Annotated in this window: 205 protein-coding genes and 1 pseudogene (1 of these 206 cut by a window edge); 83 read left to right on the top strand and 123 right to left on the bottom strand. The window is 69.8% G+C overall.

What is annotated here, in order from left to right; genetic code table 11:
- The 5 genes from ITJ61_RS09235 to ITJ61_RS09255 form a co-directional block, all read right to left on the bottom strand.
- Positions 1-543: the 5' portion of an aldose 1-epimerase family protein gene (locus ITJ61_RS09235; RefSeq protein WP_323744325.1), read on the bottom strand. Its footprint begins 645 nt before the window's first position; only the first 543 of its 1,188 coding nucleotides appear in the window; it begins with the start codon at positions 541-543; the stop codon falls past the left edge of the window.
- On the bottom strand, positions 540-1,295 hold the full coding sequence (locus ITJ61_RS09240; protein WP_194686016.1) for an SDR family NAD(P)-dependent oxidoreductase: 756 nt from the start codon (positions 1,293-1,295) through the stop codon (positions 540-542). Before ITJ61_RS09240 ends, ITJ61_RS09235 begins: the two co-directional genes overlap by 4 nt.
- A gap of 171 nt (positions 1,296-1,466) precedes the next feature.
- The gene (locus ITJ61_RS09245) at positions 1,467-2,381 is read right to left on the bottom strand and encodes a sugar phosphate isomerase/epimerase family protein (protein ID WP_104298177.1); all 915 of its coding nucleotides are present in this window, start codon (positions 2,379-2,381) and stop codon (positions 1,467-1,469) included.
- A gap of 69 nt (positions 2,382-2,450) precedes the next feature.
- Positions 2,451-3,596 (bottom strand): Gfo/Idh/MocA family oxidoreductase, encoded by a 1,146-nt coding sequence (locus tag ITJ61_RS09250; RefSeq protein ID WP_323744326.1) that lies wholly within the window; start codon positions 3,594-3,596, stop codon positions 2,451-2,453.
- A gap of 279 nt (positions 3,597-3,875) precedes the next feature.
- Positions 3,876-5,021, bottom strand: a complete 1,146-nt coding sequence (locus ITJ61_RS09255) for a mandelate racemase/muconate lactonizing enzyme family protein (protein ID WP_194686017.1) — start codon at positions 5,019-5,021, stop codon at positions 3,876-3,878.
- Between the two features lie 122 nt (positions 5,022-5,143).
- Between ITJ61_RS09255 and ITJ61_RS09260 the strand changes: the two genes are divergently transcribed.
- Positions 5,144-5,875, top strand: coding sequence for a FadR/GntR family transcriptional regulator (locus ITJ61_RS09260; RefSeq protein ID WP_104244939.1), 732 nt, complete (start codon positions 5,144-5,146; stop codon positions 5,873-5,875).
- A gap of 1,162 nt (positions 5,876-7,037) precedes the next feature.
- Here ITJ61_RS09260 and ITJ61_RS09265 read toward each other — a convergent pair.
- A complete protein-coding gene (locus ITJ61_RS09265) occupies positions 7,038-8,963 on the bottom strand; it encodes an amidohydrolase (protein ID WP_228496637.1) in 1,926 nt (641 codons plus the stop codon).
- Positions 8,964-9,570: 607 nt separating this feature from the next.
- Positions 9,571-10,422, bottom strand: coding sequence for a sugar nucleotide-binding protein (locus ITJ61_RS09270; RefSeq protein ID WP_194686018.1), 852 nt, complete (start codon positions 10,420-10,422; stop codon positions 9,571-9,573).
- A 65-nt stretch (positions 10,423-10,487) separates the two neighbouring features.
- Here ITJ61_RS09270 and ITJ61_RS09275 point away from each other — a divergent pair, with 65 nt between their 5' ends.
- The 3 genes from ITJ61_RS09275 (at position 10,488) to ITJ61_RS09285 (ending at position 14,575) form a co-directional block, all read left to right on the top strand.
- A complete protein-coding gene (locus ITJ61_RS09275) occupies positions 10,488-11,297 on the top strand; it encodes a thymidylate synthase (RefSeq protein WP_104298174.1) in 810 nt (269 codons plus the stop codon).
- Positions 11,294-11,827, top strand: a complete 534-nt coding sequence (locus tag ITJ61_RS09280; RefSeq protein WP_194686019.1) for a dihydrofolate reductase — start codon at positions 11,294-11,296, stop codon at positions 11,825-11,827. The genes ITJ61_RS09275 and ITJ61_RS09280 overlap by 4 nt, the downstream gene beginning before the upstream one ends.
- A gap of 165 nt (positions 11,828-11,992) precedes the next feature.
- A complete protein-coding gene (locus ITJ61_RS09285) occupies positions 11,993-14,575 on the top strand; it encodes a helix-turn-helix transcriptional regulator (RefSeq protein WP_194686020.1) in 2,583 nt (860 codons plus the stop codon).
- Here ITJ61_RS09285 and ITJ61_RS09290 read toward each other — a convergent pair.
- Complete coding sequence (locus ITJ61_RS09290) at positions 14,556-16,073, bottom strand: glycosyltransferase family 2 protein (protein WP_228496638.1); 1,518 nt, start codon at positions 16,071-16,073, stop codon at positions 14,556-14,558. The genes ITJ61_RS09285 and ITJ61_RS09290 overlap by 20 nt on opposite strands.
- 207 nt (positions 16,074-16,280) lie before the next feature.
- Between ITJ61_RS09290 and ITJ61_RS09295 the strand changes: the two genes are divergently transcribed.
- From ITJ61_RS09295 to ITJ61_RS09315, 5 genes are read left to right on the top strand one after another with little or no spacing between them, the layout of a single operon-like run.
- Positions 16,281-17,630 carry a nucleotide sugar dehydrogenase gene (locus ITJ61_RS09295; protein ID WP_104244907.1) on the top strand — a complete coding sequence of 450 codons (1,350 nt, stop codon included), beginning with the start codon at positions 16,281-16,283 and terminating at the stop codon, positions 17,628-17,630.
- Positions 17,631-17,661: 31 nt separating this feature from the next.
- Complete coding sequence (locus ITJ61_RS09300) at positions 17,662-18,690, top strand: NAD-dependent epimerase/dehydratase family protein (protein WP_104307751.1); 1,029 nt, start codon at positions 17,662-17,664, stop codon at positions 18,688-18,690.
- On the top strand, positions 18,687-19,502 hold the full coding sequence (locus ITJ61_RS09305) for a hypothetical protein (RefSeq protein WP_194686021.1): 816 nt from the start codon (positions 18,687-18,689) through the stop codon (positions 19,500-19,502). Before ITJ61_RS09300 ends, ITJ61_RS09305 begins: the two co-directional genes overlap by 4 nt.
- The gene (locus tag ITJ61_RS09310; RefSeq protein ID WP_194686022.1) at positions 19,474-20,907 is read left to right on the top strand and encodes a polysaccharide deacetylase family protein; all 1,434 of its coding nucleotides are present in this window, start codon (positions 19,474-19,476) and stop codon (positions 20,905-20,907) included. The genes ITJ61_RS09305 and ITJ61_RS09310 overlap by 29 nt, the downstream gene beginning before the upstream one ends.
- Complete coding sequence (locus ITJ61_RS09315; RefSeq protein WP_194686023.1) at positions 20,904-21,689, top strand: hypothetical protein; 786 nt, start codon at positions 20,904-20,906, stop codon at positions 21,687-21,689. Before ITJ61_RS09310 ends, ITJ61_RS09315 begins: the two co-directional genes overlap by 4 nt.
- A gap of 77 nt (positions 21,690-21,766) precedes the next feature.
- Here ITJ61_RS09315 and ITJ61_RS09320 read toward each other — a convergent pair whose 3' ends face one another.
- The 7 genes from ITJ61_RS09320 to ITJ61_RS09350 form a co-directional block, all read right to left on the bottom strand.
- Positions 21,767-22,609: an SDR family NAD(P)-dependent oxidoreductase gene (locus tag ITJ61_RS09320; RefSeq protein WP_228496639.1), complete on the bottom strand. Its 843-nt coding sequence runs from the start codon at positions 22,607-22,609 to the stop codon at positions 21,767-21,769.
- A gap of 136 nt (positions 22,610-22,745) precedes the next feature.
- Positions 22,746-23,594 (bottom strand): fumarylacetoacetate hydrolase family protein, encoded by an 849-nt coding sequence (locus ITJ61_RS09325; RefSeq protein WP_194686024.1) that lies wholly within the window; start codon positions 23,592-23,594, stop codon positions 22,746-22,748.
- Positions 23,591-24,682, bottom strand: coding sequence for an aldo/keto reductase (locus ITJ61_RS09330; RefSeq protein WP_323744327.1), 1,092 nt, complete (start codon positions 24,680-24,682; stop codon positions 23,591-23,593). Before ITJ61_RS09330 ends, ITJ61_RS09325 begins: the two co-directional genes overlap by 4 nt.
- The gene (locus ITJ61_RS09335) at positions 24,679-25,614 is read right to left on the bottom strand and encodes an amidohydrolase family protein (protein ID WP_194686025.1); all 936 of its coding nucleotides are present in this window, start codon (positions 25,612-25,614) and stop codon (positions 24,679-24,681) included. Before ITJ61_RS09335 ends, ITJ61_RS09330 begins: the two co-directional genes overlap by 4 nt.
- Entirely contained in the window at positions 25,611-26,558 is a 948-nt protein-coding gene (locus tag ITJ61_RS09340; RefSeq protein WP_258063562.1) for a carbohydrate ABC transporter permease, read from the bottom strand. Before ITJ61_RS09340 ends, ITJ61_RS09335 begins: the two co-directional genes overlap by 4 nt.
- A complete protein-coding gene (locus ITJ61_RS09345; RefSeq protein ID WP_228496640.1) occupies positions 26,551-27,522 on the bottom strand; it encodes a carbohydrate ABC transporter permease in 972 nt (323 codons plus the stop codon). The genes ITJ61_RS09340 and ITJ61_RS09345 overlap by 8 nt, the downstream gene beginning before the upstream one ends.
- Complete coding sequence (locus ITJ61_RS09350; RefSeq protein WP_104244893.1) at positions 27,519-28,883, bottom strand: ABC transporter substrate-binding protein; 1,365 nt, start codon at positions 28,881-28,883, stop codon at positions 27,519-27,521. The genes ITJ61_RS09345 and ITJ61_RS09350 overlap by 4 nt, the downstream gene beginning before the upstream one ends.
- Before the next feature lie 161 nt (positions 28,884-29,044).
- Between ITJ61_RS09350 and ITJ61_RS09355 the strand changes: the two genes are divergently transcribed.
- Positions 29,045-30,121: a zinc-dependent alcohol dehydrogenase gene (locus tag ITJ61_RS09355; RefSeq protein ID WP_194686026.1), complete on the top strand. Its 1,077-nt coding sequence runs from the start codon at positions 29,045-29,047 to the stop codon at positions 30,119-30,121.
- Positions 30,122-30,143: 22 nt separating this feature from the next.
- Here ITJ61_RS09355 and ITJ61_RS19825 read toward each other — a convergent pair.
- Positions 30,144-30,959 (bottom strand): annotated as a pseudogene (locus tag ITJ61_RS19825) (EamA family transporter); the annotation flags it as partial.
- Between the two features lie 39 nt (positions 30,960-30,998).
- Between ITJ61_RS19825 and ITJ61_RS09360 the strand changes: the two are divergent.
- The 5 genes from ITJ61_RS09360 to ITJ61_RS09380 all read left to right on the top strand — a co-directional run bounded on the left by ITJ61_RS09360 (position 30,999) and on the right by ITJ61_RS09380 (position 36,569).
- The gene (locus tag ITJ61_RS09360) at positions 30,999-31,529 is read left to right on the top strand and encodes a MarR family winged helix-turn-helix transcriptional regulator (protein ID WP_194686027.1); all 531 of its coding nucleotides are present in this window, start codon (positions 30,999-31,001) and stop codon (positions 31,527-31,529) included.
- Between the two features lie 56 nt (positions 31,530-31,585).
- The gene (locus ITJ61_RS09365; RefSeq protein WP_194686028.1) at positions 31,586-32,986 is read left to right on the top strand and encodes a M20/M25/M40 family metallo-hydrolase; all 1,401 of its coding nucleotides are present in this window, start codon (positions 31,586-31,588) and stop codon (positions 32,984-32,986) included.
- Positions 32,987-33,025: 39 nt separating this feature from the next.
- The gene (locus ITJ61_RS09370; protein WP_194686029.1) at positions 33,026-34,489 is read left to right on the top strand and encodes an MFS transporter; all 1,464 of its coding nucleotides are present in this window, start codon (positions 33,026-33,028) and stop codon (positions 34,487-34,489) included.
- 302 nt (positions 34,490-34,791) lie between these two features.
- Entirely contained in the window at positions 34,792-35,157 is a 366-nt protein-coding gene (locus ITJ61_RS09375; RefSeq protein ID WP_104298163.1) for a PadR family transcriptional regulator, read from the top strand.
- On the top strand, positions 35,154-36,569 hold the full coding sequence (locus ITJ61_RS09380) for a hypothetical protein (RefSeq protein WP_194686030.1): 1,416 nt from the start codon (positions 35,154-35,156) through the stop codon (positions 36,567-36,569). The genes ITJ61_RS09375 and ITJ61_RS09380 overlap by 4 nt, the downstream gene beginning before the upstream one ends.
- Positions 36,570-37,166: 597 nt before the next feature.
- Here the strand turns inward: ITJ61_RS09380 and ITJ61_RS20290 are convergent.
- The 5 genes from ITJ61_RS20290 to efeU form a co-directional block, all read right to left on the bottom strand.
- Positions 37,167-38,678 carry a HAMP domain-containing sensor histidine kinase gene (locus ITJ61_RS20290; protein ID WP_323744329.1) on the bottom strand — a complete coding sequence of 504 codons (1,512 nt, stop codon included), beginning with the start codon at positions 38,676-38,678 and terminating at the stop codon, positions 37,167-37,169.
- A 56-nt stretch (positions 38,679-38,734) separates the two neighbouring features.
- Positions 38,735-39,484, bottom strand: coding sequence for a response regulator transcription factor (locus tag ITJ61_RS09390; protein WP_104240221.1), 750 nt, complete (start codon positions 39,482-39,484; stop codon positions 38,735-38,737).
- A 115-nt stretch (positions 39,485-39,599) separates the two neighbouring features.
- Positions 39,600-40,916 (bottom strand): iron uptake transporter deferrochelatase/peroxidase subunit, encoded by a 1,317-nt coding sequence (gene efeB, locus ITJ61_RS09395; RefSeq protein WP_323744330.1) that lies wholly within the window; start codon positions 40,914-40,916, stop codon positions 39,600-39,602.
- A gap of 124 nt (positions 40,917-41,040) precedes the next feature.
- Positions 41,041-42,258, bottom strand: coding sequence for an iron uptake system protein EfeO (gene efeO, locus ITJ61_RS09400; protein WP_104240219.1), 1,218 nt, complete (start codon positions 42,256-42,258; stop codon positions 41,041-41,043).
- A 49-nt stretch (positions 42,259-42,307) separates the two neighbouring features.
- A complete protein-coding gene (gene efeU / locus ITJ61_RS09405) occupies positions 42,308-43,216 on the bottom strand; it encodes an iron uptake transporter permease EfeU (RefSeq protein ID WP_194686033.1) in 909 nt (302 codons plus the stop codon).
- A gap of 266 nt (positions 43,217-43,482) precedes the next feature.
- Here efeU and ITJ61_RS09410 point away from each other — a divergent pair, with 266 nt between their 5' ends.
- The 3 genes from ITJ61_RS09410 (at position 43,483) to recQ (ending at position 46,144) form a co-directional block, all read left to right on the top strand.
- Entirely contained in the window at positions 43,483-43,785 is a 303-nt protein-coding gene (locus tag ITJ61_RS09410; protein ID WP_104240217.1) for a rhodanese-like domain-containing protein, read from the top strand.
- Positions 43,786-43,941: 156 nt separating this feature from the next.
- On the top strand, positions 43,942-44,169 hold the full coding sequence (locus ITJ61_RS09415) for a hypothetical protein (RefSeq protein ID WP_104342558.1): 228 nt from the start codon (positions 43,942-43,944) through the stop codon (positions 44,167-44,169).
- 91 nt (positions 44,170-44,260) lie between these two features.
- Positions 44,261-46,144 (top strand): DNA helicase RecQ, encoded by a 1,884-nt coding sequence (recQ, locus tag ITJ61_RS09420; RefSeq protein WP_228496641.1) that lies wholly within the window; start codon positions 44,261-44,263, stop codon positions 46,142-46,144.
- Between the two features lie 187 nt (positions 46,145-46,331).
- Here recQ and ITJ61_RS09425 read toward each other — a convergent pair whose 3' ends face one another.
- The gene (locus ITJ61_RS09425) at positions 46,332-46,832 is read right to left on the bottom strand and encodes a heme-degrading domain-containing protein (RefSeq protein WP_104298157.1); all 501 of its coding nucleotides are present in this window, start codon (positions 46,830-46,832) and stop codon (positions 46,332-46,334) included.
- 160 nt (positions 46,833-46,992) lie between these two features.
- On the opposite strand from ITJ61_RS09425, the gene ITJ61_RS09430 reads away from it, so the two are divergent.
- Complete coding sequence (locus ITJ61_RS09430; protein WP_194686034.1) at positions 46,993-47,394, top strand: YccF domain-containing protein; 402 nt, start codon at positions 46,993-46,995, stop codon at positions 47,392-47,394.
- Between the two features lie 95 nt (positions 47,395-47,489).
- Here the strand turns inward: ITJ61_RS09430 and ITJ61_RS09435 are convergent, their stop codons facing one another.
- The 5 genes from ITJ61_RS09435 to ITJ61_RS09455 form a co-directional block, all read right to left on the bottom strand.
- Positions 47,490-48,389 carry an ATP-binding cassette domain-containing protein gene (locus ITJ61_RS09435; RefSeq protein WP_194686035.1) on the bottom strand — a complete coding sequence of 300 codons (900 nt, stop codon included), beginning with the start codon at positions 48,387-48,389 and terminating at the stop codon, positions 47,490-47,492.
- Positions 48,389-49,471: an ABC transporter permease gene (locus ITJ61_RS09440; RefSeq protein WP_194686036.1), complete on the bottom strand. Its 1,083-nt coding sequence runs from the start codon at positions 49,469-49,471 to the stop codon at positions 48,389-48,391. The genes ITJ61_RS09435 and ITJ61_RS09440 overlap by 1 nt, the downstream gene beginning before the upstream one ends.
- A 67-nt stretch (positions 49,472-49,538) precedes the next feature.
- The gene (locus ITJ61_RS09445; RefSeq protein WP_104298270.1) at positions 49,539-50,516 is read right to left on the bottom strand and encodes a substrate-binding domain-containing protein; all 978 of its coding nucleotides are present in this window, start codon (positions 50,514-50,516) and stop codon (positions 49,539-49,541) included.
- 282 nt (positions 50,517-50,798) lie between these two features.
- Positions 50,799-51,791 (bottom strand): Gfo/Idh/MocA family oxidoreductase, encoded by a 993-nt coding sequence (locus ITJ61_RS09450; protein WP_194686037.1) that lies wholly within the window; start codon positions 51,789-51,791, stop codon positions 50,799-50,801.
- 1 nt (position 51,792) lies between these two features.
- Entirely contained in the window at positions 51,793-53,019 is a 1,227-nt protein-coding gene (locus ITJ61_RS09455) for a Gfo/Idh/MocA family protein (protein ID WP_194686038.1), read from the bottom strand.
- A 131-nt stretch (positions 53,020-53,150) separates the two neighbouring features.
- On the opposite strand from ITJ61_RS09455, the gene ITJ61_RS09460 reads away from it, so the two are divergent.
- Positions 53,151-54,182, top strand: coding sequence for a LacI family DNA-binding transcriptional regulator (locus tag ITJ61_RS09460; RefSeq protein ID WP_258063012.1), 1,032 nt, complete (start codon positions 53,151-53,153; stop codon positions 54,180-54,182).
- 87 nt (positions 54,183-54,269) lie between these two features.
- On the top strand, positions 54,270-54,800 hold the full coding sequence (locus tag ITJ61_RS09465; protein ID WP_104240210.1) for a GNAT family N-acetyltransferase: 531 nt from the start codon (positions 54,270-54,272) through the stop codon (positions 54,798-54,800).
- 152 nt (positions 54,801-54,952) lie between these two features.
- Here the strand turns inward: ITJ61_RS09465 and ITJ61_RS09470 are convergent, their stop codons facing one another.
- Entirely contained in the window at positions 54,953-56,569 is a 1,617-nt protein-coding gene (locus ITJ61_RS09470; protein WP_194686039.1) for an aminotransferase class I/II-fold pyridoxal phosphate-dependent enzyme, read from the bottom strand.
- A gap of 75 nt (positions 56,570-56,644) precedes the next feature.
- On the opposite strand from ITJ61_RS09470, the gene ITJ61_RS09475 reads away from it, so the two are divergent.
- Both ITJ61_RS09475 and ITJ61_RS09480 read left to right on the top strand, forming a co-directional pair.
- Positions 56,645-57,586, top strand: a complete 942-nt coding sequence (locus ITJ61_RS09475; protein WP_194686040.1) for a LysR family transcriptional regulator — start codon at positions 56,645-56,647, stop codon at positions 57,584-57,586.
- Positions 57,587-57,682: 96 nt separating this feature from the next.
- Entirely contained in the window at positions 57,683-58,516 is an 834-nt protein-coding gene (locus ITJ61_RS09480; protein WP_194686041.1) for an aldo/keto reductase, read from the top strand.
- Between the two features lie 290 nt (positions 58,517-58,806).
- Here the strand turns inward: ITJ61_RS09480 and ITJ61_RS09485 are convergent, their stop codons facing one another.
- The 3 genes from ITJ61_RS09485 to ITJ61_RS09495 form a co-directional block, all read right to left on the bottom strand.
- Positions 58,807-59,700: a neutral zinc metallopeptidase gene (locus ITJ61_RS09485; protein ID WP_104240207.1), complete on the bottom strand. Its 894-nt coding sequence runs from the start codon at positions 59,698-59,700 to the stop codon at positions 58,807-58,809.
- Between the two features lie 136 nt (positions 59,701-59,836).
- Positions 59,837-61,261 (bottom strand): aldehyde dehydrogenase family protein, encoded by a 1,425-nt coding sequence (locus ITJ61_RS09490; RefSeq protein ID WP_323744332.1) that lies wholly within the window; start codon positions 61,259-61,261, stop codon positions 59,837-59,839.
- Positions 61,258-62,343: a homoserine dehydrogenase gene (locus ITJ61_RS09495; protein WP_194686042.1), complete on the bottom strand. Its 1,086-nt coding sequence runs from the start codon at positions 62,341-62,343 to the stop codon at positions 61,258-61,260. The genes ITJ61_RS09490 and ITJ61_RS09495 overlap by 4 nt, the downstream gene beginning before the upstream one ends.
- A 255-nt stretch (positions 62,344-62,598) precedes the next feature.
- Here ITJ61_RS09495 and ITJ61_RS09500 point away from each other — a divergent pair, with 255 nt between their 5' ends.
- From ITJ61_RS09500 to ITJ61_RS09510, 3 genes are read left to right on the top strand one after another with little or no spacing between them, the layout of a single operon-like run.
- The gene (locus ITJ61_RS09500) at positions 62,599-64,116 is read left to right on the top strand and encodes an amino acid permease (protein WP_374953248.1); all 1,518 of its coding nucleotides are present in this window, start codon (positions 62,599-62,601) and stop codon (positions 64,114-64,116) included.
- Positions 64,113-65,279, top strand: a complete 1,167-nt coding sequence (gene alr, locus ITJ61_RS09505) for an alanine racemase (protein WP_104342550.1) — start codon at positions 64,113-64,115, stop codon at positions 65,277-65,279. The genes ITJ61_RS09500 and alr overlap by 4 nt, the downstream gene beginning before the upstream one ends.
- Positions 65,280-65,330: 51 nt before the next feature.
- Complete coding sequence (locus ITJ61_RS09510; RefSeq protein ID WP_104307777.1) at positions 65,331-66,083, top strand: IclR family transcriptional regulator; 753 nt, start codon at positions 65,331-65,333, stop codon at positions 66,081-66,083.
- A gap of 34 nt (positions 66,084-66,117) precedes the next feature.
- Here the strand turns inward: ITJ61_RS09510 and ITJ61_RS09515 are convergent, their stop codons facing one another.
- Both ITJ61_RS09515 and ITJ61_RS09520 read right to left on the bottom strand, forming a co-directional pair.
- Complete coding sequence (locus tag ITJ61_RS09515; protein ID WP_323744333.1) at positions 66,118-66,882, bottom strand: IclR family transcriptional regulator; 765 nt, start codon at positions 66,880-66,882, stop codon at positions 66,118-66,120.
- A 19-nt stretch (positions 66,883-66,901) separates the two neighbouring features.
- Positions 66,902-67,606: a cyclase family protein gene (locus ITJ61_RS09520; protein ID WP_104240246.1), complete on the bottom strand. Its 705-nt coding sequence runs from the start codon at positions 67,604-67,606 to the stop codon at positions 66,902-66,904.
- Between the two features lie 571 nt (positions 67,607-68,177).
- Between ITJ61_RS09520 and ITJ61_RS09525 the strand changes: the two genes are divergently transcribed.
- Positions 68,178-68,675, top strand: coding sequence for an Lrp/AsnC family transcriptional regulator (locus ITJ61_RS09525; protein WP_104240203.1), 498 nt, complete (start codon positions 68,178-68,180; stop codon positions 68,673-68,675).
- A 29-nt stretch (positions 68,676-68,704) separates the two neighbouring features.
- On the opposite strand, the gene ITJ61_RS09530 is transcribed toward ITJ61_RS09525, so the two are convergent.
- The 10 genes from ITJ61_RS09530 to ITJ61_RS09575 form a co-directional block, all read right to left on the bottom strand.
- Entirely contained in the window at positions 68,705-69,166 is a 462-nt protein-coding gene (locus ITJ61_RS09530; RefSeq protein ID WP_104240202.1) for a flavodoxin domain-containing protein, read from the bottom strand.
- Between the two features lie 9 nt (positions 69,167-69,175).
- A complete protein-coding gene (locus ITJ61_RS09535; protein ID WP_194686043.1) occupies positions 69,176-70,522 on the bottom strand; it encodes an FAD-dependent oxidoreductase in 1,347 nt (448 codons plus the stop codon).
- A gap of 113 nt (positions 70,523-70,635) precedes the next feature.
- Complete coding sequence (locus ITJ61_RS09540; RefSeq protein WP_104298143.1) at positions 70,636-72,729, bottom strand: acyl-CoA dehydrogenase; 2,094 nt, start codon at positions 72,727-72,729, stop codon at positions 70,636-70,638.
- A gap of 195 nt (positions 72,730-72,924) precedes the next feature.
- Positions 72,925-74,118 (bottom strand): ABC transporter permease, encoded by a 1,194-nt coding sequence (locus tag ITJ61_RS09545; protein WP_104307778.1) that lies wholly within the window; start codon positions 74,116-74,118, stop codon positions 72,925-72,927.
- Positions 74,115-74,999: an ABC transporter ATP-binding protein gene (locus tag ITJ61_RS09550; protein WP_194686044.1), complete on the bottom strand. Its 885-nt coding sequence runs from the start codon at positions 74,997-74,999 to the stop codon at positions 74,115-74,117. The genes ITJ61_RS09545 and ITJ61_RS09550 overlap by 4 nt, the downstream gene beginning before the upstream one ends.
- 221 nt (positions 75,000-75,220) lie before the next feature.
- A complete protein-coding gene (locus ITJ61_RS09555; protein ID WP_194686045.1) occupies positions 75,221-75,940 on the bottom strand; it encodes a response regulator in 720 nt (239 codons plus the stop codon).
- A gap of 104 nt (positions 75,941-76,044) precedes the next feature.
- Positions 76,045-77,499, bottom strand: a complete 1,455-nt coding sequence (locus ITJ61_RS09560) for a sensor histidine kinase (RefSeq protein ID WP_194686046.1) — start codon at positions 77,497-77,499, stop codon at positions 76,045-76,047.
- A gap of 46 nt (positions 77,500-77,545) precedes the next feature.
- A complete protein-coding gene (locus tag ITJ61_RS09565) occupies positions 77,546-78,028 on the bottom strand; it encodes a hypothetical protein (protein ID WP_104298138.1) in 483 nt (160 codons plus the stop codon).
- Positions 78,029-78,160: 132 nt separating this feature from the next.
- Positions 78,161-78,979 (bottom strand): M48 family metalloprotease, encoded by an 819-nt coding sequence (locus ITJ61_RS09570; protein WP_194686047.1) that lies wholly within the window; start codon positions 78,977-78,979, stop codon positions 78,161-78,163.
- A 74-nt stretch (positions 78,980-79,053) separates the two neighbouring features.
- Positions 79,054-79,452 (bottom strand): BlaI/MecI/CopY family transcriptional regulator, encoded by a 399-nt coding sequence (locus ITJ61_RS09575; RefSeq protein ID WP_104240193.1) that lies wholly within the window; start codon positions 79,450-79,452, stop codon positions 79,054-79,056.
- A gap of 177 nt (positions 79,453-79,629) precedes the next feature.
- On the opposite strand from ITJ61_RS09575, the gene ITJ61_RS09580 reads away from it, so the two are divergent.
- Genes ITJ61_RS09580 through ITJ61_RS09590 form a run of 3 tightly spaced genes read left to right on the top strand, consistent with a single transcriptional unit; the run spans position 79,630 to position 82,873 of the window.
- Complete coding sequence (locus ITJ61_RS09580; RefSeq protein WP_104240192.1) at positions 79,630-80,193, top strand: ECF transporter S component; 564 nt, start codon at positions 79,630-79,632, stop codon at positions 80,191-80,193.
- On the top strand, positions 80,190-82,007 hold the full coding sequence (locus ITJ61_RS09585; protein WP_194686048.1) for an ABC transporter ATP-binding protein: 1,818 nt from the start codon (positions 80,190-80,192) through the stop codon (positions 82,005-82,007). The genes ITJ61_RS09580 and ITJ61_RS09585 overlap by 4 nt, the downstream gene beginning before the upstream one ends.
- Positions 82,004-82,873 carry an energy-coupling factor transporter transmembrane component T gene (locus ITJ61_RS09590; RefSeq protein ID WP_194686049.1) on the top strand — a complete coding sequence of 290 codons (870 nt, stop codon included), beginning with the start codon at positions 82,004-82,006 and terminating at the stop codon, positions 82,871-82,873. The genes ITJ61_RS09585 and ITJ61_RS09590 overlap by 4 nt, the downstream gene beginning before the upstream one ends.
- A 31-nt stretch (positions 82,874-82,904) precedes the next feature.
- Here ITJ61_RS09590 and ITJ61_RS09595 read toward each other — a convergent pair whose 3' ends face one another.
- The 6 genes from ITJ61_RS09595 to ITJ61_RS09620 all read right to left on the bottom strand — a co-directional run bounded on the left by ITJ61_RS09595 (position 82,905) and on the right by ITJ61_RS09620 (position 90,458).
- Positions 82,905-83,240, bottom strand: a complete 336-nt coding sequence (locus ITJ61_RS09595) for a hypothetical protein (RefSeq protein WP_194686050.1) — start codon at positions 83,238-83,240, stop codon at positions 82,905-82,907.
- A gap of 114 nt (positions 83,241-83,354) precedes the next feature.
- Positions 83,355-85,460: a DEAD/DEAH box helicase gene (locus ITJ61_RS09600; protein WP_194686051.1), complete on the bottom strand. Its 2,106-nt coding sequence runs from the start codon at positions 85,458-85,460 to the stop codon at positions 83,355-83,357.
- A 129-nt stretch (positions 85,461-85,589) separates the two neighbouring features.
- Entirely contained in the window at positions 85,590-86,369 is a 780-nt protein-coding gene (locus tag ITJ61_RS09605; RefSeq protein WP_323744334.1) for a hypothetical protein, read from the bottom strand.
- A complete protein-coding gene (locus ITJ61_RS09610; protein WP_194686052.1) occupies positions 86,345-88,186 on the bottom strand; it encodes a polysaccharide deacetylase family protein in 1,842 nt (613 codons plus the stop codon). The genes ITJ61_RS09605 and ITJ61_RS09610 overlap by 25 nt, the downstream gene beginning before the upstream one ends.
- A complete protein-coding gene (locus ITJ61_RS09615; RefSeq protein WP_194686053.1) occupies positions 88,183-89,163 on the bottom strand; it encodes an NAD-dependent epimerase/dehydratase family protein in 981 nt (326 codons plus the stop codon). The genes ITJ61_RS09610 and ITJ61_RS09615 overlap by 4 nt, the downstream gene beginning before the upstream one ends.
- Positions 89,164-89,186: 23 nt before the next feature.
- Positions 89,187-90,458 carry a nucleotide sugar dehydrogenase gene (locus ITJ61_RS09620; protein WP_219819606.1) on the bottom strand — a complete coding sequence of 424 codons (1,272 nt, stop codon included), beginning with the start codon at positions 90,456-90,458 and terminating at the stop codon, positions 89,187-89,189.
- Between the two features lie 326 nt (positions 90,459-90,784).
- Between ITJ61_RS09620 and ITJ61_RS09625 the strand changes: the two genes are divergently transcribed.
- The gene (locus ITJ61_RS09625) at positions 90,785-92,047 is read left to right on the top strand and encodes a glycosyltransferase (RefSeq protein ID WP_181063031.1); all 1,263 of its coding nucleotides are present in this window, start codon (positions 90,785-90,787) and stop codon (positions 92,045-92,047) included.
- Positions 92,048-92,052: 5 nt separating this feature from the next.
- Here the strand turns inward: ITJ61_RS09625 and ITJ61_RS09630 are convergent, their stop codons facing one another.
- Both ITJ61_RS09630 and ITJ61_RS09635 read right to left on the bottom strand, forming a co-directional pair.
- Positions 92,053-95,505 carry an efflux RND transporter permease subunit gene (locus ITJ61_RS09630; RefSeq protein ID WP_228496643.1) on the bottom strand — a complete coding sequence of 1,151 codons (3,453 nt, stop codon included), beginning with the start codon at positions 95,503-95,505 and terminating at the stop codon, positions 92,053-92,055.
- 129 nt (positions 95,506-95,634) lie between these two features.
- The gene (locus tag ITJ61_RS09635) at positions 95,635-96,711 is read right to left on the bottom strand and encodes a YdcF family protein (protein ID WP_194686055.1); all 1,077 of its coding nucleotides are present in this window, start codon (positions 96,709-96,711) and stop codon (positions 95,635-95,637) included.
- 208 nt (positions 96,712-96,919) lie between these two features.
- Between ITJ61_RS09635 and ITJ61_RS09640 the strand changes: the two genes are divergently transcribed.
- The 6 genes from ITJ61_RS09640 to ITJ61_RS09665 all read left to right on the top strand — a co-directional run bounded on the left by ITJ61_RS09640 (position 96,920) and on the right by ITJ61_RS09665 (position 102,474).
- The gene (locus tag ITJ61_RS09640) at positions 96,920-97,897 is read left to right on the top strand and encodes a hypothetical protein (protein ID WP_181059694.1); all 978 of its coding nucleotides are present in this window, start codon (positions 96,920-96,922) and stop codon (positions 97,895-97,897) included.
- Positions 97,894-98,931, top strand: coding sequence for a PadR family transcriptional regulator (locus ITJ61_RS20480; protein WP_104240181.1), 1,038 nt, complete (start codon positions 97,894-97,896; stop codon positions 98,929-98,931). Before ITJ61_RS09640 ends, ITJ61_RS20480 begins: the two co-directional genes overlap by 4 nt.
- A gap of 142 nt (positions 98,932-99,073) precedes the next feature.
- A complete protein-coding gene (locus tag ITJ61_RS09650; RefSeq protein ID WP_181059693.1) occupies positions 99,074-99,589 on the top strand; it encodes a fluoride efflux transporter FluC in 516 nt (171 codons plus the stop codon).
- Positions 99,589-100,053 (top strand): FluC/FEX family fluoride channel, encoded by a 465-nt coding sequence (locus ITJ61_RS09655; RefSeq protein WP_104307793.1) that lies wholly within the window; start codon positions 99,589-99,591, stop codon positions 100,051-100,053. The genes ITJ61_RS09650 and ITJ61_RS09655 overlap by 1 nt, the downstream gene beginning before the upstream one ends.
- Before the next feature lie 127 nt (positions 100,054-100,180).
- A complete protein-coding gene (locus tag ITJ61_RS09660; protein ID WP_104307794.1) occupies positions 100,181-100,999 on the top strand; it encodes an ABC transporter ATP-binding protein in 819 nt (272 codons plus the stop codon).
- Entirely contained in the window at positions 100,996-102,474 is a 1,479-nt protein-coding gene (locus tag ITJ61_RS09665; protein WP_104307795.1) for a permease, read from the top strand. The genes ITJ61_RS09660 and ITJ61_RS09665 overlap by 4 nt, the downstream gene beginning before the upstream one ends.
- Before the next feature lie 171 nt (positions 102,475-102,645).
- Here the strand turns inward: ITJ61_RS09665 and ITJ61_RS09670 are convergent, their stop codons facing one another.
- Positions 102,646-103,794, bottom strand: a complete 1,149-nt coding sequence (locus ITJ61_RS09670; protein WP_181057695.1) for a flavin-containing monooxygenase — start codon at positions 103,792-103,794, stop codon at positions 102,646-102,648.
- A 225-nt stretch (positions 103,795-104,019) separates the two neighbouring features.
- Between ITJ61_RS09670 and ITJ61_RS09675 the strand changes: the two genes are divergently transcribed.
- Both ITJ61_RS09675 and ITJ61_RS09680 read left to right on the top strand, forming a co-directional pair.
- Positions 104,020-104,268, top strand: a complete 249-nt coding sequence (locus tag ITJ61_RS09675) for a DUF3073 domain-containing protein (protein WP_194686056.1) — start codon at positions 104,020-104,022, stop codon at positions 104,266-104,268.
- Positions 104,269-104,340: 72 nt separating this feature from the next.
- The gene (locus ITJ61_RS09680) at positions 104,341-104,718 is read left to right on the top strand and encodes an SdpI family protein (RefSeq protein WP_181059585.1); all 378 of its coding nucleotides are present in this window, start codon (positions 104,341-104,343) and stop codon (positions 104,716-104,718) included.
- A gap of 28 nt (positions 104,719-104,746) precedes the next feature.
- Here ITJ61_RS09680 and ITJ61_RS09685 read toward each other — a convergent pair whose 3' ends face one another.
- From ITJ61_RS09685 to ITJ61_RS09720, 8 genes are all read right to left on the bottom strand, one after another.
- Complete coding sequence (locus ITJ61_RS09685; RefSeq protein ID WP_104240174.1) at positions 104,747-105,238, bottom strand: FBP domain-containing protein; 492 nt, start codon at positions 105,236-105,238, stop codon at positions 104,747-104,749.
- Positions 105,239-105,263: 25 nt separating this feature from the next.
- The gene (locus ITJ61_RS09690; protein WP_104240173.1) at positions 105,264-105,944 is read right to left on the bottom strand and encodes an alpha/beta fold hydrolase; all 681 of its coding nucleotides are present in this window, start codon (positions 105,942-105,944) and stop codon (positions 105,264-105,266) included.
- A gap of 570 nt (positions 105,945-106,514) precedes the next feature.
- Complete coding sequence (locus ITJ61_RS09695) at positions 106,515-107,822, bottom strand: M20 family metallo-hydrolase (protein ID WP_194686057.1); 1,308 nt, start codon at positions 107,820-107,822, stop codon at positions 106,515-106,517.
- Positions 107,812-108,930 (bottom strand): DUF917 family protein, encoded by a 1,119-nt coding sequence (locus ITJ61_RS09700; protein WP_104298120.1) that lies wholly within the window; start codon positions 108,928-108,930, stop codon positions 107,812-107,814. Before ITJ61_RS09700 ends, ITJ61_RS09695 begins: the two co-directional genes overlap by 11 nt.
- On the bottom strand, positions 108,923-110,791 hold the full coding sequence (locus ITJ61_RS09705) for a urocanate hydratase (protein ID WP_323744335.1): 1,869 nt from the start codon (positions 110,789-110,791) through the stop codon (positions 108,923-108,925). Before ITJ61_RS09705 ends, ITJ61_RS09700 begins: the two co-directional genes overlap by 8 nt.
- A complete protein-coding gene (locus tag ITJ61_RS09710) occupies positions 110,784-111,626 on the bottom strand; it encodes an IclR family transcriptional regulator (RefSeq protein ID WP_104240169.1) in 843 nt (280 codons plus the stop codon). Before ITJ61_RS09710 ends, ITJ61_RS09705 begins: the two co-directional genes overlap by 8 nt.
- A gap of 2 nt (positions 111,627-111,628) precedes the next feature.
- Positions 111,629-113,017 (bottom strand): dihydroorotase, encoded by a 1,389-nt coding sequence (locus ITJ61_RS09715; RefSeq protein WP_194686059.1) that lies wholly within the window; start codon positions 113,015-113,017, stop codon positions 111,629-111,631.
- 376 nt (positions 113,018-113,393) lie between these two features.
- The gene (locus ITJ61_RS09720; RefSeq protein ID WP_104240243.1) at positions 113,394-113,867 is read right to left on the bottom strand and encodes an Lrp/AsnC family transcriptional regulator; all 474 of its coding nucleotides are present in this window, start codon (positions 113,865-113,867) and stop codon (positions 113,394-113,396) included.
- Between the two features lie 150 nt (positions 113,868-114,017).
- Here ITJ61_RS09720 and ald point away from each other — a divergent pair, with 150 nt between their 5' ends.
- Positions 114,018-115,139, top strand: coding sequence for an alanine dehydrogenase (gene ald / locus ITJ61_RS09725; RefSeq protein WP_104298116.1), 1,122 nt, complete (start codon positions 114,018-114,020; stop codon positions 115,137-115,139).
- A gap of 35 nt (positions 115,140-115,174) precedes the next feature.
- Here the strand turns inward: ald and ITJ61_RS09730 are convergent, their stop codons facing one another.
- From ITJ61_RS09730 to ITJ61_RS09750, 5 genes are all read right to left on the bottom strand, one after another.
- Positions 115,175-115,930, bottom strand: a complete 756-nt coding sequence (locus ITJ61_RS09730) for an ABC transporter permease (protein ID WP_104305821.1) — start codon at positions 115,928-115,930, stop codon at positions 115,175-115,177.
- Positions 115,930-116,655: an ABC transporter permease gene (locus tag ITJ61_RS09735; RefSeq protein ID WP_194686060.1), complete on the bottom strand. Its 726-nt coding sequence runs from the start codon at positions 116,653-116,655 to the stop codon at positions 115,930-115,932. Before ITJ61_RS09735 ends, ITJ61_RS09730 begins: the two co-directional genes overlap by 1 nt.
- Positions 116,652-117,716 (bottom strand): ABC transporter ATP-binding protein, encoded by a 1,065-nt coding sequence (locus tag ITJ61_RS09740; RefSeq protein ID WP_104305819.1) that lies wholly within the window; start codon positions 117,714-117,716, stop codon positions 116,652-116,654. The genes ITJ61_RS09735 and ITJ61_RS09740 overlap by 4 nt, the downstream gene beginning before the upstream one ends.
- A gap of 46 nt (positions 117,717-117,762) precedes the next feature.
- Complete coding sequence (locus tag ITJ61_RS09745) at positions 117,763-119,442, bottom strand: aromatic amino acid ammonia-lyase (protein ID WP_104240163.1); 1,680 nt, start codon at positions 119,440-119,442, stop codon at positions 117,763-117,765.
- Between the two features lie 161 nt (positions 119,443-119,603).
- The gene (locus tag ITJ61_RS09750; RefSeq protein ID WP_194686061.1) at positions 119,604-120,542 is read right to left on the bottom strand and encodes an ABC transporter substrate-binding protein; all 939 of its coding nucleotides are present in this window, start codon (positions 120,540-120,542) and stop codon (positions 119,604-119,606) included.
- A 243-nt stretch (positions 120,543-120,785) separates the two neighbouring features.
- Between ITJ61_RS09750 and ITJ61_RS09755 the strand changes: the two genes are divergently transcribed.
- Positions 120,786-121,727: an asparaginase gene (locus tag ITJ61_RS09755; RefSeq protein WP_258063006.1), complete on the top strand. Its 942-nt coding sequence runs from the start codon at positions 120,786-120,788 to the stop codon at positions 121,725-121,727.
- Positions 121,728-122,106: 379 nt separating this feature from the next.
- Here ITJ61_RS09755 and purM read toward each other — a convergent pair whose 3' ends face one another.
- A complete protein-coding gene (gene purM, locus ITJ61_RS09760) occupies positions 122,107-123,213 on the bottom strand; it encodes a phosphoribosylformylglycinamidine cyclo-ligase (RefSeq protein WP_104240161.1) in 1,107 nt (368 codons plus the stop codon).
- Positions 123,214-123,493: 280 nt separating this feature from the next.
- On the opposite strand from purM, the gene purF reads away from it, so the two are divergent.
- The 4 genes from purF to ITJ61_RS09780 all read left to right on the top strand — a co-directional run bounded on the left by purF (position 123,494) and on the right by ITJ61_RS09780 (position 127,152).
- Positions 123,494-124,951 carry an amidophosphoribosyltransferase gene (gene purF, locus ITJ61_RS09765; protein ID WP_104240160.1) on the top strand — a complete coding sequence of 486 codons (1,458 nt, stop codon included), beginning with the start codon at positions 123,494-123,496 and terminating at the stop codon, positions 124,949-124,951.
- Positions 124,952-125,094: 143 nt separating this feature from the next.
- Positions 125,095-125,727: a biotin transporter BioY gene (locus tag ITJ61_RS09770; protein ID WP_104240159.1), complete on the top strand. Its 633-nt coding sequence runs from the start codon at positions 125,095-125,097 to the stop codon at positions 125,725-125,727.
- A 51-nt stretch (positions 125,728-125,778) separates the two neighbouring features.
- On the top strand, positions 125,779-126,480 hold the full coding sequence (locus ITJ61_RS09775) for an energy-coupling factor ABC transporter ATP-binding protein (protein WP_104305817.1): 702 nt from the start codon (positions 125,779-125,781) through the stop codon (positions 126,478-126,480).
- A 57-nt stretch (positions 126,481-126,537) separates the two neighbouring features.
- Positions 126,538-127,152: an energy-coupling factor transporter transmembrane component T family protein gene (locus tag ITJ61_RS09780; protein WP_194686062.1), complete on the top strand. Its 615-nt coding sequence runs from the start codon at positions 126,538-126,540 to the stop codon at positions 127,150-127,152.
- A 25-nt stretch (positions 127,153-127,177) separates the two neighbouring features.
- Here the strand turns inward: ITJ61_RS09780 and ITJ61_RS09785 are convergent, their stop codons facing one another.
- Both ITJ61_RS09785 and ITJ61_RS09790 read right to left on the bottom strand, forming a co-directional pair.
- The gene (locus tag ITJ61_RS09785) at positions 127,178-127,609 is read right to left on the bottom strand and encodes a hypothetical protein (protein ID WP_104298107.1); all 432 of its coding nucleotides are present in this window, start codon (positions 127,607-127,609) and stop codon (positions 127,178-127,180) included.
- Between the two features lie 107 nt (positions 127,610-127,716).
- The gene (locus ITJ61_RS09790; RefSeq protein WP_104342202.1) at positions 127,717-128,091 is read right to left on the bottom strand and encodes a sterol carrier family protein; all 375 of its coding nucleotides are present in this window, start codon (positions 128,089-128,091) and stop codon (positions 127,717-127,719) included.
- A 130-nt stretch (positions 128,092-128,221) separates the two neighbouring features.
- On the opposite strand from ITJ61_RS09790, the gene purD reads away from it, so the two are divergent.
- From purD to ITJ61_RS09810, 4 genes are all read left to right on the top strand, one after another.
- Positions 128,222-129,505, top strand: coding sequence for a phosphoribosylamine--glycine ligase (gene purD, locus ITJ61_RS09795; protein WP_194686063.1), 1,284 nt, complete (start codon positions 128,222-128,224; stop codon positions 129,503-129,505).
- On the top strand, positions 129,502-130,395 hold the full coding sequence (locus ITJ61_RS09800; RefSeq protein ID WP_194686064.1) for a phosphoribosylaminoimidazolesuccinocarboxamide synthase: 894 nt from the start codon (positions 129,502-129,504) through the stop codon (positions 130,393-130,395). The genes purD and ITJ61_RS09800 overlap by 4 nt, the downstream gene beginning before the upstream one ends.
- 214 nt (positions 130,396-130,609) lie before the next feature.
- Positions 130,610-132,151: a SulP family inorganic anion transporter gene (locus ITJ61_RS09805; protein WP_194686065.1), complete on the top strand. Its 1,542-nt coding sequence runs from the start codon at positions 130,610-130,612 to the stop codon at positions 132,149-132,151.
- Positions 132,152-132,200: 49 nt separating this feature from the next.
- Positions 132,201-132,509: a DUF1905 domain-containing protein gene (locus ITJ61_RS09810; RefSeq protein WP_104240152.1), complete on the top strand. Its 309-nt coding sequence runs from the start codon at positions 132,201-132,203 to the stop codon at positions 132,507-132,509.
- A 21-nt stretch (positions 132,510-132,530) separates the two neighbouring features.
- Here ITJ61_RS09810 and ITJ61_RS09815 read toward each other — a convergent pair whose 3' ends face one another.
- On the bottom strand, positions 132,531-134,012 hold the full coding sequence (locus tag ITJ61_RS09815; protein WP_194686066.1) for an MFS transporter: 1,482 nt from the start codon (positions 134,010-134,012) through the stop codon (positions 132,531-132,533).
- A 93-nt stretch (positions 134,013-134,105) separates the two neighbouring features.
- Between ITJ61_RS09815 and ITJ61_RS09820 the strand changes: the two genes are divergently transcribed.
- Positions 134,106-134,819, top strand: a complete 714-nt coding sequence (locus ITJ61_RS09820; RefSeq protein WP_104298101.1) for a TetR/AcrR family transcriptional regulator — start codon at positions 134,106-134,108, stop codon at positions 134,817-134,819.
- A gap of 333 nt (positions 134,820-135,152) precedes the next feature.
- Here the strand turns inward: ITJ61_RS09820 and ITJ61_RS09825 are convergent, their stop codons facing one another.
- From ITJ61_RS09825 to ITJ61_RS09835, 3 genes are all read right to left on the bottom strand, one after another.
- Complete coding sequence (locus ITJ61_RS09825; protein WP_194686067.1) at positions 135,153-136,265, bottom strand: transaldolase family protein; 1,113 nt, start codon at positions 136,263-136,265, stop codon at positions 135,153-135,155.
- Between the two features lie 302 nt (positions 136,266-136,567).
- On the bottom strand, positions 136,568-137,386 hold the full coding sequence (locus tag ITJ61_RS09830; RefSeq protein ID WP_194686068.1) for a hypothetical protein: 819 nt from the start codon (positions 137,384-137,386) through the stop codon (positions 136,568-136,570).
- Positions 137,387-137,424: 38 nt separating this feature from the next.
- Positions 137,425-138,828, bottom strand: a complete 1,404-nt coding sequence (locus tag ITJ61_RS09835; RefSeq protein ID WP_194686069.1) for an AI-2E family transporter — start codon at positions 138,826-138,828, stop codon at positions 137,425-137,427.
- 165 nt (positions 138,829-138,993) lie between these two features.
- Here ITJ61_RS09835 and purS point away from each other — a divergent pair, with 165 nt between their 5' ends.
- Genes purS through ITJ61_RS09850 form a run of 3 tightly spaced genes read left to right on the top strand, consistent with a single transcriptional unit; the run spans position 138,994 to position 140,597 of the window.
- Entirely contained in the window at positions 138,994-139,356 is a 363-nt protein-coding gene (gene purS, locus ITJ61_RS09840) for a phosphoribosylformylglycinamidine synthase subunit PurS (protein ID WP_104240146.1), read from the top strand.
- The gene (gene purQ, locus ITJ61_RS09845; RefSeq protein WP_104240145.1) at positions 139,353-140,057 is read left to right on the top strand and encodes a phosphoribosylformylglycinamidine synthase subunit PurQ; all 705 of its coding nucleotides are present in this window, start codon (positions 139,353-139,355) and stop codon (positions 140,055-140,057) included. The genes purS and purQ overlap by 4 nt, the downstream gene beginning before the upstream one ends.
- A 33-nt stretch (positions 140,058-140,090) precedes the next feature.
- The gene (locus ITJ61_RS09850; RefSeq protein ID WP_194686070.1) at positions 140,091-140,597 is read left to right on the top strand and encodes a DUF3817 domain-containing protein; all 507 of its coding nucleotides are present in this window, start codon (positions 140,091-140,093) and stop codon (positions 140,595-140,597) included.
- A 108-nt stretch (positions 140,598-140,705) separates the two neighbouring features.
- Here the strand turns inward: ITJ61_RS09850 and ITJ61_RS09855 are convergent, their stop codons facing one another.
- Both ITJ61_RS09855 and ITJ61_RS09860 read right to left on the bottom strand, forming a co-directional pair.
- Entirely contained in the window at positions 140,706-141,734 is a 1,029-nt protein-coding gene (locus ITJ61_RS09855) for an ATP-dependent 6-phosphofructokinase (protein ID WP_104240143.1), read from the bottom strand.
- A 192-nt stretch (positions 141,735-141,926) separates the two neighbouring features.
- Positions 141,927-143,447 carry an MFS transporter gene (locus tag ITJ61_RS09860; RefSeq protein ID WP_194686071.1) on the bottom strand — a complete coding sequence of 507 codons (1,521 nt, stop codon included), beginning with the start codon at positions 143,445-143,447 and terminating at the stop codon, positions 141,927-141,929.
- A gap of 54 nt (positions 143,448-143,501) precedes the next feature.
- Between ITJ61_RS09860 and ITJ61_RS09865 the strand changes: the two genes are divergently transcribed.
- Positions 143,502-144,056, top strand: a complete 555-nt coding sequence (locus ITJ61_RS09865; protein ID WP_104305809.1) for a TetR/AcrR family transcriptional regulator — start codon at positions 143,502-143,504, stop codon at positions 144,054-144,056.
- A gap of 258 nt (positions 144,057-144,314) precedes the next feature.
- Here the strand turns inward: ITJ61_RS09865 and ITJ61_RS09870 are convergent, their stop codons facing one another.
- Positions 144,315-145,355, bottom strand: a complete 1,041-nt coding sequence (locus ITJ61_RS09870) for a LacI family DNA-binding transcriptional regulator (protein WP_194686072.1) — start codon at positions 145,353-145,355, stop codon at positions 144,315-144,317.
- 177 nt (positions 145,356-145,532) lie between these two features.
- Between ITJ61_RS09870 and ITJ61_RS09875 the strand changes: the two genes are divergently transcribed.
- From ITJ61_RS09875 to ITJ61_RS09885, 3 genes are all read left to right on the top strand, one after another.
- On the top strand, positions 145,533-146,468 hold the full coding sequence (locus ITJ61_RS09875; protein ID WP_104240141.1) for a dihydrodipicolinate synthase family protein: 936 nt from the start codon (positions 145,533-145,535) through the stop codon (positions 146,466-146,468).
- Positions 146,469-146,659: 191 nt separating this feature from the next.
- Positions 146,660-147,961 (top strand): Nramp family divalent metal transporter, encoded by a 1,302-nt coding sequence (locus ITJ61_RS09880; RefSeq protein ID WP_194686073.1) that lies wholly within the window; start codon positions 146,660-146,662, stop codon positions 147,959-147,961.
- Positions 147,962-148,145: 184 nt separating this feature from the next.
- On the top strand, positions 148,146-148,718 hold the full coding sequence (locus ITJ61_RS09885) for a YdeI/OmpD-associated family protein (RefSeq protein WP_194686074.1): 573 nt from the start codon (positions 148,146-148,148) through the stop codon (positions 148,716-148,718).
- Positions 148,719-148,887: 169 nt separating this feature from the next.
- Here ITJ61_RS09885 and thrC read toward each other — a convergent pair whose 3' ends face one another.
- A complete protein-coding gene (gene thrC / locus ITJ61_RS09890) occupies positions 148,888-150,312 on the bottom strand; it encodes a threonine synthase (protein ID WP_194686075.1) in 1,425 nt (474 codons plus the stop codon).
- Between the two features lie 62 nt (positions 150,313-150,374).
- Positions 150,375-151,865 (bottom strand): amino acid permease, encoded by a 1,491-nt coding sequence (locus ITJ61_RS09895; protein ID WP_194686076.1) that lies wholly within the window; start codon positions 151,863-151,865, stop codon positions 150,375-150,377.
- Between the two features lie 246 nt (positions 151,866-152,111).
- Between ITJ61_RS09895 and ITJ61_RS09900 the strand changes: the two genes are divergently transcribed.
- Positions 152,112-152,627 carry a GyrI-like domain-containing protein gene (locus ITJ61_RS09900; RefSeq protein ID WP_181059575.1) on the top strand — a complete coding sequence of 172 codons (516 nt, stop codon included), beginning with the start codon at positions 152,112-152,114 and terminating at the stop codon, positions 152,625-152,627.
- A gap of 823 nt (positions 152,628-153,450) precedes the next feature.
- Here ITJ61_RS09900 and galK read toward each other — a convergent pair.
- Both galK and galT read right to left on the bottom strand, forming a co-directional pair.
- Positions 153,451-154,614, bottom strand: coding sequence for a galactokinase (galK, locus tag ITJ61_RS09905; RefSeq protein WP_194686077.1), 1,164 nt, complete (start codon positions 154,612-154,614; stop codon positions 153,451-153,453).
- The gene (gene galT, locus ITJ61_RS09910; protein WP_323744336.1) at positions 154,611-155,741 is read right to left on the bottom strand and encodes a galactose-1-phosphate uridylyltransferase; all 1,131 of its coding nucleotides are present in this window, start codon (positions 155,739-155,741) and stop codon (positions 154,611-154,613) included. Before galT ends, galK begins: the two co-directional genes overlap by 4 nt.
- 70 nt (positions 155,742-155,811) lie before the next feature.
- Here galT and ITJ61_RS09915 point away from each other — a divergent pair, with 70 nt between their 5' ends.
- A complete protein-coding gene (locus ITJ61_RS09915; protein WP_323744337.1) occupies positions 155,812-156,615 on the top strand; it encodes a DeoR/GlpR family DNA-binding transcription regulator in 804 nt (267 codons plus the stop codon).
- A gap of 118 nt (positions 156,616-156,733) precedes the next feature.
- Here the strand turns inward: ITJ61_RS09915 and ITJ61_RS09920 are convergent, their stop codons facing one another.
- From ITJ61_RS09920 to ITJ61_RS09935, 4 genes are read right to left on the bottom strand one after another with little or no spacing between them, the layout of a single operon-like run.
- Positions 156,734-157,960: an ABC transporter ATP-binding protein gene (locus tag ITJ61_RS09920; protein ID WP_194686079.1), complete on the bottom strand. Its 1,227-nt coding sequence runs from the start codon at positions 157,958-157,960 to the stop codon at positions 156,734-156,736.
- Positions 157,957-158,829, bottom strand: a complete 873-nt coding sequence (locus ITJ61_RS09925) for an ABC transporter permease (RefSeq protein WP_194686080.1) — start codon at positions 158,827-158,829, stop codon at positions 157,957-157,959. The genes ITJ61_RS09920 and ITJ61_RS09925 overlap by 4 nt, the downstream gene beginning before the upstream one ends.
- The gene (locus tag ITJ61_RS09930) at positions 158,826-159,773 is read right to left on the bottom strand and encodes an ABC transporter permease (protein ID WP_194686081.1); all 948 of its coding nucleotides are present in this window, start codon (positions 159,771-159,773) and stop codon (positions 158,826-158,828) included. Before ITJ61_RS09930 ends, ITJ61_RS09925 begins: the two co-directional genes overlap by 4 nt.
- Positions 159,773-160,900 (bottom strand): ABC transporter substrate-binding protein, encoded by a 1,128-nt coding sequence (locus ITJ61_RS09935; protein WP_104342173.1) that lies wholly within the window; start codon positions 160,898-160,900, stop codon positions 159,773-159,775. The genes ITJ61_RS09930 and ITJ61_RS09935 overlap by 1 nt, the downstream gene beginning before the upstream one ends.
- 269 nt (positions 160,901-161,169) lie before the next feature.
- Between ITJ61_RS09935 and purL the strand changes: the two genes are divergently transcribed.
- Together purL and zapE are read left to right on the top strand one after the other, a co-directional pair.
- Positions 161,170-163,584, top strand: coding sequence for a phosphoribosylformylglycinamidine synthase subunit PurL (purL, locus tag ITJ61_RS09940; protein WP_323744338.1), 2,415 nt, complete (start codon positions 161,170-161,172; stop codon positions 163,582-163,584).
- 24 nt (positions 163,585-163,608) lie between these two features.
- Complete coding sequence (zapE, locus tag ITJ61_RS09945) at positions 163,609-164,907, top strand: cell division protein ZapE (protein WP_194686082.1); 1,299 nt, start codon at positions 163,609-163,611, stop codon at positions 164,905-164,907.
- 164 nt (positions 164,908-165,071) lie between these two features.
- On the opposite strand, the gene ITJ61_RS09950 is transcribed toward zapE, so the two are convergent.
- From ITJ61_RS09950 to ITJ61_RS09960, 3 genes are all read right to left on the bottom strand, one after another.
- Positions 165,072-165,425 (bottom strand): VOC family protein, encoded by a 354-nt coding sequence (locus tag ITJ61_RS09950; RefSeq protein ID WP_194686083.1) that lies wholly within the window; start codon positions 165,423-165,425, stop codon positions 165,072-165,074.
- Between the two features lie 101 nt (positions 165,426-165,526).
- Entirely contained in the window at positions 165,527-166,363 is an 837-nt protein-coding gene (locus tag ITJ61_RS09955) for a MerR family transcriptional regulator (protein WP_194686084.1), read from the bottom strand.
- Positions 166,364-166,562: 199 nt separating this feature from the next.
- Entirely contained in the window at positions 166,563-167,339 is a 777-nt protein-coding gene (locus ITJ61_RS09960) for a lysophospholipid acyltransferase family protein (RefSeq protein WP_104342168.1), read from the bottom strand.
- A 198-nt stretch (positions 167,340-167,537) separates the two neighbouring features.
- Here ITJ61_RS09960 and ITJ61_RS09965 point away from each other — a divergent pair, with 198 nt between their 5' ends.
- From ITJ61_RS09965 to ITJ61_RS09975, 3 genes are all read left to right on the top strand, one after another.
- The gene (locus tag ITJ61_RS09965; protein WP_104240126.1) at positions 167,538-168,254 is read left to right on the top strand and encodes a triose-phosphate isomerase; all 717 of its coding nucleotides are present in this window, start codon (positions 167,538-167,540) and stop codon (positions 168,252-168,254) included.
- Positions 168,255-168,293: 39 nt separating this feature from the next.
- Positions 168,294-169,142 (top strand): class II fructose-bisphosphate aldolase, encoded by an 849-nt coding sequence (locus tag ITJ61_RS09970; protein ID WP_104240125.1) that lies wholly within the window; start codon positions 168,294-168,296, stop codon positions 169,140-169,142.
- Between the two features lie 74 nt (positions 169,143-169,216).
- A complete protein-coding gene (locus tag ITJ61_RS09975) occupies positions 169,217-169,747 on the top strand; it encodes a YjbQ family protein (RefSeq protein ID WP_194686085.1) in 531 nt (176 codons plus the stop codon).
- Positions 169,748-170,096: 349 nt separating this feature from the next.
- Here the strand turns inward: ITJ61_RS09975 and ITJ61_RS09980 are convergent, their stop codons facing one another.
- The 6 genes from ITJ61_RS09980 to ITJ61_RS10005 form a co-directional block, all read right to left on the bottom strand.
- Positions 170,097-171,050, bottom strand: coding sequence for a sugar-binding transcriptional regulator (locus ITJ61_RS09980; RefSeq protein ID WP_104240123.1), 954 nt, complete (start codon positions 171,048-171,050; stop codon positions 170,097-170,099).
- 267 nt (positions 171,051-171,317) lie between these two features.
- On the bottom strand, positions 171,318-172,619 hold the full coding sequence (locus tag ITJ61_RS09985) for an NAD(P)H-dependent oxidoreductase (RefSeq protein WP_104240122.1): 1,302 nt from the start codon (positions 172,617-172,619) through the stop codon (positions 171,318-171,320).
- 44 nt (positions 172,620-172,663) lie between these two features.
- Positions 172,664-173,149: a transcriptional regulator GutM gene (locus ITJ61_RS09990; RefSeq protein ID WP_104240121.1), complete on the bottom strand. Its 486-nt coding sequence runs from the start codon at positions 173,147-173,149 to the stop codon at positions 172,664-172,666.
- 3 nt (positions 173,150-173,152) lie between these two features.
- Positions 173,153-173,527, bottom strand: coding sequence for a PTS glucitol/sorbitol transporter subunit IIA (locus ITJ61_RS09995; protein WP_104298078.1), 375 nt, complete (start codon positions 173,525-173,527; stop codon positions 173,153-173,155).
- A gap of 86 nt (positions 173,528-173,613) precedes the next feature.
- Positions 173,614-174,690 (bottom strand): PTS glucitol/sorbitol transporter subunit IIB, encoded by a 1,077-nt coding sequence (locus ITJ61_RS20295; protein ID WP_194686086.1) that lies wholly within the window; start codon positions 174,688-174,690, stop codon positions 173,614-173,616.
- Positions 174,687-175,289 carry a PTS glucitol/sorbitol transporter subunit IIC gene (locus ITJ61_RS10005; RefSeq protein WP_104240118.1) on the bottom strand — a complete coding sequence of 201 codons (603 nt, stop codon included), beginning with the start codon at positions 175,287-175,289 and terminating at the stop codon, positions 174,687-174,689. The genes ITJ61_RS20295 and ITJ61_RS10005 overlap by 4 nt, the downstream gene beginning before the upstream one ends.
- A gap of 275 nt (positions 175,290-175,564) precedes the next feature.
- On the opposite strand from ITJ61_RS10005, the gene ITJ61_RS10010 reads away from it, so the two are divergent.
- On the top strand, positions 175,565-176,449 hold the full coding sequence (locus ITJ61_RS10010) for an aldo/keto reductase (RefSeq protein ID WP_104298077.1): 885 nt from the start codon (positions 175,565-175,567) through the stop codon (positions 176,447-176,449).
- Between the two features lie 371 nt (positions 176,450-176,820).
- On the top strand, positions 176,821-177,705 hold the full coding sequence (locus ITJ61_RS10015; RefSeq protein WP_104240116.1) for a helix-turn-helix transcriptional regulator: 885 nt from the start codon (positions 176,821-176,823) through the stop codon (positions 177,703-177,705).
- A 194-nt stretch (positions 177,706-177,899) separates the two neighbouring features.
- Here ITJ61_RS10015 and ITJ61_RS10020 read toward each other — a convergent pair whose 3' ends face one another.
- The 4 genes from ITJ61_RS10020 to ITJ61_RS10035 all read right to left on the bottom strand — a co-directional run bounded on the left by ITJ61_RS10020 (position 177,900) and on the right by ITJ61_RS10035 (position 181,826).
- Positions 177,900-178,316: a cupin domain-containing protein gene (locus tag ITJ61_RS10020; protein ID WP_194686087.1), complete on the bottom strand. Its 417-nt coding sequence runs from the start codon at positions 178,314-178,316 to the stop codon at positions 177,900-177,902.
- Between the two features lie 84 nt (positions 178,317-178,400).
- Positions 178,401-179,462, bottom strand: coding sequence for a zinc-binding dehydrogenase (locus ITJ61_RS10025; protein ID WP_194686088.1), 1,062 nt, complete (start codon positions 179,460-179,462; stop codon positions 178,401-178,403).
- A 597-nt stretch (positions 179,463-180,059) separates the two neighbouring features.
- Positions 180,060-181,109, bottom strand: a complete 1,050-nt coding sequence (locus ITJ61_RS10030; protein WP_181057683.1) for an FUSC family protein — start codon at positions 181,107-181,109, stop codon at positions 180,060-180,062.
- A gap of 57 nt (positions 181,110-181,166) precedes the next feature.
- The gene (locus ITJ61_RS10035; RefSeq protein ID WP_104298075.1) at positions 181,167-181,826 is read right to left on the bottom strand and encodes a hypothetical protein; all 660 of its coding nucleotides are present in this window, start codon (positions 181,824-181,826) and stop codon (positions 181,167-181,169) included.
- Between the two features lie 37 nt (positions 181,827-181,863).
- Between ITJ61_RS10035 and ITJ61_RS10040 the strand changes: the two genes are divergently transcribed.
- Entirely contained in the window at positions 181,864-182,802 is a 939-nt protein-coding gene (locus ITJ61_RS10040; protein WP_104342162.1) for an alpha/beta hydrolase fold domain-containing protein, read from the top strand.
- 53 nt (positions 182,803-182,855) lie between these two features.
- Here ITJ61_RS10040 and ITJ61_RS10045 read toward each other — a convergent pair whose 3' ends face one another.
- From ITJ61_RS10045 to ITJ61_RS10055, 3 genes are read right to left on the bottom strand one after another with little or no spacing between them, the layout of a single operon-like run.
- The gene (locus ITJ61_RS10045) at positions 182,856-183,986 is read right to left on the bottom strand and encodes a hypothetical protein (protein ID WP_194686089.1); all 1,131 of its coding nucleotides are present in this window, start codon (positions 183,984-183,986) and stop codon (positions 182,856-182,858) included.
- A complete protein-coding gene (locus ITJ61_RS10050) occupies positions 183,983-185,944 on the bottom strand; it encodes a hypothetical protein (RefSeq protein WP_194686090.1) in 1,962 nt (653 codons plus the stop codon). The genes ITJ61_RS10045 and ITJ61_RS10050 overlap by 4 nt, the downstream gene beginning before the upstream one ends.
- Before the next feature lie 3 nt (positions 185,945-185,947).
- Entirely contained in the window at positions 185,948-187,567 is a 1,620-nt protein-coding gene (locus tag ITJ61_RS10055) for a phenylacetate--CoA ligase family protein (protein ID WP_258063002.1), read from the bottom strand.
- A gap of 132 nt (positions 187,568-187,699) precedes the next feature.
- Between ITJ61_RS10055 and ITJ61_RS10060 the strand changes: the two genes are divergently transcribed.
- The 4 genes from ITJ61_RS10060 (at position 187,700) to ITJ61_RS10075 (ending at position 190,671) form a co-directional block, all read left to right on the top strand.
- The gene (locus tag ITJ61_RS10060; protein WP_194686091.1) at positions 187,700-188,161 is read left to right on the top strand and encodes a MarR family winged helix-turn-helix transcriptional regulator; all 462 of its coding nucleotides are present in this window, start codon (positions 187,700-187,702) and stop codon (positions 188,159-188,161) included.
- The gene (locus ITJ61_RS10065; protein WP_194686092.1) at positions 188,158-189,156 is read left to right on the top strand and encodes an alcohol dehydrogenase catalytic domain-containing protein; all 999 of its coding nucleotides are present in this window, start codon (positions 188,158-188,160) and stop codon (positions 189,154-189,156) included. Before ITJ61_RS10060 ends, ITJ61_RS10065 begins: the two co-directional genes overlap by 4 nt.
- A gap of 189 nt (positions 189,157-189,345) precedes the next feature.
- A complete protein-coding gene (locus tag ITJ61_RS10070) occupies positions 189,346-190,341 on the top strand; it encodes an intradiol ring-cleavage dioxygenase (RefSeq protein ID WP_194686093.1) in 996 nt (331 codons plus the stop codon).
- Between the two features lie 36 nt (positions 190,342-190,377).
- Positions 190,378-190,671 (top strand): twin-arginine translocase TatA/TatE family subunit, encoded by a 294-nt coding sequence (locus tag ITJ61_RS10075; RefSeq protein WP_194686094.1) that lies wholly within the window; start codon positions 190,378-190,380, stop codon positions 190,669-190,671.
- Here the strand turns inward: ITJ61_RS10075 and ITJ61_RS10080 are convergent.
- On the bottom strand, positions 190,623-193,199 hold the full coding sequence (locus ITJ61_RS10080; protein WP_194686095.1) for an excinuclease ABC subunit UvrA: 2,577 nt from the start codon (positions 193,197-193,199) through the stop codon (positions 190,623-190,625). The two genes, ITJ61_RS10075 and ITJ61_RS10080, sit on opposite strands and share 49 nt — an antisense overlap.
- A gap of 145 nt (positions 193,200-193,344) precedes the next feature.
- Between ITJ61_RS10080 and ITJ61_RS10085 the strand changes: the two genes are divergently transcribed.
- The gene (locus ITJ61_RS10085) at positions 193,345-194,526 is read left to right on the top strand and encodes a Gfo/Idh/MocA family protein (protein WP_104342156.1); all 1,182 of its coding nucleotides are present in this window, start codon (positions 193,345-193,347) and stop codon (positions 194,524-194,526) included.
- Positions 194,527-195,052: 526 nt separating this feature from the next.
- Here ITJ61_RS10085 and ITJ61_RS10090 read toward each other — a convergent pair.
- The 3 genes from ITJ61_RS10090 to ITJ61_RS10100 all read right to left on the bottom strand — a co-directional run bounded on the left by ITJ61_RS10090 (position 195,053) and on the right by ITJ61_RS10100 (position 198,984).
- The gene (locus tag ITJ61_RS10090; RefSeq protein WP_104305783.1) at positions 195,053-196,093 is read right to left on the bottom strand and encodes an NAD(P)-dependent alcohol dehydrogenase; all 1,041 of its coding nucleotides are present in this window, start codon (positions 196,091-196,093) and stop codon (positions 195,053-195,055) included.
- 99 nt (positions 196,094-196,192) lie between these two features.
- Entirely contained in the window at positions 196,193-197,878 is a 1,686-nt protein-coding gene (locus ITJ61_RS10095; RefSeq protein WP_104305782.1) for a threonine/serine ThrE exporter family protein, read from the bottom strand.
- A gap of 32 nt (positions 197,879-197,910) precedes the next feature.
- Entirely contained in the window at positions 197,911-198,984 is a 1,074-nt protein-coding gene (locus ITJ61_RS10100; protein WP_194686096.1) for an aminotransferase class V-fold PLP-dependent enzyme, read from the bottom strand.
- Between ITJ61_RS10100 and ITJ61_RS10105 the strand changes: the two genes are divergently transcribed.
- The 4 genes from ITJ61_RS10105 to ITJ61_RS10120 all read left to right on the top strand — a co-directional run bounded on the left by ITJ61_RS10105 (position 198,970) and on the right by ITJ61_RS10120 (position 201,711).
- Positions 198,970-199,161 (top strand): hypothetical protein, encoded by a 192-nt coding sequence (locus tag ITJ61_RS10105; RefSeq protein ID WP_194686097.1) that lies wholly within the window; start codon positions 198,970-198,972, stop codon positions 199,159-199,161. The two genes, ITJ61_RS10100 and ITJ61_RS10105, sit on opposite strands and share 15 nt — an antisense overlap.
- Before the next feature lie 87 nt (positions 199,162-199,248).
- Positions 199,249-200,163, top strand: a complete 915-nt coding sequence (locus tag ITJ61_RS10110; protein WP_194686098.1) for a hypothetical protein — start codon at positions 199,249-199,251, stop codon at positions 200,161-200,163.
- 147 nt (positions 200,164-200,310) lie between these two features.
- Positions 200,311-201,234, top strand: a complete 924-nt coding sequence (locus ITJ61_RS10115; protein ID WP_194686099.1) for a hypothetical protein — start codon at positions 200,311-200,313, stop codon at positions 201,232-201,234.
- 12 nt (positions 201,235-201,246) lie between these two features.
- Positions 201,247-201,711, top strand: coding sequence for a DIP1984 family protein (locus tag ITJ61_RS10120; protein WP_104240099.1), 465 nt, complete (start codon positions 201,247-201,249; stop codon positions 201,709-201,711).
- A 292-nt stretch (positions 201,712-202,003) separates the two neighbouring features.
- Here the strand turns inward: ITJ61_RS10120 and ITJ61_RS10125 are convergent, their stop codons facing one another.
- Both ITJ61_RS10125 and ITJ61_RS10130 read right to left on the bottom strand, forming a co-directional pair.
- Positions 202,004-202,453, bottom strand: a complete 450-nt coding sequence (locus tag ITJ61_RS10125) for a hypothetical protein (protein ID WP_104240098.1) — start codon at positions 202,451-202,453, stop codon at positions 202,004-202,006.
- Between the two features lie 177 nt (positions 202,454-202,630).
- Positions 202,631-202,906, bottom strand: coding sequence for a hypothetical protein (locus ITJ61_RS10130; protein WP_194686100.1), 276 nt, complete (start codon positions 202,904-202,906; stop codon positions 202,631-202,633).
- A 26-nt stretch (positions 202,907-202,932) separates the two neighbouring features.
- Between ITJ61_RS10130 and ITJ61_RS10135 the strand changes: the two genes are divergently transcribed.
- Entirely contained in the window at positions 202,933-203,469 is a 537-nt protein-coding gene (locus tag ITJ61_RS10135) for a CGNR zinc finger domain-containing protein (RefSeq protein WP_104240096.1), read from the top strand.
- A gap of 247 nt (positions 203,470-203,716) precedes the next feature.
- Here the strand turns inward: ITJ61_RS10135 and ITJ61_RS10140 are convergent, their stop codons facing one another.
- A complete protein-coding gene (locus ITJ61_RS10140; protein WP_323744339.1) occupies positions 203,717-205,018 on the bottom strand; it encodes an O-acetylhomoserine aminocarboxypropyltransferase/cysteine synthase family protein in 1,302 nt (433 codons plus the stop codon).
- A 99-nt stretch (positions 205,019-205,117) separates the two neighbouring features.
- Between ITJ61_RS10140 and ITJ61_RS10145 the strand changes: the two genes are divergently transcribed.
- Entirely contained in the window at positions 205,118-206,305 is a 1,188-nt protein-coding gene (locus ITJ61_RS10145) for a MalY/PatB family protein (protein WP_104298062.1), read from the top strand.
- Between the two features lie 57 nt (positions 206,306-206,362).
- On the opposite strand, the gene ITJ61_RS10150 is transcribed toward ITJ61_RS10145, so the two are convergent.
- Positions 206,363-206,752, bottom strand: coding sequence for a chorismate mutase (locus ITJ61_RS10150; protein ID WP_160070803.1), 390 nt, complete (start codon positions 206,750-206,752; stop codon positions 206,363-206,365).
- A gap of 128 nt (positions 206,753-206,880) precedes the next feature.
- On the opposite strand from ITJ61_RS10150, the gene ITJ61_RS10155 reads away from it, so the two are divergent.
- Together ITJ61_RS10155 and ITJ61_RS10160 are read left to right on the top strand one after the other, a co-directional pair.
- Positions 206,881-207,942, top strand: coding sequence for a cation diffusion facilitator family transporter (locus ITJ61_RS10155; RefSeq protein ID WP_104298060.1), 1,062 nt, complete (start codon positions 206,881-206,883; stop codon positions 207,940-207,942).
- 11 nt (positions 207,943-207,953) lie between these two features.
- The gene (locus ITJ61_RS10160) at positions 207,954-208,604 is read left to right on the top strand and encodes a GntR family transcriptional regulator (protein ID WP_104305775.1); all 651 of its coding nucleotides are present in this window, start codon (positions 207,954-207,956) and stop codon (positions 208,602-208,604) included.
- Between the two features lie 125 nt (positions 208,605-208,729).
- Here the strand turns inward: ITJ61_RS10160 and deoC are convergent, their stop codons facing one another.
- The 4 genes from deoC to ITJ61_RS10180 form a co-directional block, all read right to left on the bottom strand.
- Positions 208,730-209,422, bottom strand: coding sequence for a deoxyribose-phosphate aldolase (gene deoC, locus ITJ61_RS10165; protein WP_104305774.1), 693 nt, complete (start codon positions 209,420-209,422; stop codon positions 208,730-208,732).
- Positions 209,422-209,847: an organic hydroperoxide resistance protein gene (locus ITJ61_RS10170; RefSeq protein ID WP_104298057.1), complete on the bottom strand. Its 426-nt coding sequence runs from the start codon at positions 209,845-209,847 to the stop codon at positions 209,422-209,424. Before ITJ61_RS10170 ends, deoC begins: the two co-directional genes overlap by 1 nt.
- A 57-nt stretch (positions 209,848-209,904) precedes the next feature.
- A complete protein-coding gene (locus tag ITJ61_RS10175; RefSeq protein ID WP_194686101.1) occupies positions 209,905-210,555 on the bottom strand; it encodes a GNAT family N-acetyltransferase in 651 nt (216 codons plus the stop codon).
- A gap of 592 nt (positions 210,556-211,147) precedes the next feature.
- On the bottom strand, positions 211,148-211,765 hold the full coding sequence (locus tag ITJ61_RS10180) for a YitT family protein (protein WP_194686102.1): 618 nt from the start codon (positions 211,763-211,765) through the stop codon (positions 211,148-211,150).
- Between the two features lie 89 nt (positions 211,766-211,854).
- Here ITJ61_RS10180 and ITJ61_RS10185 point away from each other — a divergent pair, with 89 nt between their 5' ends.
- Positions 211,855-212,334, top strand: a complete 480-nt coding sequence (locus tag ITJ61_RS10185) for an Lrp/AsnC family transcriptional regulator (RefSeq protein WP_104240087.1) — start codon at positions 211,855-211,857, stop codon at positions 212,332-212,334.
- Positions 212,335-212,361: 27 nt separating this feature from the next.
- Here the strand turns inward: ITJ61_RS10185 and ITJ61_RS10190 are convergent, their stop codons facing one another.
- The 5 genes from ITJ61_RS10190 to ITJ61_RS10210 all read right to left on the bottom strand — a co-directional run bounded on the left by ITJ61_RS10190 (position 212,362) and on the right by ITJ61_RS10210 (position 218,497).
- Complete coding sequence (locus ITJ61_RS10190; RefSeq protein WP_194686103.1) at positions 212,362-213,372, bottom strand: sugar phosphate isomerase/epimerase family protein; 1,011 nt, start codon at positions 213,370-213,372, stop codon at positions 212,362-212,364.
- 3 nt (positions 213,373-213,375) lie between these two features.
- Positions 213,376-214,608: a Gfo/Idh/MocA family protein gene (locus ITJ61_RS10195; protein WP_194686104.1), complete on the bottom strand. Its 1,233-nt coding sequence runs from the start codon at positions 214,606-214,608 to the stop codon at positions 213,376-213,378.
- Between the two features lie 87 nt (positions 214,609-214,695).
- Positions 214,696-215,769, bottom strand: coding sequence for a substrate-binding domain-containing protein (locus ITJ61_RS10200; protein ID WP_194686105.1), 1,074 nt, complete (start codon positions 215,767-215,769; stop codon positions 214,696-214,698).
- A gap of 107 nt (positions 215,770-215,876) precedes the next feature.
- Entirely contained in the window at positions 215,877-216,971 is a 1,095-nt protein-coding gene (locus ITJ61_RS10205) for an ABC transporter permease (protein WP_104240083.1), read from the bottom strand.
- Positions 216,968-218,497, bottom strand: coding sequence for a sugar ABC transporter ATP-binding protein (locus ITJ61_RS10210; protein WP_104240082.1), 1,530 nt, complete (start codon positions 218,495-218,497; stop codon positions 216,968-216,970). The genes ITJ61_RS10205 and ITJ61_RS10210 overlap by 4 nt, the downstream gene beginning before the upstream one ends.
- 169 nt (positions 218,498-218,666) lie before the next feature.
- Here ITJ61_RS10210 and ITJ61_RS10215 point away from each other — a divergent pair, with 169 nt between their 5' ends.
- Both ITJ61_RS10215 and ITJ61_RS10220 read left to right on the top strand, forming a co-directional pair.
- Positions 218,667-219,854: an ROK family transcriptional regulator gene (locus tag ITJ61_RS10215; protein WP_104240081.1), complete on the top strand. Its 1,188-nt coding sequence runs from the start codon at positions 218,667-218,669 to the stop codon at positions 219,852-219,854.
- Between the two features lie 201 nt (positions 219,855-220,055).
- The gene (locus ITJ61_RS10220) at positions 220,056-221,195 is read left to right on the top strand and encodes a hypothetical protein (RefSeq protein WP_194686106.1); all 1,140 of its coding nucleotides are present in this window, start codon (positions 220,056-220,058) and stop codon (positions 221,193-221,195) included.
- Positions 221,196-221,200: 5 nt separating this feature from the next.
- Here ITJ61_RS10220 and ITJ61_RS10225 read toward each other — a convergent pair whose 3' ends face one another.
- From ITJ61_RS10225 to ITJ61_RS10255, 7 genes are all read right to left on the bottom strand, one after another.
- The gene (locus tag ITJ61_RS10225) at positions 221,201-221,776 is read right to left on the bottom strand and encodes a pyridoxamine 5'-phosphate oxidase family protein (RefSeq protein ID WP_104240079.1); all 576 of its coding nucleotides are present in this window, start codon (positions 221,774-221,776) and stop codon (positions 221,201-221,203) included.
- Positions 221,773-222,567 (bottom strand): SDR family NAD(P)-dependent oxidoreductase, encoded by a 795-nt coding sequence (locus ITJ61_RS10230; RefSeq protein ID WP_104240078.1) that lies wholly within the window; start codon positions 222,565-222,567, stop codon positions 221,773-221,775. Before ITJ61_RS10230 ends, ITJ61_RS10225 begins: the two co-directional genes overlap by 4 nt.
- A gap of 53 nt (positions 222,568-222,620) precedes the next feature.
- Positions 222,621-224,213 (bottom strand): CYTH and CHAD domain-containing protein, encoded by a 1,593-nt coding sequence (locus ITJ61_RS10235; protein ID WP_104240077.1) that lies wholly within the window; start codon positions 224,211-224,213, stop codon positions 222,621-222,623.
- Between the two features lie 9 nt (positions 224,214-224,222).
- Complete coding sequence (locus ITJ61_RS10240) at positions 224,223-224,639, bottom strand: DoxX family protein (protein ID WP_104240076.1); 417 nt, start codon at positions 224,637-224,639, stop codon at positions 224,223-224,225.
- 57 nt (positions 224,640-224,696) lie between these two features.
- Positions 224,697-225,458, bottom strand: a complete 762-nt coding sequence (locus tag ITJ61_RS10245; RefSeq protein ID WP_104240232.1) for an alpha/beta fold hydrolase — start codon at positions 225,456-225,458, stop codon at positions 224,697-224,699.
- A 124-nt stretch (positions 225,459-225,582) separates the two neighbouring features.
- On the bottom strand, positions 225,583-226,869 hold the full coding sequence (locus ITJ61_RS10250) for an adenylosuccinate synthase (RefSeq protein WP_104240075.1): 1,287 nt from the start codon (positions 226,867-226,869) through the stop codon (positions 225,583-225,585).
- A 129-nt stretch (positions 226,870-226,998) separates the two neighbouring features.
- On the bottom strand, positions 226,999-227,436 hold the full coding sequence (locus ITJ61_RS10255) for a DUF3151 domain-containing protein (protein ID WP_104240074.1): 438 nt from the start codon (positions 227,434-227,436) through the stop codon (positions 226,999-227,001).
- Between the last annotated feature and the right edge of the window lie 18 nt (positions 227,437-227,454).

Raw genomic sequence — 227,454 nt, forward strand, 5'->3', positions numbered from 1 at the left:
CACTCGACCGTCACGCTCGAGCTCACGCGCCTCGAGCAGCCGCGCCGGAATCGCGGTCAGCCGCCCGTGCAGCCCGTGCGTGACGGTCTGCTTCGGCGGGTAGTTGTAGCGGGTCGCATCCACCTCGCCGCCGAAGAGCGTGTGGTCGAGGCCGCCGGAGACGAGCAGCCCATCGAGCGCCCGCAGCCAGGAGAGCCCGCCCTCGTCGTTGTGCTCGTGCAGGCCGGGATGCCGGAACCCGTTGCCACTGCGCCACCCGATGGGGGCACCGCGGAAGCGCATCGAGCCGAGGTCGAACGCCCGGTCGACGAGCACCTCGAGCTCGAGGCCGGCGGAGGTGCGCAGGTCGATCGCCCGCACGCCGCGCTCCACGCCGTTGTCGAGCACCACCTGGCGGATGCCCGCCACGGCGGAGAGGTCGCCCGTGCGCCTGCGGAGATCGGCGATCGACAGCTCGGCGCCGAAGACGTCGACCCCGTCCGTGCCACCGGCGCCCGCCGCCCCGGTCCGTGCCGCCGCCCCTGAAGTCTGCTGCTCGCTCACATCATCACCCATCCGCCATCGACGTTGATCGTCTGCCCGGTCACGAAGCTCGAGTCCTTGCCCACCAGGAAGGAGATGACGCTCGCGACCTCGTCAGGGTCGCCGCGCCGCTTCAGCGACTGGTGGTCGAGCACGAACTGCGTGTACTGCTCGGGGTTCTCGTGGATCTCCTCGGCCTTCGTCGGGAACGCCCCCGGAGAGAGGAGGTTCACGCGGATCCCGAACTCGCCGAGCTCACGGGCGAGGGCCCGCGTCATGGCGACGGCGGCACCCTTCGTCGTGACGTAGCTCGCGAGCTTGTCCCATCCGCCGCTCCACGTGATGGAGCCGATGTTGACGATCGCGCCGGTGCCACGCTCGCGCATGAGCTCGGCCGCCGCCTGCGCCGCCACGAAGTAGCCGCGCTGGTTCACCGCGACGACGTCGTCGAACTCCTCCACCGTGATGTCGAAGAACGGCGTCGGCGGGTAGATCGCGGCGTTGTTGATGAGCGCGTGCACGGGCCCGAACGCGGTCTCAGCCTCGCGCACGGCCGCCTTGATGGCGGCGGCGTCGCGCAGGTCGACTTCGAGCACGTAGGTGGGGATGCCCGCAGCCCGCAGCTCGTCCGCCGTCTCCGCCAGCGTCGCGCCGCCTCGACCGAGCACCGCGACGGCGTAGCCGTCGCGCCCGAGTCGCAGGGCGGTGGCCCGTCCGAGAGATCCGCCTGCACCGGTCACGATCGCGACCGGCTTCTCACCTGTTTCCGTCATGGTTCCTCCGGCCGAAGCCCGTTGTTGTCTGCTGACCCTGCGTGCACCGCTGCCCGCCCCGACCAATCTCCGTGACAACTCGGCCGGACGCCACCCTCTTCGGGCGATCCGGCTCGAGTCATCACGGAAGCTGACCGCTGCGCGCCGCGCCCCGACGGGCGCGAGCGCCGGCTAGATCGAGTACTTGCGCAGGATGTCGTCGATGAACTTCTTCGCGCGCGGGATGTCCGACTCATCGAGGTGCTCGATGATGAGCGGCGCGTTCGGGCTGCGCTCCGCGAGTCGCTGCAGGTACAGCTCGTAGTCGAGCGAGCCGAGGCCCGCGGCCGGCAGCTCGATCTCGCCGACGCCGCGGAAGGTGTGCGACGCGAGTGCGTCGTCGTCGCCGATGTCGGCGTGCTTCTCGCTCTTGTCGTCGCCCGCCCGCTTGACGTCCTTGGCATGGGCGACGCGCACCTTGTCGGCGAGCGTGTCGAAGACCTCGTTGAGCACGCCAGCCTGGTCGTCGATGTTCGACGCGTCGAAGTAGTTGGTCGGGTCCATGAGCAGCTCGATGCCGGGCGAGCGGATGTCGTTGAACACGCGCACCGTCTCGCGGACCGAGCCGATGACGTTGTTGACGTACGTCTCGAGCAGGAAGATCGAGCCGTGGTCGTACGCTTCCTGGGCGAGCTCGGCGAGCACGTCGCGCACCTGCTCGTAGGCGTCCTCGGTCTTGTTGTGCGGGTCGCTGTCCCACTCGCTGTCGGGGTTGAAGGTGCCGGACTCGCTGATGACGTACGGCGTTCCGAAGGAGCGCGCGTTGCGGATGATCTCCTTCAGGTAGTCGACGTTCGCGCGGCGGTGGTCCGGGTCCGGGTGCACGATGTTCGTGTATCCCGAGATCGCCGAGATGGGGAGGTTGTTGTCGCGGAAGGTGTCGGCGACGAGCTTCGCCTTCTCCTTCGTGATCTGGCCCGCCGTGAGGTCGAGGTCCTTGAAGTGCAGGTCGAGCTGGACGGTGTTGAAGCCGAGCTCGCGCGCCTTCTGGGCGGTGGTCTTGAGGTCGTAGGGGAAGTATCCGCTGAAGATGCCGACTTGGATCATGAGCTTCTTTGCTCCTTCGCTTGGGGCCGTTGGCCCGTGAGGGGTGGTGAGTGGATGCGGGGGTCGAGGTCAGAGGGGGAACTCGTCGAGGCGCACGGGGCGCCGTTCGGCGATGGAGCGGTAGCCGGCCTCGATGAGGGCGACGGTCTTGACGTTGTCTGCGACGGTGAGGGCGGGCTCGCTGCCGGTCTCGACGGCGTGCTGGAGCTGCTCCATGACGCCGATGAACGCGTGCGGGAACCAGTGCGTGTCCCAGGTGGGCGTCACCCACTTGCCGTCGGTCGACGGTCCCCCGTCGGCGCGGGCGGCCGAGGCGTACGTGATGGTCGACGGCGTGCCGCTCGGCCAGCCGATCGTGCCCTTCGCGACGCCGCGCGTCCCCTCCACTCGCCAGGTGATGGAGAAGTCGTCGTCGAACCCCTCTTCGCGCGGGCCGCCCCACACGTCTTCCGTCGAGAGGGCGAGGAGCCCGCCGGGGAAGCGCAGGGTGGAGACGACGATGCCGTCGGTGTGCGGGAACCGGGTGCGGGGGTCGGAGCGGGTGACGGTCATGATCTCGTCGGGGTCGCCGAAGAGGAAGCGGAGGACGTCGAGGTGGTGCACGCTCATGTTGGCGAGCGTGAGACGGTCGTAGCCCTCGAGGAAGCCCTGCCAGTGGGGCACGGCCTTCATGTCGATCTCGACGAAGACGGGCTCGCCGAGCTCACCGCGCTCGAGGAGCTGCTTGAGCACGCGGATCGACTGGTCGTAGCGCATGTTCTGGTTGACGGAGAGGATCTTGCCGGCAGCCTGAGCCTCGTCACGGAGGGCGATGGCCTCGTCGAGCGTGAGGGCGAGGGGTTTCTGGGCCAGCACCGCCTTGACGTGCGGCTGCGCGAGGGCCTTGCGGATGAGCGCGGGCTGCAGGTCGGGCGGGTACGCGATGTCGACGACCTCGACCTCGGGGTCCTCGATGAGCTGCTCTGGGGTGTCGTGCACGGTCGGGATGCCCCACCGCTCGGCGACGCGCTGGGCGTTGGCCTTGGTTCTGGAGGCGATCGCGACGACGGGGAAGCCGGCTTCGCTGTAGGCCGCGAGGTGCTGGTCTGCCATGATGGCGCCAGCGCCGATGGCGCCGATCTTCGCGGAGCGGGCCCGCACGGGGCCGTCCGGCAGGAGGGCGGCGCTGCCGACCTCGGCCTCTCCGGCCTGCGTTTCAAGGGAACTCGTGGACACTGCGACTCCTTCGCGCCGTTGCGTGAGCGTGTGCGAACCGGATGGGAACCCGGTCTATGTGAGCGCTACTGGTAGCGCTGCCATTGCACCTAATCTACCGATGCGACGACCCCGCCGCAAGTCCTCACGGCAGGTTCTTCGCCCGCCGATGTGATCGCATCCCACAGGCACCCCCACCGCGCAGAGTTGTGACCCGACGCGCTCGTCCTGACCGCCAGCGACACCTGCCCACAACTCTCGCGCGCCAACCGCAGCGCCCGCCGCACACCAGGCGCCAGCTCAGCGCTCGACGCCATCGAGCACGACCCGCAGCCCAGCACGAGACGGGCGCATGTGCGGGCCGGCCGGATCCGCCCAGCCGCGCCCCGCATCCACGATCGCAGACTCGTCGATGCTGATGCCGGACCCAACCTGATCCCCGAGCACGATGCCACCGTCGGCGAACTCCTGATCGACGCTCATGCCGTGGGCCCAGTGCAGGGCCTGCACCTCGGTCGTCAGGTGATTCGGCACCGCGGTCATGGCGGCGGCGACGGCCGGATTCGTGTTGTAGCCCACCGGGCTCACGGGGAGGTTCCTGGCATCCGCCGCGTAGGCGAGGCGGAGCACGTGCGTGACCCCCCAGATGGCGCCAGCCTGCACGATGTCGGGCGCCCCCGCATCGAAGAGCGGACGGAACTGGTCGACGCCCGTCAGGTTCTCCCCGGTCGCGACCGCCGCGCGCACCGCCGCCGACAGGCGCGCGTGACCGAGCGCATCCCAGCGCCGCAGCGGCTCCTCGACCCACAGGAGGTCGATCTCGCTCTCGATCGCGGAGACGTACCTCACCGCCTGCTTCACCTGCCACGACTCGTTGGCATCGAGCATGAGGCCCGGACTCGGGGTGTTGCGAGCGAGCACGCCGCGCAGGAGCCGCAGCCGACGCAGATCGGCGACCGGGTCGACGCCGCCCTTGAGCTTGCCGGCGACGTAGCCACGCTCCGCGAAGTCCTCATAGAAGGAGACGAGCTCGCCGTCGTCGAGTGCGATGTCGAGACCGGATGCATACCCGGGCACGAACCTGTCGCGTCCGCCGAGCAGGCGCCAGAGGGGCTCGCCGGCGAGCTTCGCCTTGAGGTCCCAGAGCGCGGCATCGAGCGTCGCGACCCCGCCGTAGGTGGCACCCGCGTGACCGGACTTGAAGACCTGCGCGAGCATCCGGTCGAAGAGCGCCGAGACCCCTCGGGGGTCTTCCCCCTCGATCGCCGGGAAGAGCCTGGCGACGTCGGCGTGCGAGCCGATGCCGACCCCCTCGACCCCCTCGTCGGTCTCGAGGATCACGATCGGGACGTCGGTGACTGCGGCGCGGATGTGGCCGTTGACGTCGCCGATCGACCGCCCCCAGTCGTGCCGGGTGGTGAGCAAGCGGAAGCCGGTGATCTTCATATCGTCCTTGATCTTCAGATGGGAGATTCAGCATACATCACATGATTTATTCGTCATACGTTTTTTCTGGCTTTTGCTCGTGTGCGCGGATTCGCGGGCCACTTCGTGACTACAATCACCGCATGTCCAGCACCACGACGCCCCGGCTCGGCACCCACCGCACGCCCGCCGCGAGGCTCGGCGTGCAGGTCGTGCACGACCTCGTCTCCGCCATCGTCACCGGAGAAGTCGCACCAGGCGACCTCCTCCCCACCGAGACCGAGCTGTGCGAGAACTTCGGCGTCAGCCGCACCGTCATCCGCGAGTCCATGAAGCGCCTCGAGGAGAAGGGGATGGTCTCCGTCGTGCAAGGACGCGGAACGCAGATCGCCCCGCAGTCCGAGTGGAACATCCTCGACAAGGTCGTGCTCGGCACCATGATCGAGAACGACGAGACGCTCGGCATCCTCGACGAGCTCGCCGTCGTGCGCGGGCAGCTCGAGTCGAGCATCGCCGCGGCCGCCGCCACGAGCCGGAGCGACGACGAGCTGCGCGTCATCCACGACCACCTCGAGACCATGCACGCCACCGCCGACGAGCGCGACGCGTTCGCCGCCGCGGATGTCGCCTTCCACTTCTCCGTCATGGACACCGCCGGCGACCGCCTCGCCTCCGGCATCGCCCGCAGCCTCTCGAAGCGCGCCGGTGAGAGCAGCCGCTACTACGGCGCTCCGGGTGCCGACGCCGTGCGCCTCACCCTCGAAGAGCACGAGCGCGTCTACGCCGCCATCGAAGCCGGCGACAGCGAGGCGGCCGCCAGAGAGATGCGCGAGCACATCGCGCTCGCGTGGGAGCGGCGCCGCATCCGCGACTAGCGCGGCCGGCCCATGGGGCTCGCGCGGGCGCGGGCGCGGGCTCGGGCTCGGCGGGCCCTGGCTCGGGCTCCACTGCGGCAGCAGCAGCGGCAGCGCGCCCCGGAGTTGTGGCCAAGTGCTCCCCACGCCGCCCCCAACCGCACCCCGCCACAACTCCGCGGACGCGGACGGGGACGCGAACGCGGACGGGGACGCGGACGCCACCCGGACGCCTCTCAGACCCCTCCCGCAGAGAGTTGTGGGGAGATGCCGCTAACCCCGACCCCAACCGCACCAAGCCACAACGCTGTGGGCGCCGCGTCGGGTCCACCGACCTCGGAGCCCGAGCTCCAACGGCGAGCGTCGAGCGGCCAGCGGCCAGCGGCCAGCGGAACCTATCCACTCACACCAGGAACCTGGACGCTCGGAGAGTTGTGGCCAAGTGCTCCCCGCCCAGGCCCCAAGCGCACCAAGCCACAACTCCGCGGACGGGGACGCGGACGCCACCCGGACGCCTCTCAGACCCCTCCCGCAGAGAGTTGTGGGGAGATGCCGCTACCCCCGACCCCAACCGCACCAAGCCACAACGCTGCGGGAGCGGACGCGGTTCCACAGAGCGCGAGCGATCAAAGAGTTGTGGGCAAGCGCTGCCTATCCCGCCCCCAACCGCACCAAGCGACAACTCTGTGGGCGCCGAGTCGGGTCGGGTTCACCGACCTCGGAGCCCGAGCTCCAACGGCGAAGGGCGAGCAACCAGCAGCCAGCGGCCAGCGGCCAGCGGAACCTGTCCACTCACACCAGGACCCAGGACGCTCGGAGATTTGTGGGCAAGTGCTCCCCACCCCGCCCCCAACCGCAACGAGCCACAACTCCGCGGACGCGGATACGCACGCGGACGAACCCCGGCCGCCACGCAGACGCCCCTCCAGCAGAGAGTTATGGGGAGATGCCGCTAACCCCGGCCCCAACCGCACCAGGCCACAACTCTGGCGGGCCGGCGCGCGCGGCCCGGCGCGCAAGACTCGGCACGCAACCGCGCGCGGTCCGGCCCAGCCCGCGAGAATCCGCACGCGAGACCCGGCCCGCCAGGACCGGCCCCGCCAGGCCCCGCACGCGAGACCCTGCCCGCCAGGCCCGGCCCCGCCAGGCCCGGCCCGGCCCGGCCCGGCCTGGTCCGCGCGACTCAGCAGCCGTGCCCCGTGTGGCCGCGTGCCGCGTGGTGGACGTGCGGCGCGGGGTCGCTGGCGTGCGCCGCGGCGAGGAACTCCGGCAGGTCGACGCGCGCCCCATCCACCCACGTTCCGAGGACCTGCACACGCTCCGCGAGGTAGCGGGGCGTCACCTCGTACGGGTCGGCGCTCAGCTCCACGAAGTCGGCGAGCTTGCCCACCGCGATCGATCCGACGAGATGCTCCCGGTGGAGGGTGCGGGCCGCGTCGATCGTGTGGGCCTTGAGCGCCGCATCCACCGAGATCGCCTGCTGCGGGGCGTGGATGCGCCCGCTGCTCGTGCGCCGGGTCACGGCAGTCTGCACGTTCAGGAGGGGTGCCGGCGGGGACACGGAGCCGTCGTTGTGCAGCGACACCACGACCCCCGCCTCGACCGCCTCGGCGAACGCCTGCCAGCGCGCGCCGTGCTCGGGCGCGAACATGTGCCCGTCGAGGAGGTCGCCCCAGAAGTAGTACTGGAACGGCGCGAGCGAGACGTGGACGCCGAGGCGCGCGGCCCGCTCGAACTGCTCGCGGCGCCCAGCCCCCGCGTGCTCGATGCGCCAGCGGTGGTCGGCGCCGAGCAGACCGTGCTCGGCGAGCGCGCGCTCGTAGGCGTCGAGAGCGAAGTCGATGGCCAGGTCGCCGTTCGCGTGGAACGACATCTGCCAGCCGAGCGGCGCGCAACGGTCGAGGATCGCATCCACCTGTGCTCGCGAGTAGTTCATGGCGGATGCGCCACCCGCCGTCGCGGGGTCGATGCCCGCTCGCTCGGTCGCCTCGCTCGCGACGTAGGGGAAGGAGGTGGCGACGTTGCCGATCCACGGGGACCCATCGGTCCAGAGCTTCACGCCCTGCTTGACGAGTCGCTCCTCCCCCGCGGAAAACGTTGCGGAAGCCCCCGGATCTGCGGCGGTCGACACCTCCCACAGGCTCACGCGCAGCGGCGAAGACGGCATGACGGCGAGCGCCTCGTAGGCGGGGGCGAGGTCGGCGGAGAACGTCATGTCGGACGTCGAGGTGATGCCGGCGCGCGCCATGAGGGCGTAGTACTCGGCTGCGCTGCCGAGAGGGTTGCCGCCGAGCTGCTGCATGACGGGCCCCAGCACGGCCGTGTTGGCGGGGATCTCGTACGAGATGCCGGTCAGGGCGCCGTCGGCGTCGCGCGCGAAGGATCCCCCGATCGGGTCGGCGGGCGGATGCGCGTCCCAGCCGCGACTGCGGATGAGCGCCGACGTGAACGAGCAGGCGTGCCCCGAGTTGTCGACGACCACAGCGATCCGGTCGCCGAAGATCTCGTCGAGGTCGGCGGCCGTCGGGGCCGGGCGACCGTGCAGGAGCGCATCGAAGCCGTTGAAGAGCAGGGGAAGACCCGCGTCGTTCTCCGCCATCGCCTGCGAGAAGATGCTGAGCACGTCGCTCCAGCGCGGTGCCTTCCACGGCGCGATCGACAGCGCAGGCAGCTGCGTGGCGAGTCCGCTCAGGAACGGGTGGCTGTGCGGGTCGATGAAGCCGGGCATGAGCACGGGCGCGCCGCTATCGAGCACCGGGGCGCCCGGCAGAACCTCCGCGCACTCGGCGAGCGTGCCGACGGCGACGATCTTCGCGCCGGCGACCGCGACCGCGGATGCACGCGGCAGCTGCGCATCCATCGTCACGATCGTGTCGGCGGTGAGGATGAACGCTTCAGCGTCAGCGAACGCGGGAACGGGCTGCCCGGAGTCGGGCACCGCGGGAACGTGCTGTCCTAGAACGGGGTGCCCGAGAACCTGCTGCTCCGGAACAGGCTGCCCGGGAACGGGCTGTCCCAGAACAGACTGCCCGGAGTCGAGCACCGATGGTGAGCTGGACGCGGGTGAGGGCACACCCGCGGTCTCGTCGGGGGCTTCTGGCTCGGGCATGCGACTCCTTCGGGCGTCGCCCTTGGTGACGGGCGACGAGTGCGGGGTGGAGCTCGGGGCGGAGCAGGCGCCTCGCGGCGACGCCACCAGTATGCCGCGCACCGGCATCGCTCCCGCGCGCGTCGCTTCTCCCGAACTCGCGCTGGCGACCGCGCCGTCCGCACCAAGCCGTGCGCACCAATCACCCCGCACCCCGCCATCCCCCCAACCCGCGCCCGGGCATCCGGCGTGCCCGCCAAGCTCGGCACGCACGCCCAAAGCGGACTTGTGGTCGTCAAGAACGCGCCAGGACAACCACAACTCAACTCTGGGCAAGCGGGGGAAGCACACGAGGCCTGAGCAGAAGGAGGCCCGCGCAGGCCGGGCGGACCAGGAGCGGCACGCGAAGTCGTGGCACAGCGAGAGAACTGCGGCGGATGCGGCGGCGGGGCGCGCGCACGCCCAAAGCGGACTTGTGGTCGTCAAGAACGCGTGAGAACGACCACAACTCAGCCCTGCGCGGCGGGGAGGGGCGGGCGGAGCGGGGAGGGCCGGGCGGAGCGGGGAGGAACGCGCGAAGGCCGGGCGAAGACGGGCAGGCGCAGCGGGAGGGCGGCGGCGGACGGGGTCAGGCCACGCGCAGGCGAACCATCTCGGCGTAGCCGTCGCGGTAGCCGGGGTAGTCGAGAGCGCCGAGGAATGCAAGAATCCGCTCTCCGCTCAGCAGGGTGCCGCCGGCCTCTTCCGGGTGGATGCGCGGGGGCGCATCCACGCCCAGCTCGCCTGCCACGAAGGTCGCGACCTCGCCGAGGGAAGCCGGGCTGGCGTCGGTCGCGTGCAGCATCTGGGGCGCGTCTGCCCGCTCGAGCAGCGCCTCGATGGCGCGCACGAGGTCGGTCTCGTGCACCCGATTCGTCCGGCGGGCGTACTGGATGGGGTCGCCAGCGAGCACACGCCGGATGAGGCTGTCCCGCCCCGGGCCGTAGATTCCCGATGGCCGCACGACGGTGGCGCCGAACAGCTCGACCGCGCGTCGCTCGCCGTCGACGAGCGCGCGGCCCCGGTCCGAGGTCGGTGCCGGCGCGTCCGTCTCGCTGATCGAGGAGCCGTCGCCCCTGCCTTCGAACACGCGCGTCGACGACACGAACACGACCCGCTCCGGGATGCTCGGCAGGCCCGCCGCGAGCGTCTCGAGGGAGCGCCGGTAGCCGTCGGGCGCGACGACGCCGTCCACAGAGGGCGGCGGGAGCGTGATGACCAGTGCGTCGACGCCGGGCAGGCTGAGGGGCGCGGCGCCCGAGTCGGCAAGGTCAGCGCGGATGAGCTCGACGCCTGCGCCTGCCACGCGCTCGCCGCGCCGCACGCCGAGCACCTCGGTGCCGCGGGCCGCGTACCGCTCCCCCAGCCGCGCACCGAGCTTGCCGAAGCCGGCGATCAGCAGACGTTCGGGCTTGGACGGGGAGGCTGCGGGGGTGCTCATGCCACGAGCGTAGGTCGCGCCTCCCGCGAGATGCCCCAGAGGGCGCCGAGGCGTATCCTCGGGACGTGACTTCGGAGATCAAGACCCCGTACGAAGACCTGCTGCGCGACGTGCTCGAGACCGGCGCCCGCAAGTCCGACCGCACCGGCACGGGGACGCGCAGCGTGTTCGGCCGCCAGCTTCGGTTCGACCTGTCGGAGAGCTTCCCGCTCATCACGACGAAGCGCGTGCACTTCAAGTCCATCGCGTACGAGCTGCTGTGGTTCCTCCGCGGAGACTCGAACGTGCGCTGGCTGCAGGAGCGCGGCGTGAAGATCTGGGACGAGTGGGCCGACGAGAACGGCGACCTCGGCCCCGTCTACGGCGTGCAGTGGCGCTCCTGGCCGACCCCCGAGGGCGGCCACATCGACCAGATCGAGCAGGTCGTGGCACAGATCCGCGACAACCCCGACTCCCGCCGCCACATCGTCACGGCCTGGAACCCGGCCGAGATCTCCACCATGGCGCTGCCCCCGTGCCACGCCCTGTTCCAGTTCTACGTCGCCGACGGCAAGCTCTCCTGCCAGCTGTACCAGCGCAGCGCCGACCTGTTCCTCGGCGTGCCGTTCAACATCGCCTCCTACGCCATGCTCACGCTCATGGTGGCGCAGCAGACGGGGCTCGAGCCCGGTGAGTTCGTGTGGACGGGCGGCGACGTGCACATCTACGACAACCACGAAGAGCAGGTGCGGGAGCAGCTGACGCGCGACCCGTACCCGTACCCGCAGCTGCGCATCCACCGCACCCCCGACACGATCTTCGACTACGAGTTCGAGGACTTCGAGGTCGCGAACTACGAGCACCACCCAACGATCCGCGCGGCGATCGCGGTATGAGCGTCGGGCTCGTCTGGGCGCAGGCACGCGGCGGCGTGATCGGCGCCGAGGGCGGCATCCCCTGGCACGTACCTGAGGACCTGGCGCACTTCAAGGCCGTCACGCTCAAGCATCCCGTGATCATGGGCCGCAAGACCTGGGACTCGCTCCCGGAACGCTTCCGTCCGCTGCCGGGGCGTCGGAATATCGTCGTGACACGGCAGGCTGACTGGGCCGCAGAGGGGGCCGAGCGCGCCGGATCGCTCGAGGAGGCGCTCGCCCTCGCGGGCACGAGCACGAATGCAAACGCTGACGCCAATGCAAACGCCGACGCCGACGCGTGGGTCATGGGCGGCGGTGAGCTCTACCGGGAGGCCATCGCGCGCGCCGACCGCCTCGAGGTGACTGAGATCGACCTCGACGTCCCTGGCGACGCGCACGCCCCCGACTGGTCTGGCGAGGAGTGGTCGGTGGACGCCCGCGAGCCGTCGGAGGGCTGGCTCACCTCGCGCACCGGCATCCGGTACAGGTTCCTCAGCCTGTCCCGCTAGGCCAGGCCTGCAGGGTTGCTGGGCACCTCTACCCCGGGGTGAAACCCGGGGTGACTACATGAGTCTGCATGCAACGGCATCTAAACTCATCGCACACCGAAAGCGACGATCCCCGCCACTCCCCCTCCTGATCGATACGCCACCGGTGGGAGAGTGGACGCAGCCATGCTGGGACGAAACCGCGAACTGGCGCTTCTCTCGGCGGTGCGCTCGGAGGGCGCGGAGGACTTCCTGCTCTTCACCGGCCCACGGCAGATCGGCAAGACGAGCCTGCTCGAGGCTGGCGCGGCAGATCTCGGCGCGAAGCTCATCCGGCTGAGACGGAGCGAGAGCCAATGGCCGTACTCGGGGCTGTCGGTCATCGCGCTCAGCCTCGGCGGGCCGGCCCAGGAGAGCATCGAGAAGCAGCTCGCGCTGGTCAGAGCCGAGCGACTGCACCCGCTGCACCTCGCCGACGAGTTCGCAGGGCAGCTCCGCGCGAATGCGGCTCCCCTCACCCTCTTCGTCGACGACATCGACCTGCTCGACTCCGACAGCGCTGCAGTGCTCGAGCACCTCGTGCCGCGCCTCCCTGGCACCGGGTTGCGCATCGCCGCGTCAGCGACGCACATCGCTCGCAGCTCGGTCTTCGCCGGGTTCCGCCAGCATCCGCTTCGCGCCCTCTCCCGGGAGGAGTCCGTGGAGGTCGCCGCGACCGCATCCCCCGACGGCACGACCCGGGAGGCGCTCATGCTCCTCGCCGTGGCCTCCGATGGCCGCCCGGGGCTGATCGTCTCGGCCAGGCTCAATCAGCGTGAGCGCGACGGCGTCGACCCGATCCGCATCCCGCTCCGAATTCCCAACGCCGTCGCCCCCGAGGCGGCGTCCCACACCGCTCGCGACTCCGACGACCTCCTGGGGCTCATCGCCCTGGCCCCGTTCTCTTCCCGAACCGCCCTCAGCAGCTCGTCCTGGGCGCAGCAGGACGCGCTCGAGGACCTCATCGAGCACGGCATCGTCGATGTCTCGGACGACCGCGTGCACATCGCCGATCCGGTGGAGCGCGCCGCGCTGCACGCCGCGATGGATGCCCGCCAGCGGCGGGAGGTGCACGCGCTCGGCAAGGAGCTTCATAACGAGCGTTCGTCCGGCATCGCCCTCTGGCACGGGAGCTTCCTCGATGGCGGCGAGAACCTCGAGTTGGATCTGCTCGGCTTCGCCGAGGCATCGGCCAGGGCCGGAGAGGTCGCCACGGCGGTGGAGTTCGCGGAGCGGGCGCTCGCGCTGCGCAGCATGCTGCCGGGTCGCGGCGACCTGCTCTCCCTCCTCGCCGAGGCCTTGTTCTTCCAGGGCGAGTTCAGCCTGGCCCGCCGCTACCTGGGGTTCGGGCGTTCCCTGCAGCACTCGCCTGCGGGTGAGCTCCGCGCGGCGAGGGTCAGCATGCTCTGCACGTTCGCGATCGACCACGTCATCGCCGACTCGGCAGGCGCCGCTCTCGTGCAGACCCACCGCGCGAGCGCCCCCGAGGCGTGCTCGATCCTCCTCATCACCCTCGCCCGACTGCACCTCGAGCGGTGGGACGCCCAACCGCTCGAGCTCACCCTCCGACGCACGGTCGAGCTGCAGCTCGTCGACTCCCTGGCTTACCGGCTCCTCGCCACGATCGCAGCTGCCAGCGACGGCGAAGCTCCGGTGCTCGCCGGTGGCGAACCCGAGCAGCAACTGTCCGGTGCAATCCACGACCGCTCGCCCCTCCCCGCAGAAGATGCCTTCCTGCTCTGCCGCATCCTGATCCTCGACGAGCGCTACGTGGAGGCGCGGCGCATCATCGACGACCTCACCGCGGCTGGGCCGCTGCCGCTCCTCCTCCGCGAATCCGCGCTCGCGCTGCTCACCATGCTCGAGCTGCGACTCGGCAACCTCCTCAAGCTGAGACAGGCCCTCACCCTGTGGACCACGCTCGAGATGCCAGAGCCAGCACCGGATGCACCGCGCAGGTACCTGATCGCGGCGGCCGCCGCGATGCTCGAGCAGAGCCCCTCGACTCGGGTGAACGAGCTCATCGACCGGGCACGCGAGCAGTGCGATCAGGACGACAACAGCACGCTGCGCCCGCACGTCGCGGTGCTCGCCGGCAGCCGGGCCCTCATCGAGGGCAGGTACGACGACGCCATCCGGGAGCTGCGGCTCGCGAAGCGCTCGCAGGCATCGTTCCGGCGGAACCCGTCCATCCTCCGAGCGGATGCGGAACTCATCGAGTCCCTCTGGCTCGCGGGGCGGCACGACGAGGCAGGCGAGGAGCTGCGCCGGCTGGAGGCCGCCTCCAGAGAGCACCCCTCCACGTGGGCGACCGCCGCCGCAGCTCGCTCCGCCGCGGTCTGCGCCCCCACGGATGCACTCGCAGCGCTCGCCTTCGATGTCGCCGGGGCCCTGGTCCCGGATGGAATCACGCACACGCACGAGCACGCGCGAGTCCTCGCGGCGCGCCGCCGACGATTAGAGGAGCCGCCGCCGACCGCTCCGCCAGACGCAGCACGGGCAGCCCAGCCCGCGCCGCAACGCAAGGGAGCCTCAGCGCTCATCTCACAGCTGGACACCCGCGAACTCGAACTCGCTCAGCTCGTCTGGAGCGGCCACCGCAACCGTGAAATCGCCGGCATCCTGTTCGTGTCGCAGCGCACCGTCGAGCTCCGCCTCACCCGCATCTACCGCAAGCTCGGCGTCGACTCCAGGGCGCGCCTCGTGGCACTCATGTCGCTGCTCGTCTGACGACCTCAGCCACTGCCCGGTCCGGGGCCAGGTCCGAGTCCGGGGTCGGGTCCACGCTGCGAGCCTCGATCGCCGGGATGCTCCGCCTGGTCGGGCTGATCCAGCGGCCGTCGCCGGCCGCCCCGAACGCTCGCACGAAGGTGAGCATGCAGACCGCCGCATCCACGATGCGCAGGAGCGGGAAGCAGAGCGCCGCCGCGTTCGGGAGCCGCCGCGACAGCACCGCGGCGATGAGGGTCACGCACAGGTCGGGGACGAGGAGGCCGAGCAGCACGATCACCGGCGGGACCGCCCCCGCGATGGCCACGGCCCACTCGAACCCTGCACCGCCGAGGCGCGCGACGTCGGCGAGCAGCCAGGCAAGGGTCGACAGCAGCAGCATCGGCAGCGCGAGCACCAGGATGATGCTCGTCACGAGCACCTCCACGATGCTGACCCCGACGGAGAACCAGAACACCCCGACGTGCGCGCCGTGCCGGCGCACCGTCTGCCAGAAGCCGAGACTCCAGCGCCGCATCTGCAGCACGTAGTCCCGCAGCGTGTCCGGATCCTGCGTCTCCGCGACCGCACAGCTCGGATGGAACGCGATGCGCCCGAGCCGCTTCGCGTGCACCTCGAAGGTCATGTTGTAGTCCTCGATCGCCAGCCCCGCCGCATCGATGTCGACGGAGTCGAGGATGCTCGTGCGGTACATACTCGCGAACCCGGGGACGATGGCGACCGCATTCGCTCGCCTCGACGCCTGGCCGAACTTCTGCATGCACTGCACGAACACGTAGGTGCGTTCCCGGTACGCAGTGAGCAGGCGCCCCAGCCAGGTCTCCGGGCGCGGATGCAGTGCACTCGTCGCCCTCCCCGCCACCGCGACCGTGCCAGCGTCGTCGAAGAGCGGCAGGCCCGTCAGCAGGTAGTCGGGTCTGAGCCTGCTGTCGGCGTCGAGCAGCAGCACCACCTGGAACCGGTCCCGGAGGGAGAACCTCGAGATGCCCTCGACCAGCGCACCGGCCTTGCCCCGGTTCGGGAAGATGTCGATCACCTGCACCCCCGCGGCTTCCGCGAGCGCGACCGTGCCGTCCGTCGAGCCGTCCGAGGCGACGAAGATGTTCGCGGCCGGGACCTGCGCTGCGGCCGAACGGATGGTGTCGCCGATGACCTGCTCCTCGTTGTGGGCGGCGATCAGCACGGCCACGTCGCTCGGCTCGAGCCGCCGGGGAGCGCGGCGCTCACCGCCGTCCGCGCCTCCCCCCGCGCTCGAGTGGTGCGCACCGTCGCGCCGCCACACTCGAGCCGCGACGATCCGCAGCAGCCCAGCACCCGACCACAGCACTGTGGAGAGGCTGAAGCTGGCGGCGATCAGGGCCACGAGCACCACCAGCTTCGGGAGTTCGTCGAGCATCCGCGTCATCACCTCGCTGTGATCGGCTTCGGGGGCAGGCGGCTGTTCCGCTGCTCCCCGCGTCCGAATCGCTTCGTCGCCCTCCCGACGGTAGATGCTCATCGCGTTCATGAGACCGCAATGCCGCTTCGGTTTCCCGCAAGAAATGGAGGCCGCTCTCGGAAAGCCGCCAACCTCTCGGTCGGCTGTTGATCGCCGGTGCGGGCGGGGCCATGCTGTTGACGCGGAGCGAGTCAACGCCGACCGCCGCACCCATATGCAGCGCCCTTTCCCCAGGGGGCGATGCTCTGTCGATTCTGGAGACTCCCCATGACCACCTTCGAGAGCGGCCCCGCGGTCGCGATCTCACTCAGTCCGGTGCCCCTCGCTCAGGATGTGCGGCCTCCGGCCACGCAGACGAGCTTCGACTACGACGTGGCCATCGTCGGCCTCGGCTACGTCGGCCTCCCCACCGCTCTCGCCTACCACGCAGCCGGCAGCCGCGTCCTGGCGCTCGATGTCTCGCAGCGCCGGCTCTCCACGATCCGGGCGCAGGATGCGGATCTCCTCGACGGCGATCGTTTGCGACTCGCCACCGCACTCCAGGACGAGGGCTTCGCGCTCACCGACGACCAGGAGCTGCTGAGCAGGGCCGCCGCCATCGTGGTGTGCGTGCCCACCCCAGTCGATGTGCACCTCGTCCCCGACCTGAGCCTCCTCGCCGCCGCAGCCGCGACCGCCGTTGCCGCAGCCGTCGTGGGGCAGCTGCTCATGCTCACCTCGACCACCTACATCGGCTGCACCGAGGACTTCCTCGTCACGCCGCTCCGCAAGCGCGGCCTGGCAGTCGGCAGCGACGTCCACGTCGTGTTCAGCGCCGAGCGCATCAACCCTGGCGTCGACCAGTTCTCCCAGGAGGTCGTGCCCCGCGTCGTCGGCGGCGCCACCCCCGCCTGCGAGGAAGCGGGCGCCACCCTCCTGGGCCGCTACGCGGACGCCGTGCACCGCGTCTCGAGCCTCGAGGTGGCCGAGATGACGAAGATCCTGGAGAACACCTTCAGGGCCGTCAACATCGCCCTCGCCAACGAGTTCGCCGACATCTGCTCCAGTCTCGGAGTACCCATCACCGAGGTCATCGACGCGGCCGCCACCAAGCCGTACGGCTTCATGCCCTTCTACCCGGGCCCCGGTGTGGGCGGCCATTGCATCCCCTGCGACCCCCACTACCTGCTCTGGCAGCTCAAGGAGGAACGCGTCGACGCACCCATGATCGCCCAGGCGATGACGCGGATCGCGGCACGGCCGAGGCAGGTCGTCGACCGCATCCGCGACCTGCTCCTGCAGCTGGGCCTCGGCCTGGAGGGCACCAGAGTGCACGTCATCGGGATCGCCTACAAGCCCGACGTCGCCGACCTGCGCGAGTCCCCGGCGCTCGAGATCCTCTCGCACCTGGACGCGCTCGGCGTCGACCTCGCCTACACCGACTCGCACATCCCGAGCGCCCTCCTCCACTCGGGGAGGCTCCTCGAATCGATCGACGACCCCAGCTCGTTCGACGCCGACCTCATCCTCATCCACACGAGGCACACGGGAGAGGACCTGTCCTGGATACGCGCAGACCAGGTCATCCTCGACAGCACCTACCGGGGCACCGACCTGCCCGGCCGCCACCTCCTCTGACCCGCGACGAGAACAGCGAAAGGCAACGACCATGAGAACACTCGTGACGGGAGGCGCCGGCTTCGTCGGCAGCCACCTCGTGGAACATCTGCTGGCTCAGGGCGACGACGTCGTCATCCTCGACGACATGTCGACGGGGTCCGTCGGCAACCTCATCGAAGCGCGCTCCAACCCGCGGCTCACGATCACCTACGGCTCGATCCTCGACTCGAGGAGCGTGCGCGAGGCGATCGACGGCTGCGACCGGGTCTTCCATCTCGCAGCCCTCGTCGGGGTGAAGCTCATCGTCGAGAACCCCCTTCGAGGGCTGCGTGTCAACCTCCACGGCACCGAGAACGTGCTCAACGCCGCCGTGGGAAGCGGCGCCTCGGTGCTCCTCGTGTCCACGAGCGAGATCTACGGCAAGAACACGGCAGACAGCCTCGACGAGAACAGCGACCGGATCCTCGGCTCCCCGCTCGCCAGCCGCTGGAACTACGCGGCCGCGAAGGGGCTCGACGAGTCCTTCGCGAAGGCCTACTCCGACGAGTACAACCTCGACGTGTCCATTGTCCGCCTGTTCAACACCGTCGGCGAGCGGCAGACCGGCAGGTACGGCATGGTTGTCCCCAACCTCATCACGCAGGCGCTTCGAGGAGAGCCGGTCACCGTCTTCGGCGACGGCGCGCAGACCCGCTGCTTCAGCTATGTCGGGGACATCGTGCCAGCTATGGTGCGGATCGCGGAGCTCGCGGAACCCGGATGCGAGGCGTACAACCTCGGCGGGGCGCAGGAGGTGTCCGTGCTCGGGCTCGCGCGGCAGATCATCACGCAGCTCGGCAGCGACAGCACCATCGAGTTCGTGCCGTACGACCTGGCATACGCGACCGGCTTCGAGGACATGCGCAGGCGCGTCCCGAACAACACCAAGGCAACGAACCGGGTCGGCTACGTGCCCAGCACGACGCTCGCCGAGATCGTCGACCGCGTCGCCGGCTACGTCCGCTCCCAGGGGGCTCGCTCCGCCGACGTCATGCGTCTCGCGAACCGGGAGCCGGCGACCCCCGTCGGTCGATCGTGAGCGCCATCGTCGCCCGCATCGGGGCGGGCCAGGCAGCACCGCGCCTCATCAGCGCCCTGCGTCGGCAGTCGGGGCCAGGGCACTCCCTCGCCGGGTTGACGCTCAGCGACTACCGCGGGGCGAGCACGACGCTCGTCAGGACGGCGATCGGCGCCCACACCAACCGCCCGCTCGAGCGGATCGACGTGCCCCCGGCACTCCAGGAGTGCGGGTCCGGCATCGGCGTCATCGTCGCCGACGCGTCAGAGGCCGCGACCGACTCCCGCCAGCCCGCCACAGACTGCACGGGCGGCATCACGGTCGTCCACACGGGCGGCATCCGCAACGCGAGAGCCCTCAGCGACGAGCTGCTCGCCGCCGGACACCACCCACGCTCGGGCCACGACTCCTGGTCGTGCGCCGAGATCATCGCGCATCTCGTCGAGGAGGGCATCCGACGCCGGATCTCCGCGCACTCAGCACTCGACCTCGCCGTGGCCCGCCTCGACGGGAACTGCGGCATCATCGTCCTCGAAGCCGGCCGCGGGCACCTTGCCGCTGCCGCCCACGGCTCCCCGCTCGTCCACGCCAGGACCGCCAACGAGGCGTTCATCGCGAGCGACGTGGACGCGCTCCCCGCGCACATCCACAAGTTCCGCATCCTCGGCGACGGTTACAGCATCGAGGCCCGACATCTCGCGGACCGGTGGCGGCGGCGCGGCCGCGAGCTCTCCTCACCCCAGCTGCACAGCAGGATCTCGGAGATGCCGTCTCCCCCGATGCCCCTGAGAGGACCCCAGAGCAGTGCGCGCGTCCCGACTCCGGCCGCGTGAGGCGGGCGGCAGACGCGCCAAGCTCACGGGCGCCATGTCGGCCGCGGCGGCGCTCTGCGTCGCGCTGCTGCTGAGCTGGGCCGGACCGCCGCCGGCCGAAGCCGCGCCCGCTCCGTGGACCGTCGTCAGCCTCACCTTCGACGACGGCCGCGACAACCAGATGAACGCCGCCCCCGTGCTCGCCGCGAACGGCGTGCCAGCGACGTTCTTCGTCTCATCCGGACTCATCGACGCGCCCGGCTACTTCACGCGCGCCGAGCTCGACGAGCTGGCCCGTGCCGGCCACGAGATCGGCGGGCACACCGTCGACCATCCCAACCTCGCGGCCCTCCCGCTCGACGAGGCGAAACGCCAGCTGTGCTGGGACAGGAACACGCTCCTCACCTGGGGGTATGACGTGCGCAGCCTCGCGTATCCGTTCGCCTCCACCACCCCGGAGGTCGAAGCGGCGGCCGAGGAATGCGGCTACTCCAGCGCCCGCTCGCTCGGAGAGCTCCGCACCCGATTCGGGTGCGAGCAGTGCGCCGAAGCCGAGAGCATCCCGCCCAGGAACGCCTTCTACACCGAGGCACCCGCGCAGGTCGACAGCAGCTGGACCCTCGAAGACCTGCAGGACAGCGTCACGAGCGCCGAATCCGTCGGCGGATGGGTGCAGCTCACCTTCCACGACCTCTGCGAGACCGGCTGCAGCGAGCTCAACGTCACCCCGAAGCTCCTCGACGACTTCCTCAGATGGCTGACGCCCCGCGCCGAGACGAACGGCACGGTCGTGCAGACCGTCGGCGACACCATGGGCGGCGACGTCCGCCCCCGGGGCGACGCCCCGGAAGCAGCCCCAGCACCGCCCGGCGTCAACGCCGTCAAGAACGCGGGCTTCGAGGGCGTCGACGCCGACGGGGTTCCCGCCTGCTGGATGGAGGGCAACTGGGGAGAGAACGCGACCGACTTCGGCACCAGCCGAGCCGCCAACTCCGGCGAGTACGCCGGCATCGTCGCCACCGTCAGACACGCCTCCGGCGACGCGAAGCTCCTCCCCCAACTCGACCTCGGGACCTGCGCGCCCACCGTCCTGCCTGGCACCTCCTACTCGCTGCGCGCCTGGTACTCCTCGACCGCCAAGACCCAGTTCGTCACCTACCTGCGCACGGCAGAGGGCAGCTGGGAGTACTGGACCGCGAGCCCCTACCTGCACGCCGCATCCGGGTACGAGCGCGCCATCTGGATGACGCCGCCCATCCCGCCCGGCTACACGGGCATGAGCTTCGGCCTGAGCCTCTTCGAAGACGGCGTCCTGCGCGTCGACGACATCGGCATGTACGCCGCAGGCGGCACCCCGGGGGCGCAGCGGATGCCGCCGGGCACCGCTCCCGGCGGCATCCGGCCCGGCGCGGCGGTCGCCGTATGAAGCGCGCCCGCCGAAGCGGCATCACGGCAGCCGTGCTCCTGCTCGCGCTCGTCGGCTGCGCGGCCGCGCCCGCCCCTACCCCTACCCCCGCCTCCGCGCCGCGGGAGCTCCCGAGCGGCCAGTACCCGTGGCACACGGACATCATCGCGACGACCTTCTGGGTCGGCGAGCTCTTCGACCCGAACGCGTCCGACGGGAGCCAGATGATCTCCACCTACGACTCCCGGTGGTACGAGTCGTATGGCGGATGCGATGGCCTCCTCATCAACGGGCCGAACGAGACGAGCACCTGCCAGACCGAGCGACGCATCGCCGAGGACGACTACTTCCCAACGCAGATCACGCCGCTGCAGAACCCCTTCTATCTCGACCTCCCCTTCGACGACGTGCACGACGACGCCGCCTTCGCGATGCGCGGCGACGTCGTCCCCTGGGCGTCGGACCCCGAGTATGCGGGCATCGTCGACGACCGCACGGTGAGCCTCATGAAGAACCGCTGGGTGGTGCTCCACCGCGACGGCCGGTACTGCTACGCGCAGATCCAGGACGCCGGCCCCGCCCTCTACGACGACGCCCGCTATGTCTTCGGCGACGCCGACGAGCGCCCCGCGAACACGCGCTTCAATGGGGCGGGCCTCGACGTCTCCCCCGCCGTCAACGGCTGCCTCGCATTCGACTCTCTGAACGGCACGAACGACCGCGTCGACTGGGCATTCGTCGACGCCGAAGAGGTGCCGGACGGGCCGTGGACCGTCACGGTCACCACCAGCGGCGTGCAGTGAGCGGCATCCGGTGAGGAGAGCGGGGCGCTCGCCGCTCGCGCCTCACCGGATGCGCCTCACCGGACGCACCGTCCGAGTCACGCCTGCACGGGTCTCACTCGGAGCCCGCCGAATCCCCCGTCGACCGACAGGACGCTGCCCGTCGTCGACGCGGAGAGCGGCGACGCGAGGTACGCGACCGCCCCTGCCACCTCGGCCGGCGTGACGAGCCTGCCCGTCGGCTGGCGGGCGTTCATGGCGGCGCGTTCCGCTTCCGGATCGGCGACGTTCGCGACCATCCGCTGCACCCAGGGCGTGTCGGTCGTGCCCGGCGAGACGGCGTTGACGCGGATGCCGTCGTGCACGTGGTCGGCCGCCATCGCGAGCGTCAGCGCGTGAACGGCGCCCTTCGTCGCCGAGTACAGCGCGCGCTGCTGGATTCCCGTCGTCGCGGCGATCGAGGTGAGGTTCACGATGGCCGCCGCGTCCGACTCGCGCAACGCCGGCATCGCTGCCGCACACACGCGGGCGACGCCCCGCACGTTGACGTCGAGCACTCGCGCCCAATCGTCGTCGCTCGAGTCCTCGACCGTGCCGAAGGCGCCGATGCCCGCGCAGTTCACGACGACGTCGAGTCGCCCGAAGCGGTCGAGCACGGCCGCGACACCGGCATCCACCGAGGCCCGGTCGGACACGTCGACGCTCACGCCGAGTGCGGGCCCTGCAACCGAGGCCCCGTCGAGGTCGAACACGGCGAGCTGCGCGCCGCGAGCCAGCAGCTCCTCGGCGACGGCGGCGCCGATCCCGGATGCGCCGCCCGTGACGATCGCGACCCTCCCGCCGAACTCTCCGTCGCGGTCAGTCCCGCCGCTGCTCCTGCTGTCGCCGCCGCTCACGCCGCCACCCCCGCGCGCGACGAGCATCCCGCTGCCTCCGAGCATCCCGCTGTTTCCGGATGGGTTTCGCGCTTCGGGATGGCGTGCAAGCCATCCCGAAGCGCGAAACCCATCCGCAGACGGCTGGTGGCGACAGCGCCGGGGACCGCGGACGCCGACGCGGACGCCGACGCGGACGCGATCACGAGGCGTCCTCGAAGCGCTGGCGGGCGGTGCCGAGGCCGTCGATGGACAGCTCGACGACGTCGCCGTCGCGCAGGTAGGGGTTGCCCTCGATGCCGAGGGCGACACCGGCGGGAGTGCCCGTGTTGATGAGGTCGCCCGGCTGCAGCACCATGAACTGGCTGAGGTACCAGACGACGTGGTTGACGTCGAAGACCTGGTCGGCGGTCGTGCCGTTCTGCCGCGGGACGCCGTTGACGCTGAGGCGGAGGCCGAGGGCCTGCACATCGGCGATCTCGTCCGGCGTCGCGACCCACGGGCCGAGGGGGTTGAAGGTCTCGCAGCTCTTTCCCTTGTCCCACTGGCCGCCGCGTTCGAGCTGGAACTCGCGCTCGCTGACGTCGTGGGAGAGCACGTAGCCGCCGATGACGGCGGCGGCGGCGTCCGGCGAGGCGAGGTAGCGGGCCTCTCGGGCGATGACGATGCCGAGCTCCACTTCCCAGTCGGTCTTGACGGAGGTGCGGGGGATGCGCACGGCGTCGAAGGGGCCGACGATCGTCGACGGGTCCTTCATGAAGATGACGGGTTCCTCTGGGATGGCGGCGCCGGTCTCTGCGGCGTGGTCGCGGTAGTTGAGGCCGATGCAGACGATCTTCCCGGGGCGCGCGATGGGGGCCGCGAGATCGAGGCCCTCGAGCTCACGGCCGGCGGTGCCGAGGGCGGCCGCTTCGAGTTCGCCGAGCTCGTCGTCGGAGCGGGCGAGGAGCGCGCCGTCGACCCAATCGACGCCGGCGAGGTCGTAGACGTGGTCGTCGTCGACGATGCCTGGCACGACTCGGTTGCCGTCACGGCGCTGAACGAATCTCACTTGGGGTCCTCCTGGTGGTCGGTGGTGAGGCTTCTCGGGTCGATGAGCCTGTGGTCGGCGAGGTCGCGCCAGAGTTCGTCCGGCACGGCGACGGATGCGCGCCTGAGGTTGTCGTGCACCTGGGCCGCGTTCCGCATGCCAAGGGCGATGCCGGCGACGGCGGGGTGCTGCAGAGGGAACGCGAGTGCCGCATCCGGGAGCGTGACGCCGTGCCGCTCGCAGAGCTCGGCGATGCGGTGCACCCGCTCGAGCACCTCCGGCGGGGCCGGCAGGTAGTTGTAGACGGCGTCCGATCCTGGGCGTGGGGTCGAGAGGAGGCCCGAGTTGTAGACGCCGACCGCGATGACGGAGGCGCCGGAGCGCCTGGCGGGTTCGAGGACGGCGTCGAGGCCCGGCTGCTCGAGGAGCGTGTAGCGGCCGGCGAGCATGGCGACGTCGATGAGGCGCTCGTCGAAGAGCTCGCCGAGCTGGTGGGTCTCGTTGGTGCCGACGCCGATGGCGCCGACGACACCTTCGTCGCGCAGCTCACGGATCGTCACGAGGGCTTCGCGGGCGGCGCCCTCGCCGAACGCGTCGGGGTCGTGCACGAAGACGATATCGACGCGGTCGGTGCCGAGCCGTTCGAGGCTGCCCTCGAGGCTGCGGAGCACGCCGTCTCGGCTGAAGTCCCAGGCCCGTGTGAGGTCGTCGGGCACGACGAATCCGTCGTCGACGCCCGTCGGATTCGGGTTGGGCACCAGCAGGCGGCCGACCTTCGTCGAGATGACGAGCTCGTCGCGCGGGTAGGCCGCGAGGGCCGCGCCGAGGCGCCGCTCCGAGAGCCCGAGCCCGTAGTGCGGTGCCGTGTCGAAGAAGCGGATGCCTTCCTCCCACGCCGCGGCGACGGCACCCGCCGCTTCCTCGTCACCCGTCTCGCGGTAGAGGTTGCCGAGGGAGGCGGCGCCGAAGCCGATGCGGCTCACGCGCACGTCGGTCTCGCCGAGGCGTCGCCGTTCGAGGCCTCCGCTGTTTGCTCGCGAGTCGGCGGGGGCGGATGCGGACTCCAGAGGTCCGACCCCGATCCCGGCAGGGCCGTCGGCGGCGCTCACGACGCCACCCCGCTCATTCCGTAGACACGCTCGGCGGTGCCGGCGTCGATCTGCCGCTGCTCGTCGGCGCTGAGGGCGGACGTGGCGGATCGATACGCGTCGATCCAGCCCCGGTAGCCACCACGCGTGAGGCGCACGAGCGGCCAGTCGGAGCCGAACATGAGGCGGGACGGTCCGAACAGCTCGAGCGCGGGGTCGATCGCGCGCTCGAGCGCCTCCTGCGACCAGTCGCCCCAGTCGTCCTCGATCGTGAGGCCGGAGACCTTGGCGGCGACGTTCGGCAGCGCCGCGAGCTGCCGCAGGCCCGCGTTCCAGGCGTCGAGCTCCCCCGTCGACAGGGGCGGCTTGCCGAGGTGGTCGAGCACGAAGCTCGTGCCAGGCACTCGGGCGGCGAGCCGGGCCGCCTGCTCGAGCTGCCACGGCCGGATCACGAGGTCGAACGCGAGCGACCGCGCGCCCAGCTCGGCGAGACCGTCGGCGACGTCGTCGCGCGAGAGCCAGCGCTCGTCCTCGTCGATGTGCACGGGGTGGCGGATGCCGACCAGCTTCGACGAGCCCGCGTGCCCGCTGAGCACGTCCAGCTGGATGCGCACGCCCGCAGCTCCGGCCCGCAGGTCGACCCAGCCCACGACTCCGGCGAGCTCCGGGGTGCGCTGAGCCTCGTCGAAGAGGTAGTCGTTCTCGATGAGGGTGCGGTCGGACTGCACGACCACGGCGCGCGAGATGCCCGCCTCGCGCAGCTGCTCCGACAGGTGGTCGCCCGAGAAGTCCCGGTCGATGGCCGACATCGAGTCAGGGTCGATCCAGGTCTGCGGCACAAGCGAGCGGTCCCAGAGGTGCACGTGCGTGTCGACGGGGATGCGCGCCGCGAGCTCGCGGCGTCCGCCGCCGCCGGGACCCGCATCCACTGCGGAGAGCGTCTCGCCGTTCATCCCTTCGTGCCGCCCGCGGTCATCCCGGAGACGAGGAAGCGCTGCGAGAACAGGAAGATGATGACGATCGGCGCAACCGAGAGCAGCGTCGCGAGGGCCAGCGTCGGCAGCTCGATGACGATGCTCGTGGCCGTCGTGGGGTTGAACTGGGGCACGTTCGAGAGCAGGTTGGCGAGGCCGACCTGCACCGGCACGTTCTTGCCGCCGACCATGAGGAACGGCAGGAAGTAGTTGTTCCAGTTGCCCGTGAAGCTGAAGAACCCGACCAGGGCGATGACGGGCGCCGCGAGCGGCATCGCGACCTGCGCGAAGACCCGCAGCTCGCTCGCACCGTCGATGCGCGCCGCATCCAGCAGGTCACGCGAGACGGCCGTCGAGAAGTAGATGTAGGTCAGGTACACGCCGAAGGGGAAGAACGAGAAGGGCAGGATCACGGCGAGCGGCGACCCGATGAGCTTCACCGCGCTCAGCTCGAGGAAGATCGGCAGCACCAGTGCCGTGTTGGGGATGAGCATGACGATGAGCGTCACGAGCAGCAGCGCCTTGCGGCCAGGGAAGTTGCCGAGCGCGAGCGCGTAGCCGGCGGGAACGCTCACGATGAGCGTGATCACGAGCGCGCCGAACGAGTACAGGGCCGAGTTGCCGATCCACGTGAGGAAGATGCCGTTCTGGAAGCTGAAGAGCTGCTCCCAGTTCGCGGCCAGCTGCTCGAACGAGCCGAACGACATGGGGTTCTCGAGCAGCAGCGAACGCGCATCCTTGGTGCCCGCGAGCAGCAGCCACACGATGGGCAGCAGGAAGAACACGACGAACGAGGCGATGACGGCGCCGAGCACGATGCGCATGATCCACTCGCCCGGCGTCAGCTTGCGGGCGAGCGCCTTGGTGACGGGATGCGCCGTGTCCTGGTGCTCGACGTTCCTGGTGTGCACGGTGTCAGTCACGTTCGAACAGCTTTCCCTTGAGGATGAAGACCGTCGAGAGCGCGAGGGCGACGACGAGCAGCGTGATGGAGATGGCGGCCGAGCCGGAGAAGTCGCCCTGCTTGAACGCGTAGAGGTACGCGAGCTGGTTGAGCGAGTAGTCCTCTGGCACGACGCCGCGGCTGGCCTGCGAGAGCACTCTCGGCTCGACGAAGAGCTGCGTTCCCGCGGCGAGCGACATGATGCCCATGTAGGAGATCCACTTGGTCATCATGGGCAGCTGGATGTAGAGGGCGACCTGGAGCGGGTTGGCTCCGTCGACCCTGGCTGCTTCGATGACCTCGTTGCTGATGTTGTTGAGGGCGCCGTACATGATGACGATCCAGCTGCCAGCGCCGGTCCAGAACGCGATGACCGTGAAGACGATGGGCAGGTTGTCGATGGAGACGGTGCGGATGAGCGAGTCGTAGCCCATCGCGCGCAGCAGGCCGGCGACGGGGCTGACGGTGGGGTCGAGCAGGAACAGCCAGAGCATGACGCTCGACGCCCCTGCGATGGCTCCCGGAATGTAGTAGAGGAAGCGGATGCTCACGCTCAGCCACTTGGCGCGGATCGAGTGCACGATGATCGCCAGGAACGTCACGAGGATGATGAGGCTGATGAGCCAGAACACGATGTAGAGCGTGACGTGGCCGACGGCGGGCAGGAATCGGTAGTCGCCGAAGACCCGCACGAAGTTGTCGATTCCGACGAAGACGCCGTCCTTGGTGATGGACAGGAAGACCGCGTAGAGGGTCGGGATGATCCCGAAGGCGAGGAGGAGCAGGACGTAGCCGCTGATGAAGACGTAGCCGAAGCGGGTCTCGTTCGCGAGTGGGTTGGCGGCGCGCTTGCGCTTCGCCGTGCGTGGTTTCTTCGGCCCCGCCGGGTCGGCGTCGCTCAGGAGAGCGGCGCCGACCGCGGGTGCAGCCTGGGTGGAGGTCATTCGGCGGCCGTGTACCCGTTCACCTGTGCTTCGTTGAGCACTTCGGTCTGCCAGTCCGGGAGGACCGACTCGATGGTCTTGCCGTCTGCGATCGCCGGCATGACGGTGGTCGCCCAGGCGGTCTCCGGGCTGAAGCGTGCGGATGCCCAGCCGCTCCAGATGCTGCCGCCGGCGTCGATCATCTGCTGCTCGAATCCGTCGATGAAGTAGTTGGTCTCGGCGAGCTTGCCGAGCCATCCTTCGGCGGCGGAGGAGTAGGCGGGGTAGCCGCTCGAGAGCTCGACCTGGAACTCGGGGGCGCTCACCGCGAACTCGAGGAACGTCTTGACCGATTCGAGGTTCTGCGTGTGGCTCGAGGCGTACCAGATGCCGCCGCCGACGTTGCCGGTGGCGATCTCCTCGCCCTCCCAGGCGAGGGGAGCTGCCACGCCCAGCTGACCTTCCGGGACCTGAAGGGCGCTCTGGAAGACGGCGCCCGTGTACCAGACCGGCCCGGGCATGACGACGACCTTGTCGGCGTACTTGGACGTGAACTCGGCGCTGAAGACGCTGTCCTGAACGATCGTGCCGTTGGCGATCATCTTGTCGAGGATCTTGCTGATCTCGACGGAGTTCGAGGCCTCCATGTCGGCGACGAAGGTGTCGCCTTCGGTCTGGAAGACGGGTGACTGCGTGCCCTGGTAGTAGACGTAGGGCATGAAGGCGTCGCCGACGCTGCCGAGGATGTAGCCGGGGTGCTCTGCCGCGAGCTTGTCGCCGAGCTCTCCGTACTCCTCCCACGTGGTGGGCACCTCGTAGCCGAACTGGTCGAGGAGCGGCTGGTTGTAGTAGGTGACGACCTGCGCGAGGTCGTTGCGGAGCCCGTAGACGGTGTCATCGATCGTGGAGGGGTCGAGGGCGCCTGCGGAGAAGCCGTCGAGGAACTCCTGGTCGAAGAAGCCCTGGTTGAGGGGAGCCGCGAAGCCCTGCCCGCCACCCGGCGCGGGCTGCGAGGCCCACGAGGCGTCGTTCTGCTGGGTGGAGAACACCACGTCGGGCCAGCCCTCGCCGGCCTGGTCCATGAGGGCGATGCGGGTCTGGAAGGTGCCGCTGCCGCCGGCGTTGCCGTCGTAGACCTCGTACTCGATCGGGACGTCGGGATTGGCTTCCTTGAAGGCGGCGATGGCCGGCTCGCGGGCCGCGTCGACCCAGACCATGATGGGGCTGTCGGCGACCTGCTCTGCAGTCGCGAAGCCGTATTCGCTGTTGACTTCGCCGCCGGCTCCCCCGGAGCATCCGGCGAGCAGGAGAGCTGAGGCAGCAGCTGCCGCGATGGTGGCGATGCGCCTGCTGCGGCGCTTCTGGGACGAATCTTGCAACATTGTGCGTCCTTTTCTGGTCGACGTCGTTGACGACTGCTGCCCGCAGGTCGGGGCTGATGCGATTACATCATACGTCTGACGTTAGAGCAAGGAATTCTGGTAGCGCTGCCAACAATTGGTACTATGTATCACCTATTGAAGATTCGACCGGGAGAGCAACGATGCTGTCAGCACATTACGTCGGCCAGAAGACCATCGAGATCCGCACGAGCACGAGCGTGCCACCCGGCGAGGGAGAAGTGCAGATCGCCGTGGCCTACGTCGGGATCTGCGGCACCGACCTCCACATTCTGCACGGCGCGATGGATCAGCGCATCACCCACAGCGGCATCATCGGCCACGAGATGAGCGGCACGATCGCCGCCGTCGGCCCCGGCGTCGACGGCTGGGCCGACGGCGATGCCGTGACCGTCATGCCGCTCGCCTGGGACGGCACGTGCCCCGCCTGCCTCGCGGGCCATAGCCACATCTGCCAGAACCTCGACTTCATCGGCATCGACTCGACGGGCGCGCTGCAGGAGTACTGGAACGTGCCGGCATCCACCCTCGTCAGACTGCCCGAGGGTATGTCGCTCGCGCACGCTGCGCTCGTCGAGCCCGTCGCAGTCGCCGCCCATGACGTCCGGCGCTCTGGGCTCACGGCGGGCGACAATGCCCTCATCATCGGCGGGGGCCCCATCGGGGTGCTCATCGCCACCGTCGCACGCGAGGCGGGAGCGGAGGTCCGGCTCTTCGAACTCGACCCCCAGCGTCGGGCTGCCGCGGAGGCGCTCGGCATCGAGGTCGCGGACCCCACCTCCCCCGACGCCGCCGACGCCATCGAGACCTGGACCGGCGGGGCCGGCGCCGACGTGGTGTTCGAGGTCTCCGGATCCGCGGCGGCAGTGCTGACCGCGACGAGCTTCGTGAAGGTGCGGGGCACGCTCGTGATAGTCGCCATCCACCCGCAGCCGCGCCCCATCGACCTGCACCGCGTGTTCTGGCGCGAGCTCACCATCGTCGGGGCGCGAGTCTACGAGCGCGAGGACTTCGAGCGGGCCGCGTCGCTGCTCGCACGCGGCGTCATCCCCGCCGACGCGCTCATCACCGAGACGGTGCCCCTGGGCGAGACGGCGAACGCCTTCGCGACGCTCGAGAGCGGCCGGGCCATGAAGGTGCTCGTCGACGTTCGCGCCCCGTCCCTCTCGCGCTCCGGCGGCCCCACCTGCGCCGAACGCCCCGGACCAGCGGCAGGATGATCGGCTGGCCGAGCAGGATCCCGAGGAGCACGAGCCCCATCCCGATGGCCTGCTGACCCTCAAGCACCTCGCCCGCCAGGAGCGTTCCGAGCACGACCCCCGTCACGGGATTGAGGAGGCCGATGAGCCCCGTCGTGCCCGCCGGCAGGTTCTTGAGCCCGCCGAACCAGGCGAGGTAGGCGAGTGCCGTCGAGAAGAGTCCGACGTACGCGAGCGCGGCGATCGCGGGTCCGTCATAGCTGGGCAGGGGCCCTTCGACAAGCAGCGCGACGGGCAGCAGCACGAGGCCACCACCCATCAGCTGCCAGGCGGTCAGGGGCAGGAGGCTGACGTCGCTCCCCCACCGCTTGACGAGCACGAAGCCGAATGAGGCGAGCGCCATTGCCGCGACGGAGGCGAGCACACCCCGCCAGTCGATGGCGGTCGACCCGGCCGCGAGCATGAGCACGACCCCGAGGAGCCCCACCGCGGCGCCGGCGACGGGGAGCGCTCGCAGCCGTTCACCGAGCATCGAAGCGGCGAACAGCATCATCACGATGGGCGAGACCGCCATGATCATCGAGGCGATGCTCGACGGCAGCAGCTGGGAGGCGACGTACACGAGCGCGAAGAACGCGCTCATGTTGATCGTGCCGAGCACCAGCGCGCGCCACCACCATGCCCCTTCGGGCAGCTTCCTGCCGACGAGCAGGAGCACCAGCCCCGCTGGGAGCGCACGGAGCACGGCGCCCCAGAGAGGTGAGTCGGCGGGCAGGAACGCCCCGATCACGGTGTAGTTGCTCCCCCAGGCGATCGGTGCGATCGCGGTGATGAGCATCCAGCGCCATTTAGCTTCCATGGAAGACACTCTAGCTTCCACGGAAGGTATGCTGGCAACATGCGAGCACCCGACGACCGCGTCACCCAGATCCTGGCCGAGTGGGAGCGCGAGCGCCCCGACCTCGACGCCTCCCCCATGGGCGTCATCGGCCGCATCCACCGCATCGGCATCCACCTCACGGAAGAGCTCACACGCGTCTACCGCGAGTACGGACTCGGCGAAGGCGACTTCGACGTGCTCGCGACCCTGCGACGAGCCGGCGCCCCCTTCGAGCGCACCCCGAGCGAGCTCGCCGCGTCGACCATGGTCACGACGGGCGCCATGACGAAGCGCGTCGACCGGCTCGAAGGGGCGGGCCTCGTCACGAGAAGGGTGAGCGATGCGGATGGCCGGGGCCGGGTCGTGCAGCTCACCGAGCGCGGGCTCGAGCTCATCGACGCGGCCTACACACGACACCTCGAGAACGAGGAGCGGCTCCTCGGGGACGTGAGCGCAGACGACCGGGCGGCCCTCGCCCGCATCCTCGGCACCTGGCTCGCCGAGGTCGAGAACCGCGACACCGCCGGAGCGCGCCGCCCTGGCAGCTGACACCCCCTCCACCGCCGCCACGCAGCGACGGCCCAGGCGCGACCTACACTGACGACATGCTCGATCCGCACCGCCCGGACCGCCACCCCCTCGACGACGAGGGCGTCGACGGCATCGCCGCGCGCCTCTCCCGGATGGTCCGCGTGCGCACCGTCGAAGACGCCGACGCCGACGCAACCGACGCCCTCGCCCCGTTCGCGGAGTTCCTCGCGCTCCTGCAGGAGCTGTACCCGCTCGCGAACGCCCAACTCGAGCGCGAGCTCGTGACCGAACGGGGCGTGCTCTACCGCTGGCCGGGCAGCCCGAGCCTCGGCGACGGCAGCAGCAGCGACGCGATGGCATCCGGCCCGCTTGTCCTCATGGCGCACTTCGACGTCGTCCCCGCCTTCGAAGCCGAGGGCTGGACGCATCCGCCGTTCGACGGCGTCATCGCCGACGGCTCCGTCTGGGGCCGCGGAACGCTCGACGACAAGGGGCCGCTCTGCGTCATCATGGAGGCCGTCGAGGCGCTGCTCGCAGAGGGCCACACGCCCCCGCGCGACGTGTACCTCTGGTTCGGCGGCGACGAGGAGACGCACTCCGGCGCCGCCACCGCGGCCGCCGCGCTCTTCCGCGAGCGCCGCCTGACACCGTGGCTCGTGCTCGACGAGGGCGGTGCCGTGGTGGATGCTCCCCTGCCGTTCATCGACGTGCCAGCCGCCATGATCGGGGTCGGCGAGAAGGGCTCGGTCAACGTCATCCTCGAGGCGAGCGGCGACGCGGGGCACGCCTCAGCACCCTCCGGGCTGACACCGACGGCGCGCCTCGCGAGGGCGGTGTCTCGCGTCGAGCGACGCCCGTTCCCCGCCCGCCTGAACCCGGTGGCCCGTGAGATGTTCGCGACGTTCACGCCGCACGCGCACGGCTCCGGCAAGGTCATCCTCGAGACCCTCACCAGGGCACCCCAGCTCGCAGCGCACGCACTCGCCCGCCTCGGCGGTGACGCCGCCGCGCTCGTCCGGACGACCCTCGCGACGACACGCCTCAGCGGCGGCACCGCCGACAACGTGCTCCCCGCGAGCGCCAGCGCCACCCTCAACTGCCGCATCGCGCCCGGCGAGAGCGTCGCCAGCACCGTACGGCACGTGCGACGCGCCATCCGGGACCGCGAGGTGCGCATCCGCACCACCGACCCGAACGAGCCCACCACGATCGCGCCGACCGACAACCCGCAGTTCCGCCTCTTGCAGGGCGCAGCGCGAGCCGCGTACCCGGAGGCCATCGCGGCCCCGTACATCACGCTCGCCGCGACCGACGCGAAGCACTTCCAGCGCTTCGCGCCCGCCACCTACCGTTTCGCGCCGCTCGCCATGGACGCCGCGCAGCGGGCCGCCATCCACGGGGTCGACGAGCGCGTCTCGATCGCGAGCCTCCACGCCGGCGTGAAGTTCCACACGACGCTGCTGCGCTCCCTCTGACATCCCGACACCGAGAGCCCCTCGAGGAAAGGCACCACCGTGCACCGTCTCCGCTCCACCGGCTTCGCCTCCATCGCCGGCATCGTCGGGTTCCTAGCCTTCGTGGAGTTCACGAGCGGGATCCTGCAGGGCTACTACACCCCGCTGCTTACCGACATCGCGCGTCACCTCGGCATCCACGACGCCGACGTCAACTGGCTCGAGGGCGCGCAGCTCATGCTATCGGCGCTCGTCGTGCCGGTGCTCGCGAAGCTCGGCGACATGATCGGCCAGCGCAAGGTGCTGCTCGCCTCGACCGCGGTGACAGCCCTCGCCTCGTTCGGCCTGGTCTTCGCGCAGGAGTTCTGGATGTTCCTCGTCGCCTGGGCGCTGCAGGGCTTCTACGTCATCTGGCTGCCCCTCGAGATCGCACTCATCTGGTCGCGGACTCGCGAGCGGCCCAACTCCGCCAGACTGACCCGAACCTCCGCCGGCGTGCTCGTCGCCGCCCTGCAGCTCGGTGCCATCGCGGGCGCGCTCAGCGCCGGAGCGCTCGCCGAGTCGCTGCCGGTGCAGGTTCTCCTGCTGATCCCGGCGATCGCCGTCGCCCTCTGCTTCTTCGTGATCCTCTTCGGCGTCAAGGAATCGCCCAGCCCGGTCGGCGGCAAGCTCGACTACCCGGGCCTCCTGCTCCTCAGCTTCGCCCTCCTCTCGTTCACGGGCGGCCTCAGCCTGCTCCGCGTCACCGGCCCCGGCGACCTCTCCTCGTGGCTCGTCGTCCTGCTCGGCCTCGCCGGGCTCGCGCTCTTCGCGCGCGTCGAGCTCGGACGCCCAGACCCCCTCATCGACGTGCGCCTGTTCCGGTCGTCGGCGCTCTGGCCCGTGTTCCTCACAGCGGGGCTCTTCGGCGTGAGCGTGCTCGGCGCGCAGGCACCCCTCTCGACGTTCGCACGCACCGACCCGAGCGTGTACGGCTACGGGCTCGGCGCATCCGCCGGCCAGACGTCGATCCTCATCGGCTCCTACGTGCTCTCGATGGTCGTGGGGGCGCTGCTCTACTCGCAGGTCACGAAGCTGCTCGCACCCCGCGTCGCACTCATCGGCGCGAGCGGTCTCGTCGCGACGGGCTACCTCCTGTTCCTGCCGTTCCACGACGGCTACCTGCAGGCGGTCACCAACATGGTCATCGCCGGCATCGGCTCGGGGGCGCTCGTCGCCGCGCTGCCATCGGCCGCCGCGGCGGCCGCACCCGCGACGCAGACGGGCGTCGCGACGGGCCTCACCAACTCGGTGAAGACGCTGGGCGGCGCGATGGCGTCGTGCGTGTTCGGCATCGCCCTGCTCGGCACGCTCGCGAATGCGCCAGCCGACGAGGGGACGGCCGGTTCGCTCGCCGGGTACTTCACGGTGTGGACGGTGTGCGGGCTCACGGCCGTCGCCGCCGCGATCGCCCTCTGCTTCGTGCCGAAGGCCGCGTTCCAGGATGCGCCGGAGCGCGCCGACCGGCCTCCCGTCGTCGCGTAGCGCCCCGGCCGCGGGCTCGCGCCGCGGATCCACGCCCACGCCGCGACCCCACCCGCCCGCGCGACCCCGCGCCCGCTCGGACCCACGCCCGCGCCGCGCACCCGCGCTCCCGCGCGGACACACCTACCCACCCCTCGAAAAGGTCACTTTCACCGCGTGTTGCGCGCCGCCACGGGGTGAAACTGACCCATCTGGCGGCGGATGGCGGAGAGCGGGCGGCCAAGCGGATGCGGGCGGCGGAGAAAGGGCGGCGGAGCGTGGGCGCGTGGCCAGATAGTCCAATGGCGGGTATATTCCTGTGCATGGCAACCATGACCGAGTCCACGTTCTGGATCCTCACCGCCCTCGCCGCCGGGCGTCAGCACGGCTACGCGATCATGCGCGACGTGGAACGCCTCAGCGGCGGCACCGCGACGCTGCGCGCGACCACCCTCTACGCGGCGCTCGAGCGCCTCGAACGCGAGCAGCGCATCCAGAAGGCAGGCGACGAGATCGTGGATGGCCGCGCCCGCCGCTCTTACGAGCTCACCCCGCAGGGACACCACGACCTGGTGGCGGAGACCGAGGCTCTTGCGGCTCGCGCGCAGGTCGCCGCGACGGCGCTGAAGCGTGGCCCCTCGCCTGCCGTTCGCCCCTCCCCGGCCCTGCGTCTCGGCCGCGCCTGGTGAGCGCATCCCTCAGCACGAGGTTCGAGCGCCTGCTTCGCTGGTATCCGCGCGCCTGGCGGGAGGAGAACGGCGAGTACCTGCTCGCGGTGCTCCTCGAGGACGCCGTCGAGCGCGGCAAGACGAAGCCGACGCTCGCGGACGCCTGGTCGATCCGCGTGCATGGCCTCGCCGCCCGGGCCACACCGGGGGCGACGCTCGGTGTCGCGGTCGCAGCGCTGATCGTGAGCCTCATCCCGATGGCCACCATCTTCGTGAGCGCGCTCATGGAACCGACCTGGCTGCGCCTCGGCATCACCGGGTTTCAGGAGTCCTTAGGCCTGCTCCTGCTCTTCCTGACCGTCATGATGTTCGGACGCCGCCACGGTGGCAAGCTCACCGCCCCGGCCGCGCTCTCGGCACTCGCGCTCTGGGTGCTGCACGCCGCGGCCGCCGCGTGCGCGCGCCTGAGCTGGTCGATCGGATGGGAGGAAGCGGATGACAACCTTCTGCCGGGAGCGACGAGCACCTGGTTCGGAGACTCCACCTCCTTCTGGCTCGCGGTTGCCGGCACGCTCGGGATCGCTGCGCTGAGCATCGTCTTCCGGGGCCTGCTACGACGGAATCGTTCCGCTTTCGAGGCGTGGATGCTTGCCGGAGTCATCTCCTCAAGCTGCCTCGTCGCCCTGTTCATCACGAGCATGATGCCGTCGATCATGCCGCTCGCAGCGGGAACCATGCTCGTCCTGAGCGCGATCGACGTGAGCAGGGAGACCGCAGGCGCCCGGACGTCGCAGCGGTCTGCTCGCCCAGACCGCCCCGTGCATGGCCGAGCCCGACAGCGCCGAGCCCGCTTCCTGATCCTGTTGGTCCTCGCGGCCCTGACGGCGCTGGCCGGAGCGTTCTGCGCGGCGCTCGCCATCGGCGGCAGCAGCTGGAGTCTGGCGTTCCGCGACTCGACGCACGCCATGAACGTCGGGTTGGCCCTCGGCTGCCTCGTCGTGGTTCCGCTCGCAGCCGTCGGAGCGTGGATGCTCTTCCGCCGGTTCGGAAGGCGCTGGCTGGTCGGCGGTGCGTTCCTCGTGGCCGCGCTGCTGCTCGAGGCAGGCTCGCAGCTCGCGGGGGCAGGCCATCCGGCGCAAGAGCCGCTCTGGGTGCTCGCGGCCCTCTGCATCGGCGCGGCACCCACCATCCCGCTCACCGCGCTGATCCCCGCGTCGAGGCCCGTCAGCGCCATCCTCGCGGTAGGCGGGTCACTTGTGCTCGCCCTGACCGTGGGGCTCGGCGTGCCAGGCCTGCCGTTCATCGCGCCACTCGCGTCCGTCGCCGTCGCGTGCTGGGCCGCGGTTCAGATCATCGTGGATGCGCGTCGCTCGCGAGCCGACGCGCGAACCCCGAGCGCCGGGGGTGGATTCCAGCTGGCAGAGTCGCCCTGAGCAGGCGCTCGCCGCAGCCGCATCATCCCCGCGCGCATCTGACCCCCGCGCGTCCTCCCCGCGCACATCCGTCCCCGGCGCACCTCCGCGCCCTGCGCGCGCATCTGCGCCCGCACTGCAGCGCGGAGTTGCCGGCAAAAAGGTCACTTTGGCCGCGTGTTGCACGCCGCGACGGGGTGAAAACGCCCCATCTGACGGCAGATGGGCGGATGGCGGGCGGGCGGCGCTCACCGGCCCTACTCCCGCCCCGCGCGGGCCCCGAGTACGCGCGCACCGCAGCCGCTCCATCCCCGCGCGCATCCACCTCCGCGCACCCCCACCCCAGCGGAGCTACCCACGAAAAGGTCACTTTGGCCGCGTGTTGCTCGCCGCGACGGGTCGAAAACGCCCCATCTGACGACGGATGGGCGGATGGCGGACGGGCTCGGCCTCGCGGGCGGGCGGGCTCGCCGTCGGGGCGGGCTCGGCCTCGCGGGCGGACGGGCTCGCCGTCGGGGCGGGCTCGGCCTCGCGGGCGGACGGGCTCGCCGTCGGGGCGGGCTCGGCGTCGGGACGGGCTCGGCTCGGCGTCGGGGCGGGCTCGACCTCGCGCGGGGCTCAGCCCCGCGAGGGCTGAGGCTCGGCGAGCGGCAGGCGCACCGTGAAGCGCGTCTCGCCAGGGCGGCTGTCGACGGAGATCGTGCCGCCGTGCGCATCCACCACGCTCTTCACGATCGAGAGGCCGAGTCCCGTGCCGCGGGTGACCGGGATGGAGCTCGCCTCGGTCTCGCCGCGCGTGCGAGACACGTCGCCGCGCACGAACCGCTCGAAGAGGTGCTCGAGCACGCCGGGGTCGATGCCTGGCCCGTCGTCGACGACGCTGAGCACGGCGTTGCTGCCCTCGACGCCGAGCGTCAGGGTGACGTTCGTTCCCGCCGGGGTGTGCGCGTTCGCGTTGGCGAGGAGGTTCGAGACGACTCGGCGCAGCTGCGCGTCGACTCCCGTCACCTCGATGGCGACGCCTGGGATGTCGAGGTTCCACCGATGCTTCGGCCACGCAGCGTGCGCGTCGCCGACCGCCTCGAGGGCGATGAGCGACAGGTCGACCGTCCCGTGCTCGACGTCGACACCCTCATCGAGGCGGGCCAGCAGCAGGAGCTCCTCGACGAGCGCGGTCATGCGGACGGACTCCGAGTCGATCCGCTCGAGCGCGCGAGCAGTGTCCTCCGGCAGGTCTGCGCGGCTGCGGCGCGTGAGCTCGGAGTAGCCGCGGATGGACGCGAGGGGGGTGCGCAGCTCGTGGCTCGCATCCGCCACGAACTGCCGCATCTTCGCTTCGCTCGCCTCCCTCGCGGTGAAGGCGCGGGAGATGTGCCCGAGCATCGTGTTGAAGGCCTGGCCCATGCGCCCGACCTCGGTGCGCGGGTCCGCGTCGCGCGGTTCGACCCGTACGTCGAGGGCGGCGTCGCCCGAGGTGAGGGGCAGCTTCGAGATGCTGGTCGCGAGATGCTCGACCCGCTCGAGCGGTGCCATGGATGCGCGGATCCAACGCGACGTGAAGATCGCGGCGAGCCCCATGCCGAGGAGTCCGATGAGGGCGATCATGAGGCTCAGCGTCGTCGTCGTCGCGTTGACGTCGCCGAGCGGGAGCGCGATGACGACGCCGTATCCGGCCGGCCCTTCGCTCGCCTGCGCCCTGACTTCGCCGATACCGAGGACGGTGACGGTGTGCGCCTGCCCATCCTGTGGGACGCTCGCAAGTTCCTCGGCGGTGGCCGGGGAGATCAGCACGACCTCGCCGAGACTGTTGAGGGCGCCCGCCGAGATGACGGTGTCCTCGTCGATGACCGCGCCGACGGTGCCCTCTGCCTGGCCGGGGAGCTTCAGCACGAACGTCGCGTTCGGGGTGATGGAGAGGGGTCCACCCGTGTCGCCGGGACCGGACGCGCCTTCGCGCCCGCGGTCGCTCGCAGAGGAAAGCTGCTGGTCGAGCCGGTCGACGAGCACGTTGTGCAGCAGCGTCACGCTCACGGCGCCGATGACGGCGGTCACGATGACGAGCGTCGCGACGAGTCCGAGGACGAGTCGACGCCGGAGGGTCAGCGGCGCACGCTCGCGCCTTGCATCCACGCCCGACGGTGGAGCATTCGGGGGCAGAGCTGCAGGGGATGCGCCTCCCGGCGCGCTCATTCCGTGGCCTTGAGCATGTAGCCGACGCCGCGAACCGTGCTGATCATGGGCTCACGGCCGGCGTCGACCTTCTTGCGCAGGTAGGAGATGTACAGCTCGACGACGGTCTCGCGCCCGCCGAAGTCGTAGCTCCACACGTGGTCGAGGATCTGCGCCTTCGAGAGGACGCGGCGGGGGTTGCGCATGAGGAAGCGCAGCAGCTCGAACTCGGTGGCCGTGAGCTCGATGAGGTCGTCGCCGCGGCGCACCTCGTAGCTCTCCTCGTCGAGGCTGAGGTCGCCGACGCGCAGCACGGGGTCGTTGGCGCCGCCCTGCGTGAGCATGGAGCGTCGGACGAGGCCGCGCACGCGCGCGATGACCTCCTCCAAGCTGAAGGGCTTCGTGACGTAGTCGTCGCCGCCGGCTGTGAGCCCCGCGAGTCGGTCGGCGAGCGCGTCCTTCGCGGTCAGGAACAGCACGGGCAGCGTCTCGTCGTCGGCGCGGATGCGGTGCAGCAGCGAGAGCCCGTCCGTGTCGGGGAGCATGATGTCGAGCACGGCAGCGTGCGGCTTGAACTCGCGGGCGACCTTCACCGCGGATGCCCCGTCCGCGGCGGTGCGCACTTCCCAGCCCTCGTAGCGCAACGCCATCCTGAGGAGGTCGGTGAGCGAGGGCTCGTCGTCGACGACGAGCACTCGGATGGCGGACCCGTCGGCCGCCTTGAGCATCGGGCCGAGTCGCGAGCTCGACTGATCGGTGGGAGGCATGCCTCTAGTCTCCTCCTTGATCTATGGAGGAGCTATGAGGCGCCTGAGCGCCGGGTATGGGGTCGGCAACGGGCGCGCAACGTTCTGGGCCGCATCCGCTCGCCCACCCATCGAGTCAGCCGAAGAGCGTCTCCCCGACGTACCCGCCCTCGCGAGCGCCAGGGGGAATCGCCCAGATGCCGCTTCCGGTGTGCTTGATGTACTCGTTGAGGAGGTCGGTGCTGAGCGACTGCTGCACGCGGATGAACTGCTCCGGGTCTCGCTGGTAGGACAGGAAGAAGAGGCCGGCGTTGAGGCGTCCGAGCTCATCGTTGCCGTCGACGAAGTTGTAGCCGCGGCGCAGGAGCCGAGCTCCCGCGTTCTTGGTGGGGTGCGCAAGCGCGACGTGGGAGTTCGCGTCGATCGCCGACTGCCCGAACGTCGTGCTGCTCTCGGCCGCGAAGTCGGGTTCGGCGAACTCCTCGCCGCCGCTGAGCGGCGCCCCGGCGCGCTTGTCGCGGCCGATGATCTGCTCCTGCTCCTCGAGCCTGACCCGGTCCCAGGACTCGATCATCATGCGGATTCGCCTCGCCACGAGGTAGGAGCCGCCGGCCAGCCAGTCGGCGCCGTCGCCTGGCGCGACCCAGACGTGCTCCGTCGTGGCGCTCGTCTCTTCCGCCTTGACGTTCGCGGTGCCGTCCTTGAAGCCGAAGAGGTTGCGAGGTGTGGCCTGGCTCGTCGAGGTCGACGAGGTGCGCCCGAAGCCCAGCTGCGACCAGCGCAGGATGACGCGGCCGAAGCCGATGCGCGTGAGGTTCCGGATCGCGTGGACCGCGACCTGGGGGTCGTCGGCGCAGGCCTGGATGCAGAGGTCGCCGCCCGAGAGCGCGCTGTCGAGCGCGTCTCCGGAGAAGCGTGGGAGCTGCGTGAGCTTCGCCGGCTGCTTGCTGGCCAGGCCGAAGCGGTCGACCCCGTCGCCGTCGACGAAGAGCGTCGGGCCGAAGCCGAAGGTGATCGTGAGCGCCGAGGGCGGCAGTCCGAGGGCCTCGCCGGTGTCGTCGGGTGGGGCGAGCGGCGACCCTCCGACGGCTCCGGAGGCGGAGACGTCGAGGCCCTGCACGAGTCGCGACGACGCGTAGCTCCAGTCCTGCAGCAGCTCCGCGAGGTCCTCCCTCGTCGTTCCCTCGCGGACGTCGAAGGTCGCGAAGTGGATGCGGTCCTGCGCCGGGGTGACGATGCCGGCCTGGTGCTCGCCGTCGAAGGGGTACTGGGTTCCGCTGCCGGCGTGGGAGGTGGCACCGGCACCGGTTGCCGCGGCGATCCCGAAGCCGCCGGCGCCACCTGCGGCGATTCCGGCCGCGCCTGCGCCGAGGAGGCCGAGGAGACCGCGGCGGGACAGGCCGCGGGCCGGTTCTTCGACGTCGTGTTCGTTCGGGGTCTCGCCTGCGCTCACGGGCAGCCCTCCTGGGTTGTTCTGATGAGAGTGGCCAGCTTGCGTGACCATCCGCGGGTGGTCACCGCGTTCGGGGTGACCACAGGCGGATGCTCACGCAAGCTGGCCGGGTGCGCTGGGAACGCTATGCCGGCAGCCCGAGCACGGTGGTCGTGAGCTGCGAGAGCGGCTCGGCGAGCGCGTCGACCTGGGTCGACAGCTCCTTCACCTGCTCGGGGGTGAGGTCGCGGTAGTTGGTGAAGCCGTCCTCGTAGCTGCCGTAGCTCGCGAGCAGATCGTTGAGCGCGGTGAACTCGGTGCTGATCGAGTCGGCGATCGCGATGCCGTCCTCGCCCTTCGACCGGGCGACGTCCTCGACGATGCCGAACGCGACCTCCGCGCCCTCGACGTTCGCCTTGAAGTCGCTGAGGTCGGTGCCGGACCACCAGTCCTCCTCACCCGAGATCTTGCCGGTCGCGACCTCGTCGAGCAGGCCGATGGCGCCGTTCGTGATGTCCTCGATGGAGATCGAGAACTCGTCGCTGTTCACGAGGTCCGCGAGCTGCTGGATGTCGGCGACGAGCTGGTCCGCGTACTGCGCGCGCTCCGCCGTGGTCGACGGCGCCCAGTCCAGGAACGCGTCGGTGTCGTCGGAGTTCTTGGCGCCGGGCTGCGGCTGCCAGAGGTCCTTCTCGATCCGGTGGAAGCCGGTCCAGTCGAGGCCTTCGGCGACGGCATCGACCTCGCGGTAGTCGATCTTCGGGTCGAGGTCTCCGAAGGCCTCGGCGGTCGGCTCGATGCGCTCGTATGGCACGCGCGCGGCTGCGAAGAGCTCGCGCGCGGCTTCGTCGTCGCCCGACTTGTAGGCGGTGGTGAACTGATCCACGAGGGGGACGAGCTCGGCGACCTGGTTGCGCAGGTAGGCGGTGTAGCTCGTGACGGCTTCGTCGTAGGCCGCCTGGTCGTCGGCGGCGACCGCGACTGCCTCGCCCGAGACAGAGAAGGCGGTCTGGCCGATGCCGGCCCCGAGCATGCCCGGCTTGCACACGGTGAAGTAGCTGCCTGGCTGCGCGACGACCGAGAGCTGGCGGCTCGTGCCTGGCGCGATGTTCTCGACCTCGCCGACGATGCGGAGTCCGTCGTCGGCGAGCAGGTAGAACTCGGTGACGCGTTCGCCGTCGTTGGTGACCTCGAAGGTGATGGGGCCGCTGGCGGCGGAGTCACCGGAGACCGTGCAGTCGGTGTCCGTGCTCGAGACGGCGAGCGAGGCGGCGGAGTCGGCCGGCGCGTTCGGCACGCAGCCGGTGAGGGAGACGAGCGTGACGGCGGAGAGCAGTCCGACCGTGAGTGGCTTGAGGTGCATGGTTGTCCTTCTGAGAGCGGGTGCTGAAAGCGGGTGCTGAGGTCGGTGCTCAGCGTGCGGCGGTCGCCGCGGGCTGAGGTGATGTGGGGGTCGATTGGCGGCGGCCGGAGCGCGTGCGGACGACGAAGAGCGCGGCTGTCGGGATCAGGTAGGCGAAGTAGGCGAGGATCTCGAGCTTCGTCATCTCGGGCGTGAAGCCGATGGTGCCCTTGAGGAGCGCCCCGAGGAGCCCGTCCGGCGGGATGACCTCTGGGATTCGGAACGCCCACGCGTTCTCCCCGAACCAGGCCTGCACGGCGGCGGATGCGCCCTCCGGCGCCGCGATGAAGGGGCCGGGCAGGACGGCGGCTTCCTGCAGGTCGTGGATGGCGTAGGCGACGATGCCGGCGGCGAAGACGATGAGGATGGCGCCGGTCCACGTGAAGAACGTCGAGAGGTTGATGCGCACGACGCCGCGGAAGAGCCCCCAGGCGAGGCCGACCGCGAGGAGCAGGCCGACGATGGCGCCGAGGAAGCCGAGCACCCAGCCGTCGCCCGAGCGGGTGGTCGACCAGACGAAGAGCGCCGTCTCGAGCCCCTCGCGTGCGACGGAGACGAAGGCGACGGCGACGATGCCCCACCCGCTGCCCCCGAGGTGCCGGTCGACCTGCCCTTCCAGCTCGTGCTTGAGGGTCTTGGAGACTCGGAGCATCCAGAAGACCATCCAGGTGACCATGGCCACGGCGACGAGCGAGAGGCTGCCGCCGATGATCTCCTGCGCCTGGAAGGAGAGCCCGTAGGCGCCGAAGGTGAGGACGGCGCCGAGGATGAGCGACGCGACGACCGCGAAGGCGACGCCGAGCCAGATGCGGCGCACGATGTCGGGACGCTGGATGCGCCTTGCGTAGGCGATGAGGATGCCCACGACAAGCGCCGCTTCGAGGCCTTCGCGGAGTCCGATGAGCAGAGAGCCGAGCATGTTGGTTCCTGGGCGTGAGGGGGTACGGGCTGGCGGGCGTGAGGGCCAGCCATAGCCCAGGCGTCCATGCGCGGTAGGCCAGGTAAGGCTTACCTTTCGTGAAGATACACCCGTCCTCGGCGAATTGCCAAGTCCCCGATACCGAGGATCGCGCACCCGCCACGATCGGGCTGGAACGGGGCGGAAGGTCCCACCGAGACGACTCAAGTACCGTGGGCAGCGGCCCGCGCCACCGTCGGGCATCAGCCAGTTCAGGAGGAGCATTCGTGCAGACCATCGACATCACCCAGCTCGCGGCGCTCGGCGAGCAGGCCACGGTCATCGACGTCCGCGAGCCGGACGAATTCTCGGCCGTGCGCATCCCCTGGGCCAGCAACGTGCCGCTCAGCGAACTCGTGGAGCGCGCAGACGAGGTGCCGGATGACGGCCCGGTCTACCTGATCTGCGCGGCTGGTGTGCGCAGCGAGCGAGCCACTGCCTACCTCGAGCAGCAGGACAAGCCGGTCGTCAACGTGCTCGGCGGCATGTCGGAGTGGGCGGGCGCCGGCCACACGGTCGAGCGCGGCTGACGCGAGCAGCGAGGAGCGCTCACCGCCGAGTACCGAACGGCGACGGGGAGTTCTCCCCGTCCTCTCGGGTGTGCCGCGCGACGATTCTCGCTAGCGTGGGGCCACCTCGACTGGGGCGCCACGGCGCCCCAGATCCACCGGCGATGGGAGTGGAGCGTGAACAGTCCACGGCGTCCTGCGCGCACCCGCGACGCCCCGAACCGGCTGGCCTCGCAGCCGAACACCGAGGCGCAGCGGCAGGCCGAGCAGCAGCACCGGGCGGCGCAGGCAGATCCCTTCGGCCACACGCTGCCGCGGCGCCAGCCAGCCGTCCAACCGCCTCCGCTCTTCATCCCGGGCTTCCGGTACTACCCGCCCGCGTCCCGCATCCGCGCCGCGGGGTAGCACCGAGTCATCGCTCGCTGCTGAGCGCATGGAGCGATCGCGCCTGTGGATGACCGAGCGGATGTCCGAGGTCGCGCCTAGGGTTGCTTGCATGGTCGCAACGCACGAGACAGATGCCCCCGCTCCATCAGGGACCCTGCTCCAGCGCGCGCAGACGGTGCTCAGGGAGGTCTTCGGCTACGACGACTTCCGCGGCGACCAGGCGCAGATCATCGAGCGGCTGTGCGCCGGCGACGATGCCGTCGTGCTCATGCCGACCGGTGGCGGGAAGAGCCTCTGCTACCAGGTGCCCGCGCTGGTCCGCGAGGGCACCGGCGTCGTCATCTCGCCGCTCATCGCGCTCATGCACGACCAGGTCGGGGCACTTGAGCAGCTCGGCGTTCGGGCGGCCTTCCTCAACTCCACGCAGTCCATCGACGAGCGCCGCGACGTCGAGCGTCAGCTGCTGGCGGGCGAGCTCGACCTCATCTACCTGGCGCCGGAACGTCTGCCCGTCGCAGCCGACCTCCTCAGCCGCACGAACATCTCGCTGTTCGCCATCGACGAGGCGCACTGCGTCGCGCAGTGGGGTCACGACTTCCGACCCGACTACCTGAACCTGTCGATGATCGCCGAGCGGTGGCCCGGGGTTCCGCGCATCGCGCTGACGGCGACCGCGACGAGCGAGACGCGGCAGGAGATCGTCGAGCGGCTAGCGCTCGACGACGCGAAGGTGTTCGTCGCGAGCTTCGACCGCCCCAACATCCAGTACCGCGTCTCCCCCAAGCAGACCCCGAAGGCGCAACTGCTGCGCCTCATCCAGGAGGAGCACGCGGGCGATGCGGGCGTCGTCTACTGCCTGAGCCGCAAGTCGGTCGAGAACATCTCGGAGTGGCTGCGTGGGCAGGGCGTGAATGCCCTCGGCTACCACGCCGGCATGCCCGCCGAGACGCGGGCGAGGCACCAGTCGAAGTTCCTGCGCGAGGATGGGGTCGTCATGGTCGCGACGATCGCGTTCGGCATGGGCATCGACAAGCCCGATGTGCGCTTCGTCGCCCACCTCGACCTGCCGAAGAGCATCGAGGGCTACTACCAGGAGACAGGTCGCGCCGGACGCGACGGGCTCCCCTCGACCGCGTGGCTCGCCTACGGACTCCAGGACGTGGTGCAGCAGCGGCGCATGATCGCCGAAGGCGATGGCGACGCGCAGCGCAAGCGCGCGCAGAGCCAGCACCTCGACGCCATGCTCGCGCTCTGCGAGACGGTCACGTGTCGCCGCGTGCAGCTCCTCGCCTACTTCGGGCAGCTGAGCGAGCCGTGCGGCAACTGCGACACGTGCATCTCACCTCCAGACTCGTGGGACGGCACGATTCCCGCGCAGAAGCTGCTCTCGACGGTGCTGCGGCTCGACAGGGAGCGCAACGGCCAGGCGTTCGGCGCCGGCCAGCTCATCGACATCCTCACGGGGAAGACCACCGACAAGGTCACGCAGTGGAAGCACGACGAGCTCTCCACGTTCGGCATCGGCAAAGACCTGGGCGACACGGAATGGCGCGGGGTCGTGCGCCAGCTGCTCGCGGCGGGCGTGCTCGCGGTGCGCGGCGAGTACGGCGTGCTCGCGCTCACCAGCGAGGCCGCCCCGGTGCTGCGCGGCGAGCGTCAGCTCATGTTCCGCAAGGAGCCCCCGAAGGCGCCCGGCTCGAGCGGGCGACGCTCGCGCGGCGAGTACTCGGGCCGCTCCGGCGGCGGCAGCGCGGCGGCCGCGGCCCTCACCGAATCGCAGCGCGAGGTGTTCGAGCGGCTGCGTGCCTGGCGGGCGGAGACGGCGAAGGAGCAGGGCGTGCCGGCGTACATCGTGTTCACGGATGCGACGCTCGCGGCCATCGCCGAGGTGAAGCCGCGCCAGCACGCGCAGCTCGCGGCGATCTCAGGCGTCGGCGCGGCGAAGCTGGAGCGCTACGCCGACGACGTGCTCGACGCCATCGCGGAGCAGTAGCGCCGCCGACCTCGAACCGTGATGGGTTTCAGTGACCGTGATGGGATAAAACCCATCACCGGTCACCGAAACCCAGCACGAGCGCCCCGAGAACCCATCGGCGTCGCCGGAAGCCAGCCTCCGCAGACGTTGAGCGGGGGCGGGGGGGCACGGACCGCAGGTCAGTCAGCGTCCTGTTGCCTGGCGGCTAGGAGAGCACTCGGTGCACGCGCAGCGCTTCGACGACCAGCGCGTGGTCCTCGTGCATCTCGAGGCCGCTCACGCCGACGGCACCGGCGAGCGTTCCCCCGATGCGGATGGGGAAGGCGCCGCCGGCAGCGGCGTACTCGCGCGGGTCGAGCAGCGAGTCGGCGGCAAAGTCCTCGCCGTTCGCCTGATAGGTGTACCGGACCGCAAGGGTCGAGTGGCCGAAGTGCTCGACAACCCGGAACTTGCGGGCTAGCCACGCGTCGTTGAGCGCCGCGGAGCCGGGGGTCGCCGCGTGGAACGCCCGCTGCCCGCCCAGGACGATGGAGACGGCGACGCTGTGCCCGCGAACGAGCGACTCGTGGCGCAGCCACGTGCCGACCTGCCAGGCATCCTCGAGCGTGAAGCTCGGGAAGTCGAGCTCCCGCTCTTCGGCGCGCAGGAGCTGGAGGATGTCGTCGACGGGCAGGCCGACGTATGGCGGAGTGGGGGCGGAGCTCATGGTTCACCTCGGTGTGCGGAATGAGTGGAGTGCTGGGGCACGCCTACGTGCCTGCAAGCGAGCATAACCCTCGAAGCCTCATTTGTCATGACATAAGAACATGATCGATTTCACCCTCCGGTATGACGCGATACATCGCGAGTTCCGGCAGGCTGTTCGCATGCGCACTCTCCTCAACATCATCTGGCTCCTCCTCTCGGGGTTCTGGCTCTTCTGCGGCTACGTCCTCGCGGGCGTGCTGCTGTGCATCCCGATCGTCACCATCCCGTGGGCGATCGCCTCGTTCCGCATCGGCCTCTACGCGCTCTGGCCCTTCGGACGCGACGTCGTCTCGCGAGCCGACGCCGGCGCGTTCTCGTTCATCGGCAACGTCATCTGGTTCGTCCTCGCGGGCTGGTGGCTCGCGATCGGCCACATCGTCTCTGGCGTCGCACTGTGCGTCACGATCATCGGCATCCCAATGGGCATCGCCGACTTCAAGATGATCCCGATCTCCCTCTCGCCCCTCGGCAAGGAAGTCGTCGACCGTGACAACGGCCCGTTCGGCAGCCCGCGGCGCTGACGGGTCTCGCCGAGCGCAAGGAACGGCCGGCACCCAACTGAGGGTGCCGGCCGTTCCGCGCGCTGCTAGCGGCGTCTCGCGGTGGATGCGCGCGCTTACTTCACGGGCACGTCCGGGATGTCGTCCTCCACTTCGCGGATGACGGCGATGTCCTGCGTGTAGCCGCCGAGCTGTTCGAGCTCGTGGGCGAGCTCTTCGAGTTCGGCGCCGCCGGCCATCTGGGCCGTGAGCTCGTCGAGGGTGATGTCGGCCTTGTCGTAGTAGCCGATCGACTTGCCGCGCTTGAGGAGCAGGAAGCTGTCGCCGACGGGGAACGCGTGGTGCGGGTTGTGGGTGATGAAGATCACGCCGAGCCCGCGGTCGCGGGCTGCGAGGATGTAGCGCAGCACGACGCCCGACTGCTTGACGCCGAGGGCGGCGGTCGGCTCGTCGAGGATGAGCGCCTTCGCCCCGAAGTACACGGCGCGGGCGATCGCGACGCACTGCCGCTCGCCGCCGGAGAGCTGGCCGATGGGCTGGTCGACGTCGCGAAGGTCGATGCCCATGTCGAGCAGCTCCTTCTTGGTGATGGCCTTCATCTGGTCGACGTCGAGGCTCTTGAAGGGGCCGAAGCCCTTCGTGAGCTCGGAGCCGAGGAAGAAGTTGCGCCAGATGGGCATGAGCGGCACGACCGCGAGGTCCTGGTAGACGGCCGCGATGCCCCGCTCGAGGGCCTCGCGCGGCGACTTGAGGTGCACCGACTCGCCCTCGATGAGGAACTCGCCGTCGGTGTGCTCGTGGCGTCCCGCGATGATCTTGATGAGCGTCGACTTGCCGGCACCGTTGTCGCCGAGCACGCACGTGACGCGTCCCGGGTCGACGTCCATGTCGACGTTCTGCAGGGCGAGGATGTTGCCGTACCGCTTGCCCGCATCCCGGAGCGAGATGAGGTGCGTGCCCTGCTCGAGGCGGTCATGCTGCTGCACGTCCGCGGCTGCTGTCTGGTTCGTTGTCATCACTTCTGCTCCGCCCTCTTCTTGACGACGAGGTTCACGATCGTGGCCAGCAGGAGCATGAGGCCGAGGAAGAACTTGAACCAGTCCGGGTTCCACTGGGCGTAGACGATGCCCTTGTTGGCCATGCCGAAGATGAGGGCACCGATCGCGCCGCCGATCGCCGAGCCGTAGCCGCCGGTGAGGAGGCAGCCGCCGATGACGGCCGCGATGATGTAGAGGAACTCATTGCCGATACCCTCGCCCGACTGGACCACGTTGAAGGCGAACAGGTTGTGCATGCCCAGGATCCAGGCGCAGAACCCGACGCCCATGAAGAGGCCGATCTTGGTCGCCGTGACGGGCACGCCGACCGCGCGGGCCGCGTTCTCGTCGCCGCCGACGGCGAAGATCCAGTTGCCGATCTTGGTGCGCATCAGGATGAACGTGGCGACGAGCACCAGCGCGATCCAGATGAAGACGGTGACGTTCACGTTGACGCCGAAGACGGGGATCTCGCTGGCAAAGATCGCCTTGGCCGATGCGAAGCCGTCCATGTCCGCGATGGCGGGGCTGGAGACACCGCCGCCGACGAGTCGAGTGATGCCGAGGTTGAGCCCCGTCAGCATGAGGAACGACGCGAGCGTCACGATGAACGACGGCAGCTTGGTCTTGATGAGCAGCCAGCCGTTGATGAAGCCGACGACGAGGGCGAAGACGAGGCCCATGAGCACGCCCACCCACACGTTGGTGGCGAAGTACCAGCTGAAGAGGGACGCGGTGAGCGCCGAGGAGATGACGGCGACACCGGCGGAGAGGTCGAACTCGCCGCCGATCATGAGGAGGGAGACGCCGACCGCCATGATGCCGATCGTGGAGGCGCCGTAGAGGACGGTCGCGAGGGAGGTGACCTGGGTGAAGACGGGCGCCGCGATCGCGAAGAAGACGAACACGACGATGGCGCCGACGACGGCGCCCATCTCGGGCCGACCGAGGATGACCGACAGCGGCGAGCGTCTGCCGACACGCTCGTCGGCGCTCGAGGATACGGGGCCGGTGGCGGGTGTTCGGGGCGATGCTGAAGTTGGTGTTGCGGTGTGAACCATGACTGCACTTCCTTGTGAGAGGTCGGGATGGCCGCGGCTCGCAGCCATCCCGACCGTGGCTCGCTGGTTAGCGGATACCCTTCTTGGCCTCTTCGAGGACAACGGCCGCGTTGCTCTCGTCGATGATCGTCGGGCCGGTGAGCACGGGCTTGCCGCCACCGAGGGCGAACTCGCCGTTGTTCTGCAGCCAGAGCGAGTCGACTGCCATGTATCCCTGCAGGTAGGGCTGCTGATCGACGGTGAACGCGACGTCGCCGTCGACGATCGCCTGCGCGAGGTCTGCGTTGAGGTCGAAGGACGCGACCTTGGCGCTGGAGCCGGTCTCGGCGACCGAATCGATCGCCGTGAGCGTGAACGGAGCGCCGAGTCCGATGACGACGTCGGTGTCCGGCGTCGACTGGAGCTTGGCGGAGATGGTCGACTTGACCTGCGTCATGTCCGTGCCGGTCACGTACAGGATCTCGGTGGCTGGCACCTTCTCCTTGATGCCGGCGCAGCGGGCTTCGAGGCCGACGTGGCCCTGCTCCTGGATGATGCAGAGGGGCTTCGTGTAGCCGAGCTCGGTGATCTTGTCGCCAGCGGCCTGGCCTGCAACCACTTCGTCCTGGCCGATGTAGGTGAAGGCACCGAATTCGAAGGCCTCCTTGCTTCCGCCGTTGAATGCGACCACGGGGATACCGGCGTCGACGGCGGCCTTGATGGAGTCTTCGAGTGCGTCGCCCTTGGCGATCGTGACGGCGATGCCGTCGACGCCCTGGTCGATCGCCTGTTGGATGAGCTGGGCCTGGTTCGGGGCCTGCGGGTCGGAGGAATAGAGCAGTTCGACGTTGTCCTTCGCCGCCGCGGTCTCGGCGCCCTTCCGAACGATGTCCCAGAAGGTGTCTCCCGGGGCGGCGTGCGTGATCATCGCGATCTTGATGGAGGGCGTGTCTGCGACGCCCGCGACCGCGGGGTCTTCGGCCGTTCCGGTGTCGCGTCCGCCTGCGGAGGAGCAGGCGGTGAGCGCGAAGACCGGCACCATTGCGAGTGCTGCCAGGCCGAACATGAGACGTTTCTTCTTCACGAAAACTCCTTTGAATGCCGTGATGACGCCAGTTGGACGCTCGACAGGACAGCCGCTGGGGACGGCGTCTTGAGGAACCCACGTGTGCTCGCTCGGTCATCCTTGTCCGAGAGCGACGAGCACGTCACTGACTTGTCATGACAATAGCTCAACAGGTGTATTAAGCAAATACTTTTTTGTGACGCGTCCATCTCAGCTTCGTCACGACGCGAGAAGGTGGGCGATCGCGGAGCGACCGCCCACCCGGAGAGCGGAGGTGACCCCCTACTCCACCGGCTCCTCACGCCCACTCGCGAGCGACCGCGTCGCGGCCTCCGCGATCGCCTGGGCCCGTAGCGCATCCCGCAGCGACGGTGACGGCGCGTGACCACCCTCGAGCGCCGCGACGAACTCCGCGAGCGCGGCCGCGTACGTGGGCTGCACGCGCTCGAACCAGCCGGCGTGCATCCCCGACCCGACGACGACGCCCTTGCCGTACCTCGCGACCTGACCTGCGGGGTGCCGCTTCGCCTCGACGAGCCCCTCCGAGCCGAACACCTCGATGCGCTCGTCGTAGCCGTACCCCGAGCGACGGATGCTGTCGATCTGCACGAGCGCACCATTCGCGAGCCGCACGGTCGCGATCGACGTATCGACGTCGCCGTACTCGGCGACCCTCGGCTCCGCGAGCGCGCTGCCCGCCGCGTACACCGCGACGGCGTCGAGTCCCGTGATCCACGTCGCGAGGTCGAAGAAGTGCACCGTCTGGTCGCGCATCTGCCCGCCCGAGACCGCGATGTACTCGAGCGGCGGCATGGAGGGGCCGCGACTCGAGAGCTGCAGCAGCTCGACGGTGCCGATCTCCCCGGCATCCACGGTGCGCTTCAGCTCGGCGTAGTCGCGGTCGAAGCGTCGGTTGAAGTCGACCATGGCGATGATGCCGGATTCCTCGACGTACTCGACCGTCTCGCGAGCGCGCTCCAGATCGAGATCGATGGGCTTCTCGCAGAGCGCCGCGACACCGGCATCGGCCGCGAGCCGCAGATGATCGGCATGCTTGTTCGTGGACGACGCGATGAGCACCGCGTCGACCTCTGACGCATCGAAGAGCTGCTCGAGCGAGGACGCCGCGGCGGCACCGTGCGAGGCAGCCAGCTTCTCGGCCCTGGCCCGGTCGACGTCGTAGACGAATCGGAAGTCGACGTCCGGGTTGGCCGCGAGACTCTGGGCGTGGACGGCGCCGATGAACCCGGCGCCGATGAGGGCGAAACGCTGCATGTCACTTCCCTCCGGCTTCCCGGAGCTCGGCGTCGGCCGCAGCCACCTCGGCATCGCGGTCGGCGACGCTCGCGGGCACGGTCCACGCCCCATCCGCCGCGTGCGAGGCCGCGACGGCCTCCACGAACTGCACCCCGATGAGACCATCGATGCCCGTCGGGAACGACAGCTCGCGGACCGTCGAGCCTCGCGCGTCCCGGCGCGCCTCGAGCTCGTCGGCGAGGTCGCGGTAGAAGTTGCCGAACGCCTCGAGGAACCCCTCGGGGTGCCCGAGCCCGACCCTCGTGAGCCTCGCGGAGTCCTCGGAGAGCGACGCGAGGCCGTGCGTGAAGATCGTCGTCGTCCCCTCCAGATCCTGGAAGGTGAGGTGGTGCGGGTCCTCGTGCTGCCACTCGAGGCTGCCCTCGTCGCCGAACACCCGGATGCGCAGCCCGTGGTTGTGCCCCGTCGCGGCCATGCTCGCCCAGAGACGGCCGGGGGTGTCGTCGACGAGCCTGAGCGCGACCGTCGCGTTGTCGAAGACCCTGCGTCCCGGCACGAGCGTGTGCAACTGGGCGGAGACCTGCTCGACCTCGAGGCCCGTGACGTAGCGGGCGAGGTGGTAGGCGTGCGTGCCGAGGTCCCCGACCACGCTCGGGAAGCCGGCGATGTCGGGGTCCGTGCGCCAGCTCGCCTGCTTGTGGCCGGTCAGCTCCAGCGGCGTCGCGGCCCACCCGGAGGCGTGCTCGACGTCGACGAAGGTGAGGCGCCCCAGGCGTCCGTCGCTGACCATTCGGGCGGCCTCGCGCACCATCGGGTAAGCCGCGTAGCAATGGGGCACGGCGAGGATCGCTCCGCTCGCGGCCGCCAGCTCGACGAGCTCGCGCGCGGTCGCGGAGTCCTGCGTGAGCGGCTTCTCGCACACGACGTGGATGCCGCGCTCGAGGAACGCCTTGGCCACCTCGAAGTGGGTGTCGTTCGGCGTCGCGACGATGACGACGTCGACACCGTCCGCCCTCGTCGCCTCGACCTCCGCCATCTCCTGGTAGCTCGCGTAGCTGCGTTCCGGGGCGACTCCGAGCGATGCGGCCACCTCGGCCGACTGCTCGCGGTCGCGGCCGAAGACCCCGGCGTCGAGGGAGTATCGGTCGTCCAGCCGCATCCCGAATCGGTGCGTCTTGCCGATGTCGGCACCGATGCCGCCACCGACCATTCCTGCGCTCAGCCGGCGCGCGTTCTGTCTGCTCATGTCACCCTCGGTGCTCGTCTGCTCTGCCTTGCCACTATTGGACAAATATGGATCGATGCAAATAGTTCCACACGATGCCGGGAAAGGCCATACGCTGGTGGCGACCAGATGCAGAGCACGGAGGCGACCTCGTGAGCGAGACCCCGAAGTCCCCCGCGGCACCAGTCACGATCCGTGACGTCGCCGAGCAGGCCGGCGTCTCCAAATCCCTCGTCTCGCTGGTCCTGCGCGACGCACCGCACGTGAGCGACGCGAGACGCCAGGCAGTGCTCGCTGCGATCGCCGAGCTCGGCTACCGGCCGAACGCGCACGCTCGAGGCCTCGCCCGCACCAAGACGAAGACCGTCGGACTCATCGTCAACGACCTCCGCAACCCCTGGTTCGTCGAACTCCTCGAAGGGGTCTCCGCCACGCTCCACGCCTCCGGCTACGCGACCCTCCTCGCCGACAGCCGCACCGACCAGCGCGTCGGGCGCAGCTCGCTGCAGACCCTCACGCAGCAGGGCGTCGACGGCATCGTCGTCATCGGCACCACCTCCGAGGCCGATGCCATCGCACGCATCGCCGACGACATTCCCACCGTACTCGCCGGCACCCTCGACCCCGAGCTGCCCTCCGTCGACGTCGTCACCAACGACGACGAGGCGGGCGCGCACCAGGTGACCCGCCACCTCCTCGACCTCGGCCACACCCGCATCGCGTACCTGCAGGGCCCAGGTCGCATCAGCCGACTGCGCGAGCAGGGGTTCCTGCGCGCCATGACGGAAGCAGGCGTCGCCTCGAGCGCCGTCGTCGACGCAGGAGGCATGAGCGAGGAGAGCGCACATGCCGCAGCAGCCCGCCTCCTCAGCCGCTCGGCCGCCGAACGCGTCACCGCGATCTTCGCCTTCAACGACGCCTCCGCCATCGGCGTGCTCTCGGTCGCCGACACCCTCGGCCTCCGTGTCCCCGCCGACCTCTCCGTCGCCGGCTACGACAACTCCCCGCTCGCGAGGTTCCAGGTCGTCTCCCTCACGTCCGTCGACACAGGCAACTTCGCGATCGGCGTGCAGGCGGGCACGTTCCTGCTCGAACGGATGCAGCACCCCGTGCAGCTCCAGCGGGTGCAGCGGGTGGTCACGAGCCTCGCGGTGCGCGGGTCGACGGGCAGCGCCCCGGCCTGAGCCGCGGAGGCATCGAGGCATCGGCATCGAGGCATCGACCCGGGCTCGCCGAGGCGCGGGGGCGCGACCCTGCGGGATACTGGCCGGGTGACCCCGATCATCCGCGATGCCACCGTCGACGACATCCCCGCGATCACCGCGATCTACAACGAGGACGTGCTGACGACGACCGTCAACTGGAACGCCGAGACGGTCGACGACGACGACCGTCGCTCCTGGTTCGCGGGGCGCACCTCAGCCGGCCTGCCCGTGCTCGTCGCCGTCGATGAATCGGATGCGGTGCTCGGCTACGCGAGCTACGGCGACTTCCGCACCTTCTCCGGCTACCGGCACACGGTCGAGCACTCCGTCTACGTGCGCGGCGAGGCCCGCGGGCGCGGACTCGGGAAGGCCCTCACGCTCGCGCTCATCGGCCGCGCCCGAGATGCGGGCAAGCACGTCATGGTGGCCGCCATCGACGCGGCGAACGTGACCTCGATCAGCCTGCACGAGCGCCTCGGCTTCGTGCACGCGGGCCGCCTCGACCAGGTCGGCACGAAGTTCGGCCGCTGGCTCGACGTGGTCTTCCTGCAGCTCATCCTCGACGACGGCACACCGGCCGACGCCGGACGCACCTGACTCCGAGCCAAGACGAAACCCCGCCTGACCAACATCAGTGCAAAAACGGCCCCACCACGCGCCCCGGAACCACTGAGCAGCGATTCCGCACTGAAGTTGGTCACGAGAGCGCCGAACCGCTCGCGCCGGAGCGCCAGCGCGACGCTGCCCCGCTACTCGACGACGACGCGGAACGCGGAGACTGCCGAGTCCACGGCACCGCGCACGTGGCTCCCCGCCGCCGCCGAGGCGCGGAGGAACTCGACGACCTCGAGCGTGATCTCCTCACCGGGGAGGACGTTCGGGATCCCTGGCGGGTAGGCGGCGAGCGAGTCGGCGGAGATGCGCCCGACCGCATCCGAGAACGACACCGTCTCGGCGTCAGCGAGGTATGCGGCGCGGGGGCGGATGCGCATGGCCCCTGGCCCCGGCATGGGCGGGATCGAGGAGGCCGAGTCGCCCGCCGCATCCGCGGACCGCGAGTCGGCGGCGCCTGCCGCGATCTCGGCGAGCGCGTCGAGCAGGACGCGCGTATCCGGCGTCTTGCCGATGCCGATGACCGCGACGATGCAGCTGACGGTCGCCATCTCGACCATCACGCCGTATTCGCGGGCGAGCCGCAGCCGCACGGTGTGCCCATCGAGGCCAGTCGCACGGATGTCGAGCGGGATGCGGAAGGGGTCGATCGCGACGGTCGACGGGAAGCCCCCGAACGCGTCGGAGGCCACCGGGAAGCGGCCGTCGGCGCGGAACATCGCCCTGGCGGCAAGCACGGCAGCGTGCGACTCCTCGAGCAGGTCGCGGCGCTCGACGAGGTCACGACGGTCGAGGTCGAGCGATGCGAGCAGCAAGGAGCTCTCGCTCGTGGATGCGGTCATGCGGTGGGCGCGCTCGACGTGCGGCTCGAGGGCTCGCGCGATGGGCCCGTGCCCGAGGTGGACGAGCGCGCTCTGCGAGAGCGAGGACGTGAGCTTGTGGGTGCTCGTCACGACGAGGTCGGCGCCGAGCCGAACCGGGGAGTCCGGAAGCTCGGGAAGGAAGCCGAAGTGGGCACCCCAGGCGGCGTCGACGATGAGCGCGGCGCCGGCCTCGTGTGCGACCTCGGCGATGCCGGCGACATCGGCGACCGCGCCGAAGTAGCTCGGGGACACGATGTAGATGGCCGCAACGTCACCGCCGCCGGACGCCTGCCGCTCGGCGAGCGCTTCGGCGACCGAGTCGGGGGTGACGCCGTGGGCGATGCCGTGCTCGAGGTCGACCTCCGGCAGCACGAAGCTCGGCGAGGAGCCGCCGAGGATGATGCCGTCGACGAAGCTCGAGTGGGCGCTGCGCTGCATGAGCACCCCCTCGCCCAGCCCCCTGGCCGCGAGCGCGGCCATGCGGTTGCCCATCGAGGAGCCGCCGGTCAGGAACCAGGTCCTGGATGCGCCCCACGCGTCGGCGGCGAGCCGCTCGGCCTGCTCGCGGGGCGAGCCGTCACCGAGGTCGATGCCGTCGAGCAGGGGCGTCACGTCGAGTTCGAGGACGCGCTCGCCGAAGTACTCGGCCTGCCCGAGGCCGAGGCCGCTGGCGTCGGCGCCGTGACCCGGGACCAGGAAGGCCGTCGAGTCGCGGGCGGCGTGCATCGCGAGTGCCGCCGCGTAGGGGGCGCCGGCCGTCTCGCGGCTCGCGCCACTCGCGTCCAGCGGGCTCTGCCCCTGCACGTCCACGCTCGCATTCGCCGCAGCTCCGCCGAAGGCGCCCGCTGCGTCGTCGAGGGCGAACGTGGGGAACTCAGGTGCGTGCGTCATCCCCCTATCGTGGCACCCCGGCTTCCAAGACAGAATGGCAGGTTGCCGGGGTCGCCTCAGTCCTAGACTGAAGCTATGCATGATCGCCGATCCGCGGACCTCCCCGACTTCCGCGGACTCGCGGCGTTCGACGCGGTGCTCGCGGCGGGCTCCGTCTCAGCCGCGGCGACGGCACTCGGCTGGAGCCACCCGACCGTCGACCACCACTTGAAGCGCCTCGAGCAGCAGGCGGGCACGAAGCTCCTCGAGCGAGGCCCCCGGGGAAGCGTGCCGACCGCAGCCGGCACCGTGTTCGCACCTCGGGCGAGGCAGCTGCTCGAGGGCGGACGCCGGGCATTCGCCGAGCTCGACGCCTGGCTCGACGACGAGCGACGCCTCGTCCGCTTCGGCATCTTCCCCACGCTCGGCGCCCTGGTCGTGCCCGGCATCCTGAGCCGCGCCGAACGAGAGCAGCTCAGCCTCGAACTGACCCTCGACGAGTGCGAGCGCCTCGGCCGGCAGCTCGAGCAGGGGCGGCTCGACGCGGCGGTCCTGTTCCAGGCGTCGGACCTGCCGACGCCGTTGTCCCCCGAGATCACCACCACGCTCCTCTTCGCCGAGCCGCTCTTCCTCGCCGTGCCCCGCGAGCATCCGCTCGCGACCGCCGAGCGCCGGCAGCCGGTCCGCGAATTCAGCGAGCTGCGCGACGACCGCTGGGCGTTCGGCGCCTCCGGTGGAGACACACTCGACGAGGCGACCCGGGAACACTGCAGGAGGGCCGGGTTCGAAGCCAGCACGGGGATGCGCTCGGACGACTACCCCGCGATCCTCGGGATGATCGCCGCGGGACAGCTGGTCGCCGTGGTCCCTGCCTCGGTGGCGAGCTGGCACGACGACGCGGTGGCATTCGTGCCCATCGATCCCGCGACGCTCACGCGTGAGGTGGTGCTCGCGACGCGCGAGGAGCCGCCGGCCGGCCTGCGCGCGGCCATCACGGAAGCGCTCGCGGACCTCCACTCCCCCACCTCCGCCACCTGACGGCAGCATCGACGCGGCACCGTGCGTCACGGTCGGAAACCTCCCGAGCGCACACCCTAGGCTCGCTTTGTTCTGACAAATGACGGAAGGCGAACAGTGACCAGCAACGTTCCTGCACTCGGGCTCAACGACGGCACCACGATCCCCGCGATCGGCTTCGGCACCTACCCCCACGCGGGCGAGGACTCGGCAGGCCCCACTCGCGAGGCGCTTGCGCTCGGCTACCGGCTGCTCGACACCGCCATCAGCTACGACAACGAGGAAGCCGTCGGGCGCGGCATCCGCGCCTCCGAGGTGCCACGCTCCGAGATCGTCGTGACGAGCAAGATCCCCGGCCGCTTCCACGGCTACGACGAGACCCTCACGGGCTTCGACGAGTCGATCGCGCGCCTCGGGCTCGAGCAGCTCGACCTGCTCCTCATCCACTGGCCGCTGCCCCGCCTCGAGAAGTACGTCGACACCTGGCGGGCCCTGGTGCAGCTGCAGAAGGACGGCCGCGTGCGCTCCATCGGCGTCTCGAACTTCACACCGGAGCACCTCACGAGGATTGTCGAAGCGACCGGTGTCACACCCGCCGTCAACCAGATCGAGCTGCACCCGTTCTTCCCGCAGGCCGCGCTCCGCGCGTTCCACGCCGAGCACGGCATCGTGACGGAGGCGTGGAGCCCGCTCGGTCGCGGTGAGCTGCTCGAGCACCCGGTCGTCGCCGAGATCGCCGCCGCGCACGAGGTGTCGCCAGCGCAGGCGATTCTCCGCTGGCACGTCGAGCTCGGCTCGGTGCCGATCCCGAAGTCACGATCCACCGAGCGCCAGGCGAAGAACCTCGACATCTTCGGCTTCCAGCTCGACCAGGCCGAGGTGGATGCGCTCTCCGCCCTCGAGCGCGGACGCATCTGGCGCCAGGACCCGGACACGCACGAGGAGTTCTAGGCGGGAGCTCTCGCGGGGAGCCCGCGGCGACACCTCTCGCCGGGAACCCGAGGCGGACCCTCCCGGTGGCGCATTCGGCCGCCGCTGGCCAACTTCCGGGACGAGCCGCGGCCTCGGGCGGCGTCCGGCGTCTGTTGCGCACGCTCGTCACGCAAGTTGGCCAGCCCGAGGAGCGCGCCGGGTCGCCGGACCGCCTCGCTGCCGGAGACAGGTGTGGCCCGGTGCGGCTCATCTCACGATGGGCGGCACCGGGCCACGATGCTGCGCGCCGGCGCGACGCGCGGCGGACGCTAGAGCTGGCTGCCGCTGACCGCGAAGGTGTCGCAGGCGCCGGTGCCCTGCTCGTAGCCCGTGACGAACCAGTTCACGCGCTGCTCGCTCGTGCCGTGCGTGAACGACTCCGGGTTCACCTGGCCCTGCTGGCCCTGGATGTGGTCGTCGCCGACGGCGGATGCTGCCGACAGGGCGACATCCACCTGCTCGCGCGTCGGCGGCTCGAGGAGCGTCACGCCGTCGGCAGTCTCGGTGGTCGCCGCGGCGCCCAGCCAGGAGCCGGCGAAGCAGTCGGCCTGCAGCTCGATGCGCACGCCGTCAGAGGTCGGCCCCGTGTCCGTCCGGTTCGTGGTGTCGAAGACACCCATCTGGTGCTGGATGTGGTGGCCCCACTCGTGCGCGACGACGTACATCTCCGCGAGCGGGCCCTCCTTGGCACCCAGCTGCGAGGTGAGCAGCTGGAAGAACGACGTGTCGACGTACATGGACGAGTCGCCGGGGCAGTAGAACGGGCCGACCGCGTTGGACGCGGTGCCGCAGGCCGAGCTCGTCTGGCCTTCGTAGAGGATGAACCCGGGCCGCTCGTACGTGACGCCGACGGCCGCGCTCTCGGTCTCCCAGAAGTCGGCGAGCGAGTTCTGCACGCCGACCATGCGGCACTCGATCTGCGCGTTCGCGTCAGCGCCGGTCTGGCAGGCTTCGAGGCCGGTACCCTCGACCTGCTCCTGCGACTGCTGGCCCGTGTCGACGCCGCTGACGAGCCCCGTCAGGTCGACTCCGAGGAACTGCGAGGCGAGGAACGCCACGATGAGCAGGCCGATCGAGCCGCCGCCGATCGCGGCGGTCTTGGCCCCCCGGCCGCGCTTCTGCACGCCGCTCGTGTCGAGCTTCGCGTTCTCGTTGAAAGTCATGCGCGCAATCTACTCCGCTGGGCGGCCGGTCGGGGCGCTGATCGGCGAGCGTTCCCAAACCGAGGCCGAGCGGCGAGCGGATGCACACGCCGACTGCATCCGCTCGCCCTCGTTCACGGCGCCCGTGCGATGCGGGTCACTCCAGGATGCCGACGACCTTGGTCTGCGTCATGTCCTCGTAGGCGAACCGGACGCCTTCGCGCCCCATGCTCCCGTACTTGGCACCACCGAACGGCATCGCGTCGAAGCGGTAGTCGGAGGAGTCGTTGACCATGACGGCTCCGGCGTCGAGTTCGCGAGTCGCTCGCATCGCCGTCGCGAGACTGCCCGTGAAGACCGCAGCGTGCAGCGCGTACTCGGGCTCGTTGGCGAGATCCAAGGCCTCCTCGAAGGTGGAGAAGGCCTCGATGACGACGATCGGCGCGAAGGCCTCCTCCGCCCACACGCATTGCTCGCGAGGGACGTCGGTGAGGACGGTCGGCGGGAAGATGTGCCCTTCGGCGCGACCGCCGAGAAGCAGCTCGGCCCCCGCGCGAACGGCGGCCTCGACCGCTTCCTCCGCCGATCGGGCGGCCGCGGTGCTGATCATCGGGCCCACGTCGGTCGTCTCCTGCCTGGGGTCGCCGACGGTGAGCTCGGAGGCGGCGGCGACGAACGCCGTTCGGAAGCGCTCGACGATCGATTCGTGCACGATGATGCGCTGCGTGCCGATGCAGTTCTGCCCCGCAGCCCAGAACGATCCAGAGACGCAGCGCCCGATGGCGGCTTCGATGTCGGCGTCAGCGAAGACGAGCACGGGCGCGTTGCCTCCCAGCTCCATGGCGACCTTCTTGATGCCGGCGGAGGCGGCGATCGCCTCACCCGTCCGGAACCCTCCCGTGAAGGACACCATGCGGACCTCCCTGGCCGAGACGAGCGCCTGCGACAGGCGACGGTCGCCGTGCACGGTGGTGATCACCTCCGCTGGGAGGCCCGCTTCGACGAGGAGGTCGACGAGGAGCCTGGCGGTCAGCGGCGTGAGCTGCGACGGCTTGAGGATGATGGAGTTCCCCCCGGCGATGGCGGGGCCGACCTTGTGCGCGACGAGGTTGAGCGCGTCGTTGTACGGCGTGATGGCGACGATGATGCCGAGCGGCTCCCGTGTGAACCATCCCGTTCGGGTCTCCTCGCCTTCGTAGGCGTCGAACGGGATCACCTCGCCCGCGTTGCTGCGGGCCTGGGCAGCCGAGAGCTTGAGGGTGTTCTGGCAGCGCGAGACCTCCTTGCGCGCCTGGCGAATGGTCTTCCCGGCCTCCGCGACGATGAGGTCGGCGACGGCTTCCGACCGGTCACGGAGGAGGTCGGCGGCGCGCTCGAGGACGCTCGCTCGGTCATGCCGCGACAGGCACTTGGCGACGAGGCTGCCCGCCCGCGCTCGGGCCAGGATCTCGGGGAGGTCTTCTGCGAGGTGCTGCCTGACCCCGCCGACGACGGCTCCATCGGCGGGGCTCGTGACGACGAGCTCCTCCCCCCGGGCCGCGAGCGTGCGGTGCTCCCTCGAAAGCGACGACAGGGCGGTCACAGCGTCGCCCCGAACAGCCCGACGAGCTCATCTTCGGGGGCGACGCGCTGCGATGCCGCCCTGTCGATGGCGACGAGGTCGGAGATCAGCGCGTACGCCGTCTCCACTCGGCCTGCTCCTGGCCCGGCCACGGTGACTTGGCCGAGCAGGTCCGTCGTGAACGTCACGGCGTTGGTCGGGCCGGCGATGCCGGCGAGTGGATGCTCCGCGCTGAGCGCGACGGGCCGCACGCGCGCCTCCACCCCGCCCTCTGCGGTGCGCGTCGCCGAGCCGACGAGCTTCCACCTGAGACCCTGCGCCGCGGCTTCCACGATGTCCGCATCGGTGATGCCGGAGATCCCCTCCGTGACGACCTCGGTCGTCGGCACGTCGACACCGAGGACCTGCTGCGCGAGGATGGCGACCTTGAGCCGCACATCCGACCCTTCGATGTCCGCGGTCGGGTCGGCTTCCGCGTACCCGAGCTGCTGCGCTTCAGCGATCGCGGCTTCGAGCGAGACGCCCGCCTCGCGGCGTCCGAGGACGTAGTTGCTCGTGCCGTTGAGGATGCCCTCGACGGAGGTCACGGTGAGCGCAGGGAGCATCTGCTGCGCGAACCGGAGGATCGGGGTTCCGCTGAGCACGGAGCCCTCGAACTCGAACGCCAGCCCTCGCGTCGCCGCGAGCGCACTGAGCGACGCGGCGTGGAGGGCCACCGGCCCCTTGTTCGTCGTCGTGACGTGCTTGCCGGATTCCAGTGCCCACCTGACGTGGGAGGCCGCAGGCTCTCCGTCGCTCGGGTTCGTGAAGGTGGCCTCGACGACGATGTCCGCCGTGCATCCCTGGATGACCTCTCGGTTGTTCGGGTCTGCCGATCCGCCTGGCAGTCCCCCGAAATCGGAGCCGCGGGGCAGCGCGAGGACATGTTCGATGTCGATTCCGCCAGGCTGCACCAGCGATCCGAAGGCGAGGTCGGTGATGGCGACGACTCTGAGGGTGAAGCCGAGCTGGGCGGTCAGGCGTGCAGCGTCGTTGCTGATGATCTCTGCGAGGGCTCGGCTGACGCCGCCGAACCCAATGAGGGCCAGATCGTAATTTCTCACGGTGTCTCCTTGTGTGTTCTAGGTGCCCTCAGCCTGGGTTGCAGTGGCGGCAGCGCGATGCTGTCTTTTCGCTGCTCGTGGCTGCCGTTCTGCTCGCCTCGCTGCCCATGTGCCTGACGCGGGTTCGGACGCTTGCGTCGGGGCAGTTCGTCGGGATACTTGGGAATTACCTCCAGAGGATGCAATATAGGCATCAACGCGTGGCTATGTTGCACACTGCTCCTCGACCGCGACACAGAACTCAAAGGTGAGCCCATGTCCCCCTCAACGCACGAAGAGCTGCCCAACTCGCTCCCGCACACGACGTCGACCCAAGTTCCCCTGCGCAAGCTGCAACGATCCATGGGCGCGCGTCACCTCGTCATGATCGCGCTCGGCGGAGTCATTGGCTCTGGCCTGTTCCTGAGCTCCGGCTACACGATCTCGCAGGCTGGCCCCCTCGGCGCCGTCCTCGCCTACGGCATCGGCGCCGTCGTCGTCTACCTCGTGATGACCTGCCTGGGCGAGCTGGCCGTCGCCTACCCGGTCTCGGGCGCCTTCCACATCTACGCGGCCCGGAGCATCAACCCCGCGACCGGGTTCACGACAGCATGGCTCTACTGGCTCTGCTGGGCCGTCGCCCTCGGCTCCGAGTTCACCGCCGCCGGGATCCTCATGCAGCGGTGGTTCCCGGGCGTCGACGTCTGGATCTGGTGCCTGGTGTTCGCCGCCGCGCTCTTCGGCATGAACGCCATCTCGGCGCGCGTGTTCGGGGAGTCGGAGTTCTGGTTCTCGATCGTCAAGGTCGCCGCCATCGTCGTGCTCATCATCCTCGGCGGCGCGGCCATCGTCGGCTTCGCCCCGTTCGGTGGCCCAGCCGCCGAGCACGGCCCAGTGTTCTTCACGAATTTCGAGACGCCGGATGGCCTCTTCCCGACCGGGATCTCCGGGGTGCTGGTGACCGCCCTCGCCGTCTTCTACGCCTTCAGCGGCTCCGAGCTGATCGGCGTCGCGGCCGGCGAGACGAAGGACCCGGCGAAGAACATCCCGCGTGCGCTCAAGTCGACCGTGCTGCGCCTCGTCATCTTCTTCATCGGCGCCATCACGGTCATCGCGGCCATCGTCCCGTACGAGGAGACCGGCGTGACCGACAGCCCGTTCGTGACCGTCTTCGAGTACATCGGCATCCCGTTCGCCGCCGACATCATGAACTTCGTCATCATCACGGCGCTGCTCTCCGCAGGCAACAGCGGACTCTTCTCCTGCGCGCGGATGCTCTTCTCCCTCGCCGAGGAGGGGCACGCCCCACGCGCATTCACGAAGCTCACCCGGCGAGGCATCCCCCTCACGGCCCTCAGCGTCAGCATGCTCGGCGGGCTCGCCTCGCTCATCTCGAGCGTCATGGCGCCCGAGACGGTCTATCTCGTCCTCGTCTCCGTCGCAGGCTTCGCCGTCGTCGCCGTCTGGATGTCGATCGTCGCGTCCCAGTTCTTCCACAGGAGGAAGTTCGTCCGGGCCGGCGGCGACGTCAGCACCCTGGCCTACCGGACCCCGCTCTACCCGTTCGTCCCGATCCTCGCGTTCGCGCTCCTCAGCATCTCGATCGTGGCGATCGCGTTCGACCCGAACCAGATCGCCGCACTGTACTTCGGCGTGCCCTTCGTCATCGCCTGCTACGTCGTCTTCTGGTGGCGGTACACGCGCCGGGGCGCGAAGCCGGCGCTCCTCGTCGACGAGGAAGCTGCGTCCGCCCCAGCTGAGCAGCTGGACGCACCGAGGAGCCACACGTCATGACCACCGCGATGACGGCGGAGCCGGTCTGGGTTGAGATCAACCTCGACGCCATCCACCACAACCTTCGGGAGATCAAGCGAGAGCTCGCCGGCAACAGCACGCTCTGCGTCGTGCTGAAGTCCGACGCCTACGGGCACGGCATCGATCTCGTCGGCCCCGTCGTCATCGCCCACGACATCGAGATGCTCGGCATCTCGAGGAACCGTGAAGCCGCCCAACTCCGCGCCCTTGGCTTCACGGGGCGTCTCCTGCGGCTGCGTTCAGCGCAGCCGCAGGAGATGCAGGCGGGCACGGCGTGGATGATCGAGGAATGGATCGGCGGGTTCCCCCACGCGACCGCCGCGTCGGCCGTCGCCGTCGCCGCTGGACGGAGCATCCCGGTGCACCTCTCCATCAACTCATCCGGGATCTCACGTGACGGCGTCGACGTCTCCCGGGACGCGGGACTGGCTGAGCTGCGCGCGCTCGCCTCGCTCCCAGGCCTCGACGTGCGCGGCGTCGCGACGCACTTCCCTCAAGAGGATGCGGACGACGTCCGGGCTGGCACGGCACGGTTCGTCGCCGAATCCGAGGTCATCCGCGCGACCCTCGCGCAGCGAGGCGCGCGTTCGCCGATCGACCGGCACTGCGCCACCTCCTTCGCCGCGTTCACGGTCCCGGAGTCGAGACTCGACCTCGTGCGGATCGGCGCGGCACTCTACGGCGACACGGCCGCCGACCCGAAGCGGTTCCGGACGGCGATGGCGCTCAAGTCGCGCGTCGCGGCCGTCAACGGCTACTCGCGCGGCGAGAGCGTGGGCTACAACCGCGCACATGCACTCGCGAGGGACTCCGTCCTCGCCACGGTTCCGGTGGGATACGGCGACGGCTACCCCCGTGACCTGAGCGGTCGAGCCGAAGTCCTCATCCGCGGCAAGCGGGCTCCCGTCATCGACCTGCTCGCCATGAACTGCCTCACCATCGACGTCACGGAGGTGCACGGCGTGTTCCCCGGTGACGAGGTGGTCCTCTACGGCAGACAGGGCGGTGAGGAAGTGACCGGCGCCGACCTGGAGCTCGCGCATGGGCACCTCGCCGCCGACCTCTACACGGCGTGGGGAAGAATGCTCCCGCGGAAGGCAACGGGTGCGCACGCCCTGGAGCGTGCCACGACGCTAGGCTGAAACGTCACGATCACCGAGTTGCCCAGCAGCCTCACGAGACGGGAGCCTCGCATGCACCAGCAGTCGTCGCTCTCCCAGGGCCTGCAGCTGCTCGCCGCGGCAACGCAGCGCGAGGCGACGGGACGCAGCGCGTTCACCGTCTCGAGACTGGCCGACCACACGGGGCTCGAACGCAGCCGGGTCTCGCGACTCACTCAGGAGCTCGTCCAGCTGGGCATGCTCGAGAAGAACAGGGACCTCGCCTTCCGGCCGGGCCCCCGTCACTTCGAAGTGGCCGCAGCACGCCAGATGCCGTGGCTCCGGGAGGCACGTCGAGAGCTCCGCGGGCTCGTCTCCGCGTTCCAGGTGGATGCCCGCATCTCGGCGTCGCTCGGTGACCGGGCCCTGCTCCTCAGGTTCGAGTCGCCCGCGTCCGGCGCCAGCACCTCCGTCCGCCCGGGGATGGTGACGCCGATCTGGTGCACGGGAGCCGGCAGGGCGCTGCTCTGGGATGCGTCGACCGATCAGCTCCAGGCGCTGCTCGGGAACGCACAGTTCGTCGGAGTCGGCGGCCCGAGAGCCCCCTACTCGATCACGGAGCTCTCCGAACGACTGACTCGCGATCGCGCGACCGGACACATCGACGCGTTCGAGGAGTTCGAGCACGGGACCTCCGACCTGGCTGCTCCGATTCGCGGCGAGGAAGGGGCCATCGTCGCCGCCCTGAGCTGTGTGTCGCGGGCGCTCCCGGAGACGGCCCAGCCGCGTCTCATCGCGGCCATGGCGGCGGCGGCCGATCGCCTCAGCGCGCTCGCCGACTCCTGAGCAGCGAGCGGATGCGCGCGGGAGCGCGCGACGCTCAGTGCGCTGGAGCGGCGAGAATCGTGGACAGCGTCAGGGCGGAGTCCCGAACGGCCGCACCCAGCTCTGCCGTCTTCGGGCGCAGCCGTTCGCGCGTGCCGACGATCTGCACGGCGGCGACCACCTCGCCCCGGAAGTCGTACACCGGAGCACCCACGGAGTACAGGCCCGGTTCGGCCTCCTCATCCACGATCGAGTAGCCACGCTCGCGCGCAGCCGCGAGCCTCGCCAGGAACTCCTCGAGGCTGGCCGCGGCGTTCGGGCCCGCGGCCCGGAACTCGGTCGCGGCGAGCACCGCGGCGATCTCGTCGTCGGTGGCATCCCACAGCACCCCCTGCCCCGCGTCCGAGCAGAACGCGGGGTAGGGGCGCCCCAGCCATGACCCGATCATGCGCGCGGCCGTCGGGAGCGCCTCCACGATCGTCACCGTGCTGTCACCGCTCAGCACGCCGATGAAGCAGGCCTCGCGCGTCCTCTCGGCAAGCTCCTCGAGCAGCGTGAGTCCGTCGGTCTGGAGGCGACGATCGGTGAGCTCCTGAGCGGTGGCGTAGCCCCGCCAGCCGAGCTGGTAGCTCCGGTCCTCGAGCCTCGTGACCGCCCCTTCCTCCGTGAGGAACTTGAGCGTCCGAGACACCTGCGAGCGGTCACGCTCGAGCATCGCCGCGACCTGCGCGACGGTCGCCCGGTGCGGCGCCACGCGCGTGAGGTCGGCGAGGGTCGTGAGCACGTCCAGCGCACGCCCCATGCTCGAGTTGGAGTCCACGCGGCCAGCCTAGCGACGCTCAGTGGATGGCGAAGACGCGCGCCGGGAATCCGCTGCCGCCCAGGGGCTTGGGCCACGTCGCGACCACAGCCGCCCCCGCCGCTGGGACGCGGTCGAGGTGCGCCATGAGCTCGATCTGCCAGCGGTCCTGCTCCAGCAGATACCGCTCGAGGCTGAAGTCGCCCACCGAGGTCGCGGAGCCCGGGTCGGTGTCGGTCTGCTCGTGGCCGACCGCCGCGACATCACGCTGGGTGACCAGGAACGTCAGCACCTCGCGACTCCATCCAGGCACGTGGCTGACCCCGTCGGCGCTCGCGTTCGCCATGGCCGACGCGTCAGGCCACCGCGTGCTCCAGTCGGTGCGCAGCGCGACGAAGGATCGAGCGGGGATCCTCCCGTGCTCGCTCTCCCAGAGCTCGATGTCCTGCAGCGTCGGGGTCGCATCGGGGTCGACTGCGGCACGCGCGCTGATATCGAGCACGACCAGCGGAAGGATCATCTCCGCGACGGGCAGCTCATCGAGGCTGCGTCCGCCCTGCGCGAAGTGCGAGGGCGGGTCGACGTGCGTGCCCCACTGGCCGATGATCGAGTACCGGTGGGCCGTGAAGCCATCGCCGCGGTCGAGGGAGAAGATCTCCGTCCGCTCCTCGTCTGGGAATGCAGGGAAGCGCGGCTGGCCGGCATGGAAGGCGTGCGTGAGGTCCGTGAACGTGCGGCCGAGCATGGCCGAACGCAGCTGGGGCCACAGATCGCTGCGGGCGGCAGGAGGCTCGTCTCTGGCGCGCGAGACGAGCGTCACGCCCTCGGTGACCTCGATGACCGGAACCTCCCACGGATGGACCTCGACGATGCGCTCGAGGATCTCCGTGAGCCGGTGAGAGCCCAGCTCGCTCTCGACGTGGGTCGTCACGGCGAGCGTCGGTGAGATGGTGCGCTCGCCGGCGGATCCGAGCGTCGGCTGAGCCCCTGGGCCGACGGTGAAGCCCTCGAAGCCGATCGAGACCTCCGTCACCGTCTTGTAGTCGCCGAAGTCCCCGACCTCCGGGAACGACGAGAGGGCCTCTCTCAGGGGCCGTACGTCTGGGCTGTCTGCGAAGACCGCGGCGTTGCCAGCGACCACCTTGGCGAACGTCTCCGGCTGCACGGGCCAGTAGATCCGGATCCTGCTTCGAACCGTCGTGCTGAGAACCATGGTGTTCCTCTTCTCTGACGCGCCATCGCGTCATTCTTGTCCCGCGCCCATGCCATATAACCACGCGAGAGTGCTAATGTCACACTCAAAGAGGGAGCAGACAATGACGATGCGACCACGCGACGACATCGACGCGCAGCTGCTGCGCGAACTCACGAAGAACGCGCGAACCCCGCTGGTGACCCTCGGCAACAAGGTGCGGCTCTCCAGGAACGCCGTCAAGCAGCGCATCGAGCGACTCGAGCGCGACGGCGTCATCGAGGGCTACACGCTGGTCCGGGGACATGACGCCGGCAGCCAGGACACCCCGATCTCGGCGGTGCTGTTCGTGTACCGCTCCGACCGCATGCGCGGCTCCGACGTGCTCGCTGCCCTCGCGCAGGTCCCCGAGGTCACCAGGTGCGACATCCTGACGGGCGACTACGACCTGTTCGTCCTGCTCGAAGCGCGATCGGTCGAGCGCATCAAAGAGGTCTGGGAGAGCATCGCCGCGATTCCCGGAGTCTCGGACACCGTCACGTCGCTCTCGCTCTCCACCGCCATCCGCCGCCCTCCCCCAGCACCTGCCGGACACACGCCGCCGCCCATCGCTGATGCGTGATGGGCGGCGGAAGGCCAGTCGGACGGGCGCTACGCGTCGATGCCGGCCGCTTCGAGCGCCGCGAGCAGCGTCGGAAGCCAGGCGAGCGCCGCGTCGCTCGCCGTCTGGCGCGAGCTGGCGTCGTGGCGACCGTACTCGCCGACGCGCTGCGCGCCGAGCTCCGTCATGAGCCGGTCGATGTGCTCGCTCCCCTGGCTGTAGGTGTCCGAGTAGGTGGTGTCACCCATCCCGAACATGCCGTAGCGGTACCCGTCGAGCGCGGGACGGATGGCGTCGAGCTCCTCCCAGAAGGGCAGGGCACCGCTCGGGAGCTCCCCGTCGCCGTGCGTCGAGCAGACGAAGAGGTAGAAGGTGCCTTCCTCGAGCTCTTCCGGCTCGAAGACCGACATGTCCTCGACCATGACGTCGCGGTCCGGCATGGCGTCGGCGAGGTCGCCGGCCACGAGCTCGGCGTTGCCCGACTCGGTGCCGTAGAGGATGACAATGCTCATGTGCTGCTCCTAGGTGTTGCTTGCGGGGTGGGGGTCTTGGACACTCGCACGACCGGCCTCGGCGTGCGCATCGGAGGAGTCGACCTCGGCTCGGCCGCGTGCGATGCGCAGCAGCGTCTCGGTGTTCTGCTCCTTCGCTCGCACGCGCCCCGGGCCAGCCCGGCGCTGCTCGTGCTCATCGATCGTGCTCCACTCGGCGAAGCTCACGGCGCTCTCCTCGAGCCGCTCGAGCAGCGCGGCCCGCTCACCGTGCGCTTCGTGCGCCGCGGACGCGAGCCACGCGTCGACCTCGCGCGCGACCGTCTGGCCCTCGGCGCGGCTCTCGGCGATGGTGCCCTTGGGGCCCCGTCTCGCCCAGCCCGCCGCGAAGACATCGTCCTCGTGACCGAGGAGCGCGTGCAGGAGGTGCGCGTCGCCGCGGTGGAAGCCGACGGCCGTGATGACGGAGTCGACGTCGATGGATGCGGGCTCGGCGCTCGTCGAGGCGGCGAGCGCCTCGGACGCGCCCGGTCCGGCGAGCGACAGGCGGAGGGTCTCGCCGTCCTGTGCGAGCGCCACCGGCGCGACGCCGAGGCGAAGGCGGACCGTGACCCGCGGGTTCTCCGGCTGCGGTCGATCCAGGAGGCCGGCCAGGGCGACGGCCTGTGCGGACCGAGTCGATGTGTCCGCCAGAGAGCTGTCGTCGACGCCGAAGGCCTCGACGCGGACATCGTCGATGCGCCCGAGTTCGGCAAGCAGCGACGGTGTGAACTTGGCGTCGTCGATGCCTGCCCGCCCGAGCACCTCGATGACCTGCAGCTCGCCTGCTGCGGCGTCGAGCAGCGGCGAGTGCACGTCAGAGCCCTCGAAGTCGGTCTCGTGCTTGGCGAGCAGGCGCACGACGTCGATCGCGACGTTGCCGTTCCCGACGACCGCGACCCGACTCCCCAGCTGCGGGAGCGAGATCTCGTCGCCGGGATGCTGGTTGAGGATGCGCATGAACCGACCAGCGCCGATGACCCGTTCGTCGTCGAAGCCGGGAAGCGGCAGCTCCGCATCGGCGTGGAGCCCCGTGGCGACGACCGTCGCGTCGAACGCGCTGCGGACGGCATCGAACTCGACGTCCCGCCCCACCTCCACGTTGCCGAGGAAGCGCACACCCGAGCGGGTGAACAGGCGATCGAACTGCCGAGTCACGGCCTTCGTGCCGACGTGGTCCGGGGCGACGCCGTAGCGGATGAGCCCATACGGCACGGGCAGCCGCTCGAACATGACGATCTCGACGTCGCGGCGCAGCTTGAGCAGCGCCTGCGCCGTGTAGCAGGCCGACGGGCCGCTGCCGATGATCGCGACGGCACGTCGGGGTTCAACGGTCATGCGGTGATGCTCTCCTCGACTCACGGGGCGCGGGAAACGCTCCGCCGAGTATCGCACCTCGACCCAGGCCGCCGCTTCAGGTTGGCGGCCGGCCGCGGCTCGGCGCGCGAGCGTCAGGCGTTGGCGCCCGCCTTCTGCTGCTTGAGCTTCTCCTCAGCGCGCATCGCCTTCTCTTCCACCGGGGCAGTGCCCGACTCCCGCTGCGCGCGCATGTAGGCGCGGGCTTCGTCTTGCCGCTCGCGCTCAGCGCCGGAGGCGATGGAGGCGCGGATGTGCTCCGGCCCGTAGCCGAAGGCATCGACGAGGTCAGCGGCATGCGGGCGCAGACGCGCGATGAGGCGCTCCCTGTAGGCGGAGACGGCCTGAGCGCGGGGCACGGAGAGCCGACCCGACATGAGGTACCAGGCGAGGTTCTCCTCGATGAGGCCCAGACCGAAGAGATCGCGCAGCCACGTGAGCACCTGGCGGGTCTTGCCTTCCGGCATGGTGGTGATCGCGTCGGTGAACGCCTCCCACTGCAGGAGCTGGCCGTGCGCGCGGGCCGCTTCGATGAGCGTCGGCTGGTTGCGGTTGAAGAGCGCGGCCGCCTCGGCCTTGGACAGCTTCTTGGCGTTGCGCAGCTTGGCGGCGATCTCGGAGACGAGGGTCTCGACGCGCGCCGTCAGCAGCTCGTGCTGCGTGGCAGGCTGGCGTAGCCAGCCGACGGACCGCGCGCGGCTGCCGCGGTCGAGGACGATCTGGCCGATGCCCCGGAGCCCGGAGCCCGAGTAGACGCGCTCGGCGGTCTGCTCGGCGATGATGCGCGTCACCTGCCCCCGGTCAGCACCCTTGAACTGCTCGGCGTAGTCGCTGAGGAGGCGCTTGCCGACAAGCTGCAGCAGCACGTGGTTGTCGCCCTCGAAGGTCGTGTAGATGTCGAGGTCGTGGCGCAGCTGCGCGACTCGGTTCTCGGCGAGGAAGCCGGCACCGCCGCAGGCCTCGCGGGCCTCCTGGAGGGTATCGATGCCGTGCCAGGTCGAGAGGGGCTTGAGCGCCGCCGCGAGGGTCTCGAGGTCTTCCCGGTTCTCGGGGGTGTCGAGCTCGCCGGAGAAGACGCCGTGGAACTGCTTGAGGAGGTTCTCGTGCGCGAAGCTGAGCGCATACGTCGTCGCGAGACGCGGGATGAGCCGCTTCTGGTGCATGCCGTAGTCGAGCAGCACCGTCTCCTCGCCATCGCCGCCGGCGAACTGCCTGCGCTCGTTCGCGTAGGTGACCGCGATCTTGAGCGCGACCTTCGAGGCGGCCACCGAGGCGCCATCGAGCGAGACGCGACCCTGCACGAGCGTGCCGAGCATCGTGAAGAAGCGACGCCCAGGGCTCTCGATCGGCGAGCTGTACGTGCCGTCCTCCGCGACGTCGCCGTAGCGGTTGAGGAGATTGCGCCGAGGCACCCGCACCTCGGTGAAGTGCAGTCGGCCGTTGTCGATGCCGTTGAGGCCGCCCTTGACGCCGTCGTCCTCGCCACCGACGCCGGGCAGGAAGCCGCCGTCGTCGTCGCGGATGGGCACGTAGAAGGCGTGCACGCCGTGCTTGACGTTCTTCGTGATGAGCTGCGCGAAGACGACCGCGGCCTTGCCGTGCAGCGCCGCGTTGCCGAGGTAATCCTTCCAGGCTCCGCGGAACGGGGTGTTGATGACCCATTCCTGCGTGCCCTCGTCGTAGCTCGCGGTCGTTCCGATCGAGGCGACATCCGAGCCGTGGCCCGTCTCGGTCATGGCGTAGACGCCCGGCACCTCGAGGCTCATGATGCCGGGAAGGAACGTGTCGTGGTGGTACTCGGTGCCCAGGTGCATGACGGCCGAGCCGAACAGGCCCCACTGGACGCCCGCCTTGATCTGCAGGCTCGGGTCTGCCACGACGAGCTCCTCGAACGCGGCGATGTTGCCGCCGTGGTTCTCGCCGCCGCCGAGCCGCTTCGGGAAGGCCAGGTTGACTGCCCCCTCCTCGACCAGGATGCGCAGCTGGCCCATGACGCGGTCACGATGCTCCGGCATAGCCAGAGCCGGATCGCGCCAGAGCTCGGGCCGGGCCGAGTTCGCTCGCGCGCGCAGCCGCTCCTCCGGCCAGGTGCCGAGCAGCTGCTGCGACAGCCAGCCGACATCGATGCGGCTCTGCTCGAGAGCGACAGGCTCGTCGAGTTCCGGATCGTTGATGCTGATGTCAGACACGGATGCTCCTTTGCAACGTTCGGGGGTGCATCCACGCTAAGACGGGCCACCGACACTCGCCATTTCCCAGTGGGAGGGCACGAGAATCACGCGCCACTCGAGCCCCCGAATTGCACACTTCATACAACTCAGCGGGCCAAGCGTTAGCTTGACCCGCCAGAGATGTCGGTGAAACCGGTGCGATTCAGACCGCGGCTACCCCTTGAGGGCGTCGCTGAGCTTCACGCGCCCACCGATGCGCAGGATCGAGTTCTCGTAGATCCGGGCACCGATCATGATCGACACGGCGCTCGTCGCAATGAGGATCACGAGCGCCAGGATCGGCTCCCACCACTCAGCCTGGCCGAGCACCACCCGGAGCGGCATCGCGATGGTCGCCGAGAAGGGGATGTAGCTGAGGATCGTCATGAGCAGCGCGTTGCTGTTGAACAGGATCACGAGCATGTACGGGATGAGCATGAGCATCATGAGCGGTGTCGTGACGCTGCCCACCTCCTCCTGCCTCGAGACCATCGCGGAGGCGCCGGCGTAGAGGGTCGCGATGAGCACGAACCCGAACACGAACAGCACGAGGAACCAGATGAAGCCGGGCCCGATGAGCGAGAACAGCGCGCCCTGCCCCGTCGCGGCGAGCGCTATCGCCGCAGCTGCCAGGATCGCGGCGACCTGGATGAGCGCGAGCACGCTGTTGCCGATGACCTTGCCCGCCATGATGACGCGGGGCGTGACCGTCGAGAGCAGGATCTCCACGATGCGCGACTGCTTCTCCTCGACGACGCTCTGCGCGATCGTGTAGGCGTAGCCCATGGCGGCCATGAAGTAGAGCACGCCGAACGCGACGGCCATGATGTAGCCGAGCGCGGGGTTCACCTCGGGCGCCTGCAGCGAGAACGACGCCGGTACCTGGGCGAGCGCCATGGAGTCCTCGGTCGGAACGCCGTCGAGACCGACGAGCACGAAGGCCCCGTCGCCGAGGTCGCCTGCCGGCTGCCCGTCGCCCGTGAAGAGCTCGAGGCTGCGCGCATCCGTCGGCGTCAGCACCGCGTACTCCACATCGCCGTCCGTCACGAGTCGGGCCGCCTCCTCAGCTGATGCGACCTCCGTCGTCTCGAGTCCGGCCGCGGCGGCCACGGACTGCGTTCCCGAGACCGTCGCCACCTTGGTCGCACCGCCCCCGATGGCGTCACCGAAGAGCGCGACGGCGACGATGCCGCCCGCGACGAGCAGCAGCGTGACGAGGAACGAGATCTGCTGGGCGCGCGAGCGTGCCTGCACGAGGATCTCGCGCTTCGCGATGAGCTGGATGCCCTTCGCCGAGCTCAGGCCGAACTGTCGCGGCGGCGTGGAGTCGCCCCGCTGCGGTGCCTTGGTGTCCTGTGTTGTTGTCATGCGACGACCTCCCGGTAGATGTCGGAGAGCTTCACGATGTGGCGGCCGAAGCCGAAGACGGGGCCCCGGTCGAGTGCGTTGCGGAGAATGCGCTGCGCGGTCTCGCCGGAGTCGGCGACGAAGATCGCGTCCCCTCGGTCGAACTCGAGCACCGTGATGCCCGGCTCGTCGCGCAGCCAGCCGGCGTCGCCCGCGAGCGAGATCCGGTGCATGCCCTCGGAGTGCCGCTCCTGCAGCTCGTTCCGGTCGCCGCTCGCCCTGATGGCGCCACCCGAGATGATGACGAGGTTGTCGCTGAGTCGCTCCACCACGTCGAGCTGGTGGCTCGAGAAGAGCACGGGCACTCCGCGAGCCGCGAAACCCTGCAGCGTCTCGAGGACCACCTCGACGGCAAGCGGGTCGAGTCCTGAGAACGGCTCGTCGAGGATGAGGATCTCGGGCTCATGCGCGAGGGACGCCGCGATCTGCGCGCGCTGCTGGTTGCCCAGCGAGAGGTCTTCGACGTTGTCGCCCGCCCGCTCCGTGAGACCCAGATCCTCCAGGAAACGGTCCGCGTTGCTCGCCGCCTCCCTGGCGCTCAGGCCGTGCAGCTCCGCGAAGTACGTGACCTGCTCCTTGACCTTCATCTTCGGGTAGAGGCCGCGCTCCTCTGGCATGTACCCGAAGCGGGCACGGTCGGTGACGGCGACGGGCCTGCCGCTGATCGTGACGACGCCCGAGTCCGGCTTGACGACGCCGAGGATCGTGCGCATCGTCGTGGTCTTCCCCGCCCCGTTGCCGCCGACGAAGCCCGTGAGCTTGCCAGGCTCGACCGTGAAGCTCACGTCGTCGAGCACCTTGCGGTCTCCGTAGGTCTTGGAGATGTTCTGGATCTCGAGCATCACCCCTCCTGTCTCGCGCGACGTCCGCCGCACCGTCTCTGCGCCCGTCCACCTCTGGGCCTGATGGAAACGCTACGGAGATCGGTCAGAGGAGGGATCGGCCGCGCGACGGAACTGCCCTCGCTCGGCGTTCATCCGCTCGGGTGAGGAGGTGCCGACCACGACGGAACCGCCGGGCCCGGCTGCGCGATGCCACGCACCCGGCCTCGCGCACCCGGCCGCTACTCGACGGGGGCGACGACTCCCACGTTGTACGCGAAGATCACCGCGTGGATGCGGTCGCGCACGCCGATCTTCGCGAGCAGGTTCGAGACGTGCGTCTTCACGGTGGCCTCGGACACGAAGAGCCGCTGCGCGATGTCCGCGTTGCTGAGGCCCTCCGCGATGAGGGCGAGCACCTCCCCCTCCCGGTCGGTGAGGCTCGCGAGAGTGGGATGCTGGGCAGCGGACTGCGAGACGGGCGCGGCCTGGAGCGCGTCCGCAGGCTGGGACGGCGCTCCCTCCGCGGGGTCCTGCAGCATGCCGGCGATCACGCCGCGAGTCACCTGGGGGTCGAGCAGCGCGTCACCGGAGTGCACGACCCGCACCGCCTCCACCAGGGTCTCCGGCGGGGAGTTCTTGAGCACGAAGCCGCTGGCCCCCGCGCGAAGCGAGTCGCGGACGGCGGCCTCGTCGCGGAAGGTCGTCAGCATGAGCACTCGCGGCACGGCCCCTCCGAGCTGCATGATCTCGCGGGTCGCTGCGATGCCGTCGAGGACCGGCATCTGCACGTCCATGCAGACGAGGTCGGGGCGGAGCTCGGCGACGACGGAGACGGCTTCGCGGCCGTCGGTCGCCTCGCCGACGACGACGATGTCGGGTTCCGACTCGAGAATGAGCTTGAACCCCATGCGAACGAGCTGGTGATCGTCGACCAGCACGACGCGGATCTTCTCAGACACTTGGCCTCCTTTGGCACCCGCCGGAGCGGTGTCGTTCTCGTGACCGTATCGGGGCGAGGTTACCGGGAGCTTGCCGATCGGTGCTGGGACACGGGCGCATGCCGTCAGCTCTGCCGCTCGTAGGGGACACGGAGGAGCACGCGGAAGCCGCCACCGCCCCGCTTGCTCGTCGTGAGGTCGCCGCCGGCGGCTCTGGCGCGCTCTCGCATGCCGACGAGGCCCAGGCCGCCGGAGCCGTTCGCTTGCTTCGACGCCGCGGCATGCGCGAGGGAGGTTGGCCCGTCGTCGGTCACGTCGAGCTCGACGCCGCGCTCGAGGTAGCGGAGTCGCACATCGGCGGGGGCATCGGGGCCCGCGTGCTTCCGCGTGTTCGTGAGGGATTCCTGCAGCACCCGGTAGACGGCGATGCCCGTCAGGGGCGACACCGGCCGAGGCTCGCCGAGGGTGCTGAACTCCACCCGCATGCCGGCCCCGCGCAGCTCCTCGATGAGCGCTGGCACCTGCTCGATCGTGTGCGTCGAGGGGGCGGATGCGCCGGATTGCGCGCCGGAGGCACCGTCGTTCTCGCGCTGGCCGCCGTCGGTGGACTCCGAGTCAGCATCAGCGTCTGCGCTGCGCAGCGTCGTCAGCAGCGAGTGCAGCTCGTCGATCGCGACTCGCGCGCTCTGCTCGACGCCGAGGAGCGCCTGCTGGGACTTCTCCGGCGAGGTCTCCGCCGTCCGGCGCGCGGCGGCTGCCTGCAGGCCCATGAGCGAGACGTGATGTGCGACCACGTCGTGGAGCTCCCGCGCGATGCGGACGCGGTCGAGGCGGATGGCCTGCTCCTCGACGAGGCGACGCTCGTCGGCGAGCGCCGCCGTGTACTCCTCGAGCTCGCGGGTGCGCTCCTCGAGCGCCGCCCGCTGGCCAGCCCTCCTGAAGTCGGAGTTCCCGAACCAGAACGCGCCGATGAAGTAGAGCACGTTGATGAGCAGGGTGTAGGCGCCGAAGACGCTCGTGATCCAGTTCTCGCTGTCGCTCCCATCCGAGAACGTGAACACGAGCGTGGCGCGTGTGAGGGAGTCGACGAGCGCCCACACGGTCATGCCGATCGTGATCCCGATGCGGAGCAGCGTCACCAGGGCACGCTGGTTGCTCCACGCTCCCGCGGTGAAGAGCACCAGGAAGTAGCCGATCTGGGTGACGATCGTGTCGAGGTACGTGAAGGCGAATGCCGAGACGAACGCAACCGAGCAGAGCACGAGCATCCACAGCGGGAAGCGACGCCGAAGCGCGATGGCGACCCCGTACATGGCGGGGACGAGGAACATGCCGACCAGCGCCGAGGCGGGGTCGGTGTCGTGGAGGATCGCGCCGACCTCTGCCGGGTCTGCGCCCTTGCGCAGCTCGAGCACGGCCCAGTTCGAGAAGGCCATGAGCGCGACGGCGACCAGCGCCACGACGATGTCGGTGCGCAGCGCGCGAGGCGACGGCCCCGGACGCTTCCAGTCGGCGGGATGCTCGGCATCGATGCCCTGCAGCCGCTGCCACAGCTCGCTGCCACGTGCTGACGTGATCATGTGGCCAAGCGTAGGCGGGGCCTCCGACATCCGGCGCGCGAGCGCATCAGTCGAGGAGCCCCGTCGGCTCGGCTGGGAGGCGGCGCCAGGCGGCGTGCAGCCAGATCGCGCCGACGACGCCCGTGCCGAGCCCCACGATCAGCTGCACCGTGCCCGTCGGGCTCGCACCGGTGATGGCGAGCACTCCGGTGAGGAGCAGGCCCGTGACGGCAAGGACCGACAGGATGCTGCCCGCCGTGCGGGCACCCTCCGCGCGCTTCCGCTTGGGCGAGCCGAGCAGCTTCCAGATCGCACCGTAGCCGACCACGACGACGACGAGCATGACCGCGAAGCTCAGCACGCTCGCCGAGCGGAACTCGGCCTCCTGCTGCCAGTTGGCGAACGCGCCGGCTGCGATCATCACGGCGAGCAGGATCGTGAGCTTGCGCAGCCTCGAGACCCGGGACGGCGTGAGCGCGCGCTCTGGCTCAGCGTCGCGCGCGACGTCGTAGCCCGGGCGTGGTTCTTCGAACGGGGTGGAATCAGGCATGACCCAAGCCTCCCACGTCGAGCCCCCGCGGCCGTCTCCGTCCCGTCACAGAACGGATTCGAACACCTGGATGCGCGTCCAGCTTCACCAGCGGTCAACGTGAAGCGAGTGCCGCCCCCTGCCCAGATGAGCTCAGGCGTCGAGGCTCGGCGCCGCTCCGGTGGTCCGAGTGCGGAGCCTCCGCGCGCGCTGCACGAGCACGTCGTCCTCGGCGCCTGCGCCCGCGAGCGCCTGGAGCGCCCCGGCGAGGGCATCCGCCCCGGCCTCGTTCGCGGCCGCGTCGTCGGCGATGAGCTCGATGAGCAGCGACGTCGCACGCGACAGGTTCTTCGCGCCGGCGTACCGCGGCAGGCAGGCCTCGTTGACTTCCGCGAGGCGCTGCGCGAGCGCGTGGAAGCGCATCAGATGGCAGCGCTCGTGCGCCACGACGGCCTCGAGCTGCTCGCGCGTCAGCAGCTCGACGAGTCCGCGCGACACGATGACGACCGGCGCGCGCCCCGCGGCCGCGAGGGCGTGGGGCACTGGCGAGTCGACGAAGCGCACGAGCGCTCCGCCGATTCGCTCGTCCCGGTAGGACAGCACGCGCGCGGCGTCTCGGAGCTCGTCGTTCGCGCGGCGTCCGTCGGCGAAGGCGCGGCCCGACCGGCGCGTCACGATGAAGCCCCAGCCGAACATCGCGATCAGGCCGGCGCTCGCGAAGACGGAGGCGAGCGCGATCTCGAATCCGCTCAGCCAGCTTCCCTCGTCATGCTCCCAGGTGAGCACCGCGACGACAGAGAGGGCGACGGCCGCGAGCAGGGCGAGCGACCCGCCGACGACTGCGCCGTGCCAGAGGCCGAGGGCGAGCTGCGGGTGTCGCACCTGCCAGGTGCCGCGCGTCAGCAGCGAGGGCGCGGCGAGCATCGTGAACACCGCGAACGCGAGGCACACGAGGGCAGGGAAGATCCACATCGGAGATCACTCGCGCTCGGGCGGCATGCCCGAACGCCCTCTCGGAGCCATGGTGAAGGCCAGTCCGGCTCCGGCTAGCTCGCCGTGGCGGCCTCGGAGGCCGCGGCGGGCGCGTGCTGGAGGGCGGCACGCAGCAGGTCGGCGTCGCGGGCGTCGAGGTTGCCGGCGAACTTCAGCAGTGCGGCCTCGCGGCCGTCGATCGTCTTGAGGGCGTTCAGCATGGCCCGGGAGGCGTGCTCTGCCTCGCTCTGCGTGGCGGCGAAGCGGATGCCCCGCTGCTCGTGGCCGACACGGGCGACATCGCCCTTGGCCCTGAGCCGGTCGAGGGCGGTGAGGATGGTCGTGGAGGCGGGAACCCGGCCCGGGAAGCGGTCCTGGATCTCGCGCGCCGTGAGGGGCTCCGCCGCCGCCCAGAGGAGTCGCAGCACGACGAGTTCGAGCTCACCCCGCGCTCGAGTGCGAGTTCCTGGCATTGTGTTGCTCCAATTCTTGTCGCGAAGGTGCCGTGGGGAACGTCACCCAGGCATCCGCGAATACCCAGGCTATCAAGCCCGGAGCCCCGTCGCGCGACTCGCTCTACATTTTGTAGACTTGGGTCAGCCCGTGACCCCAGCGGGACCGTATCCCGCTGAGGGAAGGCGTGGAGCCCAATGAGAACCGTCAGCACTCGTCTGCTCATGAGCTGTGCCGCGATCGGCGTCGCCGGCGGCGTGGTGTTCACCGTCAACGCCTACATCGGCGGCGCGGTCTCGAACCTGCTCCCGCTGGTCTACGGGCTCACGATCGGCCTCTACTTCATTCCCGGAGCCCTGGCCCAGGCGCTCTTCCGTCGGCCTTGGGTCGGCCTCATCACCTCTGCCCTCGCCGGGCTCGTCGCGAGCCCGTTCCAGCCGATCGCCTTCGGGGCGTTCCTCATCGGCGTCGGCATCGGCGTCCTGCAGGAGCTGCCGTTCCTCATCACCCGGTATCGGCGCTGGCAGGCGTGGCTGTTCCTCGCGGGCGCGGCCTTCGCCGGCCTCATCATGACCGCGGCCGCGTTCCGCATCCTCGGTGGCGGCGAGTACGACGTGCTCGGCACGGTGCTGCTCATCGGCAGCTTCTTCATCTCGCCCCCGCTCTGCACCATGCTCGCGGTGTGGCTCGCGAAGCAGCTCGAGCGAGCGGGCATCGGCCGCGACCTGCGCCTCGCCGAAGACCGCAGAGCAGCCAGGTGACGACCCCGCTGCTGCGAGTCGAGCACCTCTCCGTCACCCACTTCGACGCTTCGGCCGCGCGCCCCCACGACGTCTCGTTCTCGATCTCGCGCGGCGAGGCGGTCCTGCTGCTCGGCCCGTCCGGCTGCGGGAAGTCGACCCTCGCGAGAGCCCTCAACGGGCTCATCCCCCAGTCGCTGGGAGCCGAGGTGACCGGGCGCGTCCTGCTCGCCGACTCCGAACCCGGCGCCGGGTGGCACGATGTCGCCGAGCTCGGCGTCGCGGCCGCCAGCCAGCAGGTCGCCATGGTGTTCCAGGATGCGGACGCCCAGATCGTCACCGGGCAGGTCTTCGACGAGGTCGCCTTCGGCCCGGAGAACCTGCGACTGCCCGTTCCGGACATCGAGGAGCGCGTCGAGCGGGCGCTCCGCCAGCTCGGCCTCTGGGACCGCCGCGAGGACTCCCCAGACATCCTGTCCGGCGGAGGACGGCAACGGCTGGCCATCGCGAGCGCCCTCGCCATGGGCTCGCCCCTGCTTGTCCTCGACGAGCCGACCGCGAACCTCGACCAGACCGCGAAGCACTCCATCTACCTCGCCCTCGGCGAGCTCGTGCGCGCGGGCACGCACGGCCTGCTGCTCATCGAGCACGACCTCGACGAAGCCCTCACCATCGCGACGCGCGTCATCGTCCTCGACGCCGAGGGGCGGCTCGCCTTCGACGGCACACCACGCGAGGTCTTCGGGCAGAACGCCGCACGGCTGCGCGAGCTCGGCGTGTGGTTCCCGGTCGCGCACGAGGCCGCGGCGTGCTTCACGGCGGCGGGCTGGGATCTCGGCCCCGGCCCCCTGCCCCTGCTCGGCAGCGAGCTCGCGCGGCGTCTCGAGCGGGTGGATCGCGCATTGCTGCCCGACTCCAGCGGCAGCGGCGCGCATCGGCGCGAGCTGCCGCAGCAGTCGGACGCCCTGCCGATCACGGGCCTGGCCGGGAAGCGGGCTCCCGGGGAGCCCGCTCCCCGGCTCGAGACCCGTGCGCTCACGGTGACGCGGGGCCGCACACGCGTGCTCGGCCCCGTCTCCCTGAGCATCCAGCCGGGCTCGATCACGGCCGTCGTCGGCCACAACGGAGCAGGCAAGTCAAGCCTGCTCCAGGCGCTCGCCGGAGTCCGCCGGGCACCGCGCGGCACGGTCCTCCTCGACGGACAGGACACGGCTCGCATGCGGGCGGGCGCGCTGCGCACGCGCGTCGGCTACGTCTTCCAGAACCCGGAGCACCAGTTCCTCACGCACACGGTGCGCGACGAGCTCGCCTTCGAGATCGAGCGCGGGGCGGCGGATGCCCAGACCCGCGTCGACGAAATGCTCGAGCGCTTCGGCCTCGCCGAGCACGCGGACCGGCACCCCTTCCTCCTCTCCGGGGGACAGAAGCGAAGGCTCACGGTGGCCGCCGCGCTCCTCGACGGTGCCGACGTGCTGGTGTTGGATGAGCCGACGTTCGGACAGGACCGGGCGCGTGCGGAAGAGCTCGTCGCCCTCCTGCGGGAGCTGCACCGGGACGGGGCGACGCTGGTGCTCGCGACCCACGACCTGCAGCTCGTCACGGAGCTCGCCACGCACCTGCTTGTCCTCGACGGTGGGGTGGTGGCGGCGCACGGCGAGGTGAACCGGGTCGTGGCCTCCGGGGCGCTCGAGGCCGCGGGGCTCGGCCTGCCCCCTCTGCCCCGAGCGCTCGCCGGGGTGCACCGGCACTCCTACCTGCGCGAGATCACGTCGGTCTCGCAGCTGGAAGCCGCGCTCACTCGCCACCCGGACATCCACGACGGCGGCGCCTCGTGAGTGGCGCCGGGAACGCCCTCGTCTCGCGCCCGAGCGTCGCTCGCTCGCGTCGTGAGCACCTGCCGTGGCTGCACCGGCGCACGCCGCTCGTGAAGATCGCGGCGACGCTGCCCGCCATCGTCGCGATGTTCGTCGTACGGGACGCGTTCAGCCCGGCCCTCCTGATCCTGCTCTGCGCGCTGGTCATCCTCAGCGGCACTCGCCTGTCGGCACGCGGCACACTGCTGCTGATCGTGGGCGTTCCCGTCGTACTGGCCGTGCTCTCGGTGACGCTCGGGGTCTGGGTCGACCCGAGCGTTGCGGCGGAGACGTCGAGTGCCGCTCCCCTGCTCGCGGCGGTCGGGCTCGACGGGGCATCCACGATCTTCGAGATCGTGGGGCGCCCGTTCACGGTCGCCGCCTGGGCGACGGGTCTCGGCACGGCGCTGCGCCTCGTCGCGATCGTGCTGCTGTCGCTCGTGGGCGGCATCGCCACCGCCGGGGACGACTTCGTGCGCTCCCTGGTGCAGCACCTCCGTGTGCCCTACCGCTTCGGCTACGCGGCGATGGCGGCGTTCCGGTTCGTGCCGAGGTTCCAGTCGGAACTCGACGTGATCCGGGCAGCTCGCCGCGTGCGCGGCATCGACCGCGGACGCGGGCCAATCGCGTGGCTGCGCTCCCAGCTGGACGTCGCCATCCCGCTGCTCGCGGGCGCGCTGCGGCACGCCGACCGGGTTGCCCTGTCGATGGACGCACGCGCCTTCGGGTTCGCAAGGACACGCACCGAGCGTCACGTGCTGCAGACGGATACGGGCGATTGGGTGCTCCTGCCCATCGCCTGGGCGGCCACGACCCTCGCGCTCATCGCGCCGAGCCTGCTGAGCTGACGCCGCGCGCCGAAGCGCAGCAGAGCCCGCGCTACTCGGCGGTGTTCTGCCCGAAGTTGCTCTCGGCCACACCCGACTCGTCCGGGCCGGTTGCGAAGCGCGTGTCGTGCGCCTCCGCCTCCTCGACCTCCGCCTCGAGCTGCTCCGGGGTGTCGGCTTGCTCCGGCTCGAAGAGCGAGCCGGCGTCGGGGAAGAGGTTGCCGTCGCCGTGTGCGCGCTCGTTCTCGAGCTGATCTGTGCTCATGCGAGCCGAGCTCGCCTGCGCCGCACGCTCGCCGGCAGAGCCTTCGCCGTTCGCTGCGACGTCTTCGCCTGCACTCGCCTGGTCTGCCCGCGCCTGCGGGTCGTTCGCCTGCTGTTCGCTCATGCGCGCAACGCTACGCGGGCTTCATCAACGTTCCGCGTGCGCCGCGAAGACGGATGCCCCTCGGGCTGGAGCAGCGTCCATCCCGAGGGGCATCTGTCATCTGCGTTCGGCAGGTCAGTCGGCGTAGGCCATGAAGGCGTCGAGCTCGGCGCCACCCGGGCGTGCCGGGATCATGGGAGCCTCGATCTCGGCGCGCTCCAGCAGCTCCGACATCCGGCGACGGCGCTGCTTCGGGATGACCGTGACGACGGTGCCGCGCTGACCCGCGCGGCCCGTGCGGCCCGAACGGTGCAGGTACGACTTGTACTCCTCGGGCATGTCCGACTGGATGACCAGGCGGATGTCGTCGACGTGGATGCCTCGCGCGGCGACGTCGGTCGCGACGAGCACGTTGACCTTGCCGCTCGTGAGGAGTCGCAGGTTGTGCGTGCGGCGACCCTGCGTGAGGTCTCCGTGGAGGGCGGCCGCGGGAACGCCGGCCATCGAGAGCTCGGTCGCGAGGCCTTCTGCGGCCACGCGGGTCTTCGTGAAGATGAGGACCCGTCCGCCCGAGCCGGCGAGCTGCTCGATCACGGCACGCTTGTCGTCGCGTTCGACGACGAGCACGCTGTGGTCGATGTCGGTGTGCTGCTCTTCCTCACCGGCCACCTCGTGCACCGATGGCTTCTTGAGGAACTCCGTGACGAGCCGCTGCACGGCGGCGTCGAGCGTCGCCGAGAACAGCAGTCGCTGACCACCCGGCATCGTCATGCGGAGGATGCGCTGCACCGGCTCCAGGAACCCGAGGTCGCACATCTGGTCGGCTTCGTCCAGCACCGTGATCTCGACCTGGTCGAGGCGCAGGAAGCCCTGGCGCTCGAGGTCCTCGATGCGGCCGGGCGTGCCGATGACGATGTCGACGCCGCGCCCAAGGGCCGTGACCTGCCGCTGCTGCGGCACGCCGCCGTAGACCTGGGTCGTGAAGAGGCCGACGCTGCGGGCGATGGGCTGGATCGTCCGGTCGATCTGGAGGGCGAGCTCGCGAGTGGGCGCGACGATGAGGGCGCGGGGTGCGCGCCCGATCTTGCGCTTGCTCGCGTCGGCGTCGCGTCCGCGGGCCACGCTGAGGCGCTGCACGAGTGCGGCGCCGAACGCGATCGTCTTGCCGCTGCCCGTGCGGCCACGGCCGAGGACATCTCGACCGTGGATCGCATCCGGGATCGTGGAGGCCTGGATGGGGAACGGGCTCGGCGCACCGAGTTCGGCCAGCGCGTCGACGATGTTCGCGTCGAGACCGAGGTCGCCGAAGCTCAGGCCGTCGGCGTTCTTCGCGCCGACCGCGGTCGGGGCGAGGCGCTCGAGCACGCGGTCCTCGTCGTGGGAGGGGGCGCGGCCGGCAGCTGACTGGCTGTGACTGCGGTAGTCCTGGATGGCCCCGCGCTGCGGCTGGTTCGCGCCTGGCGCCGTCGGGTCGAAGTGCTTCGCGCTGCGGTCACCGCGGGAACCCGCGGCCGGCTGGCGGCCGTGCGACTGGCGCAGCGCGTCGTGGTGGTGACGGTCGATGCGCTCGTTGCGGTCCGAGAACTGGCCGTCGCGACCGCGAGCGCCGCCACGGGCGGGAGCTCCACCGCGGGTGGGTGCGCCTCCGCGAGCGGATGCTGCCCCCTTGCGAGTGCTGTAGCGGTCTTCGCCGCGGGGACGGCTCTGGTCGGAGCTGCGCGAGCTGTCGCGCGAGCGATCGAAGGACTCGGCCCGTCCTGCACCGTCGTAGCCGCCGCGGCGGTCGTCGCCGCCTGCACGGTAGCCACCCCGCCGCTCGTCAGCGCCCGCACCTCGGCCCGTGCCGCGACGGTCATCGCCGGCGGCCGGCCGCGAAGCGCGTCCGTAGCCACCCTGTCGGTCGTCGCTGCGTCCGCCGTAGCCGCCACGGCGGTCATCGCCGCCTGCACGCGCGCCGGGGCGCCGGTCGTCGCCACCCGACGAGCCGCCTCGGCGATCGTCACCGCGGTACGAGGCGCGCTCGCCGCCGCCCGTGGAGCCGGAGCCGCGTCGGTCGTCGCGGCCGCCTCGGCGGTCGTCTCCGCCGGCACCGTCGCGGCGGCTCTCGCTCGCCCAGCGCGGGTTTCCGTTGGCGCCAGCGCCGCCACCGGCACGCGCCGGTCGCTCGCCACGACCCGAGGAGTCCTTGGGGATGTAGTTGCTCGCGGGCTTGAACCCGCCCTTTGCTTTGCGCTTGGGCATGTGTGCCTTCTCCAGTCCGGCACGCTGCTCACACAGAATTCGGCGCATGCCCAACTTGCCAGGATACGCGATAATCGGCGGGCTGGCCAGGGTGGCACTCGCGGGCAGGTTCGGCCGGGTAGCCCGTCGCTATCGCGAGGTCGTCACGAGCAGCGACCATGGGCCGTCAGGGACGTCACCCTCGTCCACGAATCGCCAGGAGACGCCGCCCTCCACCCCGTTGGTCGCGGCAAACCCGAGGCAGGAGTTGAGGGCGGGTGAGACGTCCATGCCGGCGCCGCCGTACCGCTCGTTCGCGGGCCTCGCGTCGTGCGCCCCGAAGACGTACTCGGCGTCGTCGTACTCGCCGGGCCCCGCGTCCTGGATCTGGCCGTAGCAGGTCCGCCCGTCGTGCTCGAGCTGCACCCACCGGTTCTTCATGAGGCTGAACGACGGATCCTCGAGCCCGCGGGAGTACGCGGCGTCCCCGGCCCACGGCACGACTCGCTGCCGCATCCAGGCCGCCGACGCGTTGTTCACGTCATCGAACGGCAGGTCCAGGTAGAACGGGTTCTCCTCGGCCGTCATCCGTGTCGGGAAGTAGCCGTTCGCCGCGGAGCGAGGCTCGGTCTGGCACACGCCGCCGACCACGGCCCCGTCGCAGCCGCCGTAGCTCGCGTACCAGTCCTTGTCGTAGGTCGAGTACACCTGGCTGCCGTCAGGTGCGTCGGCGTCGAAGACCTCCCCGACCCAGAAGGTCGTCGCGGTGATGTCCGTGTGCAGCGGATACTCCCGACCCTGCCCCGCTCCCCACGGGGTGCCCTGGCCCCCGGCGCAAGCGGCGCTGCTGAGGAGGATCAGCAGCGCCGCCGAGATACCGGAGGCTCTCGCGATGCGCCTCCTCGTCACCACCAGCGCGGTGGCTTGCACTTGGACGGCCAGCCGTGCTTGGTGGCCCCTCCGTCAGAGAAGGAGTGCTTCGGGTACGAATCGTAGGAGGACGTGCCCGCTGGGTTGAGGTAGGAGCCCCAGCTTGTGTGGTGGTGGTGGTGGTGGCCCGCGTCGTGGACGGGCCAGGGCTTGGTGCACTTCGGGTCCACCGGCGGTTTGGGCTTCACCGGCGGCTTCGGCTTCACCGGCGGCTTCGGCGTCACGGTCGGCGTGGATGTCGCCGATGTCGACGGAGTTGCCGTGGGCGTCGGCGTCGCAGTCGCAACCGGCGTGGCGGTTGCGGTCGGCGTCGCAGTCGGCGTCGCAGTCGCAACCGGCGTGGCGGTTGCGGTCGGCGTCGCAGTCGGCGTCGGCGTCGGCGTCGCAGCCGGCGTCGCAGTCGGCGTCGGCGTCAAAGTCGGCGTCGGCGTCGCGGCCGGGGTCGGCTCGACGGCCCCGGACCCGACCATCGATGCGGCATCGAGGGTGAGCGAGCCGTTCGAGAACACTGTTAGGCCGAACGACAGGGCCGTCGCATCTGCCGGCACGGGCGGCGTCGTCCAGGTGGCGGTGGACGCGGACGCGCTCGGATCGAACCACGGGCTGGAGTCCCAGTAGCGCCACGCGCCACGTGCGTCACGGAGATAGACCGCGAACTGCGTGGCGGTGGTCGAGGCGTACGTCGCGCTCAAGTCGTACACGGCTCCGGGTTCGGCCGCTGGCGCGCATTCGCCGAGGTCGAGGTTCGGCATGAGCGACGAAGAACCGCTCTCGTAGTCGCTGACCGCGACGGTCAGGCCGCCGCCGTCCGCGGTGCGCGTGAACTTGGCGGTGTGCGCGCCCCAGGTATTCGGCGTCCAGCAGCTCGGTGCGGATGCACCTGTCGTCCAGTCGTCGAGCTGGGCGTTCACCACCCGGTTCCCGTCCTTCGCGGTCTGGCCGACAGGCCAGTCGCCCTGCCGAACGGGCTTCGCCTCGCCTCCGATGACTTCGTCGACGGTCTTCACCGCGACTCGACCCGCGGCGGCTTCGTCCCGGAGGTAGCTCGCGAACTGCTCGAGGGTCTGGGTCGTCACCCCGATGCTGGAGCAGCCGACTGTCTCGCACACCCGGTGGAAGGTGATCGGCATCCAGCCACCCGCGGCCTGCGCCTGGACGACCAGCGACTTCAGGTCGTCGAAAGACCACGTCTCCGTGACCTGGGCCGGCGCGAGCAGCGCGAAGGCGTCGAGAGGCGGGATGCTCTCGACCGGTGGGCAGCCGTTGCACCCTTCGTGCGACTCCACGCCGCCGAGGAGTCTCGCGCTGGAGAAGCCGCACTCCTGCACGGCGGCCTTCGCCGACTCGCTGAAGCCCGCGAACGGGTAGGCGAAGCTCGTCGTGACGAAGCCCAGGTCGGCGAGGTTCGCGCGGTCTGTGCACACCTGCCGGACGGCTTCGTCCTTGCTGATGGTCGATAGGTCCACGTGCCCCGTCGTGTGCGAGCCGATCTCGTGTCCCGCGGCGCTGAGACGCGTGAGGTCGCCGGTGGAGAAGTAGCCATCGGTGTTGAGCGCACCGCTCTGCACGAAGAACGTGCCGTCCAGGTCGTAGCGGTCGAGGATGTCCACGCCGAGCAGCTGGTCGATGTTGCCGTCGTCGAAGGTGAGCGAGACCACGGGAAGCGCATCCGCAGCCGGTGCTGACGGGCTGATGGGTGCCGCCCCGGCCCCCGTCGCGAGCACGAGCGAGACCACGATCGCGACGGGAGCCGCGAGATGCTCCGCGAGACGGAGCGGCATCGGGCGCCGGCGGGCGACGTTCAGCGCGCGCGTCATGCGCGACTCCCCGCCCGCTCCAGGCGGCCACGCACCCCGTCGACGACCGCGTCGACGATCCGCTCCAGCGGAAGACGCGGTTCGTAGCCGATGAGCTCAGCCGCGAGCTGGTTGTTCGGGACTCGCCGCTGCATGTCCTCGTACCCTTCGCCGTACGCCTCCGAGTAGGGCACGAGCGTCACCTCGCTCTCGCTCTCCGTACGGTCGCGGATGATGCCGGCGAGCTCGAGGATGGACACCTCGCGAGCGCCGCCGAGGTTGACGGCGCGCCCGTGGGCACGCGGCTCCTCGAGCAGGGCGACGAGGGCGGGGGCCACCTCACCCACGTAGCCGAAGCACCGGGTCTGCGTGCCGTCACCGTGGACGGTGAGCGGGGCACCGGCGATCGCCTGCCTGACCAGGTTCGGCACGACCATGCCGTACCGGCCCGTCTGTCTGGGGCCCACCGTGTTGAACGGGCGCGCGATGGCGACCCGGAGTCCGTGCTCGCGAGCGTAGGCGTGGGCGAACGACTCGTCGAGCCCCTTCGCGGCGGCGTACGTCCACCGCGCGGTGAGCGGAGACCCGAGGATCCGGTCGGCGTCCTCGCTGAGCGCATCCGCCGTGTTCTTGCCGTAGATCTCGCTCGTCGACGCGATCAGGACCTCGGCATCGTGCGTGAGCGACGCCTCCAGCACGTTCTCCGTGCCGTGCAGGTTCGTGCGCAGGCTCCTGAGCGGTTCCCCGAGGATCGTGTGGACGCCCACCGCGGCGGCGAGATGGAACACCCGGTCTGCACGAGCGACCAGGGAGTCGACGAGGTCCGCGTCGAGCACGCTGCCCTCGACGAACTGCAGCGAGTCGATCGAGGTCGCCAGATTGTCGACGCAGCCGGTCGAGAGGTCGTCGAGGACGACGACCTCGTCGCCGCGCGCGACGAGGAGATCGGTGAGGTGGCTGCCGATGAACCCGGCCCCGCCCGTGATGAGAGTTCTCATGTTCTGGTGTGTCCTTCGTTCTGCTAGATGAGCGCTTGCCCGGTGCGGGCAGGCAGGGTGTAGGTGGCGTCGAGGACGCACTGGTGCTCGCCGAGCCAGGCGAGATCCGTGTCTTCGTGGCGCGTGTGGAGCAGCACGAGATCGGCGTCGAGGAGCTCCTCCTGGCTGCTCGCCGCGAGCAGCTGCCCGTCCGCCAGGCGGATGGACGGCACGTGCGAGTCGATGAACGAGACATGCATCCCCTGCTTGCTCAGGAGCTGGATGATCTCGGTCGCCGTCGATTCGCGGACGTCGGCGACATTCGGCTTGTAGGCGACGCCGAGGACAACCACACGGGCACGGCTCGCGACGACACCGGCGGCGGCGAGCATCGACCCGACTCGAGCCGCGACGCGCTGCGGCCGGTGCGCCAGAGCGTTCATCGCCTCCTCGAGGATCGGCGACGACACCCGATCGGCCCGCAGCTGCCACAGCAGGTAGTGCGGGTCGCACGGGATGCAGTGCCCGCCGACACCGGGCCCCGGCCGGAACGGCATGAAGCCGTACGGCTTCGTCGCGGCGGCGTCGATGACCTCGGTGACCGGGACGCCCAGCTCTCGGCAGACGCTCGCGAACTCGTTGATGAAGGCGATGTTCACGGCCCTGAAGGAGTTCTCGAGGAGCTTCGACGCCTCGGCGATCTCCAGCGTCTCGACGAGGTGCGGCGAGTCGACGTACTGGCCGAGCGTGGCGGCGGCCAGCTCCGTGCAGCTCGCGGTGAACCCGCCGACGACGCGTGGCACCTCCTCGTGGCCGAACGCCTCGTCGGCGGGGTTGATGCGCTCGGGGCTGAAGGCGACGTGCACGTCGACCCCCGGCTGGAGCCCCCTGGCGATGAGCGGATGCACGAGCAGGTCCCTGGTGCAGCCCACGTACGACGTCGAGGTCAGGATGAGGAGCTGACCTGGCACGGCGGCGTCGAGCACCGCCGAGCAGGCGGACGTCAGCGCGTGGAGGTCTGGCACCGCGTGCGCGTCGATGGGAGTCGGAACGCACACGATGACGGCGCGCGCCCGACTGATCGATGCGACGTCGGAGGTCAGCCACCAGCCCTCGGGCTCGGCGTTCGCGGTTCCGAGTCGAAGCTGGTCTCCGGGGACGAGGTCGACGCTCCCCGTTCGCACCGAGGCGAGCCTCGACTCGTCGACGTCGACGCCGAGCACCCTGGAGCCCGCTGCCCGGAAGGCGAGCGCGGTGGGCAGGCCGACGTAGCCGAGGCCCACGATGGCGATATCGAAGTCCCAGACCTGGGACACGGACGGTGGATCGGTGAGCACTGTGTTGACGCGCGACAATTGACGCCCCTTTCGCGACGATGTGAACAGAGACTGGCAGGCTACGAATCCCCCGGCCATCCACCAGCTCTGCAACCGAGGCTACCGTCGGAACGGGGCGCGCAAAGGGGCAACTTCGCCGTGAATGCCTCAAAAACGTTCGGAATGTGGGCCACCTGTCTGGGTTTCCGAACCACCGCATCGAGTGCGGGAGTATTCCGATGCGCACGCATCGACATGGGGAGAAGTCCCCAATAAGTGAAGTCCAAATTCGACCCGAGAAGCCCCCAGCTCGATACACTTCTGCAGTGTCGAACCCAGCGATCCTCCTCGTGGCGCTCGTCGTCTTCCTCTTCGTCGGGGCCAACGCATCGTTCTGGACCACGGTCTCCGCGGTGCGCGCCCTTCGCGAGCGACGGCTTCGCCTGCACGAGGTGCCGCAGACCCTCACGAGCACAGCCCTCCGACCGAGGGACGTCGCCATCCTCATCGCCGCGCACGACGAGGAACGCGGCATCCAGCGCACCGTGCGCTCGGCGGGTCAGCACGTCCCGCGCTCCAACGTGTTCGTCGCCTCGGACGGCTCCCACGATTCGACCGCCGCCATCGCGAGAGCCGAAGGCGCGAACGTCGTCGACATCTCACCGAACCGCGGCAAGGCGGGGGCACTCGAGCACGCCATCCGCTGGTTCAGGCTCGCCGATCGGTTCGAGGTGGTGATGCTGCTCGACGCCGACACCGTCCTCGGCCCGGACTACCTCGACTCCGCGCTGCCGCTCTTCGCCGACGAGCGTGTCGTCGCCGTCGCGGGGACGGCGAGGACCGCACTCTTCCCAGGCCCGACCTCGCGTCTCGGCGACCTCCTCATCACCCACCGCGACCGCATGTACGTCGTCATGCAGTACCTGCTCAAGTTCGGTCAGGCCGCGAGCTTCGCCAACGCCGTGATGATCGTGCCCGGCTTCGCGTCGCTGTACCGCACGCGCATCCTCGCCGAGCTCGACATCGCCGCACCCGGCCTCGTGATCGAGGACTTCAACATGACCTTCGAGGTGCACGCGAAGCGGCTCGGCCGGATCGCCTTCGACCCACGCGTGGCCACGGCGTACACGCAGGACCCGGACACGCTTCGAAGCTACATCGCGCAGGTGCGTCGCTGGAATCTCGGCTTCTGGCAGACCCTCCGGCGCCATTCGCGGATGCAGCCGCGCTTCGGCACCCTGGCCGCGGCGTCGGTGGTCGAGATCACGATCAGCTCCCTGCTCATCGCCCTGGCTCCCCTCCTGGTGCTGGCGTCGTTCACGGTCGGCCTCCCCGAAGTGGTCGCGTGCCCGTCGCTCGAGGAAGCCGCCGCACGTTTTCCCGCGCTCCTGCTGCTCGCCGCGTTCTTCGCAGCGGACCTGGCGCTGACGCTCGTCGCCCTGTGCATCTCACGGCGACTCGCATTCCTGAGATGGGCGCCCCTTCTGCCCGTTCTCCGCTGGCTGGACGCGCTGCTGTGCCTGCAGGCCGCCCTGCTCAGCCTGCGCCGGAGCGGCGACGGCCGTTGGCGGAGTCCCGTTCGCCGCTAGGTGCGCTACAGCTGGGGTGGCGCGGCGCTCCGCTCCTCGTCGTGTTCGGCGGAGGCGAGCTCTTGCTCGATGCGCTCCTCACGGCGGGCTCGTCGGCGTTCGAGCGGGCCTTCGACAACGGAGTAGAGGGCTGGCAGGACGAGCAGCGTCAGCACCGTGGAGGAAAGCAGCCCGCCGATCACGACGAGCGCGAGCGGCTGCGAGATGAAGCCGCCGTGCCCCGTGATGCCGAGTGCCATCGGGGTGAGTGCCAGCATCGTCGCGAGCGCGGTCATGACGATGGGACGGACACGTCTGGCGCCTCCGGCGAGCATCGCCTCGTGCACGGCGAGGCCCCGCTCCCTGAACTGGTTGACGAGGTCGATGAGCACGATGGCGTTGGTCACGACGACGCCGATGAGCATGAGCACGCCGATGAGGGAGGCGACGCCGAGGGGCACACCGCTCGCGAGCTGCAGCAGGATCGCGCCCGTCGCCGCGAACGGCACGGACACGAGCAGGAGCAACGGCTGCAGGAGGCTCTTGAAGGTGGCCACCATGACGATGTAGACGATGAGGATCGCAGCCAGCAGCGCGAGCCCGAGCTGCTGGAATGCGGCCGCCTGGTCGGAGCTGACGCCGCCGAGGGCGGCCGTGGCGCCCTCTGGCAGGGTGATCGTGTCGAGCTGCTCGGTGATGAGCGCATTCGCCGAGCTGAGGTTGTCGTCGGTGGGCACGACGGTGACGGAGGCGAGTGGCACCCCGCGCTCGGACGAGATGGAGACGGGCCCGTCGACGATCTCGACGCTCGCGAGCGTCGTGAGCGGGACGGGGCCGAGGGCCGTTGGGATGCTCGTGGCTCGGAGCGCATCGATATTCGCCGGCGGTTCCGACCCGACGAGCACGACCTGGACGCTGGACCCGTCGACGGTGAGCGAGCCGACGGGGGTCGGCTGTAGCTGCTGGGCGACGATCGCCCCGATGGCCGTCTGGCTGAGCCCGTACTGGGCGGCCGTAGCCTGGTCGATGTCCATCTCGACGAACGGTCGGGTCTCGTCGAGGTCGCTCGTGACCTCGCCGAGCTGCTCGACTCCCGCGAGCACGGCGACGACCTGGTCACTGGCCTGGCGGAGGGTCTCGGCATCCGGTGCGGTCAGGTCGACACTGATCGCGCTCGAGAATCCGGCGCTGCCGCCACCGCCGACGGAGATCTCGCCTGCCCCCTCGAGGCCGTCGAGCTCCTCGCGGAGCTCGGCCTGGATGGCGTCGGAGTCGGCGTCGGTTGAGGTGGTCACGGAGAAGCTCGCGCGGGAGGCTCCGCCGCCGGTGAAGAGCGATGCCGCTCCCCCTCCGCCGATCGTGAGCTGCACCGTCTCGACGCCTTCCTTGGCCCTGATGAGGTCTTCCACCTGGGAGGCGGCCTCGCCGGAGGCGGCGAGCGTGAGGTTGGGTTCGAGGGTCTGCGTCACCGTGAAGCTGTTGCTGCCGGTGTTGCCGAGGAAGTTGGTCTTCATGAGCGGCGCGAGTGCGCCCGTGAGGATGAGGATGAGCAGCGCCGCGCCGAGCGTGATGAAGGGGCGGCGCAGGGTCCAGCCGAGGACCGGCTCGTAGCCGCGCTGCAGCCAGCTGCTCTCTTCACTCGACGAGGCGAGTTCGGAGTCGGGGCCATTCTCCGCGCGGCCGACTGCGGTGGCCTCCTGCTCCGCCTGGCGGCGGAGCGCACGGCGGGGGTGCAGGTCCTCGTCGTCGCTGCGCAGTCCGAGCGGCGCGAACCGACCGGCGTCGCGCTTGGCACGCTCTCGACGCGGGCGCACGCGGACCGGCTCGATGGGAGCCTCATCGCCGCCCGCAGCGGGGAGAGGCTCCTGCGCGGTGACGCTGCCCGAGCTGCGTGTGGCCTCGCTCGCGAGGACCGCCTCGCGGGCTCGGGCGGCCTCGCCTGCGGGGGTGCCGCCTCCGGCCCAGGTCTCCGCCGTGCCGACGCGGGCGCGGCGCTTGCGATGCCGCCCTCCGAGCATCCAGTAGGCGAGCACGGGGACGATCGTGAGCGAGACGAGGAGCGACGCGAGGAGCGCGATGACGCTCGTGAGGGCGAACGGACGGAAGAGCTCTCCGGAGATGTCGCCGACGAATGCGATGGGTAGGTAGACGGCGACGGTTGCGATCGTGGCGCTCGTGACGGCGGTCGCGACTTCGCGGACCGCCTCCGTGATGACGCGCACGCGCTCGGTGCCGCGCAGGCTCGCATCCGGGTGCATCGACATGTGCCGCTTGATGTTCTCGATGACGACGATGGAGTCGTCGACGACTCGCCCGATCGCGATGGTGAGGGCGCCGAGCGTGAGGATGTTGAGCGAGTACTCGGCGGCCTGCAGGCCGATGAAGGTCACGAGCAGCGAGGTCGGTATGGAGATCGCCGTGACGAGCGTGGCGCGGAAGGACAGCAGGAAGACGAAGATGACGATGACCGCGAAGACAAGGCCGAGGAGGCCTTCCACGACGAGGGTGTCGATGGACTGCTGGATGAACGGGGCCTGGTCGAAGACGATCTGCAGGGTCGCTCCCCCGCCGATGGATGCCTGCAGCGCCGGGAGCGCGTCCCTAACCGCCTGCGACACCTCGACGGTGTTGGCGTTCGCGAGCTTCGTGACGGACACCGTGAGGGCGTCCTCGCCGTTGACGCGGGAGATGGAGGTCGCGGGCTCCGGCCCGAGCTCGAGGGCCGCGACGTCGCCGAGGGTCGTCGTGGCGGGGGCGGCCCCGCTGAGGGGCAGGGCGGCGATGGCGTCGACGTTGTCGAGCAGCGTTCCGGCCTGCACGGTGAGGGCGTCGTCACCCTCGGTGATCTGTCCGATGGGGATCAGCGTGCCTGCCGCGTCGAGCGTGTCGCGGATGCTCTGGACGCTGGCTCCCGCCCCCGCGAGCGCCGCCTGGTCTGGCGTGATCTCGATGCGGGAGACCGGTGCACCGCTGACGGCCGCCTCTCGGACGCCATCGAGCTCGGTCAGCCCTGGCACGGTCGAGCTCTCGAGGCTGGCCGCGAGCTCCTCCGTGCTCGTGCCGCCCGTCGCCGCGATCTGGATGACCGGGAAGTCGTCGATCGAGCCGCTCAGCACGGTCGTCTCCGTACCTTCCGGCAGCTGGCTCTCGATGCGGTTGAGCGCCTGCTGGATGCGCTGCTCGGCGTAGACGGTGTCGGTGCCGTACTCGAACTCGACCGTCACCGACGAGAGGTTCGCGCTGGAGGTGACCTGCGTCGAGGAGAGCCCCTGCAGCCCCTGAAGGGAGGTCTCGACGAGCCTGGACACGTCCTCGTCGACGATCTCCGGCGATGCGCCCGGGTAGCTCGTCACGACCGACACGATCGGCAGGGAGACCGAGGGAATGAGCTCCTGCTTGAGCGAGGTCATGGACAGTCCGCCGAAGAGGAGCACGGAGAGCGTCACGAGGGCGATCAGCGCGCGGTTCTTCAAGCTCATCTCAGCGAGTTTGTGCACTCCGTCAGTGTCGCACGCACCACCGACACAGCCCGGGACCCTGACTGAGTGCGTCCCGAATCCGCGGTTCGGGTCGCGCTCGCCGATCAGCCGCGCCGACCGATGGCGGGATCAGCCGTTGCCGAGCGCGACCCAGAGGCTGAGTGCGGGGATGGGGAACGCGAAGAGCACCCCGGCGACGAGGTTGAGCAGCCAGTAGCGCCTGAGGATCGCCGCGAACTCACGCAGGATCGCGCTCGGCCAGTAGTAGCGGGCGACGGGTGCCTGCACAGCCTGCGCATCGATGCCGAGCTCCCTCGCGAGCATCGCGGCGCGCATGGCGTGGTAGTTGCTCGTCGCGATGATGCCGGGGCCGGTGACGCCCTCGCGCTCGAGGATCGGCATCGTGAAGCGGAGGTTCTCCTCGGTGTTGACCGATTCCTCCTCGCTCAGAATGCGCGGCTCGGCGGCGTTCCCCGCCATCCGCACGGCCCCCTGGCGCCCGTCGGCGCCGGCGTTGGCGGAGTCGGCGTTGGCGGGGTCGAGCGCCCACTCGCGCATGGCGCGCCCCTCCGCGAGCGCCTCGTCGCCGCCCTGCCCGCCGGACATGACGACGACGGAGGCCCCGACCCGGTGCGCCGCATCCAGGCCCGCCCGGATGCGCGCGGCGAGCAGCGGCGGCACGCGTCGCCCTCCGCTGAGGCCGGAGCCGAGCACGACGACCCAGGTGCCGACGGCACCGCGAACGAGCCGCGAGTAGAGCCACGAGTAGGCGAGGAACAGGGCGAACGCCGCCCCGAGGTAGGCGGCTCCGGCCGCGAGGAGGAGCGCGATGGAGATGAAGACATCGTCGCCGACGAGGATGGCCGCGAACGGCAGCGCCGCCAGCGCCGTCAGGATGACAGCCAAGACGAGGGACAGCAGATTCCCCAGCGAGCGCCCCTCGCGTCGGATCATGCGGGCCCCATTCACGTACAGCAGCACGATGAGCGCCAGCAGCAGAGCGGGCGAGAGCACGAAGGGCAGCCACGTCAGCGTGCTGACGAGCATCGACACCTGACCGTCGAAGCTGGAGACGGCGCTGATGAGGACGACGGCCGCGGCGACGATCCACACGCCGTTGCTGAGGCGTCGAGGCTCGTTCCTCGTGCGCCGCACGGCGATGAAGGCCAGTCCCGCGCCGACGACGAGGGTGAGCAGTACCGACACCCATGACAGTTCCTGCGTGATGATGTCCTGCTCCCTCGCGACACACCCGCCGGGGGCCGCCGACGGTGCGCCCAGTATGCCGCACGCCAGAAGCCAGCTGAGAGAGTCGCGAGCGCACGCGAATCCCCAGACTCGCGATATAACGTGACTTGCAGTCGTCGGGCGCGAAGCCCGACGCGCATCAAGAACCCTTTCCCGAGGAGCAGCAGTGGCTATTGAACAGTGGATCGTGGACGGACCCCGCGTCATCGACGTGCAGACCGTCCGCAGCGTTCGCGCGAGACTCGCAGGCGGCGCCATCAGCGTGCTCGCGCACGACGAGCCGAGCACCCGCATCGAGGTGTCCGGCATCACCGGCCGCGATCTCAAGATCGCCATCGACGGAGACCAGCTCCTCATCGACCATCCGCAGCTGTCCTGGACCGACGTGCAGACTTCGGCGAAGACCATCTGGAACCAGCCGAACGTCGTCGTGAGTGTGCTCGTCCCCGCCGGCGTCGACGTCGATGTGCTCGGCGTCAGCGCGGAGGTGCTCGTCGCCGGGATCAGCGGACGCGTCGACATCAACACGGTGGGCGGAGAGCAGTTCCTCGACGCGACCCGCGGCGAGCTGCACCTCAACTCCATCGGCGGCGAGATCAGCGTCCGCGGCCACGCTGGGACGGCCGTCGTGAAGACCGCGTCGGGGGACGTCACCGCCACCGGATCTCTCGTGAGCTTCGACGGCAGCACCGTCTCGGGTGCCACGATCGTCGACGTCACCTCTGGCGCCCCCAGCCTCATCGCGAACAGGTCCGTCAGCGGCGCCACCACGGTGCGCCTCCCCGGCGGCACCCACCCCAGCTACCAGGTCTCCACGGTCGGCTCCTCAGTGCAGCTCGACGGCCTCCACCTCGAACCGCTGCGCGGGACCACGTACCGCTCCGAACCCACCGAGGGCGCCGTCACCGACGTGCGCATCAGCACCGTCACCGGTCGAGTCTCCGTGCTCCTCTCCGCCCGCACTCCGCGGGCAGGAGATGCGCCAGCGGACTTCGACGAGCGCATCGACGCCCGCATCGCGACCAGCCCCGTTCCCGACGGCGTCCCCGCCGGGGACGGCGACCGCGAGGCCGCGGCCCCTGCATCCGAGAACGCGGGCGACGAGCCCGAGAACGACACCACACAGCCGGGAGGCACCGCGTGACCCCGCCAGTCTTCGCCCACGGACACCTTCGCCTCTACCTGCTGAGCCTGCTCGAAGACCAGCCGCGCCACGGCTACGAGCTCATCCAGGCGCTCTCCGAGCGCTTCGACGGCACGTACTCGCCAAGCGCCGGCACCATCTACCCGCGCCTCGCGAAGCTCGAGGAGGAAGGGCTCGTCACCAAGCACAACGACGGCCGCAAGAGCGTCTACCGCATCACGGAAGCCGGCCGGCGTGAGCTCGATTCGCGCCGAGAGGAACTCGCCTCCATCGAGCAGGACGTCGACTCGTCGGTCCGCCGTCTCGCCGCCGACGTCCGCCACGGGCTCGCGAGTGCCCGCGAGGAGCTGCGTGCCGAGTTCGCGCGACTCGCCCAGGAGCTCGGGCCGGATGCACGTGCCGGGTTCGAGAAGGCCGCGAGCGCGGGAGCAGCGGGAGCCGCATCCGCTCGTGGCTTCTTCTCCGGCGCAGGCAAGGGATGGGATGCGCCGCGCGAGAACCCGATCACGACGCCAGGCGACACACCGCCCGGCTTCGTGCCACCGGGATTCACGCGCGGCTCGAGCGCCGCGGGCGAACCGCGCCCGCAGGACCCACCCCGGCCCCCAGCGGGACCAGACGCACCTGGAGCCCCCGAGGCGCCGCAGACGCCGCAGGCCCCGACGGCAGCGGGCGACGGCCACCGAACGCATGGGCGCTACGACACGTGGTCCTCCGCGAGCAGCTCGCACGTCTGGAGCAGCGGCACGGCAGACGACGGGGCCTCAAGATCCGAGCCAGGAGGCGACAGCCGGCCGCCGCGAGACGCCCTGCGCGCGCAGCTCGAGGCTCTGTCTCAGGCCGACCTGGTGCTCAACCGGTTCCGACACGAGCTGCGGCAGGAGCTGCGCGCCGCGCAGAGCGAGCAGCGGCTCTCCCCCGGCATCGTGACGTTCCTCGACCAGGAGCTGGAGCGAGTGCGAGAGCGCATCTCGCACGCCCTCGGCTCGCGTGACGACAGGAGCGGCGACGGCGGGGGCACTTCCGACGCCTGAGCCGCGGACCAGGCGCACGCCAGACGCCAGGCGCGAAGGGCGCTCTCCACCACGGGGAGCGCCCCTCGCGATGGGCGCGCCGCAGGATCGCCGCCGCCGCGGGCTGCTGGCGCCCGGCCCAGCCCGGGAGTACGGTTGCCGCGTGCGTTCGCCTGCCCGCCTCCTCCTCGCCGTGTTCCTCGGCGGCACCCTCGGGACGCTCGCGCGCGTCTGGCTGACGTCCCTGACGACGACGTCGATGCTCGATGGCGACCAGACGCTGTACGTGCCACTCTCCGCGAACCTGCACGTCCTCGACTCCGACATCGTCGCGGCGCTCATCGCCAACGTGGCCGGGTCCCTCGCGCTCGGCATCGTCGCGGGAGCGCACTGGCCGGAGCGGCTGGCCACGTTGCGCGCGGCCCTCGGCCCCGGCTTCTGCGGCGGCTTCACCACGTTCTCCCTCATCGCCCTGGCGCTCGCCCTCGTCTTCTCGAACTCCGGCTGGGCGGTCGTCGCGTTCGCGGCCGGCACCGTCGGCGGCATCCTCGCCATCGTCGCGGGGCGAGCCATCGGCCGTCGCGTCTCCCCTCCGCCAGGTGCGGGCCGAGGCCCGGTCGCGCCGAGCCACGACACGTTCGGCCCCGACGGCGGAGCGCCAGCTGGCGGGGTGCGCTGATGGACGTCCTCGTGCTCCTGGCGGTCGGGCTCGCAGGAGGCCTCGGCGCCTGCATCCGGTACGTCGCCGTCGAAGGGTGGCCGCGGATACGCCAACCGGCATCGGCGATCTCCACCGCCCACCCATCGAGCCCGCAGGGCGCAGCCGCACCGCGCCGTATCGCCCCGGAGTGGCGGCTCATGATCGTGAACGTCGTCGCGTCGCTCATCGCCGGCCTCGCGGCAGGGCTGCTCCCACTTCCAACCGTCGCGTCGATGCTCGTCATCTCCGGCTTCTGCGGGGGCATGAGCTCGTGGAGCTCCGTCATGCTCGACGCGACGAACGCGTTGGGCGCCCGCAAGATCGGCAAGGCCGCGATCATCGTGATCATCCAGATGCTCTGGGGAGTGCTCGCGGCGCTGATCGGCGTGACCGTCGGCCAGCTGCTCGGCGAGAGCCTCGGGCTCGGGATGCTCGGCTGGTAGACCCCGGCCGCGGCACCAGCGGTCATCCTCCCGGATGACGCCGGCCCGCGAATACCCTCCCAGAGTCGGGGGCGGATGAGCCCGCAGGCGGTCGAGGCGCGCACCCCCAGACGGGCACCTTGGAAGCATGACTTCCCACCCAGGCTTCCAGACACCGGCCGCGGCACAACCGCACGCGGCAGCAGCACCCGCACCACGCTTCGCCCCGCACCCGAACGATGCGGCGGGCCGCGCATCCACAGCCCTGCCAGCTGCCGGCGGGGTGCTCACGGCGCATTCACTCAGCAAGGCCTACGGACCGACGACCGCCCTCGCGGGCGTCAGCATCGCGGTGCAGGCAGGCGAGGCGCTCGCCATCATGGGCGCCTCCGGGTCGGGCAAGACCACGCTCCTCCACTGCCTGGCCGGCATCGTCACGCCGGACGCGGGCCGCATCGATCTGCACGGCGCTGCCGGCACCCGCGAGATCACCGGAATGTCCGACGCGGAGCGCACCGAGCTGCGCCGCACCGAATTCGGCTTCGTGTTCCAGGAGGGGATGCTCCTGCCGGAGCTCACCGCACTCGAGAACGTCGCCATCGCGGCGATGCTCTGCGGCGTCGACCGCACGCGCGCCGAGCAGGCCGCTGCGCAGTGGCTCGCGGCGATGGGGCTCGCCGGCATGGAGGCCCGCCGCATCGGAGAGCTCTCCGGTGGGCAGGCGCAGCGCGTCGCCATCGCCCGCGCCCAGGTCACCGGCGCCCGCGTCGTCTTCGCGGACGAGCCGACGGGCGCCCTCGACTCAGCGACGAGCGCCGACGTCATGACGGCGCTGCTGGCCGCGACCGCACGGGCCGGCCGCAGCCTCGTCGTCGTCACCCACGACCCCGAGGTCGCGGCGCGCTGCGACCGCACGGTTCGGATGCGCGACGGGTACCTCCTCGAGGACACGGCGGCCCGCGCATGAACGGCAGCCACGACGCCGGGCCCCTCGGCCTCGCAGCGGATACCCGACCGACCGCGAAGGTCAGGGCCGCCGCCCCGTCGTCCGCAGTCGGCACCGTGAGCGTCCCGAGCCCCGCGCCCCGCGGCTCCAGCCGCATCCCGCTCCTCACGATCCTGCGGATGCTCACCCGGCCCGACACCGTCGGCCGCGCCGCCGTCGCCCTGCCGGCCGTGGCCTTCGCCGTCGTGACGGCCCTCACGCTCGTCGTGGTCGGCGGCACCATGATGCTCTTCAACCCGCCGCCAGGCATGCCGTCCCACGGCTTCTTCGCCGTCTTCGCGCTGACCCTGCTCGCGGTCCCGCTGCTGACCCTCGGCGTCGCGGCGGCACGCCTCTCCGCCCGCCGCCGCGACGATCGCCTCGCGACGCTCAGGCTGCTCGGCGCATCCACCAGGGTCGTGACGCTGCTCGCCGTCGCCGAGGCGACGCTCGTCGCCATCGCGGGCATCCTCGCCGGCATGGTGCTCTACGCCGCACTCCTCCCCCTCGTGGGGCTCCTGCACTTCTACGGCGCCCCCATCGGGGCGGCGTCCGTCTGGGTGGGGTTCCCGGTGCTCCTCGCGACCGCGGCCGGCATCACCCTGCTGGCGGCCCTCAGCTCGTTCGCCGGGCTGGCAGCCGTGCGCGTCACGCCCCTCGGCGTGCGCAAGCGCGGCACGCAGCCGCGGGTCAAGTGGTTCGCGCTCGCCTCCGGCGTCGTCATCCTGCTCATCAGCCTCGGCCTCGTCGGCATGATGCAGGGACTCGCGTCGGCCTTCGGCATGATCGGAATCGTCATCGCCGTGCTCGTCCCCCTTGCGGCAGGGATGCTCGCCCTCAACCTCATCGGCAGCCCCCTGGTCGGCCTCATCGGCCGGCAGATGGCGAAGCGCGCGAAGTCACCCGCACGCCTCATCGGCGGGCGCCGGCTCGCCGAGACGCCCGGCGTCGCGTGGCGCAGCGTCTCGGGCATCGCGATGATCGCGTTCGTCGCCGTCATCGGCGGCAGCGGCCTCGCCCTCCTCGACATGGTCGGCACGTCGGGGATGCAGGCAGAGGATCTCATCCTCATGACCGACCTGCGCACCGGCGTCTTCCTGACACTCTTCATCGCGTTCCTCATGCTGGCGTGCACGGTCGGCGTCTCGCAGGCGGCCGCGATCCTCGACGAGCGCAAGCTGCTCATCTCCCTCGACAGGGCCGGCATGCCGCGCAAGGTCTTCGAGCAGGCGCAGCGCGTGCAGGTCTGGGCGCCGCTGCTGCTCGCCGCACTCGGAGGAGCCGGAGCCGCGGCAGCCATCATCCTGCCGATCGTCGGCGCCTCGCTGATCATCGCGCCCCTCGCGATGCTCACGATGGCCCTCTGCTTCGCGCTCGGATTCGGTGCCGTCTGGCTGGCGCTCCTCGGCACGCGCCCCGTCGTCACCTCGGTGCTCGCCTCCGCGCACCGCGGCTAGCGCTCCCGCGGTGCGCCTCGCCCTCTGGTCCCTCTGCCCCCGAAACCCTTGACTCGCTGATCCCCTGACTCTGATCCCCGGTGGAAGAGTCAGCCAGATGCACGCGCCCGATCGGCGGAAGCTGCATCTGGCTGACTTTTCAGCGCGGGAAGGGGCAGGGAGTAGGAGGGGCTACTTCACCGTGGCCGGGGTCTCGCCGAGGCGATCGAAGACGCCCTCCGCGAGATGCTCGGCATCGAGGCGGGCCGCCACCGGGTTCCGACGGTTCGTTCCGTAGCCGAGCAGCGCGACGCGATTGTCTCGGCGACTCCACCCGTCGCGCAGACGAGCCATGCCGCCCTGCTCGCGCAGCTGCAGGGGCGCGAGATGGCGCATCGTGGGACGACTCCCCGTCGCCCAGATGATCGCATCCGCCTCGAAGCGCTCACCGCTCGCCAACGTCACCCCATCCGGCTGAACGCTCGCGAGAGGACCCTGCGAGACGAGCAGCCCCCGCCGAACCGCAGCGAGAGTCCCCCTCGAGAGTGGGATGCCGCGCACGCTCACCTCGCTCGGCAGACGCTCCCCTCGCTCGACGAATCGGACGAACTCGGCCTCGTGGCGTGCATCCATCTCCCGCTGCCGGGAATCGGTCCGCGACGGCAGCGTGAGGCGCGGCAGCTCGTGGAAGTCGGGCTCACGACGCGTCGACCACGCCGTCTTCGCCGCGATCGGCTCCAGCTCGCGCAGGATCGTCACCGCCGAGCGCCCACCGCCGACGACAAGCACCCGCTTGCCCGAGAATCCCGCCAACGACTCGATGTGCGCGGACGGCAGCTGCTGGCCGGCGAAGTCGAGGGCACCCGGATACCAGGGCACGAACGGCGACGACCAGTCGCCAGTCGCGTTGATGACGTACCTCGTCGTGATCGTGCGCGGCGGGCGGTCCCCCACCTGGATGTGCAGCGTCAACAACGGCGAGCGCCGCATCGCCTCGACGCGCAGCACCCGCACCGGGCGGGCCACGAACAGGTCGTACGCATCCTCGTAGCGCCGCATGAGCGGGGGCATGATGTCGCGGACGATGGCCTCAGGATCCTGATCGCTGAGACGGATGCCCAGCTCAGAGAGCCCAGGCGGGCCGGAGAGCAGGGGCGTGTGCCCCACCGTCTGGAAGTCCCACCCGCGTCCCCAGGATCCGCCGGGCTGCGGCTCGGCATCGAAGACCACGAAATCCCGCAGCGGCCGGAGGCCCATCTCGGCGAGCGTCGCAGCGACCGTCACACCTGGCACACCCGCGCCGATGACGACGAGGTCGATGTCGGTCTTCACGGTGAGCACGTCCGGCTTCCTGTCGAGGCGCTGCGGGCGCAGCTCTGCGGGTACATCGGACTGTCGACGAGCTCGGGTCCGGTAGGCCACAGTCTAGAGACGCAGAGTGACGCGGCCGGGTCGGCGCACCGAAGATTCGCTCGGCCGCCGTGGTAATGTGAGCGTCAGATTTTCGTTAACGACTTGCGACCGGGTGGCCATTCCTGCCCGGCCCGAATTATAAGGGGGTTACGCATGGGGCGTGGCCGTCAAAAGGCGAAGCACACCAAGGTCGCCCGTGAGCTCAAGTACTCCGTACATGAGACGAACTATGACGCGCTGGCACGTGAACTCTCCGGTGGCTCCTCGAGCTACCCGGCGAGTCCGCCAGCCACTGAAGAACCCAACGACGACATCCTCTCGAAGTGGTCCGAGTACCTCGACGATGATGACGCCGACGAAGACGACGACGACGCGAGCGGCTACGAGCAGAAGCGCGCGTAAGCGTGCGAGCACGACTCCCCGGAGTCCTGCCGCCGCTGCCCTCGTCTGACTCCGAGCCGACCTCATCACCTGGTGATCGAACTCCAGCCCCCGAGCTTCCCTGCCGCCATCGCAGTGGCAGTGATCCTCGTCGTCGGCAACCTCATGAGCATGCTCACGGTCCGCTGGGGAGCTGACGGGCGTCTCGATCGCTGGGGGTACGCGGGTCTGCGCACCGCAGCGACTCGCGCATCCGACGAAGCCTGGCGGGCCGGCCACGAGGCGGCACTGCGCCCGGCGAATACCGGTGCAGGCGCCGGCATCGTCTTCGCGATCGTCTCGGTGCTCTCCGCCAACTCCGTCGCGCCGTACCTCGTCGCGCTCTCCCTCGCCGTGATCTCGACGCTCACGGGAGTCATCCTGAGCCTCGTCATCGCCCACCGCGCAGCCAAGGCAGTCGCCGGCAAGTAGACGCCGAGCGACATCCGGTGGATGGCGCTCAGACCCCGTCGCGCAGGTTCCTCGCGAAGCTCGCAGCGCGCATCCGCAGGTTCTCCTTGCGCTGCTCGCGGGCCGCCTCACGGTCGTAGCCGATGTACGCCGACGTGGGAAGGCGTCGCACGTTCGTCGAGCACTCGAACTCGGCGCAGACGAGCGTGCCGACGGTATCCCCGCGACGGCCTGCGTCGCCGGTGCGCTTCGCGCTGTAGAAGACGACGTCGTTGGGCAGCGTCACGTCCTCGCACCACGAGCACATGGCGCGCCGAGTCGGCAGCTTCCGCGCACGCTCGAACATGATCGCCACGAGGTCCCCGTCCACCGGGATCACCGCGTAGGCGCGACGCCCCAGCTTCGGGTCCGTCCAGCCGAGGTAGTCGCGCCGCTCCCAGTCCACGTCGTGGAACCCAGGCAGCAACGTCAGGTCGCTGACCTCCTTGCGCGAGGCGTTGACAAACGCATCCCGGATCTGGGCCTCGGTGAGCTGCTGCATCTGACGAGCGTACCCAGCCTCCCGGTCAGAGGCCGTCAGCAAACTCCGCGAGGGCCCTCGCGAGCGGGTCAGGCGCGCCGATGGCGACGTAGTGGCCTCCGGGGACCACGACCGCCTCGACCCCCGCACGGTCGCGGGCGAGCTGCTTCGCGAACTCGAGCGGGAAGAACAGGTCGTCCTCAGGCGCGATGAACCCCGTGGGGACCTCGCGGCCGACGCCCGGCCACGGCGCATCCATCCACGAGCCGGACTCCTCGCGCACGTGCGCCTTCGCGTCGACCACAAGATCGTCCGGCACGAGGTTGTAGTACACGAGCTCGTCCTCGGCATCGACGCCGAGCGCGCTGTGGCCCGTCGCCGTCCACCACTCCTGCATCGTCTCGCCCGGCTTCGGGATCATGCCCGCGACGTAGACGAGCCCGTCGGCGTCGAGACGCTCAGCCACGAGAGCGGCGGAGAAGCCGCCGAGCGAGTGACCGACGATCACCAGCTGCTCCCCCTGCCCGTCGCCGTCGGAACTGTCGCCCCTCGCCTCGTCGAGCTGCGCCGAGACCGAGTCCGCGTAGTCGACGAGCGACAGACCCGGCTCCTCGATCGGCAGGTCGACGGCGACCGCGCGATGGCCCGCCTCCTCCAGCTTCGGGACCACAAGGTGCCAGTCCCAGCTCGACGATCCTCCACCGTGGATGAGCACAAACGTAGCCATGGGCGTTCCCCTCGTTCCCGACCGCCGGCCACCTGACCGACACACGCTCCCACCTTGGGGGCCGTGCCTGGGCTTTCGCTCCACTCGGGCCTGCGGCGGCGCGAAGCGCACGGCGCAGGCCCGGCGCGACCGGCGCGAGGCGGCCGGCGCGAGTTTCGGGATGGGATACACGCACGCGGATGGGTTGCAAGTCATCCCGAAGCGCGAAACCCATCCCGAAACCGTGCGGCGCGGGGGCGGGACGTTGCGAGCGGCGCTCGGGCGGGCGGGCGGCGTCACGAAGCGGCCAGTGAAGTTTCGGGATGGGATACACGCACGCGGATGGGTTGCAAGTCATCCCGAAGCGTGAAACCCATCCCGAAACCGTACGGCGCGGGGGCGGCGGGCGCGGCGCGGGGGCGGGGGCGGCGCGGCGTCACGAAGCGGCCAGTGCAGTTTCGGGATGACATACACGCACGCGGATGGGTTGCAACTCATCCCGAAGCGCGAAAGCCATCCTGAAAGCGGCGGGGGCGGGCGCGGGGGCTCGAGGGCGGGCGCGAGGGCGGGCGCGAGGGCGGGCCGGCGCGGTCAGCTCGCGGCGAGGGGGCGCTCGCTGCGGTCGGCGGCGACGAGCGCCGTCGCGAGCACGTGGATGCCGACCGCGATGTCGTCGGCCTCGGTGAACTCCTCGGGCACGTGGCTGCGCCCGCCGACCGATGGCACGAAGATCATGCCCATGGGTCCGAGGTGCGCGAGGTGCGCCGCGTCGTGGCCCGCGCCGGACGGCACGGCCTCCCACGTGTAGCCGAGCGCGTCCGTGGCGTCGCCGAGGAGGCGCTGCACGTCGGGGTCGGCCGCGACCGGGTCCTGGTCGTTGAGCCACTCGATGGCGGTCTCGACGCCGCGGAGCGCGGCGGCCGCAGCGATGTCCTCGGCGACGCGACGCTTCGCGCCGTGCAGCCACGACGCATCCACGCTGCGCATCTCCGCCCAGATGCGCGCCTCGTCTGGAACGATGTTGAAGGAGCCAGGCGACGACTCGATACGGCCCGTCGTCGACACGCCGTGGATGGGGGCCCCGCACGCTTCTCGCTCGATCGTGAGGATCGCCTCGGCGGCCGCGATGAGCGCGTCGTGCCTGCCCTGCATGGGCATGGTGCCCGCGTGGTCTGCTCGGCCCGAGAACGCGGCCGTGAGGCGTTCGATGCCCGCGATCGCCGTCACGACGCCGATCTGCTTGCCGCTGCGTTCGAGCTGCGGCCCCTGCTCGATGTGCAGCTCGAGGTAGGCGTGCAGGGACCCGGGCGCCCAGGCCTGGCCGAGGGCGCCGCTCGTGTCGAGGCCGAACCCCGTCATGGCGTCGCCGAGCCGAAGCGCCGTGTCGCCGTTCGTGCGCTCGAGGTGCTCGGGGAGGAGCAGCCCCGCGATGGAGCGCGAGCCGATGCAGGAGACGCCGAACGAGTTCGCCTCCTCGCCGAGGAAGTCGACGACGTATAGGTCACGTGCGAGCGTGATGCCCTCCTCGCGCAGGCGCCGCGCGACCTCGATGCCGCCGAGCACGCCCACGATGCCGTCGTAGCGTCCGCCCGCGTGCACGGTGTCGGTGTGCGAACCGGTCATGAGGGGCTTCAGCGACGAGTTCGCGCCGCGCAGCACCCCTACGACGTTGCCCGCCGGGTCGATGTGCGCGTCGAGACCGGATGCGCGCATCCGGTCGCGCACCCATTCGCGCCCCGCACGGTACGCGTCGGAGAACACCCGGCGGGAGAACCCAGGCTCTGCGCTCTCGATGAGGCCGGCGAGCTCGGTCAGGTCGGCGAGCACCCGCTGCTGGTCTGGCCGCAGACGCGACGGGTCGACGGCGCCGAGCAGCGCATCCGCGGTGTCAGCCGACATAGCCGGCCGTTCCGCCGACGAGTCCCGAGTCGCGGTACTTCAGGAAGTCGATGCCCATGATCTGCTCGATCTCGGCGAGCCCGGACTCGTCGATCGCCGACGACGACACCGGCAGCGCGGAGGCCGGTACCGACACGAGCACAACCTCCTGCCCCTCGGCGGCATCCTTCACCGCGACCGCCTCTCCGAGCTTCGGGTCGAGGAGGATGATCGTGTCCGGGTAGGTTGCGATGCGCTCCCCGCCCGACTCGATGGCCATGTACTCGTTGAGGTACGGCACCGTGAAGTCGCCGATGCGGAAGGTGCCGTGGTCCCAGCCTCCGTGCGTGTCGGTCGGCACCTCGAGGCCGAGCGGCCCGCGCGAGACGACCGTGCCGCCGAGGCGTTCGACGACTGCCTGCACGAACGCCTCCTGCTTCCCGGCGCCGCGCTTCCGGAGCGCCGCCGCCATATCCCTGCCGAGGTCGAGGGCGAGCGAGATCGACCCGTGCGCGGCGTGCTCGCGCACGTAGCTCAGCTCGACCGGGTTGCGGGCGGCGGCGATGAAGCCGCCCGTGCGCACCGAGATGTCGCGCAGCACGTCGTCGCATGTGTTGATCGTGCCCCGGTTCACGGAGAGGAAGTGGCCGTGGAGGGCGCGGTTGCCGCCCGACACGACCTGCGTCGCCACGTAGCCTTCCCGCTCGGCGAGGCCGAGCGAGCCGAGCTTGCCCGTCGGGTGCGCGCGCACGTCTCCGGCCGCATCCAGCACCTTGACGCCGAGCACGGACGACTGGATCCAGCCGTTCAGCGTCGTCGAGTAGCCGTTCTGCGCGGTCATGACGGCCGAGATGGGCACCTCAGTCGCCCTGATGAGCTCCTGCAGGGCGTGCACATAGTCGACGGGGCGGATCTCCCAGTTCTTCGCGGCTGGCGCGCCGATCGCGGTGACCGTCGCCACCCAGCTGTCCTCCGGGAGCTCGTCGATGCCCGCGAGCACCGGCCTGTTGAGCTCGGTCGCCATGCGGCCCATGAGCTCGCCGTGGTGCTTCCACCCGCCGCCGCCGCACGCGAGCACACCGCCTCCGAGCACTCCGTGGACGGCGTCTTCCTGGGTCAGTTCACGCACGGGCGTTCCCTTCGGGGTCGGTGGGGGTGGATGCCGCCGGCGCTGCGGCCTCTTCTGCGGCCGGCCCGGCGGACGCGGGGGCACCGCGCGCGGCGAGCCCGAGGGCGGCGATGGGGGCGTCGCCCGTCTCGCCGTTCCGCGCGATGGCGGACGCGGCCTCCTCGTAGCCGGCGGCGGCGTGGCGGATGACGCCGAGCCCCGTGTCGAGGTCGAGAGCCAGGCGGAGTCGTTCGAGGGTCTCCGGCTTGCCGTCGGCGACGATGGAGACGCCGGCGGACTGCATCCACCCGGTGTAGCCGCCGCCACCCGAGTGGATCGCGACGAGGTCGGCCCCGGCGGTGGAGAGCAGCATGGCGTCGAGGAGCGGCCAGTCGGTGACGCCGTCGGAGCCGTCTCGCATGCCCTCGGTGCCGATGCGCGGATGGGTCATGCCGGCGGAGTCGAGGTGGTCGCGGCTGAAGAGCACGGGAGCCGTGAGTCGGCCGTCGGCGACGAGCTCGTTCGCGGCCTGCGCGAGGCGCGAGCGTTCGCCGTGCCCGAGCCAGCAGGACCGCGCGGGGAGGCCCTGCTGCGGCACGTGGACGCCCGCGAGCGCGAGCCACTCGGCGACCTCGGGCCGGTCCGGGAAGAGCGAGGAAGCGAGCGCATCCATGGTCAGCTGGTCTTCGACGTCGCCGGACAGGCACGCCCAGCGGAAGGGACCGATGCCGCGCGCGAAGAGCGGCCGGAGGTAGGCCTCCATGAAGCCGGGGATGCGGTTGACCCGCTCGGTCTCGCTCTCGCCGAGGTGCTCCAACGCCTTCACGCGCAGGTTGTTGCCGTTCTCGAAGGCGATGGATCCGCGTTCCTGCAGCGTGAGCATGGCCTCGACCTGCTTGGCCATGGAGGCGCGTGCGAGGGCCTCGACGCGTTCCGGCTCGGACTCACGGGCGGCGATCCACTCGTCGAGCGTGTACTCGAGGGGCACGTAGCCGTAGCGCGCGTCGTGCGCGGCGGTCTGGTCGGTGACGATGTCCGGGACGACGCCGCGCGCGGCGAGCTCCGCGAAGACGGCCGCCGCGTTGGCGCGGAGCGCGACGGCGGCGGGGATGCCCTCGGCGCGTGCCGCCTCGAGCAGCGCCAGCGCGTCGTCGAGCGAGGGTGCGAGGACGTCGACCCCGCCCACCGCGAGCGCCCGGTCGATCTTCACCTGGTCGATCTCCACGGTCAGGGACGACAGGCCGAGGATGCGCGCCGAGATGGGCTGGGCTGAGCCCATGCCGCCGAGCCCGGCCGTGAGCATCCACCGGCCCTCTGCCCGCGCGTCGTAGTGCTGGACCAGCACCTCGCGGAGGAGCTCGTACGTGCCCTGCAGCACGCCCTGCCTGCCGATGTACTGCCAGGCGGCGGCCGTCAGTCCGCCCCAGATGGTCTGCCCGGCCCGGTACCGCTCGTAGAAGCGGTCGCTGGTCGCCCAGTTGCCGACGGTGTTGTTGACGGCGGAGAGCACCATGGGCGAGTCGCGCTTCGTCGACATGATGCCGACCGCGGCGCCCGTCTGCAGGATCAGCGTCTCGGCCTCGTCGAGCTCGAGCAGCGAGTTCACGATGCGGCAGGCCTCGTCCCAGTTGCGGGCGGCCTTGCCGAGCGACGCGTAGACGATGAGCTCCGCCGCGTTCTCGCCCACCTCGAGCACGTTCTCGAACATGCGAAGCAGGCCCTCGGCCCGCCAGTTCCTCGCGCGCAGCTTCGTGCCGCGCTGCGCGGTGATCGGCTGCGTCCCACGCGCGAGGATGGGGCTCGCGAGCGGCCCGGACACGGGCGGCGCGGACTCCTCGAAGGCGGGGGACGGGGCTGCGGGGTTCGCGGCGATTTCAGGCACTCTGGTCGCTCCAGACTTCGAGGTCGACGTTGGACGGCAGTTTCGCGGCGAGCTCTGCAGCTCCCTGCTTGAGGAGCGCGACGCGCTCATCCAGTACCCCAGTCTGCCGCTCGTCACCGACAAGAGACAGGGAGCACAGCACTCGGCCGCCTGCGAAGACGGGCACGCCGATGCCGACCATGCCAGGGGTGATCTGCCCGTAGGAGACGGCGTGCCCCTCGGCGCGCACCTGCCGCAGGTACGGCTCGATCATCTCCGGGCTCATCGTCGCGGTCGTGTACGCGCGGAGGCCGCCGGAGAGCAGCTCGCGCACGACCTTCTTCGGCGCGTACGCGAGCAGGGGCAGTGCCGTCGCCCCCGCGTAGAGGCTGCGCACCTTCCCGCGTCCGAAGGGGATGCGGTGCTGCGGATGCGCGTACGACACCTCCAGGCACACGGCCGTGATGTGCACGCGCACGGCGAGGATCGCCGTCATGCCGGTGAGCTCCCTGAGGCGACGCAGCACGGGCGCCGCGTAGCGCACGAGGTGCGGGGAGGCGTCGTCGTTTTCCGCGAGGCGGCTCGACGGCATGAGGTAGCCGTCGATCTCGATCGCGAAGCCCGCGTCTCGAAGCACGGTCACGTAGCGGTACACGGTCGACAGCGGCATGCCGAGCTCGCTGCTGATCTCCGAGATCTTGAGCCGCCCTCGGCCCTGGATGAGCTGCAGGATCTCGAGGCCACGGTGCAGCGACTTGTACGCGGCTCCCCCGGTCCCCCCAGCCCCACCGGAGGCAGCCGCTCCCCCGGATATGGGCCGTCCGTTCGGGTCCGCCTTCGGTCGCAGATCGCTCATGGTCAGACCAGCACCTCTCCCCGGCCCGCGCGCGCCAGGAGTCCAGCGGTGTCGGAGTAGACGAGCTCGCCGCGGGAGAAGGTGTGCGTCACACTGCCGCCGGGCGACATGCCCTCGTATGGCGTCCAGCCCGCGTTCGAGAGCATCCGGTCGAGTTCGATGGATATGTCCCCCGGCGTGAATACGACGATGTCGGCGTCCTTGCCGACTTCGAGCGACCCCTTCCGAGCGTCGAGACCGTAGCGGCGCGCTGGGCTGATCGTGAGCGCATCTACCGCCTGCGCCAGCAGCGTGCCGGACGGATCACGACGCAGCGCGCCGCCCAGCGTCGCGGCGACGAGCGTCTGCACGCCCGGCGCGCCCGAGCTGTTGTCGAGCATGACGTCGTGCTCCTTCAGCTCCGTCGACCACGGGGCGTGGTCCGAGCTGACCACGCTCACCAGCCCCTTGCCGAGGCGATCCCACAGCCCGTCGCGCGCCTCCGCGTCACGCAGCGGCGGGTTGATCTTCAGGCGCCCCCGCTGCGTCTCGAGGTCGTCCTGGGTGAAGGTCAGGTAGTGCGGGCAGGTCTCGAGCGTGACGTCGGCGCCCTGCGTCCGGTACCAGTCGACCAGGTCGACGCTGCGGGGAAGCGACAGGTGGCAGACGTGCAGCCTGGCCCCAGTGTCGGCGGCGACCTCGAGTGCCGTCAGCACACCCAGCGTCTCCGAGACGGGCGGGCGAGAGCGTGAGTGCGACTGCGGGTCGGTGCTGCCCGCCGCTCGCTCCTCGCGGAGGAGCGCCTGGATGATCTCGTTGTTCTCGGCGTGCGTGCACAGCGTGCGTCCCGCGTCCCGAACCGCGGCCATGACGCTCAGCAGCTCGCGGTCGTCGATGCGAGGAAAGCGCGTCTCGTGCGTGTGGAACAGTGACACCTTGAAGCCGGCAGCCCCAGCCTCGGCGAGTTCGCCGGCCGCGCGCCAGCCGCCGCCGGGCGCGAGCGTGCCGAGCAGCGCCACGTCGATGTGCGCCTCATCGTTCGTGAGGTCCTGCTTCGCGCGGAGCCTGTCGAGGCTGTTGATGGGGCCGGTGCCGTCATACGGCATCTCGACGATCGTCGTCACGCCACCGGCCGCAGCGGCCCTCGTCGCCGCTGCGATGCCCTCGCCGCCGTGCGAGAGTGAATGCACGTGCGCATCCACCACTCCGGGCAGCACGTAGGCGTCGCCGACGTCGACGATGCGGGCGCCAGCGGGTGCCGGGGTGCGGGAGCGGCCCGTGTGCACCGCGACGATGCGCGGCCCCGCCGCCCACACCTCGCCTTGCCCCCAGACGCCGCGCGGGTCTCGGATCTTCCCACGCACGATGAGGGTCGCGACGAGGTCGTCCTGCGCCTGCGCTGCTGGATCCATGCACACAGAATAAGAACGTCTCGGCGGTTCCGGCTACTGCGTTCTCAGATCACGGGATGAGTTGCGGGAGCCGGAGCGGGTGCCGGAGCGGGCCGGTCAGCGCTGGTCAGGGTCGGCGTCAGGTCGGCGTTGGGTCGGCGTCAGGTCGGCGTTGAGACGAAGGGGACCTGTGGGTCGGGCGCACTCCGGCTACGCAGACCTCGGCCTTGCGCAGGCGTGCGCACCGCCGCGCCTGCACATGCCCGAAGTCTGCGCGGGGTACGGCCCCGACGCTCGCAGACCTGGGGTATCTGCCGGTCGTCACCTCCGTGAATCCGCCAAGGACCGACGTCTTGCCGTGTGGCACGCAGGACGCGGCACGCACGAAGCGTGCAGCTCAGCGGATGCGGTGGTGGTCGAAGACGATGCTCGTCCGAGTGGAGGCGACGGCAGGGTGCGTCGACAGGTTCGCCACCACGAACTCCCGCGCGTCGTTCGAATCGCGGACGGCGACGTGCACGATGAAGTCCTCCGAGCCGCCGAGGAAGAAGATCTGCACGACCTCGGGCAGCGCACGCATCTCCTCCGCGAAGTGCGCGAGCTCCTGGCGCTGTCCCGAGCGGATGTTGACGCTGATGAGGGCCTGCAGCGCGAGGCCCAGCTGCGGCAGGCCCACATCCGCCGTGAACCTCGTGATGATGCCGCGATCGACGAGCGAGCGCACGCGCGCGATGCACGTCGACTGGGCGATACCGACCGCGGCCGCGAGCTGCGTGTTCGACTGCCGCGAGTTGGCCTGCAGCAGCTCGACGAGACGGCGGTCGACATCGTCGAGCAGCCCGGCGTCGACGGCCCGTAGTTCCTTCGGCATCTCACCCACGCGTGTACCTCCTCAGCGAAGTTTTGCCCCGATTCTCCCTCACATGCCGATGTTTCTTCGGCATTCAACGTATTCGAAACACGTTCTGCGCATGATTGCCGGAGAGAAGCACCGAACGAGCACGAACACAAAGGGGTAATCATGCGCATCGGGGTCCCGACGGAGATCAAGAACAACGAGAACCGCGTGGCTATCACGCCCGCCGGGGTCCACGAGCTGGAGCGCCACGGCCACCAGGTCTTCATCGAGGCGGGGGCCGGCCTCGGCTCGGCAATCCCCGACACCTCCTACGAGGCGGCGGGTGCGCGCATCCTCGCGACCGCAGACGAGGTCTGGTCGACGGCCGAGCTGCTGCTCAAGGTGAAGGAGCCCATCGCCGCCGAGTACCGCCACATGCGCCCCGAGCTGGTGCTCTTCACCTACCTGCACCTCGCGGCCGACCGCGCGCAGACGGAAGCGCTCGCGAACGCCGGCACGACCGCCATCGCGTACGAGACGGTGCAGCTCCCGAACCGCTCCCTGCCGCTGCTCACGCCCATGAGCGAGGTCGCCGGCCGCCTCGCCACCCAGGTCGGCGCCTACCACCTCATGAAGGCTGCTGGCGGACGCGGCCTGCTGCTCGGCGGCGTGCCCGGCACCCCGAAGGCGAAGGTCGTCGTCATCGGCGGCGGTGTCGCCGGGGAGCACGCCGCCGCGAACGCCGTCGGCATGGGCGCGGACGTCACCATCATCGACCTGAACATCCCGCGCCTCCGTGAGCTCGAGGTGCAGTTCCAGGGCAAGATCCAGACGCGGGCATCGTCGGCGTACGAGATCGCGGCGCAGCTCGCCGAGGCCGACCTGGTCGTCGGCTCCGTCCTCATCCCGGGCGCCGCCGCCCCGAAGCTCGTCACCGACGAGATGGTGGCGGGCATGAAGAAGGGCTCCGTGCTCGTCGACATCGCGATCGACCAGGGCGGATGCTTCGAGGGTTCCCACCCGACGACGCACGACGACCCGACGTTCGCCGTGCACAACTCGATCTACTACTGCGTCGCCAACATGCCGGGTGCCGTGCCGGAGACCTCGACGCGCGCCCTCACGAACGTGACGCTCCCGTACGTGACCGCCATCGCCGACAAGGGCTGGAAGCGGGCCATGCAGGAGGACCATGCCCTCGCGCTCGGCCTCAACGTGCACGGCGGGCACGTCACCAACCGAGGTGTCGCCACGGCGCTCGGCCTCGCCTACCGCCCGGTCGACGAGGTCCTCGCCGCCGAGTAGCTCGGTCCCTGGCGCCGCGCCCGCCCGCCCGGGGGCTACGCGCTCGCCGTGGCCGCGCTCGTGGATGCGGCGGTCGCGCCCGAGGAGGCGCCGGCGCGAGAACCGGCACCGGCTTCAGCCCCGGCACCCTTCGACCCGCGCTTCGTGCGGCCAGGGACGACGAGTCGCCCGAGCAGCGCGAGCAGGCCGTCGACGACCAGCGCGAGCCCCGTGACGAGGACAGCGCCGACCAGCACGCGCCCGTAGTCCGTGACGGCGAGGCCGTCGAAGATGTAGCGTCCGAGGCCGCCGAGGTTCACGTAGGCGGCGATGGTCGCCGTGGCGATGACCTGCAGCACCGCGCTGCGGAGCCCCGCGACGATGAGCGGCATCGCGTTCGGCAGCTCGACCTGCCACACGATCTGCCACTCGGTCATGCCCATGGCGCGCGCCGCATCCACCGTCGCGCGGCTCACGTTCGCGACACCCGAGTAGACGCCGGCGAGGAGCGGGGGCACGGCGAGCACGACCAGCGCGATCACCGGCGGGAACAGTCCGAGGCCCATGAGCAGCACGAGCAGCGTCATGAGACCGAGGCTGGGGAGCGCTCGCAGCACGTTGGCGGTGGCGACGATGAACGTCGTGCCCTTGCCCGTGTGGCCGATGACGAGACCGAGCGGGAACGCGATGACGGCGGCCAGCGCGACCGCCAGCAGCGAGTACCAGAGGTGCTCGCCGACCCTGGCCGGGATGCTCGAGGAGCCCGCCCAGTTGGCCGGGTCGAGGAAGTAGGACAGCATCTCGTTGAACATCAGATGTCCCCCTTCGCGATGACGGTGTCGAGCATGGCGGTCTCGGTGCGCTCGTTCGGCGTGCGCCTCGACGCCCGCTTCGCCTTCACCCGGTCGCTGCGCAGCCATGGGGTGGTCGCGACGCCGATGATCGCGATGACGCGGTCGAAGATGAACGCGAGCACGAGGATCGTGATGATGCCCGCGAAGATCTGGTCAGGGTAGTCGCGTTGGAACCCGGCGGTGAAGAGCTGGCCGAGGCCGCCGACGCCGATGACGGCGCCCACGGAGACGAGCGAGACGTTGGTGACCGCGACGACCCTGAGCCCCGCGACCAGCACGGGGATGGCGAGGGGCAGCTCGACCGCGATGACGCGCTTGATGGGCGAGTAGCCGATGGCACTCGACGCGTCCTTCACGTCGTCCGGAACCGCGTCGAGGGACTCCAGCACGGTGCGGATGAGCAGCGCCGTCGAGTACAGCGTGAGCGCGATGATCACGTTGAGCGGGCTGATGATGGGCGTGCCCACGATCGACGGGATCACGACGAAGAGCGCGAGCGAGGGGATCGTGAAGACGATGCTCGCGACGATGATCGCGATGCCTCGTCCGCGCGGTCGCCCGACGAGGAGCATCCCGAGCGGGAGGGCGATGACGAGGCCGAGCACCGTCGGCACCACCGACAGCACGGTGTGCTGGATGATGATCGGCCAGACCGTCTCCCAGTTCGCGATGAGCCAGTTCATGATCGCTCGCCGCTCGCGTCCGCGACGCGGGCGAAGACGGCCTCGCCGCGCACCACTCCGGTGGCCACGCCGGCCTGGTCGACGACGATCGCGAGGCCGGCTGGGGAGGCGAGCACCGCATCCAGAGAGCGCCGCAGGTTGTCGTCGAGCGTCACGACCGCGCCGACCGGGACGCGCAGCGAGCTCGCACGGTGCAGCCACGCGTCTGGGCGGCCGTCCTCGTCGACCGCGAGCGACCACTCGGCCGTGTGCCCATCGAGGCCGATGATGCCGGCCACGGCGTCGGCGAGGGGCTCCGCGGTGAGCGAGGCGTCCCGGAACGTGAGGGCGCGGTAGCCGCGGTCCTTCGAGATCATGCTCGACACGAACGTGTTGGCGGGCCTCGTCATGACCTCCTCGGCTGCCGCGTACTGGTGGAGCACGCCACCCGGCCCGAAGACGGCGATCTTGTCGCCGAGGATGAGGGCCTCGTCGATGTCGTGCGTGACGAACACGATCGTCTTCTTCAGCTCGCGCTGCAGCCGGATCATCTCCTGCTGCAGCTCGTCGCGCACGACCGGGTCGACGGCGCTGAACGGCTCGTCCATGAGCAGGATGGGCGGATCCGCCGCGAGGGCACGGGCCACGCCGACGCGCTGCTGCTGGCCGCCGGAGAGGTCGGCCGGGTAGCGGTGGACCAGCTCGGGGCGGAGGCGGACGCGCTCGATGGCATCCATGGCCTTCGCTCTGGCCTCCTTCGCGGGGACCCCCTTCAGGCGCAGCACCGTCGCGACGTTGTCGAGCACGGTGCGGTGCGGGAAGAGGCCGGCGTTCTGGATCACGTACCCGATGCCGAGGCGCAGCTGGGTGGAGGGGACGTCCGCGACGTCCTTGCCCGCCACCGTGATGCGGCCGCTGGACGCGTCGATCATCTTGTTGATCATGCGCATCGACGTGGTCTTGCCGCATCCGCTCGGACCGACGAAGGCCGTGAACGAGCCCTCCTCGATGTTGAGGCTGAGGTCGTTCACCGCCGTGGTGCCATCCGGATACGTCTTGGTGACGTTCTCGAAGGTGATCATGCTGCTCCTTGGCTGGTGACGGGTGGTCGTTGGGCGAGCGTGGAGCTCACGCGTCCTGCACGTGCTCGCTCAGCTCGGCGATGTCGGCGCGCACGCGGTCGATTCGCTGAGAGGTCATGATCGCCGGGTCGTTGAGGGCGAGGGTCTCGCGGATGCGCTTCGAGAGCTGCACCACAAGCGGAGCGCGGTCCTTCATGCTCGGGGCTGGCGCGGCGACGCCCACGCCGACGGCGAGGAGCCCCTCGATCGCGAGGAGCCGCTCGGCCGCCTCGAGGCTGTCCTCGAGGAGCCGCACGGCCAGGTAGCCCTGCGCGTTGTGGTCTTCCACGCCGTCGCCGACGACCCCGCCGAGGTGCGAAACCGGCGCCGCGAGCTGCTGCAGGCGCGCCATGAGCGACGACGCCGTGTTGGCGAGGATGACGGGCACGAACGGATGGTCGGCGTCGTCGATCGACAGCACCTGCTCGACGAGCGACCGCTCGGACCGGAGGCGCCTGATCATGAGCGAGCAGCGCCGCTCGCTCATGATGCCGAAGTGCGCGAGCAGCAGGCGCACGGAGTCGGCCGTGATGGCCATCTGGATGGTCGAGAAGTTGCCGTTCGAGATGATGACGTCGTTGTCGATGTCGATGTACGGGTTCTCGCTGCGCGCGTTCAGCTCGACCGTGACCGACTCGCGCAGCACATCCGCCTGCTCGATGAGGGTGCCGTGCACCTGCGGCACGGTGCGCATGGAGAGCGGGTCCTGCAGGGAGCCCGCCGTGGCCGGTCCGTAGGCGCGGCTCGAGCCGAGCAGGGAGCGGAAGCGCGCGGCCGCCCTGATCTGGCCGGGGTGGGGCCTGGCCGCGACGACCTTCTCCTGGAAGCCCTTGACGCTGCCGTTCAGGGCGTCGAAGGTGTGGGCGACGACGAGGTCAGCGGATGCGGTGAACCGGTCGAGCCGCACGGAGGTGAGGGCCGCGATGCCGACGGAGGCGGCGTTCGCCCCGACGAGCGCGAGCCCGTCCTTCGCGGCGAGCTCGAGCGGCACGAGGCCGGCCGTCGCCAGCGCCTCGCGGGCGGGGACGGTCTGCGTGCCGGTCTCGTCGAGCACGCGCCCGCGGCCGACGAGCACGTTGCCGACGGCGGCGAGCATCGACAGGTCGGCGGCGCCGACGGACCCCTCGGAGGGGATGGCCGGGGTGACGCCGCATTCGAGCAGGCAACGCAGGCCCTCGAACAGCGCCGTCGTGGCGCCGGAGTTGCCCTGCGCCATGACGGCGAGGCGCGCGAGCATCACGGCTCGCGCTTCGATGGGGGTGAGGTTCTTGCCGACCGCCGCGTCGTGGGAGGCGAGCACGAACAGCTGGAACGCGTGCTGCAGCTCCTCCGGGATCTCCTGGTCGCGCAGCGGCCCGAGGCCGCGGTTGACGCCGTACGCGGGCTCGCCGCGGGCCATGACGCTCTCGATGACGCCCCGCGCCTCCGCGAGCCGGACCCTGACGTGCGGGTCGATGTCGAGGTGGCCGACCGTGACGGCGAGCCGCTCCAGGATCCGCGGCGTCATCCGGTCGCGGCCGATGACGAAGCTCGTCAGCGGCAACGCCCCCTCTGCGCTGGTGCCAGCGAGCGCGTTGACTCCGGCCGAGGAGGCGTCCGTGACCGACCGCTTGCCCTGCGCTGCCCGCTTGCTGGGGCGCATCGTGGGTCGCACGTGCGGCCGTTCGGCGTCTGCGTGCTGCTGCATCCGGAACTCGCTTCTCGTAGATCTTGGAGCTGGAGGTGAGGAAAGCGGGGAGAGTCGGTCGGGAAGTGAGTGGTTCAAGGTGGTGCTGCCGAGAGGGTGGATGCGGCCGGACTCGCCCGCATCCACCCTCGCAGCGTCACCGCGTGATGGGGAAGCGGAGCCTAGGCGCCGAGCAGGCCCTTCTCGGTGAGCCAGTCGGTCGCGGCCTTGGTGGGCTCGACCTTCTCGTCACCGGAGACACGCGTGTTGAGGGCGATGAGCTCGTCGGTCGTCAGCTGCGCCGAGATGGCGTCGATGACCTCAGCGACCTCGGGGGTGAGCTTGTCGGTGTTGCCGACAGGGATGACCTGCTGGGCCGGGAAGTTGTTCTTCGGGTCCTCGAGCACGACCAGGTCGTTCTCGACGATCGCGGGCGACGTCGTGAAGATGTTCGCGACCTGCACCTGTCCGCTGACCAGCGCGTCGACCGTTGCCGGTCCGCCACCATCGGCGATGGGAGTGAACGCTGCGGGCTCGACGCCGTAGTTCGCCTTCAGGCCAGGCAGACCCTGCGGGCGCTCCTGGAACTCGGCCGGGGCACCGTAGGTGATCTCGGCGTTATGGGCGGCGAGGTCGGCGATGGTCGTCAGGTTCCACTTCTCAGCGGTCTCCTTCGTGACGACAACCGCGTCCTTGTCCTCGGCGTCGGCCGGGGTGAGGCCCGTGAGCCCCTCCGTCTCGAGCGCCGCGGTGAGGTTCGTGTTGATGGTCTCCGCGTCCGTCGTCTCTGCCTCGGGGTCGAGGAAGATGAGGAGGTTGCCCGTGTAGTCGGGGATGAGGTCGATCGATCCGTCCGACAGCGCGGGGATGTAGGCCTCGCGCGAGCCGATGTTGAACTGCGTCTCGACGGTGAAGCCGGCGTCCTTCAGCGCTTCCGCGTAGAGGTTTCCGATGATCTCGGACTCTGGGAAGTTCGCCGAGGAGACGACGATCGTGTCGCCGGATGCGGCACCACCGTCGGTGCCGCCAGCGTCGGGAGCGGTCGGGTTGGAGCAGGCCGAGAGGAGGCCGATCGCTGCGAGTGCAGCGATGCCTCCGGTAATCAGACGCTTCTTCTGCATTGGGGGTCCCCTATCTTCGGCGGTAGCCAGAACATCAGTGAGTTCGGCCATCTTAGGAATGTGCCCCATGAATTCGGAGCGCGCTTCCCGGATAGCGCGAATTAACTCTGTGTTACGTGCGCAACGTCGCGGACCGGCCCGGTGTTCCCGAACCAGATGCGGCGCATCCTCAGTACATTCGCACGAATTGGGCGAAGTCAACCCTCAGCGCGCGCGGAAGCCAAACCGGGTAGAAATGACCACGTGACGACCTCATCCTCGCTCCCGCTCATCGCCGTCATCGCGACGGGCGGCACCATCGCCAGCACGACGACGGCATCGGGCGCGACGACGCCGAGCCTCGGGGCGGATGCCCTGCTCGAGGGAACCGCAGCGCACGGCGCCCAGCTGCGCGCCGTGAACCTCATGGCCGTCGACTCGTCGAGCCTCACGCTCGCCGACATGCAGTCGATCAGCGACGAGGTGCGACGCCAGGTCGAAGACGACGAGGTCAGCGCCGTCATCGTGCTGCACGGCACCGACTCGATGGAGGAGACCTCGCTGCTCACGGACCTGCAGCTCGAAAGCGACAAGACCGTCGTCTTCACCGGCTCGCAGTTCACGGCCGAGTCGGAGTCGCCAGACGGGCCGGCGAACGTCGCGGCAGCCCTCGCCGCCGCGCTCGACCCGGAGAACCGCGGCCGAGGCGTGCTCGTCGCGTTCGGCGGCAGGCTCCTCAAGGCGTGGGGGCTGACGAAGGCCTCAGCAGACCGCGCGGACGCGTTCCGCAGCGTCACCGACAAGCCCGCCCGCCGCCTGCACCTTCCCGCGCCCGTTGCCGGCATGCGCGTCGACACCGTCGCGGTCAGCCCCGGCGCTGACGCGACCCACCTGCATGCGAGCCTCGAGGCCGGCGTGCAGGGCATCGTCCTCGTCGGCCTCGGCTCGGGCAACGCGAGCCAGAGCGTCGTCTCCGCGGCCTGGGAATGCCAGGCATCGGACATCCCGCTCGTCGTGTCGAGCCGCGTGCCGTTCGGCGTGCTCAAGGCCAGCTACGGCGGAGGCGGAGGCGGACACGACCTCGCGGTTGTCGGCGCCATCCACGCGGCCGTCCTGCGGGCCGGTCAGGCGCGCATCCTGCTCGCCGCCCTGATAGCCAACGAGGCGACGCCCGAGGAGATCGCGGCGGCCTTCGCCGCCGAGTAGCGCCGCGGCGCCGCGCCGCCGCGCCCGCCGAGGCACCACCGGCGCGACCAACATCCGTGAGATGCAGACACCCGCAGCCCCGAAACCGGCTCAACTCACGCCTAGCTCACGCAAGTTGGTCACGGCCCCTCGGCGCCGCCCCACGCAGGCGCTGCGCCGAGACTCGCCCCAGCCGCCCCAGCCGCCGTGCCGCCGCCCGCGCGTGACGCCCAAGTCCCGCCCGCGCGTGACCAACATCAGTGCAATATCGGCGCCCGAAGCCCCGAAACCGGCTCAAAGCGCCTCTATCGCACGCAAGTTGGTCACGTAACGGGCGAACGGCACCGGATGGCCGCCGCGCCCTCGCCTCTCGGCGAGACGCGACGGCTCGTGTTCTGCCCTAGCTGGCGTAGCTGCCGACGAGGCGCACCGCGCCGCCATCGACACCCTTGGCGCCCTGCTCGAAGCCGTCGAAGTCGCGCGACTCGGTCGAGATCGTGCCGGCAACCCACGACGGCAGGCCAGCGGCCTCGAGCCACTCGACGACCGCGGATGCACGCTGGGCGTCGACGACGGCGAACATCCCGATCCCGAGGTTCCAGGTGCCTTCCGTCGACTCGAGGTCGGTGCCCGCGAAGCCCGCGAGGACGCGGAAGATGTCGTTCGGCGACCACGCGCCGCGGTCGAGCTCGATCCAGGCGCCCTGCGGAAGGACTCGCGCGAGGTTGGCGGCGATGCCGCCGCCGGTGACGTGGCTGAAAGCGTGCACGGCGCCGTCGAGGGCAGGCTCGGCGAGGAGCTTGACGAGGGGGCCGGTGTAGAGGCGGGTCGGCTCGAGGAGCACTTCGCCGACGACGCCGCCGAGCTCCGCGGAGGTGTCGGTGAAGGCGAGGCCCTGGTCGGCGACGATGCGGCGCACGAGCGAGTAGCCGTTCGAGTGGAGGCCGCTCGAGGCGATCGAGATGACGACGTCGCCGTGCTGCACGCGCTCCGGTCCGAGCATCCGGTCAGCCTCGACGACGCCGACCGCGGCGCCTGCCACGTCGTAGTCGTCGGGCCCGAGGAGGCCAGGGTGCTCTGCGGTCTCGCCGCCCGTGAGCGCGGTGCCGGTCTCGGCGCACGCCTTCGCGATGCCCTCGACGATCGAGGCGATGCGCTCCGGCACGACCCGGCCGCAGGCGATGTAGTCGGTCATGAAGAGGGGCTCGGCGCCCACGACGACGATGTCGTCGACGACCATGGCCACGAGGTCCTGGCCGATCGTGTCGTGCTTGTCGATCGCCTGCGCGATCGCGACCTTCGTGCCGACGCCGTCGGTCGACGTGGCGAGGATCGGCTTCGTGAACGAGGTCAGACGCGAGGCGTCGAAGAGTCCGGCGAAACCGCCGACGCCCCCGAGCACTTCCGGTCCGTGGGTCGCCTGGACGGCGCGCTTCATGAGCTCGACGGCGGTGTCACCCGCACGGGTGTCGACGCCAGCGGCGGCGTAGAGGTCGTTGCCTGACACAGAATGCCCTTTCCTCGGGGGGATGCGCCCAACAGCCTAGTGCGCCGCGAACGTGACGCCGGAAGCGAACCCTCTCCACGCGGGTGCGCGCGGATCCGCGAGCTGTGACAAAATCGGAAAATCGTTCAGGGCGCCTCGGTGCCTCATCACACTCGTGGCCCTCGCGGGCCTCGTCAGAACTGTGGCCCTCGCGGGCCTCATCACATCAGTGGCCCTCGCGGGTCCGGTCAAATCAGTGGCCCTCGCGGGCCCGCTTACCTGTGCTTGGAGCTCCCCCAGCGTGTGCGGCATTGTTGGTCACGTCTCGACCAGTCCCGTCAACCAACAGATCTACGATTCCCTCCTGCTCCTGCAGCATCGCGGTCAGGATTCGTCCGGCATCGCTACAGCGGACGGTGACACCTTCCACATCGCGAAGGTCAAGGGCCAGGTGCGCGAGGGCTACCGCACCCGCGACATGCGGAACCTGCTCGGCAACGTCGGCCTCGGCCACGTCCGCTACGCGACGGCCGGCAGCGCGAAGAGCGACGACGAGGTGCAGCCGTTCTACGTGAACGCGCCCTACGGCATCGTCCTCGTGCACAACGGCAACCTGACGAACACGCGAGAGCTGCGCAAGGAGCTCTTCAACGTCGACCGCAGGCACCTGAACTCGTCGAGCGACACGGAGCTGCTGCTCAACGTCCTCGCGAACGAGCTGCAGCACGGCATCAACGGGGACGAGCTCACGCCGGATGACCTGTTCGACGCGATCTCCCGCCTGCACGACCGCGTCGAGGGCTCCTACGCATCCGTGGCCCTGCTCTCCGGACACGGACTGCTCGCGTTCCGCGACCCGTTCGGCATCCGCCCCCTCGTGCTCGGTCGACGCGACGACGAGCACGGCCGCGACGAGTGGGTCGTGGCGTCCGAGTCGCTGGTGCTGGAGTCCGGCGGCTACGACCTGGTCCGCGACGTGGAGCCGGGCGAGGCCATCTTCATCACGATGGGCGGCGAGCTTTACTCGCGCCAGTGCGCCGTGAACCCGCGCCTCGTGCCGTGCTCGTTCGAGTACGTGTACCTGGCCCGCCCCGACTCCGTCATGAACGGCATCTCCATCTACGAGTCGCGCCTGCGCATGGGGAAGACCCTCGCCTCGAAGGTGGAGCGCAGCATCACCGCCGGCGACATCGACGTGGTCATGCCCATCCCCGACTCGGGCAGGCCGACCGCGATGGAGATGGCGAAGACCCTCGGCATCGACTACCGCGAGGGCTTCTACAAGAACCGCTACGTGGGCCGGACATTCATCATGCCGGGGCAGAAGGTACGCAAGAAGTCGGTGCGCCAGAAGCTCAACGCGCTCCCGACGGAGTTCCGCGGCAAGAACGTGCTGCTCGTCGACGATTCGATCGTGCGCGGCACGACGTCGAAGGAGATCGTCGAGATGGCGCGTCAGGCTGGCGCGAACTCGGTGACGTTCGCGTCCGCTGCACCGCCGGTCCGCTACCCGCACGTCTATGGCATCAACATGCCGTCGCGCGGCGAGCTCGTGGCCTCAGGCAGGTCGATCGAGGAGATCGCGTCGGTCATCAGCGCCGACCGCCTCGTGTACCAGGAGGTCGGGGACCTGTTCACGGCCATCACCGAGGGCTCCGACGTGAAGGAGCTCGACATGAGCTGCTTCGACGGCAAGTACGTGACGGGCACCGTGACTCCCGAGTACTTGGCCTGGCTCGAGCTCAACACGAAGAGCTAGCCGAGCGGGACAGACCTCCGGGAAACGCATGTTCGTCACACGACGAGCATGCGTTTTCCATAGGTTCTCGCGGGGACGCTCGGTGCGTTTCGGCCGCCGGGCGGGGTCGGTGCGCAGCTCTGCGCGCCGGTAGAGTCCCGTGCATGACCGACGCGCACCCCGCACCCCGCAATCGCACGCGCGACCTCACGCAGGTCGCCGTGTTCGCCGGCATCGTGGCCGCGCTCGGAGTGGTGCCGGCCATCACGATCCCCGGCCCCGGAGTGCCGATCACCCTGCAGACGCTCGGCGTCATGCTCGCGGGCGCCGTGCTCGGCTCGAAGCGCGGCTTCTCGGCGCTGCTGCTCTTCGACGTCCTGGTGCTCGCCGGGCTCCCGCTTCTCGCGGGCGGCCGTGGTGGGCTCGCGGTGCTCGCGAGCCCCACGGTCGGCTACTTCATCGGCTTCCCCATCGCGGCGTTCGCGGTCGGCTGGCTCGTCGAGCGCTTCGGCAACCCGTTCCGCATTCTCCCCGGCATCGTCTCGACGGCCGTCGGGGGCGTGTTCGTGCTCTACCTGCCCGGGATCATCGGCGTCGCACTCGTGGCAAAGATCGGCTTCGGGGCCGCCGCCCTGTCGGCGCTCGCCTTCCTGCCGGGCGACCTCGCGAAGGCCGTCGTCGCGGCGCTCATCGCGCGAGGTGTACACAAGGCCTACCCGGGGCTGCTCCCCGACCGGCGGCGGCGCGACCGGCCGACCTCGCCAGACCAGGCAACGGCACCGGCAGTGGATGCGTGAGGCCGGGGCCGCCGTCGCACCTCGCGGGCGCCTCCTGAGCCGGGGCCGCGCATGATTGAGCTGCGCGACGTGAGCGTGAGCTTCGGCGACGGCGCGCAGCGTCGCTCCGTGCTCGACGGCATCTCGGTGACGCTCGGCGAGCAGCGGATCGGCGTCATCGGCGCGAACGGCTCCGGGAAGTCGAGCCTCGCGAGACTCCTCAACGGGCTGCTGCTGCCCACGAGCGGAACCGTCTCGGTCGAGGGCTTCGACACGAGGCGCGCCGGCAGGGAGGTGCGGCGTCGGGTGGGGTTCTGCTTCACCGACCCCGACTCGCAGATCATCATGCCGACCGTGGGCGAGGATGTCGCCTTCGGGCTCGGTCGGCGCGGCCTGAGCAGGGCGGAGATCTCCGCGCGCACGGCTGCGGCGCTCGAGCAGGTCGGTCTCGCCGACCGCGCCGACCATCCAGCGCACCTGCTCTCCGGAGGGCAGAAGCAGCTGCTCGCCCTCGCGGCCGTGCTCGTCACCGAGCCGAGCATCCTCGTGCTCGACGAGCCGACGACGCTCCTCGATCTGCGCAACTCGCGCGCGATCGCGGCGCGTATCGCCACGCTCCCCCAGCAGGTGGTCCTCGTAACGCACGACCTCGAGATCCTGGCGGGCTTCGACCGCGTGCTCGTGGTGCACGAGGGGCGCCTCCACTTCGACGGTCCTCCCCGGGATGCGGTCGCCGCCTATCGCGCTGCTGTCTCACTCGAGGGCGGGCTGTGACTCCCCTTCCCGTGACCGCGAGGGTGGAGGCGGAGGCGTGGGCTTCGGCGGGGGCTCGTGGCTGACCGCGGAACGGCACTTGCCGTCTACGTGCCTGGCAGCTCCATCATCCATCGCCTGCCTGCCGGGCTGAAGCTGCTCGCGCTCGTGGCTGCAGGGGCGGCCGTGCTCGCGCTCGGCTCACCGCTCTCCGCCGGCATCGCCGTCGCGGTCGCGGCGCTCGGCTTCGCTGCGGCGCGCCTTGGCCCTCGATACGCGTGGCGCGGCGTGCGCCCGACCTGGATCTTCCTGCTCGGCATCTTCGCCTTCCAGTGGTGGTCCGCCGACCTGTCTCGGGCCGTCGGCGTCGTCGGCTCGATCGTCGCTCTCGTGCTCGCGGCGACGCTCGTGAGCCTCACGACCCGCACCACGGACATGATCGACGCCATCGTCTGGCTACTGGGGCCGCTGCGTCGAGTGGGCGTGAACCCCGACCGCGTCGCCCTGCAGCTCGCCCTCGGCGTGCGCGCGGTGCCCCTCGTCGCCGAGCTCGCCGAGACCGCGAGGCAGGCACAGTACGCGCGGGGCCGTCGCGGCAGCCCGCGGGCATTCGCCGTGCCGCTCGTCGTCCGGGCGCTGCGCCGCGCCGACGCCATGTCCGACGCCTTGCATGCGCGGGGCCTCGACGACTGACGATGGCCCGCCTGCTGCCGGTGCGCTAGGAGCGGTTCTCGAGCTCGTCTGCGCGGATCAAGCGCGCGTCGACCGAGCGCTTCGCCGATACGCGACCCGCGATGTACCCGGCGATGCCGCCGAGCGCGAGCGTGACGGGCACCGTGAATGCGAGGAGGAACGCGAACACCTGGATGCGGGAGAACACCTCGTTGGGCGGGAACGCGAACGTGAGGATCGTCACGAGGACGACGCCGACGATCGCACCGAGCACGAGGAAGCTGCTCATGCGAGGGACGTGGTGGACCCTAGCCGCCATCTCCCGAACGCCGTCGTCCTCGTCTTCGTCCTGCTCCTCGAACTCGGCGAGTTCAGCGTCGTAGCCCTCGAACTCGCGTCCGGCGTCGACCTCGCGGCCTGCCATGGTGTCGCCGCCGTCTTCGGGGCGCGACTGAGTGGGTTCGTTCTCGCGGAGCATGCATCCATTGTCGCGCAGTTCGCGGGGAGCGTTCGCAGACTCCGCGGGGAGCGCCGCGGCGCTTCAACGAGCAGGGCCGGCAGGCCGTGCAGGCCGTGGCGCGCCTGTCAGCGGCGCACGAGCGGCAGCCAGGGCGAGACGTCGGCGCGGGTTCCGGATGCGCGCACCCGGTTCGCCTCGAACGCCTCCTGCCAGGTCACGCGGCCAGTGGCGAGCTCGAGCCAGGTGTCGACGTCGAGCTCGATCACGTTCGGCGGCGTGCCGCGGGTGTGGCCTGGGCCCTCCACGCACTGCACGGCACCGAACGGCGGTACCCGCACCTCGACGCTCGCGCCCGGGGCGCGGTCTTCGAGAGCCTGCAGGGTATAGCGGACGGCCGTCGCGGCGTCGGCGCGGGGCGTCGGGCGGCCCGCGGCGCGAGCTTCGCTCCAGGCGGTGATGGCTCCGAGCCCTGCGGCGTCGGCGATTCGGGGTTTCGGCACGCCCCCATTGTGCGACAGGCCCGGCGGGCGCGGTGCGAATGTGGAGCCGTGTGTGGCGGCCGGGTGTCGCCGTGCGGTCATCTGCGTTCACGCGGCGGCACGAGCCGTCGTCCCCGGTTAGGCTGGTGCGGTGAGAATTCTCGTCCTCGGATCCGGTGCCCGCGAGCACGCAATTGTTGCCGCCCTCCACAGCGAGCGCGCACACTCGATCGTCACGGCCCCGGGCAACCCCGGCATCGCCGCTGAGTCTGAGGTGATCCGGCTCGACGTGAACAACCCGTCGCTTGTCACCGACTTCGCCAAGGACGAGAGCTTCGACCTCGTCGTCATCGGCCCTGAGGCCCCGCTCGTCGCTGGTGTCGCCGACGCGCTGCGCGAGGCCGGCATCCCCGTCTTCGGCCCGTCGAAGGCCGCGGCCACGATCGAGGGATCGAAGACGTTCGCGAAGGACGTCATGTCCCGCGCCGGTGTCCCCACCGGTGGCGCGCGCCTCGCGGAGACGCTCGACGAGGTCGCCGCCGCCATCGATGAGTTCGGTGCACCGTACGTCGTGAAGGCCGACGGCCTCGCCTCGGGCAAGGGCGTCATGGTGACCGAGAGCCGCGAGGACGCGCTTGTCCACGCCGAGCACTGGCTCGCTGCCGGGCCCGTGCTGGTCGAGGAGTTCCTCGACGGCCAGGAGGTCTCGCAGTTCGTCTTCTCCGACGGCGTCAACGTGCGGGCGCTCCCGCCTGCCCAGGACTTCAAGCGTCTCCTCGCCGGTGACGCGGGGCCGAACACGGGCGGCATGGGCGCGTACACGCCCGTCCCCTTCCTCAACCAGCGCTTCGGCGGGGAGCGCGCCTTCTCGAAGCTCGTCGTCGATCAGGTCGCGAAGCCGGTCGTCGACGAGATGCGTGCCGCCGGCACCCCCTTCGCCGGGCTCCTCTACTGCGGGCTCATCGTCACGAGCGCGGGCATCCGCGTCATCGAGTTCAACGCCCGCTTCGGCGACCCCGAGACGCAGGCCGTGCTCGAGCGTCTCGACCAGCCGCTCTCCGAGCTCCTCTACGCCTCCGCGACCGGCACCCTCGGGCACCTGCCCGAGGAGCTCGCGATCGCCGACAACGCGGCGGTCACGATCGTGCTCGCGAGCGAGGGCTACCCGGAGGACGTGCAGTCGGGCCGCACCATCGCCGGAGTTCCGGATGCGCTGTCCGAGCCGAACGTGAAGGTCCTGCAGGCCGCGACCACGCAGCGCGACGACGACACCCTCGTGACGAGCGGTGGCCGCATCCTCAACGTCGTCGGAACCGGAGCGACGATCGCCGAGGCTCGCGCGTTCGCCTACCAGGGCCTGTCTCGCATCCACATCGACGGCGCCCAGTACCGCGCCGATATCGCGGAGCTCGCCGCCCGCGAGCAGCAGTCGTGACCGACGCGACCAACGCTCCAGCCCTCGAGGGCTGGTCGCATGTGTCCTCCGGCAAGGTCCGTGAGGTGTACGAGACCGCCGACGACAACCGCGTGCTGCTGGTCGTCGCGAGCGACCGCGTGAGCGCGTTCGACCACATCCTCTCCCCCGGCATCCCCGGCAAGGGCGCACGCCTGACGGCGCTGAGCCGCTGGTGGTTCGATCGCATCGACGTGCCGAACCACCTCCGCGAGCCGTCCGGGTGGGGCGCCGCGTTGCCGGCCGACACCGCGGCACGCTCCATGCGTGTCGTTCGCCTCGAGATGTTCCCCGTCGAGTGCGTCGTGCGCGGCTACCTGACCGGCTCCGGACTCCTCGAGTATCGCGAGCACGGCACCGTGTGCGGCATCCAGCTGCCGCTTGGCCTCGAGGACGGCGACCGGCTGCCGACGCCGATCTTCACCCCCGCGTACAAGGCGCCCCAGGGCGAGCACGACGAGAACATCAGCTTCGAGAAGATGATCGAGCTCGTCGGCCTCGACGACGCCGTCGCGCTGCGCGACCTCTCGCTGCGCATCTTCCGCGAGGCATCGGCCATCGCCGAGGAGCGCGGAGTGATTCTGGCCGACACGAAGTTCGAGTTCGGGCGCAACCCAGCCAACGGCGAGATCACGATCGGCGATGAGGTGCTCACAAGCGACTCGTCCCGGTATTGGGATGCGACGCTCTACGCCGACGAGAGCCTGCCGCTGAAGCAGCGCCTGTCGTCGTTCGACAAGCAGATCGTTCGCGACTGGCTCTCCGCGAACTGGGACAAGCAGGGCCAGCCGCCCGAGCTTCCCGCCGAGGTCATCGAGCGCACGCAGGCCCGTTACGCGGAGCTCTTCGACCGTCTGGGCGTCCGCGCCTAGGTCCGCGCCTAGGTCCGTCCGACGCCCCTGGAGCGCAGCTCCGCCTTGGGTGCCTGCTCATCTCGTCGTAGAATCGCCGTCGGCGGCGTACACGCTGTCGCCCTCCGCTGGGCTTGACGACCCGGACTCCCTCCTGGAATCCCGCACGCGCATCCGCGTGTGCCCTCACCGGCCGTTCCCTTCGCGCTCCTCCCTTCGAGACTGGAACTTCGCCGTGACCTCCTCCCAAGCCTCCGCGCCCGCTGCAGCTTCGGCGGCCCCAGCCGCGCTCTCCCCCGAGCAGCGCCAGTCGGTGCTCCGCACCCTGCGGTCGCCGCGCCTCCTCAAGGTCGAGGTGCTCGGTGGACTGGTCGTGGCGCTCGCACTCATCCCCGAGGCGATCGCCTTCTCGGTCATCGCGGGGGTCGACCCTCGGGTCGGCCTCTTCGCCTCCTTCACGATGGCGGTCTCCATCGCGATCCTCGGCGGCAGGCCCGCCATGATCTCCGCGGCGACGGGCGCCGTCGCCCTCGTGATCGCGCCTCTCATGGCCTCGCACGGCCTCGACTACCTCATCGCCGCCGTCCTCCTCGCTGGGGTCCTGCAGGTGCTCCTCGCAGTGCTCGGTGTGGCGAAGCTCATGCGCTACATCCCGCGCCAGGTGATGGTCGGTTTCGTCAACGCGCTCGCGATCCTCGTGTTCCTGGCGCAGGTGCCGGAGCTGCTCGGGGTGCCGTGGCTCGTGTATCCGCTCACCGCGCTCGCGCTCGTCATCGTGTTCGGTCTGCCGCGGCTGACGACCGCCGTACCGGCCCCGCTTGTCGCGATCGTCGTGCTCACGCTCATCACGGTGCTCGCGTCGGTCACCGTGCCGACGGTCGGCGACAAGGGCGAGCTGCCGAGCACACTGCCCGGGTTCTTCATCCCGGATGTGCCCCTCACCTTCGAGACGCTCCAGCTGCTGTTCCCCTTCGCGCTCGCGATGGCGTTCGTCGGGCTGCTCGAGTCGCTCATGACGGCGAAGCTCGTCGACGACATCACCGACACCCGCTCCAGCAAGACCCGGGAGGCGTGGGGGCAGGGCGCCGCGAACATCATCACCGCCTTCTTCGGCGGGATGGGCGGCTGCGCGATGATCGGGCAGACGATGATCAACGTGAAGGCGTCCGGCGCTCGCACGCGCATCTCGACGTTCCTCGCCGGCGTCTTCCTCCTCCTGCTGGTCGTGCTGCTCGGCGACCTGGTGGCGCTCATCCCGATGGCCGCGCTCGTCGCCGTGATGATCTTCGTCTGCTGGGCGACGTTCGACTGGCACTCGATCCGCCCGTCGACGCTGCGCGGCATGCCCCTGAGCGAGACCGCCGTCATGCTCGTGACGGTCGTCGCGACCGTCACGACCCACAACCTCGCGATCGGCGTCGGCGCCGGCGTGCTGTGCGCGGTGCTGCTCTTCGCGCGCCGCGTCGCGCACGTCGTGCAGGTGCGCCGCACGCTCTCGGAAGACGGCGCCGTGGCTTCGTACGCGGTGACGGGGCAGCTGTTCTTCGCCTCCTCGAACGACCTCTACGCGCAGTTCGACTACGCCGCCGACCCGGCACGCGTGGTCATCGACCTGAGCGCGGCGCACGTCTGGGACGCGTCGACGGTCGCCGCCCTCGACGCGGTGATCGAGAAGTACAAGAAGCACGGCGCCTCCGTGGAGGTCGTCGGCCTCAACGACGAGAGCGAGACCCGCCTGCAGCGGATGCGCGACGTGCTACCGGGCGGCGGACACTAGAGCCGCTCAGGGCTCGCCGCGCGCCGCCCCCGTGCGCGATCATGGACGCATGGAGTTCTCGTTCTCGAATCCGCTGTGGCGCTGGGAGAAGCGGCGCGAGCTGTGGACGTTCGTGAGCCTCAGCGAGGACGCCTCCGACAGGATCGCCGCGGCCACGGAGCGCTTCACGCACGGCTTCGGCTCGGTGCGGGTCGAGGCGACCGTCGGCGGATCGACGTGGCGCACCTCGATCTTCCCGAGCGACGCCACCTACATCCTGCCCATCAAGAAGGCCGTGCGGGAGGCCGAGGGACTCGAACTGGATGCGCCCGTCGTCGGCAAGGTGCGGCTCGTCGACGTGGAGGACCCGCAGCGGTAGGGGGCGCATCCAGCCACACTCTCAGTGCGCGAGTACGGGAGCTGCCCCTGCCTCCGCCGGTTCCTGGCTGAGGGATGCGCCCTGACCGCGGCGGCGGAACAGCAGCGCGGAGACCACTGCCCCGACCGCGAAGAAGCCTGCACCCCACCAGTAGGCGGCCGCGTAGCTCGCGATCATCGAGTCGCCGACCGCTGCGGGCCCGTGCTCGACGAGGTAGTCGGCGGCGGCGGTCGCGGCGAGCGTGTTCAGCAGGGCCGTGCCGATCGACCCGCCCACCTGCTGGCTCGTGTTGACCATGGCCGACGCGACGCCTGCGAACTGGCGGTCGACACCGAGCGTCGCCGTCTGCATCGACGCCGGCATGATCGTGCCCATCGCGAACCCGATGAGCATGAGCGGCGGCATGACGTGCCCCGCGTACGTGCTCGACGCATCCAGGAACGTGAGCCACACCATGCCGCTCGCGCCGAGCGTCATGCCGATCGGGACGAGCACCTTCGGACCGAAGCGCGGCACCAGCAGGTTCGTGCCGAGCTGAGCCGCGAGCACGAGCATCCCGATCATGGGCAGGAACGCGAGACCGGTCTGGATCGGCGAGTAGCCCAGCGTGAGCTGCAGGTAGTACGTGACGAAGAGGAAGATCCCGAACATGCCGGCACCGGCGATCATGACCGACAGGTAGGCGGCACCGCGGTTGCGGTCGCGGACGATGAAGAGCGGCAGCAGCGGATGCCCGGCACGCGCCTGCCAGAGCACGAACGTCACGAGGAGCACCGCGGCACCCGCGAGCATGCCCCACGTGAGCGGGGAGTCCCAACCGTCGGTCTCGGCGTTCGAGAAGCCGTAGACGAGGCCGAAGAGGCCGCCGGAGACGAGGAGGGTGCCCGGGATGTCGAGCTTCGGGCGCGGACCGGAGCGCGAGATGGAGGGAACGTAGATGACGGCGCCGACCAGGGCGACGGCCGCGATGGCGACGTTGATATAGAGATTCCAGCGCCAGTCGAACGCCTCGGTGAGCACGCCGCCGAGGAGCAGGCCGACAGCTCCGCCTGCGCCGGCGATCGCGCCGAACACACCGAAGGCGCGGGCGCGTTCCTTCGGGATCGTGAAGGTCGTGGTGAGCACGGCGAGGGCGGTGGGGGCGAGCAGCGCGCCGAAGACTCCCTGCAGTGCGCGGGCTGCGACGAGCAGCTCGAACGAGGGGGCGGCACCGCCCAGTGCTGAGGCGATCGCGAAGCCGATGAGGCCGATGACAAACGTGCGCTTGCGGCCCATGAGGTCGGAGAGGCGACCTCCGAGCAGCAGCAGGCTTCCGAAGGCGAGCGAGTACGCGGTGACGATCCACTGGCGCTGGCCGTCGGAGAAGTCGAGGTCGGCCTGCGCAGACGGCAGGGCGATGTTGACGACCGTCGCGTCGAGGACCACCATCAGCTGGGCGAGGCCGACGACGATCAGCGTGAGCCAGCGGCGACCGTCGGTCGCAGGGGTTGAGGTTTCGGACATGCGGCTCACCATATACGAGACTGAGTCGTTTCGGATACCTTGAGTTTCGTAATGTCGCGAGCTAGGCTGTGACCACAACGAGAGGTGGTTTCGATGACGCAGACTGACCTCGCCGACAGCTCCCCCGCAGCACCGGCGACCGAGGCGACTGGAGCGGCGAGCGCACCCGCGGCACCGACCTCGCAGTCCCCGGCAGGCGCCGAGAAGAAGCCAAGGCTCGGCCGCAAGCGCGACCACACGCGAGACACCGACATCCTCGAAGCGGCACTGGATGTGCTCGCCGAGACGGGCTACGACGGCATGACGATCGACATGGTCGCGACCCGCGCGAAGGCCGGCAAGGCCACGCTCTACCGACGCTGGGCCTCGAAGTCAGACCTCGTGCTCGACGCCGTCGCCTGCATGAAGTCGAAGGACCTGGACCTCGCCGCACTCCCGGACACGGGCTCCCTGCGGGGCGACCTGGTCGCGCTGGTGCGCCCACCGAGCATCCGCGACGCCGAGCGCAAGCTCAACGTCATGACGGGGGTCGTCTCGATGATCGCCCGCGATCCAGAGATGGCCGCGGCGGCCCAGGAGGCGATCGTCGCGCCGAGGGCAGCCGCCAACCGCGCCATCTTCGAGCGGGCGATCGAGCGGGGGGAGATCTCCGCCGACGTCGACCTCGACACCCTGAGCACGATCGCACCGGCCATGGCGGCCTTTCGCACACTCATCCTGCGCCGCTCCCCCGACCGCGACTTCCTGATCGGCATCATCGACAACGTCGTGCTGCCTGCAGCCAAGCGCGGCGCGCCCACGAGCTGAGCATCCGCCAGAAGCAAGCGTCAGCCAGAAGCACCCGCCCGAGGCGAGAAGCCTGCATCTCCCTCACTCTTGTGGCGGTTCTGGGGAGGAGAAGGGGCGGGAGAGGGCCCGAGAGGGCGGACGGGGCCGGGGCACTCCAAAAGCAGTGGCCCTCACGCGCGAGGCGCGCAGAAGGGGAGGCGCCTGGGCTTTCCTCGCGAGAAAACGACGGCCCCTCCCCTGCGCCGCCCCACTGATTGAGCAGCAGGCGGGATGAGCTCGGCACGCTCCGGGTGTCGCGACGCGGCGCGGCCGAACTCAGTTCAGGAAGCGGATACGGCAGACCTGCGCACGCTACGCGGCGGGCACCAGGATGTCGCGCACGAGCGCGTCGAGCTGCGCATCCGCGTCGAGGAACTGGCGGAGCGTGTTGCGTGCCGCACCGAAGTCCTGGAACTCCTCAGCGGTCATGCCATCGACCTCGTAGGCCCGGCGGAACTCGCTGAGGGTGTTCAGCTCCTCGAGGATCCCGGCCTCCACGGGAACGCCGATGCGATCCGCGACGGGGATGTCGTTCTCATTGATGCGCGCCTGCCAGTCGAACGGCGGCGAGACGACGAGGTCTCCGCCCACGAGCTCCGACCACTGGAGCTGGTTGCGGAAGGCCGCCGAGAGCACGCGGCTGCGGTAGCCGCGCTCCTGGAACACGGCGTGCGCGCGCTTGAGCGCCGCGACACCCGCCCACTCGAGGATGCCGGGAGTGACGAGGATGCGGTTGGCGGTCGTCCATTTCTTGAGCCAGTCGTCGAGGCGCCCACCCATGATGGTGACGACGTGCCCGAACTCCTGGTCGGGGAGACCGTCGGCGGCCCGGCGCTCGAGGGCGCGCTCGAGGGCTGCGCCGACCGCGACAGCCTGCGGCACGGTGAAGCTGAGGGTCGCGTTGATGCTGACGCCACGGTAGGCGGCTTCCTCCATGGCCTCGATACCCGTCTTCGTGGCGGGGATCTTCACGATGATGTTCTTCGCCAGCTTCGAGAACTCCTCGGCCTGGTCGGCGAGGGCAGCTGCGTCGCGGTGCAGGCGCGGGTCGGTCTGGATGGAGAGGCGGCCGTTGCGGCCTCCGCTGCGCTCGAACGCCGGCTCGAGGAGGAGGGCCGCGTTGATCGAGAGGTCGCGCACGGCCTGCCAGCCGATCTCCGACTCGCCCCACGTGGGGTTCTGCGCCGCGATCTCCTTGATGCGCGGGCCCCAGACGTCAGGGCGCTTCTTGATGGCCGCGAAGGCGATGACGGGGTTGCAGGTGGCGCCGACCGCGCCGAACTCGATGGACCTCGTGAGCTCCTCGGGGTCTGCGGAGTCGTTCCAGAGGGCGGTCTTCGTGTTCTGCGCCGCCCAGGCGAGGGGTGCGAGCTTCGTGGCTGGAGTGCCGTTGTCACTGGACGGCGCTGTGTCGAGCAGGGTCATGCTGTTCTCCTCATCGGTGGCGGATGGCCGGGTTCGCCGGTGCCGCGGCGGCCGCACACCCCGAGGTCCGAGGCGCCAGGCCTCGCGAGCCATCGCCGACGTGGATGCTCGCCTTCGAGTCCGTGTCGGCCGATACCCGCCTGCCGCATATGTCCTGACATTATCACAACAGGTTTTGGGTGCGCGAGAGGTCCGCACGTCACGACCGGGAAGGGGTGAGGGGCGAGCGAGCGGCGTGCGGCGTGCTGCGTGCTGCGTGCTGCGTGCTGCGAGTCCGCCTATGTACAGGCGTCCGGGGACCGCTACTCGCCACCGCGGTCGGCGGCGCGCCCCCTCGGCGACTCGCCCTTCTGCGGCTTCCGCATGACCACGACCGCGACGACGGACCCAACGAGCAGGAGGGCGCTGAGCATCCCGAGCACCCAGAGCACGTCCCACAGGTAGCGGTCCCACCAGGATGGTTCGAAGTCGACGATCGCTAGCCAGGTGTTCTGGAACGCCTCGACGGCGTTCCTCCCGCGAGCGTTGCTCTCGCCGGACACCCACAGCGACGGGGCGAGGAAGATGAGCATGAGCATGCCCGCGAAGGTCATCCGCTCGAGCCGAGCCCTGGCGAGGCTCCCCCTCGGCGCTGGCTCGGCGTTGATCGACGCCGCCCGCGCGGGATCACGCCAGGACAGGACCGGAAGTACCACGAAGACGAGGCCGACAAGCGCCCCGCAGAGCACGGCGGCGAACCCGACCAGCCAGGTGAGGAAGGCGTTGAGCAGGAGCTCGGCGACCGGCGATTCCGTCTCGTTGAGCTCCGGCACGATGCCGCCAGTCAGCGTCAGCACGAGCAGGAGCAGCGAACCGAGCAGCCAGGCGGCTGTGAACAGCACCGGCCCGACCACCATCGTGCGAACCATGAAGCGCCCGAGCAGCGGGCGATCCGGGGTATCAGGAAGACTGAGGAGCTCGACGATCAGCCAGATGCCGAGGAGCGCGGGAGCGCCCATGCCCGCGTAGGACCATGTGGAGGCGTCGTACGGGAACTGCGTGACGTCGGCGATCGTGTACAGCGTCCAGACGCCGACGAGGACCGCCACCGCGATGCCTGCCGAGCTGAGCTCGGCGAGCATCCCCTTGCTCCGGATCCCCCGGGTGAGCTGGCTCCACATCAGGCGCCGGTGTTCGAGCCCTTGGCGTCGGAGGCAGCGCCGACAGCGGCATCTTCCTCGCCGAGGTCCTTGCGCCACGGCAGCCGCGTGCGCATGTCGTCGGGAACCGCCTCGTCTTCCTGCAGCTTCTCGAGCGGCTCGTACCAGGCGCGGATGAGCGCCCAGCTGACCGCCGCAACGGGCACCGCGAGCAGCGTGCCCACGATGCCACCGAGGATCGTGCCGACGGTCAGCGCGATGAGGACGACGAGCTCGTGCAGCTTGAGCGACTTGCCGAGCACGACCGGCTGCAGGAAGTTGCCCTCGAGCTGGTTGACGAGCACGACGATTCCGACGACGACGACGGCCGGGACGAGCCCGTTCGTGACGAGTGCGACCAGCGCTGCCAGGACACCCGCGAGTGTCGCTCCCACGATCGGGATGAACGCGAGGATGAAGACAAGGACAGCGAGCGGGAAGGCCAGGGGCACTCCGACGATGGCGAGCCCGATGCCGATGAACACCGCATCCACGAGCGCGACGATGACCGTGCCGCGCACGTACCCGCCCATGACCTCAACCGCACGGGACCCCATGAGGCGCGCGCGGCGCTGGTTGGCGCCCTTGAGTGGCTTCGTGAGGAAGCCCCAGATGAGCGGGCCATCTTTCATGAAGAAAAAGAGGATGACGACGAAGAGCACGCCGCTCGTGATGAACGTGGTCACGCCGGAGATGCCGGCGGTGAGGCCGCTCGCGGCGGCGTTGCCGAACTGGCTCGTGAAGATGAAGTCCTGAGCCTGCCCGAGCCACTCGTTGATCTGGTCCTGATTGATCGTGATGGGGAAGGTCGCGTTCACCCACTCGATGGCCTGGTTGAACCCCTGGACGGCCTGCTCGGAGAGGTCGGACCACTGGTTCCGCACAAGGAGGACGACCATCGTGAGCGCGCCGCCGAGGAAGACGATGATCGCGAGCAGCACCGTGACGGTCGCCAGGGCCGGCGGCCACTTCTTGGACGTGAGGAACTTGATGATGGGCCACGCGGCGGCGGACACGATGAGCGCGAGGAGCACCGGGATGACGACGATCGTGACCTGCAGCCCCGCGAAGATGAGCAGTGTCGCGGCCGCGACGATGACCAGCCCCTGCAGCGCGCGGGTGGCGACTCGTCCGAGCTGGTCGGTCCACATGACGCCGACGCTCGTCGGGCGACGCCCGCGGCCCTCGCCGTCGTCGGGCGCGTACGCCTGCACGGCGCTGCCGCCGACCATGACCTCGTCTCGGGCCGGGGCCTCGAGGTGCTCCACCGGCCCTGCGGACTGCGCCGCCAGCTGGGCGGCCACGGAAGATGCGGAGGGGGCCGGCAGCGCAGGGCGAGCCGCTGGCTTGTCGCGGCCGAAGAGGCGCTTGAGCTTGTCGCTCATGGATGCTCCCAGAAGGTCGGTGAGGCGAGCGGCGGAGGTGCCCGCCGTCGCGAAGATGTGACAAGGCTATGCGTGTGCACCGACATTGTGGACGAGCCTCGCGCATCCGCGCCTGACGGTAAGCTGGGGGCGTCTCTTTCCTCCATCGAATCGGAGCCGCTCCCGATGCCCAAGATCGTCGTCATCGTCATGCCGAAGCAGGAACTTCTCGACCCGCAGGGCAAGGCCGTCGCGGGCGCACTCTCGCGCCTCGGCAAAGACCACCTGCACGACGTGCGCGTCGGCAAGCGCTTCGAGATCACCACCGACCGCGAGGTCACGGCCGAGCTCATGGAGGAGATCTCGCAGGTCGCCGATGAGCTCCTCGCCAACGGGGTCATCGAGGACGTCATCTCCATCGACGTGCTGCCCGACGGCACCGAGACCCCGGACGACGCCGACGAGCTCGACGACGCCGCGGTCGAGACCGAGGACTCTCTCGCGTCGGTCATCGCCGCCGAGGTGCAGTCGAAGGGCTCCGCTTCATGAGCCCCCGCATCGGCGTCATCACCTTCCCCGGCTCGCTCGACGACCGGGACGCCCAGCGCGCCGTTCGCCTTGCGGGCGGCGAGGCCGTCGCGCTCTGGCACGGCGAGCACGACCTGCACGGCGTCGACGCCATCATCCTCCCCGGCGGGTTCAGCTACGGCGACTACCTCCGCGCCGGCGCGATCGCGAGCCACTCGCCGATCATGGCCGAGGTCATCACGGCCGCCAACGCGGGTCTGCCCGTGCTCGGCATCTGCAACGGCTTCCAGATGCTCACCGAGGCGCACCTCCTGCCGGGCGGGCTCATCCGCAACGACCACGGCAAGTTCGTCTGCCGTGACCAGGTGCTGCGCGTCGAGAACAACGACACCGTCTGGACCAACGCGTACGAGAAGAGCGCGGAGATCACGATCCCGCTGAAGAACGGCGAGGGCGGCTTCATCGCCGACGACGAGACCCTCGCGCGCATCGAGGGCGAGGGCCAGGTCGCGTTCCGCTACGTCGACGTCAACCCGAACGGCTCCCGCAACGACATCGCAGGTCTCACGAACGAGCGCGGAAACGTGGTCGGCCTCATGCCGCACCCCGAGCACGCGGTCGAGCTCGGCTTCGGTCCGGACACGGCAACCCACATGGCATCGGGCCTCGATGGGCTCCCGATCTTCCGCAGCGCCGTCGAGGCGCTGCTCGCGCGCGTCTAGACCTTGTCGCAGACGCAGAGCGCAGCGCAGCCAATGACGCAGACCCAGGCGACCTCGCCCGACGCCACGGCCGACGACCGGCGCCTCACCCCGCGGGTCCTCCTGCGCGCCGTGTCGATCGGCGAGGCCATCACGTGGGCCCTGCTGCTCACTGGCATGTTCCTGAAGTACGTGACGCAGACCACCGATGTCCTCGTGTCGGTCGGCGGCTCGCTGCACGGCGCCATGTTCATGGTCTACCTCGTCGTCACGGCGTTCGTCGGCATCAACCAGCGCTGGCCGTGGTGGATGTTCGGGCTCGGCTGGTTCGCCGCCATCCCGCCGTTCGCGACGCTCGTCTACGACTGGTGGGCAGAACGGCGCGGTGCGCTCGAGGGCTGCTGGCGCGAGGCCCCGTCGAAGGGCCTATCGCTGCAGCGCATCGTGCGCTGGTTCGTCGACCGCCCCATCACCATGAGCGCGGCCGTCATCGTCCTGGCCGTGGTCATCCTCACGGGCTCCCTCAGCGGTGCCCTCGTCGGCCCCACCGGCGCCCACTAGGACCACTCGCCCGTCGGGAGCAGCCGACCGTCAACGCCAAGCGACACGAAGAGGGCGGATGCACGCGCATCCGCCCTCTTCGCTCGTCTCGGCCCGGGGGCCTCTGGCCTAGCGTCCGAAGAAGATCTTCGCCTGGTCCCAGCGGTCCTGCGGAACGGTCTTGAGGCCGTCGAGCGCCTCCTCGAAGGCGACCGTCTGCATCTCGGTACCGCGGAGGGCGACCATGTTGCCCCACTGCTTCTCGTTGACCATGTCGACGGCGTATTGGCCGAAGCGGGTCGCGAGCACGCGGTCGAACCCGGTCGGGGCGCCGCCGCGCTGGATGTGGCCGAGCGTCGTGTTGCGGGTCTCGATGCCCGTGAGCTTCTCGAGCTCAGCGGTCACGTAGTCGCCGACGCCGCCGAGCAGCGGACGCCCGGAGACCTCGGTGCCCTGCGACAGCACCTCGTCCATACCCTCGGGAATGAAGCCCTCGGCGACGACGACCAGCGGCGAACGCCCACGCTGGTGGACCTCGGAGACCCACTCGGCGACCTGCGTCATGGGCACCTTCTGCTCCGGGATGAGCACGGCGTGAGCGCCAGCGGCCATACCCGAGTGCAGGGCGATCCACCCGACGTTGCGACCCATGACCTCGGCGACCATGACGCGGTGGTGCGACTCGCCGGTCGTGCGGAGGCGGTCCATGGCGTCGGTTGCGATCTGCACGGCCGTGTCGAAGCCGAACGTGTAGTCGGTGGCCTGGAGGTCGTTGTCGATCGTCTTCGGCACGCCGACGACGGGGATGCCGGCGTCAGCGAGGCGCTTGGCTCCCGCGAGGGTGCCCTCTCCGCCGATCGCGATGAGCGCATCCACCGAGTGGCGCTCGAGCATCACGGCGATGTTCTCGGGGCCGCCGTTCGGCCCGTCGAAGGGGTTGGTGCGGGACGTGCCGAGGATCGTGCCACCCTGCTTCGCGAGGCCGCGGACCTTGGTGCGAGGGAGGTCCATGATGTCGCCCTCGGTGACACCGCGCCAGCCGTCGCGGAAGCCCACGAACTCGTTGTCGTAGGTCTTGATGCCGTGGAGCACGCTGCCGCGAATGACAGCGTTGAGTCCGGGGCAGTCGCCGCCGCTGGTCAGCAGTCCGATCTTCATGCGTTCGCTCTCCTCTGGGTGTGGCAAATCTCGCAAACAGCCATCACGGTCGAGTAGCCCACCCCACGGAAACGAGTTCAGTGCAGAAGCGGATTCCTGCGTTGGAAGACGGCTCGACAGCGACAGTACCGGGTCCGGGTGGCTTGCGCGATTTCGGAGACCGGTCGAAGGCGGCGCGGCGCGCGCCGCCGGCTAGGCCGTGGCCTTGCCGACCATGCGCAGCGCGAGGATGATCGCGCCCACCATGAGCACGGCTCCGACGGCCGACGTGACGGTGCTGCCGGCGTCGAACGCGTGGAACGCCGAGTCGAGGAGCGTCTGCGCCTGAGCGGTCATGCCGCCGGCCTCGAGCTCGTTCGAGACGTTCACGGCGCCGGCGAGGGTCTCGCGAGCGGCATGCGCCTGCTCGGCCGTCGCCCCCTCCGGGACGACCATCCCGGAGCGGTAGCTCGCAGTGAGCACGCCGCCGAGGACGCTCGTGCCGAGCACCGCGCCCACCTCGTAGGCCGTCTCGGAGACGGCGGATGCCGCCCCGGCCTTGGCGGGCGGGACACTCGCGATGATGACGTCGTTGGAGAGGGTCTCGGCGATCGCGATGCCGGCCGCGAGGAGCGTGAATGCTGCGACGAGCATCCACAGCGGGGCGGAGCCGCCCGTGATCGCCAGCGAGAGGTAGGCGAGGAACGCGAGCCCCAGGCCGAATGCCATGGCGATGTGCACCTTCACGCGGCGCACGACACGCACGATGAGGAGCCCGGCGACGATCATCGTCACGGTTCCGGGGAGCAGCATGAGGCCAGCCTGCAGGGGCGTGAGGCCGAGGATGAGCTGCAGGTGCTGCGACAGGAAGAAGAGGAGCCCGACCAGCGCGACGACACTCACGAGGTTCACGAGCACGGAGCCCGTGAAGGCGGGCACCGCGAAGAGGCGCATGTCGAGGATCGGGTTCTCCTGCTTCAGCAGGCGACGCACGAACAGCCAGCCGGAGAGGACGCCGATGAGGAGCGCGCCGACCGAGATGAGGTCGATGCCGTCGGTCGCCGTGTGCTTGATCGCGAAGACGATGGGCGCGAGGGCCGCCATGGAGAGGAGGATCGCGGGAACGTCGATGGGGCCCGGGTTCGGGTCGCGCGACTCGGTGACGAGCAGCGGCGCGAAGATCAGGAGCGGCAGGAGGAACGGGACGGCGATGAGGAAGACGGAGCCCCAGTGGAAGTGCTCGAGGAGCACGCCGCCGACGATCGGGCCGATGGCCGTGCCCGCCGAGAAGCCGGTCGCCCAGACGGCGATGGCGAGGCGGCGCTGGGCGCGGTCGTGGAACATGCCGCGCAGCAGCGAGAGCGTGCAGGGCATGATCATGGCGCCGAAGAAGCCGAGGAGGAGCCGCGAGATGAGCAGCATCTCGGCGGAGACGGAGAAGGCTGCGAGCACGGAGACGAGCGCGAAGCCCGTCGAGCCGATGAGGAGCAGCTTCCGGCGTCCGATGCGGTCGCCGAAGGAGCCCATCGTGACGAGCAGACCCGCGAGGACAAGCGGGTAGATGTCGATGATCCAGAGCTGCATCGCGGCGCTCGGCTGGAGGTCGAGGGCGATGTACGGGAGGGCGAAGCTCAGGACCGTGTTGTCGATCGACACGAGGAGGACGGGGAGCATCAGCACCGCGAGGCCGAGCCATTCCGTCCGGCCCGCGCGCTGTTCGATCATTGTGGTCATGAAAGAGGACTATACCGACCAGACGGTACAGTTGGCAACTGTAGGATGGCGGCCATGAGTTCAGCTAGAGACCGGATCCTGGACGCCTACGAGGAGTCGCTGACCACCGTGGGTGTCGCCGCGACCACCCTCGACGTGGTCGCCCGCATCGCTGGAGTCTCCAAGGGCGGGCTCATCTACCACTTCCCCTCCAAGGAGGCACTGGCGGACGCCCTCATCGAGCGCTTCACGGGCATGGCGCGCGCCAGCGCAGAGCAGCTCCAGGGCGACGCGGCGTCGACCGTCCGGCACTTCATCGAGATGAGCAGCTCCGTCGGCGACGAGCTCGACACGGCCTGGCTCGCCGCGATGAACCTCTCCCGCAACGGCAACCAGAGCGCGACGCGCGCCATCCTCGAACTCGAGCGTTCCTGGCACGACGCGATCCTCGAGTCGACCGGCAGCCCCCTCGTCGCCCACATGACCAAGCTCCTCGGCGACGGCCTCTACCACTCGAGCTCGTTTGTCACCGAGTCGCGCGAGAGCCTGCCGGAGGCCGCGAAGCTCCTGCCGAGCGACGAGGAACGCGAGGAGATCATCCGCACCCTCCTCGACCTGCTCGACGACTAGCCGCCACTCGACTAGCCAACTTGCGGGATCACGCCCGCCAACACGGCACGGCCAGCGCCGCGCACCCGCATCCATCACGGGAGCTGGTCACCGGTCACGCAGGTCACGAGCGGGCAGCGGGCCCTCTGAGCGCAGGACGTGACCAGCATCCGTGCAATCTCGGGCCGATGCGGGCATCACGCGCCAGATCTGCCGCATATCGCACTCATGTTGGTCAGGGCTGCCGCGAACGCCCGTCGTCCTGCCAGCCGCCGCGACTCAGCGCGGCGGCGGGCAGCTGGATGCGCGCGGGATGAGCGTCGGCATCGCGCGCCGGATGACGGACCCGACCCCGGGCGTCAACAGCAGCTCGAGCGCCGTCGTGGCGATCTGGTCGAACGATGTGCGCACGGAGGTCAGCGGCACGGGCAGGGCCTCGGCGAGGGGGACGTCGTTGTAGCCGACGAGCGCGAGGTCGGTGCCGATCTGCAGACCGTGTCGGTGCGAGGCCGCCATGACCCCGAGCGCGAGGTTGTCGTTGGCGGCGAAGATCGCGGTCGGGGGCGTCTCGGTCGCGACGAGAATGCGCTCGGCCGCGGCCGCGCCGTGCTCGATGCGGAAGCCGTCGCCCGCGATGCGATGCGGCGGGATCTCGATGCCGGCCTCGCGCGCCGCACGCAGGGCGCCGGCCAAGCGGTCACGCGCACTCGAGGTGAAGTCGGGACCCGTCACGAGCGCGATGTCGCGGTGGCCGAGGTCGACGAGGTGGCGCACGGCGAGGTACCCGCCGACCTCGTCGTCCCCCAGCGACGAGGGGCTGACGCCGTCGGTGCGCAGCACGAGGGCGAGCGGGATGCCGGACTCCTGCAACGACTGGGGAAAGCTGTCGACGCGGCGAGACGAGGCGATGATGAGCGCGTCCACGTTGCGGTCGAGCAGCACCTGGGCCGCGCGCTGCTCACCCTCGGCGTCGTCCCCCGTGGTGGCCACGACGGCGACGTAGCCCCTCGCGGCAGCGGCACGCTCGATAGCCTCGTACATGAGCGCCATGACGGTGTCGCTGAGGCGCGGCACCAGCACGCCGATCGTGCTCGTCGAGCCGCGGCGGAGCTGGGATGCGAAGACGTTGCGCCGGTAGCCGAGCTCGTTCGCGATCTCGCGGACCCGCACGGCGGTCGCCGACTGCGACTGCGCGGTGCGCTCGTCCAGGATGCGACTCACGGTGGAGATGCTGACGCCGGCCTCGGCCGCGACTTCCTTGAGGGTCACGACTCGTCGCTCGCCCGCTCCGGGGGCAACGGCACTGTCGTTTCGCCTCATGCGGAGGAGTGTATCCCGGCCCTCGACGCCTGCCCGGCAGGAATCTCCAGACTCGACCCTTGACATCGGGAACGTTTGCATGAAGACTTGCAATCGTTCCTGCAAACGTTTGCATCAACTCGGAAGAGCAGCGGCGAGCAGGACCCACCACCTCAACGATGAGCAAAGGAAGACAAGATGTCGATCGACCTCCGCGGCCTCTCCCCCGCCCCCGTCACCCCCTTCACCGAGGACGGAGCCGTCGACTACGACGCCATCCAGCGCCTCGGCTCCTGGCTCGGCTCCGTCGACGGCGTCAAGAGCCTCGTCGTCCTCGGCCACGCCGGCGAAGGCACCTTCCTCACCCAGACCGAGCAGGCGAAGGTCATCACCGCCTTCCGCGAATCGGTCGACTCGCGCATCCCGATCGTCGCCGGCATCACCCAGGAGGGCAACGCCGTCGCCGCCGAGGAAGCGAAGCGCGCAGTGGACGCGGGCGCATCCGCCGGCCTCGTCTACCCGTCCCACGGGTGGCTGCGCTTCGGCTACCAGGACGGCGCACCGCAGACGCGCTACCGCGACATCTACGAGGAGAGCGGACTGCCGCTGATCCTCTTCCAGTACCCCGACAACACCAAGGCCAGCTACAACCTCGACACCCAGCTCGAGATCGCCGGCCAGGAGGGCGTGTTCGCGACGAAGAACGGCGTGCGCAACATGCGCCGGTGGTACACGGAGATCCCCGCGCTGCGCGCCGCATACCCGGAGCTGCAGATCCTCTCCTGCCACGACGAGTACCTGCTCCCGACCATGTTCGACGTCGACGGCCTGCTCGTCGGCTACGGCAACATCGCCCCTGAGGCGCTCGTCGAGCTCATCGAGGCAGGCAAGGCGCACGACTACGACCGGGCGCACGAGATCCACGAACGCCTCCTGCCCGTCACGAAGAACGTCTACCACCGCGGCTCCCACATGGAGGGAACCGTCGCGCTGAAGTGGGGCCTCGTGCACCGCGGCATCCTCGACCACGCCACGGTCCGCACCCCGCTGCTGCCCCTCGCCGACGGCGCGGACCGCGAGATCGCGGAGGCATTCGCCATCGCCGGACTCGACCGCGTGACGGTCGCCTCCTAGCAGGGAGGGGCAGCGGCAACAGGGTCGCTGCCCCTACGCTTGGCGTCGACTGCTGCAAGCTCGACGACACACGCCGCCCAGACGCGGCACCGGAAGCACGGGTTCGCGAACCCGTGCGACCCCCAAGTCAATGACGACTTCGCGGCCGGATGCACCCCGTCCACCGGCCGCACTCCACGAAGGAGACCCCCATGGGCGACACCCGCCTCCACTCGACGCCGGGCACCGGCCACGCGCGAGTCTCGACCGAAGCAGTCCGAACCATCGTCGAATCCCGCCGAACTCGGCGCCGTTTCTGGCAGCAGCTGGCCCTCATCGGCCCCGCCTTCGTCGCGGGCGCCTGGCAGTTCGGCCCAGGCAACCTCACCACGGCAGTGCAGGCCGGAAGCTCCTACCAGTACACGCTCATCTGGGTCATCGCCGTCTCGACGGTGCTCATGATCTTCCTCACCGACATGAGCGTGCGACTCGGCATCAAGTCGCCGGTCTCCCTCATCGCCTCCATCAAGGACCACCTCGGGAAGCCCCTGGGCGTCGTCGCGGGCGTCGGCGTGTTCCTCATCACGCTGTGCTTCTCAGTCGGCAACGCCGTCGGCTCCGGGCTCGGCCTCTCCATGCTCGTCGACGGCTCGTCGCCCGTCATGTGGACCCTCATCTGCACCCTCGGCGTCGCGGCGGTGCTGTTCATCCGCAGCATCTACAACGTCATCGAGAAGGTGCTCATCGCCATCGTCGCGCTCATGGCGATCTGCTTCGTCGTGAGCGCGTTCGTCGTGAACCCCGACTGGTCGGCGGCTGGCCGCGGGCTCATCCCCACGGCGCCAGAAGGCTCATGGCTGCTCATCGTGGCGCTCGTCGGCACGAACTTCTCCATCAACGCCGCCTTCTACACCTCCTACGGCACGAGGGAACGCGGCCGGAAGGAAGAGGACTACCGCGACGTGACGATCGTCGACACCATTCCGGGCATCATCGCCCCTGGCATCATGACGGGCCTCGTCATCATCGTCGCGGCCGGCGCCCTGGGGAAGACGTCCGAGACGGCGACCTCCATCACGAGCCTTGCCGCCATCTTCGAACCGCTAGCCGGCCCCATCGGCGGCTTCATCTTCGCGCTCGGCTTCGCGGGGGCGGCGTTCTCCTCCATGATCCCGAACGCGATCGCCGGCGGCACGATGCTCTCCGACGCGTTCGGCCGCGGCGCATCCGCCAACACCCTCACGGCACGACTCACGAGCGGCTTCATCCTCGCCTTCGGGCTCGGCGTCACGCTCATCTTCCAGACCTCGCCGGTCGAACTCATCGTGCTCGCGCAGGCCCTCACGATCCTGGTCGCTCCCATCCTGGCCGCGCTCATCATCATCATGGCGAACCGCCGCTCGCTCATGGGCGAGATGCGCAACAGGTGGTGGCAGAACGCGTTCGGCATCATCGGCCTCGCCGCCGTGCTCGCCCTCTCCGTTCGGCTCCTCCTGAGCTTCCTCGCCGGGTAGCTCTTCCGGTGGCCGTTGGCCAGGGTTCGTGCGCGGCAGCAGGCTGCGCGAGGGCCCTGGTCAACTTCCGTGACCAGACCGATCGGCGCTCGCCGGGGCCCGGCATCGTCCTGGGCGAGCAGGCGCATCCATCACGGAAGTCGGACAGCACCGGTCGTCCCGGGCGCCCTCCTAGGATGACGGCATGGTGAGCTTCGCCGACAAACCCATCCACGACTTCACGATCGAGCAGTGGGAGGCGTTCCTCGCGGCCGGCCCCGACGACGGCGGCGTCCGATTGAAGCTGCGCAGGAAGCTCTCGAATGCGCCGGGCATCACCTGGCAGGAAGCCCTCGACGTGGCCCTCTGCTACGGGTGGATCGACGGCCAGTCGGCGCGATTCGACGACGACTACATGCTGCAGGCGTTCACGCCGCGGCGGAAGAACAGCCCGTGGTCGCAGATCAACGTCGGGCACGTGGCCCGCCTCATCGACGAGGGGCGGATGCAGCCTGCCGGCCACGCGGAGATCGAGCGCGCGAAGGCCGACGGCCGCTGGGACGCGGCCTACCGGGTCAAGGACGCGGTCGTCCCCGCCGACCTGCAGGCGGCACTCGACGCGAACCCAGAGGCGCTGGCCTTCTTCGAAGCGATGAAGAAGCAGGCCCGCTTCCAGGTGATCTTCCGCATCACGGGGATCAAGACACCCGCGATCCGCGCCGCCCGCATCCAGGATGTCGTCGAGAAGGCGGCGCGCGGCGAGCACCACTACAAGTAGGCGCCCCGCCGGCGCGTCTCCCGCCTGCATGTCCGTCTCCCCCGACGCAGACATGCAATAAATGCATGCTCCCGACGTCGAGAGCATGCATTTTTCACATGTTTGCCGCGCGCACAGGGCAGGCAAGAGGCGGGTGGATGCGCCCGGCGAGCGAGCGCATCCACTTGGCCTAGCGGAGCACGCGCTCCGAGATGAACACGCGCAGCGCCTGCTCGTCGTCGTCGAGCTCGACGACCCGCTGCGGGGCGTCGAGGAGGGCCTGCGTCTCCGCATCCACGTCGACGGCCGAGCCGAGGGCCTCCGAGATGGTGTCGGCGAACTTCTGCGGCTTCGCGGTCTCGAGTACCAGCATGGGCACGCCGTCCTCGAGGTGCTCGCGCGCGACCTTCACGCCGTCGGCCGTGTGCGGGTCGATGGTGACACCGGATGCGTCGTGCACGCTGCGGATCGTCGCGAGACGGTCGGCATGCGTGCTCGTTCCGCTGACGATGCCGAAGAGCGGCTCGAACGTGTGCTGCGCGACGGAGAGGTCGATCTCGCCGGTCTCGGCGAGCTCGCTCCAGGCGGCAGCCGTGCGGCCGCCGTCGCGACCGAGCAGCTCGAACACGAACCGCTCGAGGTTCGACGCGCGCGACACATCCATCGACGGGCTCGACGTGGCGAGGGTGTTCTCGGCGTTGCGCGGGCGGTAGAAGCCCGTGCGGAAGAACTCGTCGAGCACGTTGTTCTCGTTGACGGCGAGCACGAGCTTGCGGACCGGCAGGCCCATGAGCTTCGCGTACAGACCCGAGAGGATGTTGCCGAAGTTGCCGGACGGCACCGCGAACGAGACCTCGAAGCCGTCGCGCTCATCCGCCGACAGCTCGTCGGTCGCACGCAGCCACGCCCACACGTAGTACGCGATCTGGGCGGAGATGCGGCCGAAGTTGATGGAGTTGACGGCGCCGATGTTGTTGCCGCGCTTGAAGTCGATGTCCTCGGCGAGGCGCTTCACGAGGTTCTGGCAGTCGTCGAAGACGCCCTTCACGGCGATGTTGTGCACGTTCTCGTCCTGCAGCGAGTACATCTGCGCGCGCTGGAACGCGCTCATGCGGCCCTGCGGCGAGAGCATGAAGACCGAGACGCGCTCGCGGCCGCGCAGCGCGTGCTCCGCGGCGGACCCGGTGTCACCCGAGGTGGCACCGAGCACGTTGAGCACCCGGTCGCGCTTGCCGAGCACGTAGTCGAGCGTCTGCCCGAGGTACTGCATCGCCATGTCCTTGAACGCGAGGGTCGGCCCCTCGGACAGGCCGACGAGCGTGAGCTGCGCATCCAGCTTCTGCAGCGGAACGACGTCCTCTGACGCGAAGCGGCCCTCCCCGTAGGCGTGCGCGGTGAGCTGCTCGAGGTCCTCGCGCGGGATGTCGGTCGCGAAGAGGCCGAGCACCGCCGTCGCCAGCCCGGCGTAGTCGAGCGAGCGCCAGCCCTCGAGGTCCTCGTTCGTGAAGTGCGGCAGCAGCTCCGGCACGGCGAGTCCGCCGTTCGGGGCGAGGCCCTCGAGAAGAACGTCGGAGTAGGAACCGAGCGTGCCGCCACGGGTAGAGATGTATTGCAAGTTCACTCGCCTCAGTCGTCGTGTTTCACCGGGAATGTGCGCCCCCATCGTATCGGGGCGGCTCAGTCGCGGGAGGTGCCCTTGACTTCCGGCGTCTGCCGACCAGCCTGAACCTCGAGCGCCGTGGTCTCGTCGACCAGCTCAGCGCGGCGCTTGCCGGCGGAGCCCACCGCGAACCGGTACGCGAGCAGCAGCAGGGCCAGCCACACCGCGCCGACGATGAGCGCGACGCGGGTGCTCTCGAACCAGCCGAGCACGCCGAGCACGAACACGAGGAAGCCGAGGGTCGCCCACGACGCGAACGGCCACAGCGGCACAGGGAACTCGGATGCGCTGCGTCCGCCGCGCGCGATGTCGCGCTTCATGGCGATGTGCGAGCAGACGATCATGATCCACACCCACACCGTCGCGAAGGTCGCGATGGAGGCGATCACGAGGAAGACGTCCTCGGGGATGACGGCGTTCATCCACGCGCCGACCGCGAGCGCCGCGACCATGAGCGCCACCGTCGCCCATGGCACGCCGTTCCCGGAGACGCGGAGGAACACGCGCGGCGCCTGGCCCTGCTCGGCGAGACCGAAGATCATGCGGCCAGCGCCGAACACGTCCGAGTTGATGGCCGAGAGGGCCGCCGTGATGACGACGAAGTTCAGGATGTGCGGGGCCGCGGGGATCCCGAGGCCATCGAAGATCGACACGAACGGGCTCGCGTCACCCGTGATCGTGTTCCACGGCGCGAGCATCATGATGACGGCGAGCGCGCCCACGTAGAAGAGGAGGATGCGCAGCGGCACGCTGTTGATGGCCTTCGGGATGACGCGCTTCGGGTCCTGCGCCTCGCCGGCCGTGATGCCGATGATCTCGATGCCGCCGAACGCGAAGACCACGATCGCGAACGACGCGATGACGCCCTCGATGCCCATGGGGAAGAAGCCGCCCGTCGCCGGGTTGAAGAGCGCCCCGATGCCAGACGCATCCGGTGACTGGTTGCCGAAGCCGAAGATGATGATCGCGATGCCGCCGGCGATCATGGCGATGATGGCCGTGACCTTCACGAGCGCGAGCCAGAACTCGAGCTCGCCGAACGCGCGCACCCCGAGCAGGTTGATGGCGGCGATGAAGAGGATGACGGCGACGATCCACACCCAGCGGGCGACGTCCGGGTACCAGAAACCCATGTACACGCCGAACGCGGTGACGTCGGCGATCGCGACGACGATCATCTCGAACGCATACGTCCAGCCCGTGATGAACCCCCAGCGTGCGCCGAGGTAGCGGTTCGCGAACTGCCCGAACGAGCCCGTCACGGGGTGGCGCACCGTCATCTCGCCGAGCGCGCGCATCACCATGAAGACGGCGGCGCCCGCGATCATGTAGGCGAGCAGGACCGCCGGACCCGCGGCCTGGATCGCGGCGGAGGACCCGTAGAAGAGGCCGGTTCCGATGGCCGAGCCGAGCGCCATGAAGCGGATGTGCCGCGCCGTGAGCGCCCGCGCGAGCGGCCGCTTCGCGGTCGCCCCTGATTCGATGCCGTCGTTCTCGACCGTGTTCATGCGCAGCTCGTGTCTCTCGTCGCTCGGTGGCGCATCCACCCGACCGTCTTCTGCGCCGGCGCGCCACCTGCGGAATCGTAGCCCCTCGGCGCCCCATCGTCGGCGCTGGGCCCACGCTGGAGCGATACCAGGAACCCGCCGAGAATCCGGGGAGGTCACCCGCGAATGACGTCCAGCGCACGGCCCGTTGCCCTAGGTTGGCGTCAAGCATCTGCCCCGCTCGAGTGGGGCGTCGAGGAGGACACCATGCCAGAGACACTTCCGCTGCCCGATTCGCCCCGCCAGGGCGTGGAGCGCTTCGAGCTGAGCGCCGTTCCACTTGCCGTCGCGCGCTACGACAACGTCAGCATGCGCGAGCTACGGACGCTCTTCGACACGACCTTCCAGGCGATGGCTGCAGCGATCGGCGCCGACAAGGTGCATCCCTCCGGACCCGCCCTCGCGGTCTACCACGGCGACCCATCGCAGACGTTCGACGTCGAGATCGGCTTCCCGGTCGTCGAGCCGATCCGCGAGAAGACGCTCGTCGGCGACGTGACGATCCAGAACTCCACCCTCCCGGCGGGAGCCGCGGCCGGTGCGTCGCACCTCGGATCGTTCGACGGCCTCGGCGAATCGTGGGGTCGACTCATCCAGGACCTCCGCGACTCTGGCGACGAGCCCGGCTCCATGGTGGAGATCTACGTCACCGAGCCGAGCCCCGACATGAACCCGGACGACCTGCGCACCGACCTCATCGTGTCGCTCGCCCCGCGCGGGTAGGCACGCGGCCGAGCCGCGCGCGCGCAGACCCCACAGACCCCACAGACCTGAGCCTCCCGCACCCACCCGGCGGCAAGCAGGTGCGCAAGCCCAATGTCTGCGCCTACAACACGAAGCACGCCCACACACCTGGGCCTCCCGCACCCACCCGGCGCCAAGCAGATGCGCAACCCCAATGTCTGCGCCTACAACACGAAGCAGGCCCACAGACCTCACAGACCTGAGCGTCCCGCACCCACCCGGCCGCAAGCGGATGCGCAACCCCAACATCTGCGCCGAGAAGCCGAAGCACGCGCTCAGACCTGCGCCTCCCGCACCCACCCGGCGGTAAGCAGGTGCGCAAGCCCAACATTTGCGCCGACAAGGCGAGGCCCGCCCACAAACCCCACAGACCTCGGCCTCCCGCACCCTCCCTGCCGCAAGCAGGTGCGCAAGCCCAATGTCTGCGCCGACAACACGAAGCACACCCACAGACCTGGGCCCCGTGCACCCACCCGGCGCCAAGCAGGTGCGCAAGCCCAACGTCTGCGCCGACAAGGCGAGGCCCGCCTACAAACCCCACAGACCTGAGCCTCCCGCACCCACTCGGCCGTAAGCAGGTGCGCAAGCCCAACGTCGGCGCCGACAAGGCGAGGCCCGCCTACAAACCCCACAGACCTGGGCCTCCCGCACCCACCCGGCGGCAAGCAGGTGCGCAACCCCAACGTCTGCGCTGAGAAGACGAAGCACGCCGACAGGTCAAAGCACGCCCACAGACCTCACAGACCTGGGACCCGCGCACCCACCAGACGGCAACTAGATGCGCAGCCCCGACGTCTGCGACTCAGACGCGGCCTGCGCCCTGCGACGGGAGCACCTCGAAGGTCGCGGGCTCCGCGAAACCGGCCGCGGCGAAGGCCTCGTGGATGCTGCGCGAGACCTCGGCGAGATCGCCGCGTTCCACAAGCGCGATCGCCGCTCCCCCGAAGCCGCCGCCCGTCATGCGCGAGCCGATGGCTCCCGCAGCGACGGCCGTCGATACAGCGAGGTCGAGCTCGGGCACGGAGATCTCGAAATCGTCGCGCATCGATGCGTGCGACTCGGCGAGCAGCGGGCCGATGCTGCGCGGGCCGCTGTCGCCGAGCGCAGCGACGACAGCAAGCACCCTCGCGTTCTCGGTGACGATGTGCCGCACCCGACGGAAGGTCTCGTCGTCCAGCACCCGCTCTGCGCGCTCGAGGTCGCCGACCGTCACGTCGCGCAGCGAGGCGACGCCGAGCCCCGCCGCACCCTTCTCGCACGACGCGCGCCGCTCCGTGTAGCCGCCGCTCGCGTGGGAGTGCTCGACACGGGTGTCGATGACCAGCAGCGCGAGGCCCTGCGCCTCGAACGCCAGCGGCACGATCCTCGACTCGAGCGAACGGCAGTCGAGCAGCACGCCGGAGTCGCGCTGGCCGAGGAGCACCGCCGACTGGTCCATGATGCCCGTCGGCGCACCGACGGCCTCGTTCTCCGCGAGGCGTCCGACTCGAGCGAGCGTCCGCCGGTCGAGCCCGAGGCCCCACAGCTCATCGATCGCGACCGCCACAGCCCCCTCGAGGGCAGCGGATGAGGACAGACCAGCCCCAAGGGGCACATCCGACTCGATGTGCAGGTCGAGGCCGCGCACCTCGCTGAGATCGGCGCCCAGCTCGCCAGCAGCCCAGATGACCCCGAGCACGTACGCGGACCAGCCGCCGAGTGCATCCGGTACCAGCTCGTCGATGGCGATCTCCTCAACGCCCTCGCGCAGGCCGCTCGAGACGCGGACGAGTCGGTCGTCGCGCAGCCTCGCCGCGACCACCGTGTGCCGGTCGATCGCGAACGGGAAGACGAAGCCCTCGTTGTAGTCGGTGTGCTCCCCGATGAGGTTCACACGGCCGGGCGACGACCAGAGGCCGTCCGGCGCCCCATCGTGGATGCGCGCGAACGCCTCGGCGGCCGTCGTCGCGAGCTCCGGCCGGGTCACGCTGCGTCCACCTTCGCGAGCGCCGCGCGCAGGAGGCCTGCCGTGGCTTCGGGTGGGACGTCGCCGATGAAGGCGCCCATCGCCGACTCCGAGCCGGCGAGGAACTTGAGCTTGTCCTCCGCGCGTCGCGGCGAGGTGATCTGCAGCATGAGCCGGATGTCGTCCCGATGCGAGTTGACTGGCGCCTGATGCCAGGCGGCGATGTAGGGGGTCGGGGTGTCGTAGATCGCGTCGATGGCGCGGAGCACGCGGCGGTACTCGCGGGCGATCTCGTCGCGCTCCTGGGCCGTCGTCTCGGCGAGGTCGGCGACGTGGCGATGCGGAAGCATGTGCACCTCGAGCGGCCAGCGCGCGGCGAACGGCACGAAGAACGTGACGTGCTCGCCGCGCAGCAGGACCCGGTCGGAGGCCTGCTCGAAGTCGAGGATGTCCTGGAACAGCATCGGTCCGTACGTCTCGATCGAGCGGATGAGCGCGCTCGTGCGCGGGGTGATGTATGGGTAGGAGTAGATCTGGCCGTGCGGGTGGTGCAGCGTCACCCCGATGTCCTTGCCGCGGTTCTCGAAGGGGAACACCTGCTGCACGCCGGGCAGCTGCGAGAGCGCCGTCGTGCGGTCGGCCCAGGCCTCGACGACCGTGCGGGCGCGCGAGAGGGAGAGCGATGCGAAGGATCCCTCCGACTCCGGGCTGAAGCAGACGACCTCGCAGCGACCGATGGATGGCTTCGTGCGGCCGAGGCCCACGGAGGCGAGCTCCTCGAGCTGCACCTCGGCGTCGGCGTCGTCTCCGCCCAGCGCGGGTCCGAACGAGGGCGACTTGTTCTCGAAGACGGCGACGTCGTAGTTGCTCGGCACCTCGGTGAGGTTGGCGGGCGTTGACGGCGCGAGGGGGTCGAGGTGCTTGGGGGGCAGCATGACGCGGTTCTGCCTGGCCGCGGCGATCGAGATCCACTCACCGGTGAGCGGGTCCTGACGCATCTCGGCGACCGGTGGGCGGTCGGCGGGCACCCGGCTGTCGAGGGCGCGCTCTGGGTCGAGCGTCGTGTCGGCGTCGTCGAAGTAGATGAGCTCGCGACCGTCGGAGAGCAGCGTCGGACGCTTGACGATGTTGTTGGTGAGGGAATGCACGCTCCGATTACGCCACTTTCGTTTTCGAAAGTCAAGTGCCTTTCGCTTGCGAAGGCGTAAGCTGAATCCCGTGGTGAACATCGAGACGCCCCCAGAGGGCCCCGCGCACGCGCGCAGAGCCGACCTCGTCGAACTCGTGAAGCGTACCGGCTTCGCCAGGGTCGCCGACCTGAGCCGAGAACTCGGCGTCTCCGAGGTGACCGTGCGCTCGGACCTCACCGCGCTCGAGCGCGACGGAGTGCTGGGCCGCGTGCACGGCGGCGCGATCTACGGGCACGGGCCGACCGGCCTCGAGACCTCGTTCGAGACGGCGCAGCAGAGCGCCGCCGACGAGAAGCGCCGCATCGGCATCGCCGCGGCCGCACTCGTGACCAGCGGGTCGAGCGTGCTCCTCGACGTCGGCACCACCACGACGGCCGTGGCGGAGGCGCTCCTCGCCCGGGAAGACCTCGACGACGTCGTCATCATCACGAACGGCCTCTCCATCGCGCTCGCCCTCGAGTCGGCCATCCCCCGCTTCACGGTCGTCGTGACCGGAGGCACCCTCCGCCCGCTGCAGCACTCGCTCGTCGCACCGTACGCATCCGCCATGTTGGAGCGCATCCACACCGATCTCGCGATCATCGGCTGCACTGGCGTGCAGGTCGCGGCCGGCGTCACCAACGTGAACCTGCCGGAGTCGGAGCTCAAACGGGCCATGCTCCACGCCGCGGACCGCTCGGTCGTCGTCGCCGACGCCAGCAAGCTCGGCCGCGCCCACGTCGGCGTCATCGGCGGGCTCGCCGAGTTCGCGAGCATCATCACCGGCACCGAGGCCGCCGCCGCCGACGTCGCGGCGCTTCGAGCGGCCGGCAGCGACGTGCAGCAGGTCTAGCAGCCGCGCTCAGCCGGCCGAGCGTCTCGGCGAGTGTCCAACACCAGTGCGATTTCGGCGGTGTCCGACGCTCAAACGCCAGAACGCAGCGAAATCGCACTCATGTTGGTCAGCAGAGCTACTGCCCGGCGGGCACCGCGAGCGCAGGGGCCGGATGCACGTCGACGGCGACGACGCTGCCCGGCTCGAGCGCACCCGTGTCGCGGCTCCGCATGTGCGCCCGCAGGAGCGTGCCGTCCGCGAGCCGCGCCTGGACGACGACGTGGGCCCCGAGGAATCCGGTCGAGACGACCCACGCGAGCGCCTCACCGGCTGGTAGAGGGCCGTCAGCATCGACGCTCGTGGATGCGCTCGGACCGCCCGCGGATGCCTCGGCGGTCGCGGCACCCGAGGCTCCCGACTCGTTCGCCGCGAGCCGGGAATCGGCCACCGCGAACGACACGTGCTCCGGCCGGAGCAGCACGTCGACGGCGCCCTCGGCGCTGCCCGCGAGCAGCGGCACCCGCTGCCCAAGCACCGTCGCGACTCCGCCCTCCGCGCTGGCCCGCACGCGCGAGTGGTGGCCGATGAAGTCGGCGACGAACGCGTTCTCGGGCGTCGAGTAGATGGCCTCCGGCTCGCCGAGCTGCTCGATGATGCCGCCGCGCATGACGGCGACCCGGTCGGCGACGGCGAGCGCCTCCTCCTGGTCGTGCGTGACGAAGACGGTCGTGATGCCCACCTCGAGCTGGATGCGGCGGATCTCGTCGCGGAGCTGCACGCGCACCTTCGCATCCAGCGCCGAGAGGGGCTCGTCGAGGAGCAGCACCTTCGGCTGCACGGCGAGCGCGCGTGCGAGCGCGACTCGCTGCTGCTGACCCCCGGAGAGCTCGTTGGGGTACCGCTCGCCGAAGCCGCCGAGCCCGACGAGCTCGAGGTACTCGGGCACACGCGTGTTGCGCTCCTTCGCGGAGATTCCGCGGCGGAGGCTGAGGGGGAACGCGACGTTCTGCGCCACGGTCAAGTGCGGGAACAGCGAGTACGACTGGAACACCATGGCCATGTCGCGCTTCGAGGCTGGCACGCTCGCGACGTCGCGGCCGCCGACGAGGATCTCGCCCTCGTCGATGTCCTCGAGTCCCGCGAGCGCGCGCAGAGCGGTGGTCTTCCCGCATCCGCTGGGCCCGAGGAGGGCGACCATCTCGCCGGGCTTGATGCTCAGGTCGAGTCCGCGCAGTGCCACGGTCTGGCCGAAGCGTCGCGTGACGCCGCGCAGCTCGACGCCGACGGCCACCTGGGAGTGCGTGGTGGAGGTGGATGCGTCGGTGCCGCCACGGGAGGCGACTTCAGGGAGGGTGCTGGTCATGGGCGTGCCTTTCGGGTCGTGCGCTTCCTGCGCCCCGCGAGCAGGTCGAGGGCGATGAGCAGGATCGTGGTGACGCCGAGCGCGAGGAGCGACATGACGGCGGCGATCTGCCCGTCGGAGAGGTTGATCTGGAAGAGGGCGGTCTGCAGGTTGTCGCGGGCGAGGAAGCGGGCGACGGTGAACTCGCCGAGCACGACCGCGATGGTGACGAAGCTCGCCGAGATGAGCGCGGTGCGGATGTTCGGCAGGATCACGCGCACGATGATGACGGGCCAGGACGCCCCGAACGAGCGGGCGGCCTCGGTGAGGGTCTTCAGGTCGATCGACCTGAGGCCCGCGTCGATCGAGCGGTAGGCGAACGGCAGCACGAGCACGACGTAGGCGAACGCGAGCCACACGGTGTTCGACCCGAGGGGCGTGGAGGCGAGGAAGCGGTAGATCGGTGCGAGTCCGACGACGAGCACGACGGCGGGGATGGTGAGCGGCAGCAGGCAGATGAACTCGACCGCCCGGTCCATGGCGGGCACCTTGAGCCGCACCCACACCATGGTGGGCACGAGCAGCACGAGCATGATGGCGACGGTGAGGACGCACATGATGAGCGAGTTCGTGAGCCCGGACCAGAGCACGTCGAGGGTCGAGTACTCGCCCGTGTTGCCCGCGAAGACGCGCTTCCAGGCGTCGAAGCTGACCTCCCCCGTGAGCGGGAAGCGGATGGAGAACTCGAAGAGGCTCACGAGCGGCACGAGCAGCGCGACGGTCGTGAGGGTGAGCACCGCGATGCGGAAGGCCTGCTGGCGGCGGCGGGCCCGCTCGACGAGGCCGCGGCGACGCGGACGCGCAGGGGCGGATGTTGCGAGCTGCGTCATCGGGACAACCACCTTGCGCTGCGCTTCTGCAGGAGCGCGTAGAGCGACATGACGATGGCGACGACCACGATCATCCCGAGCGCGAGGGCCTGCGCGTAGGACTCGAGCCCCGCCGTGTTCTCGTTGCGCAGCGCCGCCTCGATCTCCATGGGCACGATGATCGTCTGCTGCGAGATGAGGGCGGCCGCCGTCGCGAAGGCGGAGAAGGAGTTCGCGAACAGCAGGAGCACGGAGCCGAGGAAGCTCGGCGCGAGCAGCGGGCCGGCGACGCGGAACCAGTACACGAGCGAGCTGCCGCCGAGCATGACGGTCGCGTCGCGCCATTCCCGGCGGATGCCGTCCACTGCCGGCAGGAAAACGATGACCATGAGCGGCACCTGGAAGTAGAGGTAGACGGCGACGAGGCCTGGGACGCTCGACAGGAAGCCGGAGTCGACCTGGAAGCCGGCCGCTCCCTGCAGGAAGCGCGTGAGCATCCCGTTCGTGCCGATCGTCGCGACGAACGCGAACGCGAGCATGACGCCGCCGAACTGCGCGAGCACCGAGTTGAACGCCGTGAAGACGCGGCGACCGAGGCTGTTCGGCGGGCTCGTGGAGAGGGCGTACGCGACGACGGCGCCGATGACGGCGCCCAGCACTGCGGTGACGACCGACAGCCACGTCGATGTCCAGAAGATCGTGATGGAGGCGGGAGAGAGGAGCCGCTCGAATCCGCTCGTCGTGAAGACGCCCTGTCTGGTGAAGAACGCGCCGATGGCGACGAGCACCGTCGGCAGCAGCAGGAAGACGCCCGTGTAGAGGAGGAAGGGGGCGACACCGAAGAGCGACGTCCGCGACGCCGCCTTGGATGCGCCCGACGGGCGGCGCCCGAGCGCGTCAGGCGTGGCTGCGAGTGCAGCGCCTGACGGCTCGGTCGCCGCCGCGAGGGGTGCGGTTGCGGTCATCAGGAGATCGTCGAGTCCCAGTTCTCGGCGAGGAACGCGTTCGCGGTCTCGGCCTCTTCCGAGGTGGGCGTCACGGGCGTGCCCTCGACCTCGGGGAGGCTCTCGAGCGCGGTCTGGTCGACCGTGCCCTCGGCTTCCATCCAGTCGAAGAGGACCGGCATGGCACCGCCGGCGAGCCAGATGTTCTGCACCTCCGGCGAGTACAGGTACTCCATCCACAGGCGAGCGGCGGCGGGGTTCGGGGCGTCGACGTTGATGGCCTGGTTGTAGTACGCGGCGATCTCGCCGCCCTTCGGCACGAAGGTCGCCCACTCGACGCCCTTCGCCTCGAGGCGCTCGACGGTCGAGAGCTGGTTGTAGCTCCAGTCGAAGACGACACCGTGCTCGCCGGCGTCGACGGTGCCGGCTGTGACGTCCTTCAGGTTGAGGGTGCCAGCCTCCTTGAGCTTCGCGAAGTAGTCGAGGCCCGGCTGCAGGTCGGCGAAGTCTCCGCCGACCGCGTTGTTCGCCGAGAGGAAGCCGTTGAACGCCGCGCCGGCCTCTGCGGGCTTGCCGTTGAGGGCGACGGAGTTCGCGAACTTCGCGTCGGTGAGCTGGTCGATCGAGGTGATCTCGCCGTACTTGGTGGCGTTGTAGCCGACCGACATGATGCCCGTGTAGTCGTTCACCCAGAGGCCGGTGGCCTCCTTGTTGGCGTCGGGGATGTGCTCCCAGTTCTCGACCTGGTAGGGCGCGAAGTAGTCGGTGGATGCGAGGGCGACGTTCGCTCCGAGGTCGAAGACGTCCGGCGCCTGGTCGGTTCCCTTGTTGGCGTCGGCCGCCGCGATTTCCTCCTGCGAGGAGGCGTCGGGCAGGATCGAGTTGACGGTGATGCCGTACTTCTCGGTGAAGCCGGCCTTGATCTCGCCGTAGTTCGCCCAGTCGTCGGGCAGCGCGATGACGTTGATGGTGCCTTCGGCCTTCGCGGCTTCGACGAGCGCATCCATGCTGCCGAAGTCGTCGAGGCTCGTCGCGGTCGCCGCAGCGGCGGTGTCGCCGGTCTCACCCGTCGCGGGGCTCTGCGAGCACGCGGTCAGGGCAAGTCCCGCGAGGGCGAGGGTCGCCACAATTGAAAGTCGCTTGTTCATGCGAAGTCGATGTCCTTCTCGGAATCCTGGTGGGGCCGGAGGCCGAGAGGCCAGCCGGCGCAACCCTGCCGACTGGCTGGGCGGACACAGGCCACCACGCCAGCGTGAACACGAGCGGTCACCGGATGAACGCCGACGGACGCGCATCTGAACAGCCCATTCGCGCGCATCCGCCGCCCATCGCGCGGCCGCCCGCGAACGCCGTAGACTCGTCCGGTGCGGACACGCCCCGACTTCTCCGCATCGCGCCGCCAGAAGGAGCCTCGCCAGTGAGCAGCCAGACCACAAACCCGTCTTCCGAAGCAGTTGGCCCGGACACCGTCGACAACGCGAAGGCGACTCCCGAGAAGGAGCAGCCATACGGCGCCCTCGGGCTGAAGCCGGACGAGTACGACAAGATCCGCGAGATCCTCGGCCGCCGCCCCACCTCGGGCGAGCTGGCCATGTACTCGGTCATGTGGTCGGAGCACTGCTCCTACAAGTCCTCGAAGAACTACCTGCGCCAGTTCGGCCAGAAGGTCTCCGACGAGATGAAGAAGAACCTCATGGTCGGCATGGGCGAGAACGCCGGCGTCATCGACGCTGGCGAGGGCTGGGCGGTGACCTTCAAGGTCGAGTCGCACAACCACCCCTCCTACATCGAGCCGTTCCAGGGCGCCGCGACCGGCGTCGGCGGCATCGTCCGCGACATCATCTCCATGGGTGCCCGCCCCGTCGCGGTCATGGATGCGCTCCGCTTCGGCGCGATCGACGAGGCCGACACGGCACGGGTCGTGCACGGCGTCACGAGCGGCATCTCCTTCTACGGCAACTGCCTCGGCCTGCCGAACATCGGCGGCGAGACCTGGTTCGACAGCGTGTACCAGGCGAACCCGCTCGTCAACGCGCTCGCGGTCGGAGTGCTCCGCCACGAGGACCTCCACCTCGCGAACGCCCGCGGCGCCGGCAACAAGGTCGTGCTCTTCGGCGCGCGTACGGGCGGCGACGGCATCGGCGGCGCATCCATCCTCGCGTCCGACTCGTTCGACGAGAAGGGCCCCACGAAGCGCCCGGCCGTCCAGGTCGGTGACCCCTTCGCCGAGAAGGTGCTCATCGAGTGCTGCCTCGAGCTGTTCCGCGAGAAGGTCGTCGAGGGCATCCAGGACCTCGGAGCCGCAGGCATCTCCTGCGCGACGAGCGAGCTCGCGGCGGCAGGCGACGGCGGCATGTACATCGAGCTCGACAAGGTGCTGCTGCGCGACCCGAACCTGACGGCCGAGGAGATCCTCATGTCGGAGAGCCAGGAGCGCATGATGGCGGTCGTCGCTCCCGACAAGCTCGACGCGTTCATGGCCATCGTCGACAAGTGGGACGTCGAGACGAGCGTGCTCGGCGAGGTCACCGACACGGGCCGCCTCGTCATCAACTGGCGCGGCGTGGAGATCGTGAACGTCGACCCGCGCACCGTCGCGATCGACGGCCCCGTCTACGATCGCCCCGTCGCCTACCCGAGCTGGATCGACGCGCTCCAGGCCGACTCCGCATCTGTCCTCCCCCGCCCCCAGTCGGGTGAGGAGCTCCGCGAGCAGGTGCTCGCCCTCATCTCGTCGGCGAACCTCGCCAACCCCGAGTGGATCACGCAGCAGTACGACAGCTACGTGCTCGGCAACACCGCCTTCGGCACCCCGGAGGACGCCGGCATGGTGCGCATCGACGAGGAGTCGGGGCTCGGCTTCGCCATCAGCCTCGACGCCAACGGCCGCTACGCGCAGCTCGACCCCTCTGCCGGGGCCAAGCTGGCGCTCGCCGAGGCGTACCGCAACGTCGCCGCCACGGGCGCACGCCCCGCCGCCGTCTCCGACTGCCTCAACTTCGGCAGCCCCGAGAACCCCGAGGTCATGTGGCAGTTCGCGCAGGCCGTCGAGGGACTCGCGGATGGCTGCCTCGAACTCGGCATCCCGGTCACGGGCGGCAACGTGTCGTTCTACAACCAGACGGGCGACGTGCCCATCCACCCGACCCCCGTCGTCGCCGTGCTCGGCCTCATCGATGACGTCGCACGCCGCGTTCCGTCGGGCTGGCAGGAGGAGGGCGACAACCTCTACCTCCTCGGCACGACCCTCGAGGAGCTCTCCGGCTCCAGCTGGGCCGACGTCGTGCACGGACACCTCGGTGGCCTCCCCCCGCAGGTCGACCTCGAGCGCGAGAAGGCGCTCGCCGACCTCGTCATCGGCGCGGGCCAGCAGGGCCTCCTCACCTCGGCGCACGACCTCTCCGAGGGTGGCCTCGCGGCGGCGATCATCGAGGCGTCGACACGCTTCGGCGTCGGCGCGCGCATCGTGCTCGACGGCCTCATGCGCAAGGAGGGCGTGGATGCCGCTACCGCGCTGTTCAGCGAGTCGGCCGGGCGCATCCTCGTCTCCGTCCCGCACGACGACGACGTGCGCTTCCAGGCCATGTGCGAGGCGCGTGACTTCCCCGTCACCCGCGTCGGCGTGAGCGACGGCATGGGTGCCGACGCGAAGCTCGAAGTCCAGGGCCTCTTCGAGTTCACGCTCGCCGAGCTCTCCGAGGCGCGCGGCGCGACGCTGCCGAAGCGCTTCGGCGACGTCGTCGGACCGAACTCCGCGCCGATCTCCGCAGCCATCACGGCGGCGGCTTCGTCGGCGGCCGTCTCGTCGGCGCCAGCCTCGTCGGCGAACTGAGCGCCGCACCTCTTGAGTCTCGGGATGGGTTCCACGCTTCGGGATGGGTTGCTTCCCATCTCGAAGCGGGGAACCCATCCCGAAACTGTTGGCGCGAGCGTCGGCGAGGTCTTCGCTGCGATCGCGGCGTCAGCGACCGCGGCCGGCTTCGCCCTCGATGACGGGCAGCGGATGGTCGCTCGGCGTCTCGCAGGACTCGGCGCGCAGATCGTCGAGCACGAAGCTCTCGCCGCGGAGGACGCCGCTCCGAACCCAGCTGCCGACGCCGCCCCCGTCGCCGCCGGAGTGAGCGACCCCGACGCCGCCGGAGTGAGCGAGCCCGAGGTCGCCGAGGCGGATCGTCCCGACGCATCCGCCGCCCATGCGACGGTCCCGCGCGGCCTCTACCTGTGGGGGCCTGCCGGCCGCGGCAAGTCCTGGCTGCTCGACGCCTTCTACGGCGCGGTGCCCGTGGACCGGAAGCTGCGCGTCCACTTCCACTCGTTCTTCAACGAGCTGCACTCGCGCATCTTCGCGAACCGCGGCTCCGAGACCGTCTTCGCAAACGCCGTCCGCGAACTCATCGGCGACGCGAAGCTGCTGCTCTTCGACGAGTTCCACGTGCACGACCCGGGCCACGCGACGCTGCTCACAGCCTTGCTGCGGTATGCCCTCGACCACGGCATCACGGTCGTCGCGACCTCGAACTACCGGCCGCAGGGCCTCCTCCCGAGCCCCGTCTACCACCACATCTTCGAGCCGGGCATCGAGCTCATCGAGTGCGAGCTCGACGTCGTGGAGCTGCCGGGCGAAGTCGACTACCGCCGTTCTCGCGCAGACGCCGTCGAGCGCCGGGGCTTCGCGACCGGTTCGTGGGTGCACGTGCCGAGCTTCCCGTCGACGCAGGTCGACGGCGCAGACGACGCAGACGGCACAGTCGAGCAGTCCAGTCCTGCTGCGGGCCGTGCACCCGACGCCACTCGCCCGGCTCCCGCCGAGGCGACGAGCCTCGAGCTCGGCGGCCGCACGTTCGAGGTGACGGCAGTGCGCGGCCGCGAGCTGTGGGCGACGTTCGCGGAGCTCTTCGTCGTGCAGACCTCGTCGCTCGAGTTCCTGCAGTGGGCACGCGACTTCGACACGTGGCACATCCTCGACGTTCCACTCCTCGCCTCCGTCGGCCGCGACCCGCAGCAGCGCTTCGTGAACGCCGTGGACGTGCTCGTCGACTACGACATCGAGGCGCACTTCCACGCCGACGCGTCGTTCGACGAGTTCGTCGCCGCTGCCGCCGGCCGCGCCGACGCGTTCCGCATGGTCAGCCGCCTGCACCTTCTGCAGCGCTGACCAGCTTCCGTGACCAATGGGGTCGCGAGCTCCGTTCAGATTGCGGATGCGGGCATCCGTCACGGAAGTTGGACAGGGGCGGTAGACCCCGCGGTGCCAATAGCGCCGATCGTGCCAATAGCGCCGATGTTGGCTAGGCGAGCGCCACCGGCGAGCGGCCGGCGTCAGCCCTGCGGCTTGCGCTGCCAGACGCCGAAGCGGTTGCCGAGCGGGTCGCGCAGATGCGAGAACTTGATCCTGCCGTTGTCGACGAGCGGGATGACGGTCTCCGCCCCGTTCGCGGCCGCCTGCTCGAGCTTCGCCTCGATGTCGTCGACCTCCACGTAGAACACCGCCCAGCTGCCGCCGCCGACCGTGTTGGAATCCCAGAGCCCGCCTCCGTTGCCTGCGCCATCGACCATCCCGTAGCCGCCGGGCTCGAGCGAGCCGAACGTCCACCCGAAGGTGTCCCCGTAGAAGGCCTTCGCGGCCTCCGGGTCGGTGGTGCCAATCTCGAAGTAGTTCACGTTGTCCGGCATGGTTGCTGTCCTCTCATTCGGATGCACCGCAGCGATTCTGGCTGCGACGCCGGCCTGTTCAGCCGTTGGATCCGATCGTGGGGCCTCACACAGTGTGAGAGTCAAGCCGCGATGGGGACGTTGACCTCGGTGACCCAGTTGTCCGGGTTCGGCTCGCGGCCTGGGCCGTGCACGTAGACGTTGAAGATCGGGCCGACGCGGGTGCGACCCTGCTGGGCGACCCAGCTGCCCGCCGTCGCCGTGGCCTCGTTGATGGTCTCGAAGCCGCCGCGGTGGGTGACCGTCGCGACGCGCTGCTCGGGGAGTTCCACGACCTCGTACCCCTCCGGCACGGATGTACCGCGGTACTCGCGCCAGATCGCCATCTCGACGTCAGCGTCTCGATACTCGTCGTCGAAGTAGGTGGCACCACCGACGTCGCCGAAGGCAGCGGGGTCTCGCGAGGTGAGCTCGGCCACCGGCCCACGGAAGTCGACCCAGAGCGGACCCTCTGAGGGGTAGTCGGCGACCGTGCGGCGCAGGTACAGCACGCGCAGCGCCGGGAAGGTGCGCTCGGTGACGTCCAGAAGGGTCGAGCGCGCCGCGAGCCCATCGAGGAGCGTCGCGGCGAGCGCCTGCTGATCGGCGACCCGCTGCGCCTCGGCCTTGAGCTCATCGAGGTGCAGCTGCAGGCGCGGCCGGAGCACGTCAGGGGCCGCGAAGAGCGGCAGGAGCTCTGCGATAGCGGGGATTCCGCACCCGGCGTCGCGCAGCATCCGCACGCGCCCCGCATCCCGCAGCTGGGCTGCGGCGTAACGTCGGTACCCGCTGAACTCGTCGACCTCGGCGGGCGCGAGCACGCCCCGTTCGCCGTAATGACGCAGCATGCGCACGCTCAGACCCGAGTATCGCGAGAACTCGCCGATGCTCATCAGGCTTCCGGGATGCTCACCGTTCATGCGCCAAGTCTGGCACCGGGTCGCGTGTGCCGGCGATCACTGACCAACATCAGTGCGATTTCCGGCCTTCGACCCGCTTCCGGCACCGGATGCAGGGATTCTGCACTGATGTTGGACACGGCCCGCGGCGACGGCAGCTGCGACGGCAGCTGCAGCTGCGGCCCCAGCGGCAGACGCAGCGCCAGTGGCAACCGACCCGCTACTTCCTGGCTGCCTGCTGCGCTCGCGCGGCCTCGCGCCTGCGGTCACGCTCGGCGTCTGCCGCGGCCGCCGCCTCGGGCGTGGGGGCGGTGCCGCCGAGCACGCGGGGCTGCCACCACTTGCCTGCGCCGTCTTCCGGGTAGTTCGACTGCAGCTCGCTGAGGAGCGCCTCCATGACCGTCTTGAGCTTGGCCGTGGTGTCGGCGGGGTCGTCGTCCGGTGCGACATGGATGGGCGCGCCGAAGGAGAAGTGCACGGGGATGTTGAGGCGTTCTCGCAGCGTGATCTTGCGGTTCTTGGTGAGGAGGCGGTGCCCGCCCCAGACGGCGACGGGGATGATGGGCACGCCGGCCTGCGCGGCGAGGCGTGCGGCTCCGGTCTTGAAGTCGCGAATCGTGAACGACGCGCTGACGCCGGCCTCGGGGAAGACGCCGACGAGCTCGCCGTCACGCAGGGCGGTCGCGGCGGCGGCGAACGCGTCCGCACCGGCCTTCATGTTCACCGGGATGTGCCGCATGCTGCGCATGAGTCGGCCGACGACGGGCTTCTCGAACACGCTCTGCTTGGCCATGAAGCGGATGCGCCGCCGGTTGTGCATCCAGGTCGCGCACTCGACGAGGGCGAACTCGAGGTAGCCGAAGTGGGTCATCGCGATCACGGCGCCGCCGGTATCGGGAAGGTGCTGCGCGCCGCGGACCGTCTGGCGAACGCGGAGCGCGCCGAAGACAGTGCGGCCGACCCCGATCGCAAATGAGTAGACGGGTTCGCGAGTCATGTGGCTCCCTGGTCCAAGTGTGAGGTGCCACCTTATTCGCGGCACCTGGGACGACTCCGGGGCGCACGCGGACGTGGGCGGGGCCTGCGCATCCGTGCTCTTGCCAGGTGCTCTCCACAGATGCGATACTTGCCACACTGCACGTTCGTACATTCTTTAGTGCAACTTTGTGCATTTATCCGCTAGGAGCAACTGACAATGGCTGTCCCCATCCCTGTACGGAGCCCGTTTCTGATCGTCAACCCGAAGGCGTACCTGACGGGCAGCGAGCTCATGAAGCTGGCACACCTCACCGACGAACTCGCTGGAGCGTTCGACATCGACGTCGTGTTCACCGCGCAGCACATCGACCTCCGGTCGGTCGTCGCCGAGACGACGAACCTCTGCGTCACCGCCCAGCACGTCGACCCGATCGTGCCTGGCCGCGGCATGGGGCACATCCTCGCCGAGGGCCTCGCCGAAGCCGGGGTCAAGGCCGTCGTGCTCAACCACGCCGAGCACCCCCTCACCTTGGCCGACCTCGACGCGACGATGCGCCGTTGCGAAGAGGTCGGTCTTGCAACCATCGTCTGCGCCGACTCGGACCTGCAGTGCCGCGCGGTTGCCGACCTCGACCCCTCCGGCATGATCTGCGAGCCGACCGCCAACATCGGCACGGGGCAGATGGACGCGGGTGACTACATCGAGCGCACGACCCAGATCGTGAAGAACGTCGACCCGGCGATCCTCGTCGTGCAGGCAGCCGGCGTGAGCCGCGGCGCCGACATCACGCGCGTCCTGCAGCAGGGCGCCGACTGCTCAGGCGGCACGAGCGGCATCATCAAGCACCCCGACTGGCGCGAGATCCTCACCGAGATGTTCCAGGCGCTCGCCGACCACCGCGACGCGCAGGCGAGCGCCGCCCCCGCCAACTGACCCGCTCCCCCACAGGGCCACCAGAGAGAAGACCAACACATGCTCATCGGACTCGACGAAGCGCTCCGCTACGCACAGAAGAACAACATCGCCATCGCGGCGGTCAACACTCCCTACTTCGAGGGGCTGCTCGGCACGATCTCCGCTGCCGAGAAGGCCGGCGTTCCCGTCATCCTGCAGCACGCGCAGGTGCACGAGAGCACCCTGTCGATCGACGACATCGGGCCGGCGATGCTCGCCCTCGCGACGCGCAGCGAAGCGCCGTTCGTGCTGCACGTCGACCACGGCGAGGACATCGAGTACATCGCTCGCGGCCTCGACATCGGCTTCAACTCCGTCATGATCGACGGCTCGACGCTGCCGTACGAGGAGAACGTCGCCCGTACGACCGAGGTCGTGAAGCTCGCGAAGGAACGCGGCGTGGGGGTCGAAGGCGAGCTCGGCGTCATGACGGGCAACGAGAACGGCGACCCGAGCCAGGGCATCGCCGACGAAACCCTGTACACGGAGCCAGCGCAGGCGAAGGAGTTCGTCGAGCGCACCGGCGTGACCGCGCTCGCTGCCTCCTTCGGCACGGTGCACGGCATGTACCACCAGGAGCCGAAGCTCAACTACGAGCTCATCGAGCAGCTGCGGGATGCGACGGGCGTGCCCATCGTCATGCACGGCGGCTCCGGGCTCAGCCTCGACGAGTACCACCGTTCCATCACGCGCGGCGTCCGCAAGATCAACTACTACACGTACGCGGCGAAGGCGGCACTGGATGCGGCGCTCCGGGCCGCGGAGCAGCCCAACACCATCCTGTTCCCGAAGGTCGCGAAGGCGGTCTCCGCGCAGGTCGAGGCCGACGTGGCCGAGTTCATCCAGGCCCTGCGCCCGGGCGCCTGAGCCGAGCCAGCCACACCAACCGACATCTGCGCGCGCGCCGAAGCACGCGCATCCACGACCACGAAGGAACACCGATGACCGTCTACCAGACCACCCTCCAGCTGCAGTCGCACGGCGGCACGCCCAGCTACATCGACGTCACGGCGGAGGTGAAGGAGGCGATCGCGGCGAGCGGCATCACGGCGGGCACGGTCACGGTCATCTCTCCTCACACGACGTGCGCCGTGTTCTTCGAGGAGTTCGTGCACGACCGCCTCGAGGACGGCACCGAGTTCCTGCAGGCCGACCTCGACGACGTGCTGAACCGCATCGCCCCGAACCAGACGGCCGTGCCGCCCGAGGGCGAGTACCGCTACCCGGGCCCGGAGCACTACGCCGACGTCGAGTCGTGGCCGGACGCCGAGGTGTACCTGCCCGGCGGCGACAAGACGGCGCTGCTGAACGCGGAGGCGCACATCAAGTCGACGATCATCGGCTCGAGCGAGGTGTTCGCGGTCATCGACGGCAAGCTCGGCGTCGGCGTCACCGGGTACATCTACTTCGTCGACTTCGACCGCACGCGCGCCCGTTCGCGCAAGTGCCAGGTCGTCGTCATGGGCGAGTAGGCGCGCGCTCCCCCTCCGAGCATCCGCCTCCGCTGACGCCGCCAACGACGTCGGCGCACCGACGCCGCCGTTCGATCGCACCCTGACTCCCCGTCAGCGGCACGATCGACCGGCGGCGTTCTGCGTCTCTGAGCCGTGGCGACGGTTTGGACGTGGCCGCGGTTTGGGACGTGGCTGCGGATGCATCGTCGCGTGTCGATCCAAGAGTCCCCTGCCCTGGCAGCTGCGCTCCGCACAGCCCGCGCCTCCCTGCGAACCCTTGAGCGCGGCAAGAGTCAGCCAGAAGCATGGAGATCCGCCGCGGAACCTGCTTCTCGCTGACTCCTCGGCCCCTGGCCCGGGCAGCGCCCTACACGAGCTCCACGAGAGCGCGCGCGAGGTCCTCGTCGAGGATCACGCCGTCGAGCGCCCCCGTGCGGAGCGCACCGGCGACCCCAGGGGCCTTCTCGGCGCCAGCGGCGAAGCCCACCACTTCCGGGATCTTCGCCAGCTGGCCGAGGGTGATGCCGATGACCCGCTCGGAGACCGGTGCGCCAAGGGCGCGCCCCTGGGCGTCGAAGAAGCGACCGCAGATATCGCCGACGGGCTGCTGCGCGTCCAGCTCGGCGCGTTCGGCATCGCTGAGCCGCATCGCGGAGACGATGTGCCTCGACGCGTGGAGCCCATACGAACCGATGCCCACGAACGCGAGCTGCACATCCGTCGCCCGCTTGATGGCCATGGAGATCGACGATTCCCCGGTAAGCGCAGCCCAGGTCTGGGGCGACTCGACGACGGCGGGCGACTCGAACCGGAACGCCATCGCCCCCGACTTCTGCGAGAGACGCTCCAGGGCCGTGTTCCCGGCCGGCCCCGAGTCGAACGGCATGCCGCCGACGAGCGGGCACAGCGTCAGCGCGCGCCCCGTGGACTCGACGTGGATCTGCTCGACGAACGCGTCGATCGACTTGCCCCAGCTCAGGCCGACAGAACCGACCGAGGGCACGCGCTCCGCGAAGTAGTCGGCGGCCGCTCCGGCCACGATGTCGAGGGGGTTCCTGCCCGGCAGCGCCGAGACGACGACGGCGGCACCGACACCGAACGCATCCGTGATCTGCCGTTCGAGCTCATCGACACGACCGACGACGTGGGGGTCGTGGATGCGGATCTCGACGATCCCCTGCTCGCGTGCCGCCGACAGGATGCGTGAGACGCTCGCCCGCGAGACGCCGAGTGCTGTCGCGACGTCGCTCTGGGAGAGGCCGTCGAGGTAGTAGAGGCGCGCTGCTCGGACGAGGGTCTCGGCGTTGCGGGGTGCTGGCATCCCGAGCCTTCCTTCCTGTGGGTGGTGCAGAGCGACGCGCAGGCTGTGCTGGGCAGGAGGCGCAGCGCTGCTCACTCCTGCGTGGCCCTGCGGTGCGGGACGGCCTTCCCAGATGGCGACGGCTCCCTCACCGCGCTCTCGCGCCGTTCGGGAGCCGCCCCGACGCCGCACGCTTGGCGCGGCATCGGTGATCCGGTTCACATGATCCTATCGACCGACGATCAGGCGCCCGGTCCAGCCGGGCGCCCGACGGGTGTCGGACGGGGGTCAGGCGCCGATGACACCAGCCGCGACCAGCGAGTCCTGCAGGCGGCGCATCGCGATGAGCGGACGCGTCTCGTCGAGCTCGACGTCGTCGTAGGAGACGATCTCACCCGCCTTGATGTCGCGCTTCAGGATGCCGCCGGAGATGAGCCCGATCGGGATCGAGTTGTCGGCGCGTGCCTCGTCGGCGTCCACGGCCCAGCCGTGCACGTGGTGCCCGCCCATGCCCTCGAGCTTCGTGCCGGCGGCGAGGTCGAACTTCGCCTTCGAGGCGACCTCGGTGCGCCACGTGGTGGTCTGGAAGTCGGCGCGACGCTCGAGCACGGCCTCGCTGATCGAGAGGATCGCCTCGACCGAGGCGAGGTGGTACGGGCGGTAGAGGGCGTAGTACGGCCCCTTGCCGAGCTTCAGGTAGTCGAGCTCGTGCGTGACGACATCGTCTTCCGACTTCACGACGACGAACACGCCTGGCGCGACGTCGCCCTCGACCGTGTACTCGACGGCCGGGGTCGAGGTGAGGACTCCGCCGTCCTCGACGGGGATGAGCGTGGTCGCGAGCGTCGCGATGTCGGCGGCCGGGCCGTGCATGCCCGGCTTGTTGACGGGGAAGCCGGTCGCGTTCGAGAGGGAGGCCATCTCGATCTGCGTCTTCGTTCCGTCGGTGAACTCGCACAGGATGCGCGGGTTCATGTTCTTGGCCTTCGCCTCCTCCATGACGTCCTCCGGCACGTCCGTCGGGCGGTTCGGGTTGTTCTTGCCCTTGCCGGCCGCGACGACGGTGAGGCCGAGGTCGGTGGCGTGCTCGACGAGCTTGAGCGCCTCGACGGGCTCGTCACCGCGGCAGATCGTGTAGATCTGCTGTCCGGCGTTGGCGATGCTGGCCAGGAAGAGCCCCACCGTCACGTCGGCCTCGACGGTCATGAGAGCGACGTCCTTCTTGCCGAGGAGCGACGCGTAGGCGACCTGCGCTGCGATCTCGGTGACACCGGAGACCTCCAGCACGACGTCGACGGGGAGCTTCGGGATGAGGAGGCCGTCGTTGATGACCACCGGGCGGCGAGCCTCGATGTGCTCGGCGACCACGGCGAGGTCGGTCTCGACCTGGACGTCGCTGCGGCCGGCGCGAGTGTACGCATCCACACCGCGCTCGACGGCGATGTCGGCGACGACGGCGACCTCCATGCCCTTGGCTCGCTCGATCTGGGCGATGAGGCCTGAGCCCATCTGCCCGGCCCCCACGACGCCGACGCGGATGGGGCGGCCGAGTTCTGCTTCACGCTGGATGAGGCGCTGGGTGTAGTTCATGTGCGTTCCTTGCTGAGTTCGTGGGGTGGGGTGCTGATCAGGGGCTAGTTGCTGACGCGGGAGAGGCCGGCGAACTGCTTCGGGGCCGCGCCCTTGACAGCGTTGGGCTGCGCGCGCTTCGTCTTGCCCTTGACCGGCGGCAGCGTGACCTGGGCGCGCACCGTGTGCGGCAGCATGCTGATCGCCTGGCGGACGGCGGTTCCGAGGTGCTTGTGGCGGGCCTCCGCGCGGTCGTAGACCGTCGTGAGCGGGCCCTCGAGGTCGGGTGCGGGCTTCAGGCGTCCGAAGACGCTGAACCCGAGGAGCGCGCGCGCCTCGACGACCTCGAGCGTGGTCGGGTCGACGAGCAGCACGGCGATCGCGCCGCGGAACGCGCCCTTGCCTCGACCGCTGACGAGGTTGAGGTTCTTGCCGGCGTTCGCCTTCGCGATCTCGTTGACCTGGCTCATGTAGGCGCGCATCTGCACGACCGTCATGAACATGCTCAGGACGAGCGCGAGGACCAGAACGGCGGGGAATCTCCAGTCCATGATCTACACCTCGTTCCGGCGCACGCTGATGAGTGCGCCCTCGGCGGGAGTCGTGAGGGTGCCGGTCGCCTGGATGGCGCCCGGGAGGAGCGCGGTGTCCTCCGCGTTCAGGTAGAGCACCACGTGACCCAGTTCCTGCAGGTTCGGGTTGGCGAGATCCCCGACCGCGGTGACCGTGACGGCCTCGTCGCCGATCACGAACTCGTCGCCGGCCTGCACGGGGACGAACTCACCCGAGTGGCCCTTGTGCACGAGGCTGACCTCGGCGAGCGCATCCGGAACGGGTTCGCCGAAGAGGATGTAGACGCCACCCTCGAACATGTCGTTCGCGTCGGGTCCGATGCGTGCGATTTCTGACTGCCAGATGGTCGTGGACACGTGGTGGTCCTTTCTTGAGGCGAGAGGTTGAAGCGAAGTTCAGGGGTGGATGCGCGGGCGGGCCGGTGCGGCCCGCCCGGCGCCCACTAGATGAGGAGGAAGGAGGCGAAGTAGGCGAGCACAACCGCGAGGGGCGACGTGATCTGCCTGGAGAACAGCACGGCTGGGACACCGACCGCGACCGTCTCCGGCTCAGCCTCACCGAGGGAGAGACCGACGGGGATGAAGTCACAGCCGACCTGGCCGTTCACCGCGAAGAGCGTCGGCAGTGCGTACTGCACCGGCAGCGCGCCTGCCGCGATCTGCGTTCCCATGAGCACGCCGACGACCTGGGCGATCGCGGCACCTGGGCCGAGGATCGGCGACAGGAAGGGGAGACCCGTGATGACGCCGAGCAGGATCAGGCCGATCGGGTTCGAGGCCAGCGGCGACACCGCGTTGGCGATGAAGTCCGAAGCGCCCGTGTACGTGACGACTCCGATGAGAAGCGAGACGTACGCCATGAACGGCAGGATCGTGTTGAGGGTCAGCTTGATCGCCTGGCGGCCCGAGGAGAGCAGCGTGTTGATGAAGTAGCCGATGGCGTTTCCGAACTTCACGACGAAGCCCGTGAATCCGCTTCCCTGCGCTGCGATCCTGGCGCGTGCATCCGCCTTGGCCTTCGCCGCGACCTCTTCCGGGCTCAGGCTGGGCGCCTCGGCTGCGGCCGGGGCACCAGCTGCTGCCGTTGCCGCCGCGTCGAGCGCGACGACGTCGCGAGGGGCGACGTCGGAGACGAAGATGTCCTCGGTGATGAACTGGGCGAGCGGGCCGCCCGGTTCGCCGGGGTACACATCCACCGTCGGGATGCGCTTCTTCGGGTACACGCCGATGCGCGCCGTGCCACCGCAGTTGATGACCGCGCAGAGCACGTTCGCGTCCGGCACGTTGTTCTTGAAGCCGTCGACGGCCTCAGCCCCCGTGAGCTCGGCGATCTTCTGGGCGACCGGGTGGATGCCACCACCCGTGACCGACAGGACGATGTTCTTCTCGGCGTTGGGGACGAGCGTCAGCCCGTCGCCCCAGCCGCCGCGACCGCGGTTGACCTTGACGCCCTTGTAGTCCGCGGTGCTCGCGCCGCCGTCGGCCGAGTTGGCGTTCGTGTTCTCAGCGTCTGTGCTCACAGGACACCACCTTCGCTCTTGGAGCCCTGGAGGTGGCCCTCTGCATACATCTCGTCGAAGCGAGCGAACGTCGCCTCGTGTCCGCCGCGCTTGATGAGGATCTTCGTGATCCACTGCGTCGTTATGCCGCGGATGAAGATGACGACGATGCCGACCATGAAGTACAGGGCCGCGAGGGTCGCGTACTTGTCCGGTGCGATGGAGAGGACACCGGCGGAGATGCCCGTCCAGACGAACAGCTCACCCGCGTTGGCGTGAGGCAGGAACGCCGTGACCGGGTGCACGAACGACACTGCGGAGTCGTAGAAGGCCGGCTTGTAGCGCTCGGGGAGGAAGCGGCCGAACGTGTAGGCCATGGGGTTCGTCAGCATGATGACCGCGATGATCGGCATGACCGTGTAGCGCGTGATCGCGTACTTGCCCGCCCAGCGGACGGCGCGCGTGACGCGCTCCTCGCCGATCCACGTGGTGACGGCGTACATTGCCGTGAGCAGCACGAGAAGCAGGGGGAGGATGCCCGTGATGAGGCCCATGAGGCTCTCGGCGGAGGCGTTGAAGAGGCCGATGAAGTTCTCGGCGATCCAGGTGATTACTTCCATGCCGGCTGCCCTCCCGACGTGGTCGTCGAGCTGTGCTCGACTGTGCTGGCCGCGGGGGCGGCGAGCGGCGACGTAAACCGCATGTTCTGACTCCTTTGTCGGGGTGTGCACGAAGTTGCAAATAGATATGATCGTTTGTGCACCTGCCGAAAGTGTAGGCATGCGGGACCCCGTGCGCAAGTGCGGGTTTTCACCCATCCGAAACGGCTTCGGTTCGACTGGCAGGTTCTGTCAGAACCTGTCACCCCTCAGCCGCCAGACGTAGCGTTTTCAGCATGAGCACCACGAACCTCACCCTGAACAACGGCGTCGAACTGCCCAGCATCGGCTTCGGCGTCTACCAGTCCGCACCAGAGGAGACCGCAGCCGCCGTCGCCGAAGCCCTGCGCGTCGGCTACCGCCACATCGACACCGCCGCCGCCTACGGCAACGAGCGGGAAGTCGGCCAGGCGATCGCCGCATCCGGAGTACCCCGCGACGAGATCTTCGTCGAGACCAAGGTCTGGATCAGCGACTACGGCTTCGACGAGACCCTCCACGCCTTCGACAAGTCGGCCCGCAAGCTCGGCCTCGAGCAGCTGGACCTGCTCATCCTCCACCAGCCGCTCCCCACAGACTGGGAGAAGACGATCGGCGCCTACCGTGCCCTCGAACGGCTCTCCGCCGACGGCAAGGTGCGCGCCATCGGCGTCAGCAACTTCATGCCAGACCACCTCGACCGGCTGCTCGACGCGACCGACATCGTGCCGGCCCTCAACCAGATCGAGTTGCACCCCTACTTCCAGCAGAAGGACGTGCAGGAAGCGGATGCGCGCCACGGCATCCTCGACCAGGCCTGGTCACCCATCGGCGGCATCACGTTCTACCGCGAGGGCGACGGCGGAAGCACGCTGGAAGACGCGACGATCCGCGCCATCGCGGACGCCCACGGCAAGAGCCCTGCGCAGGTCATGCTGCGCTGGCACGTGCAGGAGGGCCGCTCGGTGATCCCCAAGTCGGTCAAGCCGCATCGCATCGCCGAGAACTTCGATATCTTCGGCTTCGAGCTCACGCCCGACGAGGTCGCCCAGATCGACGCCCTCGACAAGGGCGTGCGCCGCGGGCCCGAGCCCGAGTCGCTGACGCTGGAGGCCTACGGCATGCCCATCCCCGAGGCCTGATCGGCGAGGCCTGACCGGTGCGTCCTGATCCGCGCGGCCTGATCCGTGCGGCCGCGCGCCTCTCAGCGCTGACCCCACCTCGCGGCGGTTCTCCCCCTCGCGGGTGTCCAACTTCCGGGACGAGAACGCCCGCGCAGGCCCAAACCGCGCGCCTGAGCCGATCTTGGCCAGCCACCCGTCGTCAACCGAGTCGGGGCCTGCCTGGCTTGCCTCCGCCCCTGTCCAACTTCAGTGCAGAATCAGCTCCGACGGGAGCTCTACTCGCGTTCCCGCCGGAATCTGCACTGAAGTTGGACAGCGGCGCGTCTGCATCCGCCAGCAGGTACTCGCGGGGCCTCCCTCGCTCGAGCCCGCGGGCGTAGCTTGGACACATGAACGATGTGCGCGAGCAGGTGAAGGAGTTCCTCAGCTCCCGCCGGGCGAAGATCACCCCCGAGCAGGCTGGGCTGCCGGCCTACGGAGGGAACCGCCGCGTCGCGGGACTGCGGCGCGAAGAGGTCGCGATGCTCGCCGGCGTCTCCGTTGACTACTACGTGCGGCTCGAGCGCGGCAACCTGTCGGGCGCATCGGAGAGCGTGCTCGATGCCATCGCGTCGACGCTGCAGCTCGACGAGGCCGAGCGCGAGCACCTGTTCAACCTCGCGCGGGCGAGCGCTCCGCCCAGGCGAGTGTCGAGGAAGCGGGGCGGCGGCGAGCTGCGCGCCTCGGTCCGGCAGATGCTCGACGCGTTCTCCGAGGCTCCCGCGTGGGTGCGCAACGACCGACACGACGTCCTCGCGGCCAACCGCCTCGGCCGGGCGCTCTACTCCCCCGTCTTCGACGACCCTCGCCGGCCCGTCAACACGACGAGGTACATCTACCTGAATCCGGCGGCCCGCGACTTCTGGCCGGACTTCGACCGCATCGCCGCCGACGCGGCATCCATGCTGCGGATGGAAGCGGGCCGGAACCCCCACGACCCTCAGCTGCACCAGCTCATCGGAGAGCTGTCGACGCAGAGCGAGCTGTTCCGCGAGATGTGGGCGGCGAAGGACGTGAAGTTCCACCGCAGCGGTGTGAAGCGCCTGAACCACCCGGTCGTCGGCTTGCTCGAGCTGAACTTCGAGTCCCTGCCGCTGCCGAGCGAGCCCGGTCTCACGATGAACGTCTACACGGCCGCCGAGGGAAGCCCCAGCGCCGACGGTTTGCGGATGCTCGCATCCTGGGCGGCGACAGAGTTCCCCGTCGAAGCGCAGGCAGCCTTCCAGCAGCAGTAGGCGCGAGCCGGCTGCCGGCTGCCTGTTGCCGCCCTGCTGCACGCCCCTCGTACGCACGCGAAATTGAGCCAGACGCATCCGCCCACAAGGGTTGTGGATGCGTCTGGCTCACACTTCAAAGGCGCGAGGCGTGCAGGGTCAGCTGGTGGCCGAGCGGCGCGTGAGGCCCTGCCAGCCGTCTCGCGTGCGCCCGCTCACCACCCGCGCTGCGGGTATTCCTCCGGCGTGAGCAGCTCACCCCAGACCGTCTCGGGCTCGTCGGAGTCAGCGCCTGGAGCTTCCCAGAGCGCGAGGTGGCACATGAAGTTGTCGGCGGATGCGCCGTGCCAGTGCCACTCGCCGGCCGGGGTGTGGACGGTGTCGCCCGGGCGCAGCTCGATGAGCTCCTCACCACGCGACTGCACGTAGCCGTACCCCTCGGTGACATGCAGGGTCTGACCGACCGCGTGGCGGTGCCAGGCGGTGTGCGCGCCCGGTGTGAAGCGCACCAGGTTGAGGCGGGTGCGCGACGGCTCGGTGCCCGCGTAGTAGGCGTTGAAGTAGACGTCACCGGTGAACCACTCGGCTGGACCTTTGCTGGTCGCGCTCTTCGGCTGGAGTTCAGTGCTCATGAGGGTATTCCTCTCGACAATCGATCACGCATTTTCGGTTCGTGCGCGGCCGCGCACGCGGTGAGCGTGGGCGGCCGCTCGCGCCTACATCTGGACGAGCACCTTGAGGGCTTCGCGCGCATCCATGGCGGCGTAGCCGGCCGGCACCTCGTCGATGCCGATCGTGCGGTCGAAGACGCGGCCGGGCTTGATGTCGCCGTTCAGGACCTGCTGGATGGCCGGTTCCATGTAGGCACGGACAGGGGCGGGCCCACCGGTGAGGGTGACGTTCTTGCCGAAGAGCGAGCCGAAGCCGATGGGCGCATCCTCGTACTGGGGCACGCCGACCCGGGAGATGACGCCGCCGGGGCGCACGATGCCGTAGGCCTGCTCGTAGGCGGGCATGTGGCCGACTGCTTCGAGGACGACGTGGCTGCCTTCGCCGTTCGTGAGGTCCATGACCTGCGCGATGCCGTCGTCACCGCGCTCGGCGACGACGTCGGTTGCGCCGAAATCGATGCCGAGGTCGGTGCGCGAGGTGTGACGACCCATGAGGATGATGCGCTCGGCGCCGAGCTGCCTGGCGGCGAGCACAGCTGAGAGCCCGACGGCGCCGTCACCGATCACCGTGACGGTCTTGCCCGCCTCGACGCGGCCCATGTGGGCTGCGTGGTAGCCGGTCAGATACACGTCGGACAGCGTCAGCAGGCTGGCGGTGAGCTCAGCGCTCTCCCCGCGGCCGAGCGCTGCGGCGTCGACGCCGGGCACGACGACCAGGCTGCCGTCGGCCTGTGGGATGCGGGCGAACTCCGCCTGCAGGCCGCCGACCTCGCGGCTGCCGTAGAAGCCGCCGTGGAGGCACGACGTCTGCACACCCTCGCGGCAGAACACGCACGTGTTGTCCTGGAACGCGAACGGCGCGATGACGAAGTCGCCGACCTTCAGGGTCGTGACGGCGGCGCCGAGCTCCTCGACGATGCCGATGAGCTCGTGTCCCATCGGGGACCCCTCTTCGCTCGCCTGCATCGAGTGATACGGATGCAGGTCCGAGCCGCAGATGCACGCCTGCGTGACGCGCACGATCGCGTCCGTGGGCTGCTGGATGGTCGGGTCGGCGACGGTCTCGACTCGGACGTCGCCTGCCGCGAACATGAATGTGGCCTTCATGGGTGCCTCTCGTTGCGCTTCCGGGAACGGCAGCGTGCCAGCCGCCCTCGTCGAGAGCACCGGCCGCCGCCGTTCCTCCATTGGATCGCTACCAGCCTGCGCCCGGGAGGGGCAGGTGTGCCAGGTACTGGCATGCCCTGCCACGGCGCGCGGCGGGCCTGCGGCGTGCAGCGCGGCCAACTTGCGTGACGAGAACGGCGCACCGGGGCCCGAAGGGCACATTCCGGGCCCATCCATCCCGCGAGTTGGACAGGGGATTCCGACGGCGGGGCAGGGGACTCGAGGACGGGACAGGGGCCCCTGGACGGGATAGGGGATTCCTGGGGCTGGACAGCAGGGCAGCCCCTCTCGGCGGCGACCAACTTGCGTGACGAGAACCGCTGCCGGGCCCCTGAGAGCGCATCCCCGGCCGCCTCATCACGAAAGTTGGCCAGGTGGGGCACGGGCGGCACGGGCGCGCGCCAACACAGGCGAACGGCCGATGCAGGCGCGCAGGGCGAGAGCCTCCGCCCAGCGAGACAGGGCGACCGACTGCGCGAAGGAAGAGGGGGTGCACCGCCGCTACGCGAAGGCGGAGGGGGCGGGCGTGCCCTGCCGCTACGCGTCGGCGGTGAGCCCCTCGTGGATGCGGCGGAGGTCTTCGATGAGGGAGCCGATGAGCACCCAGCTGCCGCCCTTTGGCGCCGAGACGACCAGCGGGGCGGTGAGGGCGGGCGGTTCGAGGATGAACCCGCGGGGCTCTCCGGGCTCGCTCGGGATGAGGATGCGCGTGTCGTGGGCTGCCCGTCGGAGCTGCTCGGCGATCGCGATGGCCTGCGGCTCGTCCGCGAGGGTCGGCTCCCAGTGCTCTGCGACAGCGCGGGTCATGCCGGTGAGCTGTGTGACGATCGGGCGGAAGCGGTCGAGGAGCTGGCGGCACTCGACGAGCTCCTCGTGGTGGCTCGACTTGCGCGGGTTGAAGGCGAGGGACTCCAGGCCGTCGGCGATGGAGTTCTCGGCGGCGCCCGCCATGGGGCGCAGCAGGCGCGCCTTGAGGAGCATCTCGGTGAGGCTCGCGGCGGTCTGCGGCTGCTCGATGGCGTCGGCGAGTCGCTCCAGCGACGCGGCGATCTCGTTGCCGAGCATCGCGGTGTCGCGCTGCGCCGGCCCGACGAGCACGGGCGGCAGGATGATGGCGTTGACGAGCAGCCCGAAGGCCGCGCCGATGAGGGTCTCGAGAATGCGGTCGAGCGCGTACTCGGGCGTGGATGCGCCGAGCGCGAGCACGAGCATGGCGCTGATGGCGACCTGGTTGCTGGTCGTTGCGGTCATGCGCAGCAGCCAGGCGACGATCATGGCGACGACGATCGCGAGGAGGATCACCCACGACTGGGGGCCGAGCACGAGCGAGATGGCGCTCGCGACGGCGACGCCGATGACGACGCCGGCGCTTCGCTCGAGCGCCTTCGCGAACGACTGGTTGACGCTCGGCTGCACGACGAGCAGCGCGGCGACGGCGGCGAACACCGGCAGTGGGCCAGGGATGAGCCACCCTGCGAGCAGCCACGCGCCCACGGCCGCGATGGCGGTCTTCGCGACCTGCAGTGCGGGCACGCGCTTGCTCGCCTGAATCCGGTCGAGGCCGGTGAGACGGGAGAGGGAGCGCACTGACTCAGCGTAGGCCGCGGGCCGGGGACGAAGCTCAGCGAGGGCCAGGAGCCTCGGTCAGGACGTGGTCGCCGTGAAGATGACGAGGGCCAGGACGACGAGCAGCAGGATGACGAAGATGAAGACGCCGCCGGCGATGAGCAGGGCGAGGGCGACCGGGTGCGCCTGCCACCACGGCACGAGGCGAGGGTCCCGCTGGCGCAGCTGCGGCGGCGTGACGAGCTCGGGGACGGACATCCACGGCACGCCCCGGCTCGCGAGGTCCTGCATGATCGCCGTGAGCTGCTGCGTGCTCCACATCTGTCCGACGAGGATCAGCAGGCGGCGGTCGTGGCCCGTCACGATGAGGTGATGGGTGGGAGGTCCGGAGAAGCCGCCGAATGACATCCGGTCGACCGTGACGACGCTGGTGGCCTCGGCTGCCGCGAACCGGCGGGTGCGGAACATCCACTTGTGCTCGATCCAGCCGTCGCCGAAGCGGATGTAGGTCTCGCGCATCGACTTGCGCGCGAGCCAGATGGAGAGCGGCACGGAGCCCCCGAGGAGGACGACGATCAGTGCGCCGTAGCCGAAGCCGAGCCAGAAATCCTGCAGCGAGAAGATGACGGTGAGGATCAGCAGGAGCGGGGCGAGCATCCCGAGGCTGATCCAGGACTGCCGCATGTTCAGCGCGACGGCACGGCGCTGGGTTTCCGGGGAGAGGCGTAGCTCGTGCATTCGAAGAGCCTAGAGCGTGTGCCCGTATGGTGGGCGGATGCCGAGACGCTCGCCGACTGCACCGCACGGGGTGGATGCGACGGGTTCCGCCGTCGCTGGCCCGAACGGCCCGGTGGCGGTCCGGTCCTACGCGCCCGCCGCGAGCGCTGCCCGGCTCTCGAGTTCGCCAGTGATCTGGCTGCACGGCGGCGGCTTCTACTCGGGCGGCCTCGACCAGCCGGAGACGCACGAGGTCGCGCTCGCGCTCGCGCGCGCGGGGTTCGAGGTGACGACCGTCGACTACCGGCTCGTGACGCTCGGCGGGCGCGACCGGGCCCAACGCGAGGCGTCCGGGTCCGCGCAGCGGCCGGAGCGGTCTGGACGCGCACCACAGTCGGGACGCTCAGCTCGGTGGGAACGCGACCGTCGCCCCGACGTGCGGTTCCCGGTGCCGCTCGACGACGTGCTCGCGGTCGTCGAGGCGGTCGCCTCCCGGTCGGGTCGTGATGTGGTGCTCGGCGGGGCGAGTGCCGGTGCCTGCCTCGCTGCGGCGGCGGCGTACCGGCTCGCCCGAGCTGAGCGCTCTCCCGTGCGGGGCCTGTTCCTGACCTACGGGACGTTCCACGCGCAGCTGCCGACCCGGTCCTCCGAGCTGCTGAGCCGACTGCGCGGAAGCCGCCGCTACGTCCACACTCCCTGGCTCATCGGAGCCATGAACCTCAACTACGCGGGGAGCGAGGACGTGCTCTCACGTCCGGACGCGTTCCCCGGCGGGCACGACCTGACGGGCCTCCCGCCGTCGCTGGTGGTGGACGCGGACCGCGATGCGATGCGCGCATCCGGTTCGTCGTTCGCGCGCGAGCTCGCCGCAGCCGGCGTCGACACCGAGTACCGCGTGATTCCCGGAAGTGCGCATGCCTTCCTCAACCGGCCGCGCGACCCGGCCTTCACTCGCGGCATCGACCTGATCAGCGAGTGGATGCGGCGCCTCGACTGAGCGGACCCGAGTGGACCCGAGCGTTCGGCGCGTTCGGCACAGCGGGGCACTGTTCAGCGTCGCGGGGCCCGGGGCGGGTGTGCGTCTCGCGGAACTCCGACGCGCGTGACGAACAGCGGCACGTCGCGGCGGGAGAGGCCGAGCCGGTAGCGCAGCTCGCCCTGCGCGAGCGAGGAGTCAATCACCTCTGAGGCGGGCGCGAACGCCGCCCCGCGCGCGGTCGCACGCAGCCAGAGGCGCATGAGCGCCTGGCCGGCCTCGAGCACTCGCGCGGGTGGCAGCCCGAGCGGGGAGTTGAGCACCCGCGTGATCTCTGCCCCGGAGCCGAGGTCGAGCAGCTTGGTGTCGGCGACGAGCACGAAGGCCGTCGCCTCGGCTGGGGCGTCTTCGTCGGCGGCCGACACTGGCACCTCGAGCAGCACCCGACGCCACAGCTCGCCGAGCGGTGCGGCGACGCCGACTGCTGCGTCTCGGATGCGCCGCTTCCTGGTGAACGCGGAAGCGACCCGGGTGGCGAACGCGGGGATGCCGAGCGCCTTGTCGTTCAGCCCGTCGACCGTGTAGCGCGGATGCGAGGGGTGGAGCCGCAGCCAGTGCGCGAGCTCGCGCGCCACAGCCGGCTCTCGCAGGGTGTCGGCTGTGCCGAGGGACGAGAAGTGCCGCAGATCGTCGGCGTCGACGGGAACGAGCCGCAGCCACTCGGGGAGCACGCCGCAGAGCTCGAGCACCAGACCGCGCGCGGACTCGAGCCCGCTGCGCACGGTCTTGCGTGCGGCGAGCATCCGTCGCTCGGAGTCGGGGTCGAACGCGGACTCGGCGTGCTGTTTCGTGTCGCCGCCGGGCGAAGACACGGTGTCGTGGTGCAGCTGGATGCGGAGCACCGGTTCATCGCTTCTGGCCTGCACGATCGCTTCCGGGTCGGCAAGCGCGGGGAGGAGCTCGACGTCGAAGGCCACGCCGTGCGATGCCGCGCTGACGCTGAAGGCCTCGAGCCACGCGCCGAGGCCGAGCAGCGTGTCGCGACCGGTCGGGTCTGCGGCTGGGAGCGTTCGTCTTCGCGAGACTCTCAGCTCCACGGCCACCCCGTCACCGATCATGCGCGGCGACCACGGCTGGGTGTTGTGCGCTGACGGGGCCGACGCTGCGTCGGCGATGATCTGATTCAGCGTGTGGATGCCGGTCATGGCTGCTCCCCCTGGTTCGTCGCCTGCTGCTGCCCCGCGATCGCTGTGTCTGCGCCCTGACTGCCCCGAGTGCCCACGGGCCGCCGGTAGAACACCGTGCCGTGCAGCTCCGATCCGCCCATCCTGCTGAGCTGCCTCGCCGAGGCGGGGTTGTCGAGGCCGATGTAGGTCGAGCGCAGTGCCGTGTAGCCGCCCTCGATGAGTGCCTCACCGACGGTGCGCCCCAGCAGCGAGCTGATCCCGCGACCGCGAGCGTCGGGCGCCGTGCCCTGGATGGTGAGCACCGCTTCCCGCGGCTCGCGCCGTTGGCGCCAGATCTCGAGCAGCTGCCTCGCCCCGATGCGACCCGAGGAGCGCTGAACGATGCGGGTCACATCGGGCACACAGAGCAGGAAGCCGAGTGGCGCACGCGTCTTCGCATCAAACGCGAACACCCAGATGGCGGGGTCGATGATGGCGACGAGCCCGCTGGTCGCCTCGCGCATCTGCGCCGGCGAGATCTGCGTGTAGTAGGGCAGCTCGGCGAAGGCGGCGTTGACGAGCTCCCGCTGGCGAGCGACATCACGTGCGAACCGAAACCGCGACGCCCGTTCGATGACGATGCCGGCGGCCTCGAGTTCGGCCTCGGTCGGAGCCGTGAAGGCGTCGCTCTCGATCTGTCCGAGGCGACCCTGCTCGAGTCGGGCCATCCATGTCGCCGACTCGTTCCACGTCGTGAAGCCCAGCCCCTCGTAGGCGCCTGGGACCCAATCCGGGTTCCAGGCCCCCTCGACGAACCCCCGCTCGCCGAAGCCCGAGGTGATGACGCCGCCCACTTGGTTGGGGAGCAGGGTGACGGGTCCGAGGAGCTCGCGCCGACCTGTCTCCGCGGCACGTTCCTCGACGGCTCCCACGATCGCTCCGAGCGCTTCCGCGTCGGCCGCGGCGACGGCGCCGAACAGCTGCAGGCTCGATCCGAGCTTCGCGTCGAGGGCGCTGCTCGTGTGCGTGACGGCGCGGGCGATTGGCACGCCCCCGCGGTAGGCGAGCAGCAGCTCCACCTTCGACTCGTGCGCGTGCTTGTCCTTCCACCACGAGCGGAGTGTCGACTCGAGCACCGGCACCTCACGGCTCGGGTCTGAGACGCGCCCCGGCAGCTCGACGAACTCCAGGAACTCGAGCTCAGAACTGACGCGTCGCACCTCGAGCGCAGGCCGCGACGCGTCACCCGCTTCCGTCTCTCGACGCGTTGCGCCTTCCTCGAGACCCGCCAGCTCCTCCTCGCTCGCGAAGAGTCGGATGAACCCGGCGTCGGCGTTCTTGGTGTCCTTCACGATCCACTGCATGAGGTGCCGGTGCTCGGGCATCCTCGCGAAGCGGATGAGGGCGTCGCGCGTCGAGAAGTTCGCCAGCGTGCCGAGCGTCCACGGCGCCTCCCAGTAGATGCCGTGCCAGCAGTAGTCGGGCATGCGCCGCATCTTGCCGGTCATCCGGCCCCAGATTCGACTCGTCACTGCCCAGGCGAGCGGGCTCGTGTAGCGGGTCGCACCCACGAACATCGATGCGGTGTCGAAGATCGTGTGCGACGGCGGCGGGATGGGCGTCGTGAGCCGTTTCGGCTTGCGCGTGGGCTCGGCGACGAGCGGTGGCGTGCGGCCTTCGGCCCGTTCCTTGGCGACGGGGGCGAAGTGGGGGTTGTGCGCCATCTCGCCGGGTGGCGGCTCGGGGTCGGCCCGCCAGATGCCGTTCGAGTAGCCGCGGGTCTCGGCGAGCAGGAGCTTCGTGCGCCCGTCGTGTCGAGCGGCGACCTGGCGGGCGCGCTCGACGCTCGCGAAGAGCAGCAGCTCCGCCGAGACACGGCGGTCGCGGAGGCGCCGCCGCCAGATCACGCCCTCCCGCTCGGCGCTGCGCCCCTCGACGATGACAAGGGCCTCCGCCCTTCCCTGGATGGGCGCCTTCGAGAAGTCGGTGGTGTACACGGCCTACTCGGCGTTCTTCACGACGTAGACGTTCTTGATCTTCGCGTTGCCCCCGGTGAACGGCCCCGTGCCGAAGGAGTGCACCTCGATGCGGAGGTCACCCGTCGTCGGGTCCTCGTCGAGCGACTGGGCGAAGTCGCGTGAGACGGAGGCGAGGTGGTCGACGATGCCCGCCCTCGTCGTCTCGCTGAGCGTCGCGAGCTCCTCGCTCGAGAGCGCCGCGCCCTCGCGCAGCTGGAGATGCACGACGGGCCGCTGCTCGTGGCCATCGAGCTCGAGCAGCCCGAGCTTGAACGACTCGATGTCGCCAGCGTGCGGGTTGTCGCGGTAGAGCCCGTTCTCGATGTCGATCGGGTAGAGGTTCGCGCCCATGTACGAGATGGTCGAGTCCTTCCTGCCGAAGAGCAGGAGGAACGGCAGCTTCATCCGCTGGACCGCGAATGCGCGGTGGAACGCCCTGGACAACGCCGGGTCGAGCTCGGCGATCTTCTCCCGCACCTCGGGGAATGAGAGGATCTTCGCCTCGTCGCCGATGTTGTAGCGCAGCTTCGGGCTGAGCACGGCAGACGAGTTGAGGGTCACGACGAGCTCGTTGCTCGCGTTCGTCTCGAGGTAGGTCTCGAGCGGGTTGTACTGGAAGACCATCGGAATGCGAGACTCGTCGTCACCGAGGAGCGCCCGCCTCAGTCGCTCATCGGCGAACATCGCCCGGCGCAGCCACACGCACGCGTCGGACTCGCCCGCCATGCCGATCGTGAGGTCGGATGCCCCGTACCCCGAGTACACGCGGCCGAAGCGCTCCTCCAGGTAGTCACGCAGCCCCTCGGTCATCGCCTCGCCGCCGACGAACCCGTTGAGTCGATGCTTCGACCAGTCGAACCACTCCTCGCCGTCGAGCCGGTCGCGCAGGTGCTTCAGGAACGGCGGGTAGGCGCTCACCAGGTACTGGTACTTCGGGCCGAAGTGACGGATGGTGTCGACGATCTTGTCGATGTCCGGGCCGGTGTTCTTGACCATCGAGATCTTCGACAGCGCGTGGCCCGTGTTGGTGCCGGTCGCCCAGGCCCCCATCGAGAAGGCGTTGATGCCGAAGAGCTTCTTCGTGCCGAACAGCAGCGTGATGTAGCCGGCGACGTTGTTGTGGATCGTCTTCAGCTCGTGCCGCCCGCGGATCCAGTTGAAGGGAGAACCGCTCGACCCGCTCGACTCATCGACCACGGTGCCGACCGTGTCGATCTCCCCGCCCCAGCAGCGCTCATCTTCCGTGTAGCGCTTGACGTAGTCGTCCTTGCTCGTCTCGGGGTAGCTCGAGAGCTGCCACCACCGGAACGTGAAGTCGTTCTCGTGCAGCCACCGCTGGTACGCGGGCACGTCGAGGTTGGCGCGCTGGCAGATCATCCAGGCGTTGAACTTCGCGAAGTCGCCCATGGCCGGCACGTAGTGGCGGGCGGTCCACCGCCAGACGGCGGGGTGCAGGTGGTAGAGGTCGTAGGTCTTCGTGAGCGCACCGGAACCGAGGCGCAGCAGCGTCTGCCGCAGCTTGGATGCACGCTGCAGGCCGGCTGGCCCTGGGCTCGCCGCTCTGCCTGTCCCCGACTCCCGAACACCGATCTGCTGCGTCACGTCGCTCCCCCGCCTCTCGCCACCGCCGAAGTGTGGGCATAGCTAAGCACGAGCCACGGACATTCAGCCTGGGACGCCAGAAATAATACATTCCATGGAATATAGTTCTCTGGAATGTGGTTGCATGCCTGTATGACCGATTCGAAGACCCCGTCCTCCGACTTTCTGCGGGCACTCGTGAGCACGCAGATCCGGCTCTGGAATGACGCGGACGCCGCTCTGCGCCCCATCGGAATCCCGCTCTCGCATCTCTACGCCCTCAACGCGATTGCCGAGGCCGGCGCCGTGCGGGCGAGCGACCTCGCCGCGACGATCGGCATCACGGTGGGCGCCGCGAGCAAGCTCATCGACCGACTCGAGCGCGATGGGCACTGCAGCAGGCGCGCGAACCCTGATGACCGCCGCTCGGCCCTCGTCGAGCTGACGGCCAGCGGCTCGCGGGCGCAGGTCCAGGGGTCTTCCGCCCTCGAGGCGTATCTGACGTCCCGCCTCGACCTCACGGGCACTCGCGCCGAACGAGATGAGCTCTCGGCCCGGCTGCACTCGCTGACCACCGCGCCCACAGACGCTGCAGAAGGATCGGCAAGCGAGTGAGCGAGCGCATGCGTGCGGTTGTGCTGCGCGAGTTCGGCGGCCCGGAGAAGCTGCAGCTCGAAACCATCAAGAGGCCGAAGGCGCACCCTGGCGAGGTGCTCATCCGCGTGCAGGCGTTCGGCCTCAACCGCTCCGAGTACCACTTCCGCTCAGGCGTCGCCGAGGCCGGCGAGCTCCCCCGCGTGCCGGGAATCGAGGCGACCGGCATCGTCGTGGATGCGCCAGGCGGCGACTTCAGACCAGGCCAGCAGGTCGCGACCATGATGGGCGGCATGGGCCGGTCGTTCGACGGCGGCTACGCGGAGTACGTGACGGTCCCGGCAGCACAGGTAATCCCTTTCCGCAGCAATCTCGACTGGTCGATGCTCGGCGCGCTCCCCGAGATGCTGCAGACCGCCTGGGGGTCCCTGTCGACCGGCCTCCAGGCGAAAGAGGGCGACAGCATCCTCATCCGCGGCGGAACATCGTCGGTCGGGCTCGCGATCGCAGCGCTCGCCGTCATGCGCGGGATACGCGTCTTCTCGACGACCCGTAACCCCGACCGCTTCCATCACCTGCGCGACCTCGGCATCGAGCATCCGCTGCTCGAGAACGGTGCGGTCGCAGCTCAGATCCGCGAGATCGCTCCGGACGGGGTCGATGGGGCAGTCGAGCTCGTCGGCGCGACGACGCTGCGCGACACGCTTCGAGCCGTGCGCACGGGAGGGACAGCCTGTTTCACCGGCATGCTCGCGGACGACTGGATCATCCCCGAGTTCTACCCCATCGCATGGCTGCCCAACGGGGTTCGCCTCACTGCCTATTCTGGGGAGGCGAACGACCTGCCCCCGCACGTGCTGCAGGACTTCATCGATGCGGTCGAACGGGGCGACGCACGCGTCCCCATCGGCCACGTGTACCGGATGGACGAGATCGCCCAGGCGCACACCGACATGGAGTCTGGTCGCTACGTTGGCAAGCTCGTGGCAGTGCCGTGGACTGGCTCAGAGCTCTGATCCGCGGGCTGACCCGCGCGGCGTCCGGGCTGCACGCGGCGCACGGCTGGATGCTCCCTCCGTTGCCTGACGCCACCTCGGGCGACCACCCCACAGCTCCATAGGCGACTCGTAGCATCGCCATAGCCCCTTCCTGGGCAGGCGACTCATGCTGACGTTCATCCCCCGATGAAGAGCAGGAGCACCGCCATGATCAAGATTCCCGAACCCGACCTCACGCCTGACGGACCCGCCTACGAGGGCAGGCTCCTCGACCGAGCGGACGAGGAGGTCGTCGACCAGGGCGTCGCCTTCGACATCGGCACGCTCCTGTCGCGGCGCGGACTGCTCAGCATCTTCGGAGTGGGCGTCGGAACGGTCGCCCTCGCCGCGTGCACCCCTGCCGGGTCGGGTGCTGCGGGCACCGCCGCGGCGACGGCAGCTGCCACGGCTAGCCCTACCTCGAGCGCTTCGGCAGCGGCCGGCGCCCTCCCAGCGAGCGAGATCCCCGACGAGACAGCCGGCCCCTATCCGGGCGATGGCTCGAACGGCGCGGATGTGCTCGAACAGTCCGGGGTCGTGCGCAGCGACATCCGCACGAGCATCGGCAGCAGCACCGCAGCTGCCGGCGTGCCCATGACGCTCACGCTCACGATCCTCGACATGGCGAACGGCGACCGGCCGTTCGAGAACGTCGCCGTCTACGTCTGGCACTGCGACGCCACAGGTGGCTACTCCATGTACTCCGAGGGCATCGAGAACGAGACCTTCCTCCGCGGGGTCCAGGTCGCCGACGGCTCCGGCAGCGTCACCTTCACGTCGATCTTCCCTGCCTGCTACACGGGCCGCTGGCCGCACATCCACTTCGAGGTGTACCCGACGGTCGACGACATCACCGAGTCCACCAACGCGATCTCGACCTCGCAGGTCGCGCTGCCCGAGTACGCCTCGAACGCCGTCTACGCGCTCGCGGGCTATGAGGGCTCCGCCTCGAACCTTGCCCAGGTCAGCCTCGACTCCGACAATGTGTTCGGCGACGACGGCGGAGCCCTGCAGCTCGCAACCGTCACGGGCGATGCGACGAGCGGTTACAACGTCGCCCTCACCGTGCGCGTCGACACCACGACCGCCCCGACCGCAGGCGCGGCCCCCTCCGGCGGGGGCGGTGCCGGAGGGCCAGGCGGCTCCGGCGGACCCGGGAGCTGATCGACCACCGACCACCGACAACCGAAGGATCCCGACATGCTCGCGAATCTCACCGGCTGGCACGGCCTCGCCGTGCTCGCCATCATCGTGCTCATCTTCGGCGCGTCCAAGCTGCCCGCCCTCGCGAAGAGCGTCGGACAGTCGATGCGCATCCTCAAGACGGAGGTGCGAGACCTGGACACCGAGGCGACCGAGGCACCCCCGGTGACCGCTCCGGAGGTCAGCACCGACGGCCACCTCAAGGGAGGAACGCCGAGCCAGCCGCGAGGAGCGGACCCGGATCAGCGCTTCCCGGATGCCACCAGCCGCTCCGCGGCGAGCTTCAAGTAGGGGGCGGTCGCGCTGCCGTCGGCAGCCGCCACCTCCTGCGGCGTGCCCTGCGCGACGACCTCGCCGCCCTCGTCCCCCGCACCCGGCCCCATGTCGATCACCCAGTCCGCGCCGGCGACGACGCGCATGTCGTGCTCAACGAGGATGACGGTGTTCCCCAGATCGACGAGGTCGTGGAGATGCCCGAGGAGGCGATCGGAATCAGCGGGGTGCAGCCCTGATGTCGGCTCGTCGAGCAGATAGAGGGTGTCGCCCTGCTGAGCCCGACGCAGCTCGGCAGCGAGCTTCACGCGCTGCGCCTCGCCGCCCGAGAGCTCCGGCGCGGGCTGGCCGAGCGACACGTAGCCGAGCCCGACATCGGTGAGCGCATCCAGATGCTGGAGCACCTCCGCCCGACCGGCGAACTTCTCCCGCGCCTCGGTGACGCTCATCGCGAGCACGTCCGCGATCGACGATCCCTCGTACTCGATCTCCAGCGTCTCCGCGTTGTAGCGCTTCCCGCCGCAGGTCGAGCACGGCGCCTGCACCGTTGGCAGGAAGAGCAGCTCGACCTCCATCGTCCCCTCGCCCTTGCACGTCGGGCAGCGGCCGCTGGGGAGGTTGAACGAGAATCGGCTCGCCGAGTACCGCCTGCGCTTCGCCTCATCCGTCGCCGCGAACAGCGAGCGGATGCGGTCGAACAGCCCCGTGTAGGTCGCGACGTTCGAGCGTGACGTGCGCCCGATCGGCGCCTGGCTGACCTGCACGATTCGCGTGAGCCGCTCAGCCGGGCCGATGGCTCGCCCGCGCGTGGTCTCCGCCGCGACGGCGACCATGGGGTCTGCCCCGTCCGGCTCCTCATCGGCGACGGCCTCGCCCAGCTCACTCGCGAGACTCGCGCGGAGCAGGTCGGGCAGCGCCTGGTTCACCAGCGTCGTCTTCCCCGAGCCCGAGACCCCCGTGACCGCGGTCAGGCAGCCGAGCGGGAACGCCACGGACAGTCCGCGGATGTTGTTGCGCACCACACCCTCGAGCGCCACCTGCTGCTCCCTGGGCCGAGCCTCACGCAGCTTCGGCTTGGGCGAGTCCTCGCAGTCGAACAGGTAGCGGCGCGTCACCGATTCCTCGACGGACCGCACCCCCTCGAGAGCGCCCGAGTAGACGATGCGGCCGCCGGAAGCTCCTGCCCCCGGGCCGATGTCGACGATCCAGTCCGCCTCGCGGATCACGTCGAGCGAATGCTCGACGTAGAAGACCGTGTTGCCCCGATCGCGGAGCCCGCGCAGGATCCGGAGGAGCGCCTCCGTGTCGGCAGGATGCAGACCCGCCGAGGGCTCATCCAGCACGAACACGACACCGAAGAGCCCAGCGAGCAGCTGGTTGGCGAGACGAAGCCGCTGCAGCTCACCTCCGGAGAGCGTCCCCGTCTGCCGGTCGAGCGAGAGGTAGCCCAGACCGAGGTCCGAGAGCGGCGCGAGTCGCGCGCACAGCTCACCAGCCAGCCGTCGCGCGGCGAGGTCCTGCTCCGGGGCAAGCGCCTCACCCTCCCGCACCCAACCGGGTTCGAGCACACGCTCCATCAGCACGGCCAGCTCGCGCAGCGGCATCGCCGCGAGCTGCGTGATGTCGAGCCCCTCGAACGTCACGGCAAGAGCATCCGGCTTCAACCGCGTGCCCCGACACGACGGGCACTGCACGCTCTCCATGAACGCGGCCGCCTTCTCGCGCATCCGCTCGCTCTTCGAATTGGCGAAGGTATCGAGCACGTACCGCTTCACGCCGACGAACGTGCTCATGTACGAGGGCTCGTCGCCCGCCGCCACCGCGGCGCGAACCTGCGCGGGCGACCTGCCCGTGAACACTGGCACCTGCGGCTTCTCCGTCGTGTTCAGCAGCCACGACCGGCGCTCGCTGGGAACCTCGCGCCACGGGATGTCGATGTCGTAGCCGAGCGAGACGAGGCTGTCCCGGAGCTGCTTGCCGTGCCAGGCCGTCGGCCACGCGGCGATCGCCCCGTCGCGGATGCTCAGCGACGCATCCGGGATCATGAGCGACTCGGGCACCTCGTAGACGCGGCCGAGCCCATGGCAGTTCGGGCAGGCACCCTGCACGGTGTTCGCCGAGAAGTCCTCCGCGAGCAGCATCGGCGCGCCCTCCGGATACACGCCGACCCTCGAGAACAGCATGCGCACGACATTCGCGATCGTCGACGTGCTCCCGACCGTCGAACGAGCGCTCCCGCCTCCGCGTTGCTGCGGGAGCGCGACCGCAGGCGGCAGGCCCTCGACCGAATCCACGTCGGGCGGCGAGACCTGGTTCATGAGGCGGCGTGCGTAGGGTGCGACCGACTCGAAGTACCGCCGCTGCGCCTCGGCGTACAGCGTCCCGAACGCGAGCGAGCTCTTCCCCGAGCCCGAGACCCCCGTGAACGCGACGAGGGCATCCCGCGGGATATCGACATCGACGTCCCGCAGATTGTGCTCGCGGGCGCCTCGGACCACCACCCGGTCCGGCGCTGCAACTGATGTGTGTCCTTCGACGAAACCCATCGGAACAGCATGACTCGCGCTCTCGACCCGAAACTGAACGCTTCAGGTAACGCAAGGTTACGCAGAGCTACGACACGACCACACCGGGTAGAAATGTCTCGTTGTCCGAACATATGACAGCTCCAAGCTGGACAAAGGAGTTCCCATGACCGACCAGACCACCACCACGCCCCGCACCATCGGCGTCGGCCTCATCAGCGTCGGCTGGATGGGTCGCCTCCACTCGCGCGCCTACCGAGCCGTCCCCGACCACTTCCCCGAGCTCGGCATCAAGACGCGGCTCGTCGTCGCCGCCGACCCCGTGCCGGAAGCCCGCTCACAGGCAGAGGAACGACTCGGCTTCGAGCGCACCGTCGCCGACTACCACGAAGTGCTCGCGGACCCGGAGGTCGACGTCGTCTCGATCTGCTCCCCCAACTTCCTGCACGCCGAGATGGCCATCGCGGCAGCCGAAGCCGGGAAGCCGTTCTGGATCGAGAAGCCCATGGGACGCTATGCGTCCGACTCGCGGCGCATCGCATCCGCAGTGGATGCCGCCGGCATCGTCACGGCTGTCGGGTTCAACTACCGCAACGCACCCGCGATCGACCACATGAAGCAGCTTATCGAGGAGGGCGCCATCGGCCGCGTCACGAACGTGCGCGGCGCGCTCCTCGCCGACTACTCGTCCGACGCCCTCGCACCGCTCACGTGGCGCTTCGAGCGCGAGCGCGCCGGATCCGGCGTGCTCGGCGACCTGCTCTCGCACGGCCTCGACCTCGCCCAGCACGTCGTCGGCCGCATCGGCAGCGTCTCCGCGACCGCCGAGACCTTCATCACCGAGCGCCCAGCCCCGGGCACGGGCATCGTCGACCGCTCCGCCCCCGGAACCGGCGAGCTGAAGCCCGTGGAGAACGAGGACTACGCCGCCCTGCTCATGCGCTTCGACAACGGCGCGATCGGCATCATGGACTCCAGCCGCATCATGCGCGGCCCCCGCGCCGAGTACGCCCTCGAGGTGTACGGCACGAAGGGCTCGCTGCGGTGGGACTTCCAGCGCCTCAACGAGCTCGAGGTCTGCCTCGACTCGTCGAACCCGTACGGCTACACGACCGTCTACATGTCCCCCGGCCACGGCGAATTCCACCGTTTCCAGCCAGGCGGCGGAACCGGCATGGGCTTCGACGACCTCAAGACCATCGAGGCGGCGCGGTTCCTGGAGAGCGTCGTCACGGGCAGGCAGGTCGCTCCGTCGGTCGCCGACGGGCTCGTCGCCGCGCAGATCGTCGAGGCCGCGGAGGCGTCCATCGAGGACGGCCGCTGGCACGACGTGCCCGCCCGCGCGTAGCCACCGGCACGGCTTGCGCCCCAACGCCCACCGCGCAACGAATTTCGGGATGGGTTCCACGCCTCCGGATGGGTTGCAACCCACCCGCATGCGCGAAAGCCATCCCGAAACTCAGCGCCGCATCCCGGCCGGACGCCCTGCGGAACGCCCGCCGCGCAACGAATTTCGGGATGGGTTCCACGCCTCCGGATGACTTACAACCCACCCGCATGCGCGAAAGCCATCCCGAAACTCAGCGCCGAGGCCGCCGAGGCGTCCATCGAAGACGAACGCTGGCACGACGTGCCCGCCCGCGCGTAGCCGCCGGCGGCGCCCGGCAGAACGCACGGCACGACGCCCACCGCACGACGAGATTCGGGATGGCTTCCACGCCTCGGGATGGGTTGCAACCCATCGCGAGGCGTGAAAGCCATCCCGAAACTGAAGATGCGCGCCAGGCGCCGGCGCCAGAACGCCGCGCCGGCGGGAGAGCCGCCGCGCCGGCGCCAGAACGCCGCGCCGGCGGGAGAGCCGCCGCGGCGCCGCTCTAGAACGTGGCGGCGTCGATCACGAAGCGGTAGCGCACGTCCGACTTGAGGACGCGCTCGTAGGCCTCGTTGATCTGCGCGGCGTCGATGAGCTCGATCTCCGGCGCGATGTCGTGCTCGGCGCAGAAGTCGAGCATTTCCTGCGTCTCGCGGATGCTCCCGATCGTCGATCCTGCGAAGGAGCGGCGGTTGTTGAAGAGCGTGAACGCGCGCACGGGGATCGGCTCGGCCGGCGCACCGACGTAGACCATGGTGCCGTCGAGTGTCAGCAGGTTGAGGTACTGGTCGATCTCGAGGTTCGCGCTCACCGTGTTGATGATGAGGTCGAACGTGTTCCGCAGCTCCGAGAACGTGGCCTTGTCGCTCGTCGCGTAGTAGTGCTTCGCTCCGAAGCGCAGTCCGTCTTCCTGCTTGCTGAGGGTCTGCGAGAGCACGGTGACTTCGGCGCCCATGGCGACCGCGATCTTCACGGCCATGTGGCCGAGGCCGCCCATGCCGACAACGGCGACCTTCTTGCCGGGTCCTGCATTCCAGTGGGCAAGCGGCGAGTACGTCGTGACACCGGCGCAGAGCAGCGGGGCGGCCTTCTCGTACGGGATGCTCTCAGGCACGCTGAGCACGAAGTCGGCGTCGACGACGACGTTCGTCGCGTATCCGCCCTGCGTGATGCTGCCGTCGCGGTCCTTGCCGCCGTACGTCATGACGTTGCCGTTGGTGCAGTACTGCTCGGAGCCGGCCTTGCAGTTGTCGCACTCGCGGCACGAGTTGACCATGCAGCCAACGCCGACGCGGTCGCCGACCTTGTGCTTGGTGACGTCGGAGCCGACCTCGGCGACGGTGCCCACGATCTCGTGGCCGGGGGCGAGCGGGTAGGGGACCTGGCCCCACTCGCCGCGCACCGTGTGGATGTCGGAGTGGCAGATGCCCGAGTAGGCGATGTCGATGAGCACGTCGTTCGCTCCGACGTCGCGGCGCTCGATGGTGATGGACTCGAGCGGTTCGGTTGCTGAGGGGGCGGCGTAGGCCTTCGCGGTCGTCATTCGTGCTCCTTCGGGATGTGCGTGGAGGTCGTTCGCTCGCCTGCTCCGGTTCTCGGAGCACGGCGGGACCGAGGAGACTCTATGCCTCACCCCCGACCGTCACTCTCCGCGAGCGTTCAGGTCGCCGCGCTTGAGCGCGACGTTGGGATGCGTCGGCCGCGCCGTCGCGTCCGGCTGAGCTGGCGCATCTGGACCCTTCGCGGCGGCGCCGGTCACCGCATCCACGACCTCGTCGACCGAGACGATGCGCAGCATTCCTGTCTCGAGGCCGACAGCGACCTCGTCGGGGATGACGTACATGGCGCGTGTCTCAGGGCCGGCGGTCGCGGTTCCTCGGAACTGTCGCTTCGACATGACCCTCGCCTCGCGCGGCGCGCCACGACGACGACGCCGGAACTGCCGGGCGAGGAACCGCCCCAGGGTGACGCCGCCGGCGATGCCGATGCCGATGGAGCCCGCCTGCACGAGTCGCAGCACGCCGTCGTCCGAGGAGGAGCTCGACGTGATGTCGAGCATCCCCTGGTAGATGGCCAATCCTGGAAGCAGGGGCACGGTGCCGCAGACGGTGGTGATGGTGGCGGGGATGTGCAGCTTGCGTGAGAGGCCTTCGCCGAGGACGCCGATGATGAGGGCGGGCACAGCGGTCGCGACGAGCGGCTCTGTTCCGGCTGTCACGAGGATGTCGTAGCCGAGGTACGCGATTCCGCCGAACACCATGGCGACCAGGGCGGTGCGCACGGTCGCGTAGGACGCGAGCGCCCACGCCGCGGCTGCGATGGCGGCGCCGACCACCTGCACGGCCGACGGCCACGGCTGCACGGATCGCTCGACGAGGCGCAGGTCGATGCCGAGGCCCCGCGCGACGTCGAGCACGATGGCGATGCCGACGATCAGGCCGAGCGTGAGCAGCACCACTTCGAGCAGCCGCCCCATCGCCGTGATGGGGAAGCCGTTGATGGCGTCGTCCGCAGCGCCCACGAACGACATCCCGGCGAGCAGCACGACAAGCCCAGATGCGACGACAAGCGCCGGCGGGAGCGCGGCGAAGTCGACGGGCAGCACCGGACGCAACGCGAGCAGGCCAACGGCCACCCCCGTCGCGATAGCGGCGCCAGCGATCTGCAGGAAGAAGGCGGGAAGCCCCCAACGGCCAAGCGCTTGGAGGACGAGGTCGACGATCACGGTCGTCGCCGCCGAGAGCAGGCAGACGAGCGGTCCGCCGCCGAGCAGGAAGCCGACGCCGCCGGCCATGAGCGCGAGCCACACGGTGACCATCGACCGGCGGAAGCGCTGCGGGGCGACGAGGATCTCGTCGAGGCGCTGGTGGAACGACTCGAGCTGCTGCAGGGCCTCTTCCAGCTTCGCCGGGTCGTCGATCGTCTCGGCGACGTCGATGTCGTTGGGGTCGGCCGCGATCTCGCGCGACAGCTCCATGACCCGGGTGAGGCGGTCGTAGTCGGGGAGGCGGCTGTTGACGACGCGCAGCAGGCTGATGCCCGCGCCGTCGTTCGCCCCGTCGTGCACGACGAGGATCGACGTGAAGGTGAGGTCGATCTGGCAGTCGACGCCGAACGCCTTCGTGGTGCGGCGGATCGCGTCCGTCACGTCCGTCGCGGAGGCACCGAGCGCGAGCATCGTCTCGCCGACCCGCACGGCCAGCTCGAGCACCTCGCGGATGCTGCGTTCGGCGAGCAGGGCACGCTGCGCGCGGCGCCCGATGGTCGTCGACGGGGTTTTCCCGCCGACCTTCCTGGCCAGGTTGTCGAAGAAGTTCTTACCGCGCACGGCCGGAGTCTAATTGCGCGGGAGGGGCCGCGTCAGCGTCCGGAGACGATGTGCACGAGGCCTCTCAGCGCCGCTCCGAGCGGCTCGACTTCGTCGGCGGTGTTGTGCGCGTGGAAGGACAGCCGCAAGTTACCGGCGCGGTTGGCGGCCATCACGTCGAGGCGCTCGAGCGTGTCCTTGATCTGCTGGGCTGCGCCCTCGACGGGGGCGAGCGCGAGGATCGCGGAGCGCGCATCCGGGAGTCCCGCCGCCGACGCGAATGCGGCGCTCACCTCGAGCGCGTGCGCTTCCAGTTGTGGCGCTCCCACCCCGAGGAGGAACTCGAGCGAGGCCTCCGTGCCGACCCATGCCTGCCAGGCGGGCGAGACGTCGAAGCGTCGCGCATCCGCTGCCAGCCGGAGCGGCAGCCCGTAGATGCTCGACCACGGGTCCTCACCCGCGTACCAGTTCGCGGCGAGCGGGCGGATGCTGTCGTGCAGTTCCGGATCGAGCGTCAGGAAGGCGGTGCCTCGCGGGCACAGCAGCCACTTGTAGGCGGCGCAGACGGTCGCGTCGAAGCGGCTCGCGTCGACGTCGTTCCACCCGGCGGACTGCGTGAGGTCGATGAGGGTGCGCGCCCCGTGCTTCTTCGCCGCAGCTTCGATGGCGTCGAGGTCGGCGAGGGTGCCCGTCGAGGACTGCACCGCCGAGACGACGACCCAGGCCGTGTCCGAGCCGATCTCCTCCGCGAGGGTGTGCACGGGCACCTCGCGCAGCCTCAGGCCACGGTCGGCGTGGGCCGCGAACGGGAAGCTGACGCTCGTGAAGTCGTTCTCGGCGAAGAGCACCTCAGCGCCGTCCGGAACCGAGGCTGCGATGAGCCCGACGAGGGGCGAGACCTGGTTGCCGATCGCCACCCAGGCGGCGGGCACGTGCACGAGCTCCGCGTAGAGCTGCCGCGATCGAGTGACCGTGGCGTCGTAGTCGTTCGCCTGTCGGCGCCCCGCGCTCCAGCCTGCGATCTCCCGGGTGAGCGCATCCGTCGTCGCCTTCGGCGGCAGCCCCATCGACGCGGTGTTCAGGTAGAGGGGCTCTGCCGAGAAGGCGGCTGCGTGGATCCAGGACATGAGGCCAGGCTAGCGACCGGTGGTGGGGCGATCATCTCCGAGCGCGAGGCCACGTCGGACTGCATGGCGATGGGCGTCTCCGTCGTCGACGAGTTCGATCTTCCGCTCGAGGTGGCCGCGGCCCCCATCACCGTGGAGCTCATCGACGAGGTGCGACAGCTCCACATCCTGTCGTGACCGACTAGTTCCCCAGCCTGAGTCTGCCGTTCCGCGGTCGCGCGATCACGTCTTCCCGACGGCCGCACCGCTCGGTACCCTTCGAGCATGACCGAGACGACAGCGCTGCGCCGAGCGAAGATGCCCCTCTGCGCGGCGGTCCTCGCCCTCGCCGTCGCAGCGCTCGTGGGATGCGCGCCCGCCGATCCGCAGACCGGAGACCGGTCCCCGGGCGACGAGCCGTACCTCGTCGAGTTCGAACCAGAACCCGCCCGGTCTGCCACGACCACGGAGGGCGAGCTGTTGAGCTCGCCGGATCGTGTCAACGGGGCGGCGGTCCTCAGCGAGGACGGCACCCGCTTCACGGTGATCCGCACAGACAGTCCGGATGACTCCTGCAGCGAAGCCCCCATCCGCCTGATGGTCGTCGACCCGACGACCATCCTCGTGACCTACCGCTTCCTCGGCGAACCTGGCCAATTGTGCAGCGCCGTGGGGACGACCCGCGTCGACGAGTTCGAGGTCCCGCCGGGAATCGAACCGCGCGGCGTCGAGGTGCGCACCGCGAACGAGGCGACGCTACCCGCGCCACTCGCGTTCGATGCGGCACCGGCCACGGACGGCGGTGGGGGTGCGAACGTCGAGTTCCCGAGCCTGAACGCGTTCGAGCTGCTGAGCTCGGCGATTTCTACGCCCGAGGAATCGGCCACGATCGTCAGCACCGACCCCTACGGCCCAGTGCCTGCCGTCATCTCGCACCCGGACGGCTCGTTCTCCGTTGTCCGCACGGACTCCGCCGATCCGTGCGGCCGGATGCCAGCAGAGCTCGTCGCACTGAGCGCCTCCGAGGTCGCCGTGCACTACCGCTTCCTCGGCGAACCCGGTCAGGACTGCGGCCTCGAGCAGATCGATCGCACCGACACCTTCTCTGCCCCGGCGGGCGTCACCGGTGCGGTCGCCGTCTCGATCGCCTTCGAGTACCCGAAGTACCGCCCCATCGTCATCGAGCAGCTCCCGACGTGAGACGGGAGAAGGCAGCTGCGTGATTCCAGGACAGGCGCCTCGACTCCTCATCGCGAGTTGAACTCGCCCTCCCGCAGCCCACCCGGCAGCGCCGTGTCGCACAGCCGGAGCCTTCCCCGGGACCGCCCCACTCTGTAGCCTTCGAGCATGACCGAGACGACAGCGCTGCGCCGTTCGAAGACGCCCCTCGCCGCGGCTCTTGCCGCTCTGGCTCTCGCGACGCTCGTCGGATGCGCGCCCACGGACCCGCGAGTCGGGAACCCGAGCGAGACGCCCGGGGCTGACGGAGGCGTCTACGTCGAGGAGTTCGATCTCGCGGTGGCCAGAGCTGCGACCCAGGAGGAAGAAGAGCTGCTCCGCCAGGAGGACAACTTCCGGGTCGAAGCCGCCGTGCTGAGCGAGGACCGGGAGACGTTCCGCGTCGTTCGCAGCGACAACGGGGTGGACACCTGCAGTGAGGCGCCGTCGCGGCTCATGGTGCTCGACAGCACGACGATCCTCATCACGTACGCCTACCTCGGCGATCCTGAACAGGCCTGCACACTGACCGGGATGACGAGGGTCGACGAGTTCCAGGTCCCGCCCGGGATCGACCCGGAGGGTGTCGAGGTGCGCATGACCAGTGAGTACGTGCAGACCGACGACCCGACCGTGGAGATCCCGTCCGGGGCGACGACGGAGGCGGTCGCCCCAGCTTTCACCACGCTGGACGGCGCTGTGGCACCCGTCGCGACCGCCGAGCAGTCGGCCCTCATCCCCGGAACGGACATCACGCAGCGTCGGCCCGTGGTCGTCGCCAATGACGACGGGACCTTCACCGTCATCCGCCCAGACGGCGCTGAGCCGTGCAGCCACGTGCCGAGCGAACTCATCGCATTGAGCACATCCGAGATCTCGATCAATTACCGGTACCTCGCGAAAGACGGTGACGGTGCCAGCTGCAGCGTCGAATCGATCGACCGCGCCGACGTGTTCGCCATCCCTGCGGGCGTCGCCGGGAATGTCTCCGTCTCGATCACGCACGAGAGTTCCCCGCTCGGCCCCATCATCATCGAGCCAGCAACGACGTGAGATCGTGAGCACATGAAACTCGCCGAAGCGCTCCTAGAGCGCGCTGATCTGCAGAAGCGCGTCGAGTCGTTGCAGGCTCGCATCGTCGCGAACGCCTCCTATCAGGAGGGTGAGCAGCCGACCGAAGACGCGAGTGAGCTGCTCGAGGAGTGCGCGACTCGCCTCCTGCAGCTGGAGCGTCTCGTGACGTCGATCAACATCACCAACGCGACCGCGCCCACGGAAGATGGGCGCACCATCACGGCGCTGCTCGCGGCGCGGGAGACGCTGCGCACGCAGCACAGCATCCTGGTGCGGGCAGCGGATGCGGCGGCCGGGTCGTGGGGGCAGCGGCAGATGCGCAGCGAGCTGCGGCAGATGTCCGCCCTGCCGGTGCGCGACGTGCGTGCCAAGGCCGACGGGGTCGCGCAGGCGCTCCGCGAATTGGACGTCGTCATCCAGCGCACGAACTGGGAGGTGGAGCTCCTCGAGGCGTAGCCGTCGACGGAGCGAACACGGGGAAGACTGTCGCGGTGAGTCGGTAGGCGAACGGCGCGAGCACACACCGAGGGCTGGCGGTTTCCAGTCCACCTGTCGACGCGGTGGGCAGCGTCTCGGCTTCGGCCGTCACACCTCAGCCCAGCATCCCTCACCGGGAACCGCGCACGTAGGACACCTCATCACCATGTGCTGGCCGGACGCCGAGGGCGGGATCGGGGACCTCACCGCACCGAGAACGACGGGCAGCGCCTTCTGCGTGCCCGCGGGGTTCGGCGGCGCCTTGTGCGCGCTACGCCTGCTCGCTCGGCAGCACCGATACGGCGAACCACTGCCCGTAGCCGTCCTGCGCGAAGGTGAGCGTCGATCCGCGGTCGATGGTCGCCTCGTTGTGGGTTCCGCACATCGACACGTGCTGCGTGTCGTAGGAAACGCCGGGGCGGACCTTGCCGTCGATGACGGGCAGCAGTGCAACCGGGCCGTCGGTCGTCAGGCCCGGCAGGTCGCGGTCGCCGACGCGGAACAGCTCGCGATCGATGCCGGAGCTCGCAGCGAGCGCATCGACATCGCTGTACGGGCAGCCGAGCACAAACGCGCTCGCGTCCTCGGGGAGCAGCTCATCGATCTCCATCGTCGCCGAGAGCTCGTTGACCTTGAGGTGATCGACCAGGCGCACCGGATCGGGGGTCGCGCAGGCCGACAGCGAGGTCACGGAGAGCACACTGAGGGCGACGAAGGTCACTGCTCGACGGGGGTGCACAGGAGTGACACTACTTGTTGGACCGGGTCTATCGCGTCATCCGAAGTGGTGAACTTCGTCATCCGAGAGATGGATGTGACGCATCCGTGGCCGTGCATGCGGACTTCCGGCCTTCCGCGCCTGCGGGCGGAACCAGCCCCCGCGGCACCTCTCCCGAGCCTAGGAGCGATCTGCGGAGCGCACGCCGACCGCGTGAGAGATGGGTGTGGGAAAGAAGTCGCGCGGCTCGAGGAGCTCCGCCCGGTGCGTGCCACAGCTCGCACAGGCGCTGTAGATGATCGTGCCGAGCGACGTCGCGTGTCGGGATGCGGTGACCCATCCGTGCTCGACGCACGTCGGCCCGGCGTCGGCGACTGCTGGAACGGGCGCGTGCGCGGCGGCGGGGAACGCGATAGGGCGCGTGGCGAAGTCATCTGCTGGCGTGAGTTTCTTCATGCCATCGAGCCTGGTGTAATAGCCTTATGCATCTCAACCCTTACGGTGAGTACGCCGTCATCCTGGCCGCTTCGCTGGCCAACGACTGGCCAGCCGACCGCCCCGCGCTCCTCGCTCGCACCCGCGAGCACGGGATGACCATGCCATTTCCGCCGGAGGCCGAGGACCACGCGCGCACCCGAGCCGTGATCGACGAGTGGCTCCGCGTCGTGGATGCCCCGAGTGACGAACAGCGCGCCGAGGTCCTCAACACCCTCATGGCCTCGGCGACGGCCTATCCGCGCCTCACCAACCACGACAACGAAGGCTGGCACCTCCACTACCGCGACTGGAACATGTCGCTGCCGGACATCCTGCTCGCCGTCATCACCGTCGGCACCGCCCTGCACCTCACGACGCGAGGCATGCACCGCCTCGGCCGATGCGCGGCCGGCCTCGACGAGGGCGACGAGTGCCGCAACGTGGTCGTCGACGTCACCCGGAACGGGCGCCAGCGGTACTGCTCGGTGCGTTGCGCGAACCGGGCCGCCGTTCGCCGACACCGGGCTCGCGCGACGAGGTGAGCGCATCCGCACCCAGCACGCTCCTCGCCGAGGGCACCTGCGAGGTGCCCCGGATGCGCGTGATGGGTTCCCGCGACCGTGATGGGAAGAAACCCATGACCAGTCGCGGAAACCCATCACGCCCAGCGTCGAAACCCATCAGGGATGCAGAAACCCCGCAAGCCCACCGGGCGCGAGTCGCACGCGCGCGACGCCGACCACCCGGAGCTGTGCCAGGCAGGGCCGCGCCAGGCAGGGGCCGCGCCTGCTAGGACCGCGTCGCCTCGAGGCCGCGCTCGAGGTCGGCGAGGATGTCCTCGATCCCCTCGATGCCGATCGACAGGCGGATGAGTCCTGGAGTCACACCGGCCTCGTCGCGCTGCTCCTGCGAGGAGCGCTTGAAGATCGTCGACTCCATGTGCAGCGCGAGCGATCGCACGTCGCCGATGTGCGTCATGTGGCTGACCAGGTCGAGGGCCTCCACGAACTTGCGCGCCGCATCCGGGCCGCCGGGAAGGTCGAACGAGACGACGGAACCAGCACCGTCCGGCAGGTACTTCTGGGCGAGGGCGTAGTACTCGTTCGACGGCAGTCCCGAGTAGTCGACCGAGGCGACCTCGGGTCGGGCCTCGAGCCATTCGGCGACGCGCTGCGCGTTCGCGACATGGCGCTCCATGCGCAGCGACAGCGTCTCGATGCCGTGCAGCAACAGGAACGTGCTGGTCGGCGGCACCGTGGGTCCGTAGTCGAGGACCGTGACCGACTTCACGTAGCTCATGAACGTGTCGGCGCCGTACCGCTCGATGAAGGAAGGGGCCCCCTCGAACGACCCCTTCGTGAAGTGCGGGAACCGCTCGGAGTTGGCGGCCCAGTCGAACTTGCCAGCGTCGATGATGACGCCGCCGATGACCGAGCCATGACCCGAGAGCCACTTCGAGGTGGAATGGATGACGATGTCGGCGCCCCACTCGATGGGACGACAGAGGTAGGGGGTCGCGACCGTGTTGTCGACGATGAGCGGCACCCCGGCCTTGGCGGCTACGCGCCCGAGCAGCTCGAGGTCGACGACGTCGTTCTTGGGGTTGGGGATCGACTCCGTGTACACGGCCCGAGTCTCGGGGCGGATGCGCGCGAGCCACTCCTCCTCGCTCGCGTCCGCGCAGAGGAACTCGAAGTTCAGGCCCTGCCGGGTGAGGCTGCCGTCGAACAGCTGCCGGGTGCCCCCGTAGAGGCTCGCCGTCGAGAGGATGTGGTCACCGGAGGCGGCCAGCGAGAACAGGGTCATGGCGATGGCCGCCTGCCCGCTCGACACGACGAGCCCGTTCCGCCCACCTTCCAGGTTCGCGATGCGCTTCCCCGCGACGACGTTCGTCGGGTTGTCGCCGCGCGAATAGGCGCGCCCGACGCTCTCGCCGGAGAATCGGGCCTCGGCCTCGTCGTAGGACGGGAAGACGTACCCGGCGCTCTGGTAGATCGGGGTCACGCGTGCGCCGACGTCGCTGTCGACGACCGCGCCGGCGTGGATCTGCCTGGTCGCAAAGGTCTGTTCGTTTCGCTCTTCAATGGCCACAGGGTCAACGTACGGAACTCGCGTCAGCTTGTGGAGCCGCGGCGAAACCTTTGGAAATACGCGAGGGGCCTCGAGCGTTTGCGTGGTTACGTTTCCCACATGCCCTCGCCGACAAGCAGCACCGAGACCACGAGGCGCTTCGACGCCGTCACCCGCGCGGAGCTGGCCCGCCCCGACAGCCGAAAGTGGAGCCTCAACGAGGGCACCATCGGCGCGTGGGTCGCGGAGATGGACTTCGGGACGGCGTCGAACGTGCGGCAGGCGATCCTCGGAGCCGTCGAGAAGGACGAGCTCGGCTATCTCGCCCCGCCCACCTGGGCGCGCACGGCGACGGCCGCGTCCGCGTTCTTCGAGCGACGCTACGGCTGGGCGGTGGAGCCCGAGCGCATCCACCACATCGCCGATGTCATGGGCGCCTTCGACGTGTTCGTGCGTCACTTCACGGCTCCGGGCTCTCCGATCATCGTGCCGACGCCCGCGTACATGCCGTTCCTCGTGACCGACGCGTTGCAGGGGCGCGAGACGATCGAGGTGGCGGGAGTGATCGAAGACGAGCGCTGGACGCTCGACTTCGAGGGCATCGAGCGTGCCTTCGCGAACGGGCCGGCCAACGTGGTGCTCGTCAACCCGCACAACCCGACGGGCGCCGTCTACACGAGGGACGAGCTCCTCCGCCTCGCCGACATCGTCGAGCGCGGCGGAGGCCGCGTCTTCGCGGACGAGATCTGGGCGCCGCTCACCCTCGATGGGCCGCAGCACATCCCGTACGCGTCCGTCTCGGCCGAAGCGGCCCGCCACTCGGTGACCTCGACGGCGGCCTCGAAGGCGTGGAACGTCGCTGGCCTGAAGTCCGCGCAGATCATCTTCACGAACGACGCCGATCTCGAGCACTACCGCACGTTCGGCTTCGGAGTCGTGTGGGGCTCGTCGATCCTGGGTGCGTTCGCCGCCGAGGCCGCGTACAGCGACAGCGACGGCTGGCTCGACGAGGTGAACGCGGCGCTCGTCGAGAACCGCGACCTCCTCTTCCGGCTCGTTGCCGAGCTCCTGCCCGGCGTGCGTGCCATCGTGCCCGAATCGACCTACGTGGCCTGGCTCGACGTGTCAGCCCTCGGCATCGATGGCTCACCCGCGAAGTTCTTCCTCGACAACGCCGGCGTCACCCTGACCGCAGGTGCGTCCTGCGGTGCCGATTTCGAGCAGTACGTGCGCATCGTGTTCGCCACCCCGAAGCCGGTGATCGAGGAGATCATCCAGCGCATGGCCGACGCTCTCGCGGCCCGCTAGGGCACCCGCACACGCCCGAGGAAGCGGGCCAGCAGCTCCGCGGGCGGGCCCGATCGCCTAGTTCTGCTCGGCGATGCGCTCGTGGTGGCGGATCACCTCGGCGATGACGAAGTTGATGAACGTCTCCGCGAACTCGGGGTCGAGGTGCGCCTCCTCCGCGAGCTGTCGGAGGCGGAGGATCTGGCGTCGCTCACGGTCGGGATCTGCGGGCGGCAGGCCATGCTCCGCCTTCAGCTCACCGACGAGGGTCGTGAACTTGAAGCGCTCGGCGAGCATGTGCACCAGCGCGGCATCGATGTTGTCGATGCTGCCGCGGATCGAGGTCAGCCGGCGCAGCGCTGCATCGTCCGACGTGTGCTGGACCTGCGCGTCGCGAGCGGATGCGGGGGACTCGACGCCATCGACGTGCTCGTTCCTGACTGCGGGGGCTTCGCTCGATGAGGACATGCCAGGAGCCTAGCGCTGGCTCCGTGTCGCGAGAAATACGCGCCAGGCGCGGCTCGGGACCGATACTCTCTGCCATCGTCCCAGGATTGGAGATTGTCAACAATCGACAGCAGCGCTAGCCTGGACGCATGTCGAACCCCACCGAGCCTGCCGACGGCCACCGCCACGACGGCGATCAGTCGGCGCACGACCACGACGGCGGCGAGGCCTTCAGCCCGACGCATCCGTGCGTCGAACGCTCCTCCGAGCTCCACGAGGACCACGGGCACAGCCACGGGCTCGGCGACCACACGACGGCCACGGGCAAGCACCGCAAGAAGCTCATCATCGTCCTCGCCATCACGGCGAGCGTCTTCCTCGTGCAGATCGTCGGAGCCTTCGCCTCGAACTCGCTCTCCCTGCTCGCCGACGCCGGCCACATGCTCACGGATGCGGCCGGCGTCACCGTCGCGCTCCTCGCCAGCTACGTGGCGACGCTCCCCGCATCCTCCCGCCGCACCTTCGGCTTCCAGCGAGCGGAGGTGCTGGCGGCACTCATCAACGGACTCATCCTCGGCGTCATCGCCGTCACGATCTTCATCGAGGCGATCCGCCGATTCGGGCAGGAGGTGGAGGTCGAGTCCGGCATCATGCTCGCCGCGGCGGTCATCGGAGCCGTCGCGAACCTCGTCTCGCTCCTCGTGCTGCGATCGGGCCAGAAGGAGAGCCTCAACGTGCGCGGCGCGTACCTTGAGGTCCTCGGCGATCTGCTTGGCTCCGTGGCCGTCATCATCGCGGCCATCGTCATCTGGGTGACGGGGTGGATGGTCGCCGACCAGATCGCGTCGATCCTCATCGCCGTCCTCATCTTCCCAAGGGCCATCAGCCTGCTCCGCGAGGTCGTGGACGTGCTCATGGAAGCCACCCCGAAGAACGTCGACCTCGACGCCACTCGCAGGCACCTGCGGTCCGTGCCCGGGGTCGTGGATGTGCACGACGTGCATGCGTGGACCATCACCTCCGGCGTGCCCATGTTCTCCGCCCACGTCGTCGTCGCCCCGGAGACGCTCGACGAGCGGGGCCTCGACGCGGTGCTGTGCGAGCTCGATGCGTGCCTCAAGGAGCATTTCGAGACGAGCCACAGCACCTTCCAGGTCGAGCCCGCCACCCATGTCGACCACGCGGCCCACTCGGGCCAGCTCCACAGCTGAGGACGCACCCCATGAGCGCAGCAGCCACGCTTGGCCTCCAGAGCCAGCAGACCTCGGCGATCATCGCCGACCATCTCCGCGAGCAGGTCATCGACGGCTCGTTCGCACCAGGTGCACAGCTGAACGAAGCGCGCATCGCCGCTGACTACGAGGTCTCGCGCGGGCCGGTTCGTGAGGCGCTGCAGCGGCTCGTCCAGGAGGGCCTGCTCGAGAGCCGCCGCAATCGTGGCGTCTTCGTCCGAGAACTCACCGACGAGGACGCCGCGGAGATCTTCGCGGCCAGGGAAGCACTCGAGTGCGCGGCCGCCGCCGTCATCGCGGCCAAGCCCCCCGCCGAGCGGGCGAGCATCGCCTCGACCCTGTCCGCCGTCGTGGCGGAGCTGCACGAAGCCGCCCATGCCGGCGACGAGATCCGGGCACTCCGCCTCGACCACGCCTTCCACCGGAGATTCGTCGAGAGTGCAGGCAACTCGCGCCTCTCCCGGGCGTACTCGACCATCGCGACCGAGTCGCTCATCTGCACCTCGCACGCAATCGGCGCGCACCCCGCGCTCGGCGACTTCAGCACCCATCACGAGGAACTCGTCCGCCTCACCGAGAAGGGCGACATCGAGGGCATCCACGAGGCCGTGCACCGGCACCTCACACCGCGCACCGCCTGAACGGGCACCGCGACCGGCGCGCGAGCTCGAGGCACAACGACGAAGAGCGCATGCCCCTGAGGGCATGCGCTCTTCGCACGTTCAGCGTTCCGGGCCGCCGAATGGGAACCCGGAAGGCGGGACTCCTAGCCGCCGAGGCCGTCCAGCACAGCTGCCGTTCCGGAGAGGCCGAGGCGTGAGGCGCCGGCTTCGACCATGGCAAGCGCATCCGCCGTCGAGCGGATACCGCCGGACGCCTTCACGCCGAGCCGTTCGCCGACCGTGGCACGCATGAGCGCCACGGCATGGGTGGATGCTCCGCCAGCGGCCGAGAAGCCCGTCGACGTCTTCACGTAGTCGGCCCCCGCGGCTTCGGAAGCCTGGCAGGCGGCGACGATCTCGTCGTCCGTCAGCGCGGCAGACTCGATGATGACCTTGAGGAGTGCGGAAGGGGCGGCCTCGCGGACCGCGGCGACGTCCGCCTGCACGAGGTCGGCCCGGCCAGCCTTCAGCATGCCGATGTCGATGACCATGTCGAGCTCGTCGGCGCCGTCGGCGACGGCCCGCGCCGCCTCTGCAGCCTTGATCGCGGAGTGGTGCTTCCCGGAGGGGAAGCCGACCACGGTCGCGATCTTCACCTCGCCCGGGTCTCCCTGCACGGGGAGCATGTTGGGCGAGACGCAGATGGAGAACGCCTTCAGGGCCTTGGCCTCCTCGAGGAGGGCAGCCACCTGCCCAGGGGTCGCGTCGGTCTTCAGCAGCGTGTGGTCAACGATGCCCGCGAGCTCGGCTCGCGTGACCCGGTCATCCGGATGCGACTGTTCGTTCACCTCCGCCATCAGCTGACGACGTTGATCTGCACGTCGACGTTGCCGCGGGTGGCGTGCGAGTAGGGGCAGATGTCTTCGTGCGCGATGCGAGCAACCTCTTGGGTCTCCTCGCTCGACAGGTTCGGCGCGTAGACGTCGTGGACCACCGAGAGCTCGAAGCCAGTGGGCTCGCGCTTGCCGATTCCCACCGAGGTGGAGACGGCGGCGTCCTTCGTGTCCTTGCCGAGCTGCTTTCCTGCCGCGTGGAATGCGCCGAGGAAGCAGGCCGAATATCCGGCGGCGAAGAGCTCTTCAGGGTTGGTGCCCTCTCCGCTGCCACCCATCTCCTTCGGGGGACGCGTGTCGAGATCGATGCGGTCGTCTTCCGAACGCACGTGGCCGTCGCGGCCACCACCGGAAGCGTGGGCAATTGCGGTGTACACAGGAGTCGTCATGGGTCCATGGAACCACGTCTGCTGACGGACACGCTGAGCCGAGCTCCGCGTTCTCCTTCAGCGGGCTGATCTTCCGTCGACGAGACCCGCCTCGCCCACCAGCGCCTGCCCGGCCTCGACACGTGCACGCAGCCGCTCGCGGACGGTCGACCACTCTGGCTCGATGACGGAGAAGCGGACCGTGTCTCGCCAGGTGCCGTCCGCACGGAGCTGATGACGCCGCAGCACCCCCTCCCGGGCAGCGCCGAGCTTGGCGAGCGCCGCCTGCGAGCGTTCGTTGCGGTTGTCGACGCTGAACTCGACTCGCCCGAAACCCACCCGGAAGAGGTGGTCGAGGAGCACCAGCTTCGTGGCCGGGTTCACGACGGTCCCCCACACCGCTGGCGCGTAGGCGGTCCACCCGATCTCCGCCGACTCCCGGGCCAGGTCGACGCGACCGATCGAGGTCGTGCCGACAGCCCGCCCGTGCTGCGGCCCGCCGTTGACTCTGACGACGTAGGTGCATCCATTTCGGGGCCCAGGCGTGTAGTTCTCCACCCAGTCGCCCCAGTCTCGACGGTCGGGCATCCCAGCGGGACCCCCACCCCATCCGGAGGCGAACACCTCTGGCACGCAGAGGACATCGCCCAGCTCCGCCCAGCCTGCCGCGCTCGCCGGATGCAGCGAGACGTGCCGGCCTTCGAGTACCTGCGAGGGTTCGAGATGCATACCCTCATGAAACACGATCCGAGCGCGCCGATCGATAGCGACGCGTCCAGCGCCCTGAGGCGCGCTGCGGGTTCGGGCACAGCGGCACGGAATGCCGATTCCGCTTTCGCAGCCTGGACCGGCCCGACGCAGACCCCGCGAATCGCCAGATCAGGCATGGATTCACGAGCACACCGACCAAAAGACATGTGGACGATCCGAATGGACTAAACGGTTCATTAGCGACACCAGACGCGTGCGTCGGCCCGCCACCACCGTGTTAGCTTCCTTCATGTGGTGAGCGAAACGGCACCGCCCGGGCAACCCCACGAAAGTGAAGCAGCCTTCGGCGGCACAGCCACCGCATCCGTGAGATCTCGAGCTGCGGCTCGAGGCGGCGAACGGAACAGAGAGCAACCAAATACTCCCCTCGCCGGCGCGTAACGCCGGGTTCGAGAAACTGCAGCCCGCATCAACACGGGGTGGGCGTCATCGGGGGACGACGCCCGACTGCACTCCTCACCTGGCGACCGCGGCAGGGGACGATGGGCACCAACCTCGGGGGAGGTTGGTGCCCATCACTGCATGCGCGGGCGGTGACGGGCGCCCGAGGTCAGGAGGCTCGGTACCTGCCCGGCCGATGATTGAGCATGATGATGAGACTCAGCACGCCGGCACCGAGCGCCGAGATGAGCACCTGCGACGGGTCGAGGACGGTGAAGGAGGCAAGCACCACCAGCAGGTCGAGCGCGAGCAGCACGTAGCCGGCCCGCACGCCGAACTTCTCCTGCGCCACGAGTGCGACGACGGTGAATCCGCCGAGACTCGAGTTGTGTCGGAACAGGATGAGCAGCCCGACGCCGCACAGGACGTTGCCGAGCACCGCCGCGTAGACGGGAGGCAGCTCGAGAGGCCCAACCCCCGCGACGGATGCATGCAGCGAGGTCAGCACGGAGACGAGCGCGATCGAGACGAGGCTCCTCACGACGAACCGCCAGCCCTTGCCTCGAGCGGCGAGCGCGAAGAACGGCAGGTTCACGACGACGAAGATGACCCCGAATTGAACGGGCAGCACGTACCCGAGCAGCAGCGCCAGGCCGGCGGTCCCCCCGGTGACGAGGCCGCCCGACTTGAGGAGGAAGAGCCCGAACGAGATGACCAGAACTCCGACGGCGAGGCCGGCGATGTCGTCGAGAGCGCGGTGGCGTGGAGGCGCGACGAGTTCAGGCATGCGCCGAGCATGTCGCCCGGGGGTAGTCTGCGCAAGACAAGCTGCGCGGACTGAGCAGTTTGCACGCTCTCCGCACCTGAGGAGGAGATTTGCCCAATCATCGCGGCTTCGACGCCCTTGACGCCCGCATCATCCGGACGCTCGACCGACTCCCCGGCGCGTCCGTGCTCGCCCTCTCGAGAGAGCTCGGCGTGGCCCGGAACACCGTGCACGCTCGCCTGTCGCGGCTCGCCGACGAGGGGATGCTCTCGCCGGAGAGCACCCGCCTCAGTGCCGCCGCCCTCGGCTATCCGCTGACCGCCTTCGTCGCGCTCTCCCTCAGCCAGAACGCCGCCGACGAGGCCTACGAGCGACTCGGCGAGATGGCCCAGGTCGTGGAGGTGCACTCGACGACCGGCGATGCCGACCTGCTGGCGCGTGTCGTCGCCAAGGACACCAGCGACCTGCATCGAGTGACGCGCGCCATGCTCGAGCTGCCCGGCGTCACCCGGACGAGCACCACCGTCTCGCTCTCCGAGGTCGTGCCGTACCGGCTGGCGCTCATCCTCGACGACCTCGCAGAGGGCTGACCCGCGCCAGCTCGTCCTGCTCCGGGGCTAGTCCTGCTTCGTGGAGAACGCCGAGTCGAACGCCGCCTCCGACGGACGATACGTGGACAGCGTGCGCACGAACCCCAACGCCTCCGGAGCACCCACGAGACGGTCCATACCCGCGTCCTCCCACTCCACCGACAGCGGACCCTCGTAGCCGATCGCGTTCAACATGCGGAAGCAGTCCTCCCACGGCACGTCCCCGTGCCCGGTCGAGATGAAGTCCCACCCCCGCCGCGGGTCCGCCCACGGCAGATGCGACGACAGGCGCCCATTCCGACCATTCGACAGGCGCTTCTTCGTGTCCTTGCAATGCACGTGATAAATCCGGTCCTGGAAGTCCCACAAGAACCCCACCGGGTCGATGTCCTGCCACACCATGTGCGAGGGATCCCAGTTCAGGCCGAACGACTCCCGATGCCCGATCGCCTCCAACGCACGCTTCGTGGTCCAGTAGTCATACGCGATCTCGGACGGGTGCACCTCGTGCGCGAACCGGACCCCGACCTCCTCGAACACATCCAAGATCGGGTTCCACCGATCCGCGAAGTCCTGATACCCGGCATCCACCATCGCCTCCGTGGCAGGAGGGAACATCGCCACGTACTTCCAAATCGACGAGCCCGTGAAGCCGGTCACCGTCTTCACGCCCAGCGCCGCTGCGAGGCGGGCGGTGTTCTTCAGCTCCTCCGCGGCACGCTGCCGCACCCCTTCCGGCTCCCCGTCCCCCCACACGCGGTCGGACACGATGTCGCGGTGGCGCTGATCGATCGGGTCGTCGCACACCACCTGCCCCTTGAGATGGTTCGAGATCGTCCACACCTTGAGGCCATTGCGCTCGAGCACCTCCAGCTTGGAGGCCACGTACTCGGCGTCATCCCACCGCCACGGGTCGAGATGATCACCCCAGCAGGCGATCTCGAGGCCGTCGTAGCCCCACTCCCCCGCCAGGCGAGCAACCTCCTCGAACGGCAGATCGGCCCACTGACCGGTGAACAACGTGACAGGACGAGACATGTACTAGCTCCTCTGGAGTTCTGGTTCGACTGAGGTGTGCGGGGCATCGCTCGGAACGGGAATCGAGACCCACGAGCTGCCGCGTGCCGAGCTCTCCTCGACGGCGGCGAGCACCCGCTGGACGGCGAGGCCGTCGGCGAACGAGGGCGCCGGAGCTCGGTGAGCCGCGATGTCCTCGACCAGCTCGACCGCCTGGTGCGTGAAGGCGTGCTCGTAGCCGAGCCCGTGGCCGGCCGGCCACCACGCCTTGATGAATGGATGGTGCTCTGGCTCGGTCACGATGATGCGCGTGTACCCGGCCGTGGTGGGATCGCCGCTCGCGTCGAAGTACTCGAGCACGTTCATGTCCTCGAAGTCGAAGGCGATCGATCCCGTCGTTCCGTTGATCTCGAGCCTGATCGCGTTCTTCCGGCCGTACGCGAAGCGCGTCGCCTCGAAGACGGCGATGGCGCCGCCCTGCAGGCGACCGAAGAAGACTGCGGCGTCGTCGACCGTGACGGGACCGCGCTCGGTGCCGCCGGTTCCGGAGAGCCCCGCGAAGTCCTCGGCGACGGGTCGCTCCTTCACGAATGTCTCCACGAGACCCGAGACTCCGCTCAGCTGCTGGCCGGTGATGAAGTGGGTGAGGTCGACGATGTGCGCCCCGATGTCGCCGAGCGCACCCGAGCCGGCCTTCTCCTTGTCGAGACGCCAGGAGAGCGGCGCGTTCTCGTCAGCGAGCCAGTCCTGCAGGTATTGGGCTCGCACCTGACGGATGTCGCCGATGCGACCCTCCGCGACGAGCTGCTGCGCAAGGCGGATCGCCGGCACTCGCCGATACGTGAAGCCGACCATGGCGCGCACGCCGTGGGCCTCGGCGGCGATCGCCGCAGCGTTCATCCGCTCGGCCTCCTCGACCGTGTTGGCGAGCGGCTTCTCGCAGAGCACGTGCTTGCCCGCCTCGAGCGCCGCGATGGCGATCTCGGCGTGCGTGTCGCCCGGCGAGCAGATGTCGATGAGCTGCACGTCGTCGCGAGTCAGCAGCTCCCGCCAATCGGAGGTGCTCGACGCCCAGCCGAGCTTGTCAGCGGCCTGCGCCGCCTTCGCGGCGTTCCGGCCAGCCACGACGCGCATCTTGGGCGCGAGCGGCAGGTCGAAGAAGCGGGGAGCGTTCCGCCACGCCTGCGAGTGCGCGGCCCCCATGAAGGCGTAGCCGACCATGCCGATGCCCAGGTCCGGCTGTGCGTCTTGACTCATTGTTCACTCTTTCGTTCAGGAGGCCAACGCGGGGCGGAGTCAGAGAGGAGGAGAGCCCCGCCCCGCGCGGACAGTGTGAGCAGCTGGTTACGACTCGAACGCCGCGTCGATGTAGTCGCCGACGTTCTCGCTCGTCACGACGGGAGCGTAGAGCTGCACCAGACGCGGGACGCTCTGCGACGTGAGGTCGCCGAGCGAGCGGTCGTGCGCGATGAGGCGGGCCAGCTTGATGCCGTCGGCCGCCTGCGTCGACGGGTAGACGACGGTCGCCTTGACGACGCTGTCGCCCTCCTGGATCTCGCGCATCACGTTCGCCGAGCCCGCACCGCCGACGAGGAAGAACTCGTCGCGGTTGGCGTTCTCGATGGCAGAGAGGACACCGACACCCTGGTCGTCGTCGTGGTTCCACATCGCGTCGATCTGCGGAGCGGCCTGCAGGAGGTTCGTGGCCGCCTGCTCACCGCCCTGCACCGTGAAGTCGGCAGCGACACGGTTCGAGACCTCGAGACCGCAGTCACCGAGCGCATCCGCGAAGCCCTGGCTGCGCTCCTGGGTGAGCGGCAGGGAGTCGATGCCGGCGATCTCGGCGACCACGGCGTCTGGCTTGTCCGCGAGCTGCTCGCACATGTACGTGCCGGCGCTGACGCCCATGCCGTAGTTGTCGCCGAGCACCGTCGTGCGGGCAGCGAAGGGGCTCGTGAACTCGCGGTCGACGTTGATGACCGGGATGCCCGCCTCCATCGCCTTGGTCGCGACCTCGGTGAGGGCGGCGCCGTCGAAGGGCAGCAGCACGATGGCGTCGACACCGTCGTTGATGAAGCCCTCGATCTGGCTGATCTGGAGGTTCACGTCATTCGTGCCCTCTGCGACGCGAAGCTCGACGTCCTCGTACTTCGCGGCCTCAGCCTCGGCGGCGGACGTGATGGCGCCCATCCAGCCGTGGTCGGCCGCCGGGGCCGAGAAGCCGATGACCAGCGGCTCGCCGGCCGCGTCGTTGTCGGACGCCGTGGCGTTGCCGCCTGCTGGCGCCTCGCCCTCCGCCGTCGGCGGGGTGTTCGAGAGGCAGCCGGTGAGCAGCAGCAGCGCCGAAGCGGCCGTTGCGCCTGCTGCGAGGATCCGGCGCTTTCGGGAAGCTGTCTTCCTGAAGGAACTCGTGGACATGGGGATCTCCTTTGATGCTGCCATGGTGATGGGGTTTGGGTCTGGTGAGGTTCGGTGGGTCTGGTGGGGATCGGGCTGGAGGGCCTGGCTCGCGCCCCGTCCCGCGGCTAGGACGTCTTGGCCCGCGACGAGAAGCGCTGCTGGAGGAGGACGGCGATCACGATGATCGCGCCCTTCGCAATGGCCTGCACGGAGCTGTCGAGGTTCGCCTGGATGAAGATGTTCGTGAGGGTGGCGAAGATGAGGACGCCGAGGACGGTGCCGACGATCGTGCCGCGACCGCCGACGAGCAGGGTGCCGCCGACGACGACCGCCGCGATCGCATCCAGCTCGTAGAGCATGCCGTTGGTGGACGAGCCCGCCGTCGTGCGGGCGAGCATCATGATGGACGCGATGCCGGCGGTCAGACCGACCAGCGCGTAGAGGTACATCGTGTGGCGCTTCACCTTGATGCCGGCGAGGCGCGCGGCCTCCGGGTTGCCCCCGACGGCGACCGTACGGCGCCCGAAGGTGGTGCGGTTCAGGAGGAACCAGCCGCCGATCGCGACGAGCACGAAGATCCACACGATGACCGGGATGCCGAGGAGGTCGCCGCGGAAGGTCTCGAGGAACGAGTCGACGTTGACGATCTGCGTGCGACGACCGGCGATGAGCTCCGCGAACCCACGGGCGGCGACCATCATGGCGAGCGTCGCGATGAACGCCACCACCTTGCCGTAGGCGATGAGGACACCGTTGACGACACCGGCGCCGAGCCCGACGAGCAGCGAGGTGAGCACGATGACCCACCATCCCCACGCTTCCGCGTAGGCCTGCGTGGAGAGCGTCGTCGCCCAGACCGAGGCGAGCCCGAGCACGGAGCCGACGGACAGGTCGATGCCGCCCGCCGTGATGACGAACGTCATGCCGATCGAGAGGACGCCGATGATGGACGCCTGGCTCAGCACCACCATGAGGTTGTCGACGCTCGCGAAGCGCTCACCCGCCGAGACCGTGCCCGCGATGCAGAGCACGACGAGCGCCAGGATGAGGCCGAAGTTGCGGGCAGAGCTGCCACGGAAGAAGCCGCCGCGCTTGGCGTTGTCGCTGGCGACCTCGTGCTCCACGCGGGAGCTCTCGTCGGCGGCGGGGGCGATGATCGTGCCGTCCTGGGATGGCGAGCCGCCGCTCGGGGCGGAGGACTGGGGAGTCTGAGTGCTCATGCTGCGCTGCTTTCCATAACCATGTCGAGTACGGCGTGCTCATCGAGAGCGGATGCTGGGCCTTGGTGGACGACTCGCCCTTCGGAGACGACGAGCACCCGGTCGGCGAGGCCGAGGACCTCCGGGATCTCGCTGGAGACGACGACAACCGCCGCGCCTTCGTCGGCGAGCTTGCGTATGAGGGCGTAGATCTCGGCCCGCGCGCCGACGTCGACGCCTCGGGTCGGCTCGTCGAGCAGCAGCACGCGGCAGCCGTGCACGAGCCAGCGGGCGAGCATCGCCTTCTGCTGGTTGCCACCCGAGAGCGTGCGGATGTCGCGATCGACGCCAGCCGGCCGCAGGTCGAGGTACTCCGCCTGCTCCTTCGCAGCGCGGCGCTCGTCGCCTTCCTTCAGCCACGAGAACGAGGCGAAGCGCTGGAACGTGGAGAGCGTGATGTTCCGGTAGACGGGCTCGTCGAGCAGGAGCCCCTGGCTCTTGCGCTCTTCCGGCGCGAGGCCGATGCCCGCGTTCACGGCAGCCGTGACCGAACCGCGCGCGAGCGTCTTGCCCTCGACCGTGACCGTGCCGCCCGTCGCCTTGCGTGCGCCGTAGATGGTCTCCATGATCTCGCTCCGGCCGGCACCGACGAGCCCCGCGAATCCGACGATCTCGCCAGCGGAGACGGTGAACGAGACGTCCGAGAACGTGTCAGCGAGCGCGAGGTCCTGCACGTCGAGCAGCACGGGCGCATCCGATGGGAGCTCAGGGGAATCGGGGAACAGGTACTCGACCTTGCGGCCGGTCATGAGGGTGATGAGCTCCGAGGTCGGAGTCTCGCTGACCGGCAGGTTCTGGGCGACCGTGCGGCCGTCCTTGAGCACCGTGATGCGATCGCCGATCGTGCGGATCTCCTCGAGCCGGTGCGAGATGTAGATGATCGCGACGCCCGCCTTCGTGAGCTCCTCGACCACGCGGAAGAGGTTCGCGACCTCCTCGGAGTCGAGCACCGCGGAGGGCTCGTCCATGACGATGATGCGGGCCTCGTGCGAAAGCGCCCGAGCCATGGAGACGATCTGCTTGCCAGCGGCGGAGAGCTCGCCGACCTCGGTCGTGGGTGAGATCTCGGAGTGCCCGAGCCGCGCCAGGATCTCCTTCGTCCGCTGCTTCGCCTCGGCACGCCTGGAGACGCCCGCGGTGTCGAGTTCGTGCCCGAGGTACACGTTCTCCGCGACGGTCAGGCCGTCGACGACGTCGAGCTCCTGGTACATCGTGGCGATGCCGAGCCCGAGTGCAGCGACTGGGTTGGGGATGGTGATGGGCTCGCCGTCCAGGAGCAGCTGGCCCTCGGTGGGCTGGTGTGCGCCTGCGAGCACCTTGATGAGCGTCGACTTGCCTGCGCCGTTCTGGCCGAGGAGGCAGTGGACTTCGCCGGGGAGGACGTCGAGGTCGACGCCGTCGAGCGCCCGAGCACCTGGGAACTGCTTGACGATGCCACGCATCTGCAGGAGGGGGGAGGGACCCGATGTGGGGTCTTCGTTGACCATGTGTCGAAAGCTACCGTCACTTTTGTCGACGGTCAAGCAAAAGTGTCTTGCCTGTTGCACAATTGAGATACGCCGCCACACAGAAGCGCTGCAGTCACCGAAGACGGTCAGGGCGGTAACGTGGCGAAGTCGGCTCCCGCCGACCCCCGACCCGAGAGAGAAGACGCGCATGGTCATCGAGCAGCTGCCGAAGCCGGCGTCGCGCCAGCCTGGCCCCGGAGAGCTCTTCCAGATGCTCCGCGACGGCGCCCCCCGCACGCGCGCTGAACTCGCATCCGTCACCGGCCAGGCCCGCTCCACGGTCGCGACCCGCATCGACATGCTCATGACGGCGGGCCTCATCGTGACCGTCGGCGAGGCCCACTCGACGGGCGGCAGGCCCCCCGCCGTCTTCGCCTTCTCCCCCGAGAGCAGAGTTGTCCTCGCCGTCGACCTCGGTGCGACCCACGCGAGAATGGCCCTCACCGACCTCGCCTCGAACATCATCGCCGACTCGGAGGACAAGCTGCCCATCGACCTCGGGCCGGACGCGGTGCTGGCCTGGGTGTGCACGAAGGGCGACGAGATGCTCGCCGCGTCGAACCGCGGGCGCCGCGAGCTCGTGAGCGTCGGCGTCGGCCTCCCCGGGCCCGTCGAGTTCAGCTCCGGCCGACCCATCAACCCGCCCATCATGCCCGGCTGGGACGACGCCGACGTCGCCGGCAGGCTCGGCGCCCACTTCGACGCTCCTGTGCTGGTCGACAACGACGTCAACATCATGGCCCTCGGCGAGCACCGGAGCGAGTGGCCCGAGGTCTCCGACCTGCTCTTCGTCAAGGTCGCGACCGGAATCGGCTCCGGCATCATCGCGGACGGCTCGCTGCGACGCGGCGCCAGAGGTGCCGCTGGCGACATCGGGCACATCGCCGTGCCCGGCGCCGAGAGCATCCCCTGCAGGTGCGGCAACCTCGGCTGCCTCGAAGCCGTCGCCGGGAGCGACGCAATAGCCCGAAGGCTCCGCGAGGAGGGCATCGAGGTGTCGGGCAGCGGGCAGATCGTGGCGCTCGTGCGCTCGGGAGACCTGAGCGCAGCCCGGGCCCTCCGTCAGGCCGGCCGCGATGTCGGCACCGTGCTCGCCGCCTGTGTCAGCATGCTCAACCCGTCGATGATCGTCATCGGCGGGAGCATCGCGGAGGCGGGCGAGCAGCTCATGGCCGGCATCCGCGAAGTCGTCTACTCGCGCTCACTGCCGCTCGCGACGCAGCACCTTCGGGTCGTGGCGTCGCGAGCCCGAGGCGACGCCGCGATCCTCGGCGCCAGCGCCCTCGCCATCGACCACGTGCTCTCGGCCGACGCCATCGACGCCGCCCTCGCCTAGCCGCTCCCACCGGCGTGCCCCGGCGACGCCATCGAGCGACACAGATCGTCGACTCTCGGACAGACGGACGCGGTGCAGCGGCCAGCAGCGCACCGCGGACTACGCTGGACCGGTGCCAGAATCGCCGCGGGAGAGTCCTTTCCTGGAGCAGACAGCACCGCATCTCTCCCGAGCGGTGAGCCAGAACAGCAAGGGGAGTGCATGAACGACCGGCAGCCAAGGGCAGCGCACGCAATCGCCTGCGATCCGAGCACACCGTTGCAGGTCCTCGTCGATCTCGCCGCCCAGCGCTGGGACCTCCATGCGCTCATCGCCGCGAACCCAGCCGCTTCCCCCGAGCTCATCCGCTGGATCCGAGGCGTCAACCCGACGCTGTCGACCGGACGAACGCCCGGTCACCAACCAGCGGCGTCAGCAGCAGGTCCAGCACTCGCACCGGCGACAGCACCGCACGTGTCTCGCCGAAGCCGCGGAGTCGGCGGCTGGCTCGCCGGGTGCGGATGCCTGGCCGTCGTGGCCATCGTGGCCGTCGTCGTCTTCGCCGGTTTCGGCGCGCTGCTCTTTTCCGGGGGTGATGAGACGGGCGGCTCCTCCAGCGTGGCGACACCCGATGCTGCCCCCACGGCAGACTCCGAGATCGACACCCAGCGCGCGCTCTACGCGGACGAACGCGCCAAGATCGACGAGCTGTCCCTCGAGTTCGAAGAGTCTCCCGTCGCCTGGCTCGTCGCTGAATTCGAGTGGTTGTTCCGGCAGGACGAGAAGATGGCTGATCCGAACCTGCTCGAGTACACCGCGCAGACGATCGCAGCGCAGGCGAAGACCTTCCGAGAGGGACTCGAGGTCAGCGTCGCTGAGGCTCAAGCCCGGCGCGTGAACACCAGCGGCTTGGTCACGGAGAGCATCGTGGACACGGCAGGCAAAGGGTTTATCGACGTGCAGTGGGATGCGGCAACCGCGTGCACGGCCGACGATCGGGAGGACTGGCGCACGACAGGGTGCATCACGAAGGAGGACTCGCTCACCGTGCACCTGCTCCCGGAGAGCGAGATCGGCGAGTGGTCGAGCAAGTTCACCGTCGTGCACGAGCTGGCCCACGTCTACCAGCGTGCCGACAACGCCAGCGTCTTCGACTATCGCGGCGAGTACAACGACCTGCTCGCGCAGGGCCTGTTCCAGGGCAGTGCCGAAGCCATGGCCGACTGCTACGCCTTGACCTACTACGGTGAGTGGTCGCTCACGAACGGCGACACGACCATCGGCTACGGCTACGTGTGCGACGAGAACGAGCGTTCAGCGATTCGAACCTGGGCGTCGAACCTGAACGCGCCCATGCAGTAGCGCGCCTAGGGAACCAGCCGATCGCTTGCCCAGGAGTCGACTCCTCGTGTGTGGCGGCAGCGGATGTGCTCAGCGCCGGAGAGGTCGACCGCGTCGATCGCGTCGACCGTGACCCGGACCCACGCGAAGCGCTCGAACGCAGCCTCATCGCCCGTCCCCCGAGCATCGGAGTCCCCCTCTGCCAGCCGAGTCCCGGGCACCTCAGGCTTGTCGTAGAGCCGCTTCGACCCCGCCCCGAGCCCGTCCCAGATCTCGCGCCGGACGGCAGTGTCGGCGACGACCTCCGCGCGGCCGCCCAGGCGCAGCTGCACGTCGCGCTCCGGATCGTAGAACGTGAGGGCCGCTCGCTGGTTCTCGGCCAGCTCCCCGACCTTCGCCGTCCGACTGTCCGTCGCGAACGCCACGACGCCGCGCCGCTCATCCACGGCTCTCAGGATCACGGCACGGACGCGGGGCTCGCCGCCCGACGCCACGGTGCCGAGGTAGCCGAGCGTGAACGGCGTGCGCCCCGTCGTGGCTGCGACGAGCGACGCCCACACCTCACCCATGTCGCCAACATCGAGGCTGCGCTCGACGCTCACGGCAGGATCGAATCGACGTAGCCGCCGTCGACGCGCAGGGCGCCTCCGGTCGTCGCCGAGGCCAGCGGCGATGCCAGGTAGGTGACCAGGTGCGCGATCTCCTCCGGCTCGATGAGACGCTCGATGAGCGACTGCGGCCGGTGCCGTCGCATGAACTCCCGCTGCGCGTCGTCCCAGGCGAGGTCGTCGCCCACGAGCTCCGCCACGAACGCCTCGACGCCGCCGGTGTGCGTCGGCCCCGCGATGACGGCGTTGACGGTCACCCCGGTGCCCTTGACCGCCTTCGCGTAGCCGCGCGAGACCGCGAGCAGCGCCGTCTTGGTCATGCCGTAGTGGATCATCTCCTCGGGAATCACGACGGCTGAGTCGCTCGCGATGGAGATCACCCGCCCCCAGCCGCGCGACGTCATGCCCGGGAGGTACTCGCGCATGAGACGGGCGGCCGACAGCACGTTCACCTCGAAGTAGCGCAGCCACTCCTCGTCGCTGATCTCGAGAGCGGGCGTGCTGCCGTAGATGCCGAGGTTGTTGACGAGGATGTCGAGGTCAGGGAACGCAGAGCGGACGACGGCCGCGCCCTCCGCCGTCGCGAGGTCGGCGGGCACCCCCTCGATCGTCGCGTCTGGCACGCGCCCGCGCAGCTCGGCGACGGCCGACTCCACGCTGGCGGCTCCGCGCCCGTTCACGATGACGTGCGCGCCAGCGGCGGCGAGATCCGCGGCGATCGCAAGGCCGATACCCTGCGTGGAACCCGTGACGAGGGCCGTACGGCCCGAGAGATCGATGTGCATGCGCCGATCCTGGCACCACCGCCTGACCGGTCCGTGCAGATCTCGCCGGCCGGTCAGGCCAGGTCGTCGAGGGCGTCGCGGGCGACTCGCAGCGCGTCGTTCTGGCGGGCGCGGATGCGCGTCCGGAGCTCCCCGAGCACGGCGACGGCGTCGCGGTCCTCTGCACCCGTCTCTCCGCGCTCTTCCTCCTGCGCGGACTGACCGAGCTGCTCGCTCAGCACGCCGAGCTCCTCGTCGAGCATCGACGAGTCCTGCAACTCGCCGAAGGCCTGCGCGAGGCGCTTCCACTCCTTGCGCTGCTTCTTCGCCGTCGCGTCCGGCAGCTCGTCGATGGCCTCGTAGCCGTAGCGAACCGACTTCGCGGCCTTGCGCACGTCGTGCCAGCGTTCGAGCTTCTTCGGCTTCTTGCGGGCGCGTTCCGTCCGCTTCTCGACCGTGGCGATGGCGGTGCGGGTCAGGCTCCGCATGGTGCCGAGGGCGCGCCGATCGGCGAGCCCTGCGAACGGGGGCGCGGTGACGAAGGAGACGAGGCTGTCGTGCAGCGCGTCCCAGCGCTCCCCATCGAGTTCCGTCCGGAAGGACGCGAGGGTGGCTGCGTGCCGGTCGCCGATGAGCGCCTCGATCCGCGCTCTGGCGACGTCGACGGCCCCCGCGCCCGCCTCGAGGTGTCCCGCCGAGTCGAGTTCGGCGAGCACGAGCTCGCGGAGGACCTCCGCATCACGGGGAGCCCCCAGCACGCCCCCAGCCCACTTGAGCTCCCCGGCGAGCGACGCGACCGCATCCGCCTCGAACAGGGCGCCGAAGACCTTGAGGAGGCTCCGCAGCCTGCGCAGGGCGACCCTCGCCTGGTGCACCGCGTCCGGCGCATCGATGCGGGCCGCGGCCTCCTGCTCCTGGAACTCGCCGAACCGCGACGCGATGGCGAAGACGACCGCGTCGCCGGCCGTCCCCTGCCCCGTCGGCGCCTGCGCGGGCTGGACCCCGTCGAGGCTGCGAACGAGCTTGGAACGGTGGATGGACGGGGTGAGGCCGGCGTCGAAGAGCACCGCCTCGATCTCGTCGAAGACCCGGATCGATGCGCCGTCCGCCAGCTCGACCTCGAACTCCCGCCACTCGAGCGTGCGCTCCTCGCCGATGCGGACGACCCTGGCGTGCACGACGTCGTCGCAGATGAGCGCGGCGAGCGCGTCGTCGTCATCCCGCGCCCCGCCGGCCGACCACGCGCCGCCGCCACGCACCTCAGTGGTCGTGCGCGTCGTCGTGAGCTCCACGAGCGGAAGCACGGGGCGCTCGCCGATGATGTCCGCGAACTCGGCGCGCAGCTCCGGCGGGATCCGCCGCGGGGCGCCCACGGGCGCGTGGACCTCGATGCGCTCGTCGCCGCTGCGCGGACGCTTCAGGTGCCACCCCTCGTCGTCGCCACCCGTGCGGCGACGCAGCACGCAGCGGGCGTCGAGGATCGCTAGCTCGGGAGTGTCGACATACTCGGCGACGAGGGTCTCCGTGACCGGCTCCCCTGCTCGGAGCCCCGCGCCGAGCTTCGAGAGCTCGGGCTCCCCCGCCCCCTCGGGAATGTCGTACTTCCGCTCGATCTCGCGCTGCTCGGAGGTCGTCCGAACCTGATCGTTCTTCGACTCGATGCTCATTCGGAAAGGCTAGCTCCCGGAGCCCAGCGCGGCCCTCATGAGCGGGAGCTGCATCGGCAGGCGAGCAACGGAGACGACAAACGCGACGACCGACGAGGCGGTGCGCTTCCGCCACGCCCGGCGGCCCAGGTCGACGCTCATCTGGGCGTTGGCGGGCCAGACCGCGAGCAGCACGGCCGCGCTCGCGAGCCCCGCGATCGACCGTGTCGACGGGCGCACGAGCCCCGCCGCGCACGCCAGCTCGGCGACGCCGGAAGCGACCACCAGCTCGCGGCTGTGCCCCCGCAGCGGTTTGGGGATGATCGGTTCGAAGACGGCGGGCTTCACGAGGTGGATGACGCCGGAGACGGCGAAGGGAAGGACGACGATCCACGGGATGGCCCCGCCGTGTCCGCGGGAGCGGCGTTCGAGTGTTCTGGACGACATGGAAGCATCTTGCCCGGCGCTCCCGAACGTCACCCAGTCGCCACCCTCCGGGGTCCGCTAGCCCTCTTGGACTTCCTCGGCGAGGAAGGCGAGGGCTGCGGCACGGAAGTCACGCGAGCCTGGAGCGTTGAAATGGTGGCGGTCCGGGATCTCGAAGAAGCGGGCCTTGGGCGTCGCCGCGGAGAGTGCCTTGGACCCCTCGATGATGCCGTCGCGGGACCCGGTCGCGAAGAGCACCGGCTGCTGCGGCACACGGCCGAGGTCGGGGTCGGCCTTGCCGGACGCGCGCATCCCTTCGGCGATCGCGAGCAGCGCCCGCAGGTCGTTGCCTCCGACGCGCTCCGTGAGGGCGAGGTAGTTCTGCGTCACCGGGTCCTGCACCGGGGTGCCGTGGTCGATGAGCTCGCGCACCTGATCGATATCGAGGCGCCCGAGCGGCACGCCATCCGGGACTCCCCCGAGCACGACCCGCGGGATGCGGTCGGCGAAGTCCTGTGCGACCTCCCAGCCGACGCGCGCGCCGAGCGAGTAGCCGACGTACAGCGCGGTGTCGACGAGGTACGCGTCGAGCACGGCCTCGACGTCGGAGGCCAGCGTGCGGATGTCGTAGTCGCGCCCCTCGTAGGGCTTGTCGCTCTGCCCGTGCCCGCGCTGGTCGAGGCCGAGCACGCGGTAGCCGGCGCGCAGCAGGTCGCGCACCCAGCCCGTCGCCACCCAGTTGTCCTTCGTGCTCGACGCGAAGCCGTGCACGACGATCACCGTCGGCGCGTCCACATCTCCCCACGTGTACGTGGCGATGCGGTGACCGTCGCCGACCATCACGAACTGGGGGTCTGGGAGGACGGTCAGGGCTGCGGGGGCGCTATTCACGTCGTCGATTGTCTCAGGCGTTGAGCGCTTGCCCGCACACGGGCGCTGACGGCGCTGCCCGCGCTGCCCGCGGTCAGTCGATCAGGTCGTGGATCTGGATGATCTCGTCGCGCTTCGGGCCGACGCCGATCGCGGAGATGCGGGCACCGGAGAGGCGCTCGAGTGCCTGCACGTAAAGCTGCGCGTTCTCGGGCAGCTCCTCGAAGGTGCGGCAGCCGGAGAGGTCCTCGGTCCAGCCGTCGAAGTACTCGTAGATGGGCTTCGCGTGGTGGATGTCCGACTGCGAGACGGGCATCTCGTCGAAGCGGACGCCGTCGACGTCGTAGGCGACGCAGACGGGGATGCGCTCGATGCCGCTGAGCACGTCGAGCTTCGTCATGACCAAGTCGGTGACCCCGTTGATGCGGGCCGTGTAGCGGGCGACGGGAACGTCGTACCAGCCGGTGCGGCGCGGGCGTCCGGTGGTGGTGCCGAACTCGCCGCCGCGAGTGCGCAACAGCTCACCCCACTCGTCGAACAGCTCGGTCGGGAAGGGGCCGGCTCCGACGCGCGTGATGTAGGCCTTGACGATGCCGATGATGCGGTTGATCTGGGTCGGGCCGACACCGGCGCCCGTGGATGCGCCTCCCGCGGTCGAGGACGAGGAGGTGACGTACGGGTAGGTGCCGTGGTCGACGTCGAGCATGGTCGCCTGGCCACCCTCGAAGACGACGTTGCGGCCGGCGTTGAGGGCGTCGTAGAGCTCGAGCGAGGTGTCGCCGACCATGGGACGGAGGCGCTCGGCGTGGAGGAGGAGCGCGTCGACGATCTCGTTGACCGTGATCGCGCGACGGTTGTAGACCTTCACGAGGAGGTGGTTCTTGCCGAAGAGCGCTGCTTCGACCTTCTGGCGGAGGATGTTCTCGTCGAAGAGGTCCTGCACGCGGATGCCGATGCGGTTGATCTTGTCGGCGTAGGCGGGGCCGATGCCGCGCCCGGTGGTGCCGATCTGGCGCTTCCCGAGGAACCGCTCGGTGACCTTGTCGAGCGTGGTGTGGTACCCGGTGATGAGGTGCGCGTTCGCGGAAACGCGCAGCTTCGAGGTGTCGACGCCGCGCGCCTCGAGGTGGTCGATCTCGTGGAAGAGCACGTCGAGGTCGATGACGACACCGTTGCCGATGACGGGGGTCACGCCTGGGGTGAGGATTCCGGAGGGCAGCAGGTGCAGCGCGTACTTCTCGTTACCGATCACGACCGTGTGGCCGGCGTTGTTGCCGCCGTTGAACTTCACGACGTAGTCGATGCGGTCGCCGAGGAGGTCGGTTGCCTTGCCCTTGCCTTCGTCGCCCCACTGGCCGCCGATGATTGCTACGCCTGGCATGTGTCGCCCCTGTTCTGTCGGATCGGCGCAGCTCGCGCCTGTCGTGTGCGTGGCGTGAGCCGCGCGGTCGGCGGACCGACTCGGCGGCCCTGCCTTGTTCCCTGCTTGTCTGCTGGTGCGGATGCGCCGCTAGCTCGCCGCGTGCATCCGCTCGATCTCGGTGATCGCCTGCGGGTCGGCGTCGTGGAGCAGGCTGGCGAGGCGCTCGGGCTCGCCCTCCTCGCCGATCTCTGCTGCGCTTCGTCGGAGCGCGTAGAACGCGCGCAGGACTCCCTTGTTGGGGTCGTGCGACCACGGCACGGGGCCCTGGCCTCGCCACCCGGCCTTGCGAAGGGCGTCGAGCCCCCGGTGGTAGCCGACGCGTGCGTAGGCGTACGCGCCGATCGTGTTGCCGTCGGCGTGCGCGGCGTCTGCGAGGGTCGCCCACGCCAGCGATGAGGCCGGGTGCTTCTCGACGATGGCTGCAAGCGCGGCCTGGTCGTGGGGCAGGTTGGACAGGTCGTCGACGACCTCTGGCTCAGCCGCAAGGCGCGTCTCGGGGATGCCGAGGAGATTCGTTCCGGTCACGGGAGCCGATTCTATCCT

Source organism: Pseudoclavibacter sp. VKM Ac-2888, assembly GCF_015351285.1.
Classification (GTDB): Bacteria; Actinomycetota; Actinomycetes; order Actinomycetales; family Microbacteriaceae; genus Pseudoclavibacter.

Excerpts from the sequence above, each read along its gene's own strand:
- ITJ61_RS09240 (WP_194686016.1), bottom strand. The coding sequence starts at position 1,295 with ATGACGGAAACAGGTGAGAAGCCGGTCGCGATCGTGACCGGTGCAGGC.
- ITJ61_RS09245 (WP_104298177.1), bottom strand. The coding sequence starts at position 2,381 with ATGATCCAAGTCGGCATCTTCAGCGGATACTTCCCCTACGACCTCAAG.
- ITJ61_RS09255 (WP_194686017.1), bottom strand. The coding sequence starts at position 5,021 with ATGAAGATCACCGGCTTCCGCTTGCTCACCACCCGGCACGACTGGGGG.
- ITJ61_RS09260 (WP_104244939.1), top strand. The coding sequence starts at position 5,144 with ATGTCCAGCACCACGACGCCCCGGCTCGGCACCCACCGCACGCCCGCC.
- ITJ61_RS09265 (WP_228496637.1), bottom strand. The coding sequence starts at position 8,963 with ATGCCCGAGCCAGAAGCCCCCGACGAGACCGCGGGTGTGCCCTCACCC.
- ITJ61_RS09270 (WP_194686018.1), bottom strand. The coding sequence starts at position 10,422 with ATGAGCACCCCCGCAGCCTCCCCGTCCAAGCCCGAACGTCTGCTGATC.
- ITJ61_RS09280 (WP_194686019.1), top strand. The coding sequence starts at position 11,294 with ATGAGCGTCGGGCTCGTCTGGGCGCAGGCACGCGGCGGCGTGATCGGC.
- ITJ61_RS09285 (WP_194686020.1), top strand. The coding sequence starts at position 11,993 with ATGCTGGGACGAAACCGCGAACTGGCGCTTCTCTCGGCGGTGCGCTCG.
- ITJ61_RS09290 (WP_228496638.1), bottom strand. The coding sequence starts at position 16,073 with ATGAGCATCTACCGTCGGGAGGGCGACGAAGCGATTCGGACGCGGGGA.
- ITJ61_RS09295 (WP_104244907.1), top strand. The coding sequence starts at position 16,281 with ATGACCACCTTCGAGAGCGGCCCCGCGGTCGCGATCTCACTCAGTCCG.
- ITJ61_RS09300 (WP_104307751.1), top strand. The coding sequence starts at position 17,662 with ATGAGAACACTCGTGACGGGAGGCGCCGGCTTCGTCGGCAGCCACCTC.
- ITJ61_RS09315 (WP_194686023.1), top strand. The coding sequence starts at position 20,904 with ATGAAGCGCGCCCGCCGAAGCGGCATCACGGCAGCCGTGCTCCTGCTC.
- ITJ61_RS09320 (WP_228496639.1), bottom strand. The coding sequence starts at position 22,609 with ATGCTCGGAGGCAGCGGGATGCTCGTCGCGCGCGGGGGTGGCGGCGTG.
- ITJ61_RS09335 (WP_194686025.1), bottom strand. The coding sequence starts at position 25,614 with ATGAACGGCGAGACGCTCTCCGCAGTGGATGCGGGTCCCGGCGGCGGC.
- ITJ61_RS09345 (WP_228496640.1), bottom strand. The coding sequence starts at position 27,522 with ATGACCTCCACCCAGGCTGCACCCGCGGTCGGCGCCGCTCTCCTGAGC.
- ITJ61_RS09350 (WP_104244893.1), bottom strand. The coding sequence starts at position 28,883 with ATGTTGCAAGATTCGTCCCAGAAGCGCCGCAGCAGGCGCATCGCCACC.
- ITJ61_RS09355 (WP_194686026.1), top strand. The coding sequence starts at position 29,045 with ATGCTGTCAGCACATTACGTCGGCCAGAAGACCATCGAGATCCGCACG.
- ITJ61_RS09360 (WP_194686027.1), top strand. The coding sequence starts at position 30,999 with ATGCGAGCACCCGACGACCGCGTCACCCAGATCCTGGCCGAGTGGGAG.
- ITJ61_RS09365 (WP_194686028.1), top strand. The coding sequence starts at position 31,586 with ATGCTCGATCCGCACCGCCCGGACCGCCACCCCCTCGACGACGAGGGC.
- ITJ61_RS09375 (WP_104298163.1), top strand. The coding sequence starts at position 34,792 with ATGGCAACCATGACCGAGTCCACGTTCTGGATCCTCACCGCCCTCGCC.
- ITJ61_RS09390 (WP_104240221.1), bottom strand. The coding sequence starts at position 39,484 with ATGCCTCCCACCGATCAGTCGAGCTCGCGACTCGGCCCGATGCTCAAG.
- efeO (WP_104240219.1), bottom strand. The coding sequence starts at position 42,258 with ATGCACCTCAAGCCACTCACGGTCGGACTGCTCTCCGCCGTCACGCTC.
- efeU (WP_194686033.1), bottom strand. The coding sequence starts at position 43,216 with ATGCTCGGCTCTCTGCTCATCGGACTCCGCGAAGGCCTCGAAGCGGCG.
- recQ (WP_228496641.1), top strand. The coding sequence starts at position 44,261 with ATGGTCGCAACGCACGAGACAGATGCCCCCGCTCCATCAGGGACCCTG.
- ITJ61_RS09425 (WP_104298157.1), bottom strand. The coding sequence starts at position 46,832 with ATGAGCTCCGCCCCCACTCCGCCATACGTCGGCCTGCCCGTCGACGAC.
- ITJ61_RS09430 (WP_194686034.1), top strand. The coding sequence starts at position 46,993 with ATGCGCACTCTCCTCAACATCATCTGGCTCCTCCTCTCGGGGTTCTGG.
- ITJ61_RS09435 (WP_194686035.1), bottom strand. The coding sequence starts at position 48,389 with ATGACAACGAACCAGACAGCAGCCGCGGACGTGCAGCAGCATGACCGC.
- ITJ61_RS09440 (WP_194686036.1), bottom strand. The coding sequence starts at position 49,471 with ATGGTTCACACCGCAACACCAACTTCAGCATCGCCCCGAACACCCGCC.
- ITJ61_RS09445 (WP_104298270.1), bottom strand. The coding sequence starts at position 50,516 with ATGTTCGGCCTGGCAGCACTCGCAATGGTGCCGGTCTTCGCGCTCACC.
- ITJ61_RS09450 (WP_194686037.1), bottom strand. The coding sequence starts at position 51,791 with ATGCAGCGTTTCGCCCTCATCGGCGCCGGGTTCATCGGCGCCGTCCAC.
- ITJ61_RS09455 (WP_194686038.1), bottom strand. The coding sequence starts at position 53,019 with ATGAGCAGACAGAACGCGCGCCGGCTGAGCGCAGGAATGGTCGGTGGC.
- ITJ61_RS09470 (WP_194686039.1), bottom strand. The coding sequence starts at position 56,569 with ATGACGCACGCACCTGAGTTCCCCACGTTCGCCCTCGACGACGCAGCG.
- ITJ61_RS09475 (WP_194686040.1), top strand. The coding sequence starts at position 56,645 with ATGCATGATCGCCGATCCGCGGACCTCCCCGACTTCCGCGGACTCGCG.
- ITJ61_RS09485 (WP_104240207.1), bottom strand. The coding sequence starts at position 59,700 with ATGACTTTCAACGAGAACGCGAAGCTCGACACGAGCGGCGTGCAGAAG.
- ITJ61_RS09500 (WP_374953248.1), top strand. The coding sequence starts at position 62,599 with ATGTCCCCCTCAACGCACGAAGAGCTGCCCAACTCGCTCCCGCACACG.
- alr (WP_104342550.1), top strand. The coding sequence starts at position 64,113 with ATGACCACCGCGATGACGGCGGAGCCGGTCTGGGTTGAGATCAACCTC.
- ITJ61_RS09510 (WP_104307777.1), top strand. The coding sequence starts at position 65,331 with ATGCACCAGCAGTCGTCGCTCTCCCAGGGCCTGCAGCTGCTCGCCGCG.
- ITJ61_RS09520 (WP_104240246.1), bottom strand. The coding sequence starts at position 67,606 with ATGCTCGGCCGCACGTTCACGGACCTCACGCACGCCTTCCATGCCGGC.
- ITJ61_RS09525 (WP_104240203.1), top strand. The coding sequence starts at position 68,178 with ATGACGATGCGACCACGCGACGACATCGACGCGCAGCTGCTGCGCGAA.
- ITJ61_RS09530 (WP_104240202.1), bottom strand. The coding sequence starts at position 69,166 with ATGAGCATTGTCATCCTCTACGGCACCGAGTCGGGCAACGCCGAGCTC.
- ITJ61_RS09535 (WP_194686043.1), bottom strand. The coding sequence starts at position 70,522 with ATGACCGTTGAACCCCGACGTGCCGTCGCGATCATCGGCAGCGGCCCG.
- ITJ61_RS09545 (WP_104307778.1), bottom strand. The coding sequence starts at position 74,118 with ATGACAACAACACAGGACACCAAGGCACCGCAGCGGGGCGACTCCACG.
- ITJ61_RS09550 (WP_194686044.1), bottom strand. The coding sequence starts at position 74,999 with ATGCTCGAGATCCAGAACATCTCCAAGACCTACGGAGACCGCAAGGTG.
- ITJ61_RS09560 (WP_194686046.1), bottom strand. The coding sequence starts at position 77,499 with ATGATCACGTCAGCACGTGGCAGCGAGCTGTGGCAGCGGCTGCAGGGC.
- ITJ61_RS09565 (WP_104298138.1), bottom strand. The coding sequence starts at position 78,028 with ATGCCTGATTCCACCCCGTTCGAAGAACCACGCCCGGGCTACGACGTC.
- ITJ61_RS09570 (WP_194686047.1), bottom strand. The coding sequence starts at position 78,979 with ATGTGGATCTTCCCTGCCCTCGTGTGCCTCGCGTTCGCGGTGTTCACG.
- ITJ61_RS09575 (WP_104240193.1), bottom strand. The coding sequence starts at position 79,452 with ATGCCAGGAACTCGCACTCGAGCGCGGGGTGAGCTCGAACTCGTCGTG.
- ITJ61_RS09580 (WP_104240192.1), top strand. The coding sequence starts at position 79,630 with ATGAGAACCGTCAGCACTCGTCTGCTCATGAGCTGTGCCGCGATCGGC.
- ITJ61_RS09595 (WP_194686050.1), bottom strand. The coding sequence starts at position 83,240 with ATGAGCGAACAGCAGGCGAACGACCCGCAGGCGCGGGCAGACCAGGCG.
- ITJ61_RS09600 (WP_194686051.1), bottom strand. The coding sequence starts at position 85,460 with ATGCCCAAGCGCAAAGCAAAGGGCGGGTTCAAGCCCGCGAGCAACTAC.
- ITJ61_RS09610 (WP_194686052.1), bottom strand. The coding sequence starts at position 88,186 with ATGACGCGCGCGCTGAACGTCGCCCGCCGGCGCCCGATGCCGCTCCGT.
- ITJ61_RS09615 (WP_194686053.1), bottom strand. The coding sequence starts at position 89,163 with ATGAGAACTCTCATCACGGGCGGGGCCGGGTTCATCGGCAGCCACCTC.
- ITJ61_RS09630 (WP_228496643.1), bottom strand. The coding sequence starts at position 95,505 with ATGAGCTTGAAGAACCGCGCGCTGATCGCCCTCGTGACGCTCTCCGTG.
- ITJ61_RS09655 (WP_104307793.1), top strand. The coding sequence starts at position 99,589 with ATGGACGTCCTCGTGCTCCTGGCGGTCGGGCTCGCAGGAGGCCTCGGC.
- ITJ61_RS09660 (WP_104307794.1), top strand. The coding sequence starts at position 100,181 with ATGACTTCCCACCCAGGCTTCCAGACACCGGCCGCGGCACAACCGCAC.
- ITJ61_RS09665 (WP_104307795.1), top strand. The coding sequence starts at position 100,996 with ATGAACGGCAGCCACGACGCCGGGCCCCTCGGCCTCGCAGCGGATACC.
- ITJ61_RS09675 (WP_194686056.1), top strand. The coding sequence starts at position 104,020 with ATGGGGCGTGGCCGTCAAAAGGCGAAGCACACCAAGGTCGCCCGTGAG.
- ITJ61_RS09685 (WP_104240174.1), bottom strand. The coding sequence starts at position 105,238 with ATGCAGCAGCTCACCGAGGCCCAGATCCGGGATGCGTTTGTCAACGCC.
- ITJ61_RS09690 (WP_104240173.1), bottom strand. The coding sequence starts at position 105,944 with ATGGCTACGTTTGTGCTCATCCACGGTGGAGGATCGTCGAGCTGGGAC.
- ITJ61_RS09695 (WP_194686057.1), bottom strand. The coding sequence starts at position 107,822 with ATGTCGGCTGACACCGCGGATGCGCTGCTCGGCGCCGTCGACCCGTCG.
- ITJ61_RS09710 (WP_104240169.1), bottom strand. The coding sequence starts at position 111,626 with ATGAGCGATCTGCGACCGAAGGCGGACCCGAACGGACGGCCCATATCC.
- ITJ61_RS09715 (WP_194686059.1), bottom strand. The coding sequence starts at position 113,017 with ATGGATCCAGCAGCGCAGGCGCAGGACGACCTCGTCGCGACCCTCATC.
- ITJ61_RS09720 (WP_104240243.1), bottom strand. The coding sequence starts at position 113,867 with ATGCCGAAGGAACTACGGGCCGTCGACGCCGGGCTGCTCGACGATGTC.
- ald (WP_104298116.1), top strand. The coding sequence starts at position 114,018 with ATGCGCATCGGGGTCCCGACGGAGATCAAGAACAACGAGAACCGCGTG.
- ITJ61_RS09730 (WP_104305821.1), bottom strand. The coding sequence starts at position 115,930 with ATGTTCAACGAGATGCTGTCCTACTTCCTCGACCCGGCCAACTGGGCG.
- ITJ61_RS09735 (WP_194686060.1), bottom strand. The coding sequence starts at position 116,655 with ATGAACTGGCTCATCGCGAACTGGGAGACGGTCTGGCCGATCATCATC.
- ITJ61_RS09740 (WP_104305819.1), bottom strand. The coding sequence starts at position 117,716 with ATGATCACCTTCGAGAACGTCACCAAGACGTATCCGGATGGCACCACG.
- ITJ61_RS09745 (WP_104240163.1), bottom strand. The coding sequence starts at position 119,442 with ATGCAGCAGCACGCAGACGCCGAACGGCCGCACGTGCGACCCACGATG.
- ITJ61_RS09750 (WP_194686061.1), bottom strand. The coding sequence starts at position 120,542 with ATGCAGAAGAAGCGTCTGATTACCGGAGGCATCGCTGCACTCGCAGCG.
- ITJ61_RS09770 (WP_104240159.1), top strand. The coding sequence starts at position 125,095 with ATGACCGACGCGCACCCCGCACCCCGCAATCGCACGCGCGACCTCACG.
- ITJ61_RS09775 (WP_104305817.1), top strand. The coding sequence starts at position 125,779 with ATGATTGAGCTGCGCGACGTGAGCGTGAGCTTCGGCGACGGCGCGCAG.
- ITJ61_RS09785 (WP_104298107.1), bottom strand. The coding sequence starts at position 127,609 with ATGCTCCGCGAGAACGAACCCACTCAGTCGCGCCCCGAAGACGGCGGC.
- ITJ61_RS09810 (WP_104240152.1), top strand. The coding sequence starts at position 132,201 with ATGGAGTTCTCGTTCTCGAATCCGCTGTGGCGCTGGGAGAAGCGGCGC.
- ITJ61_RS09815 (WP_194686066.1), bottom strand. The coding sequence starts at position 134,012 with ATGTCCGAAACCTCAACCCCTGCGACCGACGGTCGCCGCTGGCTCACG.
- ITJ61_RS09820 (WP_104298101.1), top strand. The coding sequence starts at position 134,106 with ATGACGCAGACTGACCTCGCCGACAGCTCCCCCGCAGCACCGGCGACC.
- ITJ61_RS09825 (WP_194686067.1), bottom strand. The coding sequence starts at position 136,265 with ATGACCCTGCTCGACACAGCGCCGTCCAGTGACAACGGCACTCCAGCC.
- ITJ61_RS09830 (WP_194686068.1), bottom strand. The coding sequence starts at position 137,386 with ATGCTCGCCGAGCTCAGCTCGGCAGGCATCGCGGTGGCGGTCCTCGTC.
- ITJ61_RS09835 (WP_194686069.1), bottom strand. The coding sequence starts at position 138,828 with ATGAGCGACAAGCTCAAGCGCCTCTTCGGCCGCGACAAGCCAGCGGCT.
- purS (WP_104240146.1), top strand. The coding sequence starts at position 138,994 with ATGCCCAAGATCGTCGTCATCGTCATGCCGAAGCAGGAACTTCTCGAC.
- purQ (WP_104240145.1), top strand. The coding sequence starts at position 139,353 with ATGAGCCCCCGCATCGGCGTCATCACCTTCCCCGGCTCGCTCGACGAC.
- ITJ61_RS09850 (WP_194686070.1), top strand. The coding sequence starts at position 140,091 with ATGACGCAGACCCAGGCGACCTCGCCCGACGCCACGGCCGACGACCGG.
- ITJ61_RS09855 (WP_104240143.1), bottom strand. The coding sequence starts at position 141,734 with ATGAAGATCGGACTGCTGACCAGCGGCGGCGACTGCCCCGGACTCAAC.
- ITJ61_RS09860 (WP_194686071.1), bottom strand. The coding sequence starts at position 143,447 with ATGACCACAATGATCGAACAGCGCGCGGGCCGGACGGAATGGCTCGGC.
- ITJ61_RS09865 (WP_104305809.1), top strand. The coding sequence starts at position 143,502 with ATGAGTTCAGCTAGAGACCGGATCCTGGACGCCTACGAGGAGTCGCTG.
- ITJ61_RS09870 (WP_194686072.1), bottom strand. The coding sequence starts at position 145,355 with ATGAGGCGAAACGACAGTGCCGTTGCCCCCGGAGCGGGCGAGCGACGA.
- ITJ61_RS09875 (WP_104240141.1), top strand. The coding sequence starts at position 145,533 with ATGTCGATCGACCTCCGCGGCCTCTCCCCCGCCCCCGTCACCCCCTTC.
- ITJ61_RS09880 (WP_194686073.1), top strand. The coding sequence starts at position 146,660 with ATGGGCGACACCCGCCTCCACTCGACGCCGGGCACCGGCCACGCGCGA.
- ITJ61_RS09885 (WP_194686074.1), top strand. The coding sequence starts at position 148,146 with ATGGTGAGCTTCGCCGACAAACCCATCCACGACTTCACGATCGAGCAG.
- ITJ61_RS09895 (WP_194686076.1), bottom strand. The coding sequence starts at position 151,865 with ATGAACACGGTCGAGAACGACGGCATCGAATCAGGGGCGACCGCGAAG.
- ITJ61_RS09900 (WP_181059575.1), top strand. The coding sequence starts at position 152,112 with ATGCCAGAGACACTTCCGCTGCCCGATTCGCCCCGCCAGGGCGTGGAG.
- ITJ61_RS09920 (WP_194686079.1), bottom strand. The coding sequence starts at position 157,960 with ATGACCAGCACCCTCCCTGAAGTCGCCTCCCGTGGCGGCACCGACGCA.
- ITJ61_RS09925 (WP_194686080.1), bottom strand. The coding sequence starts at position 158,829 with ATGACGCAGCTCGCAACATCCGCCCCTGCGCGTCCGCGTCGCCGCGGC.
- ITJ61_RS09930 (WP_194686081.1), bottom strand. The coding sequence starts at position 159,773 with ATGACCGCAACCGCACCCCTCGCGGCGGCGACCGAGCCGTCAGGCGCT.
- ITJ61_RS09935 (WP_104342173.1), bottom strand. The coding sequence starts at position 160,900 with ATGAACAAGCGACTTTCAATTGTGGCGACCCTCGCCCTCGCGGGACTT.
- zapE (WP_194686082.1), top strand. The coding sequence starts at position 163,609 with ATGGGTTCCACGCTTCGGGATGGGTTGCTTCCCATCTCGAAGCGGGGA.
- ITJ61_RS09950 (WP_194686083.1), bottom strand. The coding sequence starts at position 165,425 with ATGCCGGACAACGTGAACTACTTCGAGATTGGCACCACCGACCCGGAG.
- ITJ61_RS09955 (WP_194686084.1), bottom strand. The coding sequence starts at position 166,363 with ATGAACGGTGAGCATCCCGGAAGCCTGATGAGCATCGGCGAGTTCTCG.
- ITJ61_RS09960 (WP_104342168.1), bottom strand. The coding sequence starts at position 167,339 with ATGACTCGCGAACCCGTCTACTCATTTGCGATCGGGGTCGGCCGCACT.
- ITJ61_RS09965 (WP_104240126.1), top strand. The coding sequence starts at position 167,538 with ATGGCTGTCCCCATCCCTGTACGGAGCCCGTTTCTGATCGTCAACCCG.
- ITJ61_RS09970 (WP_104240125.1), top strand. The coding sequence starts at position 168,294 with ATGCTCATCGGACTCGACGAAGCGCTCCGCTACGCACAGAAGAACAAC.
- ITJ61_RS09975 (WP_194686085.1), top strand. The coding sequence starts at position 169,217 with ATGACCGTCTACCAGACCACCCTCCAGCTGCAGTCGCACGGCGGCACG.
- ITJ61_RS09980 (WP_104240123.1), bottom strand. The coding sequence starts at position 171,050 with ATGCCAGCACCCCGCAACGCCGAGACCCTCGTCCGAGCAGCGCGCCTC.
- ITJ61_RS09985 (WP_104240122.1), bottom strand. The coding sequence starts at position 172,619 with ATGAACTACACCCAGCGCCTCATCCAGCGTGAAGCAGAACTCGGCCGC.
- ITJ61_RS09990 (WP_104240121.1), bottom strand. The coding sequence starts at position 173,149 with ATGGACTGGAGATTCCCCGCCGTTCTGGTCCTCGCGCTCGTCCTGAGC.
- ITJ61_RS10005 (WP_104240118.1), bottom strand. The coding sequence starts at position 175,289 with ATGGAAGTAATCACCTGGATCGCCGAGAACTTCATCGGCCTCTTCAAC.
- ITJ61_RS10010 (WP_104298077.1), top strand. The coding sequence starts at position 175,565 with ATGAGCACCACGAACCTCACCCTGAACAACGGCGTCGAACTGCCCAGC.
- ITJ61_RS10015 (WP_104240116.1), top strand. The coding sequence starts at position 176,821 with ATGAACGATGTGCGCGAGCAGGTGAAGGAGTTCCTCAGCTCCCGCCGG.
- ITJ61_RS10020 (WP_194686087.1), bottom strand. The coding sequence starts at position 178,316 with ATGAGCACTGAACTCCAGCCGAAGAGCGCGACCAGCAAAGGTCCAGCC.
- ITJ61_RS10025 (WP_194686088.1), bottom strand. The coding sequence starts at position 179,462 with ATGAAGGCCACATTCATGTTCGCGGCAGGCGACGTCCGAGTCGAGACC.
- ITJ61_RS10035 (WP_104298075.1), bottom strand. The coding sequence starts at position 181,826 with ATGCACGAGCTACGCCTCTCCCCGGAAACCCAGCGCCGTGCCGTCGCG.
- ITJ61_RS10040 (WP_104342162.1), top strand. The coding sequence starts at position 181,864 with ATGCCGAGACGCTCGCCGACTGCACCGCACGGGGTGGATGCGACGGGT.
- ITJ61_RS10045 (WP_194686089.1), bottom strand. The coding sequence starts at position 183,986 with ATGACCGGCATCCACACGCTGAATCAGATCATCGCCGACGCAGCGTCG.
- ITJ61_RS10060 (WP_194686091.1), top strand. The coding sequence starts at position 187,700 with ATGACCGATTCGAAGACCCCGTCCTCCGACTTTCTGCGGGCACTCGTG.
- ITJ61_RS10070 (WP_194686093.1), top strand. The coding sequence starts at position 189,346 with ATGATCAAGATTCCCGAACCCGACCTCACGCCTGACGGACCCGCCTAC.
- ITJ61_RS10075 (WP_194686094.1), top strand. The coding sequence starts at position 190,378 with ATGCTCGCGAATCTCACCGGCTGGCACGGCCTCGCCGTGCTCGCCATC.
- ITJ61_RS10080 (WP_194686095.1), bottom strand. The coding sequence starts at position 193,199 with ATGGGTTTCGTCGAAGGACACACATCAGTTGCAGCGCCGGACCGGGTG.
- ITJ61_RS10085 (WP_104342156.1), top strand. The coding sequence starts at position 193,345 with ATGACCGACCAGACCACCACCACGCCCCGCACCATCGGCGTCGGCCTC.
- ITJ61_RS10090 (WP_104305783.1), bottom strand. The coding sequence starts at position 196,093 with ATGACGACCGCGAAGGCCTACGCCGCCCCCTCAGCAACCGAACCGCTC.
- ITJ61_RS10100 (WP_194686096.1), bottom strand. The coding sequence starts at position 198,984 with ATGTCCTGGATCCACGCAGCCGCCTTCTCGGCAGAGCCCCTCTACCTG.
- ITJ61_RS10110 (WP_194686098.1), top strand. The coding sequence starts at position 199,249 with ATGACCGAGACGACAGCGCTGCGCCGAGCGAAGATGCCCCTCTGCGCG.
- ITJ61_RS10115 (WP_194686099.1), top strand. The coding sequence starts at position 200,311 with ATGACCGAGACGACAGCGCTGCGCCGTTCGAAGACGCCCCTCGCCGCG.
- ITJ61_RS10120 (WP_104240099.1), top strand. The coding sequence starts at position 201,247 with ATGAAACTCGCCGAAGCGCTCCTAGAGCGCGCTGATCTGCAGAAGCGC.
- ITJ61_RS10130 (WP_194686100.1), bottom strand. The coding sequence starts at position 202,906 with ATGAAGAAACTCACGCCAGCAGATGACTTCGCCACGCGCCCTATCGCG.
- ITJ61_RS10135 (WP_104240096.1), top strand. The coding sequence starts at position 202,933 with ATGCATCTCAACCCTTACGGTGAGTACGCCGTCATCCTGGCCGCTTCG.
- ITJ61_RS10145 (WP_104298062.1), top strand. The coding sequence starts at position 205,118 with ATGCCCTCGCCGACAAGCAGCACCGAGACCACGAGGCGCTTCGACGCC.
- ITJ61_RS10150 (WP_160070803.1), bottom strand. The coding sequence starts at position 206,752 with ATGTCCTCATCGAGCGAAGCCCCCGCAGTCAGGAACGAGCACGTCGAT.
- ITJ61_RS10155 (WP_104298060.1), top strand. The coding sequence starts at position 206,881 with ATGTCGAACCCCACCGAGCCTGCCGACGGCCACCGCCACGACGGCGAT.
- ITJ61_RS10160 (WP_104305775.1), top strand. The coding sequence starts at position 207,954 with ATGAGCGCAGCAGCCACGCTTGGCCTCCAGAGCCAGCAGACCTCGGCG.
- deoC (WP_104305774.1), bottom strand. The coding sequence starts at position 209,422 with ATGGCGGAGGTGAACGAACAGTCGCATCCGGATGACCGGGTCACGCGA.
- ITJ61_RS10170 (WP_104298057.1), bottom strand. The coding sequence starts at position 209,847 with ATGACGACTCCTGTGTACACCGCAATTGCCCACGCTTCCGGTGGTGGC.
- ITJ61_RS10175 (WP_194686101.1), bottom strand. The coding sequence starts at position 210,555 with ATGCATCTCGAACCCTCGCAGGTACTCGAAGGCCGGCACGTCTCGCTG.
- ITJ61_RS10180 (WP_194686102.1), bottom strand. The coding sequence starts at position 211,765 with ATGCCTGAACTCGTCGCGCCTCCACGCCACCGCGCTCTCGACGACATC.
- ITJ61_RS10190 (WP_194686103.1), bottom strand. The coding sequence starts at position 213,372 with ATGTCTCGTCCTGTCACGTTGTTCACCGGTCAGTGGGCCGATCTGCCG.
- ITJ61_RS10195 (WP_194686104.1), bottom strand. The coding sequence starts at position 214,608 with ATGAGTCAAGACGCACAGCCGGACCTGGGCATCGGCATGGTCGGCTAC.
- ITJ61_RS10200 (WP_194686105.1), bottom strand. The coding sequence starts at position 215,769 with ATGTCCACGAGTTCCTTCAGGAAGACAGCTTCCCGAAAGCGCCGGATC.
- ITJ61_RS10205 (WP_104240083.1), bottom strand. The coding sequence starts at position 216,971 with ATGAGCACTCAGACTCCCCAGTCCTCCGCCCCGAGCGGCGGCTCGCCA.
- ITJ61_RS10210 (WP_104240082.1), bottom strand. The coding sequence starts at position 218,497 with ATGGTCAACGAAGACCCCACATCGGGTCCCTCCCCCCTCCTGCAGATG.
- ITJ61_RS10215 (WP_104240081.1), top strand. The coding sequence starts at position 218,667 with ATGGTCATCGAGCAGCTGCCGAAGCCGGCGTCGCGCCAGCCTGGCCCC.
- ITJ61_RS10220 (WP_194686106.1), top strand. The coding sequence starts at position 220,056 with ATGAACGACCGGCAGCCAAGGGCAGCGCACGCAATCGCCTGCGATCCG.
- ITJ61_RS10230 (WP_104240078.1), bottom strand. The coding sequence starts at position 222,567 with ATGCACATCGATCTCTCGGGCCGTACGGCCCTCGTCACGGGTTCCACG.
- ITJ61_RS10235 (WP_104240077.1), bottom strand. The coding sequence starts at position 224,213 with ATGAGCATCGAGTCGAAGAACGATCAGGTTCGGACGACCTCCGAGCAG.
- ITJ61_RS10240 (WP_104240076.1), bottom strand. The coding sequence starts at position 224,639 with ATGTCGTCCAGAACACTCGAACGCCGCTCCCGCGGACACGGCGGGGCC.
- ITJ61_RS10245 (WP_104240232.1), bottom strand. The coding sequence starts at position 225,458 with ATGGTCGGCGACGGTCACCGCATCGCCACGTACACGTGGGGAGATGTG.
- ITJ61_RS10250 (WP_104240075.1), bottom strand. The coding sequence starts at position 226,869 with ATGCCAGGCGTAGCAATCATCGGCGGCCAGTGGGGCGACGAAGGCAAG.